Origin of the sequence: Shewanella sp. SP1S1-7 (assembly GCF_031932105.1) — a bacterium.
Lineage (GTDB): Bacteria > Pseudomonadota > Gammaproteobacteria > Enterobacterales > Shewanellaceae > Shewanella > Shewanella baltica.
Genome location: NZ_JAUOEU010000006.1, coordinates 1 through 224768, shown reverse-complemented (window position 1 = coordinate 224768; position 224768 = coordinate 1). Strand labels below are relative to the sequence as shown.

Here is a 224768-nt window from a genome sequence, read left to right as displayed (position 1 = left end):
ATTCAAGGAGATAGTGACGCTTATATCGACTTGAATAACACCACCTTCCATAGCATCACACCCAATAATTCGACATTCAACAATATCTGATCAATGGACACCAATACTGCGGCATCTCGCTAAACACTATTTGTCTAGAGACTATCTACACTCTGTCGATTTTAGTCGCCTAGGTATTCGTCATTGAACAGATTAAAACGCTTTTAATGGCAGACCTCAGTCAGCAATCGATCGGCAAGATGTTGAAGGGTTTCGGCATTTGGATGGGTATGGGCGAAGGTTCTTAAACCATAAATTCCCATCATAAAATATTGGGCTCTTTGCTCGTCGTTGCGATGACCTTCTAGCAGTCCTTGCTCGGCTGCGCTGGTAAACTGCTGCGTTAGCGCTTGCTGCCAAGATTGCAGATACTGATTGATGATATCTCTAATCTCAACATCTTGCTCAGCCACTTCATTTAATGCCTTCGTCAATAAACAAGCTTGGGCGCTATCACAACTTAGGCATTCGGCAACAATATGATCTAAATAAGTTTTCAAGTTCGTTAGTACATTTTCGCTTTTAGCGAAAAGGCTGTTGAACTGCGCATTTCTGTCGAGTTGATATTGCTCAATGGCTGCGATTAGTAATCCGCGTTTATTGGTAAAAGCACAGTAAATCGACCCCGGATGTAATCCCGTGGCTTGAGTTAGATCTTGCATGCTCGTTTTGGTGTAACCCTTGTGCATGAAGGCGGCCATCGCGCCGCGAAGTACCTGTTCTCGGTCGAACTCTGCATTACGCATCGAATTTAATTCACTTGTAAAGAAACGCTTAGGCCGAATTCTACCTAATGTTGAACGAACATTCAAAAATTAACTTGAATGATCGTTCAAATAATAATATCTTGAATGCATATTCAAGAATGGGACTGAGAAAATGACCACACAAACCACGCCAAATTCCTTGGCAAATCTGTTCGAAACCTACTCGCTTAATGGCACTATTACCTTAAACAATCGTTTCTTAATGGCACCTTTGACCCGTTGTATGGCCGATGCCGACTTAGTGCCAACCGATGATATGGTTGCCTATTATGCACGCCGCGCCGAAGCGGGTTTGATCATCACTGAGGCGACGATTATTCGTCCCGATGCCCAAGGTTATCCAAATACTCCAGGCATTTTTACTCAAGCGCAAATTGCTGGCTGGCGTAAAGTGACCGATGCGGTACATGCCAATGGCGGTAAGATTTTTGTGCAGTTATGGCATACGGGTCGAGTTGCTCATCCACACTTTTTCGGTGGTGGCGATGTGCTTGCTGCATCAGCACAGAAGATTGAAGGCAGCGTACCAAGAATGCGTGAGCTAACTTATGTCACGCCAAAACCCGCCACACTCGAGGATATTCAAGGCCTAGTGCGTGATTACGCCAAAGCGGCGGAAAATGCCATTGAAGCTGGTTTTGATGGCGTTGAAATCCACGGTGCAAATGGTTATTTAATTGATACTTTCTTACATCATGACAGCAATCGCCGCACCGATGAATACGGTGGCACTCCAGCTAATATGTCCCGCTTTGCGCTTGAAGTTGTCGACGCTGTTGTGGCTCGTATCGGCAAAGACAGAACTGGTCTGCGGATTTCACCTGGGGCTTATTTCAATATGGCGGCCGATAGCCGTGACCGAGAAGTATTCGATTATTTCTTGCCAGAACTAGAGGCGCGCGATATCGCCTTTGTGCATATTGGGATTTTCGATGACAGTATGGAATTTGACTATCTTGGCGGCAGAGCTTCAAGCTATGTGCGCGCACACTATGGCAAAACCTTAGTGGGAGTTGGAAGCTACAGCGCTGAAACGGCCAGTGAAGCGATTGCAGCGAATAAGTTCGATTTGATTGCTATCGGTCGTCCATTCATTGCTAACCCTGACTATATTGCTCGCGTGCGTGATGGCGTTGAACTTGTACCTTACAGCGACGAAATGCTAGCAAGCTTAGTGTAATTTCACTTAATAGCTGAATAAAGAAAGGGTTAGCATTGGCTAACCCTTTTTGTTTGTCTTTCTCGCGTTTTTATTTAATCTGCTTTAACTAAGGATCTAAGTGCGGTGAGCTTTTGCTGGGCGATGCCGAAAATGCTCTCGGGAGAATATTGCCCTTGGCTAGGCGTGGCCGTTTGCGACAAACTGCCTGCGGTTTTACCAAGCAGCAACTCCATGGCTTGAGTCACATGGGTAATGGCCCAAATGTGGAACTCACCTTGCGCTACTGCATCGACAATGTCTTTACGTAGCATAAGGTTAGCCATATTCGAAGCAGGAATAATCACCCCTTGATCTGACGTACGGCCTTTAATTTTGCAGACATCAAAGAAGCCTTCAATTTTCTCATTCACACCGCCAATGGGCTGGGCCTCACCAAACTGGTTCATCGAACCTGTGATGGCAATATCTTGCCTTAATGCTTGCTCGCTAATGGCCGAGATAATGGCGCAACATTCGGCCATTGAGGCGCTATCGCCGTCCACGCCGCTGTAAGATTGCTCGAAGGTGAGGTAAGTGGTGAGCGGTATTTGCGCTGTTTTACCTAACACTGACGCTAAATAAGCGGTTAAGATCAACACGCCCTTAGAGTGAATTCGCCCCCCTAGTTTGACTCTGTGTTCGATATCCATCACTTCACCCTTACCAAAGGCAGTGGTTGCTGTGATGCGATTGGGCATACCAAACTGATGATCAGAGGTCGAGATGACGGATAAGGCATTGATTTGCCCAACCACTTTGCCCTGAGTGCTGATCAAGGTGGTGCCGTTGGTAAAGCTCTGCATTATGTTGTCATGCAGACGCGAGACCCTTTGTTCTTGATTTCGCAGTGCTTGCTCAACGTGCGGCACTAAAATTTGCTGACTGCCTGCCGATTTAGCGCAGTAGTTTGATTCCCGCAGCAGGTTGGCAATATTGGCCGAGTGTAGCGACAGTTTTTGCTGATCTTCGGCTTCCCGCGAGCTGTATTCGATGATGCGCGCTATGGCGGCGCGATCGCAGTGCAGCATGTTGTTGTCGTGGACTATGCTCGAAATAAAGCGGGCATAGTGCGCCTCAGAGGCGGCGGTTCTGTCCATCACATCTTCAAAATCGGCGGTAACGCGGAATAACTCACTAAAATCAGGATCATAGTGCTGTAACAGCTGATAGGTTTCATGATCGCCAAACAGGATGATTTTCACATCTAATGGGATAGGCTCAGGCGCCAAGGAAATCGTGCCCGATAGAGACACTTCCCGTTCGAGTGAGCTTAAATCCAGTTTACGTGAACGCAGGGCGCGCTTTAGTCCGTCCCACACGTAAGGGCGCTCTAATACTTTAACGGCATCCATCAATAACACGCCGCCATTCGCCTTGTGCAGGCTGCCGGGCCGGATAAGCGAGAAGTCGGTGAACACAGTGCCTCTAAATGTGGCGTTCTCCACATAGCCAAATAGGCTGTGATAACTCGGGCTTTCTTCGACGACTATGGGGAATTTTTGAGTGCCTTGGCCGACCAAAACGTTAACTTGGTAGCGACGGGGCATTTTCTTTTCTAGGGAAGCGTAGGCTAGGCCCAATTGTTCTTCGCTTTCTTCTAAGAAAATATCCAGATTATCTAAGATATCCGCCTGCATACCGGTTAAGAAAGTGCGCGCTTCTGGCTGATGCTTAAACTTATCTTTAAGTGGCTTAATAAAATGGATTAACACTTCTTTGGCGACTTGCTCATCATGCTCTTGCTGCTTGTCGCTAAATTCTTCTTCCCATTCTGTGATTTGGCGAATAATCCCGCGCAGTTTGACTTCTAGGCCATTGATATTGCTTTCAAATTGGCTGCGTTCAGCATCGGTCAAGGCTTCGAATGAGGCTTCGTCATGGGGTTCTTCTCCATTGAGCGCGACCATTTGATAGTCGCCCTGCATGGTCAAACTGAGGCTGATGCCCTTTTGTTTTGCTTCTTCGGTTAATTCAGTGAGTGCGACTTCTTGCTTCTGTGCCAACTGGCTTTTTAGCTTTTCGGTGCGGGCATAATACATTTCATTATCAAAGGCTAAAGGCATAGCTTTGACAAGTTTAAGCATCAACTTTTCGACGGCTTTTTTGAATTCAAGCCCAGTACCAGCAGCGAGTTTAAGCACTTTAGGGCAGCGAGTATCATCGAAATTAACCACGTAGCACCAGTCGTATAGCGTGTGATCGCTTGGCTCGTGACGGCTTAAATAACGCAGCATCATGGTCCGTTTGCCTAGACCGTTCTGGCCGATGGCGTAAATGTTATAGCCCTTTTCTTTAATCCCCATCGCAAACTCTACCGCTTGCTGGGCACGTTCTTGGCCGACAATATCATCAAGTGGAGTGAGCTCGGCTGTGGACTGGCAATCTGTGCTTAATTGGTCGAGTTCGCAAATGCGATACAGTTGTTTACTGTCGAGTAGGGTGGCTTGGCTTGATACGACGTCAGTGGGCATAAATATCCTTGTTTTTTCAGCCTTATTATTTCCATTGTAGACAATAAGATAGCATTTTTGTCAATCAAAACTCCGTTATTGCTGATTTATGTCTTTAGGGATAGTTATCTGCAGCTAACAAAGCGCTGTGGCATTGCGAACAGGCTTAATCGGTTAAGTCTAACTAATTGTTACGCAATAAACTTATCCTAATACTGACTCGAAAATTTTGTGCTAAAGTAGCAAAGGTAATGTCAGCGGCGCTTTACTGTGCTATGGCACTTTGAGTGGTCTCGGAAAATCTATCTAACCTTGATGGTTTGACCTCTCCAGCCTTAAAAGGTGGCTATGATGGGCACGGTTTAATAGCTAAGATTGGCGCCAATTGAGACGTAGTGAATTGATGTTAAACGTAAAATTTTATGATGTTTTACCGCTTGATTAACGCTTTCCCTTTGGGGCTAATTTGAGCATGCGTTTGGGGTCTTATGGTGTTTTTTGCCGTGGGTCGATTGAGCAGTAACTAAGTATTAGTTGGCAAGATGATGATAGATGTACCTATTTCGCAGCAAGATCTTGATAACTGGTTGAAAGATGTAAACTTGGTTGCCGAGATATCGAACAGTAAAGCGATATTAATAGCATGGAATGCTGCGGGTGAACTTAGCAGTATGTTAAGTTCAGATTCTGCGGCTGACAGTGAAATCCAGGCAATACTCTGTCATTTAAGCGGCAATCACTCGGCGAAAACCCTACCTAGTGCAACATTATCAGCGGCGACATCATCAATAGCCACACAGTCAAAAGTTGTTCCTTCAAATACGACATCGACACTCTCCTCCAATACGTTTGAAACTTCCTCTGATGCTCAGTTAGCCCAAGAACAGTTGATTAGCCCAAACGAGTCGATTTCGGTATTACCGCGATTAGCTCACCATCAAATCACTACGTCATTATCTGTGTCAGAGTTAACTGAGCTTGTCAGGCAGTCGCAATTGATCATAGATACTCGGCAGCACTCAGATTGGCGAAGTTGTAGCTCAATCGGCAGTGTGATTTGTTTATCCCTCGCTTGGCCATCTGGGGCAAATTTTGGCTTTTTATGTTTTTATCACAACGAGGCGCACGGCGTAGATTCGAAAACGCTGCAGCTTGCAAAGCTTATCAGCGATAGCATTCAACGCCAGTTAGGCGAGATATTGAGCCAACACAGTGCGGCTGAAGCATTAAGCCGAGGTACGCCAAGGTGTGTCAATACGGTCGATTTACAAACATTTATTGATAGTTTTGAAGAACATATTTGGATGAAAAATGCCGCTGGCATTTATACACTCTGTAATCGCAGCGTCGAGAAAGCATGGGAAATGCCCCGCAGTGAGATTGTCGGTAAATCCGATGTCGAACTCTTTGGTGAAGATATTGCGGATATTTTCCTAGAGGGGGATAGGCTCGCTATCGAGTCTGGTATGCCAATTATTGTCGCTGAGTGTTTAGACGGCAATGAAGCTAAAAATCATCTTTGGTTAGAAACGCTCAAACTCCCAACCTTAAATCCCCAAGGTGAGTTTGTGGGCGTTATCGGTATGACTCGCAATATTTCTAAGCATAAAGAGGTTGAAGAACAACTGACACTGGCGACCAATGTATTTAAAAACTCGGTCGAAGGCGTGGTTGTGACCGACAGACACGGCAATATCACCGACGTTAACGGCGCATTTTTTGAGATCACAGGTTATGTGAGGGAAGAGCTGCTCGGTCAGAATCCACGGATTTTTAGCTCGGGTCGCCATGATAAAGCATTCTTCGACAAACTGTGGAATGCCCTGTTGGCAAACGGTAAGTGGAATGGTGAAATTTGGAATCGGCGTAAAAACGGCACTATTTTCCCGCAAAATATCACCATAAGTACGATTTATGATGAAGTCGGTGATGTGCGTTATTTTGTCGCGGTATTTGCCGATATTTCTGCCCAGAAAGAGAATGAAGCGCAACTCACGCACTTAGCGTATTTCGACCCGCTAACGCATTTGCCTAATCGCATGAAGTTTATGATGCAGCTCAAACAAGAAGTACGGCAAGCTAAGCGGCTGAATTTGCAGTTAGCGACTGTGATGATTGATGTCGATTTGTTTAAGCATATCAACGACAGTTTTGGTCATAGCATAGGTGATGAAATGCTGGTCGAGCTTGCCAAGCGTTTACGCAGCCAAGTAGGCGATCAGGATGTGTTATCGCGGATTGGTGGCGATGAGTTTGTGGCGTTAATTTCGGGGATTGATAATAGCGAAGATGCCACGGTTGCCATTAATCAATTACGCCAAGTGTTTGAACAACCTTTTATTGTGAGCACAGGCGACCACTTGCGTTTGACCGCGAGCATGGGCGTTTCTTTGTATCCAAGTGATGGAGCCGATGCTGACACTTTACTGCGTAACGCCGATGCGGCCATGTATCGTGCAAAAAATGATGGCCGTAATAACTACGCTTTTTACACTGAGTCCTTAACGCAACAGTCTTTTGAACATCTTAAGCTGCAAAGTGCCCTCTATGGCGCGATTGAGCAAAATGCCTTGTACTTGATGTACCAGCCAAAACTCGACTTAGTGTCTCGAAAAACCGTGGGATTTGAAGCGCTGCTGCGTTGGCACGATCCTCAACTGGGTTTGATTTCTCCCGCGGTATTTATACCCGTGGCAGAAAAAATTGGTCTTATCCATGAGATCGGTTTATGGGTGTTAAAAACCGCCTGTCGTCAGGGCATGCGTTGGCTTAGTGAAGGTAAACACTTTGGCCGCATTGCAGTGAACGTGGCCGGACAGCAGTTACAGCGTAGCTCCTTTGTGGATGATGTAAAACGTGTCTTAGCTGAAACGGGCTTGCCCGCCAAACACTTAGAGCTTGAAGTGACCGAAAGTGTGATGATGCAAAATCCCGATCTTGCTATCCGTGACTTAAAGTTACTTGGCGATCTGGGCATAGAATTATCGGTCGATGACTTTGGCACCGGTTATTCATCGCTGAATTATTTGAAAAAACTACCCATCCATAAGCTGAAGATTGATCAATCCTTCGTGCGGGATATTCCCTTCGACACTAACAATACCGCGATTGCTAAAGCTGTGATTGCGCTTGGACATGCGTTGAAGCTCGACATTATCGCCGAAGGAGTGGAAACCAAAGAACAAGCCGATTTTCTGCAACAAAATCAGTGCGATCAAGCCCAAGGTTATCTCTTTAGTCGTCCGCAACTACCAGAAGATCTCGACGCATTTCTATCGTGATGCTGGCGTATTGCGAGACTGACTTATGGTAAGGCTAACTATCCTGAAATTGATTTAGTTTCACCCGATAGAACCACAGGGCTAGCGCTATGGCGCTAGTCGCTTGGGTTTGTGTCTGCTAAAATTCTGGTCATTATTTTCAGTGGTTAACCGCAATGTCTTTTAGTGTCTTATCCTTAAACTCCACCTTAGTGAATACCTTAGCGAGTCTTGGCTATGAGTCGCCAACGCCCATCCAGCTAGAAGCGATCCCTGCCATCTTGACCAAACGGGATGTGATGGCTGGCGCCCAAACGGGTACAGGCAAAACCGCGGCGTTCGCTTTGCCCATCTTGCATCATTTGTTGGCGCTCAGCCCTTTGCAAGAGTTAACGGCGGTGAGACCTGTACGTGCATTAGTCTTAGTGCCGACACGTGAACTGGCGGTGCAGGTACAGCAGAGTTTTGTTAAGTACGCTAAAGGGACAGATATCCGTGTCGGTATCGCCTACGGCGGCGTGAGTATCGATGCGCAGGTTGCCGTGTTTAATGCAGGGATTGATGTGTTAATCGCAACACCGGGTCGCTTACTTGATCACCTCAGGCAAGGCGCATTGAGTCTTAAGCAATTGAGTGTGCTTGTGTTTGATGAAGCCGACCGTATGCTCGACATGGGCTTTATGGATGAAATTAAAGCCGTGATCAAGCAAGTGCCGAGTGACAGACAAACGCTGTTATTTTCTGCCACCTTAGATGCCGCCATCTTTAGCTTAAGTAAAACCTTACTTCGCGATCCCAAGTTGATTGAAGTTGCCAAGCGCAACACGACCGCTGCCGAAATTAAGCAAGTGGTTTATGCCGTCGACGCCGACCGTAAAACCGAACTCGTCAGCCATCTGGTTCGCAGTAAAAACTGGCACCAAGTGCTGATTTTTAGCCGCACTAAGCAAGGCGTCGACAAACTGGTTCAGCAACTCAATAAAGCCGATATTAGTACTCAGGCGTTTCACGGTGACTTGTCCCAAGGTGCGCGCGAGAAAGTCTTGCAGGAATTTAAACAAGGCAAAATTCAAGTGCTAGTGGCTACGGATGTTGCCGCCCGAGGCCTAGATATCGTCGAACTCAAGTACGTGATTAATTTTGAACTGCCTTTTATCGCGCAGGATTATATTCATCGTATTGGCCGCACAGGCCGAGCGGGCAGTGCAGGGCTTGCCATCACCCTTTTTAGCCAAGAGGATGCTCTATTACTGGAAGAAGTCGAAGTCGTATTGGACAAGCGTTTACCACAACAATGGTTACCCGGCTTTGAACCCGACTTTAATAAAATGGACACTGAACCAAGGCGTAACGGCAAAGCGGCCCAAAAACAACGTGCCAAAAAGCGCGCTCTGGGCGGTAAGAAGCGTTAATTTTTTATAGGAGTTTGTGTAGCGGTGTAAAGTTAATCATGTTTATCGTTTCACCGTCAGTTAGCGTTTTAGTATGATTCGGCCTTTTTGAATTGTTTTTTTGGGTGTTGTATGAAGCGATTGATGCTGTTTTTGGTTTTTATCTTGTCTATTCCTTCCGTGATCATCGCTGCATTTGTCTTTGAGGATATAGGAGGACATATTTTATTCTCTTGGTTCTCATTTACCCTTGGTCTCATCGGGATTGGTGGAATATTGAGATTTAGAGAGGATCAATTTTTAACATACGATATCGTTGAAGGGACTATTATTTCACTGGATGAAAATACCAGATACAGCCCAGAACATGAGCACTTCAGGTACCAACAAATTTTCATTAATCCGGTTGTAGAATATTTTTGGCAAGGAAAGCGTTATACAAGAGGAACTCTGATTAATTATGACGAACAAGCTTACACTCGGTTTGGACCTCAAATCGGTGACAAGATCAGTTTATGTGTTCCAATCAATTGCCCTGAAGAAGCGATTGAAAACAAATTCCTATCTAGATATATACATTTAATCATTGGTTTAATTTCTATTTCGATTTCAATCGCACTTGCTGTATTACTCTTCTCGTACTGATTTTTGCCGTTTTCATAGGTTTTAGTGATGGCGGAGCCAATCGTTAGCAGCAATGCGTATGTCTTAGATGGTCAAGTCCAAGCAGGTGATCTGAGTTATATCTCATTCTCAAACTACCCAAGCTAGAAAATCTCAAACCATCCGAGCTAGCAAAGCTTAATTGTGGAAATAAAATCTCAAACTGCGTTCCATGAGCAGAGCAAACAAAAAGGGCTTAACCTTGCGGTTAAGCCCTTCTGGTAAAATTGGTGGAGGCGGCGGGACTTGAACCCGCGTCCAGAACACCTACATCCAAGGCACTACATGCTTAGTCTCTCTTTTAATTAACCCGAATAAACTCCGAAAGACAGGATTTCATCGGGCGAGTCCGGTACTATTTCGCGGTTCACCCCCGGACGGAGTTCCCTCGCTATCAAATGTAAGATGACCATCTGTATACACTGCCCATTTGAGAGACCTGTGTCAGATGGCTAGCTAGCCTAAGCTGCTAGAGCGTAGTTATCGTCGTTTGCAACTATAACTTTGCGGCTTTTTACGAGGCCAACCGCCCCTCGGCATGCTCCCAGGGTTTCGTGAATCCTGTCGAATCCAGAATCGCCCCCAAGAATTTGATTGTAACCCGTAGCATAATGATTACCTAGCATCATTTGCTTCAAGTTCAATCGTTTGTTCATTATCCGTGCGTTTTTTCTTTTTTCATCACACGGGCTTTTTCAACTTCCCATTCACGCGCTTTAGTATCTTCGCGCTTATCGTGATCTTTCTTACCTTTACCTAGGCCAATTTCCACTTTTACCCATGCACCTTTACGCCAGTACATTGAGATAGGAATGATAGAGTAGCCTTGGCGCTCGACTAAGCCAGCCAGTTTATCTAGCTCTTTACGGCTGAGTAGCAATTTTTTTAAGCGTAGTGGGTCGCAGACAACGTGTGTCGAGGCCGTATTCAAGGGAATAATGGTGCAGCCATGCATAAAGGCTTCGCCATTTTTCAGGAATACGTAACAGTCAGACAAGTTGACTTTACCCATACGGATAGATTTAACTTCCCATCCCATGAGGGATAGGCCAGCTTCCATTTTTTCTTCGAAACGGTATTCGAAGGTTGCGCGCTTATTACGTGCGATAGTCGCAGGCGCGGCTTTGCTTGATTTTTTCTTTACCATAGTGGCGCCATTATACGCACGGTTAATCAATTTGGTATTGATATAAGGTTTTATTTAGCTAATTTCAAGCCTCTATCGCGTTGTTGCTGTTTTTTTGAACGCGATTAGGCTGTTGAGTATCAACCTAAGTGCACAAGGGGTGCGTTTTTTACGTATCGTGATAAAATCCGTGCAAATTTTGATTGCTTGCCTAAGTTGTTCATCTTGCGTGCGTTCTTTTTGTGCGTACGAGTTTGTTTAGGTCGCTGTGAATACGTTAGTGAAGAGTGCTAAGTCCTATGCCGCAAATTTCTCGAAGTGTGTTAGTCCGTTTTAGTGCGATGCAAATGTATGACTTAGTGAATGATGTCGAGTCGTATAAAGAGTTTTTACCCGGTTGTGTGGGTGGCAAAGTCTTAGAGTTTGACGGCAAAACTATGCTGGCATCTGTGGATGTGAGTAAAGCGGGGATCCGTAAGACCTTTACGACTCGCAACCAAGTGGTTCCTGGTAAGAGTATTGATTTAACATTGGAAAATGGGCCCTTTAAGCATTTATTGGGGCAGTGGCGTTTTACTGAGCTGAGTGAAGAAGCCTGCAAGGTAGAATTCGAGCTGAGTTTTGAGTTTTCAAGCTCGTTAGCCGATATGGCCTTTGGTAAAGTGTTTAATGATCTTATGGTATCAATGGTGACGGCATTTACGAGTCGCGCTAAGGTAATTTACAGTGACAAATGAGACAGATAAGTTTGTAGTTGATGTGGTTTACGCCTTGCCTACACAGCAAAAAGTGATTTCGGTGAATGTGAATCCCGGCACGTCGGCGATTGAGGTGGTGCGTTTAAGTAACATAGTGAGCTTTTTCCCTGAAATCGATTTAGAGACGGTTAAGCTCGGTGTGTTTAGTAATGTGGTCAAACATGACCAAGTGATTTTACCTGGCCAAAGGGTTGAGATTTATCGTCCTTTGATTGCTGATCCTAAGGATGTGCGTCGCCGCCGTGCGGATAAAGCTAAAGATGAAGGCCGAGCGAATAAAGTGACGGGTGGACGAGCTTAATACGATTGGTATTAAGACTGATATCAGTTTGCCATCATTGCCCAATAAAAAAGCGCCCTTAGGCGCTTTTTGTATTTCATTTGACTGAGAAGAGCATAAGCAAAGTTTAGGATATTACTTAATTGGTTTTTGAACCTGCGCTTCTGCTTGGTTTTCTTTTATTAAGGGCTTGGCATCGGGACGCTGTGCAGGAATTTGCGGCACTAGCTCAGTTTTATTCCCCGTAGGTAAACTACTTTGCTCAAGTGGCGTATCAAATTCTTTGCTTAGCTCATAATCGCCATTTACTGCGGTTAGTTTATCACCCGTAAAGTGCAAAATGAGTTCTTTATGCGTAATGCTGGCATCGCGTCCACTCTTGTAGTGATACACATAGTACCAAGTATCGTCGGCGAAACTATCGCGTAATACTGGACGGCCGAGAATGTATTCGGCTTGTTCTTTGGTCATGTCAATGCGCAACTTTTCGACTTGTTGCGGTTCCATGTAGTTACCCTGTGGAATGTCGGGCTTATAAATCAACCAATCGAACACACTACAAGCACTGAGCGAAACAGAGAGCGCCACAGCGCTCAGCAGGGTAAGACTTTGCTTTTTATTGATCATTGTATGCGCTACTTCTGAAAATCTGGCGGCCATAATACCCAAGCATTCCCCCTCATGACAAGGGTAATCGGGCTTTGCTGCCGTCATAGATCGAATTGTGTGACTTTTCGACCCGCGATGTTGGCTTTAGTTCTCAATCTTTAAGGATATTTATTACTGGAAGTCATGTGGCAACTGTGGAGGTGTTTTTAGCCTCTTAAGCGTGCTGACAGGATTGTATAAAAGGAAATGAGGGCCAGATTTTTTCTTTAAAGCCAAGCAATTAGTCAGTAAGTCAATAAACAGTTTGTGTGGCGATAAACATAGTAATCTTGCTTAAATCAGATTAAAGTTACCGATATGTTTTTATTATGTTCTTGTACTGTGGCTTTTAGCTTTAAGTTCGCAGTGTTTGAAATAAAGTATTGGGATAGATGCTTTGGGGTCATTAGTTTGTGTAGGCACGGGCTTGCAGCTGGCTGGACAAATTTGTGTGATGAGTCGCAGTTATATTGAGCATGCCGATGTGGTGTTTTCACTCCTGCCCGATGGTTTTTCCCAGTGTTGGATCCAGAACATTAATCCCAATGTCATCAATTTACAGTCGTTTTATGCTCAAAATGGCGAAGTGAAAAATCGCCGAGAAACCTATGAACAAATGGTTAATGCTATATTGGAGACTGTGAGGGCTGGCAAGAAAACCGTTTGTGCGCTTTATGGTCATCCAGGAATTTTTGCCTGTGTTTCCCATACGGCGATTACGCGGGCTAGGGCAGAAGGGTTTTCAGCGAAGATGGAGCCGGGGATTTCGGCCGAGGCGTGTTTATGGGCAGATTTAGGTATCGACCCCGGCAGCTCTGGGCATCAAAGCTTTGAAGCTAGCCAGTTTATGTTTTTTAATCATGTGCCCGATGCGACAACCCATTTATTGTTATGGCAAATTGCGATTGCTGGTGAACATACCTTAACTCAGTTCCATACTACGAGTGACAGGCTGCAGATTTTGGTTGAACAACTGCATCAATGGTATCCGCGAGATCATCAAGTGGTGATCTACGAAGCTGCTAATCTGCCAGTTCAAGCCCCTAGAATTGAGTATTTGCCATTGAGTAAGCTGCCTGAGGCAAACTTGTCTCCGATCAGTACTTTACTGATCCCGCCAGCAAAAAACTCGAATACAACTATGCTATTTTAACTAAATTAGGCATTAGACCTGAAGACTTAGGTTAATTGCGAGTGCTGTACTTCTGAGCTGAGTTCGGAAGTCATCATTAAAATAAGGAAAAGTATGTCTGCATTATCCGATTTTTTTACTCAGTTAGGCCAAGATGCAAAGTTGATGCAAGCGTATCAACAGGACCCTGAGGCCGTAATGCGTGCCCATGGGTTAAGTGATGAAGAAATTGCAGCCGTCATGTCGGGAGACATGGGAAAGCTGAAAAGCTTGAGTGGGGAGGGGGATTATCAGTCCTATTTAGTTATTTCCCATGGTAACGGTGAGTAATTGAAACTCCTGCACGCTTTTTTGTGGTTATGTTTGGGCATATTTTGTATGCCCTTAATGGCTGCAACTATCAATTTTGATGAGGCGTTAGCAGAGCTGGAGCAGCTACAACATACCGATATGCAGAGTGCAATCACTAAGCTCCATGAACTTGAAGCTGATTTCGAGCATATGACGCGTTTTCAACAAGGGCGCTTATTGGTATTTAAAGGGACTTCATTTATTTATTCAGGTCAATATCAAGAAGCCTTAGATAATTTAATTCAATCTGAAAATTTAGTTCAAAATAGCGATTATTTATTTTCTGCCTATAGCTATGAGGCAACTGCGTACATCGCCCTACGGAACTTTAAAGATGCTTTTGTTGTAATGAGCAAAAGCCTAGGGTTAATAGATCGAATTGATAATATAGATATCAAACGTGCTGCATATCTACGTTTAGCCGGTTTGTACTCTGCAATGGGCATAAAAGAAGAGGTGGAGACCTACGCGGCTAAGGCACTATCACTTACTGCAGCAGATAATGTAAAAGATATTTGTACTGCAAAGTTGTATTTATCAGTTTATCAATTAGAGCTTGAAATATATGACAAGGCATTTGATGAATTCCAGAACACACACGGTTTTTGTGAGTCGAATGGTTTCCCATTGATTTCGTTTATTGCATTGAAAGGAATGGGGGAGTCTAAGTTAAGGTTGCAAGAATACTCTTCTGCAATTGCTTTACTTTTGAAAGCGCTAAAGGGGTACGAGTCTTTTAACTTTCAATTAGAAATTAATAGTGTCCATTCTTTGTTAGCCGAAGCATATTTTTCACTGAAGCAATTTGCTAATGCGGTCGAGCATGCCAAGTTCGTTACGTCATTGCCTAATGAATCTAGTTATACCGAGTTAAAGCATAATGTCTTTAAAGTGTTAGCTGGCTTAAATGCTGAGAATAAACAGTTTGAACAAGCCTATGAGTATTCGAAAAAAGAGCAGTATTACAATCAGCTGATGTTTGATGAAGCGAAAATGAAAACGTTAGCGTATCAGGCCGCTAAATTTAATGCCGATGAACAGGCGCGTGAGATCAATTTACTCAATAAAGAGCGAGAGCTTTATATCGCCCAGCAAACGGTAAAAGAGCGCGAATACACCAATATGCTGATGTTTGTCACTATTCTAGTAGGCGGACTGTTCTTCCTAGGGATTTTGTTAGCAGTAGGCCAGATGCAGAAACGCAAGTTTATGCGTATGGCGAGAATGGATGCATTAACAGGCATCTTGAATCGCGGTGCTGGGCAAGAGTTAGGGGAAAACCTTTTTGTTCAAGTCACGGCCCGCGGTGGGGATTTCAGTGTCATTTTATTTGATTTGGATTTCTTCAAACGGATCAACGATTCTTTTGGCCATGGTACCGGCGATTGGGCGCTTAAAAAGGTGGTTGATTCCCTTAAATCCCATATCCGAAATGGTGATGTTTTTGCTCGTATCGGCGGTGAGGAGTTTGCGATTTTATTACCCTATGCCGATGAAGAGAAAGCCATGGAAGTTGCGGAGCAGTGCCGAGCCCGTATCGAGGCCATTGATACCCAACATTCAGGACATAAGTTCGTCATTACGGCGAGTTTTGGCGTGAGCGGTTTAATGGCTGATGATCTGAGTTTAGACCCATTATTTCACCGAGCCGACATGGCGCTTTATGCCGCTAAGGCCAATGGCCGCAATGCCGTAGTACGCTATTCTGACATCTTAAAATGTGACAAGCAGGCAACTGATTTACGGCGTCATATCGCATCGCCCTCGGTGTAATGTAAGTCGAGTGAACATTTAGTCTCACCCTGAGTTGGCAAAGTCCTTACTGGTTTTTATCGTAGCTTCATTTGTTTCTCGTTTTGGGTTTTGCCGCCACTAACAAAAATGCGACAACAGTCTAAGGTGTCTCTGAACGCTCTTTTACTCAGCTTTGTTGCTCCAGTTGATTTCCCCCACGCTTAAGTGTTTTTCATACCAAAAATTTCTCATTTTTAATGAATTGCCTTGACCTTGTTAATAAATAAATGGGATATCATAGTTGCTAATTCGCCGAGCTGCGGCGGGGCAAATATATATGGAACACTGCGCATTCCTTTTTCCGTTGGAGCCTTCATGGAACAGTCGAGTTTACTCACGTCGGTGCTGCTATTTTTATTGGCGGCGGTTATTTTTGTTCCTTTGGGTAAACGTTTTGGCGCCGGCCCGATTCTTTCCTACCTAGGTGCTGGCATCATTTTAGGCCCTGGCGGCATGGCCTTAGTTTCTGATCCTGCTGCTGTATTACATTTTGCCGAGTTAGGTGTAGTGCTGATGTTGTTTGTACTTGGACTCGAATTAAATCCAAGTAAATTATGGGAACTTCGCAGTGCTATCTTTGGTTTAGGCAGTGGTCAGTTGTTGTTATCATGGGCTGCGATTGGTGGTTTGGCTTGGGGCTTTGGCTTGTCTGTTGACGCAGCTTTAGTGGTTGGCGCCGCGCTATCTTTATCATCGACAGCCTTTGCTGTGCAGTTAATGAGTGAACATAGGTTGCTCACAACCCCACTCGGGCGTGATGCCTTTGGTGTCTTGTTAATGCAAGATCTTGCCGTTATCCCTATGTTGCTGCTGACGGCATATTTGGCGCCTAATTCGGCGCAGATTGAACATCATGCCGTGCCTTGGTACTGGACGTGTCTAGCCCTAGTAGGGTTTGTGTTAGTGGGCAAATACTTACTGCCAAAACTCCTTAAGTTAGTCGCAAGTAGCGGGGTGCGTGAAGTACTCACCGCCTTTGCGTTATTGCTCGTAATGGGCAGCGCTGAGTTAATGGAGTGGCTTGGACTCTCTGCGGGTATGGGGGCATTTTTGGCGGGTATTATGCTCGCAAACTCAAGTTATCGACATCAACTTGAAACCGACATCGAACCCTTTAAAGGCTTATTGCTTGGGCTGTTTTTCATGGCGGTCGGTATGAGTATGGATTTGAAATTATTGATATCAGATCCGCTACTTATCTTAGGTATTTTGATGGCGATGTTACTGATTAAAACGTTTGTGCTGATGGTGCTGGGCCGCATTCGGCACCACAAATGGCGCCCGAGTATTGCATTGGGGTTGATCCTTGCCGAAGGCGGTGAATTTGCCTTTGTGCTGTTATCCCAAGCGCAGTTATCTGGCATTGTCGGCGATAAAATCGCGCAAGTGCTAGTGTTGGCGATTGGTTTGTCTATGGCGGTGACGCCGATATTGTTTACCCTGTTTCGCGCAACTAAGGCCAAGGTGGTGGACACTCGCCTGCCAGATACGATTAATGTCACTGAATCGGAAGTGGTGATTGCCGGTTTTGGCCGAGTCGGCCAGATAACCGGGCGTATTTTGGCCTCCTCTGGGATCCCTTTTGTCGCATTGGATAAGGATGCGAGCCATGTGGATGTGATTCGCAAATATGGCGGTGAGGTCTATTTTGGTGATGCCAGACGCTTAGACATGTTGATGTCGGCGGGGATCGCGCGCTCGCGTTTGTTATTGCTGGCCGTGGACAGTGTTGAGGATTCCATCGAAATCGCCCAGCAAGTGAAAACCCATTTCCCCCATATCCACATAGTCGCGCGGGCAAGGGATCGTAACCATGCTTATCGTTTGATGAGCCTTGGGGTGACGGATGTCTTTCGTGAGACCTTTGGCTCGGCGCTCTCGGCCAGTGAGAAGATCCTCCAAGGTTTAGGTCTATCTCAGGTACAAGCCAACGAGCGGGTAAAAATCTTTGCTGAGCATGATAAGAAACTGGTGATTGCCAGTGCAGCTCATCAAAATGATTTAGCGACGTTAATCAATCTATCGAATAAGGGTAAGGCAGAGTTGGAATCCCTTATGCGCGGTGATAGGGAGAATGTCAGTTAATACGCTGGGTATCATTTGCCATTCTCAATTGAGGATTTAGATTTCAAAAGAGAGCATAAATGCTCTCTTTTTTGTTGGAAACATATCCACTTTCGCGCTGCAGTTTAGCGCTTAAAAACTATTTAGCGCTCAAAAACTATAGCTGTATTGCAGTTTGACGTTGCGTTCTTCACCCGGCATACCACCTAAGAACATCGCTTTACTGTAATAGTCTTTATTGAATAGATTATTGATATTAAGCTGGATTTTCCAAGAATCAGTGCTGTAACTCACCGCCGAGTCGACGACAGTATAGCTAGGTACATAACCGTCTGGAATACCAAATGAGCTAGAGTGCGTGCTGCGATCGCCAACGTATTTTGCTCCTAGGCTTAATTCGATTGGACTCTGTAGCGCAAACCAATTCGCGCCGTAGGTAACCCAAGCACTGGCGCTGACATAAGGCACACCTTTTTGCTGGTTTTCATAGTTATCTCCATCCTTAGGATTCTGTTTGTCATTCGCATCTTGATACATGCCGTTGAGGTTAAGGCGCCACTCCTCATTAATATATGCATTAAGATCGAGTTCAATACCTTGAGTGTCTTCGCTGCCATTGTACAAATACACTGGGATGTTAGGTGTTAATATGCCATTGGTATAATCAGGATTGTTATAGGCGACATTAGTGCGCGAGCTTTTAAACAATACCAGTGAGCCCAGTAATTGATCCTCAAATGCCTTAAAGCGCATACCTAAATCATTGCTAATCGATTCTGAATCATCTCGGTTGGTAGCATTATCTTTTACTGCATCGAGCACACTGTAGGCGGTGCGTCCCTTTGAGTGATTGATAAAGAATGACAAATCCTCTATTGGCATGTAGGTCAAGCCTAAGTTATAGGTCATGCCGTTATCTGTGGTATCGGCCTCTGGAGTCGCTTGGGATTGGCTAATGCTGTAGCGAGGATCAAGGCCTAAGTGTTCATAACTTTGTTTTATCTCGTTAAATGCGACACCTACACGTGTGGTGAAGCCATGTCCTAAATATCCCACGTGTTGTACGCCTAAACCCCAAGCGCTGACTTTTTTGTCATAGTTCGCAGTCTTGAGTGGGTCATAGTCCTCAAACTTGCCTGTACCCCAGTTAGGATTACGGATGTCGTAAATATAAGGCAGGGAACCTTGATAAGTGATTTCTCCATCCTTGTTTTTATAGATTTGATCGGCATCGAAGATAGAATATTGCTGGAAACGAATATTACGGTCTTCATAGTTGGCATTGACCAATAATTCATTGTCTATATTGCCGATTTGGAAGTCATAACGTAGATCGGCAAAGTACTGCCACGACGTTTCGTCGGCATCGACTTTACGGTATTCCTGACGTCTTGCGGCAAAAGGATAAAGTACGCCATTTTCAACTAATGGCGATCTAGGCTCTTCGTTAATCACGTCGGTAAGAACGTTTTTAATCTTGATGTTACGCTTCCAATAGACGTAGTTATAGGCGCCAGTTTGGCGGGCGAAACCTGACGTGTAGTCGCGATACTGCAATTGTTGATTGAGGAACAAATTGTCAGTGAAATAGATATTATGGGTCAGTTTAAATCTTAACTCTTCACCCTCATTGTCCTTCGCCATGGGTGAAATCAGCCCTACATCACCAAACGAATAGGGTGTTAAGCCGTCAGCGCCCGACAACGAGGCCGCTAACTGCTGACGCTGTGCATCGGTGAGTTGTAGACCATTACCGTTGGGATCATTAACCAGATCTTGCCACGTGACCTCGCCCGCGCTCTTACCGCCGACAGATTCTGCATTGTAAATCCGAATCGGGTGACCAATTGAATCAACGGCAATAGCATCTTTTATGTAAGCACCTGAAAGCATTAAATCTTGGCTATCACTTAATACCCATTTTAAGGCGCCATAGATTTCGTCTCTGTCTGTACCTATATCGCGATACCCATCATTGCGGCCAGATTTAGCCACTAAACGGTAGGCGACATCATCACTCAGGCCGCCCGTGCTATCCAGAGCAAGGGAGTAGGTGTCCCATTGGCCCATTTCGGCGCTGAACTTATGCTTTGACTCAAACTGCGGTTTCTTTTCAATCAGATTGATCACGCCGCCAGCACTTCCCATGCCATAGAGTCCAGTCGCTGGGCCTTTTAATACTTCAACGGATTCAACGTTGGTTAAAGAGCGCGTAGGGTTGAAGGTATTACCTAGGCCTGCACCGCCATACATACCGTCATAGGTGTAATTTGCGCCTAAACCACGGATGACTATGTTGTCACCAATGCCATAGTTATTTCCCGCTTGAGTCACGCCACTGATGTTACGGATCAAGTCCTGCAGATTATCTGTACCTTGGGTTTCGATCAGCTCTTGGTCAACAATCACTACTGCTGCTGGGGTTTCCATAAGAGACATGTCGGATTTAGTCGCCAGCCCTGAATTCTTCACTACTGAGTTCTGTCTGCCATAAACCGTGATGCGCTCAACGTTGGCTTCAGCATTTGCTGATGTCGAGTTGGCTTCGGCGTGTGCGGTTTGCGATAAAACAGAAAGGCAGGCGAGTGCAGTTAGCGACAAACGAAATGGTTTCATTAATGGTTCCCCCAAATAAATAGGTCGCGAATAGTAATGATTTGCATTTGAGTTGGCAACAAATGTTTCAGCATTTATTGTCGAATTGTGCAGTGCTGCCAATGAATGCTGCAAAAAACATCTTTATGAGCAAACCAGTAATGGGTTCTAGCAAGAGAGAAACGTTATAAAAGGGCGGTTTTACGCTCCATCCCGTTGTAATTTCAAATTTGTTTCATTTTTTTTATAAAAAAGTGATTTATTTTTTGAGTTAACCATCACATCCCACCTTGTTGATCGGGAAACGCAACCTAGCGTTTAGCTGGTATTACATTCGGTCGTTATTGCGTTTACGTAAACGTCAAAATGAAACGGCCGTTTAAATTATTGGTGATGGTCGCAGTCATTATCATCATGATTTATATGGATTTAGCTTGCTTCCCTCTAGGTTAGTTCAAAACATCGAGTATTTTCTACTTAGGCCTAATAGGATAAAAATACTGTATTTATAAGTTTACTTTTAGTTATTTAATTACGTAAATAATTACGTTGCGTATTAGTTGGTAAAGTTGTCTGACAAATTACATTTAGCTTGGATTACTAAATGTGATCCAAATGTTTAATCCTTTTTTAATTAAGTGTTTAGATTTGATTTGTGTGCTTGGTCAGACCAATTCCAGCATGGATTTTACTAAGGCTAATGCTCGTTTTTGTCAATCTTGGACTGTTGCAAATACAAACGTTTGTCGGTAAGTTTTAGTTCGAAACAAACATTTGATGGTTTTTTGGTGAGTTTATAAGCCGTAGTGATTGGGGATGCTACTGCTTTATATGTCAGCGTTAAGCCTGTGATAGTGGAGCCTCTTGGGAGGGCATCAAGATGACGGAACACACTTTGAGTGAACAGCAATTGAATTCGACACAGGGTAAAGCTACAGCAAATGCCACGCTTAATATTGTGGGTCGTGACATTCCAGGCCAAGAAGTCATCTTTACCGAAGGGGCTGTCGCCTTACTCGAATCCCTTTGTCGTGAATTTGCCGACGAAGTACCCGCCTTACTCGCTAAACGTAAAGATAAGCAAGCGCGTATCGATAAAGGAGCATTACCCGACTTTCTGCCTGAAACCCGCGCTATTCGTGATGGTGCATGGCAAATTCGCGGTATTCCCGATGACTTGCTTGACCGCCGCGTAGAAATCACTGGTCCCGTTGAACGTAAGATGGTGATTAACGCGCTCAACGCCAATGCCAAAGTGTTTATGGCCGACTTTGAAGATTCCTTAGCACCGAGCTGGGAAAAAGTTGTCGAAGGTCAAATCAACCTACGCGATGCCGTGCGTGGTGATATTGAGTACACAGCGCCGGACACGGGTAAGCACTATAAATTAGGGCCAAATCCGGCAGTGCTTATTTGCCGCGTTCGTGGTCTGCACCTTAAAGAAAAACACGTGCAGTTTAATGGCAAAGCGATTCCTGGCTCACTGTTTGATTTCGCACTGTATTTCTACCACAACTATCGCCAACTTTTGGCCAAGGGCAGTGGTCCATATTTTTATATTCCTAAGTTAGAAAGTCATATTGAAGCGCGCTGGTGGGCAAAAGTGTTTGCTTTTGTTGAGGAAAGGTTTTGTCTGCAAGCGGGCACGATTAAATGTACTTGCTTGATTGAGACTTTGCCTGCCGTGTTCGAAATGGACGAAATTCTCTATGAACTACGTTCCAATATCGTCGCGCTGAACTGTGGTCGCTGGGATTACATCTTCAGCTATATCAAAACATTAAAGCGCCATAGCGACCGAGTCTTACCGGATCGCCAAGCCGTCACTATGGATACGCCTTTCTTAAGCGCTTATTCAAGACTCTTGATTAAGACCTGCCACAAACGCGGTGCGTTAGCGATGGGCGGCATGGCGGCCTTTATTCCAGCCAAAGATCCGGTTCAGAACGAAGCGGTATTGCAGCGAGTTCGTCGAGATAAAGAGCTCGAGGCGCGTAACGGCCACGATGGCACTTGGGTGGCACACCCTGGTCTTGCCGATACCGCTATGGGTATTTTCAACGAATACATAGGTCAAGATCACTGTAATCAATTACATATCACCCGTGATGTAGACGCGCCAATCCTGGCTAGCGAACTGCTTAAAACTTGCGATGGTGAGCGCACTGAACAGGGGATGCGTCTGAACATTCGTATCGCACTGCAGTATTTAGAGGCGTGGATCAGCGGCAACGGTTGCGTACCTATTTACGGCTTAATGGAAGATGCAGCTACGGCAGAGATTTCTAGAGCCTCAATTTGGCAATGGATCCAACACGGTAAGTCGCTGTCAAACGGCAAACTCGTGACCAAGCAACTCTTTAAAGACATGTTGGTTGAAGAGCTGTCGAACGTGAAAAAAGAAGTGGGTAGCGACAGATTCACCCATGGCAAATTCACCCAAGCGGCGGTATTGCTCGAAGACATTACCACCTCCGACGAGCTGGTCGATTTCTTAACCTTACCCGGTTACGAAATGCTGACTGCCTAGGATGAACCCATTTGCTTGAACCGTTTTATATCAATCAGATTTAGCTGTGGCGGGGCTACCGTCAACCAAACAATTTAGCAGAGTGAAACTGGGGGGCAGTTTCATGATAGCTACAACATCAAAGAGAAAGGAGCGACACTATGACTAAGGCAACGACTCAGAATTCACGTCAAGAGCAGATTGATGCAATCAAGAGAGATTGGGCAGAAAACCCACGTTGGAAAAACGTGCGTCGTCCTTACACCGCGGAAGAAGTGGTTGCACTTCGCGGTTCAATCGTGCCTGAGAATACTATCGCCAAGCGTGGTGCGGCTAAGTTATGGGAACTGGTGAATGGCGGCGCTAAAAAAGGCTACGTGAATTCGCTCGGTGCGTTAACGGGCGGTCAAGCGGTACAACAGGCGAAAGCGGGTATCGAAGCGATTTACCTTTCTGGTTGGCAAGTGGCTGCCGATGCTAACTTAGCCGGCACTATGTACCCAGATCAATCTTTATACCCAGCCAACTCTGTGCCAGCTGTGGTATCCCGTATCAATAACTCTTTCCGTCGTGCTGACCAAATTCAATGGGGCAATGGCGTTAATCCAGAAGATGAAAAATTTGTTGATTACTTCCTGCCAATTATTGCTGACGCAGAAGCGGGTTTTGGCGGCGTATTAAATGCCTTCGAACTGATGAAGTCGATGATCGACGCGGGCGCTGCCGGCGTTCACTTTGAAGATCAGTTAGCTTCAGTGAAGAAATGTGGCCACATGGGCGGCAAAGTATTAGTGCCAACCCAAGAAGCGGTACAAAAGCTGGTTGCTGCACGTTTAGCGGCGGATGTGAGCGGTGTCGATACACTGGTTATCGCCCGTACCGATGCTAACGCGGCCGATTTGTTAACTTCAGATTGCGACCCATACGACCGTGATTTCGTGACTGGCGAGCGCACCAATGAAGGTTTCTACCGTGTTAAAGCGGGTCTTGACCAAGCGATTTCTCGCGGTCTAGCTTACGCCCCGTATGCAGATTTGATTTGGTGTGAAACCGCTAAACCGGATCTTGAAGAAGCGCGGATTTTTGCTGAAGCGATTCATGCTCAATACCCAGATCAACTGTTGGCGTATAACTGTTCGCCTTCGTTCAACTGGAAGAAAAATCTGGACGACGCCACTATCGCGCGCTTCCAACAAGCATTGTCAGACATGGGCTACAAGTACCAGTTCATCACTTTAGCCGGCATTCACAACATGTGGTACAACATGTTCGACCTCGCTTACGACTATGCTCGTGGCGAAGGCATGAAGCATTATGTTGAAAAAGTTCAAGAAGTTGAGTTTGCTGCAGCGAAGAAAGGTTACACCTTCGTCGCGCATCAACAGGAAGTGGGCACAGGTTATTTCGACCAAGTGACTACTGTTATTCAAGGTGGCCATTCATCAGTGACCGCACTGACAGGTTCTACCGAAGAAGAGCAGTTTTAAGCAGTAAGCAGCGCTTAGGATGATCCATTGTGATTGTGGATCACTCCTCAGCACGCCTTATGCCGATGTGTGGTGAGGCGTGGTTAAAAACTCGAAATAGAGGGCAAGGGCGGACTGTGATGAGTTACCTACCTTGCAGCTTAAATATCGAGTCGAGTATGAAAGAGTGTTACCCGTAAGCCTGTGTTTAGCTGCTTTGCAGCTCTTGTCCCCCGTGCAGTTCGCCTACATGTGCTGTACGGGTTTTTAAGTCAAATTTTGTGACTTAACTTCCTACCCAGTAAGTTTTTGCTTGCCTTAGCTTGGCGACTCTATGAGTCGCTATTTTTTTGCTTATTGGTTCACTATTGCGCTGATTAATATGGTGCAACTCTGATACGACTTGGTGCAATAATCGGATTATTTTACAGCAGCTTATTGCTATCTTATTGTTATTTAATGGCTATCAATTGTGGCCTGGAAAATGCTCTGAATAATGTGGAAAGTTATAGCGTATTAAAGCTGATTGTTGGCATTCACATTGAGGTCACCGCCATGAAATATTACAGTCGCCGTTTAGTTAAACCTGAACATTTAAATCCAGCAAATACACTGTTTGGCGGTCAGTTGCTCAGTTGGATAGACGAGGAGGCCGCTATTTTTGCTGCCTGCCAGATGAAGAGCACCAGCCATGTGACTAAGCTGATTTCTGAAATCAACTTTATGACGCCAGCGCATCAAGGTGATGTGATCGAGTTTGGTCTGGAGCTGGTGAGCCTCGGCCACAGTTCGATTACCGTAAGCTGCCAAGTGCGCAATAAGATGACGCAGGCGCCGGTGGTGAGCATAGATAAGATGGTGTTTGTGCATGTGAATGCCCAAGGATTACCTGTGCCCCATGGTATTCGGGCGAATGCGGCTTAGTGGGCGCGGAGCTTAAAATGCGTGACGTTTGAATAGATAAGATACTTAAAACAGACAGTGACGCCTAGGCGTCACTGTGATTAGTCTTTGGTTAAATCTTCTTTTACCGATTTGACGGCATCCCGCGAGGCATGACCTATGGCTTTGGTGGTGTCTCGAGTCGCGTGGCCTATCTCAGTGGTGACATCTTTAGTGGTTGTGCCAATGGCACGGCCTGCGTCCTTTAAATCCGCACAGGCGGATGTAGCGAGTAATAAAGGAATAATAATGAGCGTCGCTTTATTCATTGTGATGCTAATCCTCAATTTAAGTTCATAACTCAATTTACTGGGCCCTGTCATTTCTACAGTGCCAAATAACATTCGGGACAATATAACAGATCTTGAGCTGAATCACGCTATGGCACCAGTATCTGCCGAGCCGCTGTCGTAATGTCTTTAGGCAAGTTTAGGCAAGTTTGAGCAAGAGGTGTGGAGCAGATGGGGCGAAATGCATCGGAGTTTAAATTTTATGAATTCAGTAAATAAAAACGCCAGTGGCGTTTTGCGCACTGGCGTCTAAGGTCGCTAAATAATACTGCAAAGATTATTCGAGTTTGGCTAAGCGTTGTTGATAGTCTTCAATCAGGTGCTGCATGATTTCTTCCGGTGCGGCATCGTCACAGCAATCATCTAAAAAGATTTTAAAGGTGACTAAGGCATGGCCGTCATTTTTGAGTCTGTCACTCTGCATTGAGAAGTAGGCATCTTCATTTTCGGCTTTGCGAACCACAAACTTATTTGTTTCGAAGGACTTATCCCCAGAAAGCTCGTGCCACTTAGTGATGCGATTTAACGCGATTTCACAGGACTGGTTCATTTCAATATGATTTAACCAAGTAACGGGATGTTCAGGATCTTTGTAATGTGGACATCTAACTGTGTAGTTATATACATGGGTGATTGCAGTCATAGCGTACCTACCTGTTCGAGGATATTGTTGCCATCATAGGCATCGTTTTTGAATTCGGTCAATCATTAATTAAGTCTATTTAGCCTTGATGTTTTTTGACGGAGAAGGATAGTTACTGCATGAAAATTAACCATTTACTTAATCTGTCATGTCTCTATTTAGCATGAGTTTTATGCCAATAACTTTGTGCTAGATCTCAGTTTTGGGTGAAGTTTCGCTTTTGCTGAATTACTGATTAATAAAGCAACAACTTGGTCGTCAGTAAGTCTTATTGAGTGTAAGTGATAAAAAGAGCAAACAGCGGAATAAATTGATTAATTAAGCTTTGGTGGGCGTAATACGATTAAGTGGCAGTATAAGTGGTTGCAGTGGTCGCAGCGAAAACGCAGAAGCTAGAATGGACAGAGGCCCATTCGTTAGAACGGGCCTCTCAGCTGGCTTCATCTTTTGCAGGGAAAAAGCGAACTGGGGCCATCTTATCGGATCTGTAACAGTCTGTAACCCACAGAGATCACGTTTTTTATATCATTTTGCTATGAATATTTGAGGTTCAGATCCTTTCTTCTTGAATATGCAGATTTGTGAGTGTTTTGTCAGTGCAAAGGTGCATAGACACTGAGTTTTATGTTGGTTTTTGTTGCTCAGTTTTTAAGATCGCAACCTTGTCGATACTGGTAGAAAAAAGGCCCCAATAGTGCAGTGATATTCTGTGCACTATTGGAGCCTAAAACGCATTCATTGGAGGATGAAGTCGTGTTTATGCACTAGCAGGGCAATCAGTCGTTATCCAGCAAGTTAGCGCACGATTGCTGTGCGATAACTTGCGATTGATAAAGTATGGCGATTACAGCGCGCAACTACAGCGCATTAGTGAAGATCTGACAGATTTCCGCATGGGTCGCTTGTTTTGGATTGGTGAATCCACAGGCATCTTTTAACGCGTTATCCGCAAGTGTTGGAATATCTTCCGCTTTCACGCCTAATAAGGTCAGGTTTTCTGGGATCTTAACTGCCACAGACAGTTTTTTGATTGCCGCTATCGCCGCACTGGCACCTTGCTCATCGGTCATGTTGGACACATCCACACCCATAGCCTTAGCAATGTCTTTTAAGCGAGCAGGGACGACCTGAGCATTGTATTCCTGCACATGGGGCAGCAGCAGGGCGTTACACACACCGTGGGGCAGATCGTAGAAACCGCCTAACTGATGCGCCATCGCATGCACATAACCTAAGCTGGCATTGTTAAAGGCCATACCCGCTAGAAACTGGGCGTAGGCCATTTGCTCACGGGCGTTGATATCTTGACCATTTTCCACCGCGTTGACTAAGTTAGCCTGAATCAATTCTATGGCCTTGATCGCACAGGCGTCGGTGATCGGATTGGCTGCAATAGACACATAGGCTTCAACCGCGTGAGTGAGTGCATCCATACCGGTTGCGGCCGTGAGGCTCGCAGGTTTTTTCAGCATGAGCTCAGGGTCATTGACCGACAGCAAAGGCGTAGTGTGTTTATCGACAATCGCCATTTTAATGTGGCGGGCTTCGTCGGTAATGATACAGAAGCGCGTCATTTCACTGGCAGTACCTGCCGTCGTATTAATGGCCACTAATGGCAACTGTGGTTTTGCAGATTGATCTAACCCTTCGTAATCCTTAATGCTGCCGCCATTGGTGGCAACAAGGGCGATACCTTTGGCGCAATCATGGGGGGAGCCGCCGCCGAGTGAAATCACAAAGTCACACTGGTTGGCTTTTAACAGGGCTAAACCGGCTTCGACGTTGGTCACGGTTGGGTTAGGTTGTACGCCATCATAAATGGTGGAGGTAATGCCATTTTGACCGAGTTTTTCGGCCACTTCACCGACTAAGCCAATGTTGACTAAGGGTTTGTCTGTCACTATGAGTGCGTGCTTAAAGCCTAAGGTTTTGATGTCACCGATAGCGTCATCCACAGCGCCTTGGCCTAATACGTTGACAGAAGGAATAAAAAATTTAGCAGCCATAAAATCCACCTATTAATTTGCAAAGATAAATTTGTTTTCGTTTCTGGTGTTCAAGCTACCAATTTGGAGGTAGTGAAAGTGTGAGCTTGATCGAGTTCAGCGCTTATCTGGGGCCAATTTCCCACTAAAGTTGGAACCCGGTAACTAAACTTCGGACTTTTATGACGGGTATCAGTGTCGGCGTACGGTATGGTTTTTTTAGCGTTGTTAGCGCCCCTTGTGATGCATCATTTTTGAATATCTTTTACTGGTCTTTTTATCGCATTTTTGCCCCGTCTTTTAATCCAACATTTCACGGCTCAATTGTTAAATCTAACAGAGGTCAAACCTCATTAATACTCTCATTCGTAGCACTATCTTCAGCTAATTAGTTTGATGTCTAATATTAATTTGTGTGTGCTGCTGTGGTTGTGGTAGGGCCGCAAGTCAAAGAAATCTATACATTTATCTTGTTTTTACACATTAATTCTTTTTTACATAACTAACCTGTGAGCTTTGTCACTGTGCTATTTTAGGTTGATAGTTACATCACTAATCATTATCATGATTGTTAATTGAACGTTCAATTAACGTCGTTCAGAGTATTGAGAGAGTGGTTATTCCTTGAGTGTTTATGCCTAAAGCCGCAATGAAATTGATACGCAGACAGCAGCTTATCGATGCGACATTAGCATCGGTTGCCTTGCATGGATTGCAGCACACGACTATCAACAGCATTAGTCAGTTGGCGGGGATGTCGTCGGGGATCATCAGTCATTATTTCAGTGGTAAGCAGGGCTTAATCCAAGCGACGCTGCGCCACTTGCTCGAGCAGTTAAAGCAGGCGTTGCTCAATCGAATCCAAGGACAAGTGTTGGCGCCAACAGAGCGCTTAATGATGATAGTTGAAGCGAATTTTACCGAGTTACAGCGCTCACGAAATGTCACTCACACTTGGCTGAGTTTTTGGGCACAGGCCGTCCACGATCCCCAGTTAGCCCGTTTGCAGAATATCAATAGTCGCCGCTTATACAGCAACTTACATTTTTCCTTTCGGCACGTGTTGCCCAAAGAGTTTGCCCTGATGGCTGCTGAGCAAACGGCGGCGATGATCGATGGATTTTGGTTACGCAGCGCCTTAAGTGAAACCCCTGAGCAGGATTTTGTTCAGGCCGAAAAATTATGCAAAACCTTTATCCACAATGTGATAAAGCAGCATGGAGTCAATACATGTCAGTAGAAGTACAGTACAACTTTATTGCGGGTCAGTTGCTCGCAAACGATAGCGGCGAAACCTTCGACGTCGTCAATCCTGCCACAGGGCAATTGGCGTATCGAGTGCAAGTGGCCGATGAAAAAATTCAGCAAGCGGCCATCGAAAGCGCCAAAAAAGGCTTTGCGATTTGGTCTGCCATGAGTGCCACTGAACGCAGCCGTATTCTGTTAAACGCGGTCGCATTATTGCGCGCCCGTAATGATGAACTCGCGGCAATCGAAGTGTGCGACACAGGTAAACCTTGGCAAGAAGCCTCAGTGGTTGATGTGGTCACAGGCGCAGATGCTATCGAATTTTTTGCCCATATTGCCCCAGGGCTTGAAGGCGCGCAGCAGCAAGTCGGTGGGGATTTTTATTATACCCGCCGCGAGCCCTTAGGTATTTGTGCTGGCATTGGCGCGTGGAATTATCCATTGCAAATCGCCTGTTGGAAGGCCGCACCTGCCTTAGCCAGCGGCAATGTGATGATTTTTAAACCTTCGGAAGAAACGCCGCTTGGCGCACTGAAATTGGCGCAACTCTTTAGTGAGGCGGGTCTGCCCGATGGCGTATTTAACGTCGTGATGGGTGACGGCAAGGTTGGCGCTTGGTTAACGGGACATCCGGATATTGCCAAAGTGTCCTTCACGGGCGAAGTCGGTACTGGCAAGAAAGTCATGGCCGCGGCGGCAAGTTCATTAAAAGACGTCACTATGGAACTCGGTGGTAAATCACCGCTTATCGTATTTGACGATGCCGATATCGATAATGCCGTTTCAGGTGCCATGCTCGGTAACTTCTATACCCAAGGTGAAGTCTGTACTAATGGGACGCGGGTGTTTGTCCATGAGTCGGTTTATGCACGCTTTATCGAAAAACTGCTTATGCGTACTCAAACTAATATTGTGGTGGGCGATCCTATGGCGCCAGAGACTAACTTTGGCGCCTTGATCTCCAAAGACCACCAGCAAAAAGTACTCGATTATATTCAGCAAGGTATCGATGACGGCGCAACTCTGCTCACCGGAGGCACAGCACTAACGCCGGAAAATGCTCCCAATGGTTACTTTGTTGCCCCGACGATTTTCACCCATTGCACCGACGAGATGCGCATCTGTAAAGAGGAAATCTTTGGCCCTGTGATGTCGGTACTCACCTTTAAAGAGGAAGCCGAAGTGATTGCTCGGGCAAACAATACCGCCATGGGCTTAGCCGCTGGGGTGTTTACCCAAGATATCAGCCGTGCACATCGGGTTATTCATCAGTTACAAGCGGGTATTTGCTGGATCAATGCTTATGGCGCCTCGCCAGCCGAAATGCCTGTGGGTGGCTATAAGTTGTCGGGTATTGGCCGTGAAAACGGTAGCGAGACACTCAAGCATTACACCCAAATTAAAGCCGTTTATGTGGGTCTGCAGCCCTTAGAAAGCCCATTTTAAGGAGGCATTTTGACTCAGTCATTAGAGCAAAAATATTATAACTACATCATAGTTGGCGCAGGCTCAGCGGGTTGTGTGCTCGCCAATCGCTTGTCAAAGGATCCTAAAAACGAAGTGCTGTTATTAGAAACCGGAGGCAGTGATAAGAGTATCTTTATTCAAATGCCGACGGCGTTATCAATTCCGATGAACAGCCCTAAATATGCTTGGCAGTTTGAGACGCAGCCTGAGCCGTATTTAGATAATCGCAAGATGCATTGTCCTCGGGGCAAGGTGCTTGGCGGTTCATCGTCGATCAACGGCATGGTGTATGTCCGTGGTCATGCCAGGGACTTTGATGAGTGGCAGGCGCAAGGGGCGACCAACTGGGATTACAGCCATTGTTTGCCGTACTTTAAAAAGGCGGAAACCTGGGCCTTTGGTGGTGATGAGTATCGCGGTGAGTCAGGGCCGTTAGGGGTGAATAACGGCAATCAGATGCAAAACCCCTTGTACCAAGCCTTTGTGGATGCGGGCATCGCGGCGGGGTATTTATCGACCGCCGATTATAATGCGGCGCAGCAAGAAGGTTTTGGTCCCATGCATATGACGGTCAAAAAAGGCGTACGCTGGTCAACCGCCAATGCCTATTTACGCCCAGCGATGGCTAGACGTAACCTCACGGTTGTGACCCACGCTTTAGTGCATAAAGTGTTATTGGAAGGACAAACGGCTGTTGGCGTTCGCATCGAACATAAAGGTAAAGTTGAAGATATTCGTTGTAATAAAGAAGTGATTTTAGCTGCTGGATCAATAGGTTCGCCGCATTTGCTGCAATTATCAGGCATTGGCGATCCCCAAGTATTGGCCGATGCAGGGGTCGAGTTACAACATGAGTTGCCCGGTGTTGGTCAGAATTTACAGGATCATTTAGAGTTTTATTTCCAATTCAAATGCCTTAAACCGATTTCACTCAATGGCAAGTTAGATCCATTCAGCAAGTTCTTAATCGGTGCTCGGTGGATCTTAGATAAGTCTGGTCTAGGGGCCACGAATCACTTTGAATCCTGTGGTTTTATTCGCTCAAAAGCGGGTCTCGAGTGGCCAGATTTGCAGTACCACTTTTTACCTGCGGCTATGCGTTACGATGGTAAAGAAGCTTTTGCGGGGCATGGTTTTCAGGTGCATGTGGGCCATAACAAGCCTAAAAGCCGTGGTGCCGTGACCTTAGTGTCGGCAGATCCTAAAGCGCCACCTAAGATCCAGTTCAATTATTTACAGCATCCCGATGATATTGAAGGCTTTAGAGCCTGCGTGCGTTTAACCCGTGAGATCATCAATCAAGCGCCATTCGATGAGTATCGCGGTGAAGAAATTCAACCCGGCACACAAGTGCAAACCGATGAGCAAATCGATGCCTTTGTGCGCCAATCGGTTGAGAGTGCTTATCATCCTTCTTGCTCGTGCAAGATGGGCACAGATGCGATGGCGGTGGTGGATCCTGAAACCCGCGTGCATGGATTGCAGAATTTACGAGTGGTGGATTCTTCTATTTTCCCGACTATCCCGAACGGTAATTTAAACGCTCCGACCATCATGTTGGCTGAGCGCGCCGCGGATATGATTTTAGAGGCTGAGATGTTAGCGCCAGCAGATTCCGCCGTTGTGGTTGCCGACGCTTGGCAAACCACACAAAGAAGCACTGCGACAAGTTAACGGCGCAAGTTAACGCCATAAGTGCACAACATGCCTGCTCGGTCCGTCTTATCGATGGACTGGCGGCTTCAACTTTGAAATGACTCATTAATTGATTACTCAAAATAAGGGTCATGATTCATTTTATCTAAAGGGTCGGTCAGCCCGCAGTGAGTGTGCAAATGATCACTTTCACGACTGAACATCTATCAGGGTTTAACTATCGCAGAGCGCTTTTTAAGTAGCGATATTTAAGGCTTGAGGGCAGAGCGCTGCCTTTAAAAATGATTCAGTTTTTTATTATTAAATAAAAACATGGAGTTACATTTTATGGATTCATATCCTCATGCCTACTTATATCCAGTATCGACTGGGACGGAGTGCATCCTATGACTTGGTTATTATCCGCAGGGATACTGTTCACTTTTGCCGCGATTGCGTTTGTGATTTATCGTTGGGGTAACATTCGCTGTATCGGTGTGACGCCTGTGCGTACGTTTACCTTTATCGCGATTCTGTTCACCTCAGGCCTCGATGTCGGTTTGATTATGTTTCCGCTGACCGAGTTTGCCGGCTATGCAAATGTGGCAGCGAGTCCTGAATACGGCTTTACCAATCCGCTGGCGATTGAGTTTGGCTTTTGGGCCTTCTTGATTTGGGGTTTCTACTTTTTAACCTGCTTCTATTTTTGTGTGATTGAACCTAGGGTGAAGTTCTTCGACATTCCTTTGGTCAAGTTCATCAATAATATCGTGATTATTGGTACCTGTGCCTTTACCGCCTATTTGTTATTAAGCAATTTGCCCTGGTACTTACCCGAATTAGGTGATGGCGAAACCATAGTCGGTAGCTTTTATTTAATCGTATTTATGGTGATTGCCGCGGCGGTATATTCCAGCACTAGCATACGTTATGTGCGTATTTTGAGCTTAGCCAGCACTTGGTTATTTTTAGGCTTGATTGCCATGATGTGGGCCAGTGCATTTTTATCGGCTGACTCAAGTGTGGGCGAGTTCTTTACGACCTTTGCTATGTTGGGCGACTACTTCGGCAATATTCAACATTTTGTGTTACCCATCAACGACTACCATGAGTTTTATCTGTTCTGGTGGTTTGCGTGGAGCATTATGATTGGTCAATTTACCTCGCGCTTTGTCGGCGGGATGAAAACCTATCAAGTGCTGCTGGCCATGATGGTGTTTCCGTCTATCCCCATCGCCATCTGGTTCACTGTGCTTTATTACTACAGCGCCAATGGGTTAGATACCTCGGGCTTCTATAATCTGGCGATGGTGATTGTAGGGGTGACCTTTGTGATTAATTCACTCGACTCACTGGTACGCCTGTATACCGACAATCTTAATCTGACGATTGAGCGTTTAGGCAAGCTTAAATATGTCAGCTTTAACTTAGTGTTGCTCTGCAGTCTGACATTACTCTTTCAATTAGACTTTCTTCAAATTCAATGGGTTGGTGCAATCGCACTGGGCCTGATCTTTAGCTGTTTTGGTTACATCATGATGACGCAATTGCAAACAGTTCGTGCCATTGAGCGCTCGCCAAAAGAGAACAAAATCGACTTTACTAAAATTGAGCTAGCTAACTAATGGAAAAATTAATAATGAAATCAAAATGTTTTTATCTTGTCGCTGGTGGATTGTTATTGATGTCGACTGCGGCGAATGCCGGATTATCGGCCACTGTGACGGCGACGTCGGATTACACTTTTAACGGTGTCAGCCAAACGGACAACGGCCCAGCACTGCAAGGCAGTCTGGATTACGGGTTTGATTCGGGCTGGTACGTGGGCGGCTTTACCTCGAACGTCGACTTTGGTGGTAGCGATGATACTTGGTTAGAGCTCGATGCCTATGCGGGTAAGTACTATCAGTTGAATAAACAATTGAGTCTCGATGTTGGGCTGGCCTATTACACCTACCACGGCGATTCCTTCTCCGATGAGTACAACTATCCTGAGCTGTATAGCAAGCTGGGTTATGACACTTCACTTGGCCACTCTGAAGCTAAGTTAACCTACACATGGGACTACTTTGGTTTAGGCGGCGGACATTACACTATGTTGCTCGGCCATACGATTAGCGTTGCCGAGGGCCATGATATTCGCTTCAGTGTTGACCGCTCGACGTCACTCGATGAAGACAAATGGTCATGGGATGGCGGCAAATCCTTCAATCACTATCGCATTGCCTATATGACCAGTTGGAGCGGCTTTGATTTCAGCCTTGCCGCAGAAGATACCAGCATGAACTTAGATACCAGTGACGAGCGCCTAGTGTTGTCGGTATCGCGTCAATTCATGTTGTAATCTAAGGCACTTTTACCATAAAAGTGCTCCTCTTGGTGAGTTCAGTCGCGCTTTCTGGTAAGGTGCACTGGACAACTGGGACGGGACATTATGGAAAAGTACGAACAACTGCTCATTTCGCTGCGTCGAGTGATACGCGCTATCGACATTCATTCTCGCCAGCTGAACAAACATTCAGGTTTAACTGGGCCGCAATTGATGGTGATGCAAAAAATCGCCCAGTTGGATGCGCCATTGGCGAAAACTGTGGCGGAAGAAATTACGCTGAGCCCTGCGACTGTGACGACTATTATCGATCGTCTCGAGGGCCGTGGTTTAGTGATCCGTTTGCGCAGTGAGACTGATAAACGTAAGGTGCATTTATACCTTAGCGATGCGGGACGAGCGCTGTTACAGGACTCGCCTAAACCGTTACAGGATCATTTTATTAAGCGTTATCAGAATCTTGAAGAATGGGAGCAGAGTCAATTGCTCTCTGCCGTTGAGCGTATCGCGACTATGATGGACGCAGATAAAATTGATGCGGCGCCTATGCTCTTGGTCGGGAAGATCCAAGGCGACGAGTAATCGTTTAGCACATGGTTTAAATGAATTAGACGCTAAAATCGATTCGTTTTTAAAATGAAAAAGCACTGAATCTTCAGTGCTTTTTTGCTTTTAACTCAATGTCGTTTAGCTGTGCATCTTTTACATACTTAAGCAGCAGGGCAGCTTGTTGTAGCCACAGAGTTAATCAGAATTTCTTGTACTGGCGTGTTGGCAAAACCACCGCTGTTTTTTGTCGGTACTATGCTGATCTGATCCGCCACATCCATGCCGTCAACCACTTTGCCAAACACGGCATAACCATAATTGCTCGCAGACGCATCCAAATGTGGATTATCTAACACATTGATAAAGAACTGTGATGTTGCAGAATTAGGGTCATCTGTGCGAGCCATGGAGATAGTGCCACGTTTGTTGCTAATACCGACTGCGGCTTCATTCTTGATGGGGGCATCGCCTGGTTTGCTTTTGAGTCCAGTGGTAAAACCGCCGCCTTGGATCATAAAGTTATTAACGGTTCTATGGAATAAGGTGCCGTTATAGAAAGACTTATCAACATACTGCTTAAAGTTTTTACCTGTGATGGGCATGTTCGTTAAGTCAATGGCGAGTGTGATATCGCCTTTTGTGGTTTTCATTAAATAACACGCATCCGCAGATAAGGCTGGCGGAGTGGGATCGGGCGTCGGTGGCGTCGGCGTTAGATCACCATCTGTACTTCCTTCACAACCGGTTAAGGCTATGCAGCCGACAAACAGTAATCCTGATAACATCTTCATTTTATATCCTTATTCTCAATCATCATTGGGGAGTTTCTGCTTTAGCGTTCCATCGAGCGAGCCTCTTGCGGATAAGCGAGGGCATATCAGGCTCCATGAATGTAATGTTGTTATTATGTTTCTACGCTGTAGCGAGATTAGATGTTGACAGAGGAGAGATAGGCTGTTCAAGTTATAAAGTGCAATTGATACAAAGTGTTGCACCGAACTCACTAGTCGATATGTTTTGGGTCTTATTCATTGGGTTTTAGTTCGAATGCTATGACATATAAATGTCTTACGCCTGTCATGTTATTTTTATGCCTTAGTTCCCTGCTTAGTGCTTGTCTTTTGTAACTGCCTCTCGTGACTGCTTTTCGTCAAGGCCTTGAGAAGCATGCTTGCCCTCTTGCTGAACGCATGCCCCAAGTTGGTGCGTTCCATGTTTATTATTTCGATTGTCACTGCGCGCGAACTTAACTGAGTGCTTCTAGTAAGTTACTGATTTTTTGAAAAAGTTTTTTGTTATTTCCCTGAAATATTTATGTCATCTTCTTGTTACTTTTGGTTGGCATGGTTACTGTATATCTAAAGCTATGGATGAGCGGTCGCGGGGGCGACAAAATATGGGGCTGGAAAAGTTGCTGTATTTGCGGGGGGTTGGAGCAGAATTTACTGATTGTTTTGGCCAAGAGATCCATATTTCCGAGGTAGACAGGCAAGGTATCTTGACCTGTATGTTACAGGAAAAAAACACTGTGGCAGGGACTGCCATTGATGCTTCTGCTACAGAGGCGTTATCGAGTGATGTTGGGCTGACTAACGTCGATGCGGTATTGACCGAAGCGCTGATCGCCTCACAAATTGACTTGCTGGATGCCCGTCCTTGGACTCAGGTGTTACCCGAATTCCATTGGTGTTTCGTGGATGAACCTTGGATAAGCCTTTGTTTACCTGAAACCTATACCTCAGATCTGAGTGTGGCGATTGAATGCGAACAGGGTGATTCTATCGTATTTGATGTGCCGTTCTCGGCGCTTAAGTCGATTGGCGATTACCGCATTGAACAAACGCTTTATCTCCACTATCGCCTTGATCTTACGCAACTGGGATTAGCACGCCTCGATTTAGCTGAGGCTAAGACCCAAGCTTCCCCTGAACACTCAATGACCGCCGAGACTGAGGCGGTGAATTTAGCGTCTTATTTCTTGAGCAGCCAAGAGTTCACTAACAACCCAGCCTTAATCAAAAACCAAGACTCATTTGCGCATGCAGCCGACAAAAATGCGAGTGATTTCTCTTTGTTAGGCTTGGGCTTTCATCGCATAGCTTTAAGCTTAAAACATGCTCTAGAGACCAGTGCACCAGCGCCAAGCTCGGCGCTACAGAGCAGTGTGATGGCTGAGGCTGATACCAGCACTTTGTTTTCTGGCACCTTAATGGTGGCACCGCGGGCCGCTTATCAAGGCGTACTCACGGCTGTCGCCCAAGGTAAGCGCCATAAACCTTGGGGGATCAGCGTTCAACTCTACAGTTTACGCAGCGAGAGCCAATGGGGAATAGGTGACTTTGGCGATTTAGAACAACTGATCGCGCTGGTGGCGGCGCAGGGCGCGGATTTCATTCAACTCAATCCCTTGCATGCCCTCGACATTGCGGCGCCAGAGCATCCGAGTCCCTATAGTCCGTGCGATCGCCGCAGACTCAATCCTCTTTATATTCAATTACAAAGCGTTCCTGAATACCAAGCACTTACCACTGAATTTTCAAGCGCTACTTGGATAGAGGCCATCGCCTTACTGAATCGTGACAATTGGCTCGATTATCCTAAGGTGAGTGAGCTCAAATATCGTGCCTTTGAGCAGTTATATCGCGTTTTTTGTGAAACCCATTTAGCAAACGACACGCCCAGAGCGCAAAGATTCCATGAGTTTGTGCGTGAGCAGGGCACTGCGCTGCAAGAGTTTGCTCAAGCGGAATACTTACGTAGCCCAAAAGCGTTTGTACAAGAGGAAGGTTTCTATCTTTACCTGCAATTTGTGGCCGAAAACCAGTTACACCTCTGTCAGCTAAAAGCGAAAGAAGTGGGCATGGGGCTGGGATTAATCCGTGATTTGGCCGTTGGCGCAGCGCTGCAGGGCAGTGAAGTACAGGCCAATGCCGAGCAGTTTTGTTTGAATGCCAGTATCGGCGCACCGCCCGATCCCTTTGCACCCCAAGGGCAAAATTGGGGCTTAACGCCCCTCGATCCGGTGAAGTTAAAACAACATAATTTCAGTCATTTTATCGCCTTGATCCGCGCCAATATGGAAAGCTGTGGCGCCTTGCGTATCGATCACGTGATGGGCTTACTGCGCCTCTGGTGGTGGCCACTGGATAAACAACTCGGCCAGGGTGCCTATGTGTATTATCCCGTCGAAACCTTGCTCGCCATCGTTTGCCTTGAGAGCCAACGCGCCCGCTGTGTGGTGATTGGTGAAGACTTAGGGCTAGTGCCACCGGACATTATTCATCGTCTCTACACTTCTGGCATTTACTCCAACGAATTGTTCTATTTCTGCAAAGACCATCAAGGCTTTAAATCACCGGCTCAATACAAGTCCCAGAGCCTGATGATGCTGGCGAACCACGATGTACCGACTTTAGTCGCTTGGTGGTGTGGCAGCGATTTGCACCTGCGTCGACAGTTATCCCTGTTTGAAACTGACGACCAATTGGGTGAGGCGCTGGCTGGGCGGGAGCATGAAAAGCAGCAGCTTATTTCACTGTTAGTCGCTCAAGGTCTGTTAGCCGAGGCGGCGATAGCAGAACTCGATATTCAAACCTTGCTCACGGCTTGGATGACCCTAGGGGCTCGCGGCAATAGTGCGCTGTACAGCGTGCAACTGTGTGATTTATTAGCCGATCGCCATGCGGTGAACATTCCCGGCACTTGGCTCGAATATCCTAACTGGCAGCGTCGCTTACCTTTGAGTTTAACGCAAGTGTCGGCTTCGCCAGAGATACTGCAGCGATTACAAAATATCGCTGCGGCGAGACAGCTACCGAGTTAATGCTGCTGATCCAGTGCCACATTATGCCATCCCTAAAGGTTCGATAATTAGGAGGTGTTATGCGGATAAAGAGTGCCAATTTGCAAGTTTAATTGACTGATAAACGGAAGAAAAATGATGACTCAAGCCAATGCCTATTTTTACGATGGCGCCGACGTCGCCCTACTTAATGGTCAATACACTGATGTTTTTTCGCTCTTGGGTATGCACAGTGCCAACGAGGGTAAGGCATTAATTGTTCGTTGTTTTTTACGCAATGCCCTCAGTGTGGATGTGATCAGCATTAAAGATGGCCGCAAAGTAGCGAGTTTGGACAAAGTTAACGAGCAGGGATTGTTCGCCGGTACGCTGGGGCGACGCGTCAAACCGTTTCTCTATTTGCTGCGGGTAGAATACCCCCTGTGTCAGCTAGATATTATTGACCCTTATCAGTTTGATTCACTGCTCAATAGTGATGATATTTATCTTTTTGGTGAAGGCAGCGCCGAGCGCGCCTATCAGTTTTTAGGCGCCAACTGGCGTCAGACCCAAGGCGTTGAAGGTGTGCATTTTTGTGTGTGGGCACCCAATGCCAAACGGGTGTCTGTGGTGGGAGATTTTAACCATTGGGACGATACTCGCCATGTGATGCGCCAACATATTGCCAATGGTTTATGGGAGCTATTTCTGCCTAATGTGGTTGAAGGCGCCCACTATAAGTTTGATTTGGTTTATCAAAATGGTGAGCGTCATGCCAAGTCCGACCCCATGGCGACTCAAATGGAATGCGCGCCCCATAATGCTTCTATCGTGCCTAAGAAAGCCCATCACAGCTGGAATGATACCGCTTGGATGAGTAAACGCGCGGCGACTGCTTGGCATAAAGCGCCCATGTCGGCCTACGAAGTGCACTTAGGTTCGTGGCGTCGCAAGGGAGAGCAAGGTGAGCAATATCTTGATTATAACGACTTGATTGAACAGCTGATTCCCTATGTGAAGGAGCAAGGTTTTACCCACATTGAACTGATGCCTATCAGCGAGTTTCCCTTCGATGGTTCGTGGGGATATCAGCCCGTGGGTCTCTATGCACCGACCCACAGATTTGGCGATGCCAATGGGTTAAAAGCCTTTGTGGATGCCTGCCATCAGGCGGGAATTGGTATTATCCTCGATTGGGTGTCGGCGCATTTTCCTAAGGATCCCCACGGCTTAGTGCGTTTCGATGGCACTTGTCTGTATGAGCATGAAGATCCTCGCAAGGGCACACATCCCGATTGGGATACCCTGATTTATAACTATGATCGCGGTGAAGTGCGCAGTTTCTTGTTGAGTAATGCCTGTTACTGGCTGCGGGAGTTTCATTTCGATGGCCTGCGTCTCGATGCCGTATCTTCTATGTTGTACCTCGATTACAGCCGCGAGCCGGGCCAATGGCTGCCCAATGCCTATGGTGGACGGGAGAATCTCGAGGCCATTAGTTTCTTACAAATTTTGAATCAACGCCTATACCAAGCGTTCCCCGGCATTTGCATGATCGCCGAAGAGTCCACCGCTTTTGCGGGGGTGACTAAGCCGACGGATCAGCAAGGTCTTGGCTTTGGCTTTAAATGGAACATGGGCTGGATGAATGACAGCTTAAGCTACTTAGGCCGCGATCCGCTTTACCGCCAATTCCACCATCATCAATTGACCTTCAGTTTGATGTACGCCTATACCGAGCAATTTATGTTGTCCGTGAGTCACGATGAAGTGGTCCATGGCAAGGGCTCGTTGCTGCATAAAATTCCCGGTGATGATTGGCAGAAATTTGCCACCCTGCGTGCTTATTACGGTTTTATGTGGGGGCATCCCGGGAAGAAATTACTCTTTATGGGCTGCGAGTTTGGTCAGCGAAATGAGTGGAACCATAACCAGAGTTTAGATTGGCACTTATTGGCTTATGAACCGCACCAAGGTGTGCAACGTTGGCTTAAAGATCTCAATCACTTATATCAAAAAATGCCAGCCTTATCGGTTCAGGATTACGAGGGAGCAGGATTTAGTTGGCTAGATTGTGAGAATAGCCGCGACAGCATCTTTACCTTTGTGCGTTACGGCTTAGCGGGTGATGCGCCGTTAGTGTTTGTCATCAACATGACGCCCCAATTGCACACTGAATTCCGTATTGGTTTGCCCTTGGCGGGGGATTACCGCGAATACCTGAATAGCGATAGCCAGATTTATGGTGGCAGTAACCAAGGTAATGCGGGCACTGTGGTTGCTGAGCTGCTGCCGTGGCAGGGCATGGCGCAGAGCGCGCTGATCACTGTGCCGCCCTTGGGCTGTCTAGTCATAGGGCCTGCAACTGGATTGGCTGAGGCGAACTAGTATGCAAAAGCCCACGGCTGATGATATCAAGCTCAACCCTGACGCTAAACATAACCCTTCTCAAAATGAGAAATGGGCCTTGGGGGCAGGTGAGCCTTTTCCGCTCGGTGCTAATGTTGAAGGCGATGGCGTCAACTTTGCGTTATTTTCAGCTAACGCGACAGCGGTCGAGTTATGCCTATTTGATGACAATGGCGAGCAAGAAGTCGCGCGGATTGCGTTAACTGAACAAACCCAGCAAATCTGGCATGTGTTTGTGCAGGGGCTTAAAGCGGGGCAACTCTACGGCTATCGCGTTTATGGCTCCTATGAGCCTCAGCTTGGCCACAGATTTAACCCCAATAAGTTATTGCTCGACCCCTATGCGCGCCAGCTGGTCGGTGAATATAGCGACCATGAGTCTAACTATGGTTACGAGCTGAATCACAAGGATGAAGACTTATCTTTCAGTAAGTTAGATAACGCTGCCTATGTGCCAAAATGTAAGGTTGTGGACATTCGTCCATTAATCGACATCGCCGCTAAGCAGTCGATTCAGCCCGTAGCGACGAGGTTTCAGCCCAAACCCCTAGAGCGCAGCATTATTTATGAGATGCACGTTAAAGGCTTTACGGCGGCGCATCCTGAGATTGAACCTAATAAACGCGCCACCTTTGCGGGTTTAGCGACTCAGCTTGCTATCGATTATTTGGCCGAACTTGGGGTGACGTGCGTCGAGTTACTTCCAGTACAGGCCTTTTTTACTGAACCATTTTTGCTCGAGAAAAAGCTTACTAATTATTGGGGTTACAACAGTATTGGCTTTTTTGCCCCCGAGCCGAGTTATCTGTCATCCGACGATATTGGTGAGTTTCGCGCTATGGTGGATGCACTCCACGGTGCGGGTATCGAAGTGATCCTCGATGTGGTCTATAACCACAGCGCCGAGGGCAGTCGACTTGGGCCAACCTTTAGTTTTCGTGGCATAGATAATCTCAGTTATTACCGCCTACATCCGAATGATAAGCGTTTTTACATTAACGATACGGGTTGCGGAAACACCTTAAATATCAACCATCCACGCATGTTGCAGCTCGTGTTAGATTCGCTGCGTTACTGGGTAGAAATCATGGGCGTCGATGGATTTCGCTTCGACTTAGCGGCCTGCCTAGGTCGCGAGGCCTATGGTTTTGATCCCGGCTCAGGTTTCTTCGATGCATTGTTGCAAGACCCTGTGTTGTGCCGAGTGAAATTGATTGCTGAGCCTTGGGATATCGGCCCTGGCGGTTATCAATTAGGTAATTTCCCCGTGGCCTTTAGCGAGTGGAATGACAGATATAGAGACACTATGCGCCGCTTCTGGCGCGGCGATCACAGCATGTTGCCCGAATTTGCCAGGCGGTTTCATGGCTCGGGGGATTTCTTCGAGCATGGCGGCCGTCCGCCTGCGACCAGTCTTAACTTTTTAACCAGTCACGACGGTTTTACCCTCAAAGATTTAGTGAGTTATACCCAGCGCCACAATTTGGCGAATGGGGAAGATAATCGCGACGGTCACCAAGAAAACTTCAGTCATCATTATGGGATTGAAGGGGAAACCGAAGATAGCGCAATTCTGGCACTTCGTGGTCGTCAACAGCGTAACTTATTGACTACGCTATTTTTATCCCAAGGTGTGCCTATGTTGTTGAGCGGCGATGAAACGGGCCGCACCCAGCAAGGTAACAATAATGCCTATTGCCAAGACAATGAACTGAACTGGTTTGATTGGTCGGCAAAGGGTATGGATACTGAGCTGTTAGCCTTTACTCAGCAGCTTATCGCCCTGCGCAAACGTTTCCCCTTGTTATGCGCTAAACGCTTCATTCACGAACAGTTATTGGCCGAATCCTTAGCCGATACCGGTGCTCGCTTAGATTGGTTTAGTCGTCAAGGTGAGCAAATGACCAAGAGCCTGTGGACTGAGTCTATGTGTCGCAGTTTGTCTGTGGTGCTTTCTGGTGACTTAGAAGGCCGAGGCAAGCAGCAAGCTCTGCTGTTGATGGTCAATGCCGACGATAATCCGTTAGCTTTTACGCCGCCGACCTTTGAGCACTTGAGTCCGTGGCAATGCCTTATTCATACCCAAACTGAGCCGCTGGATGCTCAGATCTCTACGACGCGATACTTGCTGCAAGATCGCAGTCTCATGCTTTTTCATGCTGATTTGATTTTCAAGAAATGAAGGAATTAACTATGACTGACGAAAGCGAACTGAGCCCCAATACCAGCGAAAAAACCGTACCATCCGCGCCAAAAGCGGCAAGTAAGAAGGCGCCAGCTAAGCGTCAGGCCAAGCCTAAAGCCGCTGAACCCTGTGAACCCTGCGATTCCTTGCCCGCTTCCTTTGAGCGCCATTTACGTTATGGACTCAGCCGTGGCGAAGGTGTGAGCTGCGAATTATTTCAAGCGCTGGCTTACAGCGTGAAAGAGCAGATGCTAGACAATTGGCGTCAAACCCGCATGGATGACAGCCATTTTCAGCGCAAGCAAGTGGCGTATTTATCCCTTGAGTTCTTGATGGGCAGGGCGCTAGGTAATGCACTGCTGAGTCTAGATTTACAGCAAGATAGCCGTGATGCCTTGAGCAACTATGCGGTATCGCTAGAAGAGTTAGAAGAAGCTGAACATGATGCCGGTTTAGGTAACGGCGGTTTAGGCCGATTGGCGGCGTGTTTTCTCGATAGCTGCGCCAGCATGGACTTATCAGTGACAGGCTATGGCATACGTTACGAATATGGCATGTTCGCCCAGAAGATAGTCGACGGTTATCAGGTTGAACGCCCTGACCGTTGGCTGCGCGAAGGCAATCCGTGGGAAGTTCGTGTGCCCACCCACAACGTAATAGTGCCATTTTTTGGTCACACTGAATCCTATGTTGATAAACAGGGCCGCAGGCACATTATTTGGGTAGAAACCCAAGATGTGCTCGCCGTCGCCTATGACATGCCAGTTCCTGGTTATCGCAATGGACGGGTGAATACCCTGAGATTGTGGAAGGCCGAAGCGACCGATGACTTTGATTTAGCTGAGTTTAACCAAGGCGACTACACAGAAGCCGTGGCCCGTAAAAACTTGGCTGAGCAGATCACTATGGTGCTCTATCCCAATGATGCCAGCGAGAACGGCAAAGAGCTGCGATTACGTCAGCAATACTTTTTATCCTCCGCCAGTTTGCAGGATTTACTCAAACGTTGGGTGAGTCGCCATGGCCATGATTTCACCCAGTTTGCCGCTAAAAATGTGATGCAGCTGAACGACACTCACCCTAGCATTGCCGTGCCTGAGTTGATGCGGTTATTGATCGACGAATACGGTTTGGAATGGGACAGTGCGTGGGCGATTACCAGCCAGACCATGGCGTACACTAACCATACCCTATTGCCAGAAGCACTAGAGCGTTGGCCCGTGCGCATGATGGCGCAGATGCTGCCACGCATTTTAGAAATCATTTATGAAATCAACGCCCGCTACTTAGATTTAGTCGCCCACCACTGGCCGGGGGACGCTAGCAAACTGGCGAGTATGTCGATTATTCAAGATGGCCCCCATCCTCACGTGCGCATGGCCTATCTGGCGATTGTGGCGAGTTTCTCGGTCAACGGCGTCGCGGGTTTACACACGCAACTGCTTAAATCAGGGTTGTTTAAGGATTTCTATGAGTTGTGGCCGCACAAGTTTAATAACCGCACCAATGGCGTGACCCCAAGGCGTTGGCTTGCCCATTGTAATCCTGCCTTAGCTAAGTTATTGACCGCCCATTTAGGTAAAGAGTGGGTGACAGATTTAAGCCAGTTAACGGCGCTTAATGCCCTCACACAGGACACGGCATTTATCCAAAAATGGCGTGATGTGAAGCAAGCCAACAAGGCTTTGCTGGCTAAGATGATTGCTAAGGAATGTGGCGTCGAGTTCGATCCATCTATGTTGTTTGATGTGCAAGTGAAGCGTATTCACGAATATAAACGTCAGCTGCTCAATATCTTACATGTGGTTCATCTCTATCATCAGATCCAACAAGGCCACACCGAAAACATGGTGCCACGTTGCGTGTTGATCGGCGGTAAAGCGGCGCCCGGTTACTTTATGGCTAAGTTGATCATCAAGCTCGCCAGCAATGTCGCCCACATGGTCAATTCCGATCCTTTAGTCACGCCTTACCTACGTTTTGCTTTCTTACCCAATTACAACGTCAGCGCCATGGAAAAAATCTGTCCGGGAACGGACTTATCCGAGCAAATTTCGACCGCGGGTAAAGAAGCATCGGGCACGGGCAATATGAAGTTCATGATGAACGGCGCACTGACGATTGGCACTATGGATGGCGCCAATATCGAGATGCTAGAGGAAGTAGGCTCAGAGAACTTCTTCCTGTTCGGACTCAATGCAGAGCAGGTCTCTGAGGTACGTAACCACTATCATCCACGCAGCATTATTGACGATTCACCGGCGTTATCTGAGGTGATGAAGTTACTCAAGAGTGGTCATTTCAATCTGCTGGAGCCTGGGATTTTCGATCCCATTATTGCCGCCATCGAAAGCAGCGACGATCAATGGATGACGGCCGCCGACTTTGACAGTTATCGAGTCGTACAAGAAGCCGTGGCGCGGGCCTATAAAGATCCGCAGGTTTGGACGCAAATGAGTATTCGCAATACCGCCGCCAGCGGACGTTTTTCGAGTGATGTGACGATCGCGGGTTATCGCGATGAAATTTGGAAACTGTAAGGGCTGGGCTCTGGGTTATAAGTCTTGTTATAGCGGATGAGTATAAGTGTTTGAAAGGAAAGCAACAATCAATGGAAGGAATGGGGAATGCAAGTGAGAAATACTCAGGGGAATACGGCCGTTTCTGCCGTATCGAGAAGCCATTTATGGGCAATCAGTTTGCCGATTTCGGAGTAAGAGCCTATGTCTAATGTTCGTTATATCAGTAATTTAACTCGTGAAACCTATGCGTTGATTTTAGCTGGTGGGCGCGGGTCTCGCTTGCATGAACTCACGGATTGGCGTGCTAAACCGGCGCTGTATTTCGGTGGTAAGTTTCGTATTATCGATTTTCCGCTGTCTAACTGCATCAACTCAGGTATTCGCCGTGTGGGTGTGGTCACTCAGTACAAATCGCATTCCTTGATCCGCCATGTGATGCGCGGTTGGGGCCATTTTAAAAAGGAGCTCGGCGAGTCGGTGGAGATTTTACCCGCCTCACAACGCTATTCGGAAAACTGGTATCAAGGCACCGCCGATGCGGTATTCCAAAACATCGACATCATTCGCCATGAGCTGCCTAAATACGTAATGGTGTTGTCGGGCGATCACGTGTATCGCATGGATTATGCGGGGTTATTAGCCGCCCATGCCGAGTCGGGTGCAGATATGACAGTCTCATGCCTTGAGGTGCCTATTGCCGAAGCGGCGGGTTCGTTTGGAGTGATGGAAGTCGACGACGAGATGCGCATCTTAGGCTTTGAAGAAAAGCCGCAGCAGCCTAAGCATTCTCCGGGCAATCCTGAAATGTGTTTAGCATCTATGGGCAACTATGTGTTTAACACAGAGTTTTTGTTTGACCAGCTCAAGAAAGATGCCTTAAACGAAAGCTCAGATCGGGATTTTGGTAAGGATATTATTCCTGCGATCATCGAAAAACATAATGTGTTCGCCTATCCCTTTAAGAGCGCTTTCCCAAATGAGCAAGCCTATTGGCGCGATGTGGGGACGTTAGACTCTTTCTGGCAAGCGAATATGGAGCTGTTATCGCCCACGCCAGCACTGAATTTGTACGATGCAAAATGGCCAATTTGGACCTTCCAAGAACAATTGCCACCCGCTAAATTTGTGTTTGATGACGATGATAGACGCGGTATGGCGCTGGACTCGATTGTCTCGGGCGGTTGTATTATTTCGGGTGCGACAGTGCGCCGTAGCGTATTGTTTAACGAAGTACGTGTCTGTTCTTATTCGTTGGTTGAAGATTCAGTCGTGCTGCCCGATGTGGTCGTGCTGCGCCATTGCAAAATCAAGAATGCGATACTCGACCGTGGCTGCATTATTCCCGAAGGCATGGTGATAGGTTATAACCATGATCACGACCGAGCCAAAGGTTTTAGGGTGTCGGAAAAAGGCGTCACTTTAGTGACCCGTGACATGCTAGGTTTACCAGTGGGTTATGAATAGCGGTTGCAATTCATCTTTTGAGTCGCCAAGCATAATGAGCACAAACGGCTTAGGAACGGGCTTAAGTTTGAGCTTTAAGTACGGGCTTAAGTTAAGTGTTTAGATTAAGCCCTTAGATTTAGCGCTTAGGTACAGTCAGCTTATTAATAAGCCGCTGAAATGAAGTAGCGGGAGTATCCAATTAATTGAAACAACGCATTTTAATGGTCGCGGCTGAAAACGGTGCCCTTGCGGGCGCCAAGGTTGGCGGTATGGCGGATGTGATCCGTGACTTACCCGACGCTTTGGCGGGTGTGGATTTGTGCGCCGATGTGATTATGCCAAGCTATGGCTTTTTGACTGCGGTCGCGAATCAACCCCAAGATTTGGGTGAGTTAACTGTGGCCTTTGGCGGCCGATTGGAGCGGGTGCACGTGTTTGCCATGCCCCATCCTCAAGTGCCAGAGGCGATGATTTATCTGCTCGAACATGCATTATGGCAATCCGTACCTGGGCAAATTTATAGCCAAGGCAGCGCCGAGCGTCCTTTTGCCGACGATGCAACTAAGTTTGCTTTCCTTTGCGCGAGTGTCGCCACGGCATTAGCCACGGGTCGAGTGCCAATGCCGGCTGTGCTGCATTTACATGATTGGCATGCGGGCTGCTTAGCCATGCTAAGGGCGTTTGTGCCTGAGTTCAGTGCTCTCAAAGAAATTGAGTGTGTGTTCTCCATCCACAATTTGGCGCTGCAGGGGATACGTCCCCTAAGCCAAGACTCGTCCTCGTTTGCGGCATGGTTTCCCGAGCTATTTGCGTCTTTAACGCAGGGGCAAAAACAGCTGATCACCGATCCCCGTTATCCCTACTGTGTTAACCCTATGCGCATGGGCATAGTGTTAAGCGACAAAGTGCATTTAGTCTCACCCAGTTATGCCAAGGAAGTGTTGCAGCCCTCCAGACCAGAAGCGGGATTCTTTGGTGGCGAAGGGCTAGAGCAAGACTTACAGGCCAAGGCCAATGATGACAAAGTGGTGGGGATTTTAAATGGCTGTGTATATTCGTCAGTATCGGATTTACCCGCTAAGCCACCTGCGCGTATTCAAGTACCCGAGTTCAAGCAATTGCTGAGTGCGGTTGAAACTGCGTTAGTGCAATGGCAGGGGCATCAAACGCAAGTGAGTGGCGTGGACATGATTGCTTTTGCCCGCACCCAAGCCCATTGGCGTCAAGCGATGGCGGAGCAAGTACCGAGTCTGCTATTGACTTCGGTGGGCCGCTTGACCGATCAAAAAGTCTTACTGCTGCGTCATCAATTGCCCTCGGGTTTATCTGTGCTTGAAACCTTACTTAAAGCATTGAAGCAGACAAAACCGACGGCGCTGCTGATTTTACTCGGCAGTGGCGATGCATCGATTGCTAAGTCCTTCCAAGTGTTAGGGGCTAAATACGATAACCTATTATTTTTGCAAGGATACAATGAGGCGTTATCCGAAGCACTGTATCAGCATGGCGATCTATTTTTGATGCCAAGCTCCTTTGAGCCCTGTGGCATCAGTCAAATGTTGGCCATGCGCGCCGGACAACCTTGCTTAGTGCATGGTGTGGGCGGATTGAAGGATACCGTTGAGGATGGCGTGACCGGCTTTGCTTTTAACGGCAATAGCTTAGACGAGCAAGCCGAAGCGTTTTTGCAAAGGTTGATGCAAGCCATTGCTTGTTTCGAGGGGAAAACATGGTCAAAGGTGCGTGCAGCAGCCATGGGACAGCGTTTTGACTGGCATTCCATTGCTGAACAATATCGTCAACAACTCTATTGCAAAGTGTGATGCAGCATATACAAAGTGTGATGTGGTAAAAGGAATTAGCGCATGATTTCTAAGTGATTCTGCTACACTAGTGAGGGGAATGTTAAAATTGTATCAAGCCCCCTCATTTATTGGAGTCGCTCCCTGAGTCATGGATAAAGGTATTCTCTTTCCGTTAGTGCAAAATGCGGCTTTGCTGCTGGCGTTGGTATTTTTGTACGACGTGATCCCTAAAAAGCATCAGCGGCAGTATTTCTTGCTGTGGCGCATCATTATTGGGATGCTCATCGGTGGTATTGGTATCACCATCATGAGCACGCCTTGGATATATCAACCGGGCGTTTTTTTCGATACTCGCTCGGTTATCCTCTGTATTTCAGGCCTCTTTTTCGGTGGTTTGCCGACCTTTATTGCTGTAGTGATGACGGCGCTATATCGCATCAGCATTGGTGGCGCGGGGATGTGGATTGGCGTCGGCGTGATAGTGTCATCCGGGTTAATTGGGGTGATCTGGCGTCAATATCGTAAGTCTCTGTTAGCCAATATTTCAGGTGGAGAAATTTTTCTCTTTGCCTATACCGTTCATATCGTGATGTTGTTGTGGTTCGTATTTTTACCCAATGGCATCGGAATGCCCTTACTAGAACAAGTCACCCTACCTGTGCTCACCATTTTCCCCATTGCGACTTGGCTATTGAGCCGCTTGTTATCGCGACGTTTTGAATTAGAGCGTGATGAACAAATTCGCTTGCAGGATGATTTTCTTTTTAGGAGCCAATTTAACGCGGGCAATATTGGTATTGCAATAACGGGAATAGATAAAAAGTGGATAAAGGTGAATCCACGTTTATGTCAAATGCTCAAATATTCAGAAGCTGAATTGCTACGGATGACGTGGACGCAAATTACCCATCCCGATGATTTAGAAGCGGATGCGTCGAAATTTGAGCTTATGCTGCGGGGGGATATCGATAATTACGAGATGGATAAACGTTTTATCGTTAAAGACGGTAGCGTGGTTTACACCCATATGACAGTCGCCTGTAAGCGCGGTGGTAATCATGCCGTGCAGTTGGTGATTGCCGGATTTATTGATATCACCTCACAGGCCAGAGCTGATCAAGAGGTGCTCGCTAGCCGTGAACAACTCGAACTGGTGTTAAGCAGTAGCGATCTTGGGGTGTGGGATTGGGATATTCGTCATGATCGTATCGAACGTAACGCCCGCAGCGCCGATATTCTTGGCTGCGATGTTGATATGCTCAACGCTAATAGTCGCCAATGGATGGATGCGATAGTCGCCGAAGACAGACCTAAAGTGCTGCATTCGATTGAGGCCCATATTCGTGGCGAAACGGCGCAACATAAGATGGAGTACCGCTTAAATACCGTAAACCGTAAGGTGCGGTGGATCCTTGATACAGGTAAAGTCGTGAGCAGAGATGCAAACAACAATGCCCTGCGGATGTGCGGAACCTATACCGATATTACCGACGCAAAACTTATCGAAGAATCCTTAAAATTGTCGGCACTGGTTTACGATAACAGCTCTGAAGCCATGAGTGTCCTCGATGAAAAGGGCGTGATTATTACCGTCAACGCCGCCTTTAGTGTGATGACGGGCTATCGTGAATTTGAAGTGCGGGAGCAACATGTTCGGCTGCTTTATTGTGACCTCAATGGCCGTGATTTTTACACCAAAATGAACAATGATATCCGCGAGAAAGGCCAATGGCAGGGGGAAATGTGGCAGCGGCGCAAAAATGGCGAGGAATATGTCATCTGGTTAACCATCAATACCATTAATGACAAAGAAGGCCATCCCTATCGACGTGTTGCCCTGTTCTCAGACATTACCGATAAGAAGCAAAATGAACATCTGATTTGGAAACAGGCTAACTACGATACGCTGACGGGGTTGCCTAATCGGCGCATGTTGTTGGAGTATTTAAGCAGTGAAGTGAAAAATGCCGACCGCAATCGCAACCACTTTGCCTTATTGTTCTTGGATTTAGATTTCTTTAAAGAAGTGAATGACACCTTAGGCCATGCCATGGGCGATTTACTGCTGATAGAAACCGCGAGTCGTTTGAAATCCTGTGTGCGTGATGCCGACGTCGTGGCGCGTCTTGGCGGCGATGAATTTACTGTGGTGTTAAGTTCGATGGAAGACCATAAGGGGATTGAGCGCGTCGCCGAGAATATTTTGCGACGAATTGCCGAACCCTATGTGCTGGGGGAAGAAACCGCTTATATCAGCGTCAGTATTGGGATTACTTTATATCCCGATGATTCGACCAGTATTGAAGGGCTTCTCAAGCATGCGGATCAGGCTATGTATGCGGCGAAAGATCAAGGGCGTAATCGCTTCAACTATTTCACCCCATCGATGCAGGAATACGCCAAATACCGCATGCGCTTGATCCAAGACTTACGTCAAGCGGTCGTGAATAAAGAATTTGAACTGCATTATCAGCCGATTGTTGCCTTAGCAACGGGTGAAGTGACCAAGGCTGAAGCCTTGATCCGCTGGCATCATGCAGAGCGTGGTGCTGTGTCGCCTGCTGAGTTTATTCCTGTTGCGGAAGACACTGGCTTGATTGTTGAAATCGGCAATTGGGTGTTCGAGCAAGCCGCTCGCCAGAGTGCGGCGTGGCGTCATGAATTAGGGGTTGAAATCCAAATCAGCGTCAATAAATCCCCAATCCAATTTCGTGATGAAGGCACGCTGCTCAATGATTGGTTGAAGTTATTGCAAGATCTTAATATTACAGGCGCGGGCGTGTGCGTTGAAATTACCGAAGGCTTGTTATTGGATGCCAGTATGGGGGTGACCGAAAAACTACTGGCCTACCGTGATGCGGGCGTGCAAGTGTCGCTGGACGATTTTGGTACCGGCTACTCGTCACTCGCCTATCTGAAAAAGTTTGATATCGACTATCTTAAAATTGATCAATCTTTTACCCGCCATATTGATACCGATTCAAACGATCAAATTCTCTGTGAGGCGATAATAGTAATGGCCCACAAATTGGGAATGAAGGTGATTGCCGAAGGTGTCGAAACCGAGGCGCAGCGCCAAGTGTTGTTGGCAGCAGGTTGTGACTACGGCCAAGGTTACTTGTTCTCAAGACCTGTGCCTGCCGCTGAATTCACCCAAAAATACCTGCAAGCTTCGCCTTTAGTTTCCCGTGTCTAAGAGGATATTGACCGCGGGATGATAATTGCCTATAAAAACGCCGCGGATTTTGCTAGACTCCGCGGCCCCGCGTTGGGGCATTGAGTATCACCTCGCATTAAAGTTTTACTACTTAGCTAAAGAGTCCCTATGAAATTTGAAACACTCGGTTTATCTTCTCCTATTTTGAATGCGATAACTGAGTGTGGCTATCAGCAACTCACTCAAGTGCAAGAGAAAGTGATCCCGCTTGCCTTTGAAGGCAAAGACATTATGGCCTGCGCCCAAACGGGTACAGGTAAGACGGCTTCCTTTGCTCTGCCTGTACTTGAAAAGTTGGCGGCTGAGTCTTTAACAAGCGACAGCAATGATAAACCGATTTTACGCGCGTTGGTTATGACTCCCACCCGCGAACTCGCGATCCAAGTCTGCGAAAATATCCAGAAATACAGCCAGTTCCTGCCGCTGAAAACCTTAGCGGTTTACGGCGGCGCCAACATGAATCCCCAGCGTAAAGGGGTAGAGCAGGGCGTTGATATTTTGGTGGCAACCCCAGGTCGTTTATTCGATATTATCGGCCAATTCCAGTTAGATTTATCGAGCGTCACTACCTTAGTGATCGACGAAGCCGACCGCATGTTAGACATGGGCTTTGTGCGCGACATTGAAAAAGTGAAACGCTTAATTGCGCCGCAGCATCAAACCATGTTGTTTTCAGCGACCTATAGCGATGCGGTCAAACAACTCGCCGAGAAAATGCTGAATGAACCTCAGTGGGTGAATGTTGCCGACACGACAACAGCCTCCACAGTAGTGCAGGAAGTGTATCGCGTTGATAAACGTCGCAAAGCCGAGCTGCTGTCAGAACTCGTTGGCCGCAACAATTGGCGCCAAGTACTGGTTTTTGCCAGCACGAAAGAAAGCGCCGAGCATTTATTGCAAGAATTAAAGCTTGATGGCATAGCCGCAGGCGTGTTCCATGGCGATAAAACACAAGGCGCCCGTAATCGGGTGTTAGAAGAGTTTAAAGCCAGTAAATTACGGGTGCTGGTGGCAACCGATGTGGCTGCACGTGGGTTAGACATTCATGCCTTGCCTATGGTGATTAACCTTGAATTACCTTTCCTCGCCGAAGATTATATCCATCGTATTGGTCGTACAGGGCGTGCTGGATTAACCGGTCGCGCGATTTCGTTCGTGTCACCTTCTGACGATGAAATGCTCGCTGAAATTGAAGCCTTGATCGAGCAAAAATTGCCTGTGTCGGTACAACCGGGTTATGAAGAAGGCATGCCTTTACCTGCCCGCTACCGTGATGCGCCCGCGGCACCGATTAAGCCGATTGGAAAGTGGAGCCATAAGGCGCCGCAGGATCGTACTATTGGTCAGTCTCGTCAGGGTAAGTACGCCAAAGGCAAAGCGCAGGACAGCAAAGCAGGTGGCGATAAATCATCTAGCCGTGCTAAGCCTGCTTCTGGCTCAGGTAAGCCGTTTAATGCGACTAAACCTAAGTCGAATTTGGTGAGCAATAAGTCAGGTTTTGGCTCTCGCACCAATAAGTCAAAATAAGTAAAATAAGCTAAGTAAAAATAAGCCAAGTCAAAATAAGTTAAGTCAAAATAATTTAAACCAGAATAAGCTAAGCCCAACAATCAAGGCTAATAAGCGCCAAGAGCCTGTCAGCCTTGCTGTTTAACGTTTGCTTAGTTGGTTAAATAGCCCCACCATTCTAAAAGCGCATCCTCACCGATGCGCTTTTTGTTGAGCTTCAAAGCCAATACTTCTACACTCGAGCGCCAAGCTTTCTATTCGAGCGAGTTTCCTTATGATTATCAAAGCGATTCCCACCAATATCATCACAGGTTTTTTAGGCGTAGGTAAAACCTCTCTGATTAAACAATTGCTGGCGACTAAACCCGCGGATGAGACTTGGGCTGTGCTGGTCAATGAGTTTGGTGAGGTTGGCATTGATGCGGGGTTACTGAACTCATCCGATAACGGCATACAAATTCGTGAGGTGGCGGGGGGCTGTATGTGCTGCGCAGCGGGCGTGCCGACGCAAGTGGCGATCAATCAGTTGATTGCGAAAGCAAAACCTGATCGCTTATTGATAGAACCTACTGGACTTGGGCATCCTAATGAAATCATTAAAGTATTGAGTGCACCCCATTATCAGAATGTGATTTCACTGCGCAGTACTTTATGTTTGGTGGACGCGCGTAAAATCCACGATCCTCGCTATCGCGAACATGCAAACTTCATCCAACAGCTGCAAGTGGCCGATGTGATTATCGCGACTAAGTCGGATTTATATGACGCTGAAAATACTAAGTTACTCTATGAGTTACAGACCTATTTAAGTCATATCGAGCGCACTGATATTCCTGTTGTGAGCCACACTAACCAGCAACCTTTACCTAGCGCGCTGCTGGATTATTTAAACCAACCAAGGCGCGTGTCACTCAATATAAATGGGCATGCTAGCGTGGGCTTAAAGCTGGGCAGCCTACCGACGACAGCGCCAAGCCTGTTCCGCACGGGTGGTTCGCGTTTGAGTGAGCTAAGCCTTTTTGCCGAAGGCGCAATCGAAGTCGCTCTCGAATTCGATGCACGTGGCATAGTACGCAAGCAGAATCAAGGCGAAGGCTGTTTTAGCTGCGGCTGGGTGTTTGAACCAAGACAAGAGTTTGATTTCGATAAATTAATGGCGTTAATTCAGCGTTACACTCAGTCATCAGACGTCGGGCAAGTCTTGCTGAGGTTAAAGGCTGTAATGATCACCTCTGAGGGGATCGCTGGATTTAACTGGATTGATCATGAGTTTACTGTGGTTGAACTCGATGACACCTTAGATTCCAGACTTGAGATGATTACAGTGAATGGCGTCGATTGGGACGAGATTGAGCTGCAGTTGCTCGCCTGTCTTTGTTAACGATTAACTGCTCACTGACTTTCCCATCGCCCTTTATTACACATGTGAGCATAGGTTAGGCGGGTGCTAATAAAGTTGCAGCGGTCGTACATGAAGGAACAGTCGTGCATGATCAGTCGCGCCGGCTCAGTAAGGCAAGGTTACGCGATATTCTTGGCCGAGTGTCGTAAAGGTGCCATTTTGGATCATGTCCTCGAAAAAACGGTCAAACCTTTGTCTTAAGGGATCGAATTTCGCCTGCTTCGGAAATGCCATATAACCGTCTTGGACATCGATTATCGGTGTGATTGGGGTAATCGCCTTAGGGATTTTGATTTGGGCGAGCACGGCATCGGTATTGCGGCTGTTTGTGGCGAGTAAATCTAAATCACCCCGAGAGAGGCGTTCTATTCCGCTTTTAATATCGACAAATTCATTGATATTAAAAGATTTAGTTTGTTCATTAAACGTCGGGCCATAACTCCACCCCTGCATCTTTCCAATCCGTTGACCTTTAATGCTGGCATAGTCGCCATTCCAGACAATTTCATGGCCTACACGGGCATAGAACACCATATTATCGCGGTAAAAGGCTTTCGTCGCAAAAGCCAAGTTTGCTTCACGCTCTGGGGTATCGTAGGGACCAATCAGAATATCCGCTTGGCCACGTTCGACCATAGAAATGGCACGGCGCCAAGGTGTAATCTGATAGTGAATGTTCACACTTTGCTGCTGGGCAAAGCGATTTAAAATATCGACACCTAAGCCAGTATATTCGCCATTGGGTTGTAGTTCGAAAATTTGGCTGAAGCTTGTACCCACTGCCAGCAGGTCTTTGGCCTGCGCAGTCAAGCAAAGGCTGCTGAGCGCCAAAAGGATGACTTGTGCAAAGGCTTTGCTGGGTATCATGGCATTCCTTGTGTGTTATGAATGCGGGAGCTTAAGGCTAGGTATCTCGCAAAAGGTGGCGATACCATGATGAAATTCACTGAGATTAAGGTTAGCAAATTTTACCTTGATTGGGGCGCACGTTAACATTTTTATGTTTTGAGATAAACGTGAGATTAGTGATAATCGTAAGGGTATTAAGCCGTTGATCTTCAATTGATACATCATCCTATCCCTCAGATCGTTTAATGATACCTAAAGGTGTCAATTTGTATCGCTTGCGGGTGAGGATGAGAAATGTATTTTAGTTATGCGTTTAAATCAGTTAAGGCCGAATAAAGGGGATTGGGGTATGCTCTGCCACTAATTGATTGATACGCCAACGCTAGGCGGCCTATTTGAGCGGGATGTTATGAAGCTGCAGGAAATAGATAAAACCTTGTATCGTAAAAACATGAATTTATTCATCGTAATTTTAGTTGTTAGCTTAGTAGTGCTGTCATTGCTTTTGGGTGCAGGGCTGATTGCGCTGTTTGGGGCAACGCCTGTGCCGGGCGAGCCTACAGGTAATTTCCATTTGAATCTCTTAGGGGTGATTTTCAGTCTGGGTCTGTGTAGCGCAGTGATTTACAACTTGAAGGATAAACCTTTCTTCAGCGAAATTTATTATGTGTGGCAATTAAAGCAGCTTCATAATCGTATCTATCGCAAGTTGATTAAGATTAAAGCCGCTGCGGCGCAAAATGATGTTAATGCTTTGATTATAATGCTGTTTTATTACACGAGTTTAAGGCAAGTGTATGAACTCGATGACAATACGTTGACCTTGCCGGCGCTGACTCAAGATCTCAATCGTTTGAATGCACAAATCGAGAGCTTAGGTTTATTGCTATCGCCTGAACAATTTACGCCTGAGCTGCTGACGCGTCCTTTCTGATACTGACAAGGCAAGATGAAGATCGCTCCTCACCTTGCCCTTATTTAGCCCTTATCTTGTCTTTATCGCCCTTACCCCGAATGAGGTCAGCGAGTCCCGCTTAGGCGGCTTGCTGGGCTCTTTGCAGTGTGAGTAACCACTTACCATAGATAAAAATCCCCACCGCTGAGATAGTCCCTATGGCAGCGATGATGTACCACGCCATGCCAATGTTATGGCTGTGGTACAACATCTGGGTGAGATCCTGGGCGCTTTCACCTGTGTAGCTCACCAAGGTAGTAAAGGCCTCACCTTGGGGAATGGCGCTAACCTCAGTGCTGTTCATGCCGCGCTCTAGCAACAAATCCCGCGAAAACAGTTCCTTCGATGCATAAATCTCATAGAGTTTAGGACCAAAGTAGCCTTCTAATCCCCAGCCGATCCCTTGGGGTAACATCACAAAGCCCAAGTACATGGCTTTTTTACCTTCGGGCGCTATGTTGCCCATAAACTCATTTTTCTTCGGGCTAATCATCATTTCGCCAATAGAGAACATAGCAATTGCGAGCACGATAAACCAAGCCGCATGGAAAGCACCGATAAACACAAAGGCCAAAATACTCAGTAAACAACCCATAAACATGGCGGTAGTAATACGGTATTTAGCCGTCAGTGCGGCGACGATAAAGCAGCAGGTCATGATCAGGCCCGCATTAAGGTTGAGCATGCCTTCTGGCATCACTTTAGTGCCTTCGTTATTGAGGCCGAGCCAAAATTGCAGAATGCCGTTACTGGTGCCTTCGCTACCAAATAGGGATGTGACAATTACGCTGGTATCGACCCATTCGGAAATATGGATAGGCAGCACATCGAATAGGGCATTGAACAGGAACCAAAAGCCTGAAAATACCAGCATGTAGTAGATCACAATTGGCTTTTTCAGCTCGCGCCAAGCATCACGCCACAGGGCTTCTTGTTTGACTTCCCCTGACTTGATTTGTTTATTACGTGCCAGTCGCTCGGCTTTACCTGGCTCTGTATAAGTCAGCAAAAATAAGAAGTTGAGCGAGATAATCGCGGCGCAGGCGAAGAACACATTGTCCCACGATAATTGGCGCATATGTACGGCCACTAGCGGCCCGAGGAAACCGCCAATGTTGACGACTTGGTAAAAAATGCCCCAAGCCATAGAGGTATTATTGCGATTGGTGGACAGCACTAAGGTGCCTTGAATGCCCGGTTTAAATATCCCTGTGCCGATGGCAAGGAGTAATGCGCCAGCAAGGAAACCCCAAAAACTGGGAAAGAATGCCATCACCAGATAGCCAAAAATTTTAATGATGGTGGAGCCAAAGATGGTTTCTTTGTAGCCGACGCGGTCTGAGATTCCACCGGTGAACACGGGCACAAAGGTTTGCATGATCGCCCACAGGGAAATAATAATGCCGTAGTCGCTTAGGCTGATGCCAAGGCCGCCCGCAGACTCAGGCGCTTTAGCGTACAGTCCCGCACTGGCTTTGACGCCGTAGTAAGCGATACGTTCGACTAACTCCATCCCGCCGACCAGCCAAAACACATAACCTAAGCTAGTAATGGAGGCCCACATACCGAGCTGTTTGACTTCGCGCAGGTCGTTGCCTGCATTTGGACTATTCTGACTCATGTCCTTCCCTTATTATTGTTATTGAATTTATTATTAATTAAGCCATTAATTATCAATATCTTAAATTTTTATAGTTAATCATTTCATCTTGCTAAAATACGCGAATAGGCTTGCTTGAGCTGATACTTTACCTAATTCGGCCTTAAACACCAAAAAAGTAGCAAAAAATGATGAGTTAGCCTACATCTGTTATTGGACTGTGCTCGGTTTGTCATTTGACTGAAATTGGACTGTGTAGACTTAAGTCATTGTGATGATTAATCTTTGTGGTTACATCTTCATACTTAACTTGCTTTGAGTTACGGCTGATTTTAGGTACAATCCATTGTCGCATTTTTGTTCACCCGATCATTTTTCTAAATAGATACGACTCTTGCCCCTTTTTTGTGAGAAACGCTAATGACAGCAATAACATCTAATCATGCTCCTGCGGATATGAGCCTGCTCGAGGAGCCGATTGCGAAGCTTTTTTGGCGCTATACCATACCCACCATTGCCTCTATGTTGGTGACGGGCGTCTATGTGACGATTGATGGCATCTTCGTTGGCCACTATTTGGGTGAAACTGGGCTGGCGGGGATGATGTTAGCCTATCCAGTCGGCGCTATTTTGTATGCGATTGGCGCCATGATCGGCATGGGCAGCGCGGCATTAGTGTCGATAAACCTTGGTCAAGGCAATGTGGCTAAGGCCCGTAAATTGCTCGGTAATGCCTTTAGTTTGTGTTTATTGGCGGGAGCCATTTTTGCCCTCATGGGTGGGATATTCTCGCGGGATATTTTGATCGCCCTCGGGGCGCAGGGGGACATTCTCGAAAACGCCAACGAATATCTGTTCTGGTATTTTGCCCTGTGTCATTTCCCCATTATTTCAATGACCTTCACCACACTGCTGCGTAATGATGGTCGGCCATCTATGGTGACTTGGGTGCTGATCTTGGGCGGTGTATTAAACACTTTCTTAGATTGGCTGTTTATTGTGGTCTTCCCCTTTGGTTTAGCGGGCGCAGCGATTGCGACTATGATGTCGCAGGCGGTGACTGGGCTTTTGTGTTTGCAGCACTTTTTCAGTCCTCGCACTCAGCTGAGGATCGACCTTGAGCAGATGAAGCTCAAGCTCGACAATTGCTTGAACATAGCCCGTGTGGGTTTACCCAGCTTTTTGATGAACCTTTATTTGTCGATAGTGTTAACCCTACACAATACAGCTTTTTTGTGGGTGGGCGGCCCCTTACACGTGGCAGCCTATGGCGTAGTCAGTTACACAGAAGCATTCTTCTATTTGATTTTTGAAGGTATTGCCCTCGGCACGCAGCCAATTTATAGCTTTAATGCGGGCGCTGGGCGTTTCGATCGAGTTAAGCAAGCACGTAATATTGCCTTTGGCATGACGCTGCTCACCGCAGCCTTGGGCTTAGCGCTGATTTATTCTCGCCCTGAATGGCTAGTGTATTTGTTTGCTGGCGATAATCAGAACCTAACGCCCGTGGCGATTGAAGGGATGCGCTGGTATTTCTGGGGCTTACCGATGGAAGGCTTAATCTTAGTCGGTGCGAGTTTCTTCCAAGCGATTAATTGCTCGAAACAAGCCTCTATGCTGACCGGCGCGAAACTTATCCTGATCGCGGCGATTATCTACTGCTTCGCTTGGATGTTTGGCGTGATTGGTGTGTGGGTATCGCTCGCAACCTGTAGCACTATTCTGACGATATGGATGTTCTACGCCATGAAGCGAGTCGAGGCGCGGCTGCAATAACTCTGTTTTGTTCCAGTCTTGTCTGTGCCTGCTTTTTTGCGTGCGCTGATGATGAGGGAAGAGGGCAAAAGAAGGCAAAATAAGCGGCCAGACAAGCGGCCAGACAAGCGGCCAGACAAGCGGGAAGAACAGAACCAGAATAGCGGACATAAGTAGTTAGTTTTCCCTGAGTTTCATAATCGATTTTACAATTGATTTCACCATTAATTTCACGATTGTTTTCAGTATCGGGGCGATTCATGGCCCCGATTGCCATTCAACTACTATCTTTCTGCGCCAAACATGACTTAGGGCTAGCGTGGGATGATGGCCTCTGATACATTTCGCTGGTTTAATCTGCTATCAAAAATGACGCCTTCAAGCGGGCGGTTTTTTCGAGGTCATAACCCTCAGAAAACCGGCTAGATTCGCTTTGAAATTTGGGTCAGTTGATCGTCGATATAACTGGGTATTGAGCCGAATGACTCGCTCGTTGATTTTAGTAATTTATGTTTTATGAGGCCCTTATGCGCACCACTGCAGTCATTTCTATGCTGTTGCTTGGCGTGTTAACCACTGTTAATGCCAGTGCCAAAGAGAATGAGTTAGTGTTTGCCAGCGACTTTGAAGGCAATCGTTTATCTCAACCTTGGTCGTGGATCATGGGTTGTCAATTTGAAGGCGCTGAACCCCACAGTGGTGAAAGTGCGCTGTTATGTGCCGAAGGCAATAGCAGCATAGTCAGCAAGTACCCCATTTCTGAAGCGGGTCTATTGGAGTTTTGGGTTAAAACCCAAAATACTCAAACCCAGTATCGAATCAATGTATTAACCTCACCAGTATTAAAGCTCGATGCCCAGTGGCAGCATGTTGCCTTAATCGATATCACTCCGGGTGCGAACGAGTATTTAGCACACAGAGTCTCTATCGACGATCCCAGCCGCCAGTATATTCGCCTCGACATTGAGTCCATTAATGGCCCCATCAGTCTGGATGATTTGAGCTTAGATAAAATTCGCCTCGATATGGCCCTGCAAAAAAATGAGCAGAAAATTATCGGCGGGATTTTAGATAAGCTTAAAGCTGACAAGAATTACGAAGTGCAGTCTGAGTCGTTCCGCACCTTAGGTAAAAACTACGCCGCCCAGCTTGAGAGCCAAAGACAATACCTCGAATACTCGAATGCCATCTATTCCAGTATCACCTTTGTGTTGGCAACCTCTGAGCGCAACAAGATGTCTAACCCTATGGGATATAACACCTTTAGGTCGGTGCTATCCGACACTAAACGTGTGGCATCACCTATCCAGCAGGCACGCTTGGGTTCTATGGTGAAACCCTTTGGCGATTTAGCCACCGCGACCTTAAATGTGGTCAGTGCCGGTGCTTATTCCGCCTTTGCCGAACCTTTTAAATCATTCTTGGCCGCGACCTTCGACCGCTCTAATTATGACAACAGCGACCTGAGTCGTAGTGATAAAAAGTTTGCCGAAGAAAATGGCCTGAAAATTTATCAGCAGGCCGAACGCTTTATGTCTGAAATCGAAAAAGAGCTGCAACAAGTCACAGCACTAGATAATGATTTAGTCAGCATGCAGAAGAACTTAGATACGTTCCGTAAGGATCTCGATAAGCATCTACGCGGCTATTTACAGCATGCCGGCATTGCTCGCACGCCTGAAAACTACAGCCGAGTGATGAGTAAAGACGAGCAGACTCGAGCACTTGTGATTACTGAGGCGAGTGCCAATATCAGCGCCAAAGCCGAAGCTTTATTGGCTTCGAATAGCAATGCTGAACTGGTGCAGTACATGATTAAAACCACTGAGAAGATTGATGAATTTCAAGAATTCAAGGAGCGTTTTAACCAGATCACCTCGGCCATGCTAACCTTCTACGATAAGTTTGAACGTTCGATTGCCACTGAACAAAACCCCTTCACCGACCCAAGCGATCGCGCCGTATGGGAGCAACACGCCCAAAGTGCTCGTAACTATATTCGCCAGTCGAAGGAAGCGTTCACTAAAGCCTTTATGTAACGGATTGTTGTAGAAACATCGACTGAGCTTTTTTCATCGAAATGGCAGCGCAAGTCTTTTTCGCTGCCATTTTTTATATCCGCAATTTACCAAAGCGATCGTTAAATAAGTCTCTATGGGGCGACAGTCCTCGTCTGAAATGCACCTATTTTTAATTAGTTAGAACGTTTTTTGCCTCAAATGAAGTCTCGTTGCTTTTGAACACTCTTATTCAAGCCATTTTAGCCAGAGCAGGTTGTAGGCAAAGTGAAAGTGCATTATGTTTTTGATCTAAAATGGATAGCCATATTTTTGTTTTGGTACAAGGTAATTAATAATCTTTTAACGAGGCGTATATGAATAAAAATTTTTACTCCAAGCTTTCTGATAATTTAAGTGGTTTATTTTTTGTTTCTAAGTTTAAATTGGCAAAAATATTTGTTTCAGAGAGCTCAGATGACGAACTTTTGAAAGGTGTTTTTCTTATCAAAGCTCGCACAGGTATTTTAGTTTGTACTTGGTTTTGCCCGTTGATTCATTTTTCTTACCCTAGTGAACCACTAACGTTTTGGGTTTTTGATGGATGGGAACTTGGAGGAGGACGTAGTGGACTAATTTCATATAATGTAAATTCTGAATTATTATCGCCTAAAAAAGATGAGGATACATTGATAAATGAGGTGGCTGATTATATTACCCAAAGAGTAAAAGACTTTGATGATGTAAAAACACAAAATGATTTTATTAAACTGTTAAGTTTATTTCCATCATCAGTTTCTGGTGTTTATAGTCAGTTGAATTTAGGCCTGTTGCATTACTGTGTTGGTGATAAGTTGCTTGGAGAAAATATAATTAGAAATGCAATAGAATCAAAGGGGGGATATCCATTAATAGAAGGCGATGTGGTTGAGTTTTTATCTTGTCTAGATATGGGGGAAGATAAAACAAATGAATATATAGAAAAAATGAAAATACGTAATAGACAATATCTTGAAAAGTTTGGATTTTATTTGCATAAATAAATTTATCTATGGAAAAAGAATACAGTGACACCCAGCGCTGAATAGCGCAGTTGTTAACCTCCGACTATGCTTGGGTTAAGCATTAAACAAGGAGGTTTGTAGAGGCTGTACATAATTCTGTGTCAGGTTAATTTCACAGATCGATATGGTTTTCTAAGCGCCCCTCAAAATGAGGCCGCGCCCTCGCAGAACTCAGATAAGTGTTGAAGACACTCCCGTCTATCACAAAGGAAGAGGTTTACACTGGCTTACAACACACACCATATCTTAAGTTCGCTCTGCGATGGAGTTCATAGACTTCACAACCTAACAATGGCTCAGTTCTATTAAGAACTGCGCCAAAACGTTCAAAGTAGTCTTCATTAACCTGTTTTGCACTAATAAGTGGTACTTCAATACTGATATCTACACGACCTTTACGTATTAACGCGGGGTCAAGATTATCAGGATGATTTGTGGTCATTATTACAAGGCAGTCATCAAGAGGAATGATTCCGTCTAACGCGTTTAGAACGCCACCTAAAGTGAGTGGTGGGTTATCTGCATTGCTTTCAGCAGTTCGTGATACCGTAGCCTTTACACAGTCACAGTCCTCGATTAACAACATAGCTCCGGGCGGTACCTTTCTAATAGCCTTATGAATAGTGGCATCATTTACAGTCGATAGATTCAATATGTATAGATCGCGATGATACTCAACAGCTAAGGCTCTCGCTATACCCGTCTTACCCGTACCCGTTTTTCCATGTAACAGTATGGTTAGCTTACTTACAACCGATTCCCCCCTACTTGCGAAGTTATCAACTTCCCCCATCAACTCCTGCTTAAATCCTTCATCTAGCACTAATTCACTAAAACCCGATGATTTCAATATGCCATAGCGACACCATTCGGTTTCTTCGAAAATATTAACTTTTGGCTCAGTAGAGATGTCTCCACGAGTATCTTCTAAAAAACTATGTAGTTTATCTTTTGCCCACCATGGTGCACTTACAGTAATAGTATCGTATGCCATAGTACTATCGACCTTAGTACGGGTTGCCAACATAAAACAACCACCGTATTTAAACAGGTGCATACCGTAGCCGATAGATTTAACACTGACACGCCCGTCGTAATTCATACCATAGTCAAAGTACACAGCCTCAGAGATAGAGCGTGAAAAAAACGGAATGGTAGTATTACTGATCAAAAAGGACAGCTTATTGAATATCTCTGTGCGCGCCTGATGGCTATCGTCTATCGTGAGCCGCACAAACAGCAGGCTACTGAGCCCACTTAACAGCTTCGCGGGGACATCTTTTAGTATGTAGCCTACGAGTCCAATTAACGTTAATGTTAATACTCCAACAATGACAGCCGTCAACAAAGGATCACCATTGGTGAGTGCCTTTATTTGTAGTAATACCTCGTTCATTTACTCACCTTTACTATAAATGCCTAATGGACATAGTCGAGAATACAGCCAACCGAGTCGAGGATACGACCAAGGTATCCTCAGTATGTGCGCTATCGCACGAGGTTAAAGCGACTTAATAAAGCTCCCCTTCTTATCACTAACGATTGCCTTAGGTCGTAGCGATATCACACTTTAAATCAACATCTTAATATTAAATTTATATTTATATTTAAGCGCTCACTAACGTGCGCAAATAAATGTCAGAGATGACGCCGTTCATCAAAGAGCTGGATGGGGCGGCCTTGCATCCACGGATTGACTTGCACAACATCCGTGTTTTACTGCCCGTTCGCTATCTGATAGGCAGGACGCCTGAATGTCGTGCAATGCAGGGATGCATGAGAACGACCATGGCTCTCGTTCATAAGCTTGTCGTTCATAAGCTTAGAGGCCCTAGGTTTCTATTCACCGAGTCGGCGAGTGAATGCCATGGCAAGCCTTTAAACTGTTAGTCAATAAACGTTAATTGGTAAGCTGTGTTAGTGGTTTATCAGCCTACAACTCAAATATCATTCAGCGAAGTCTCAATCAGAAAGCCGCTAAGGAAGGCGGCTTTTGTGTTTCGATTATTCCATAACCCTTGAATTTTCTTGGTTACTTTACATCTCGACTTTTATTCGCGGTGCTAGAGCAAATACACGTTCAAGCTGCAGGCGCCGTGGGCACCGACGACGAGGGCTTGTTCGATATCGGCGGTTTTTGATGGACCCGCGATAAACACCCCGAACTCACCTGAGGCTAGCGTGATTTCTTTAGCTGCCTGATGTAGGGTCGGCACAATCTTATTCGCTGGCAGGGCTAAGATCAGGTTTTCACAGATAAAAGGCGTGACTCTGTGGCCTAAATTCTTATTGTTCACCCAAATGGCACCGTTTTCGGCAACGCCAATGTCACCTGGGATCACTGCATAATCTATGTTTTTGAGCTCGTGGGCAGTGGGTGGCATTTCACGGTTTGCCGTGACACCCTCTACAAGGGAGATGACCTGTAACCCTTGGGCGATATGTTCATCGACTTTGGCTTGCAGGGCGACTAAGCCACCTTCTTTATGCAGCGTACCCGCGACCGTGTTGAGGTTAGTCTCGAACTGGCCGACGAGATTTTCGACCCTTGGCGTCACATCTATGCTTGGCATAGGATGATTTGTTAAGGCCGACAGTTTGAGCGCATTGAGAATTTCAAGTTTACTAGACATCTTATAGGCTCCTGTGTTTCTTAAACCAAGCTTCGAAGCTGGAGTTCGGGGCGACGGGCAGTTCACGGTATTTACCCCATGCACCGCTAAAGGGTTTTAACAGACTACCCGGTAGAATGCGCAGCGCGGTTCTCGCCACACTCATAGAGCAGTTCAGCATGGTTTCGCTTGCCATAAATTTACCCACTAATGGCATGTAACTGTTTTTGCCATAGGGGAGTTTTCCAGCTTCAGCCTTAAGGCGTCTGTGGTGGAAAATAATCTTATCGAGCGGCACTTTAGTCGGACAGATATAGGTACAGCTGCCACACAAGGTACAGGCCCAAGCAATCGAGTTAGTGTCATCAATCTTAGCGCCCACTGCGATGCCAATTGGGCCCGGAATGGTGTAGTTGTAGCTGTAACCGCCAGAGCGACGATACACAGGACAGGTATTGAGGCAACCACCACAACGGATACACTTCAATGATTCTGCAAGGATTTTATCCTTGAGCATCTCAGTGCGGCCGTTGTCGACGATAATAATGTGCATCTCACCTTCGGGCTGTGGGCCACGATAAAAGGCGCTGTAAGTCGTAACAGGTTGGCCTGTGGCGTTGCGCGCCAGTGTGCGTAGCAAGACGGCTGCGCTATCGATATTGGGCACCACTTTGTCGATGCCCATTGAATGCAACTGCAGCTTAGGCAGGTTAGCGCCCATGTCGGCGTTGCCTTCGTTGGTGCAAACCACCACGGCGCCTTTATCGGCAATCGCCATGTTCACGCCTGTCATCGCGGCATCGGCGCTAAGGAACTGTTCACGCAGGTGGGCACGGGCGGCGCGGGTTAAATACAAGGGATCGGATCCCCCCGCTTTAGTACCGATTTTCTCATGGAAGAGGTCGCCGACTTCTTCCTTTTTCATATGGATAGCGGGCACCACAATATGCGATGGTGGCATTTTAGCGAGCTGAATAATCCGCTCACCTAAGTCAGTATCTATGACTTCAATGCCGCGCTGTTCTAAGTACGGATTGAGGTGGCATTCCTCGGTCAGCATTGACTTAGACTTCACTAATTTTTTGACATTATGGCGCGATAAAATGTCATGGACGATGCGATTGTGCTCGGCGCCATCTTTGGCCCAATGGACTTGTATGCCGTTGGCGATACAGTTTTGTTCAAAGGTTTCAAGATATTGAGCAAGATGGGTTAGCGTGTGCAGCTTTATTTCTGAGCCTAACTGACGCAGTTGTTCCCACTCTGGGATGCTACCCGCGGCGCGGTCGCGTTTTTCTCTGAGCATCCACAGGGCTTTTGAATGCCAGTCGACACGGGTTTCGTCGCGGCAAAAAATATCGGCTTTATGGGCATGGACCTGTGAGCCTTGAGCCCCGTGATTATGATTGTAAGCCATGGTGAGTCTCCTAGAGCGCGGCGTTCAGCACTTGCGCTATGTGGCGAATTTCAATCGGCAATTGCTGTCTGCGGATCATGCCATCAAGGTGCAATAGGCATGAGGGATCAAAACCCACCACATATTCAGCACCGGTTGCAGCATGGGCTTGGGCCTTGTCTTTGCCCATCTTAGCCGACACTGCGCCTTCATCGACGGCGAAGGTGCCACCAAAGCCGCAGCATTCGTCACGGCGGTCGGGATACACTATGTCTATGCCGGTAATATTGGCGAGCACAGCTTCGACTTTGTTGAATCTTGGCCCCATTTGCTCACTCGGAGTGGCGAGGTTCAACATGCGAATACCATGGCAACTCAGTTGCAGGCTGATTTTGTGCGCGAAGGGCTTGGTAAAGGCGGGGATCGGCGCGATATCGTGTAAAAACTCAGTCAGTTCATAGAGTTTGTTGATCACAGCTTGTGCTTCTGGGCTGCTATCAAACTCGTGGAAGTTTTCTTTGGCGGCCACTAAGCAAGAGGCGGCAGGGCAAACAATAGCGTCGCATTCCACTCCCTTAAAGGCGTTGAGCAATTTAAGGGTGGTGCTGCGCGCTGCATCGAAGCAACCTGAGTTTGTCATCGGCTGGCCACAGCATGTTTGACCCGCGGGTAGAATCACTTGGTGCCCGAGTTTCTCTAATAATTCCAAGGTGGCAATGGCAACCTCTGGCATCATTTGATTGACTAGACACGGGATGAAAAGGGCGATTTTCATTGTGTTTTCTCTTTCTTGTTAGTGAACGACATTGCCTTGCTGTGCGACCCCAATGTCCACACAAATGCTAAGGTAGTTGATCAAATATAGGCCTATCTCTGCGGAATAAGTAGCCCTAATTTAGTAAATGAACGTGTAGATTTTTGCAAAAATGAGAATATTTTAAGCTTATGATTTTAATTGCTTTATTGTGATTTCATTTTGTGATTTAACTACAGGTTGAAGCGTTCCAGCCGATAAATGAGAATAGTTGTCTTCTAAAGAAAAACGGGGCTACTTTGAGCCCCGTTTAGTCAGTGTTTTAGCGGCTGCACTCTTCGAGCAGATAAGCCAAGTGGCGATAGGAAATGCCACTGTGTTGAGTCAAACCGACCTCACACATACGGTTGGCGTAATAGCCTTCCTTGATCTCGACAGGAATGAGCTTTTTGATATTACGCAGTGCGCTGGCGTTGATTTCTGGTTTATACAAGCCTTTTTCACCCGCGTAACCACAGCAGTCAATTCCCGCAGGTTTAAGCACTTGGGCTGAGCACGCATCGGCAATAGCCTGCATCTTAGGCTCAAGTTTCATCTTGCGGGCGCTACAACCTAAGTGCAGTGCTACATTGACTTTTTTGCTGATGTTGAGCTTAGTTAGCAAGTTGTCATGCATAAACTCTACTAAGTCGATAATCTGCACTTTTGGATTACCCGACAAAGTCCGGTAGGTACAAGACAGCGCATCGACGACCACAGGCAGCTTGCCGCCATTGGTCATCTTGCTCACCGCATCGATAAGTTCTTGGCGTTTGGCATCGGCGTTTTTAAAATCGCCCTTAGACTCCCACATTTGGCCGCAGCATAAATCGCGGGTTTTCTCAGGGGTAATCACGTTATAACCCGCGCGTTCCAGTAGCGTGACGACGACTTCTGGCAAAGTGCGGTTATCGGGATCTTTAGGCGTTGGGCCAAAAGTTCTGCCGCCACAGGCTGGGAAATAGACCACAGTTTCTTGGCCTACTTTTGCAGGTGATGGTTTTGGCAGCTTGCCGCCTTTCGGGAAATCAGGATTCCAATACGGCACTTCTTTCGAAATCAGGCGGCCGGTTTTCATCAGCGCACTGGTGATGCCATCGCCGGTGATCTTGTGGATCACGCCGAGCATGTCAAAACCTGAGCTGATCACTTGGTTAACCACACCAAAATGTTTGGCTTGGAAATCTAATACTTTCTGTTCAGTGGTACTGATGTACGGCGTGCGCAGTTTACGCACCAGTTGGCCCATGCTGTTATCCACTGGACACGCAATGGTACAAAGCTGACACGCGGCGCAGGTATCAACCACATCGTATTTAGCGGCGGCGCGCATTTCGGCTGCGGCGGCTTTATCGCCAGACTGCTCTAAGCGCTCGATTTCACGCAAAGTGGCAATACGTTGGCGCGGCGAGAAGTTAAGTGCCGATGTTGGACAGGTTTTTTCGCAGAATCCACATTCGATACACTTATCGACAAAATCATCGACCACAGGGCAGGGCTTAATGTTTTTAACGTGGACATTGCTATCGTCGTTGAGGATAACACCTGGGTTTAAGATACCATTAGGATCAAACACTTGCTTGATACTTTTCATCAGGGTGTAGGCATCTTGCCCCCATTCTTTTTCGACAAACGGCGCCACAGCACGGCCGGTGCCATGCTCGGCTTTCATTGAACCGTCGTACTTATTAATCACCATATCGGCAATATCGTCCATAAAGGCATGGAAGCGGTCAATATCGGCTTGGGTAGAGAAAGTCGGCGTAATAATAAAATGGAAGTTACCCGCTAGGGCATGGCCATAGATACAGCCTTCAGGGTAACCATGTTTATGGAAAAGCTCAGTAATATCGTGTGCTGCTGCCGCTAGATGCTCGAGTTCGAAGGCTACGTCTTCGATAATGACCGAGGTGCCCTTTGGCCGCTCGCCACCCACAATGGGGAATAAGCCTTTACGCATTGCCCAATACTTGTCACAAACTGCTGGGTTAGTACTAAATTCCATTGGGCGAATAAAGTCAAAGCCGGCGAGTTTCGCGGTGACATCTTGGGTATAAGCCTCGAGGGTTTGCGCGTCATCGGCACGGGATTCGATAAGCAAAATAGCGGATAATGCGGGCAATTCCGATAACCAGTCCGGCATACCAGGCTTACCCGTTACCGCTTTGATGGATGGCCAGTCGAGGAGCTCCGCCGCTGCAACGCTCTCTCCGTTAATCAATGGAATAGCGCGGGCGGCATCTTCCATATTGTGGAATACGGCCATGGCCGAGGCTTTAAATTTAGCCTCATTGACAGTGTTGTAGGTGACTTCGTTAATGAAGGCTAAAGTACCTTCCATACCCACCATCAAATGATTAATGATGTCGAAGGGATCGGTAAAATCGAGTAACGAGTTGATACCATAGCCAGTGGTATTCTTGATGGAATATTTTTTACGAATACGCTCCGCCAATACTGGATTATGGCGAGTCATATGCGACAGTTCTTTTATCGCATCGAGCATTTTGCCGTGTGTTTTGGCAAATTCTGCCTTTGATTTCTCACAGCCAGTATCGAGCTCTGTACCATCGACAAAAAGCAGCTTGGCTGAGGCAATCGTTTGGTAGCTGTTTTGGGCCGTGCCGCAGCACATGCCGGACGCATTATTGGCGACAATACCGCCAATCTTAGCCGAGGCAATGGTCGCAGGATCGGGGCCAATTTTGCGGTTAAGTGGCGCCAATACGGCATTGGCATCGGAACCAATGACAGCGGCACCTAAGGTAATTTGTTTGGCATCGCTACTGACTTCAATCTTTCTAAAACCATCATGGCCAAGAATGAGCAGTATGCCCTCACCGATAGCTTGGCCCGATAAACTGGTGCCCGCAGCTCTAAAAGTCACGGGCGCATTATGCTTCCTGGCTACCGCTAAGGTCTGTTTAACTTGCTCTAGGGTCTCGGCATGGACTACGACTTCTGGGACGATTCTGAAGTAACTCGCATCGGTGGACCAAGCAAAACGACGGACGGGATCATCCGTGACAGGGTGGTCGCCTAATTGCACTCTTAGATCATCGATGACCAATTTGTAGTTAATCGACATTGCATTGCTCTCTTTGTAAACTGACAGAAGTCGAAGTCATAGGTAGTGACTTCGACTGCTAAATTAAATCAATGAATTAGAAACCACCCCATAGGGTTGCAATGGTTCCTGCCAATAGGGCATAACCGATGGCAACTGGCATAGTCTTACGGATAATTTCTGATTCTCTACCCGCCATACCCACCACAGTGGCAGCGGCTACCACGTTCATTACGCACATCATGTTACCGGCGTTCGCACCTATACCTTGTAGTGCCAAAACTAATGTGTGGTTCATGCCAACATTGTCAGCCACACTGTATTGCAGACTGGAGAACATCATGTTCGAGAAAGTGGCTGAACCCGATAAGAAGGCACCAAAAATCCCTACTATAGGCGCCACCCATGCCCATACCGCCCCCATTGACTGGCCAAGCATATCGGCTAGGGCAACTGGCATAGAGGCAAGACCTGCACCATTAGCACCTGAGTTTAAGAAGATTTTCACCATAGGCACCGAAGCACCTAATGAAATAATGGTGGGTAACATGGACTTACATGACACACCGACAGTTTGCTTAATCGCAGGGCTTTTCATTTTGAATAGGAAGAAACCTAAGATACACACGGCAACGAAGAAGGCACCAGGCGCATATAAGGTGGCGAAGCTCGCCTTAAGTTCAGTGCCCATTAAGCCTGTCCAGCTGATGTTAAAGCCAGATAACCAGGCTTTTAGCGGTGCAACAGTACGTGACAGCACTAACAGCGCAGCCATGATGATGTAAGGTGTCCAAGCGGCGATTTGGGAAAATTTAGCCGTGGTTTCCACTTTGGCGGTTTCTTGGTTGTCATTTTCGGCAAAATCATTCCAAGCGGCTTTAGGCAGTAAGTAGCCTTTGCGAGCGACTGGGATCACCATTGCCATACCGATTAAAGAACCGATAACCGATGGGAATTCTGGGCCAGCAACATAGTTGATGATCCACGCTGGAACGGTAAATGAAAGACCTGCAAAAATCGCAAATTTCCAAATCGCTAAGCCTTCTTTGAAGGATTTATTGCGACCAAAGAAGCCTGTCAGAATCGATACCATCACTAATGGAATTAACGAACCTGTGATTAAATCGATAGTGATCATGTGCATTGCAATAAACTGCGCAAAGTCAGCATAGGTGCCGCCATGTTCAGCAATTTGCGCCGCAGCCATGCTTACGCCGCCTTGGGTTAAGCCTTGCTCCATACCAAAGAGTACAGGTAGACCAATCGCACCGAAGGACACACAGGCTGAGTCGGCAATCAAAGCAACAACCGCTGCGGCAACTGGTGGCACGCCAAGCAGTACGAGCAGTGGTGCGCCAATCGCGGCGGGTGTACCAAAGCCTGCACTGCCTTCGATAAAGGCACCAAATAACCAACAGATGATGATCACTTGCACACGGGCATCGGCGCTGATGTTAGTGAAACCTGCGCGGATAGTGTCCATCGCACCTGAATATTTCAGGGTATTCAGTAGGAACACAGCACCAAAAATGATGGTTAAAGGTGTGATGGCTGAAAGCAGTCCTTCGAGGACCGATGCCGCCAGTAATGTGGTATCCATTTGCCAAATAAACACAGCGGCGAGCGCAGTGACTAGCATGGAAATGGGCATAGCCTTTGATGCGGGCATTCTGAGTAATACTAGGAATAGCATTACACTGAGCACAGGCGTCAAGCTGGCGAGGAGTTGAAGTATTGTCATGCTTGCCTCTTCATAAAGTGGTCTGTCTTATTATTGATATTAGAATTTTTCATCTGCCTTCATGTCGACTTCCCAGACCGATAAATCAGCAGTTAATACTGCAATGAGTTATGGTCTCGACATTCTGTGTTGTGTACTAGACGCTATTGTGGGCTTGACTAATATGATCTAGATCATCTTGGCTGCTATATGAAATGCTAATTTACAGTGCTGCGGGACACTTCTCTCAGTGGATTTATCTATCTGTGACAGTGATCACTTAGACGGCTAGGTGTATATCTATTTCGATTATATTAAATTTAAGTTATCGGTATTTTAGTTATTAAAACTAGAGTTATCACTCAAGTTGATGGTCATTATTGCAATTAACTGATCCATTTATTTCATTAATAGGCTGTTATTGGTTTTTTCAGACATTTTTAAGGTGTGATTAAGGTCGCATAGGGTGATGCTGCTGAATTGGCGAAGTTACGCTGATATATTTCAAGTTATTGTTATATTTGGTTAATGTTGCAGTTGGTAGATGGTTTTTTATAGTGATCCAGATCACTTTTTTAAATGGTGGAATTTTCTTGTGATGCATGTCACTTAATTAATTTTACTTTAATATGAAATTAAATAACCGTTATTTAAGTTACTTTCAGTTTATTTGAGCGAACAGCGCGCCTTAAATGTCGATGATATTGGGCTGGAAATGAAAATATTAAAATTAAAAGTCACCGCTTCTAATAGTTTAAGTTGAATTATTGAGAGTACAGGGCAAAATTGAGGCGAAAAGTTTACGTAATAAAGCGAAAGAATGCTGTGCGAACTTTTATCAGACTGGTGAGTGATATTAATTCGCAAATGCGATGGATGAGAATGTCAGCTCGTTTATTTAATCTAATGGGTAGTTCACTCACTATTATCTCAATGAGATCTTCTCGTATTTAGCCGCCGTTTTTTCTGGGGATATAGAAGGAATAAAAAAGAGACGGGAGACGTCTCTTTTATGGGAACTTAGGTAAATTATGGTAATAGGACAAATATGCGCTGGCTTAAAACAACTTGCTGCCCCAGCCTAATTTGGTCCGTAGTACGTGGAAATAATTGTGCCCTTTAGGATGAATTAAGCGTAATCGTTCTGAGCTGCGACGCACTATGATTTCATCGCCCGGTAACACGGCTAAATGCACGTGGCCATCACAGCTGACTTCGAGGTTCTCGCCATTGTCCGGTGACACCACCATTTTAATGGTGCTGCAGGCATCGACGACAATCGGGCGGCACGACAAAGTGTGCGGAAACATAGGCACTAAGATCAAAGCTTGCAAATTAGGCGTCAGGATAGCGCCGCCAGCGGAGAGGGCGTAAGCCGTCGAACCGGTTGGCGTTGACACTATCATGCCGTCGGCACGCTGGCTGTACATGAACTGATCGTCAATATAGACCTCAAACTCAATCATGTGGGCAATTTTACCCGGATGGAGTACGGCTTCGTTGACCGCGGTATTGCTCGCCTTGAGCATACCGTGGCGATAGACTTCGGCTTCGAGTAAGAATCTGTGCTCGGTATCAAACTCACCGTCGAGGACTTTGGCGAGCGCTTCTTCAAAGGCATCGGGCGGCAGGTCGGTTAAGAAGCCCAAATTGCCGCGGTTAACGCCAATCACGCCTAAATCGAAGCGGGCTAATACCCTAGCAGCGCCAAGCATGTTACCGTCACCACCGACGACTATCGCTAAGTCGCAGCGCGCGCCAATTTCTAGTAAATCGACCGCCTCGATATTGGGCCCTAACTCGGCAGCAACACGCTCTTCCACTAAGACTTCAAAGCCTTGCATTGTCAGCCAATGATGCAGACGTTTTAAGGTTTGGTTGGTCCCTTGGTGATGAGGTTTGCCGATAAGGCCGATAGTATGAAACTTTGTGGTCATATTTATGCTAGATCTGGCCTTAGGCCTTGAAACGTCAAAATTGATCCCCATAATATGCCCAGAGTATTTCAGAAACAAAGCATTTTTAGCTGGAGTGAAAATGAGCAACGAATCGATTAAAGCAGAACAGGATCTGATCCAAGAGGGTGTAGAGTCTGAAGTATCTACCGCAGAAGCAAGTCTGATCGATGAGCTTACCCAGGCCAATTTCCGTATTGAAGAGCTGGAACAGTTACTCGCTGAAGCTTTGGCGAAAGTTGAAGAGCAGAAGGATTCAGTCATCCGCGCCGCAGCCGAAGTCGATAATATTCGTCGTCGTGCAGCAATGGATGTGGAAAAGGCGAACAAGTTTGCCTTGGAAAAGTTCGCCAATGAACTGTTGCCAGTACTTGATAACATGGAGCGCGCATTGATGGGGACTAACCCAGAAGATGAAGCGACTAAATCGATTTATCAAGGTGTTGAGTTAACTCAAAAAAGCTTACTCACTGCGGTGGCTAAATTTGGTGTTAAGCAAATTGATCCACAAGGTCAGTCATTTAACCCCGATCAACATCAAGCGATTGGCATGCAGCCAAGCGCTGAGTTCCCTGCGAACACTGTGATGTTGGTGATGCAAAAGGGTTATGAGCTGAACAGTCGCTTGCTGCGCCCTGCTATGGTAATGGTGTCACAGGGTGGCCCTAACCAAGAAAGCGCAACAATAGATATCGAAGCTTAAGCTTTATTGGATCAGCCGCTGTTATAACAGACAGCAACAAAAAAGGACTGCAATTGCAGTCCTTTTTTTATGGGCGGAATATGTGCAGAATTTGTATTGGTAGGATTGAGCACCTTATCTAGATAAGCAAGTTCTAACTATTCCGCCAATTATTGAGCTATTTATTGTGCTAGATAAGCATTGATTTGTGCCAGTATACCTTCGGCATCCAGTTGTAAATCATGGGTGACTTCCTCTGGCGAGCCATGTTTGATGAATTCATCTGGCAAACCAATTTGAAGCACGGCTTTAGGCATTCGCAGCTTTTGAAGCTGCTCAAGCACGCCAGCACCAGCGCCGCCCATAATGGCGTTTTCTTCCACTGTGACTAGCACTTCGTGGGTTTGCGCCATCTCTTTGACCAAATCAACATCAAGTGGTTTCACAAAGCGCATATCGACAACCGTTGCATCTAAGCTTTCGGCTGCGGTTAGTGATGAGGCTAACAAGGTGCCAAAGTTGAGTATGGCAATGCGCTTACCCACACGTTTGATCACGCCTTTACCAATCGGTAATGCCGTCATCGCTTCGACTTGCGTCGCTCCCGTGGCACAGCCCCTTGGATAACGCACTGCACTTGGGCCTGCATCATAGCAATAGCCGGTGTAGAGCATTTGACGACATTCATTTTCGTCCGACGGCGCCATGATCACCATGTTGGGAATGCAACGCATAAAGCTTAAATCGAATGCACCTTGGTGAGTTGGACCATCGGCACCAACGATACCGCCGCGATCGATAGCGAACAATACTGGTAATTGTTGCAGTGCCACATCATGAATAAGCTGATCGTAGGCGCGTTGCAGGAAGGTCGAGTAAATCGCCACCACAGGCTTAAAGCCTTCACAGGCAAAACCTGCTGATAGGGTGACAGCATGCTGTTCGGCAATCGCCGCATCGAAATATTGTTTCGGGAAACGCTGGGAAAACTCCACCATGCCCGAGCCTTCGCGCATCGCAGGCGTAATCGCTAACACTTTCTCATCTTGCTCGGCGATGTCGCATAGCCATTTACCAAAGACTTGAGAAAAGGTCGGCAAACCGGGTTTGGTGGCAGGCTTTTTAAACAGCGACGGGTCAAACTTAGGCACCGCATGCCAACCGATAGGATCTTTTTCAGCAGGTTCATAACCACGACCTTTCTTCGTCATGATGTGCAGCACCTGTGGACCTTTAAGATTGCGCATATTACGCATGGTCTCGACCAGAGCATCAACATCGTGGCCGTCGATAGGACCGATATAGTTGAAACCTAACTCTTCAAATAGGGTGCCAGGAACGACCATGCCTTTGAGGTGTTCCTCAGTGCGTTTGGCCATTTCTTTGATGACGGGCATGCCTTTCAACACTTTCTTGCCACCTTCGCGCAGCGTAGTGTAGAAACGGCCTGACATCAGTTGTGCTAAATGGTTATTGAGGGCGCCGACATTTTCAGAGATCGACATTTCGTTGTCGTTCAACACCACGAGCATGTCATTGTGCAAGTCGCCAGCGTGGTTCATGGCTTCAAACACCATGCCGCCTGTCATAGCGCCATCGCCGATCACGGCAACGACTTTACGACCCGCTTGCTCTTTTTCTGCGGCAATCGCCATCGCCAGTGCGGCGCTGATAGACGTACCTGAATGCCCAACGCTGAAAGTGTCGTATTCACTTTCTTCACGCCATGGGAAAGGATGCAAACCATCTTTTTGTCTAATGGTGTGCATCTTGTTACGACGACCCGTGAGAATTTTATGGGGATAAGCCTGATGGCCCACATCCCAAATCAGCCGATCAAAAGGGGTGTTGTAGACATAGTGCAGCGCAACAGTGAGTTCCACTGTGCCGAGCCCAGAGGCAAAATGTCCGCTGGATATGCCAACAGACTTAAGAAGGAACTCGCGCAGTTCGTCGGCTACTTGTGGTAAAAGTGCCTGAGGAAGCTGGCGGAGTTCATTAGGGGTGTTGGCCTGCGCCAACACGGGAAACTGAGAAATGTCCAAACTCATAGCGAGATACTTCGACTCTTATTATATTCTTCGCTCAATGATATAGCGGGCGAAGTCTGCAATTAACTGGCTATTGTATGGCAATTTAGCCAGCGCTGATAGTGCCTCTTGGATCAGTTGTTTGGCGGTGTCTTGTGCACCTTGTAGTCCAAGTAGTTGTGGAAACGTACTCTTATTCGATTCAGTATCAGAGCCTTGCGGCTTACCGAGTTCTTCGGTGGTGGCTACGATGTCGAGGATATCGTCTTGTACTTGGAAGGCGAGTCCGACCGCACGGGCAAAATCCATCATAGCAGCATACTGATCTTTTGGCGCGTTCGCGGCGATTAACGCTAACTCAACAGCGCAGCTGATAAGGGCGCCCGTTTTCATATTATGTAACTGAGTTAATGCTTTAAGATCAATATGTTTATCTGTTGAGGCTAAGTCTATCGCTTGGCCGCCACACATGCCACGATAACCTGAGGCTTTTGCTAATACTCTGACCATAGCGATATGTTGCTCGCTGCTGATCCCAGCTACCGCTTCGGTGACAATTTCAAAGGCTAAGGTCTGCAGTGCATCCCCCGCTAAAATGGCGGTCGCTTCATCAAAAGCGATATGCACTGTGGGCTGACCACGGCGCAGTTCATCATCATCCATGGCGGGTAAATCGTCGTGGATCAATGAATAAGCATGGATACATTCAATGGCTGCGGCGCAAGCATCTAATTTTTCGAGCTCGACCCCAAACATGCGTCCGACACTGTATACAAGGAAAGGTCGAATGCGTTTGCCACCCAATAAGGCGCCGTAAGTCATGGCGGCTTTTAATTGGGGAGCAGTATCTTCAAGCGTACTAAAACGCTGTTTTAATTGATTATCAACCCGTTGTTGATATTTTTGAATGGCACTGACTAACACGCTTATTCGCCCTCAACGGCATAGGGGGATAGGGGCGCATTTTCATCTTGTTTCAGTAAAATGGCCACTTTTTGTTGGGCTTGTTCGAGTTTTGCTTGGCTATTTCGAACCAGATTGATGCCACGTTCAAATTGTTTTAACGCGTCATCGAGAGAGATATCGCCTTGTTCTAGATCGGCAACAATGCGCTCAAGTTCGCCAAGGGATTCTTCAAAACTGAGATTTTCGGGTTTCTTCGCCACGTTTATGCTTCCTTTGATTTAGCGGACACAAGGTATATCAGGGCGGCTTTAGGGTCAAATTCAGACTAAAGATATTTGCTCAATAGCACGCTTTGTTACTGAAATTTTTTCAGAAAATATAAATTGTCGCTAAACTTGCTTAGTGTGTGTCCGATAACTGACAATAGTATCATCATTTGTATGGTAATTTTTAACTGGATAGACAAGACTCGCATGTGTGTCGGTGGGATTATCTTACTCAGTGGAACAACTGAGTGTTATTGCTTACCTAGGGTAAGTATTATGTCGTTTATTACGAAAATTGAGGAGCCGTTGTGGATTTAGCAACAGTAATTGGAATTGTGGGTGCCTTTGGTTTTATCCTCGGGGCAATGGCCACCAGCGGCGGTTTAATGATTTTCGTTGATGTACCCTCGATTCTTATTGTTTTCGGTGGGTCCTTCTTCGTAGTGATGATGAAGTTCAATCTTAAACAGTTTTTTAGTGCGGTAAAAATCGCCGCCAAAGCGTTTATTTTTAAGATTGATAAGCCAGAAGATTTGATTGAACAGTCCGTGACTATGGCTGATGCCGCCCGTAAAGGCGGTTTTTTAGCCTTAGAAGAAGCGCAGATTACTAACAGCTTTATGCAAAAAGCCGTCGACATGCTTGTTGATGGTCACGATGGTGAAGTGGTGCGCGCTGCCTTAGAGAAGGATATCGGCCTGACCGAAGAGCGCCATCGTACAGGGATCGGCATTTTTAGAGCGTTTGGTGACGTAGGTCCGGCAATGGGCATGATTGGTACGCTGGTGGGTCTTGTGGCCATGCTGTCAAACATGTCAGATCCTAAATCCATCGGCCCCTCGATGGCGGTGGCCTTGTTAACCACCTTATACGGCGCTATGGTCGCCAACATGGTTTGTCTTCCTATCGCGGATAAGTTAACGCTTAGGATGGGCGAAGAAATGCTGAACCGTAATTTGATTATGGATGCGGTGTTGGCGATTCAAGACGGACAAAACCCACGGGTGATTGAAGGCTTCTTGAAAAATTATCTGGCTGAGAAAAATCGCAAAATAGATACAACGGACGGAGAGTAGCCCATGGCTAAGGCTAAGTGCAACTGTCCACCGGCCGGAGCACCGATGTGGTTGGCGACCTTTGCTGACTTGATGTCGCTGTTGATGTGTTTCTTCGTGTTGTTATTGTCATTTTCCGAAATGGACGTAATGAAGTTTAAGCAGATCGCGGGCTCAATGAAGTATGCCTTTGGTGTGCAAAATAAGGTGGAAGTCAAAGATATCCCGAAAGGGACGTCTGTTATTGCCTTAGAATTTAGACCCGGCCGTCCCGATCCCACGCCGATTGAAATTATTAACCAGCAAACCAATGAAATGACGGAACCTGTATTGGATTATCAAGCGGGTGAAGACGACAGTGCTGGCGGCGTTCAGCAGCAAAGTGGTTCTCAGCGTGGTGGTGAAGCCACTGCAACAGCGCAGGAAGTGGCCGATGCGGTTAAAGCCGAAGCGGCAGCGGCACAGGATAAGATCAATCAAGAAGTGAAGAAGATGGCGCAGGAGCTCAATAAAGAGATCACCGATGGTGCGATTGAAATTGAGTCCTTAGGTCAGCAGATTATTATCCGTATCCGTGAGAAGGGTGCATTTGCCTCTGGTTCAGGCTTCCTTCAACCACGATTTAAGCCTGTGGTGCGATCTGTTGGCGAACTGCTAAAAGATGTGCCGGGGATTATTACCGTATCGGGTTACACGGATGACATGCAAATCAGCGATGAGCTTTATAGCTCTAACTGGGATTTATCCAGTAAACGCGCTGTGGCTGTGGCCCACGAGTTAGTGCAAGTCAAAGGCTTTGATTCTAAACGGATGAAAGTGGTGGGCATGGCGTCTAATAACCCGATAGTGCCAAACGATTCACCGGAGAATCGTGCCCGTAACCGCAGGGTGGAAATTGCCATTGAGCAAGGTAAAGCGAAGGAATCTGATGAAATTCAGGTTGGTAATTCGCCTTAGGTAGCTTGGTACTCACTGCATCTAAAGCCGCAATCCTGTTGCGGCTTTTTTATTGGGCTAAGGTGGACTTTTCCCTTTTTTACTAACGCGTTATGCACCAAAGCGCTGTGGTTGGTTTAAATCCATTTGGGCTTTGCGCCAATCGCAGAGAGTGTGTTATCCCTAAGCTTCCTTCAAGCTTACCTCAACGACTTGTCTCAAATCATTCATTTCAAGCCACTCATTTGAAGCAGGGCAATTCAAACTAAGCGAATAGGCTTTAGTGACATTATTCCAACCGAATTCGCTTAAAAATCCCGTCGTGACTTAATCACTAATCCGCCATTAATCCGCCATGAATGTGGCTTGTGTGGCTGTTTGCGATGCGCGCTGAAACTCGCATTTTTAGGTCGCTTGGGTATATAATCCCCCGATTATTCTTTTAACCAATTTTGCTGTTTTAAAATTGCCCGCGGAAATCCCATGAAGTTTATTGTAAAGCTGTACCCAGAAATCATGATGAAGAGCAAACCCGTAAGGATGCGCTTCACCAAAATGCTTGAAACCAACATACGTAATGTGCTCAAAAAAGTCGACGAAGACGCTAAAGTTCAACGTCAGTGGGACCGCATTATGGTTATGGTACCAAAGGATAAGCCTGAATTGGCCCAAGCCTTCGGTGAGCGTCTGGCGTGTATTCCTGGCATTGCCCACGTAGTGCAAGTGGATGAGTACAGCTTTGAATCTGTGGACGATATTTATCAGCAAGTCTTGCCTGTTTACCGTGACCAACTCGCGGGTAAAACCTTCTGCGTGCGAGTGAAGCGCACTGGCGATCACGATTTTAATTCTATCGAAGTGGAGCGTTACGTCGGCGGCGGCTTAAATCAGTTTACCGATGCTTTAGGTGTGCGTTTAAAGAATCCCGATATTACCGTTAACCTTGAAATTGAACGCGATAATCTTTACATGGTCACTAAGCGTATTGAAGGCTTAGGTGGTTTCCCGATGGCGACACAGGAAGATGTGTTGTCTTTGATTTCAGGTGGTTTTGACTCCGGTGTGTCTAGCTATCAATTTATCAAAAAGGGCGCGCGTACCCATTACTGCTTCTTCAATCTGGGCGGTGCGCAGCATGAAATTGGCGTGAAGCAAGTGGCTTATCATTTGTGGAAAACCTACGGCGAATCCCACAAGGTGAAGTTTATCTCTGTGCCTTTTGAGCCTGTTGTTGCTGAGATTTTAGAGCGTATCGATAACGGTCAAATGGGCGTAGTGCTCAAGCGTATGATGATGCGCACTGCGGCGCGTATTGCCGACCGTATGGGCATTCAAGCCTTGGTGACCGGTGAAAGTTTAGGCCAAGTCTCTAGCCAAACGCTGACCAACTTAAACGTGATTGACCGCTGTACTGAGCTGCTGATTTTACGTCCGCTGATTGCCATGGATAAACAAGACATTATCAACGAGAGCCGTAAAATCGGCACCGAAGATTTTGCCAAGTCGATGCCTGAATATTGCGGCGTGATTTCGCAAAAGCCAACGGTTAAAGCGGTATTAACTAAAGTAGAAGCGGAAGAGAAAAAGTTCTCTGAAGATTTGATCGATCAAATCATCGCCCAGTCTGTCACTATTGATATCAGGGAGATCGCAGAACAAATGGATACTCGGATTACTGAGACTGAAACGGTCGCCAGTATTGATACCAACCAAGTGGTCATTGATATTCGCGCCCCTGAAGAAGAGGAAAGCAAACCGTTGCAAATTGAAGGTATTGAGATTAAACGTATCCCATTCTTCAAGTTAGCGACTCAATTTGCCGATCTCGATAAGCAAAAAACCTATTTGCTGTATTGTGAGCGTGGGGTGATGAGTAAATTGCAGGCATTGTATTTAATCGAGCAAGGCTACACTAACGTCAAAGTGTATCGCCCATAAATCCATGTAAACTTGCCCACTGACATGTCTTGTCAGTGGGAAGTGCCCATAGATCTTGAATACAAAAAAGCCGCATATTAATGCGGCTTTTTCTTTTAGTCTTCATGGTGAAAACCTGAATTGGTGTTGTCTTATAAGCTGTTAGGCTTAACGACTTGCTGATTTGATGCGACATCATCTGCGGCAATCAATAGCGTGGCTTCTTGCAGCACTTCTTGGTGCATTTTATTCATTGCAGCGGTTAAGTCTGCAGTGATACTGGCTTGTAAGTCGCTAGTATCGATGACGATTTCGTCAACGAGTACATTAGCACTGGCATTTAAGCTGAGTGCTGAAATTATCGCTAACGCAAACGCTGATTTTAAATTAAACATAGTCGCCTCCGGGCTGACAAATTAACGCTGTCAGACATTCCCATCACCAACTTTGAGATTGTCCAACTAGGGTGTTTCATAGATATAAGTGTTTCGTGGATACCGCTGTTTCAATGGCGCAAAATTTAACCAAAATCACTGGCCTTTACAAACGATTAAATGTAACAATACGGATTAGAAAAACTAATTAAAAAACGAGACTGAGATCACTATGTCCAGACGATTACCACCGCTTAATGCGGTTAAAGCATTTGAGGCAGCCGCGCGGCATTTGAGCTTTACGCGCGCAGCAGAAGAATTGTTTGTTACGCAGGCTGCGGTGAGCCATCAAATAAAGGCATTAGAAGATTTCCTCGGATTAAAATTATTTCGCCGAAAGAACCGTTCTTTGCTTTTAACCGAAGAAGGGCAGAGCTACTTCCTCGACATCAAAGACATCTTTATTCAACTCGCCGATGCTACCGACCGATTACTCGCCCGCAGCGCGATTGGCTCGCTGACGGTCAGTATGTCGCCCAGTTTTGCAATTCAATGGTTAGTGCCGCGTTTGGCAAAGTTCAGTGAGAAAAATCCCGATATCGACGTGCGTATTAAAGCTGTCGATACCGAAGCCAGCTCATTAACCGATGATGTGGATGTGGCGATTTATTATGGTCTAGGCAATTGGCCTGGCTTACGTGCCGATAAGCTCAGAAACGAAGTGCTCATTCCTGTGTGTTCGCCCATGTTACTCAATGGCCCTAAGCCGCTGTCAAAACCGAGCGATTTAAAATATCACACGCTATTACATGATATGAATCGTCACGATTGGCAGGCGTGGTTTAGACAATGTGGGATTAACGATATTAATGTGAACCAAGGCCCCATCTTCAGTCATTCGTCCTTGGTATTGCAGGCGGCGGCCCATGGTCAAGGCGTGGCTTTAGGTTACAGCGTACTGGCGCGTCCCGATATAAAAGCCGGTCGTCTCGTGTGCCCATTCCAAGAAGTCTTGGTCAGTAAAGATGCTTACTACTTGGTTTGTCAGCAGAATCACGCTGAACTTGGTAAGGTCGTCGCGTTTCGCGAATGGATGTTAGACATGTTTGCTGAGGAGTCGCGCAGTGAGTTGTTGCCCGGATAAGCCAAGTTTTGTATTAGAGGGTGAGCCTGCGAGCACTGTGGTTTTATTGGCCCACGGCGCGGGCGCTAACATGGACTCTGAGTTTATGCAGGCCATGTCGGCGGGGCTTGTGGCTAAGGGCTGCCAAGTGATGCGTTTTAATTTTCCCTATATGCAGGCCAATGCCGTCGATGGTAAACGGCGTCCACCGGACCGCGCGCCTAAATTGCTCGCGTGTTTTACTCAGATGCTCGATATCGCCCATTCACAACCTAAGGTCGAGCGTGTCGTACTGATGGGCAAATCCATGGGCGGGCGTATGGCTGCGCTATTAGCTTGCGATCCTGCGTTAGCTTCGCGCATCGATAGAGTCATTTGTTTAGGTTATCCCTTTGTGCCGCTTAAAGGCGGCGAGCCTAGATTGGAACCTTTGAATGAATGCCAAGTCCCAGTATTAGTCGTACAGGGCGAGCGGGATAAGTTTGGTGGCAAAGAGCAGATCCCAAATTGGCCCTTGAAAGCTGAGATAGGATTGGCTTGGATAACCGATGGCGATCATAGTTTTGTCCCAAGAAAGTCGTCAGGCACCACTGAAGCGGCTAACCTTGCACGTGCCATTGATTTATCTAGCGATTTTATTGGTTAGCTTAATGTTGAGCGAATGAATGTTGAATGAGTTAAGCCCATTCCAGCAGGAGAGTTAAATGCGTAAAGGTCTATTGTTACTCGCCGCCGTGAGCGGATTTTTAGCCGTCGCCTTAGGGGCTTTTGGTGCCCATGGTTTAAAAGCAGTTGCGCCACCGGATTTGATTGACGTGTTTAATCTTGGGGTGCAATACCATTTCTACCATACCTTCGCCTTAATCATGGTTGCCTTTTCGGGCCAATGGTTAACCTCACGTTTATTGGATTGGTCGGCGTATTTGTTTATTGCAGGCATAGTGTTGTTTTCTGGCTCGTTATACGGACTGGCATTGTTCGGCACTAAGTGGCTGGGCCCTGTTACGCCGATGGGCGGTGGGTGTTTCTTACTCGGCTGGTTATTATTTGCTGCCGCGGTATGGCGCCATAAAGTGATCGACGGTCACGAGTCTTAATCTCGAACGTTAAGTGTGAGTTAACAGGCTTAGGGCGCACCTAAGCCTTTTTTATTTCTCCAATCGCAATTCAAGGTTCCGCTGTAGGCAAATAGGGCATTTGTGGATTGAAATTGGTATACTGACGCCCAAATCGATAGTCAGCCAATGCTTTGGCTTGGATTTCTCAGGGATCCCCATGAAAAACCTATTTTTATTTTGCCGCGCAGGCTTTGAAAAAGAATGCGCTGCAGAAATCCAACAGCGAGCCGGTGAGCTCAATGTGGGCGGCTTTGTTAAGGCCAACAATAACGACGCCTATGTCGTGTACCAATGTTTTGAAGATGACGCCGCAGATACGTTAGTGAAACAACTGCCTTTAGATTCGCTCATTTTCGCTCGCCAGATGTTTGCTGCCAGCGACTTGTTAGTCGACTTGCCTGAAAACGACAGAATTAGCCCAATCGTGGCGGCACTCAGTGAAGTCAGCAAAGCGGGTGAAGTGCGGGTTGAAACGCCAGATACTAACGAAGCGAAAGAGCTATCGGCTTTTTGCCGTAAGTTCACTGTGCCTTTACGCCAGCATTTGAAAAAATCTGGCAGTTTGCTCGCGCAGGAAAATCCAAAACGTCCGATTATCCACGTGTGTTTTATCGGACCCGGCCGTGCCTATGTGGGTTATTCCTACAGCAATAACAGCTCGCCACACTTTATGGGTATTCCACGTCTGAAAATGGCGGCGGATGCTCCGAGTCGTTCTAGCCTAAAACTCGATGAGGCCTTTGGCCAGTTCGTGCCGAAGGAAGAGCAAGAAGAGCGTATTCGCAGTGGCATGAATTCAGTGGATTTGGGCGCTTGCCCAGGTGGCTGGACTTATCAACTGGTGCGTCGTGGCATGTTTGTCTCGGCTGTTGATAATGGTCCCATGGATGAGAAACTCATGGAAACGGGCCAAGTGAAACATTACCGTGAAGACGGTTTCCGTTTCGAGCCACAGCGCAAAAACATCTATTGGCTAGTGTGCGACATGGTTGAGAAACCAGCGCGCGTTGCCGAACTGATTGAAGCCTGGGCAATTAACGGTTGGTTTAAGGAAGCGATTTTCAACCTTAAATTGCCGATGAAGAGCCGCTATAAAGAAGTCACTGCCATTCTTGAGACCATGCAGACCATTCTTAAAGAGAACGGCGTGACTGATTTTAAAGTGCAGTGTAAGCATCTTTATCACGACCGTGATGAAGTGACTGTGCATTTATGGCTGCGTCCTAATACCGCGTGGAATTAATTCCTGCGATAACTCTGCAGTGATATTGCCGTCGTTACTCGCGTACGTTACTTAGGTACGCTAATACGGTAATCGTCAGGCGGGTTTAAAAGCCAGATAACAAAAAGCCCCAAAGGAAACTTCGGGGCTTTTTCGTATTTACTCATTTGAGTTTCAAACGCTTACTTCTTATGAAGCTGAAGCTTGAACAAGCGCGTTATAGACTCGTCTTAAACGCGCTCAGCATTGAGATCATAGACGCTCAAGAACCGCTTGAGTGAAGTCAGTCGTGCCGTGAGTGCCGCCTAAATCGCGAGTGGTACGGTCGCCTTCTTCGATCACTGCAGATACCGCTTTACGGATTTGCTCAGCTTTGTCAGCCATACCTAAATATTCCAGCATCTGGATAGAGGCTAAAATTACTGAGGTTGGGTTCGCGAGGTTTTTACCAGCGATATCCGGTGCACTACCGTGAACGGCTTCGAAAATCGCAGCATCACGGCCAATGTTTGCGCCTGGTGCCATACCTAAACCACCGACTAAACCGGCACATAGATCCGATAAAATGTCACCGAACAGGTTGGTCGTTACGATCACATCGAAGTTTTCTGGGTTCATCACTAACTTCATGCACGTTGCATCGACGATCATTTCTTCAGTCTTGATGTCTGGGTAACGTAGGCTCACTTCACGGGCCACTTTCAGGAACAGGCCTGATGTTGACTTCATGATGTTGGCTTTGTGCACGATAGTGACTTTCTTACGGTTTTCTTTGCGAGCTAGTTCGTAGGCAAAAGTGGCGATTTGCTCGGCACCTTGGCGAGTCACGATACTGGTCGCTTCTGCCGTTAAACCATCTTCAGACACTTTTTGGCCATAGCCAGAATACATGCCTTCAGTGTTTTCGCGCACAGTGATGATATCGATATTTTCGTAACGAGCTTGAGTGCCTTTGAACGAAATCACTGGGCGTACGTTAGCGTACAGGCCGAATTTTTTACGTAAAGTCACGTTGATAGAGGTAAAGCCTTCACCTACTGGCGTCGTCAGTGGACCTTTTAGCGTGATACGATTTTTTTCGATTAATTCTAAGGTGCGTTGTGGCAGTAATTCGCCTTGCTTTTCGAGTGCAGTCAGGCCAGCATCGGCAAATTCATATTCAAAATCACAGCCCGCTTTATCGAGAATTTTTAAGGCTGAATCAATAATACTTGGGCCAATTCCATCACCTGGAATTACGGTTATCGTTCTTTTTGACATGGAGAAGTCCTTCCACGGTTCGTCGTTACTGCAATTGTCTGCCCCAGCGTTAACTGGATAGCAGGACTATGAATTTGGTATTTTTTCTGTCTATTATTTTAACCATCTTTGGTCAAACTTCACAGGAAATAGTGAGCAATATCACGATTTTTTATGTGGTATAACTTGTAAAAATACTGGGTTATCACCATGATGGAGAGCCAATGGTTAAAAAAGTCTACTTTAGTCTAACAAATATATAAAAGAGGAAGACATTGAAGTTAATCCCTATCACATCTCTGGTGCTGTTATCCCTTGGAATATTGCCAGCAGTGCAGGCTGATACCAGCACTAAACCGCTCACCCTCACAGACATCATGCACTTTGAATCCCTTGAAAAGCCGATTATCGCAGATAAGGGCCAAGTCATCGCGGTCGAGTCTGCGCCCGATCGCGGGGATAGTCACGTCATTGTGAAAAATGTGCTATCGCAGCAAAGTTATCAAATCGCGGGTGGGTCAGATCCTTTAGTGAGTCACGATGGCCGCTTTGTTGCTGTGGTGGTCAAACCGAGTTTGCTCACGCGTGAAACGAGTGATGCCAAGGCGAAGAAAAAACTCAAATCTGACATGGTATTACTCGATACCCAAACGGGCACTCAAACCCGCTTTGAGCGCGTGAAGGAATTCGTGTTCAGTGATGACGGTAAGCATTTGGCAATGTGGTTTGAGGCCGATGAAGAGTCCAAAAAAGATGCTGAGCCTAAAGCCAGCGAAAAACTCGCTGAAGCAGGCACACAAACTCCTGCTAAAGCTGATAAGCCAAAGGTTGATAAGTTTGACCAAGGCCGCCGTTTTACTTTGCTTAGTTTAGACGGTCAAGCCCAGCGCATCGATGTTGAGCAAGTGACTGGTTATGTGTTTGATAAGGCGAGCCGCCGACTTGCGTTAGCGGTGAACGATATCGTCAATAAACAGCATCAATTGCAATTAGTGGATTTACATACCCACCAAAAAACTGTCGTTTTTGATTCGCCTAGCCAACAGGTTGGTGCGTTAGCGCTGGCTAAAAATGGTCGTTGGCTGGCGTTTACGCAGGGCAAAGATAGCGAGTTGCCCTATGGTCGCAGCTATCAGTTATCGTTGGTCGATTTGCAATCGGGTAAAATCAGTAAAACTCCTGAGTCACCCGAGTGGAAACTTAATCGCTACACAAGTTTACGCTTCTCATTGGACAGCGAACGGCTGTTCTTCGGTCGCGTGCCAGAGGTGAGCCAGCAGCTTAGTTTGCAGAAAATCACCGAAGAAAAAGACCTGTTCAATACAGATATTGTTACCGGACAGCGCGGGCTTAAGGTGTGGCATGGTGACGACCCACGGATTAAACCTCACGAAATCAAGCAATATGAGGATGAGCAAAAGCGCACTTACCTTGCTGTATTACATTTAGGCTCAAATAACGTGGTGCAGCTTGGCGATAAAACCGTGCCAGATGTGACCATTTCACAACATAAGCGCTTTATGTTGGCGAGTTCAGATTTGCCCTATCGTAAGATGGCGACGTGGGCTGGCTTCTATCAAGACTATTATCTGGTCGACATTAACACTGGCAGTAAGGTACCTTTTTTGACTCAGCAGCCGAGCGATGCCGAGCCAAGTTTGTCGGGTAACGGCAAGTATGTGGCTTATTATCAGCAAGGTAATGTGTATCTTTATGATATTGCTGAGGCTCATCGCACTAATCTGACAAGATCATTAAAGGTTAGCTTTGCCGATGAAGACCATGACTATCCATCGAGCGCGCCGGGATACGGTTTTGGCCCTTGGCTGAAAGATGACGCTGGGTTCTTGGTTTACGATAAATACGATGTCTGGCAGTTTAATACTGAATCTAAGGCGGGTTTTGCCTTAACCGCAGGTAAAGGGCGCACCCAGAAAATCCAATATCGTCTTGAGGGCTTAGTCGATAATCCCGATGAGCCGACCGAACTTGCCTATAACGCCACTGTGTTACTCCACGGTTATAGCGATAAAACTAAGGGTGATGGCTTCTACCAAGCGACGCTCGGCGCAGCGGGCGTGAAGACGCTGATGCAAGGCGAGTATAAATTGACTGTGTTAGGCCGCAGCAAAGACGCTGATACTATTGTGTTTTCTAAGGAGCGTTTCGATTTATTCCCTGACTTGTATACAGCTAACTATAGCGCACCGCAAAATGCGCTTAAGCAAACGGATTTAGATAAGCAACGTCAAGCCTTTAACTGGAGCCAATCTGAGTTAGTTCACTGGACGAATGGCGATGGTAAGCCGTTAGATGGCGTGCTGATCAAGCCGACCAATTATCAAGCGGGTCAGCGCGTTCCTGTGTTGGTTTATTACTATCGTTTTATGACGGATAGACTGCACGCCTTCCCGCAGATGAACATTAACCACAGGCCTAATTTTGCTTGGTATATCAATAATGGCTATGCGGTGTTCCTGCCTGATATTCGTTTTGAAATTGGTTACCCCGGCGCGAGTTCGGTGCAAGCGCTCACCTCAGGCGTGCAAAAGCTGATTGAGATGGGCATTGCCGATCCCTATGCTATTGGTCTGCAAGGTCATTCTTGGAGTGGTTATCAAACGGCGTTTGCCATCACTCAAACTAAGATGTTTAAGGCGGCGGTCGCGGGTGCGCCAGTATCGAACATGACCAGCGCCTACAGCGGTATTCGCCACGGCACGGGCATTGCGCGTCAGTTCCAATATGAAACCGGACAGAGCCGTATTGGCGCGAGTTTATTTGCCGCGCCACAAAAGTACATTGAAAACTCACCAGTATTTTACGCTGACCGTATTCAAACGCCTTTGATGATCATGTTTGGTGATAAGGACGATGCGGTGCCTTGGGAACAAGGTGTTGAAATGTACTTGGCCATGCGCCGTGCGGGTAAAGATGTGGTGTTCTTACAATATGAGGATGAGCCGCATCACTTGAAAAAGTACCCGAATAAGCTCGATTACAGCATTCGCATGATGCAGTATTTCGACCATTATCTGAAGGGTAAACCCGCGCCAGAATGGCTCAGCAAAGGCGAAGCCTATGTCGAGTACAAGGCTGATGATGAATAAGTGACTGGTTTAGCTTATTGCTATCGCACTGAGTGACCTAGGTATGCTGTCACTAAGACGTTCAGTTGGTTAATTATGAAAATAAAAACGCCACCGATTAGGTGGCGTTTTTATTTAGTTGTCAGTCGTATTTATTTACTGCTCAATGTCTCGTGGGCGGAAGTGAGCACAGTGTCTGTGCCCGCATCGAGGTATTGCTTATAGGTATCTTGACCCCAAGCAATTAACTTATCATTTTCAAAAATAAGCGGGGTACATTCCTCTTTGGTCGTCACACCGTCTGATTTCTCATGGTGAGTGCGATAAAAGAGCACCTGTAACTTGGCTTCCTTGATGGCTTTTGCCTCTGAAAAGTCGGCCTTACCGAGCAATTCTTTTACTGAACCGATATTTTGCCCTAAGGTTAAATCGTTTATCTTCTGGCTGTTATAAGCCTGTCTGTCCTCCCAATTCATGTCTTCTGGCGTTGGTTCATAAACCAGTACAACCACAGCGACAAAGGCGACGTAGGCGGCAAAAATACTACCAATAATTACTGAAACTTTTGATTTCATTTATAGTTATTCCTTTACCTCATTAAATGAGTCACTTAAGCACGTCCATAAAATACGCTTTTGTTGCGCTAAGGTAAATGCGTTAATTGCAACTTTGTATTAACAGAAGTTTAGTCTTGATTGATGGTTTTTTCAGGTGGGGAGTCAATCACGCGAAAGTCTTTCAAGTTGATATTGAGTGGCAGGTCTGTTTGTAACTGCGCCAGCTTATAGCTCAGCCTTGCCATCTCTTTGCCTTCAGCGAGCTTCTTCGCTTGCTTAGCGCCTAGGTTAGATAAGGAGGAGAACAAGGTCGGTAAGCTTCTAAAGGTTTTCAATAACTCGGCGGCCGACTTAGGGCCTATGCCCGCAATACCAGGAATTTTATTACCGCTGTCGCCCGCTAATGCCATCAAGTCGAGAAATTGGCTGCGCTCAACACCAAGCTTTTGTTCCAACGCCGCAATATCAAGATACTGCTGATTAAAGTGATCCCATTGACTAATTTGGCGATGATTAAGCTGACTAAAACCTTTGTCGGTTGACACAATTATGGCTTCACCTTGCGCTTTAGCGGTTTTTATCGCCAGTGTCGCAATCACATCATCGGCCTCCGCGGCGGCATAAATAGAGCCAATGTGCATTGCGGTTAAATGGTCTTGCAGCGCAACTAAACCCTGCGCCAGTGGTTCTGGCATAGGTTTACGACCTTTTTTGTAATCGGGATAAAGCTGTTTACGCCATGAGATTTCATCACCGTCCCACACGATAGCCACATGGGTAGGGCGATGCACCCGCAGCAGTTTAGTGCACGCCGAACTGACGCGCTCTGTGAGGCTTTGCATATCTGTTTCATCGGGGATCGCCGCATAGATGCGGCGAACCAAGTTGAGACCATCGATGATTAAAAACTTGTTCATGGGGTGTCGTTGTTTCGCTCTCTATTTCACTATTTGGTAGCAAGGAATATAAGCGCTTCCGGGAAGCTTCATTCTCTGTTGTTGCACAAATGCACTCAAGAGCTTATCCATCATATCCATGAGTTTAGGATCGCCTTTCAATTGGAAGGGACCATCGCGCTCTATGTGCTTGATTGTTTCCGACTTGACGTTGCCTGCCACTATACCCGAAAACGCTTTGCGCAGGTTGGCGGCAAGCTCGGCTTTGTTGGTTTGGAAGTGCAAGTCCAAGTTTGCCATCACCTCGTGGCTCGGGACAAAAGGTAACTGGAATTCAGATTCAATCTTCAGTGCCCATTGATATTGGTAAGCATCACCCGTTGAGCGGCGATAGGCTTTCACCTGCTCCATGCTTTTCTTCATGATACGCGCCACTTCAGTGGGATTATCTATGATGATTTGATACTTTTTCTGAGCTTCAGGGCCCAAGGTTGAGGCAATAAACTCATCAATTTTGATGAAGTAATCGGCGCTTTCCGTGGGGCCAGTGAGGATCAGCGGGAAAGGGGTTTCTTGATTTTCTTCGTTGAGTAAGATACCTAAGATATAGAGTAATTCTTCCGCCGTGCCAGCACCTCCTGGGAAAATAATAATGCCGTGGCCTAAGCGCACGAAGGCTTCGAGGCGTTTTTCAATATCGGGTAAAATCACCAGTTCATTGACGATTTGATTTGGTGGTTCGGCGGCAATAATACTTGGCTCAGTCAAACCAATATAGCGGGCATTTTTGATCCTTTGTTTGGCATGACCTATAGCCGCGCCTTTCATCGGGCCTTCCATCGCGCCAGGACCACAGCCAGTGCAAATGTCCAATTCCCTTAGGCCAAGTTGATAACCTACCTCGCGGGTATACTGGTATTCGATGGCATTGATGCTGTGTCCGCCCCAACAGACGATGACGTTAGGGTCTTTCATGGGGGCAATCGCCCGCGCGTTACGCAAAATATCAAACACCACATTGGTGATATGGTGGGCGTTGGTCAGATTAATGTGTTTGAGTGAGTCGTATCTGTCGCTGATATAGAGGATGTCGCGTAAGACTGAGAACAGATGTTCTTGAATGCCGGTGATAATCTGGCCATCGACAAAGGCTTGTTCAGGAGGATTGACCAGTTCTAATTTAACTCCGCGTTCACGTTGTAGGACGTGGATATCAAAATCATGGTATTGCTCGAATAGGGCTTTAGAGTTGTCGGTTTTTAAACCCGCAGCAAGTACTGCTAAAGAGCAGTTGCGGTACAGTTGATATAGTGCGCTTTTGGCACTTTTTTTGAGGCGATCAACTTCAAGTTGCGAAAGCTGATCCATGCTGCCCTTAGGGCTGACTTTTACTATCATTTATCACTCCTTCGTCATGACAGGAGTGATTAGAGGAGACGTATAGTGGGGCTCAATTATACGTCAATCACAACCCTGTCTCTGCTTTCGTGTTTTGCTTTATAGAGTGCTGCATCGGCGCGTTCGAAGGTCTCATGTATGAGCTCACTTCCCATAACTTGCGCAGCCCCTATAGATACTGTAACTGTAATTCTCTGATTTTTAAATTTAAATGGAATATTTTTTACTTTCTCGCGCACTCTGTTTAAAAGTTGAGCGATATCAGCAGGTGCGACATCAGGTAATAACAGGACAAATTCTTCGCCGCCATAACGGGCCACAAATTCGGTATCTCGTAGTGAGTTTTTCAATGCCATTGCAATCACCTGCAAGGTTTTATCACCCGTGCTATGGCCAAAGCTGTCGTTGATGGTTTTGAAGTGGTCAATATCGGCAACCGCCACCCAAAGTGGAGATTTATGCCGTTGATAGTTGCGGTATTCCAAATCCATGCGCTCTTCTAACGCGGCACGGTTAGGCAATTGAGTTAAGCTATCGAGCAAGTTGAGTTTTTGTTGTTCAAACAATCGCTCTTTGTAGGTATTGGCCTCATTACTTAATTCATTAAGCTCTTTGCGCATTGTTTCCATTGATTTACGCAGTAAGGCCTGTTCTCTTTGCTCTAAGGCTTCTTTACGGGCCAATGCCGAACGAATGGAGTTAAGTTGCTCAGTTAATTGGGCTTTAAGATCGACGACATCTTCGACATCGATAATGATTTCACCGGCGTTATCGACGCGGGTATTAATCTCACGATTTAACTGGGTCTTGAGTTGGAAGCTGCGTTGATTGTGGTTGTAAGACTCACTGACTACTTCGCGCACTGCGGCTAAGGCATCGTTGAGGGCAAACAAAAACTCTTGCGATGCCGATTTCTCGCGGGCGATGTTATCAAGCAATAAGGCTAAAATGGTTTGGTAGGCTTCGAGCAAGCTATCAACTTCAATCTCATAAGAGAGCACTTCTTTGATCACTAGGACTTGGTCACGCTGATCTTTACGGAACTCGATTTCTGAAATCATCTGCGCCAGTTCGTGGGCTAGCTGCCTGTGCTTAGGCAAGACATCGAGTTTTTCTGATTCGTTAAATTGTAGCTGTAATATGGTTTCGTAGAAGCCGATGATTTGCTTAACTTTAGGAATATATTCCCAAACCGTGTGGAAAGGTTTAGCCAGATCTTGTTTGAAGTAATTAACTTCTTTTTTGAGTTTTTCAGGTGCAGAGTTAACGCGTTGGATTTGACGGATCACCTGTGACAAACCCGTACGACTCTCTTCGAGTTGTACCATCACGTGGTGATATTGGCCTTTTAACAGGCGCTCGACATCGACTAATTCTGGCAACGCCTCATCGACTCGCTCAAACGTATTTAAGTTATGGCGAAGTTTGGCGAGTTTATTATCCAGCTCAAGATTTTGCCCTTTGCAGGCGAGGCTTAAGTGACCAATAAATTGCAGTAATGTCTGTAACTTTGCATTTCTATCTTCATTGACTTCATCGAGGGCAAGTTTGGCCGAATGAAGTTTCTGTTGCAGCAAGGCAAGTTGTGAAACTGTAGCGCTCGAATCCTTCATCCTGAGTATTGTCCTAACTCTGCAAGGCTAAAAAACATGACGATCCTATGTCCAGATTAGCTGTTAACTCATATGATACTAATGTTATAACACTGGGCGTAGAGTGCAAATGCGATTTACCTATGACTCTGTGATTAATTGCTGATATTGATCAAATATTTTCCAGTAATTGCCTATCTTGGTTGTTTTCCCAGCAAGGCCAGCGAATATCTTCTTTATTACCGTTGGTTTCTAATCTGATTAATCCACGCTCAATGCCTTTTTCAAGGTGTAAAAATAGTGGATTGGCAAACAAGCTCAGAGGGACAAAATCGAGCGCTCTAAGGGCAACATAATAATCGTTACTTCCCTCTAAACTGCGGGCACAGGCGAGCGCCATCTGCACGGTTTCGAACTTTAATTTTGCGGCCATTTTAATTTCAGATTTCGCTAACAGTGGCAAGTTGGCAAAACCAAGGCGGAAATGATGGACTATGTGCTGTTGGTCGAGTTTCTGGCGTATTTGGCTGATCACGCTTGTTGGCTCAACGGCTTGGGTGAAGCGCACTGCAAATACCCCTTGGCGTATCACATAGACAGGGGATGCGAGCGCATCGGTTAGATGCGTGGCCAGTTGCGCGGTTACTGCATCACTAAAATATTGGCCATAATCTAGATCGGTCGATAGCTGGGCGGGGAAGGCGATAATCCCTAAAGCTGTTGTAGACGCTTGATGTTGATTATGGCCCAAGTGGGCTAATAGTGCCGCATAGCCTAAGTTATGGGTGAAGGGCTCCTGTAGGCTCAATTGGGTTAATGCGGCGTTTTTTGCCATGATTTTACGGCGATGATGCAGCATATATGCAATCACTAGCAGCAAGAGTCCGGCAATAAGGCAGCAAATGAGCAGTAGCGTGTGAGTGTTGTTGCTTTCTTTCACTGTCTCAACGAGTTTTCCCTGTAGCATGTTGAGCTCAAGTTTAAGCTGTTGCTCTGCAAGGGCAGAGGCCGACACAGGGGAGTCTTTATCAGTCTCGGCAGGCTTTTTACTTAGCTCAATGATACGGGCTTGGGCATCGATGGTTTTTGCTAATTCACCTAATTTTTGCGCCGCCGAGGCGATAAGGGTGAGTGCGGATTTTTGTTCATCGACCAGTTTTAAATCGACCGCGAGTGCTAATGCGATATCGGCATGGGCCATCATCAGCGGCCAATCTTGGTTGGTTTGGGCGATTTCACCAATTAAGAGTTCGTTATAAACTTGATAGTGATGGCTTTGTTTTTCTTTGAATATTTGATTGGCCATCAGTAAATATTTTAGGGCGTTAACATTGTCTTTAATATTTGAGTAGGCTTGTCCTAAATTATGGAAATTAAGCCCTTGTGCGATGTAGTTACCGCGTTTTGCATCTAATTGCTGGGCATTTAGGTAGTAATCAATCGCTTTATGCCAATCCCCTTGTTCGCCATAGACCATAGCGATCACTGTCATACAACTTGAAAGATAAGTGTCATTGCCCATTTTTTTAAATCCAGCCGCGGCTTCATGAGCGTTTTTAAGCGCTTCATCCCACTGCTTTAAATCACGATATACCTTAGAAAGTTGTAATTGCAGATTGGTTTTCATTGATGGGTAATTAGAACGATTGGAGATCCGAATCGCTTCACTATAATGCTGTAATGATTTTGTAAGCTGCTGATTAAAATTGTAATAAAAGCCAAGCCTCGCTTCAGCCGCCGCGATTAAGTAATCGTTTCTGAGTTTATAGGCAATGTCGCGGTATGTGTGGAAGTGCATCAGGGCTGGCACTTCTTGGCGGATTAATAAATGTAAGCCGCCTAAGTGCTCATGAATATTGTGTTTAAGAATCAATGCTTCGATGTCATAGCTGTCGTTGATGCGGGTGTTCGCTTCATTATACAGGCCAATCGCTTCTTGATATTTTTGCTCGGTACGGCCAAGGTAACGCCCATTCAACATGGCGACCATTGCAAGTTCATAGGGCGATTGCGCCGCAGTGGATAAAACTGCAATCAAGCTTTTTGCGTCTTGAAAACCGACCTTGGTTTTCACGTTCGGCTCCATATTCAGCCGAGTCAGCAGATACAAAATCTGTTCAAATTCGGTTGGACTGTAGCCTTGCTCTTGGGCTGCACGTTCAAATTGGTCACGGTTTTGAAACGAAAGGGGGAAGGAAATGGATTGGTTGAGCGCATCATACATTTGTTGTGGCGATTCTCTTAACTCAACTTCATCAGCTTCGAGATCTCGGCTTTGAACGCTAAAAGGTAGTGACAGCAACAAAGTAAATAAAATAACCGTGAGTTTTTGCATTTGAACTGTGATTCCTCATTCCTTAAGTCAAGGAACTTATTTTTTAGCTTTTGTTAGCGCCTAATGAGGATGCTACATCGACTTGTTATACTTGGAAAAATCATAAGAAGCATAATAACAGAAGGAAGCAAGAGTGAAACCCAACAGATTATCAATCTTGATATTAAGTGTATTATTTTCGGGGCAAGTATTGGCCGATGTGAAATATCAAATCGACCTCGTTAAACCCGAGCATCATATCGCCCAAGTGAGTGTGACTTTTCCTGAAGTGAAGACCAGCGATTTTACGGTCAATCTGCCAGTGTGGCGCACGGGTAAATATCAAGTATTGCCTTTGGCCGACGGTGTGCGTTTATTTAGCGCCAAAGACAATCAAGGTCATGAACTCCCATGGAAACGTACGGCGAGCGGTGAATGGCAAGTCGCGCTCACGCAGCCAACCAGCGTGACGGTTAGTTATCAGTTGTATGCCAATGAATTAGGCCAAAGGGTTCGCCATATTGATGCGAGCCACGCGTATTTAGATGCCAGCGGCGTGTTCATGTATAGCCCGCAATTTCGCTCTGAGCCGGTATCGGTTCAATTGAACGTCCCTGAAGCGTGGCAAAGTTACTCGGGTATGGCTTCAGGCACGCCAGCGCATTCTTTCATCGCACCGAATTACGATGTGTTAATTGATTCCCCTATCGAAACCGGTGTGAGCACCCATAAGCAATTCAGTGCTAATGGCAAAAACTATGAGTTAGTATTTTGGGGGGAAGGTAACTATGACGCCGATAAAGTCGTTAAGGATTTAACGGCATTAAGTGCTCAAGCAAAGGCGATTTGGGATGATTATCCCTTTGATCGTTATGTGTATATGGTGCACGCCACTAGCGGCGCCAGTGGCGCGACAGAACATTTAAATTCTACGGTTATCCAACTGCCGCGTTTTAGTTTCCGTGAACGCAAGGATTACCTGCGCTTTATTAGCACAGCATCCCATGAGTTTATCCATACCTGGAACGTAAAGGCCTATCGTCCTGCGGGACTTGTGCCCTATGATTATCAGCATGAAAACATGACGGAATTACTGTGGATGGCCGAAGGCTCTACCAGTTATTTCCAAGGTCAGTTACTGCTGCGTGCTGGGGTGATGACGCCTAAAGAGTTCCTCGAAGACTTAGCTAAACGCGTGGAGAAAAACCAGCTTACTCCAGGGCGTGAAACCCAATCAGTCGCCGAGGCGAGTGCTGGAGAGTGGAGCAGTACGGGCGGCGATTATGCGATTAATCACAGTGTGAATATTTATTCTGAGGGTTACTTAACCTCTTTGGCGTTAGATTTCTCGTTGCTGCAAGATACGAAACTTAAGCATTCATATCGCGATGTGCATCGCCGTTTATATCAAGATCACCGTGTGCCAAAAGGCTATGGTGTTAGCGATGTGCAGCATATCCTCAAAGACTTATCAGGCAAAGATTATGCGCCTTGGTGGCAGGCAAATGTGAATAGCCCGATGAGCTTAGATTTCCCTGAGTTGTTATCGCAGGCTGGGTTAGTTTTGTCCTATGGTAAAGATTCAAAAGCCCAGGCATTTGCCGGCATGACGTTAAGCAGCGCCCATGGTTCTTTAGTGTTAGACCAAGTGCTGCGTAATGGCCCAGCGTGGCAAGCGGGTATCGTCGCGGGGGATGAAGTATTAGCGATTAATGGTCTTAAGGTGACGGCTGCGGGTTTTGATAAGCGCATTAAAGACTTTAAGACTGGCGATAGCATTGAAGTAACATTATTCAGCAACGATAAAATCAAACAAGTTAAGCTCACCCTTAGTGAACAGCAAAGCGGTAAGTTAGTGCTTAAGGGCGATGCGAAAGCGACTAAGCAACAGAAAGCTTTTTTCAAGGCTTGGTTAGGCATTGATTGGCCGTTTGATAATAAAGGTGAGTTAGTGTCTAAAACCAATGACTAAAGCTAAGGGTATTCGACTTGCGATTAAGCCGAATGCCTTAATCTTAGGCGTTTAGCAGATATAAAAAAGGCGCACCCTCATTTAGAAGTTGCGCCTTTTGTTATTTCAACTCGTTCATCCGAGAAGAATATGAGTGAGTCGCTAATTTAGTTTACCTAACTCACTCACTTGGGTTACTCACTTAGCTTAAATTTAGTTCAGCTTAAACTTGCGCTTCTTCGAGTCCACCAAGTGCTGCCACGAGTGCATGCATCAAGGCGACTAACTCGCTGCCCATTAAGGCAAAGTCTGCATCTAAACGTGCCATAGGGTCATCAGTGCCGACTTCATCGTTACCTGCTCTAAATTCTTCTGAGAATTTAAGACGTTTTACGCTGGCATCCGATTGCAATAATAGTGCAATCGATTGGCCGAAATGCAGTGCTAACTTGTGGACTTGCTTGCCTGTTGCGAGGTGAGCTAATACTTCGTCTTCTTTTAAATCCTGCTGCTTGAAACGCACAATACCACCTTCATCCGCTTCGGATTTAAGTTCAGCTTCATCTTGCATTTCAAAAGGTAATGGCGCGCTGCCAAGTTTTAACCATTCGGTTAAATTGGATTCGACTGGCGCTTTAAAGCTCAATGGGATCACTGGCAGACTACCGAGTGCTTTGCGTAGGAGTGCTAACAACTCTTCGGCCTTAGTGGCGCTTGAACTGTCGACAAGGATCATTTCCAGTTCTGGCAAAATCAGTGCGTGAGTCTGGCTGCGGCGCGAGAAAGCGCGTGGCAGTAAACTTGTGATGATTTCATCTTTTAGCGCATCTTTTTCTTTTTTCGCCATCTTACGATTTTCTTCATCTTCAATGAGGGCGACTTTTTCTTCTAGGGCTTCTTTGACGACTTGGCCTGGGAGGATTTTCTCTTCTTTAGTCACACAGATCAGATGGCGATTGTCGGCGCTGTGTACCAAAGAACTGCCTTTTTTGCCTAACGCATTTGAGAAACCAAATTTACTGACATCTTGGCTTGAGCACGGGGAGAAAGTGAAATCGGCCAACGCAGTTTCTAGCGCTTCGGTTTCGACGGCAAAAGGTTTATTGAAACGATAAAGAGTAAGATTTTTAAACCACATAAGAGGCGCTCATTGAAAATTAAAGTGGCAGTTTACGGCATAGTTTGGGCGGGGTAAACCTGTGTTCGACAGCTAATTTCTAGTGGCTAATCAGAATTCATTAAACTGTAACATAAGAATTAACTCGGCTGTAGGCCCCATCTTTACTGGGTTTAGCACCAAGCTTAGCGTCAGCTTTTTTACCTTGCGCACTAAACAGTCACAATTGAAATAAAACTGAAACACATTCATTGCACACTTTCGGTCGTTCCAAACCAATAACCAAGACGAACATAACGTCGAAAGGATTAAATGATGAACGTTTTTTGTAAAACTCTACTTGCTTCTGCGCTAGCTTCTGCAACTCTGGCTTCAGCTTATGCCGCTGAGCCACTGACTGTTTATGGTAAGTTGAATGTCACCGCTCAATCAAATGATGAGAAAGGTGATGCTACAACAACTATTCAAAGTAATGCTTCTCGTTTTGGTGTGAAGGGTAATTTCGAACTGTCTAGCTCGCTGGAAGCGTTCTACACAGTTGAATACGAAGTTGATACAGGTGCTGCGACTAGCGACAACTTTAAAGCTCGTAACCAATTTGTTGGCCTAAAAGGCGCATTCGGTTCGTTCTCAGTTGGTCGTAACGACACGCTGTTAAAAATCTCTCAAGGTAACGTTGACCAATTCAACGATTTATCTGGCGACTTAAAAAGCCTGTTCAAAGGCGACAACCGTTTAGGTCAAACTGCGACTTACTTATCTCCATCAATCAGCGGTTTTGTATTCGGTGCGACTTATGCTGCTGAAGGTGATGCTGACCAACAGGGTCAAGATGGTTTCAGCTTAGCCGCTATGTACGGTGACGCTAAACTGAAAAAATCACCTATCTATGCTGCTATTGCATATGACTCAGATGTGAAAGGTTATGAAATCCTGCGTGCATCGGTTCAAGGTAAAATCGCTAATTTAACTTTAGGCGGTATGTACCAACAACAGGAAGAAACTTATAAAAACGCGCTGCCTGTAACGACCGATAGCGTTAATGGTTACCTGTTCAGTGCCGCTTACGATATCGATGCTGTTACTTTGAAAGCACAATATCAAGACATGGAAGACAAAGGTGATTCATGGTCAGTAGGTGCTGATTATGCACTGGCTAAACCTACTAAAGTCTTCGCTTTCTACACCAATCGTTCGTTAGAAGCGTCTACTGATGATGACAAATATATCGGTGTTGGCTTAGAACACAAATTCTAAATCCAGTATTAAGATTCAATTAAGGAGGCATATTGCCTCCTTTTTTATTGCTATAAACAAACAGTTATATAAACTTATTATGACAAATATTACTACTATATGGCTCAAACGGCGTGCTAATTCATAAATCTGTAATAAAAATGACTAATAATAGCCGTGTTGACATTCACTGACAGAAAATCACTTATGACTGCAAGGATATTGATAGTAGAAGACGAGTTAGCCATCCGCGAGATGCTGACTTTTGTAATGGAACAGCATGGGTTTACGACCTCTGCGGCGGAAGATTTTGATTCGGCCATTGCGCTGCTAAAGGAGCCTTACCCCGATCTGATTTTATTGGATTGGATGTTTCCTGGCGGAAGTGGTATTCAATTGGCGAAACGCTTGAAGCAAGATGAGTTCACGCGTCAAATTCCGATCATCATGTTAACTGCCCGCGGTGAAGAGGAAGATAAAGTCAAAGGTCTCGAAGTCGGCGCCGATGATTACATCACTAAACCTTTCTCCCCTAAAGAACTTGTCGCACGTATTAAGGCCGTATTGCGTCGCAGTGCACCGACTCGTTTAGAAGAAACCATTGATGTGCAGGGCTTAATGCTCGATCCTGTGAGCCACAGGGTGAGCGTAGGTGATACTGTATTAGATATGGGCCCAACCGAATTTCGTTTATTACACTTTTTCATGACCCACCCAGAACGTGTCTACAGCCGCGAACAGCTGCTCGACAATGTGTGGGGAACCAATGTGTATGTTGAAGACAGAACCGTTGACGTGCATATCAGACGCCTTCGTAAAGCCGTTGAAGAGTCTGGTCACGACCGCTTGATCCAAACGGTTCGTGGCGCAGGTTATCGTTTCTCTACACGCATTTAGTGCCGAATAAGTGTTAGGCACAAGTTAGCTTTTAGGCTATCTTGTGCTCCTCTTATTTAGCCTGATGTTTGGGTTTATTTATGTCTGACTCTTATTCAGGGTACCGGTTGTTTACGCGCTTAGCCTTATATCTACTGCTTTGTGCGCTAATAGGTTTATTGGTAGGGAAACTTCTCTGGATACTCTTTATCGGCATGCTAGGGCTGGTTTGCTGGCATTACCGACAATTATCACGGCTTAACTTTTGGTTATGGCGCGATAGGAAACTCACGCCGCCGCAGGGCAGTGGGAGTTGGGAAGGGGTGTTTAACGGCATTTATCGCCTTCAAGGGAAAAATCGTCGACGTGTCGGTCAATTAGCCGCATTGTTGGCGCGATTCCGCCAAGGTGCAGAGGCGTTACCCGATGCCGCTGTGGTGCTCGATTCAGAGCATAATATTCTATGGTGCAACAAGTTAGCGCAGCTTATTCTCGGTTTTGTTTGGCCGCAGGATAATGGCCAGCGTATTGATAACTTGATCCGCCATCCTGATTTTTCCGCTTATATTAAATCCGCACAATACAAAGATCCGCTGGAGTTACCTTCGCCAGTATCGGATAGGCGTTTGCTTGAGATCCGTATCATGGCCTACGGTGATAGGCAGCTACTGTTAATTGCGCGGGATATCACTCGTATACGTCAGCTTGAGGGCATGCGTAAAGAGTTTGTCGCGAATGTGTCACATGAGCTGAAAACGCCGCTCACTGTGCTACAGGGTTACCTTGAAATGATGCAAAGCATGGCGGAACCCGATTCGATGAACGTCAAGCCGCTGGCCTTAATGCAGCAGCAGACGCGGCGAATGCAGTCCATGGTCGAACAGCTATTGATATTATCGCGGATTGAAGATGCGGCCGATATCAACCTCGAACATACAGTGAACATGACGCAACTGATGGAGGTGCTGAAGGAAGAAGCTAAAGCGCTGGCACAAGACAGATACGAGTTGAGCTTCTATTGCGAACCTGGGCTTGATTCCCATGGGAATGAATTGCAGCTTCGAAGCGCTTGTTCTAACTTGATTTCTAATGCGATTCGTTACACTGAACCCGGCGGCAAAATCACAGTGCAGTGGCGCAGTATGGCCACGGGAGCCATCTTTAGCGTAACGGATACGGGCGAAGGCATTGCGCCCCAGCACATAGGTCGATTAACTGAACGTTTTTATCGGGTAGACAGTGCGCGTTCAAGGCAAACCGGTGGCAGTGGTTTAGGTCTTGCGATTGTAAAGCATGCACTTAACCATCATCACAGTGAGCTTAAAATCAGCAGTGAATTGGGTAAAGGCAGTACCTTTAGCTTTGTTATTCCCTTGCATCTTATCGAGCGTAAGAAATAAATTGCTTGATTGAAATATTCGCAATTAATAATAAAAACAGGTCACTATGGCCTGTTTTTTATTTCTAGGGCTACTGAGTTCATTATTAATGACAGAAAAAATCGATATATAACGCATTGTCATCTAAGTGTCACATCACGGACATAGAATTGTCATTGTAGCGATTGATACTGGCTGCGTCTGAAGAAACTTAAGTTACAAATTAGTTAGCTTACTACTGGAGCACATAATGAAACTGAAAAAGCTTGTCGGCGCGATTACCCTAACAGCCGCTGGTGTATTCTCTGCAACTGCGATGGCATCGATTGATCAATCTCTGCCAACCTATGAAAAAGCAAGTGGCGTGTCAGGCAACTTATCATCTGTAGGTTCAGATACGTTAGCCAACATGATGACACTTTGGGCTGAAGAATTTAAACAAATGTACCCTAACGTCAACATCCAGATCCAAGCGGCAGGTTCTTCTACTGCGCCACCAGCGTTGACTGAAGGCACTTCACAATTCGGCCCAATGAGCCGCAAGATGAAGCCTAACGAAATCGAAGCGTTTGAAAAACATTATGGTTATAAGCCAACTGAAATTCGTGTAGCTATCGATGCTTTAGCTGTATTCGTACACAAAGATAACCCAATCAAAGGTTTAAGCGTTGAACAGGTTGATGGTATTTTCTCTTCTACTCACAAATGTGGTAGCAGCGATATCCAACGTTGGGGTGAGTTGGGTTTAGACGGTAACTGGTCTGCTAAAGACGTACAACTTTACGGTCGTAACTCTGTATCAGGTACTTATGGTTACTTTAAAGAGCACGCACTGTGTAAAGGTGACTTTAAAGCTAACGTGAACGAGCAACCTGGTTCTGCATCTGTTGTGCAATCAGTTTCTCAATCTCTAAACGCGATTGGTTACTCAGGTATTGGCTACAAAACCGCTGGTGTTAAAGCAGTGGCAATTGCTAAAAAAGGTAATGAGTTTATCGAAGCAACGGCAGAAAACGCAGCTAACGGTACTTATCCATTATCACGTTACCTATATGTTTACGTGAACAAGCAACCAAATAAAGACTTAGCACCAATGGAAAAAGAATTTATCCGTTACGTGTTGTCTAAGCAAGGCCAGCAAGTCGTTGAAAAAGATGGTTATGTTACTATTCCGAAAAGTGTTGTAGCCAAAGATTTAGAAAAAGTGGGTATCCGCTTGTAAGTTAAACGGCTTGTGACTCAAGGACCTCCTCGGAGGTCCTTTTTGTTTTTTGGGTTTTATCTGAACTGTGTTGTTTGGTCATTTTGTCTGGTAAATGCCAAATCAAAGACATAAAAAAAGCAACCTAAATAGGTTGCTGTAAATTCCAAATCGGAATCTTGGGACGGTTGCGCTAGAAACCATCTAAAGGAGAATGATGATGAACGAAGAAACTCATTGCAAAGATTCGGTTCATAATATCTGACTCAACATCTTTAAATTAGTTCAGAGAAAGTGCGAAATATTTTAAATAATTTTGCATTTGTTTTTTTAAAGAGGTGTGAGCCTCTATTTTTTGCTCGGTTTGTACCTCGCAATTGGCGTCGTAGACTATTGCCCCGCTATTCTTGCATGACGCAAGAGAATCGATTGCAGCTCTGTGAACGCCACCAAAGATGAATTGTTACAAAAACTCGCCGATAAGCTGATCTAAAACTCTGCTACGATTTGCCTCTGAGCAAATGTGCAGTCGATAATAATGGCTAATAATCTGTGATGAGTTATGGCTGTGAGTCGTTATAACAACGGCAAGTTATGCAGTATTGCTCTACAGCTGCGTTCACTATTATGCATACAAACTTCCCCTTTACAATTGAGCCAGAGATAGGGGGCTAGCGCCCATCACCCTGTGCCCAGAACTTGAATATTGAGGCGACAGTGTTACAACCAACTAAGACTAAGAATACCTTAGCGGATGCCACGACTTGGGATTTCACCCGAGATTACCATTCTTTTGCTAATACCGAACAAGTGCAAGTGACCCATGTCTCTTTGGATTTGCAGGTGGATTTTGACGCGCAGCGTCTTTTTGGCAAAGCGACACTGTCCTTGGATTACCTTGAGCTTGATGTAACAGAGCTTTGGCTCGATAGCCGCGATCTCACCATACTCGCGGTTACTGCCGTGCATGCTACTGATACAACGAGTGTTTCGATACCAGAAAATGAAGCACCGCTCGATTTTATACTAAGTGAAGCCAATTCTATTCTCGGGCAAAAAATATGCATCAGTTTGCCAACGTCACCTTGCAAGCAGGTTTGCATTCACTATCACACCTTTCCAGCCGCCCAAGGATTACAGTGGTTAGCGCCTGAGCAAACTGCGGGTAAACAGTTACCTTATCTCTTCAGTCAATCGCAACCGATCAATGCTCGCAGCTGGATCCCATTGCAGGATACGCCTAAGGCGAGAGTGACCTTTGATGCTAAAGTGCAAGTGCCCAAAGGCATGCGCGCAGTGATGAGTGCGATGAATCATCCCGACACACCGCTTAATGGTGTGTTTCACTTTGAGATGGAACGACCTATCCCGACCCATTTAATGGCGCTGGCCGTCGGTGATATTGCCTTTCAAGCGATAGGCCCAAGATGCGGGGTTTATACTGAGCCAAGTATGTTGGCGGCCGCCGCAAAAGAGTTTGAAGATACCGAACATATGCTCGAGGTTGCCGAGTCATTGTTAGGTCCTTATGTGTGGGGCCGTTATGACATGATTATCTTGCCGCCGAGTTTCCCTTTTGGCGGGATGGAAAATCCACGTTTAGCCTTTCTAACGCCTACACTCATCGCCGGCGATAAAAGCTTGGTTTCCACCGTTGCCCATGAGTTAGCGCATTCGTGGACGGGCAATTTAGTCAGTAATGCAACCTGGCGAGATCTCTGGTTAAACGAAGGTTTTACGACTTACTTTACTAACCGTATTGTGGAAGCGGTTTACGGAAAAGAACAAGCAGAGTTGGAGTGGGTGATAGAGTTTGGTCGCTTAACAGAAGAAATGGCGTCTTTGCCTAAGGATAAACAAACCTTGCCCGCCAATGTGCAGCAGGGCGATCCTAACCTTGCCTTTAATCGTTTTACCTATGATAAAGCCTCGATGTTTGTCCATGATCTCGAGCGCAGACTAGGGCGAGTGGCGTTTGATAAATTTTTACGCAATTATGTGGACCATTTTGCCTTTAAGGCGATTACCACCGAAGTGTTTGTAGAATACGCGCAGCAAACCTTACTGCCATTACACTCAGATAAGATCACCGAAGCCGAGCTGTTAACGTGGATTTATGGCGAAGGTTTGCCCGAGGGATATTGCGGACCAACATCCATGAGTTTAGATAAAGTGGATGATGCGCTGGCGTGCTTTATACAGGGAACGGCCGCTAGCCTATTAAGTGTAAAAGATTGGCGAGTACATCATTGGCAGTATTTTTTGACCCAATTACCGGAAGTCATCAGCCAAGTACAACTGATGGATCTGGATGAAACCTTCCAATTTACCCAATCGACTAACGCAGAAATTGCCTGTGATTGGTTTAGGGTGGCGATTCGCAATCATTACGACCCAGTGTTGCCGGCTTTAAGTGCTTATTTAGTGCGTATTGGTCGCGGCAAATTTGTGCGGCCACTTTACGCTGAGCTGCAAATCGCGGGGTATCACACTGAATTAAAAGATATCTATACAAAGGCTCGCGCAGGCTATCATCCTTCAATTCAAGTTCAATTAGACAAGTCGTTAATATTATAGACATTTAGGCGATTATAGATATTTAGGCATGATAGAAATTTAAGTAAAAAAAATGGCAACCTAAGGTTGCCACAAGGAAATCAGTGCGGGATACAAATAGAATTCAGTGCGCTAGCGTGTTTTCTATTGTGCCCCAAAAGGGAGATGATGATGAACGACCAACTAATTAGACTCAATGCGATAAAACAGAAACTGTGTCATTTGAGTAGATGAAACTGTGACTCCACATATTTCATTCCCAAGCTGCATTTAATCTTATCCGTTAATCCTTACCTATACTCAGAGTCGCCATTTTTAATTAAGTTCATCGATATCGCAAAAAAATTCCAAAAAGTTTAAAAAAGATTTTCTGAGGGATAAAAAGCAGTTGAAATGAGCTGCTACATTTATTTTACATATATATCATTGGGATAAAAAAAGGCAACCCAATGGTTGCCTAGTGACCTATTCCTAGGTCAAGGGGGCCGCGCTAGAAGCCCCAGGGAGATGATGAACATGAAAAAGACATTCACTGTTCAATATATTTGAGGGGCTTGTACGGTTAAAGTTCCATAAAAAGTTAAAATAAATCTAAATTTTTATAAAACGCAAAATTTCAAATAGATAGCGAGTAAATTATTTTAGCAAAGCGGCAATTTTACTTTCTAACGCTTCGGGTTTCGTGGTCGATGCAAATCGTTCAATCGCTTCGCCTTGGCGATTAACTAAAAATTTGGTGAAATTCCATTTGATACCTTGAGTACCTAATACACCGGGAGCGGCTTTCTTAAGGTATTGATAAAGTGGATGGGTATGTTCGCCATTCACTTCTATTTTAGAAAATAGTGGAAATGTCACGCCAAAATTCAATTCACAAAAGGCTTGAATACCTTGCTCATCGGCTTTTTCTTGGGCGCCAAATTGATTGCAAGGAAAGCCCAAAATCACTAATCCTTGGTCTTTATATTTTTGATATAACGCTTCTAATCCCTTGTATTGCGGTGTAAATCCACATTCACTGGCGGTATTGACGATTAAGAGAACTTTACCTCGATACTGCTCTAAACTTACCGCGTTGCCTTGAATGTCTGTCGCTGATTGGCTGTATATGTTCGTAGTCATGTTCACCTCCATAGGATCTAAGTCAAACAGCATAAACCTAAAAAAGGTTTTCAGCAATATAGTTGTGCGCAATTTATTTTGTGAGTTTGCTAATTTACTTGATTATCAATATAGTTACAGCAATTTTGTAGCTAAAGAAAAGGGCATCTGTGTGACAGAAAATGACGCAGAATACGAAACAAACATGCAAGCGGACGTGGGGCAGGTTGTTCAACAACTCACTGAAGTTGAAGGCGAAGAACAAGCTGAAGTGTTTAGCGAAATTTTGAATGACTCAGAACCTGGAACTATAGCCTTAGCGCTTGAATCCTTGCCCTTGGATGAGCGTTACGAGCGTTGGCAGCAAGTTGAATTTGCTGACCGAGTGACAGTGTTGAGCTTAATGCGTGCCGATCCGCGCATGGGGATCCTCAAACGGATGCCCGACAATGAAGTGGACTTGCTATTTGCCCAGTTAAGCCCAGAAGATTTAATTGAGTGGAGTGACTATCTCCCTGAAAGTTTTACCGATCGCGCCTTGGCTCAGATGGGCGAGCGTCAGCGACAACGATTCGAGCTTTACGATCAGTACTCTGAGAATGAAATCGGCCGTTATACCGATCATCAAATGTTGGTGCTCAGTGATAAGGCGAGCGTTGCGCAGGCGCAGCGCTTTTTCCGCCGTATCGAACTCGATTGTAACGACAATTTGTTTATCGTTGATGATCAAGATAAGTATCAAGGTACAGTGCGTCGGTATGACATTTTTAAGCATAATCCCGATGAGTTATTGATTTCACTTTTGTCCGAGGATAGCCGTGCGTTATCCGCTGACACGAGTTTATTGGAAGCGGCCGAAGCGATAGAGCACAGCCGCGAAATTGAATTGCCTGTGATCGATGAGTCTGGCGAGTTAATTGGTCGCGTGACGCTGCGAACCGCGACCGCTTTAGTGCGTGAACATTATGAAGCGCAGTTGATGGCAACAGCGGGTATGGATGAGTCCGACGACTTGTTCGCGCCGATTATGAAGGGCGCCCAGCGCCGCGCTGTGTGGCTCGGGATTAATTTGCTGACGGCTTTTCTCGCTTCGGCGACGATTGGCTTATTTGAAAATGTGTTATCCCAAGTGGTCGCGTTAGCGGTATTGATGCCGATTGTGGCTTCTATGGGCGGTATTGCGGGTAGTCAGTCGTTGACGCTGATGATCCGCGGCATGGCTATGGGACAGATTTCAGCGGGTAACTTGTTTTCGTTAATGAAGAACGAACTCGGCATTGGCATAGTTAACGGTTTTTTGTGGGCGATAGTTATAGGTTTAGTCGCGGGCTGGTGGTTCGGTGAAGCGACCATAGGCATAGTGATTGGCTGCGCAATTTTGATTAACATGGCCGTGGCAGCAATTGCTGGTGTGGTCGTGCCTATGGTGCTGCAGAAGTTTAATCAAGATGCGGCGCTGTCGGGTTCAGTGATCTTGACCACAGTGACAGATGTGGTGGGCTTCTTTACTTTCTTAGGTATGGCGACCCTCTTGTATCTGTAGTGCATTGGTATATAAACAGTTATAGCAATAGTGCTCTGTTAGATTTGTAGTTTGAGAGTGAAAGCGAAGTGGGATATGAGTGCACAGCTAAGTGGCGTGCATTCCTCGTATGTTGGCAACATTAACGGTTTAATCTGGATATGAGTGACATTCAGTTTGTAATAAGTGAACAGCCAGAGGAATTAGCGCTGGCGGCACAATTGATTGATGGGCGTGATGATAACGCCCATCCGCTGGACCATCAGGTATTTTTCGATTCTCGTGCGGTGATCTTAGCGAAAACCCTTGAGGGCGAGATAGTCGGTTGCGCTGCGATAAAAGCCGGTAAAAGCACTGTTGGTGAACTGGGTTATCTGGTGGTGTCGTCCCATTATCGACGTCAAGGCATTGCCCAAGGTTTAACGCAAAAACGTATCGAAGTGGCGAAGGCTTTAGGGATCTCGATTTTATACGCCACTATTCGCGCCGAGAATACGTCGAGCCAAGCCAATTTGTTGAAGGCGGGCTTTCAATTTTGGCGTGATTATTTGAGTATCCGCGGCACGGGCAACACAGTGGGTTGGTATTATTTAGCCTTAAGTGCCAATGTCGACGCTGAAGCGATAATGCAGTCTTTAGTGGGTGATCGTATTCAAGCGGTGTAATTGTGCTGTAAGTGAAAAGGCTTAGATCTTCAACTGTTTCGAGTTTGTTTTACATTTGTATATCCATCGCGAAAAATCCCCATTTATACGCAAATAGGCTGATTTTCTTTATTTATTCGGTATGATCCGCGGCTATTACCCACAGTCATTTATTGAGGTGTTTTTATGGCTAAGTTCAGAGTAGCAAGTGTTTTATTATTGAGTGCGGCAGCGCTGCAAGTGAATGCGTCAGAATTTAATCTTGGGTTGAATAACGATGTGGTTTCTACTGAGTTAGAACTGCAATTGAGCAAAGATACTAACGCAGTGTTAGGTTATATCTATGCTGACGAGGGCGGCCATATTGCCCAAGGTGCAATGCACATGACCCATGATGTGGGCGTGCATCACTTTGAAGTTGGCACTAAGTTAAGCCAGCTTTGGTCTGATTATTCTCCAAATGGTAGCGCCATTTCTGTTGGTGGCCGTTATGCGCTATCTATGGGACCTAATATTTCATTACACGCCGCCGCTTACTACGCACCGTCAGTCTTATCGTTTGGTAATGTTGATGGTCAATATGAGCTCGATTCAAAAGTACAATACCGCGTAACGCCAAACATGGCGTTTTATGTTGGTTATCGCAAGATTGCCTATGAGTACGATGATGCGCGCGATTTTACTTTCGAAGATGGCGTGTATATTGGCGGCAAATTCCGCTTCTAAAATCAATCGTTTTATCTCACTGCGTTAATTTAGCAGTCGATGACAAGAGCCGGCCGAGGTCAACTTCGCCGGCTTTTCCATTTTGCTTTTAGCTCGCTGTAGCTGGGCAATATGGATGAGAAAATGACTAATCCGATACCGATTAACATCACTAGGCTGAGTTCTTCATCAAGTATCCACCAGCCGAACAAGGCTGCAAAAATCAATCCGGTATATTCTACAGGCGCCATTTGGCTCGCATCGGCACGTCGATAGGCATGGATGATGAGATAAGTCATACCAATATAAAATAGTCCCAACGTTAATCCCACCTGTGCAACTGGCAAACTAAAATCCGCGCCTTCGTATAAGGTCGCTGGTATCAGAAATATCATCGCAAAGGCATTAGACCAAAAGAGCATAGAGAAAGGATGTTCATGGGTCGAATAGGCCTTTAAAATCAAACTATTCAATGCCGACGTCATGGCACCGAAAATGGCTAAACCTATATACAGGTTAAACTCTGTTGGTTGGCTGATGAGTAAAATGCCAGTAAAGCCAATGATCCCCGCAACTGAGCGTCGATAGCCGATGCGTTCATGTAAAAATAACGCAGAAAGCACCAGAAGTAACAAAGGTGAGGTATAAATCACGGCGGTTACCGTTGCGAGGGGAAGATGCAAAATGGCAAGCATAAAAATGGCATTGCCGAGTCCAATCAATAGGGCGCGGGCAAGATGCACTTTGTAATAAGGGCTTAGTTTGAGATTACCCTGCAAGCGCCACACAAAAGGCAGCACTAGCAAGGTGGCAAAGAGTTGTCTGTAGAGCACCAGTTGGAACACGGGGGCATCATTTTCAAGCAACTTGACCAAGAGGTTGCCACTGGCAATCAGGAGTTGTGCGGCTAAAATCATCAATAGAGGCTGCATAGGATCCCAGCAAAAAATAAGTCAGTATTAAGTTGTATTTTGGATTTCAGGCCACGGTTTGGACTTTGAGACTAAAATTGCTCCATACGGCATGGGATATTCGACTAATTTAGCCTAACTGATTGTAAAAAACTAAATGTGGCCATAAAGTTAACCTACAATTCCAACTATCGACTAAGATTGACAGCATTAGCATTTACTTCATAGCTGTATAAATGATCTATGGCCCTTTAACTTAATAAGCCGATGAACAAACTTAAACAAACCCTATTTTGGTGTTTTTTACTTTTTATATGGACATTAAGTCCCTCTGTATTAAGCGCTGAAATTGCGTTGGACTCGCCGTATTTGTTCCATGCTCAAGCGGATCAACAGCCCCCAAAACAGTTTGATGCCGTGCCCCATTGGATGGGCCAACTCGACGAAGCTAACTCTGTGAGTTTAACCGGCGGTGACTATTGGATGATCACGCCTGTGATGGTCAATCAACGTCAGTCGAATTGGGTAGTGGATGCGAGTAATTCGATTATCGAATCCGTAGATTATTGGATACTCGGCAGTGATGGCAGTTCGCAACATGCCCATAGCGGCTACAGTGCCCCCTACGAATTTTTATTTGATTATGGCCGCAAGGTCACCTTGAATATGGGGACGGATTATTGGCTATTGGTTAAGCTCAGTAGCCGTTATTATTCATCGCCTCCCGAGATTGCCCTGCAAAGCGTGACGGATCATCAGTTGATGTCTGATCGCCTCGCCATGGCAGTGCTGCTGTGCTTAGGCGGCTTATTGTTTATCGCCTTATATAATCTTCTGATTTATATCTCTATTCTCGATAAAGCTTTTCTTTATTATGGCCTTTATGTCTTCGCGTATTTTGCTGGCTGGGCACTGACCTTCCATTTGCCGGCGCACTTGTTTAATTTCCATTACCTTGAGTTACACCATCTATTCTTTATCAGTTTACCGATTTTTAATATCATGTTTTACAAGCACTTCTTGCAGCTGCCTAGCTACTCACCACGATTGTGGCGCCTCAGTCAGTATTTGATGTTTGCTTGTATTGTTGCTTTGCCGACCAGTATTTGGTTGTTGCCCTATACGGCGATTATTGCCTCTGTGCTGATCATGCTGTGGATTGCCTTAGCGATTACCTGCGGTAATGTGTGCTTGATGAAAGGCTTTGCCCCTGCGCGTTATTTTATTCTCGCCTTTACTTGTTTACTCTTGCCTGCAGTGATTATTTTGCCCGGGAATATGGGGCTAACCCCTGACTTTATTGAACATGCTGAGCTGGCGACGCTTATCGGCGGTACGGCTGATGCGCTGCTGTTGTCCTTAGCGTTAGCGAATAAGCTTAAGCTACTCGCAGAGGAACGTAAGGCGCATATTGAAGAGCTCGCAATTGCGTGGGAAAAAGCCCGCTTAGATGGCTTGACCCGAGTCGGCAATCGTTATGCCTTTGATGAATATATGAATTCTCAATTAGGCTTCGCCGATAAAGTGGTGCAGCCTATGGCTTTAGCGCTGTTGAATATTGATAGCCTGAAAAGTGTCAACGAAACGCTTGGCCATCAAGAGGGCGATAGGTTACTGCAAGTGGTAGTGCAGTTATTGCAAGCAACGGACTTAGCCCATTTAAAGCTTTATCGTATTAGTGGTGATGAGTTTGTGGTTGTGACGTCTTCGGCTGGGATCCCGCTATTGCTGAGTTCGTTGAATGGGTTAGGCGAACAATTAGCCAGCCAAGGCTTTAAGGATTGTCAGTGTAGTTTTGGGATCTCGTTAAATTCTGAGGTGGCCGATCCCCATGAATGGCTGCGTTCTGCTGATACTCATTTGTACCAATCGCGAATGGATAAGCGTCGCCAAGAGTATGCCGATACCCGTGGTGTCGATGTGAGACTGCATTTAAGCTAGCCAATTCAGTATTCAATAAAATCATTTTCATGGGATGCTAGAACAAAACTAGACAACATAGAAAGGCGCAGATAAATTCTGCGCCTTATTGTTTTTACCTTAAGTATAAAATTGCTTATTTAAGCTATAAATATCAGTATTCTAGCTATCAACTTATTCAAGCAGCTTTATTTGAGTGACGGTTGATATCACTTGTCCATGGCGTAAGCGGGTTTGCAGGCTATCACCGATTGTCAGTTTATCGGCAGAGTCGACCACTTGATTGTGGATGTCAGTGGTGATGCTGTAACCACGGCTCAATGTCGCAAGCGGACTGACGGTTTCAAGCTGATGGGCCGCGTATTTTATCCGTTGCTCACTTTGGCTGAGCTTGTCCTGCAATGCATCCTGTAAGCGGCTCGCAAGATAACTTAGGCGGTTCCCCTCAATGGTGAGCTTATGCTTGGGAGATTGCTGTTCAAGGCGACTTGCGAGCAACTGCTGACGACGGCTGAGCAGGTGTAAGCGATTCGACAGTGCCGACTCCAGCCTTAATTGCATCTCATCGAAACTTTGTTCGAACTGCTGCAAGGTTCGTTTGGGATCTTGGCGTTGCAGTCTGTGCTCAAGCAAACTGAGCCGTCTTTCTTGCTTAAGTTGATAATGTTTCGCACTTTGTTGCAGGCGAGATAAAGCTGTTGCGAGTTTTTGCGCCTTATTGTCGCTATCTTGGGATAACAACTCGGCACCTGCAGATGGTGTTGGGGCGCGAATATCGGCAACGTAATCACTGATGGTGGTGTCGACTTCGTGGCCTACGGCGCTAACCACGGGCAGGGCGCTGTTATAAATTGTGTGGGCGAGGGCTTCGCTGTTAAAACACCACAAATCTTCAAGCGAACCGCCACCACGGGTGAGCAATAATACGTCGACCTCTAAACGTTGGTTGGCGATATTGATTGCCTGACAAATACTCTGTGCCGCGGTTTCACCTTGAACTTGAGTCGGATAGATAATGACTTCGATTGAAGGGTCGCGCCTTGCGAGTACGTGTAAGACGTCGCGAATTGCTGCGCCGGTTGGTGAAGTGATAACGCCAATGCGTTGGATATTTTTCGGCAATGGTCTTTTGGTGTCGGCAGCGAATAATCCTTCGGCGGCGAGCTTCATTTTGAGTGCATCGAACTGCTGGGCGAGTAGTCCATCCCCTGCGGGCAGCATGGACTCAATTAATAATTGATAGTCGCCCCTGGGTTCATACACGCTGATCGCGCCTTTGACTAACACTTGCTGACCATTGATGGGCTTAAAGCTGACCGTTTGGTTACGGCCTTTAAACATGGCACAACGGATCTGGGAAGAGTGGTCTTTTAAGGTGAGATACCAATGACCTGAGCTGGGGGAGGAAAAGTTGGATATTTCACCATTTAGCCAAATTTTACCCAGTTGTACCTCGAGAATTTGTCTGACTTCACCATTGAGTCGCGAGACAGTATAAATATTGTTTTTGGCGCCTTGCATCGAATTACTCAATTAAATGGGGATATTTGCTATTTTCCATTTACCAGTGCCGATATGCAAGGTATAATCCCGCCGCAATATTTCACCTCTAAATCCTACTCAACTGGGGAGATGTTGCATATGCTACGTTTAATTAAAGAAGCGCTTACTTTTGACGATGTGTTGCTTGTTCCTGCGCATTCGACTGTACTCCCAAATACCGCCATTCTTAAAACTCGCCTGACCAATACCATTGAATTGAATATCCCACTTGTGTCTGCCGCTATGGACACAGTTACCGAAGCTCGTCTTGCGATCGCTATGGCGCAGGAAGGCGGTTTAGGTTTTATTCATAAAAACATGAGCATTGAAAAACAAGCCGAAGAAGTGCGTAAAGTAAAAATTTACGAAGCGGGCGTGGTTCAACAACCTGTGACTGTGACGCCATCTACGACCTTAGCCGATCTGAAAGTGTTAACACTGAAGAATGGTTTTGCCGGTTATCCCGTGGTTAACGAAGCAAACGAGTTGGTTGGTATCATTACTGGCCGTGACGTACGTTTCGTCACAGATTGGAGCAAAACGGTAGAAGAAGTGATGACGCCTAAAGCGCGTTTAGTCACAGTTGCCGAAGGCACTAAATTAGATGAAGTGCAAAAATTGATGCACTCACACCGTATCGAAAAAGTTCTTGTTGTTGATGATAACTTCAAACTGAAAGGTTTGATCACAGTTAAAGACTTCGAGAAAGCCGAACGTAAACCTAACGCCTGTAAAGATGAGTTAGGTCGTCTACGTGTTGGCGCCGCCGTTGGCGCGGGTGCTGGTAACGAAGAGCGCGTTGATGCACTCGTTAAAGCTGGCGTTGACGTACTGCTTATCGATTCTTCCCACGGCCATTCTGAAGGCGTTTTGCAACGCATTCGTGAAACGCGTGCTAAACACCCAACATTGCAAATTATCGGTGGTAACGTAGCTACGGCTGAAGGTGCATTAGCACTGGTTGAAGCTGGCGTTAACGCAGTTAAAGTGGGTATTGGCCCTGGCTCAATTTGTACGACGCGTATTGTAACCGGTGTTGGCGTGCCACAAATCACTGCAGTTTCAGATGCAGCCGCAGCCGTAAAAGGCTTAGGTATTCCTGTTATTGCCGACGGTGGCGTACGTTTCTCTGGCGACTTAGCTAAAGCATTAGCGGCTGGTGCATCTTGCATCATGGCAGGTTCAATGTTTGCAGGTACCGATGAAGCTCCGGGCGAAACTGAACTTTATCAAGGCCGTGCGTATAAATCTTATCGCGGCATGGGTTCACTAGGCGCTATGTCTCAAGGTTCATCTGACCGTTATTTCCAATCTGACAATGCTGCCGACAAACTCGTGCCAGAAGGCATTGAAGGGCGCGTACCTTACAAAGGTAAGTTGAAGGAAATCATCCATCAACATATGGGTGGCCTGCGTTCATGCATGGGCTTAACCGGTTGTGCCACCATTCAAGAACTGAATGAAAAAGCCCAATTTGTGAAAGTAACTTCAGCTGGCATGGGTGAGTCCCACGTGCACGATGTGACTATCACTAAAGAAGCGCCGAACTACCGTTCAGGTTCTTAATCGTTTGATAAAAGGGGCGGCGATAAGCCGCCTCTTTGTAAAGCGTGTGATCCAATACTCAAGGCTGGCTATCGCCGCGTTGAGCAATGTTAAAACAATAGATGAGATAAAGGTTACCCATGAGCGATATTCATGAGCACAAGATACTGATCCTCGATTTTGGATCTCAGTACACTCAACTGATTGCCCGTCGTATCCGTGAAATCGGTGTGTACTGTGAATTATGGGCTTGGGATGTAACAGAAGCCCAAATCCGCGAATTTGCCCCGAACGGTATTATTCTTGCTGGCGGACCTGAAAGTGTCACGGCTGAAAACTCGCCGCGTGCGCCTGAATACGTCTTTACCGCAGGCGTGCCTGTACTGGGCATTTGCTACGGCATGCAAACCATGTCTGAGCAGCTGGGCGGTAAAGTTATCCAAGGTGTGGGCGAAGGTGAATTTGGCTACGCTCAAATTGAAATGCTGACAGATTCCTTGCTATTCAAAGACATAGAAGACGCAGTTAACAGCGAAGGCAAACCCTTACTCGACGTATGGATGAGCCACGGCGATAAAGTGTCGGCCATTCCTGAAGGGTTTGTGGCGGTCGCTAAAACGGACACTTGCCCATTTGCTGCTATGGCAAACGAAGAGAAGCAATTCTTCGGCGTACAGTTCCACCCAGAAGTGACCCACACTCGCCAAGGCATGCGCATGTTATCGCACTTTGCCTTAGACATTTGTGGTTGTGCGGCTAACTGGAAACCTTCCTCTATCATCGAAGATGCGATTGAGCGCTTGAAGAAGCAAATCGGCGATGATGAAGTGATTTTAGGGCTTTCGGGCGGTGTCGATTCTTCGGTTGTGGCTATGTTGCTGCACCGCGCTATCGGCAAAAAACTGACCTGCGTATTCGTTGATAACGGTTTATTGCGTTTGAACGAAGCCGAGCAAGTGATGGAAATGTTTGGCGATCATTTCGGCCTGAATATCATTCATGTTGATGCGGAAAATCGCTTCCTCGATGCGATGAAAGGCGAAGCCGATCCAGAAGCTAAGCGCAAGATCATCGGCCGTGTATTTGTGGAAATTTTCGATGAAGAATCGAAAAAATGCGCTAATGCAAAATGGTTAGCGCAAGGCACGATTTATCCAGACGTGATTGAATCTGCTGGCAGCGCCACAGGTAAAGCACATGTGATCAAGTCGCACCATAACGTTGGCGGTTTGCCAGACCATATGGAACTGGGTTTAGTTGAGCCACTGCGCGAACTGTTCAAAGATGAAGTGCGCAAAATTGGTCTTGAGTTAGGTCTGCCATACAACATGCTTTATCGTCACCCGTTCCCAGGACCAGGTCTTGGAGTGCGTGTATTAGGTGAAGTGAAAAAAGAATACTGTGACTTGCTGCGCCGCGCCGATGCAATCTTTATCGAAGAACTGCATAAAGCCGATCTGTACAATAAAGTCAGCCAAGCCTTTACCGTGTTCTTACCTGTACGCTCAGTTGGCGTGATGGGCGATGGCCGTAAATATGATTGGGTTGTGTCACTGCGCGCCGTTGAAACCGTTGATTTTATGACGGCCCATTGGGCACATCTGCCGTATGATTTCTTAGGTCGCGTATCAAACCGCATCATTAACGAAGTCGATGGCATTTCCCGCGTGGTTTACGATATCTCTGGCAAGCCGCCAGCGACGATCGAATGGGAATAAGTTAATTATTTGAATTAACGATTAAAAGGCGCCGAGTGCGCCTTTTTTGTTGTTTGATAGATTAACTTAAGTTGAATGGCTCAACCGTGAAATATCTGTGTTTGACTGATATAATCCGGCATTATTTTTTGGCTAATCGGTAGAGGGTGTGAGTGGATCAAACGCAGCAAGATGAACAATCGCAGCAAGATGAGCAATGGATGCAAGTGGCTATGTTGATGGCCGAGAAAGCTGAAGCTGAGGGCGAAGTACCTGTGGGTGCGGTATTGGTCAAAGACGGTCAGCAAATTGCAACGGGTTACAATTTATCCATTAGCCAACACGATCCTAGCGCCCATGCGGAAATTTTATGTTTACGGGAAGCGGGGCGTTTGGTCGAAAACTATCGCCTGTTAGACGCGACTTTATATGTCACGCTTGAACCTTGTGCTATGTGTGCCGGTGCTATGGTGCACAGCCGGATCGCGCGGGTGGTTTTTGGTGCTCGGGATGAAAAAACCGGTGCAGCGGGGACTGTAGTGAATTTACTGCAACACCCGGCATTTAATCATCAAGTTGAAGTGACATCGGGTGTATTAGCCGACGCCTGTAGCGCGCAATTGAGTCGTTTTTTTAAACGGCGTAGAGAGGAAAAAAAAGCCCTGAAACAGGCTCAAAAGGCGCAGCAAGCGATAGAGTAAACAGTGCTAGAAGTGACAGGATTAATCCTGAGACTGAATAAAAGTAAAGAACAGTTTCTGACGATTCAAAATACGACGATGGCGAACTTTAAGTAAAGTACGACGACGCGCGACAGTATTGCTGATGGTTTTTCTTCTCATATTGACCCCATTCATTGTTATTATCGATGCCCTGCAAAGATGTATCACAGGTCATAACCCCAAGACAGTAGCAGTTGCACTTGAGTGCAGCAATAGCACTGGTCAGATAAGCTGAACTAAGTGATGTTTTAATCGTAAACCTGAGTTGGATCCAGCCCAGTTAAGCCAGCTTGGATCTAGTTTTGACTCTAGCTCTAGCTTCTAAACCTAAGCTCACTGAGATCACTGAGCTTAGATCTAGAAGCTGGTTCTATACATCATTGTCTAGAAACCTAGCTCTAACGCTTGGCTCAGGCGATGCAGATTACTTAGGTGGTTCTGGGCTTAATGTACCTGCGGGAGTGGCGGGTTCTTCCGACGCAAGATCGCTAGGTTCTTCCTCGGGGTTTTGCTGTTTCGATTGATTATCTACCCAGACTAACGTGTCGTAGTAGCGGCGAATACTGTCGACGTAATGGACGGCTTCACTGCCACGGGCATAGCCGTAGCGGGTTTTTTGATAGTATTTACGCTTTTGCAGCAGTGGCAGCACTTTCTTTAAATCTCGCCACGCATTGGGATTTAACTCCATCGATTCAGCCAGCTTTCGCGCATCTTCAACATGGGCATACCCTATGTTGTAGGACGCCAGTGCAAACCACATACGTTGACTCTCGGGAATGGATTCCGGCAGACGATTGATCATATCGTTCAAATAAGCCGCGCCGCCGCGGATACTTTCTTCCGCATCCAAACGGTTGGTGATGCCAATTTCTTTTGCTGTAGGTTGAGTCAACATCATCATGCCACGAACTCCTGTTGCTGAGCGGGCATGGGGATTCCAATGGGACTCTTGATAGCTAGTCGCCGCAAGTTTTCGCCAATCTAAATTACCCGCATGGGTTTCGAATAACTGACGATAGCGGGGCAAAACGGTTTCGATGGCGCGAATAAATGCCCGAGTATCGACATAATCAAAGCGCTTCACATGGCCAAAGTATTTTTCGTTGAGATGATCGAGCGTGCCAGCCAGTTTTTCTTGGTGCCAAAAGGCCAGTAATTGGCTCATGAGTTCATCACTGCGGTTCGGCGGCAACAGCCAGACCACATCGAGCTTTTCTTCAAGTACGGGGCCTGAGCGCAGATCGGGCAAGTAGCGGCGGTTGATTTGTACGCTGCTGGAGTCGGCGATGGTGTAGTCAATTTCTTTGTTGGCGATCATGGCCAGCAATTCTTCGCTGTCTTTGTCGGTAATTTGATCCCACACCAGCGTTGGATAATGCTTTTGCAATTGAGTTAATGTCTCGACAAAGGAAGAGTCGGCGATGACAGTGATCTTACCTTTTAAGTCGCTGACGTCTTTGGGCGCTGGCATGCCTTCGCGATACACCAATACTTGATTAACGCGGTACAACGGCGGCCCTAGGCGGAATTGTTCACGCCTTGCGGGTGTTTCTGTCATGCCCGCGGCAATGAGGTCGATTTCATTCTTTTTAAGGGCTTCGTACAGCTCGGTGCGGTTAGTGTAGGGCACCATTTTTAAGGGCACATCTAAGTATTCGGCGAACAATACCGCCATATCGTAATCGAAACCGCTATCACCTTGGCCCGATGTCATATAAATCTGTGGGCCGTAAAGTGTGCCGACTCTTAACTCAGTTAATTTTTTCGGCACAAATTCTGTTTCGTCCACGGTCACCTGCTGACAGGCAGTCAGTAAGAAACCTAAGATAAGAGCGAACAGGAATCGAGTCATTAAATGTGCTTATAGTAAATAAAATCAATATTATAGATAGCGAGTTAACAGTGGGGCATGCGTGGTGAACTGGCCGACATTGGTGGGATTATATCCGTTTGTCTGCGATAACGTAAAAAAATCATTCGTGGGGGAAAATGGCGACTTAAAATGGTCGCGTTTTTTATATCACAGGAAACACTGTTTTGCGTAAGGTCACAGGTGATTTGTGGCAGACATTTCCTTATAATAGCGCCACCTCTGACCCCTGCAATAATAAATAATAAGGTGAATAGACGTGATGGAGATCATCCGCGGAGCCCCTGCACTCTCGACGTTTAGGGTGCAAAAGCTGATGGAGGCCTGCGAAAACGCTGCGCTTCCGGTACGCCAAATCTATGCTGAGTATGTCCATTTAGCGGATTTGAGCGAGTTGCTCGATACAAATGAACGCCAGCAACTTGAAAAAATTCTCACCTATGGACCTGCGATAGAAGCTCATATCCCCCAAGGTTCACTCCTGTTTGTCACTCCTCGCCCCGGTACTATTTCTCCTTGGTCTTCAAAAGCCACTGACATCGCGCACAATTGTGGCCTTGGTAAAGTGAAGCGTTTGGAGCGAGGCGTTGCGTATTATGTCGAGTCAGATGCGCTGACAGTAGCGCAGCAACAAGCCTTAAATGCGCTGTTGCACGATCGCATGGTTGAAATCATGCTTGATGATTTTGCCAAAGCCGATGTGTTATTCAAACGCACTGAGCCTGCGCCGTTTAAAAGCGTCAATATTCTTGGGGAAGGTCGCCGCGCACTTGAAGTGGCTAACACAGCATTGGGCCTTGCCTTAGCCGAAGATGAAATTGACTATTTAGTCGAAAACTTCGTCCGTTTAGGCCGTAATCCCCACGACATCGAATTGATGATGTTTGCCCAGGCGAACTCTGAGCATTGTCGTCACAAGATTTTTAACGCAGATTGGACCATTGACGGTGAAGTTCAGCCTAAGTCATTGTTCAAAATGATCAAGAACACCTTTGAAACCACCCCAGATCACGTGTTATCTGCCTACAAAGATAACGCCGCTGTGATGGAAGGCTCGGTTGCCGGTCGTTTCTTCCCCGATCCAGATGGGGTGTACAACTACCACACTGAACCTATGCACATCCTGATGAAAGTGGAAACCCACAACCATCCAACCGCCATCAGCCCCTATCCTGGCGCTGCAACTGGTTCAGGTGGTGAAATCCGTGATGAAGGCGCAACGGGTCGTGGTTCTAAACCTAAAGCCGGTTTAACGGGCTTTAGCGTATCAAATTTAAAAATCCCGGGTTTTGTTCAACCATGGGAAGGTAACTACGGTAAGCCAGATCGTATCGTTAGCGCGCTCGATATCATGACCGAAGGCCCACTGGGCGGCGCGGCATTTAACAACGAGTTTGGTCGTCCTGCGCTGGTCGGTTATTTCCGTACCTACGAGCAGGAAGTCAGCAGCCATAACGGCGTTGAGGTGCGTGGTTACCACAAGCCCATTATGTTGGCCGGTGGTTTAGGTAACATTCGCGAAGAACATGTGCAAAAGGGCGAAATCACCGTTGGCGCTAAGCTGATTGTGCTCGGTGGCCCAGCGATGAACATTGGTTTGGGTGGCGGCGCCGCTTCATCTATGGCATCGGGTCAATCGAGTGAAGATCTCGACTTTGCTTCAGTGCAACGTGAAAACCCAGAAATGGAACGTCGTTGTCAGGAAGTGATTGACCGCTGTTGGCAGCTTGGGGATAAAAACCCTATCCAATTTATCCACGATGTGGGCGCGGGCGGTTTGTCGAACGCTTTCCCTGAACTTGTGAATGACGGCGAGCGCGGCGGTTTATTTAATCTGCGTAACGTGCCTTCAGATGAGCCTGGCATGAGCCCGCTGGAAATCTGGTGTAACGAATCACAAGAACGTTATGTGATGTCCGTTGCTCCTGAAAACCTCGCACTATTTACTGCCATCTGTGAGCGTGAGCGCGCCCCGTTTGCGGTTGTGGGTGAAGCGACGGCGGAGAAACACCTGACCCTTAGCGACAGCCATTTCGATAATAATCCTATCGATTTACCGCTCGAAGTCTTATTAGGTAAAGCGCCTAAGATGAGCCGCGATGTGGTATCAGCCAAAGCGGTATCGCCCGCGCTAGCGCAAGATAAGATTGATGTTAAAGAAGCGGTTAAACGCGTGCTGAGCTTGCCTACAGTTGCGGATAAAACCTTCCTTATCACCATTGGCGACCGCACTGTAACGGGTTTAGTTAACCGTGACCAAATGGTGGGTCCATGGCAAGTGCCTGTGGCCGATTGCGCGGTCACAGCGGCAAGCTTTGATACCTACGCTGGTGAAGCTATGTCACTGGGCGAGCGTACACCGCTGGCACTGCTTGATTTTGGCGCATCTGCCCGTATGGCAGTGGCTGAATCAATCATGAACATCGCCGGTACCGATATCGGTTCATTTAAGCGTATCAAGCTTTCTGCTAACTGGATGTCTGCTGCGGGTCACCCCGGAGAAGATGCGGGTCTTTATGAAGCGGTGAAAGCCGTAGGTGAAGAACTGTGTCCAGAGCTGAGCCTAACCATTCCGGTCGGTAAAGACTCTATGTCGATGAAGACCGCATGGCAGCAAGATGGCGCGGATAAAACCGTGACGTCGCCCATGTCATTGGTCATCACTGCTTTTGGCGTGGTGCAAGATATTCGCAATACAGTGACGCCAGAGCTGCGCACAGATAAAGGCGAAACGTCTTTACTGTTAGTGGATCTCGGTGCGGGTAAAAATCGTTTAGGCGGTTCTTGTTTAGCCCAAGTGTTTGGTGAGCTGGGTGATATTGCGCCGGATCTTGATGATGCTGCACTGCTGCGCGGTTTCTTTGAAACCATGCAAAATCTAGTGGCTAAGAAATTCGTTATCGCTTACCACGACCGAAGCGACGGTGGTTTATTTACCACCTTAGTGGAAATGGCCTTTGCGGGTAATACTGGCTTAGACATAGATGTAGAAGACTTGCAGGGCACGGATTTAGAGCGACTCTTTAATGAAGAGCTCGGCGCTGTGCTGCAAGTGAGCCGCGACAACGCTGCGAAAATTGCCGCTCAGTTTGCAATCGCGGGTGTACCTTGCCACGTGATAGGGACGTTAGCTGGCGATCAACGCATCACCATTAAAGATGGCGCGCGTGAAATTTTCAGTGATAGCCGTGTTGCGCTGCGTACCTTGTGGTCAGAAACCACTTATCGTATGCAAGCCATGCGTGATAACCCAGCGTGCGCACTGGAAGAGTTCAAACTTAAGCAAGACGAAAGCGATTTAGGCTTAACGGTTAACTTAAGCTTCGATCCAAGCACTGACGTTGCCGCGCCTTATATCCTAAAAGGCGCTGCGCCTAAAATGGCGATTTTGCGTGAGCAGGGCGTTAACTCCCACGTGGAAATGGCTGCTGCCTTTGATCGCGCTGGATTTGAAAGCCGCGACGTGCACATGTCTGACATTTTATCTGGCCGTATCAGCCTAGAGGATTTCCAAGGTCTAGTGGCCTGTGGTGGTTTCTCTTATGGTGACGTATTAGGCGCAGGTGAAGGTTGGGCTAAGTCGATTCTGTTTAATGACCGTGCGCGCGATGAGTTTTCACGTTTCTTTGAACGTGACTCAAGCTTTGCCCTCGGCGTGTGTAACGGCTGTCAAATGCTGTCAAACCTGAAAGAAATCATTCCAGGAAGCGAGCATTGGCCACGTTTTGTGCGTAACCGCTCAGAGCGTTTCGAAGCGCGTTTCAGCTTAGTTGAAGTGCAACAGAGCCCGTCGTTATTCTTCCAAGGTATGGCGGGTTCGCGTATGCCTATCGCCGTATCACACGGTGAAGGTTTGGCTGAGTTTGCCAGCCCTGAAGCGCTGGCGATTGCCGAAGCATCAGGCACAATTGCACTGCGTTTTGTCAATGGTAAGGGTGATATCGCGACTCAGTATCCACAAAACCCGAACGGCTCGCCAAATGGCTTGACGGGGATTTGTACGACTGATGGCCGCGTAACCTTGATGATGCCACACCCAGAACGTGTGTTCAGGACTGTAGCAAACTCTTGGCATCCAGATGCTTGGGGTGAAGATAGCCCTTGGATGCGTATGTTCCGTAATGCGCGAGTGACCTTAGGTTAAGCGAGTAAACTCAGCGGCTTTTACCAGTTTTGAAGGGTAAAAGCGGGTTTAGTTAATCGTAAAAAAGGAGCGATAATTTCGCTCCTTTTTTTATATTTAAAATGCACTTTTATGAAATATCTTGCATTTCAAATCATTAACACTTGTTGCAAATAATCTAATGGATAAAAGTGATAAAACAGCATCTTTTTACGGTAAATACCTATTAATAGGTATGTTGCGTACTTGATACTGAGAGTGACGTTTTATGGGGTTCTAGAGTTGAAGGCAGATTTTGTGGCTTTAGAAAAGTAAAAGCCCCCACTCTCAAAGAGATGGGGGCTCGTTTTGCGCTAACAAAACTTCAAATTAATGCAATAAATTTCACGAGTAATTCGGGGAATTATTTCAGCTCATTAGCTGTATAAAGTTCAACAAAAACACGCTTGTAGCTGTTAACCACACGTTCAAATAATTTAGTCATATCGATATCTCCACACCAAAAGTTAACACCTATGTGCGCGAAGTTGGCATTGACTGGGCTACGACACCAGTTCTACCAAATTGTCTCCTTAACACAGGACATATATTAAACAACTCAGGTTAGCTTCTCAAACGAGAAAAAATACAATTATTCATTATTAAAACTAATGAATTTTAATGACTTTTTTATATTTCTATTTCTATATGTGAGTTTATTTATTGATTTTAAAGGTTTTAAATTAATTTTTAACTAAAAATATTTTTAAGTTTTTTAGTTAATTTGTTGCAACATTATTTGTTTATTAGTTTTTTGGTAGCTTAAGCTGATTTGTGGCGGCTAATTAATAAAAGTATGGGTTTATATTAATTAACGCTTACTCACTACTCCTGTTTTATGTGGTTGTCAATCCCTCTCAATGGGGAAGTGTGTGCCTCACCGCAAAACCCACCTAAACCACTGAGTTTGATTGATTTGCATCAAAGCGAGGTGGTATAAAATAGCCACAAATGAAAACGAATAAATATCTTAACTATCTGATATTTATATCGATGAGATCATTTGATTGATTGAGTGGTAAGGTGTCGGTCTCAGTTACTTGCGATAGTGTGACTCGCGTCTCAATATGCGACGGATATTGGTACTTTTTAGCCCTTGCTGCTTCGAACTAATGCAAAAGATTAAATTTAACGGTTTATACTGATGTTCAGATATAAACACAAAATGAAAACTCACTATCCTACAAAGGCACTTGCTGTGATTAACGCGGGTTTTATCATAGCAATTGGACGCACCAAGTAAGGAGTCACCGATGATTGTTGAAGAGGTTGTTGAGCTATCGCGGTTGCAGTTTGCGCTGACAGCCATGTATCACTTCCTGTTTGTTCCCTTGACGTTGGGGTTGGCATTTTTGCTGGCTATCATGGAATCACTGTATGTGATGACGGATAAACAAATTTATAAAGATATGACTAAGTTCTGGGGTAAGTTATTTGGTATTAACTTTGCCTTGGGGGTTACCACAGGTTTGGCAATGGAATTCCAGTTTGGTACTAACTGGTCTTACTATTCGCATTACGTAGGGGACATCTTTGGTGCGCCTCTGGCTATTGAAGGTTTAATGGCCTTCTTCCTCGAATCTACCTTTGTCGGTATGTTCTTCTTCGGTTGGGATCGTTTCACTAAACGTCAACATTTAGTGGTGACTTGGTTAGTGGCCTTTGGCTCTAACATGTCGGCATTGTGGATTTTAGTGGCAAACGGTTGGATGCAAAACCCTGTGGGTTCAGTGTTCAACTACGAAACCATGCGCATGGAAATGACCAGCTTCGCTGAAGTGGTGTTTAACCCTGTTGCGCAGGTGAAGTTTGTTCACACTGTGGCTTCGGGTTATGTCGCGGGTGCCATGTTTGTACTGGCAATCAGTGCTTATTACATCCTCAAGAAACGTGACTTACCTTTTGCCCGTCGCTCATTCGCGATTGCGGCAAGCTTTGGTATGGCGGCAATTCTATCGGTTATCGTGTTAGGTGATGAATCTGGCTATAAAGTCGGTGAAGCACAGCGTGTTAAGTTAGCGGCGATTGAAGCTGAATGGCACACTGAACCTGCTCCTGCGGCCTTTACTGCGGTTGGTTTCCCAAATCAAGAAACCATGCACACGGATTATGCGATCAAAATTCCTTATGCTATGGGTATTGTGGCAACACGCTCATTGGATGAAGAAGTCACGGGTATCCATGACTTGATTGCTGAGCATGAAGTGCGCATCCGTAACGGTATGAAAGCCTATGCCATGTTAGTGAAGCTGCGTGCGGGTGAAGAAACACCTGAACTGCGTGCGGCCTTCGAAGCAGCAAAAGTCGACTTAGGCTATGGTTTCTTGCTGAAACGCTACACAGATAAAGTGGTCGATGCCACTGAAGAGCAAATTAAAGCAGCGGCTAAAGATTCTATCCCGAACGTTGCACCGATTTTCTGGAGCTTCCGTGTGATGGTGGGTCTAGGCTTTATCATGTTGTTCGTATTTGCTGCGGCATTCTGGCAAAGCACACGTCATCAAATCGCTGAGAAAAAATGGGTACTTAAAGCTGCACTTTATAGCTTGCCATTACCTTGGATCGCGATTGAGTGTGGTTGGTTTGTGGCTGAGTATGGTCGTCAACCTTGGACGATTTCTGAGGTACTACCGACCTTTATGTCTGCATCAAGCTTAACGACTGGCGACTTATGGTTCAGTATCCTTTCTATCACCCTGTTCTACACTGTGCTGCTGGTGATTGAGATGTTCTTGATGTTTAAGTTTGCCCGCATTGGTCCGAGCAGTTTAAAAACTGGTCGTTATCATTTCGAGAAACTAGAAGCCTAAGCAGAGGATTTCATTATGTTTGATTATGAAATATTAAGAGTTATCTGGTGGGCTCTGATCGGCGTACTGTTCATCGGATTTGCGGTTACTGACGGTTTTGACATGGGTGTCGGTGCGTTACTGCCAATCATAGGCAAAGACGATACTGAGCGCCGTATCATGGTCAACACTATTGCTCCCCATTGGGACGGCAACCAAGTGTGGTTAATCACAGCAGGTGGTGCGTTATTTGCCGCTTGGCCTATGGTGTATGCAGTGTCTTTCTCTGGCTTCTATGTCGCCATGATGTTAGTGCTGTTTGCCCTTTACATGCGTCCAGTCGGATTCGATTACCGTTCTAAAATCGAAAATCCAAAGTGGCGTAAGTCATGGGATTGGGCTTTGTTTGCCGGTGGTTTTGTGCCTCCGCTGATCATAGGCGTAGCCTTTGGTAACTTGTTACAAGGCGTACCGTTTGAATTCGACGAGTTCCTACGTGCGACTTACCACGGCGGTCTATTCGGTCTGTTGAATCCTTTCGGTCTACTGGCTGGTCTTGTGAGCGTGAGCATGTTTATGATGCAAGGCGCTTCTTGGCTACAAATGAAGACAGATAGCGAGCTGCGAGTGCGTGCTGCGAAAGCGACACAATTCTTCGCCCTGTTAGTGGCTGTGTTATTTGCTGCTGCGGGCGTGTGGTTAGCCAATGGTATCGATGGTTATGTAGTGACATCTGTCCTTGACCATAATGCGGTTTCTAACCCAGCAATGAAAACAGTCGCGATTGAAGCGGGTGCTTGGCTTGCCAACTATGACAAATACCCCATCACTATGCTGTTCCCTATCTTAGGTGTGGTATTGCCGTTGTTAGTGATTCTGGTGAGCCGCTTTAACCGTTCAGGTTTTGCGTTCCTATTCAGCTCACTGACTGTGGCTATGGTGATTTTGACTTGCGGTGCAGCAATGTTCCCATTCGTAATGCCATCGTCACTAGACCCTAACGTCAGTTTGACTATGTGGGATGCAACAGCCAGTAAAATGACCTTAGGTGTTATGACTGCTGCAGCTGCGATTTTCGTACCCATAGTGTTGAGCTACACTGTCTGGACTTACTACAAGATGTTTGGTCGTATTGGCCGTAAGCATATTGAAGATAACAAAGCCTCACTCTATTAGGCATTAAGGAGCATCTGCTATGTGGTATTTTACGTGGATATTAGGGGTTTTGTTGGCCTGTTCTTTCGGGATTATCAATGCCCTGTGGCTTGAGAATACTGAGAACATGGACAGATCGGCAGATGATGCCGAGTAACGTCTAAACTCGATTTAAAAAACCTCGCTTTAGCGGGGTTTTTTATTGGGATTTTTTGATGGGTGCGGTTAGGTTTAACCTGTGTTGCAGCAGAACTATCCTATTAGTCGGCATATCTAACTCCATAAAAGTGTGATGATGTAGCCGTGTGCTGAGGCAACGCAACAGGGGCGCCTGATATCCGTTTTGTCGTGAGTGTGATGCCTGACAGATGTGGCGTCTAAGATTGAGAGGTTGTGACAAAGAGTGTGGATTATGAGGGCTGAATGCCTAAGTGCAGTTATTACTGAGGCTGAATGGGGCAGCATGAATAAGTGAAGCATGTCATTAAAGACACTTCATCAAGTGACGATCTCTGAAGACTTCTTATTAAAAGGTATTCACCCATTTAGACTTTATCACTTCATCGCTTTTTGATGGCGATAGATACAGGCTATTGCTCCGTATTATTTAAAATCTTTACTCCTTATTCTTTTACATCGCGCTTTTAAAATAGCGAATATCAATAACTGTCTCCTCAAGTCGCTTTCTTGAATGATGCCCCAAAACTGATGTGAATCAAGGCCATAAAAAATGCCACCCAGTGTGGGTGGCATTTGATAAACAACTTATTAGACATTTGAGTGAGTCGAGCTAATAGAACCCGTCGCGCTAGTCTAATTAAGCCTTAAACTGGCTTATTTGGCGTTTTAAAGCCGCCGCTAAGGAAGACAGTTCATTAGCTGAATGCACCGTTTCAGTGGCACGGTGCTCGCCCTCATTTGCTAGTTCACTGATCTGATGCAGATTGTGAGTAATTTCCTCTGCAACACTGCTTTGCTGTTCAGTTGCCGAGGCGATATTACGTGAACTAATGGCGAGTTCACCAATCCGGCGGGTGATTTCCTTAAGCTGCTCGCCGGTTGATTCGCCCTGTGCTGCGGATTCCATGCCTAATTGATGACTCTGACCCATTTGCTCTGTGGTGCTTTTCACTTGGGTTTGCAGCTTTCCAATTGTTTGGCCAATTTCTAAAATGGATGATTGGGTACGCTGAGCTAAGATTCTCACCTCATCTGCAACAACCGCAAAGCCTCGACCTTGATCGCCTGCGCGCGCCGCTTCAATCGCCGCATTGAGTGCCAGTAAGTTTGTCTGCTCGGCAATGCTGTTAATCACTTCGGTGACTTTACTGATGGCTTCACTTTCGTGACTGACTTTTTCAACCGACTGATGACTGTTACTGAGCTGTTCACTGAGCTTGAGTAAATCTTGCACCACTCTAACTTGTTGATCTTGTCCTTCTTTCGCTGCGGCATCAACTTGTTGACTCTGAACTGCGCCGTCTTGGGCATGATTCGCCACATCACGGATAGAGGTCGACATTTCTTCAATGGCAGTAGCAATTTGATCCGTTTGTAGCATTAAGGCCTGAGCTTCTTCGCCATTCTGTTTGGCGATACTTTGTGCCTTAGAAGCCTGCTGCTCTAAACTCATCACCGAATCCTGCAGGGCAATGATTAACTGCCTTAACTCTGAGGACATGGTCGATACGCTGGTGGTGATGCGATCAACTTCGTTTTGACTCTGTGGTTCCGATGGCGCTAAGTGATGACTGAAATCGCCACTGCCTAGCCTTTCCATATGCACTTGTAGGGCATGTAACGGCTTAAGTGCACGGATTAATACTACTGAAAGCAGTGCCGTGATCAGCGCAATCCCTGTGAGGGCAACGATAGCGTTGATAGTGAGTAACTGCATACTTTCTTCATTGAGCTCACTCGCCTTAACTTGGCCTACCAACATCCAATTCCAGCCGGTTACGGTTTGGCTATAGGCAAACATAGGCTCATTTTTACTATTGATATAACTGTACTCAGAATCATCTTTCGTGGCCTCAGCCACACTTAACCCATCGAGCATACTTTCGGTGATAACGTCGCCCGCATTAAACTGAGGATGCGCGACAAGTACATTGTCCGCTTTACGGACTAACAGAAAATGGCCGCTTTCTTCTAGGGTGAGTCGGTTTACAGCGTCTTGTAATTGTTTTAATGAGCTGGTGATATCAAAGCCAATATACAAGATACCAATGACTTGACCTTGGACGTCTTTAACTGGTCGATAGACTGTCATATAGTCTTTGCCGAAGAGTTTGGCGTAGCCTTCGTATTCTTGGCCGCTGATCAGCGCTTGATAGCCTGGATGGGTTTTGCCGAGGAAGGTGCCCAGCGCACGGCTACCATCGGCTTTTTTGAGTGAGGTCGACACCCGCATAAAATCATCGCCATCACGTACGAATACCGTTGCCGTGCCGCCTGTCAGGTTAGCAAAACGATCGACTTTACTTTTTGAGGAGTTAATTTGTTCTTGTTCGTGCATGAGGGCGGGGGAGCTGACTCCCATCACATTGACGGTTTTATTTGGTTTACTAAATTGCCCTGGATACATTTCCTTAAACACATCGGCGTTGCGCCTTGCAAGCTGCAAAAGGCTATCGTATTGCAGTTCTAACATGTCTGAAACGGCACGCATTTCGGACTTCATGGCACTCATGCCTTTATCTTCTAATACATTCGAAGCGGCTTTGTAGGAAACGGTACTGAGTATGCCAAAAATGGTGAGTGTGAGAATAAACGCGAGGGCACCTATTTGTTTTGCAATAGGCCAATTTTTATAATTCATCGTACGATCCTATAGGTAACGGTTACATCAATGTAGCCTAAGTTTCACTCCATGGTCTTGATATGGGTCTAGTATTTAAGCAATTGTATAGTCAATTATTTGATATTTTAACAGTTTTAGACTTGAGTTAATGGATTCATTCCACAGACATGTCGGCAGATAAAAAGTCCTGCTAACTGGCCGTATTGTGATGGCATGGACTAAGCTGCTTAAGGTGAATGGAGTTCATTGAGTCAGAACCATTATAGGGGAAGTGTATATGCTAGGTGAGAATCATGCGTTAGTTTATGAGTTTCCTGATTTTGTCGATCAAATTAAGCATCTAAAAGTCAATAATAGCGCTTTTGCGACTATGGCCAGTCGTTACCATGAGCTCGACAATAAAATTAGGGCACTGGAGTTAACTAAAGTGCCCACCGCCGATGAGCACTTTTTAGCGTTAAAATTAGAGCGGTTAAACCTCAAAGATAAACTGTATCAATACCTAGTCCACGATGCGATTTAAGCTGGAATGGCGGACTGATTGTTCGCCTTACGGGTTTTCATCAACAGTAGATACATAGTCGGTACCCAAACCAGAGAGAGCAAAGTCGTCAGCAGCGTGCCGCCCGCGATAGCAATGGCAAAGGGAGGCCAAAATCCGCCGCCAGCAATGATAAGCGGAATAAACCCGCCCACTGTGGTGATGGTTGTTGAGCTGATATGGCGGCCACAACTGCTGACGGTTGAGACTATGGTTTCCATATCGCCGAGTCTAGCACTCGGCATATCCTCAAGTTCAGCCAAGATCACTATGGCAGCGTTAATGGCCAGTCCCATCAAGCCTAGTAAACCTATGATGACAGGGAATCCAAAGGGATAGCCGAACACAAACACGGCTAATAGGCCAAGCCCGGCTGATTGTATCGCGCTCAATAAAATGATGGCCGTGAGCCTAAAGGAGTTGAACGACAACACCACAGTGGCCAATAGCAAGGTGACGACTAACATCACATTGGACAGTAAATTGCCGACCGCTTCGTTACGTTTCGCGCTTTCACCGCCGATTTCAATGCGATAACCTGATGGCAGCGCGAGTTGTGCCACTTTATCTTTGACATCGTTCAGCACTTGGGCGGGTAACACACCACTGACAATATAGGCTTCTATGGTATTCACCCTTTGGCCGTTACGTCTTGGAATGGCGCCGCGGCTCACTTGTACTTCGTTGTGGGCGAGGGCTGAGAGCGCGACCGACTCACCCGAAGGTGTCACTAATTGAATTTCTGAAAGGCGGGTGACTTGTTCGCGACTGCCATCACCGAGTCGAACTCGAACGGGTAATGACTCCGTTTGCTCAAGTACGCTGCCCCCGATAACGCCCGTGGTCGACATTTGGATCTGCTTGGCAATATCCGTCAGACTTAAACCACTCATCAGGCTGGCATCTTCATTCACTTGCAGCCACAGCTTAGGCGCACCGGCACTTAAAGTGGCTCGGGTATGGAGTACGTCCGGCGTTTGCGCGAGGATATTGCGGACTTCGTCGCCCAGCGATCGCAACGTATCGAGATTCGGACCGAAGATCATCAACTCTACCGGCGCATTAAAGGGCGGACCTTGCTCGAGTTTGCGTACTAGTACTTGTGCTTCGGGGAAAGCACTGTCGAACTGCTGTTGTAATTCGGGTATCAGCTCATTGGCACGTTCAAAGTCGGTCACTTTCACCATGGCCTGCGCATAGTTAGTCGCGCCCTGTTGGCGTTGCGTCAGGTTGTAATAAAATGAGGGCGTATTGCCGCCCACCACCCAATCGACTTGAATTATCCCTTTGACGGCATGGAGCTTTTTATCCATCAGTTGCACTTGGTTCAAGGTGTTGTCTAAACTCACATGGGGCGCAAGATAGACTTCAATTTGGAACATGTCCCTGTCCGATGGCGGAAAGAATTGCTCTGTCATCTTGCCCGAGGCGTAAAAACCTAATACTGGCGTAATGCCGATAAGCAGCGCACTGATAATAGGGCGCTTAAGGGCGATTCTGAGGCTCGCTTGAAAATATTGGCTCAGCAGCGGGAGATTGATCCCGTGTTGATACCAGACATCATGTTTGCCTTCATGGCTAAATCGTCCCGCGAGTCCCGCAATTATCGTGTGGGAAATCAGGTAAGAGCCCAGCAGCGCAAACATCACTGACATGGCAATGCCACCGACAAACTCCCCAGCGGCACCGGGCATCAGTACTATGGGCGCAAAGGCTAAAATCGTGGTAATCGTTGAACCCGCTAAGGGCAGCCAAAGGTGGTGTATGGTTTCACTCACTGCGGCAAGGCGGCTCATCCCTTGTTGGCGCCGTTGTGAGATGGCATCGACAATCACAATCGCATTATCCACCATGATCCCAAGGGCGACGACGAGTCCTGTCACCGACATTTGATGTATGGGCAGGCCGATATATTTCATGCAGGCCAAGGTAAATAGTGCTGTAAGGGGCAATGAAATCGCCACTATGATGGCGTTTCGTAGTCCGAGGGTGAGTAGCAATACCAGCAAGATGATCACAAATCCTTGCAGCAGGTTAACCACGAGTCCGCCAAGGCGATCGCTGGTGTAACTGTTTTGCTCGAATAGCCATTGGATCTGGATATTGGCGGGCACTTCGCGATTAAGTTCATCGACGACGCTATTCACTTGTGCTTGCCAGAGATCGACACGGCTATTGTTAAGCATGCGCGCGGCGACAAAAACGCCTTGTTCACCATCGACTAAGGCTATGCTGTCCGCGGGCGTTTTGGCTTGGCGCGTGATAGTGGCAATATCCCCAAGGCGAATAATTTGGCCTTGGTTATCAATTTTGAGTGGCACTTGGCGAATGCGGGTTAAGGAGTCGAGTTCGCCCGAGACTTCGACTAAGGCGCGAAACTCACGATTGTTGATTTCACCCGCAGCAATTTTACTGTCGGCGCCGCTGAGAATATGGGCGATGGAAGCGGGAGTGAGTTGTAACTGGCTCATCTTGTTGCCATCGAGCTGCACTAACATTTCTTCGGTCGGTGCGCCGTAGAGTTTGACAAAATCCGTGCCTGACAACAGCCTGAGCCTGCTCTGTAATTCCTTCGCGTAGCGGTTGAGCATATCGACTCGAACGGGCGTATTGCTATTCCACACTAAGCTTAAAATGGCGGTGTAGGCATAACCAATTTGATCATCGAGTGTCGGGGATGGTATGCCCTCGGGCAGATTGATTTTCGCATCGGCTAATAAATCTCGCGCCCGAGACCACACGGGATCTGTCTCCATGACTGTGTCTTTTAATTCTAACTGTATGACTGAAATCCCCGGCCGAGAGGTCGACTGTATCAGCTTGATTTCTTCTAAGCGTCTGAGCTGATTTTCGAGCACTTCCGTGACTAAGGCTTCGACCCGCTCGGCCGAAGCACCGGGGTACGGGGTGATCACAGAGGCGAAACGGTTAGTTATGTGTGGATCTTCAGTGCGCGGCAGACTCGAGATAGCGCCAAAGCCCGCGACCAGTAATAGTGCAATAACGAGGCTGACTAAGCGGCCGTTTTCAACAAAGGCTTTAATCATAACTACCTCGTGGCTGCGGCAATGGGAGACACGGCTTGGCCTACGACCAGCTTATGGAGTCCTTGGCTGACATAGATTTCATTGGGCTGAATCGCGCCTTGAATGTAGGCCATGTCTTGGGTTGTGTAGAGAATTTCCACATCTCGTCGCTCTATGATGGATTGCTGTTCATCATTTGCGATGACATACAGATTCCATAATCCGCGAATGCCATCCGTCAGCGCTGAAATTGGCACCCAATACCCAGCTTGCTCAATTTGCTGCTGTTGATGCAGATACGCAATTTCACCGTTAATCACACGGGCATCTTGGGGCAGGCTGATCCTAAGTTGTAGGGTGCGACTGACGGGATTCACTTCGGCGCTGATACCGGCAATTTCGGCGGTAAAGGTTTGGTCTTGCACGCTGACTTGTACTTGCTGTCCGGCGTAAAACTGCTCCGCTAACGCGACAGGTACGCCAATGTAGGCTTCAGGATTGATATTGCCCACTAAGGTGAAGATAGGGCTGCCCGCAGTAACCACTTCGCCTAAGTTATGCAGTTTTTGGCTGATGGTGCCGTCAAAGGGCGCCACTAAGATGGATTTATCGAGCTTAAGTTGATTGGCATGCTGTGAGGCAAGTAGGCGGTTTTTCGCCGCGGCTAAGCTATTTAATTGTGAGCGGTTTTCATCTAATAGCTGCTCAGAGACATAGCCCGATTTTTTCAATTCTTGATTACGTTTTAGAGTGCTGGTGGCCAGATCAACATCGGCTTGGGTTTGCGCCAGACTCGCTTGGATTTCCTGGCGCTCGGCTTCGAGTAGTCGGGTATCGAGGATTGCCAGTATTTGGCCTTGCTTCACTTTGATGCCGGAATCGGCCTGTAGTTCGTTTAACTTACCAGCCAGTTCAAAGCCGACGCCAGTTGTGTTGCCCGCACGGATAGTCCCCGTGAAGGTCTGCTCGTGCTGATAGCTTGGGGTCAGGATCAACGCTTGGCTCGTGACTGTGGGCAGTACGGTTGTCGTGGCGTGTTCAGTGACTTCCTTTTGACAGGCGGATAATGTGACTAAAGCAAACACGCAGACGCTGATAGTGCGCCAAGAACGTCGGGCAGTTCGATCCATTTTAAGTGCTTCCGCTGTAAGTTAAACGTTAATGCAATGTAACTAGACTTGCTAGTCTAGTTGTGCGGAACTAGACTGTCTAGTCTATTTTGTGCTTAACTAATGCCAATTTATTATGTCTATCTATTCGAGAGTCGATATGACGCATTCCTCTGAGACGCAGTTACCTCTGAGCCGTAGCGAACAAAAACGTCAGCAAGTGCTTGTGGCTGCTATTGATTTATTTTGTCGTCAAGGGTTTCCCCATACCAGTATGGATGAGGTTGCCAAGCTTGCGGGCGTGTCGAAACAAACCGTCTATTCCCATTACGGCAGCAAAGATGAATTATTTGTTGCGGCAATCGAATCTAAATGTGTTGGCCATAATCTTAATGATGATTTGTTAAGTGATCCCACTAAGCCTGAATCGGCATTAACTCAGTTTGCCCTGCAGTTTGGGGAGATGATCGTCAGCCCTGAAGCTATTACGGTATTCAAAGCCTGTGTGGCGCAATCCGAAAGTCATCCTGAAGTGTCGCAGTTGTTCTTCGACGCGGGCCCGAAACATATAGTGGGGTTATTGGCGGATTATTTAGTGACAGTAGAAGCCCTAGGGCAATATCACTTCGGTAATGCGCACCATAGTGCGGTGCGTTTATGTTTAATGTTGTTTGGTGAGCTAAAACTCAAATTAGAATTGGGCTTGGCGGCCGATGAACTCGTTGACGATAGAAATGAGTATATTTTGGGTTGTGCAGACATGTTCCTAAAGGCGCATCGGGTTTAATAAAACTTGCACAATATAAAAGTATCATTTTGTATCTGAACATTGAAAGCATGAACCTTTTAGCTTGATAGCGCGTATTATGCGCAAAAATCTGTTAATCAATTTAAATGCAAGGAGCTGACGTGGCTAATCGAGAACTCTCACCATCGAGCGCAAAACTGCGCCTGCTGAAAAGCGCTGTATTACTTTTGCCGTTAATGAGCTGTGCTGCTATTGCAGCTGATAAACCTTCGCAGGAATACAAGCCTTTTAGATTAAGTGTCGCGCAGATCAGCACCCAGAGTGCCGAGGTTGCCAATGGTAATACTGAGCTACAAAGGGATAGTTTATTACTGAGTGCAGGGATGAATGTTCCGTTAAATCAGCAATGGTCTTTGGGCTTTCGTGTGGGTTACGACAGGCTGGATTATGATTGGCGCAATATCACCCTCACTGGTGCTAACAATGTCGCACCGCTGTTTGGTACCGACGGGCAGAATTGGGAGCATATCAATCGTTACCGTGCCGGAGTGTCGTTAAATTATCGCATGGATAAACATTGGGCCTTCTTTTTAGCGCCGCAGATCCAATATGCTTACGCCGATACTGCATCGGCCAGCGAAGCCCAGAGTTACGGTATTGTGGCGTCTGCCATGTATGCATTTGATTCGGGGAATATGATTGGCTTTGGCGTCGCGTATCTTAATGATATCTATGAAGTTCGCACTGTGCCATATCTCGCCATGCGCTGGCAGATAGATGAACATTGGGCACTCGCCAATCCTTTCCAAGCCGGTTTTAGCGGTCCCGCAGGATTAGAGCTGAGTTATCGATTTAATTCCGATTGGAATGTCGGCTTTGGTAGTTCGCGTCGTACTGAGCGATTCCTTATCGAAGACGATGACACTGTGGTAGAAACGAACGAATGGGTGAGTTATTTACGTGGCGGTTGGCAAGCAACCCCAGCATTAACAGTAAATCTTTACGCCGGTTATTACTTTGATGGTGAGTTAGAAGTGACCGACCAAGCTGCGCTTGATATGGATAGCCAAGGCGCTGCGGCCTTGGATATCGAATTCAAATTCTAACGTTAATGTCAGTTATTTGCCTAGCATGGCCTCTTTGAGGCTTTTCTGGGCTGGCTTGTCACCTAGCCAAATTTTTAACAGTGCTTGACGGAACATTTCACCTTCGATGGTGGCTTGTTCCTGACCATTTTTATAGGCCGTCACGCCGCGGGCTTTATTGGCGACTAAGGTAAATTGGTCGCCTTCTTTAATTTCTTCGTTAAACAGCGCCATAAAGGCATCGATTTGCGGTTGAATATCGGCGGTATTATCTGCCGTCGCGTGCTCAAAACCTTCGGTGATCGCATCGCGCATTTTTTCTGAGGTGATCATGCCAGAGGTAATGTTAAGGCGGATTGCCGCAATTGGAGCATCGATAACCGCTGCTGTGCTACTCAAGGCCGCTGGCAAATACAGACTGCCCACATATAAATCCATAAAGAACTTACTGCGAACCCCCGCGCCATTAAGCTGTAATGCTTGACTATCTAACGTCACAGTATCAGCGACTTGCACACCTGAGACTTCTTTGGCCATTAATGTGTGGGGTAATAACAGCGCGCTGGCTAGGGTAAGAGTGGAGAGTAACTTCATAATACACCTCATTTTTCTATTTTAATTATTGGGTTTAAATCAGATTTTATGAGTATTTACAGCAGAAAGTTGACCCCAACTTCTCAAATACTCGGCATCGGAAATGGATGTTAATCTAAAGAAGAGGGGAGAGATAGGCTAATTGTGCTTAAGTATCTTTCGAGTATGGCATACTCATCATTAAGTATGGGCATGCCAACAAGATGACTCATCGCGTTAAAATACTGACGTAAAAGTATTGCTGTAAAACTATTGGCGGGTAAATTATCAGCGTTAAGCAATCTGGTATAAATTATCCGCGAGTGCCCAGCTTGTACTGTCCACTCTGTTCGAACATCACAGCTTGTTTCTGTTTTGGTGAGATCAAAATTGGACCGTCGTCGAAGAAGAGAAAACACTTCCAATTACGGACGAACACATCCCAACGAGTTTCAATAATCTGATATTTTTCATAGCAAAAATACACCGGCGTCTCATCTGGCCATTGTATAAACTCGGCTAACATGGCGGGTAAACTGCTCTCTTCACTATCCCAAGCACTCTGCCAATGATCTGTTTCCACCCAAGCATCAGCCTTCGCCGCCCAATCTCCCTTAGTGAATTGCTCCGCACGACTACTCTTGTTGCTAATCCATTGATTCCAGATTTCCATCGCACTTTTATCTGTTAACGGCAGGATATGCGCCTTGTCTTCGTCAGTTACAGGCAAGTCCTTGTGGTTGAAAATCCACTTACGGCGGTATTGATCTAGCGGTATATAAGTGTTGGCCACATTAGCTCTTTATTACATAGTAAATTATGCCCGATTATACCTAAGGTTCGCGGGCTTGTGGATCTTAAGCTTACATAATTTGTCAATTTGACTTCAGTTCTAAATTACGATAAAGCTTTTGTAAATGCATTTGTGCTGCAAAGTTGTTCGGATCTAAGGTTAATATTTCTGTTAATACGCTTACGGCTTGTTCGGGTTGGCCTATATCCTTCCAAAAAAGCCCAAATTTGAGAAGCACCGGAATATCAGTTGGGTATTTTTCTAAATAGTTTAGATAATAGTCTAACGCTTGTTGGTACTTACCTTGAAGCTTAAGTATTTGAGCATAGTGAGGTAAGTAATCGTCACTAAATACAATAATTTTACTATAAGTATTTTCAGCCAGCGTAATATCCTTGAGTTTCAGGGAGAGTAATATAATTTGTTTTAGTTCAGTTTCCGTACGATACTCTTCTGAGATATTAAGTATAGACTCTAGTGCTGCGGACTCTTCGTGCAGAAGTAAAAATTGGTAACTCGAGGCTAAATAATATAAACGGGTTAACTCTGGGTTATCTGTGATAAATGGACTGATGTATTGAATCATTTTGCTTATCCCGAGTAAGTGCTGATTTTGCATTAAGATCGCCAGCTTTTTAAATGCATCTTCCACATTATTGACAGTAGCCTCTTTTGCACTAGTACTGTGACTCTGTTGGCTAAGATATTGTAAGTATTCTTGTTCAATCTCGTCGAGTAGAGCTATATCTGCATCATTCAACTTCTGATGGTCGGGCATATAGTTTTGTTTCCAAATTAATGCTCGGCCTAGCTGATTATCCTGCCGCCACTGTCTAGCAATCGCCGTTATATCTGTTGGCACAGTGAGTTCAGCTAATCTTATTTCCACTCTGGATGCGGCATCATTGATTAAGACGCTAAGTTCAGTGGCTATGTTTAAATATGCCTTATAGTAAATGTTATTATTTGTACTGAGATCTAATTGTGACCAATGTTCGCTCTGTTTTGTCGATAGGAAATGTGAGAATTCGTAGTAGCCGTAAAATTTAATTAAGCTTCCAAAATGGTGGTATTTTTGATTGAGTGTTTTTTCAATCTTGTCTATTTTTCTGTGTAGTTCAACAACGGTGTGTGTGGTACCCTCTATTTTTAGCATGGTATTTGAATAATGCAGGGCCTTTTTGAGCAATTTTATTAAGGCATTAAAAGTGTTTGAGGTTAAAGAGAGATCAGTTAGGGTATTTGCTAATAGCTTACGTCTTTGTTCGATAGATAGTTTGTGCTTACTTGGTTGAAGTATAGCTCTATCTTCAGGTGTAATTGTTGCTAGCACCAGTTGTTCTGGTGAAAGCTGTTGTATACCCTCAATTCTTGCAGCGTTTGCTGATAAATTGATACACTTTGCATGGTAACAAATCACTTCTTCTTGTAAAGATTGCATGGCTTGAAGGAGTTGTATTGGAGTTTCTGCCATTTCACCTGAATAGGTTTCTACCCACTCGAACATGACTCCTAAATTAGGGCCAATATCTGCACCGAATGTATTCTTTGCATGGGTTGCACCAGACTGAGAATGACAAAAATCAGAGCCACAAAGTAATATTTGTTCAAATCCCATTTCTTCGGCAATTTGCACAGCGGCATTAGTTACGGTAGGGCCTTTTGGCAAAATATTATCGCTATCTCGAGAATCCCAAGGTAATCGTGGACCTGTGTATAGCACGCTGCCAGCCCACTGTCCGAGTAATAGGGGACTAACATGATATGAGCAAATAAATAGACTGTTTTCGTACAAGGCCATCATTTCTTTATTTACTGTCAACGCATGATCTTGGGGATCGACCGAAACTATGATATCCACAGGAATTCCTGCAATAGTCAGTTTATGCGCTACTCTTGATACAGCGAAAATAACCAACTGTTCTCGATGGCTTTTTATCCAGTCGATATGCTCATCTAAAGAAGGGCCTCCGCCTAAAACTATGCAGGTTTTACCCATGAATTTCTGTTTTAGTATGGATGCGGGCTGAAGAGTTTCGCTTAAATTAATTAGTTGCTTTTTAATAAAAATTTTCTGGGAAAAGCCGATATTGCTTTCGAAGTGCTCGTGTTCTATTTTTTTTTCAACGAAATAATTTAATTGTGCATATTCATCAATGTAGTTCCCTGAAACTGCAATTGAACGATGAACTTTAAATTGATTTTTAGCAATAAAAATATTATTACGAGTTTCTTTTAATAATGCATCAAACATCTCAGGCGAACATATTTCAATTGATTCAGATAGTTCGTCTGGGACTTCAATTGTTAGTAAGTTCAGTACTGCATTAAAGTCTACAAAAATAAATTTACTGCCATCGGGAATAGCTAGCTCCATAACATAGTTAGCAAGTAAACCAGAATCCAGACCTATGACTATGTGAAGGGTATCTTTATGGGAAAACTCGGCCTTATACCTATTATTAAATAGCGTTTTCGAGTCGCATTGCTCAAAGGTGTTGCGATTAATGCTCGGTAGATAGTACTCATTGAATTGACTAACCGAGAAAACAGCGGAGAGAATGGGTTCGTTTACTGTCATCATCTGTTGTGTACCTTGTTATCTCGTTATAGTCAAATTTTTGGCAAACATTGAATATGTACGGAAAATTTTCGCATATTTTCATGCAGATAGCATAATGAAATCAAATTTATTTTTGTAAAAAAATAGCACGATTGCCTCACAAATAGTTATTGTATCTCTGGGACTTAATATCAAACTTGTATAAAAAACGCTCGTTTTTTGTTTTTGGTGATTTTGCTAATTTAGGGAAAATAAGTCAAATTGCTCTGGATTAGACTTTTACTGTAGTCATATTGATGATTAAAAACACAGTTTGGAATAGATTGTCGTAAAAATTCTAAAAACGGTCGACAATTCAAATTAAGTTACTAAAATTATATAAATTTATGCATGGTTGTGGTTTAGTAGCGTTCATGTTTTTACTTATGATAATCATCGTTTTGGTCTTACCGCCAGTGAATTTTGGTATGTTTTTTGCTTTATAACTAATGTTCCAACCTTAGTAGGTTGTGATATACCTAAGTCAGATAGTGTTGGCACTACAGTGATCATTCGGAGCGTATATGTTTGACAATAAATCGATTCTCATAACTGGTGGAACAGGTTCTTTTGGTCAAAAATATACCAAAATGATATTGGCGAAATATAAACCAAAACGGTTGATTATTTTTTCCCGTGATGAGCTAAAACAATACGAAATGCAGCAAGTTTATAACGCGTCTTGTATGCGTTATTTCATTGGTGATGTTCGTGATGCTGATAGACTTGTCCAAGCGTTGAAAGATGTTGATTACGTGATTCATGCCGCTGCGTTAAAACAAGTACCTGCCGCAGAGTACAATCCTATGGAGTGTATTAAAACCAACATTCATGGTGCTGAGAATGTGATCAAAGCAGCAATCGCGAATAAAGTCAGGCGGGTTATCGCATTATCGACAGATAAAGCTGCGAATCCGATCAATTTGTATGGAGCGACTAAGTTGGCTTCTGACAAATTGTTTGTTGCTGGAAATAATATTGTGGGTGAAGGTAATACTCGGTTTTCAGTAGTGCGATACGGTAATGTTGTTGGTTCTCGTGGTTCAGTAGTACCTTTTTTCAAATCATTAGTGAATAACGGTGCCGTTTCTTTACCTATCACTCATCCCGATATGACTCGCTTTTGGATTACCTTGCAAGATGGGGTGGACTTTGTGCTTAAGAATTTTTCCCGGATGCAAGGTGGTGAGATTTTTGTCCCCAAAATTCCGTCTGTTCGCATCACCGACTTAGCTGATGCCTATGGGGCAGGATTAAAGCATGAAATTGTAGGTATACGCCCAGGTGAGAAAATGCATGAAATTATGTGTCCTGGGGATGATTCGCATCATACACTTGAGTTCGATGACCATTTTGTTATTACACCGAGCATTTCATTTTTTGGTAAGAATAATAACTATTCTACTAATATGTTAGGTGAAACAGGCACCTTAGTCGAACAAGGATTTGAGTATCATTCGGGTAATAATCCTCATTTCTTATCAATTGAGCAAATAAAGTTACTCGATGAGGAAGCATAATGATTCCTTATGGACATCAATCAATAAGTCAATCAGACATCGATGCAGTTACGACTGTTTTGACTTCTGACTATCTGACCCAAGGTTCCCAGGTGCCTATGTTCGAATCGGCAGTTGCAACTGTAACTCGGGCAGAGTATGCCATAGCGGGTAACAGTGCGACCTCTATGTTACATGTGGCCTGTTTAGCACTGGGTGTTTTACAACAAGATATTGTTTGGACTTCTCCCATCACTTTTGTAGCATCAGCTAATTGTGCTCTTTATTGTGGTGCTAAGGTTGATTTTGTTGATGTTGATCCCCTCACGGGTAACATGAGTGCAGTTGCTCTCGCTAACAAGCTACAAGAAGCCAAAAAGCAAGGTTGTCTTCCGAAGGTCATCATACCCGTTCATTTATGTGGCCATAGCTGTAATATGGATGTGATAGGAACGCTTGCAAAGCAGTATGGTGTAAGGGTTATAGAAGATGCCTCACATGCTATAGGTGGGCAATATCAGGAGCAATATATTGGTCAGTGTCAGTATAGTGACATTACGGTATTTAGTTTTCATCCTGTTAAAATTATCACTACTGCTGAAGGAGGTGTCGCTACAACTAATTGTGCAGAACTTGCTAAGGCAATGGTTTTTTATCGCAGCCACGGTGTGACACGGGATAAAGAGATGATGCTAAGACCTGATGAAGGGGATTGGTATTATGAGCAGCATTTTTTGGGCTTCAATTATCGTATGACGGACTTACAAGCTGCGTTAGGAAATAGCCAAATTACGCGTCTAGATGAGTTTGTAGCTAAACGTAATCAATTAGCTCGTCGATATCATTTCCTATTGAAAGACACTGGGGTTGAATTTGTCTCTCCGTTAGATAATACACTTAGTGCTTATCATCTTATGATGATTTTATTGCCTGAGAATATTGCCCGTAAAGTGGTTTTTGATGCGATGAGAGCGGCAGGTATTTGTGTACATGTTCACTATTTTCCTGTGCATTTACAGCCGTATTATTTAAATCTAGGTTTTGCTGAGCATGATTTCCCTCAAGCTGAGCAGTTTTATCGCCATTGTTTAACCTTGCCGCTTTATCCCGATCTTAGGGACGAACAGTTAGTTTTTATTACTGAAACATTAAAAGGATTATTGTAGTGAACGTGGCAATAATTCCCGCCCGTGGTGGCAGTAAACGTATACCGAGAAAAAATATTAAGGCATTTAATGGTAAACCCATTATTGCTTATACAATTGAAGCTGCATTAATTAGCGGTTGTTTCGATCGTGTTATAGTATCAACTGACGATGATGAAATTGCCGCGGTTGCGCTGCAATATGGTGCTGAAGTTCCCTTTGTCCGTCCCTTAGCATTAGCCGATGATTTTGCGACGACAGGTGTGGTGGTGACGCATGCGCTTAACTGGTTAATAGAGTCTAACTCTAAGCCTTCGTTTGCTTGCGTTATGTATGCCACGGCCCCCTTTATTCGAGCGGAAATATTAAAAGACGCATTTGCGACATTAAAGCAAAACAAGCATAAAAAGTTTTGCTTTGGCGTAACAGAATTTCCCTCTTCAATTCAACGTGCCTTTAAAATAACGACTCACGGAGATGTTGAGATGTTTCAACCAGAGTATTTTAATACTCGCTCTCAAGATCTTGAAAAAGCTTACCACGATGCAGGTCAGTTCTATTGGGGCACGACAGAAGGCTTCTTGGAGAGTAAGGGGATGTTTTCGAGTGATTCTATACCATATCCATTACCTCGCCACCAAGTTCAAGATATTGACACTCCAGAAGATTGGGCAAGAGCCGAGGCACTATATCAAGTGATGCTCAAGCAAAGTGCCTAAGATGAAGAGGATCGTTTTTAGAGTAAATGCTGGGCAGGGGATCGGGATTGGTCACTTAGTCCGTTGTGCTGTGCTTGCAAGAGAATTGATTCAACAAGGTCATAAATGCCTTTTGGTATTGGGAGCTGTCGAGCAGGAGTTATCCGCATTTGTTGAAGGACTCGATTATATTTCACTCAATTTAGTATCGCCAACTTACCAAGATGAGTCACATGATGCTGCGTTATTTCTGAGCGTAGCGAATAACTTTTACGCAGACTGGGTTGTCGTGGATGACTATTATTTGGGTCGAGATTGGGAGTTATTGATTAAAGCACATGGCTATCAAGTATTGTCTATTGATGATCTTTGTCGCCCCCATGAGTGTGACATCTTGTTAGATGTACGTTGGCGTGGGGACAATACGTCTCTTTATTACCAAGATAAATTGCCTTCACACTGTATGGCCTTACTTGGCCCAGAGTTTGTGCTGTTATCTGAACATTATGAACAAGCTGTTATACATTCGCAGCCTGCGGAACAGCCTTTTACTCTCTTAGTTGGTCTTGGTGGTGGCGGAGATATTGTTACTATTCGTAAGTTAGTGGCGAATTTAGAACCTTTAGCGAAACGAAATCAGATAAAGATTCAGGTTATCCTTGGGCCCCTGTTTGATGACTCTCTAACTTTTATCGCTGAATGTGCGGACACTCCTTGGGTTGAGCCGCTCATTGGTATTAAAGAATTGTACCCTTATCTAAAGGCGTGCGATTTATATATAGGTGCAGCAGGCGGAATTTTATATCAATTGCTTGCGCTCAATAAACCAGCATTGACCTTTTCAACGGCAGAAAACCAAGTCACGCCAATAGAGCAGTTAGAAGATATCGGCCACTTCTTCCATGTTGACCAATGGTGTGAGCAAGATGTTGCTTGTCTTCCTGAATTTGTGGATGCGGTTATAAGGCATAATGGCCGAGTCCAAGGTTTACTTAATTCATCTCGATTTCATTTAGATGGGCTAGGGGCCCAAAGAGTCGTCAAAGCCATGATGGGTGAATTTACACCTGAGGAGAAAGTGAAACATTCTGCACCGTGTGTTGAGTTGATCCTCTCGAAACATCATAGTTTACGTCCTGTTAGCGATCGAGATATTAATCATTACCTTGATAGCCGTAACTTAGCAGCTAATGCGCAAAATATGATTAATGTGCAGCCCATTCCGCGTTTAGCGCACTATGCATGGTGGTTCAACACACAACGTGAGTCTTATTTACTGTCAAAAAACGGACAAGCTTGCTTGTATATTTGGCATCAAGTGAGACAAGTTGCACAACTGCATTTTTTAATTGGCGGTTGGTTTGTTTGTGACGATGACACGGGATTCCAAGATGCGCTACTTGCACTTAATTGGCAGTTAACTCATTGTGATAAAAAGTATTCTGGTATTCCTTGGATTGCGGTTATTCATCGTGAGAACAAGTATGTGAAGCTGATGAATGATTATCTTGGCTTTGAGACAATAGACGAAACGCATCCCTATGCTTCAGCCATTGGCACGGTATTTGCTGATGCACATTATAGTCAGTTTTTCTTTGTAACTCGGACGACTAAGCCAGATCCGCAGCTACACAATATACAGGTGGTGGCAAAATGATCGCTATGGAAGTAACCCCACAACCGTTGAAGTTGGGATTTATTGGCGGTTCTTATACTTCGGCCGTGGGTTACGCCCATGGTGCGGCTAGTCAGTTGGACGGGCGTTGGCAATTAGTTTCTGGATGCTTTTCACGCGATATAGATACCAGTTTAAAAACTGGCGCGACATGGCATCTTCCTGCAGATCGTGTGTATTCCGATTGGCAGCAATATATTGCCAAAGAGGCGGCGTTGCTCGATGCCGTTGTCGTGCTAACTCCAACACCAAGTCACGTTGATGTCGTATGTGCCTTGCTGCAAGCAGGAGTCGCTGTTATATGTGAAAAAGCGATGGCGGCGGATTTACAGCAATCGATAGCGATCCAAAAAGCCCTCGATGAGACTAAAGGATTCCTCGCTGTGACCTTTAACTACAGCGGTTATCCTATGGTGCGAGTGTTACGCAGGCATGTACAAGAAGGCACTTTTGGGGAGCTTAAACAGATCCAAATTGAGTTTCACTCAGATGGTTTTATTCAAGCACCAGAAAAAATGCATCCTCAAGCTTGGCGTTTGGTGGATGGTGCAATCCCTACGATTTTATTAGATCTTGCCGTGCATGTGCAGCATCTGAGTGAGTTTATTACTGGACAAATTCCCTTGAGCGTAAATGCCGATTTTCATCATTTCTCGATTTTTGATGGCATAGTCGATGACGCCTATTTGTGGGCAAAATTTGAAAAGGGGATGCGGGCTTCCTATTGGGTTAGTAAGACAGCTTTAGGCCATCGTAATGGGCTTAGAGTCAGATTATTTGGTGAACAGGCGAGTGCAGAGTGGTATCAGGAGGAGCCGGAGCGTCTGCATATCTACGGTAAAGACTCTGTTCGGATGACTTATGATAGAGGCAATTGTCATTTTAAAGAAGAAGTCCGCGAACGCTTTAAACCTGGACATCCCGCTGGCTTTGTTGAAGCTTTTGCTAATCTTTATAACGATATTGCCGATGCACTAGTTATGTTCCGTAAAAAGGGGCAATTTCAGTCGCCTTATGTATTTGGTTGGCAGCATGCCCATGATGGTCTCGTTATGTTAGACGCTGTTGTACAGTCAAATAAAACTGAGAGATGGGTTGAGATAAATTAAAGGTTATGTGCAAATGAAGATTAATATTGGTGAGCGCGGGATTGGTGACGAAGAGCCCTGTTATGTGATTGCTGAGTTATCGGGAAATCATGGCGGAGATATCCGTAAAGCAGTTACCCTACTTAAAGCCGCTGCCGATGCGGGAGCCGATGCCATTAAACTGCAAGTATATCGTCCTGATACTATTACGCTAAATGTGGATCATGGTGATTTTGCTATCCCAATGGATAACGCATGGGCAGCTTATAAAAACCTTTATGAATTATATGAATATGCTCATACTCCTTGGGAATGGCTACCTGAATTATTTGCCGAGGCCGCGAAACTTGGGGTTGAGTTATTTGGTTCTGTCTTCGACGAGACGTCAGTCGACGAGCTAGAAAAATTTGCTGTAAAGGCTTATAAAATAGCGTCTCCCGAAATTGTCGATCTAGCATTGCTAGAAAAAGTCGCCAAGACAGGTAAGCCAGTCATAGTCTCTACTGGGCTGGCAAGCTTAGAAGATATTTGCCGTGCGGTAACTTGTCTTAAGCAACACGGTTGTGAGCAAATAATTTTACTCAAATGCACAACAGCCTATCCTACACCTCCAGCAGAAGTTAACCTAAAAACGATACAGCATTTAAAAGACACATTCCAATGTCCTGCTGGACTTTCTGACCATACAGTTGGTATAGGCGTATCGATTGCAGCTGTTGCGTTAGGCGCAAATGTAATTGAAAAACATATAAAATTGGATGATGGAGAAGAAACTGTCGATAGCTTCTTTTCACTCACAGTCGCTGAATTTCAAACGATGCTGGCAGAGATCCGTCGAGCGGAATTGGCGGTTGGCAAAGTAGATTACAGCTTAACGCCCGGTGCGAATAAGAATCGAAATGGACGACGCTCACTGTATATTTCGGCACCGATGCAGCAGGGCGATATTTTTACTGAGCTGAATGTTAAATCTGTGCGGCCAGGTTTCGGTCTTGACCCACAATATAAGTCACTAATTTTGGGGCGCAAAGCGGGTAAAGATCTCATCGCTGGCGACAGATTAAGCTGGGATGTTATTCAATAGTCTGAAATGTTTCATTTAAAAATGGGTGAGTAGTAATGACAATAAATGACGTGACAAATTTTATCATCGATTATGTGCGGCAACATTTAGAAGATGACAGTCAGATTATTGATGAAAATTGCAATTTTGTTTCAACTGGCTACTTAGACTCATTTGCTATTTTGAGTCTTATCATGACATTAGAAAGTCAATACGAGATTAAGTTCGCGCCAAGTGAACTCGCAGAGTCTGAGCTCCAAGTCATAGGTAATTTAGCGCAAGTGGTGGTGAATAAAATTGCGGGTAGAGACTGATGTCTTGCTTATATGAGAGATTTAGGCTGGTTGCCCAGCAGTTTCATGATAAAACTGCGTTGATCGATGGCGATGAGTGTTATACCTATGGCCAGCTGTTGTCACTCATTGAATTATGGTGCAAGCAGATTGTACTGATTTGCCAAACTCAAAGACCGCGAGTAGCGCTGTTAACTGACTCTCTATTACATTCTTTTACTGTCTCTGTTGCGATCGCAAAATTAGATGGTGCATGTATACCTACGAATGCACAAATGCTGGCACCACAGTTGTTGGCCGGATGGAACGCGACAGATGTTAATCTTGTGGTTTACGATCGTAGTGTTAGCGCAAAAGTGCATTCTTTAGCCTTGCCGTTTGGTATTATAGCCACTGATGCATTGGCGATACCTACGGGGAATATTCCTTCCAATCACAATACTTACGCTAATAATATTGAATTTACTCAAGATGATTGCCATGCGTCAGAAGCGCTTAGCTCGTTGGTCCAAGAAGCCATAGATAACGACTTTTTGATCACCCTTTCATCTGGCTCAACCGGTGATCCTAAACCTATTGTGGTGTCACAAAGTGTCAAACTTGCAAGAGCGCAACAGACTTGGGATCTGTATCATTTAACGTCTGACGATGTAGTGCTATGTGCTTCACCATTTTTTCATTCTTTAGGTCAGCGACTTAGTTTTGTACCCTTATTATTGGGAGCCACTTTAGTGAGATTGGCCCCCTTTACGCCAAAACAGTGGTTAGTGTTAGTTGAGCAACATGCGGTGAGTTTTGTGATCAGTGTCTCGTCGCACCTGTATGCCTTAAAAGATGAACTACTCGATAACGCGATAGCATTAAAGTCACTGAAAACTATAGTGACGTCATCAGCTCCTATAGATGCGGCTTTTAAAGAGAAAATTTTTGACGCAATTGGCTGTGATTTTCACGAAATTTATGGCGCGACAGAAATTGCCGTCGCAACCAATTTAGCGCCCTGTGATGCAAAATTTAAATTTAATACTGTCGGCTACCCATGTGAAGCGATCGATGTTCGAATACTCAATTCAAATCTATGCGTCTGTGGGATCAATGAGGTTGGGGAAATAGCAGTAAGGTCTCCACTAGCGTTTAGCGGTTATTACCATAAACCTGAATTAACATTGGCTGCGTGGCATGGAGATTATTTTCTAACTGGCGATCTCGGTAAACTCGATAGCGAAGGTTTTTTAACTTACGTTGGTCGTAAAAAAGACGTTATTATTTCGGGGGGCATCAATATATATCCGAAGGATATTGAGGCTGTACTCTCCACGCATGAAAGAGTGTTAGAAGTGGCTGTTATCGGTGTAGATGACCAGTTGCTAGGTGAAGTTATCGTCGCCATCTGTATTGTAAAAGATGCAGATCGTTTAGAGCCACAGCTTCGAGCCTTAATCAACCGTTCATTAGCGCCTTTTCAGCGTCCTCTAAAATACTTTTTCCCAGAAAAATTGCCATTAACGGCAACGGGAAAAGTGTCTAAGAAATTGTTGAGGGAACAGTATAATTCCTTAAATAATGGTTGGACAGCCGTACTTGAAACGATGTTGTACGGGGGGAAAGGCTAATGAGTGAAAGGTATATTTTTGGTGCAGGCATTCAAGGTGAAATTTTTTTTCAAAGTTTTCAATTCTCATCGATCACACTTGATGGTTTTATTGATGCCTATAGTCAACAGACTCATCTATATGACTTGCCGATAATACGCCAAGAAGATATCGAGAACAAAGACGCCGAAATATATATATCAGTAGGGTTATTAAGTCGACGTATCAAGTCTGAGCTTGTGGCACAGGGCTTTACTAGAGTATATGACTTTACAGAGTCCATTTTTGCTTGTCCTGCTATTATCCAACAATTAATTCCCCACAGTCTTTGGTATTCAGCCGTGATTGATGAAATGGTGGAACTCGAGCAATTGGCAAAAGTAAGGGGTCTGTTATTTGATGATAAGAGTCGGCAATTATTAGATCAAATAGTTCGTTTTCGTCAACATCATCGAGTTGAAGATTATCCAATCCCCGATCCTCATATTCAATATTTTGCTGAAGATATACCTGTTTTTAACCATTTGTCAGCACTGCGTTTTATTGATGCGGGTGCATATAATGGCGATACGTTAACCTCATTATTTACCGCTGCGCAATTACATGCACTACCGGTAGAATACTGCGCTAGTTTTGAGCCTGACCCCATTAATCTATATAAATTAAACTGTAGAGTTAAAGCATTGGGGTTGGAACATCAGGGGCGAGTATTTATTTACCCTGCTGGCGTATGGAGTAAGTGCTGTTTGTTAGCTTTTGATGCTGAACACAGTACTTCAAGCCGATTAACCGGAACCACGGGATCACAAGATAATTTGGTGAGTTGTGTGGCACTCGATGACGTGGTTTTTGGAGGATCACCCAACTTTATCAAAATGGACATAGAAGGGGCTGAAAAGGCGGCTCTTTTAGGGGCAAAGAATATTATTCAAACATATCGCCCTGTTTTGGCAATTTGTCTCTATCACAATCCTAGCGATTTATGGGATATTCCTTTGATGATCAACGATATGGTTCCAGACTATGACATGTACATTAGAGTCTATGGTGATATGTTATTGGAAACTGTGCTGTATTGTATCCCAAAAAAACGCAATGAAAATGTTGGACCCGATAAGGAATAATAAATATATGTGGAAAGAGCAAGTTAACGCCATGATATCAGACATGCGTAATGCGGATCCCAGTTATCAGCCAAGTCACTTCTGGCAACATGGTGCAAAGAGCTTGCAGCAGGATCTAGCCGATTACGGGATTGAAAATTTTCGAACGCTAAATAGCGCCCTAGGCTATTTCGTTCCAACATATTTATTTCATGGCTGGGTTTTACAGCCAGAACGTTATCAAAATATGTTAACTGTTTGTGATGGCGTCCTTCAAAATGACCGGCGCGCCATGATGTCAATGACGGAGTTTTTATCGGGTGAAACTCATGCTAAAAGTGACTATCGAGTGTATAAAGCGAGTGAGCAGTTACGTGCCCCGTTTACACAAAATTTCAGTGAAAGCCATGTAGGCAACCCATTAGAACAGTTTGAGTTTGATGGACATTTTTATAGTCGCTCTAGTTTAAATTATCTACTAGGATTAAATTTTCTTAAGCAACATATACAAGATATTTCGGTCAAAACTGTCTTAGAAATCGGTGGTGGTTTCGGTTCACTCGGTGAGATTCTACTAAGTGATAGCAGAAATGAGACTTTTTATATAAACGTAGATATTCCTCCGACCTGTCTCTTTTCCAGTTATTATTTAAAACAGGTATTGGGTGCACATCTTGTGGCAGATTATGCCCAGTTACAAATTTACCCAGATTTGAATATTGATACACTACGTACTGAGTTTAGTGCCGTAGTCATGTGTCCTTGGCAGTTACCTGAACTCACTGGCGAAATTGATCTTTTTGTGAATTTTATCTCCTTCCAAGAAATGGAGCCTGAAATAGTACAAAATTATCTGCAACATGTAACACGGTTAAAAAGTAAATACGTGCTATTGCGTAATCTTCGCGAAGGAAAACAGGTCGCAAAAGACCACTCTCATGTTGGTGTTAAAGTGCCTATCTTGGGAGATGATTATGATAAATTCTTACCTGAGTACGAGCTTATTGCCACAAATGTATTACCTTTTGGTTTTCAAACAATTGATAAATTTCATTCAGAATTACGACTTTACAAAAGAAGTTAATATACATAAGCCTTGTCAAAATTAGGTTAGTGAAATAAGGAATTAAGTTATGAAAGCGGTTATTTTGGCTGGTGGATATGGAACACGTATTTCTGAAGAAACTTTGTTCAAACCAAAACCGATGATTGAAATTGGTGGTAAACCGATTTTATGGCATATAATGAAGCTATATTCCGCTTATGGTATTAATGACTTTATAATTTGTTGTGGGTACAAGGGATATGTAATTAAAGAGTATTTTGCAAATTATTTTCTTCATATGTCCGATGTGACCTTTGATATGCGAAATAATAAGATGGAAGTACATCATCAGATGGTTGAGCCTTGGAGGGTAACCTTAGTCGATACAGGTCAAGAGACTATGACTGGAGGACGATTAAAACGAGTAGCCGAATATATTGAAGGAGAATCAGCTTTTTGTTTTACATATGGTGATGGGCTCTGCGATGTTAATATCCAGAATGTAATTGATTTTCATATGGCTAAAAAAGTGAAAGCGACTTTAACTGCAACTCAAGCCCCAGGCCGTTTTGGAGCGCTCAATATTTCTGGTGACCTTGTAACGACCTTTAAAGAAAAACCAAAGGATGATAGTTCTCTGATTAATGGTGGTTTTTTTGTTTTATCTCCTGAAGTATTAAATTATATTGAGGGTGATAACACTAGTTGGGAAGAGGGACCTGTACAAATGCTTGCAGAGGAAAATAATCTCGCAGTGTTTAAACATAATGGTTTCTGGCAACCCATGGACACACTTAGAGATCAGAAATACCTTCAGGAAATGTGGCAGAATAATCAGGCACCGTGGAAGATATGGTAACAAATCAGCAATTTTTTAAGGGAAAAAAAATCTTAATCACAGGACATACTGGGTTTAAGGGGAGTTGGCTTTGTTGTCTGCTTAAACATTATGGTGCAGAAGTCATTGGTTTCTCTCTTGCCCCTTTAACCCAGCCTAATATGTTTACCTTGTTAAATATCAATGCGAATATTGAGTCTATTATTGGTGACATCCGAGACTTTGATACTATAAAAAGAGTGTTAATCGATCATCAACCTGAGATTGTCATTCACATGGCAGCGCAAGCATTAGTTCGTCATAGTTATGACCATCCTGTTGAAACTTATAGCACTAATGTAATGGGTCTTATTAATGTTTTTGAAGCAATACGATTAACAGAGAGTGTTAAATGTGTCCTCAATGTAACTTCCGATAAGTGCTATCAAAACAGGGAATGGCATTGGGGATATCGAGAAAGTGATTCCCTTGGTGGATTAGATCCTTACAGTAGTAGCAAAGCATGTTCAGAGTTAGTTACCAGTTGTTACCGTAATTCTTATTTAAGTCAATCTGGAGTGATCGTGGCTTCAGCAAGAGCGGGAAACGTTATTGGTGGTGGTGATTGGTCTGAAGATCGATTAGTGCCAGATCTAGTTCAAGCTTTCAGTTTACAACAGATAGCAAGTATTCGAAATCCGAGTGCTATCCGTCCGTGGCAACATGTTTTGGAACCTTTATCTGGTTACTTAGAACTGATCAATTACCTTTTGAGTCGTGATGGGAATCCTGATGAAACTTCTTACGCTTGGAATTTTGGTCCAGCAGAAACCGATGCAAAAACTGTTGAATGGGTAGCGCAACAGCTAGCAAAAAACTGGGGAGATGGTGCATATGTCAAAAGTGAACCTCAAATTAATGCTCCACACGAAGCTCATTTTCTTAAGTTAGATACATCTAAGTCACGCAGTATTTTAAATTGGCAATCTAAGTGGGAAATTGAACTGGCCATTGAGAAAACGATAGAGTGGTACAGTGGGTTTTATCAAGGTAAGAATATGGCATCAATAACCCAAACACAGATTCATGAATATTTGAATGATAAAGGTGATTAGCTTGACTGATACTTCTAAAAAATTGACAAAAATTAGAAAAGATATCGCTGATTTGGTCAAAGAGTATGCTGCAATTAAAGCCATACCCCAAAAATTTTATGGTGGTGATACGCCTATTCCACCTTCTGGAAAGCTTATTGGGGTTGATGAATACTCCAACATGGTTGAAGCATCACTTGATGGATGGTTAACAACAGGCAGATTTAATGACACTTTTGAAACTGATTTGTCATCAATACTAGATATAAAAAATGTCTTAACGACTAATTCAGGTTCTTCAGCAAATTTATTAGCGTTAGCAGCATTAACTTCATCACGCTTAGGTGACAGAGCATTATTACCTGGTGATGAAGTTATTACAGTTGCTGCAGGCTTTCCTACAACGGTTAATCCATTAATTCAATATGGATTAATACCAGTGTTCGTTGATGTTATGCTGCCAACATATAATATTAATCCTGATTTAATCGAAGAAGCTATCAGTAAAAAAACCAAAGCCATTATGTTAGCTCATACTTTAGGTAATCCATTTGATATTGATGTGATTATGCATTTGGCTAAAAAATATAATCTATGGGTAATTGAAGATTGCTGCGATGCATTAGGATCGACTTATCAACCATCATTGGCTTATTCTAAAGGACGTAATACACGTATTGAATCTGGCGTGGAGCGTTTGGTTGGCACTTTTGGTGATTTGGGGACATTGAGTTTTTATCCTGCACATCATATTACAATGGGTGAAGGTGGGGCTGTATTTACGGATAGTGCGCTTCTAAAGAGTACTGTAGAGTCATTTCGCGATTGGGGACGGGATTGTTATTGTGCTCCAGGAAAAGATAATACCTGCAATAAACGTTACTGTTGGAAGCTAGGGAGTTTACCTCAAGGTTATGACCACAAGTATATTTATAGCCACGTAGGTTACAACTTAAAGATTACTGATATGCAAGCGGCCTGTGGTTTAGCACAATTAGGTCATTTAGCTGAGTTTATTATGGCTAGAAAACGCAATTTTGAGTATCTAAAGACGGGCTTAAAATCTTGTGAAGAATACCTTATCTTACCTGAAGCAACGCCGAAGTCATCACCCTCTTGGTTTGGTTTTCCATTAACATTAAAACGTGATAAGGGCATCGAACGCTTAACATTACTTCAGTTTTTGGAATCTCGGCGAATAGGTACCAGACTTTTATTTGCTGGCAATGTAACTCGTCAGCCCTACATGAAAGATAAAAAATATCGAGTCTCAGGTCGTCTTAATACGACTGATTTAGTGATGGAAAGCTCATTTTGGATTGGTGTCCAACCAGCGTTAACAACGGAAATGCTAGATTATGTAATTGAATCTTTTGAAGATTTTTTCTTAAAAGAAAAAAGACTTTAGTTTTTTTGTAATCAGGTCGATACAAGTGTGTTAATGCTTGCGTGCTGATTTATAGGGTAGCTTGAGAAAGGAGAAGGACTATTAATACTTTAGAAAGAGAAATGCTTAATATTCTTAAGCAACTCAAAGATAACCATGGTGTCGTTGCCGTTAAAGCAGAATTTGAGGCAGAAGGTACTCGAAGTGATGAGTTTTTACGTTTGTTAGAGATCACTCGCAGAGCAGGCTTAGATGTAGCACTAAAAATTGGCGGCGCTGAGGCAATTCGCGATTTATTTGAAGCAAAACAATTCGGAGCTGATTACGTTGTTGCGCCTATGGTTGAAACGCCTTATGCATTAAGCAAATATATAGGAGCATATGAAACTGCGTTTACAAAGGACGAACTCGAGGATACTTCATTCTTATTCAATGTTGAGACAAAGACAACATTTAACAACCTAGCGCAAATTATTGATGTGATAGTTTCATCTGCGACTAAACCTGGAATTGTCTTTGGCCGTGTTGATTTTACTCAATCAAATGGAATGAAGCGTGGTGATGTTAATTCTGACAAAATTCTTGAATATTGTCTCGAGGTTGCTCGACAATGTAAGTTAGCAGGTATTGAGTTTGTAGTTGGTGGTGGTGTGTCATTAGATGCAATCGATTTTTTGCAAGCTCTAAAGGCAACGTATCTAACTCGTTTTGAAACAAGGAAAATCATTTTCAATGCAGATGCTTTGTCCATGGCTAAGCTCAGAAAGGGGTTGCTATTAGCTGTTGAGTTTGAACTGTTATGGCTTCAGAATAAGCATAATTACTATGCATGTATTGCTAAAGAAGATGAAACTCGGCTGGAATTGCTATCTACTCGAGTATTACAACTTCGGCAAGAAGTTGGCTAATTAGATGTCTATTCAGTTAGTTATTTTCGATCTTGATGGAACTTTGGTTGATAGTGCCAGAGAAGTGACGCAAGTTATTAATGAAATGCGTCGAGTTCGTGATCTTAAGCCTTTAAACCAAGATAGTCTATTGCAGGAGATGGGTCATGGAGCCGATAGGATTTTATCCTTGGCACTTCCTCAGTCAATTGAACCCGTTACATGTCTTGTTGCAGAGTTTCGGGACCGTTATAAATTGATATCAACACCGAAATCTTCTCTCTATCCAAATGTAGAAGCAACACTCAAGTTTTTGAAAAAAATTGGTTTTAAGTTAGCTGTATGCACAAATAAACCTTCAGCGCTCTGTGATAAAGTTTTACTTGAAACTGAAATTGCAGAGTATTTTGACGTTGTTATATCAGGTAGGCCTGATCATATAGCGAAACCGAATGCTGAACCTGTCTTAAGAGTGTTACAACAACTTGGCCTAGAACCTGCTAGTGCATTATTAGTTGGGGATACCACCATTGATCAAAAAGCGGCTAAGGCGGCCAATGTGCCCTTTATTTTTTTCAGCTCGGGCTATGATGATGGTGTAGCAAGAGGAGATATATATTGTGATATCAATGATATGTCGCAGCTCTTAGCTATGCGTCCGTTTAGCTTTAAAACTATTTCGTGTATATAGGACCCAACTATGACTAACGATGAGATTGTCGCCAAAGTACAACCGCGAATATATTCAGCGGTAAAAGTACCCATTGAAGATAGAGTACCTTTAAAAACACCATTTTCAGTTCATATAGATGTGTCAAGTATTTGCAATTACCGCTGTAGTTTTTGTTTTCAAGCCGACAATAGAGCAATGAAAAAGGTTGACTTGAAGCGTGGGAAAATGAGCGTGGAAATGTTCAAGAAGATTGTTAATGATCTTGCTGAATTCCCTGAAAAGATTAAAAAAATTAAAATTGGTAATCATGGGGAACCTACATTACACCAAGATCTTCCTGAAATGATTAAGTATGCTAAAGAAAAAAATGTTGCAGAAATTATCGAAGTTTTTACTAATGGTTCGAAGTTAACACCTGAGTTAAACCGTGCACTAGTGGATGCTGGATTACAACGTATTAATGTATCAATTGAAGGTTTAAGTGATGAAAGATACATGCAGGTTGCCGGTGTAAAGCAGAATTTTAATGAGATAGTTGAAGGTGTAAGACATCTTCATAGCATTAAAGGGCCTGAACTTACTATTTATGTGAAAATCGCGGACCAAACAAGTGCTCTTGATAAAGGTAATAACACAACATTCATTCTAGATGAAACAGAACGTCAATATTTTTTTGATACTTTTGGTGGTATTTGCGATGAAATTTTCATAGAGAAAATAGTACCTCAATGGGCAGAAACACAACTCGATAAGCAAAATGAAGTTGCTAAAACGGGGATGTATAATCAAAAAATAAAAAAATATAAAGATATTTGTCCGTTCACATTCATGTATTTGCATTTTAATTGTGATGGTCAAACTAGTCCTTGTACTTTGGATTGGCCAAGAAAGGTTGTCATTGGCAATGTAAATGAACAAAGTGTAAAAGAAATATGGGAAGGAAAGTCTCTACATCAATTACGAGTTGCTATGCTAAAAGGACGAAGAGAGCAGATTAATTTTTGTAATAACTGTTCTGCTCCTATGGTTTGTGTTGATGAGGATCTTGATCCACATAAGGAAAAAGTTTTAGCAGCGTTAAATGCATTAGATGAATCACTTGATGATAATGAGTGGATACAGTCTAATGAGTGGAAAATAAAAGAAATATTATAATTAACTATAGGTGAGTGAAATGTCTGTTGGTATAAAATTACTGGTGTTGGGATCCAATGGTTTTATTGGTAAAAACGCAGTGGAATATTATTCTGCGAAAGGTTATGAAGTATACTCACCAAAAAGACATGAGTTGAATTTACTTGATACGTGTGCTGTAGAAAAATATCTAGCGAATTTATGCCCAGATGTTGTCTTAATGAGTGCTGTAAATATCAACTCATTAAATGAAAATTTGATTTTATATTTTAACTTAGCCCGATGTTCACATCTTTTTGGTCGGATGATTACAATAGGTTCAGGTGCAGAATATGATATGAAAAATTACGAACCTATGATGAGTGAGGAATATTTTGGTAAGCATATCCCATCAGATACATATGGGTTGTCAAAATTTGTTATTTCAAATGATGTTGAAAAGTTTTCTAATAACATTGTTAATTTGCGAGTGTTTGGAATATTTGGTAAGTATGAGGATTATTCTCGTAGGTTTATTTCTAACAATATCTGTAGAATACTTTCTGGATTAGAAGTTTCTATTAATCAAGATATGTTTTTTGATTATCTTTATGTAGATGATTTTTTGTTGGCTGCTGAAATATTTTTTAAATCAGAATTTGTTTATAGGAATTATAATATATGTAGCGGTTATTCGATATCTTTGTTTAAGCTCGCCGAAATCATTAATGAAGTCGGTAATACAGATTCTGCAGTATTTGTAAAGCAGGAGGGGAGCAGAGGTGAATATTCAGGAAACAACTCACGTTATGTGAGTGAATTTGGCCCCTTAAAAATTACTCCATTTAAAGATTCAATTTCAAACCTTTATAAATGGTATGAAAAGCATCCTCAAAAAAATCAAATTTGTCAAAAAATCATCGAGATGGAACAGCTCAAATGATAAAATCAAAAGTGAGTTTACTGGTTCAGTTAGAAAAACGTCCAATCGTGATATGGGGCGCTAGAATGACGGGTATGGGGTTCTTACGTTTTTCTCTTGCAAACTCACTTAATATTGTCCGGTTTATTGACTCAGATCTTGCATTGCAGAATAAATTAGTCAATGACGTATTAGTTAGCTCACCAGATGTTTTGGCTACGATGAAAAAAGAGTATGAAAATTTAGCTATTGTTATTGCTGTATCATTAAAAGAGTCTGAAATTATTTCAATGCTAATGGATATGGGATTTTCTGCCCATGATTACATTTTGTATTCTGATTATTGCGAGTCTTTCTATACCATTGATATTATGGGGTCGTGTAATCTTAAGTGTCCATCTTGCGCACATAGTATAGATGGCGACAAAACGCCAATTGGTCGCATGCCATTGAATAACCTTGAAAAAGTGGTTGATAAGATTATTGGTGAGAACGAAATCGTAACTCACGTTAGCTTGTATAGCTGGGGTGAGCCATTTTTACATAAAAATTTACCTGAAATTATTTCATATTTACATGTAAACGGCATAGCTGTAGCACTATCCAGTAATTTATCTATCGACTCAGATGAATTATTGGGTAACGTTATTCGACAGTCACCTGAATATCTCAAAGTATCGTTGTCTGGTTATTATCCAGACACATATGAAAAAACTCATACGGGTGGAAATATTGATTTAGTAAAATCAAATATGTATCGTTTGAGATATTATTTAGATAAGTTTAAATCTAAAACCTTTGTTGATGTAAATTATCATTTGTACAATGATAATAATGGATTAAATTTAGAAAAAATGCGGATGCTTTGTGAAGAGTTAAAATTCTCTCTTTCAACTACTTACTCACTTGTTATGCCTCTTGAGCGTTGCTTAGACTATCTAGATGGAATTCATGACCCACAGACAGAAAAATTGAATTCAATGCTATTAGTAAATATTGAAGAGGGATTAGAGGCAAGTTCTAAGTATCGTTCTAAAATTTGTCCATTTAAAGAAAATCAGATAAATATTAACTGGGATTTAAAGGTACCAGTTTGCTGTACTGTTTTTAATCGAGATGGCATTACTGTTTCTGATAACTATCTTGAATCTACATTGGAGCAAATTAACTCAAATAAAAATAGTGCTAAGATTTGTGGTAAATGCATTAAATATGGTTTGCCTGCCTATAATATGGGTTTGAATCAGCAAAAATGGAAAGAAATTGCATCGACTAAGATTAGTCTTGACCATCAATAGCTAGATATTTGATAGGACTAAGTTATGACGTATTTTGAACAAATAGAACACTGTCGTTTGTGTCGCGCAGAGCTTCCAGGTAATGCGTTAATTACCCTTTTCCCATTTCCAAAAGCCGCGCAGCATTTTTTAACTAGCAAGCAGTTAGATAACGAATCGCCAATCGAACTTGCAGTTTTTCAATGTAATAAATGTGATTTAGTACAGCTTAAAGCTGCTCCAGTGAGTTATTTCAGAGAAGTTATTACTGCTGCTGTTTTGTCACCGCATTCTAGAACTACGCGGTTAAATGAAATTACAACTTTTGTTAAGAAATACAATTTACTAGGAAAAACTGCGCTTGAAATAGGTTGCGGTAAAGGTGGCATGTTAGATGTTATAGTTGATGCTGGTCTTCGTGCTGAAGGTATAGAATATTCAGAGAGTTCCGTAGAAGAGGGTGTTCTTTTTGAGAGAAGTATGATTTGTGGTTATCTACCAGATCAGAAAATAACTAAGAAAGCAGAAGTATTTTTCTCATTTAACTATTTGGAACATCAACCAGACATAAAACAATTTATAGATTCGATTTACACTAACTCAACAGATAATGCTGTAGGATATATTACAGTACCTAATTTGTCATACCTTCTCGAATCAAAGTGTCTATATGAGTTCGTTGCTGATCATTTAGTATACTTTACAGTTAGTACTTTACGTAGAGCATTTGAATTAAATGGGTTCGATGTGCTCGAGTGTCAGGAAATTAATAATAGTAATGATATTTTAGCAATTGTAAGAAAACGAAGTTCATTAAGATTAGACTCGTATATGGAAGAAGTAAATTCTTTAAGTGCCGAATTAAATACACTAGTCGATAAATATGTCTCTGTTGGGAAAAAAGTTGCTGTCTGGGGAGCTGGGCACAGAACATTAGCTTTACTTGCTATTAGTAAGTTGAATAATATTGAGTTTATTATTGATTCAGCTCCATTTAAGCAAGGGCTATTCAGTCCTGTTATGTTGACTAAAATAGTTTCACCAGAGACATTAGAATATTCAGATGTAGATGCAGTGATTGTAATGGTGCCGGGAATTTACCCTCAAGAAGTTTTAAACATCGTAAAGAATTTCAAGCGAAAATTTAACACTTATCTTCTCGAAGGAAATAAAATAGTCGCTTACTAAAGAGTTTATATAAATGAATATCAAATTATCGGACTATATTGCACAGCGATTAGTTGAATTAGGAATCGAGCAGGTTTTTATGGTGACTGGTGGAGGTGCTATGCACCTTAATCAATCACTTGGTAGGCATAATGGTTTGAACTGTATCTTTAATCATCATGAACAAGCCTGCGCTATGGCTGCAGAGTCATATAGTCGCTTAACTCATCGCCCAGCCCTTGTTAATGTGACTACTGGTCCTGGTGGAACAAATGCAATTACTGGTGTTCATGGTGCTTGGACAGACTCTCTGAGTATGTTAGTCATATCAGGGCAAGTTAAGTATCAAACAACGATTCAAAGTACTGGGATGTCATTGCGACAATATGGTGATCAAGAGATTGATATTTGTAAGATAGTGCACTCTATTACTAAATACTCACAGATGATTAGCGATCCATCTTCAATTCGCTATCACCTTGAAAAGGCATTTTATCTTGCAACGCATGGACGTCCTGGCCCTTGTTGGTTAGATGTTCCGATTGATGTTCAAAGCTCATTCATTAATCCAGATGAACTTGTAGGATTTAATCCGGAAGAATTAGAGCACCCATGGCTTAGTTTGGATTTGTTAAGTGAGTCAGCAGAAATTATTAGTGCAATCGAATTGTCTGAAAGGCCTGTTATTTTAGCCGGTTCTGGAGTTAGGATTAGCCGCTCATACGAGCCATTTCTTCAGTTAATCGATAGATTTCAAGTCCCAGTAGTTACAGGTTGGAACGCTCATGATTTATTACCCGACGAACATTCTTTATATGTAGGTAGACCAGGAACAGTTGGAAATCGCTCAGGTAATTTTGTCATTCAAAATGCAGATTTAATTCTTATATTAGGGTGCCGATTAAATATTCGGCAAATTAGTTATAATTGGACTGCATTTGCACCTAAAGCTTATAAGATTATGGTTGATATTGATGAGTTGGAAATGCAAAAGCCAAGTTTAATTATCGATAAACCTATACAAGCAGACCTAGCTGATCTGATACCATTTCTTTTACAGCAGAATATTGCTGCCCAACCTAAACATCGAGTTTGGTTGGATTGGTGTAAAGATAGATTGAAGCGATATCCTGTTGTATTAAAAGAGTATTGGAATTCATCTAAAGTGAATCCATATTGCTTTATGGATACGTTTTTCAAGATGCTATCTGATGACCAAATAGTCGTTGCCGCAAATGGGTCTGCTTGCGTGATTGGCTTCCAAGCTGCAGTAATTAAATCTAAAACTCGTTTATGGACAAATTCTGGCTCCGCATCTATGGGGTACGAGTTACCAGCTGCAATAGGAGCCTCTTATGGGGCTCCAGCTATGCCTATTGTCTGTTTTGCTGGCGATGGTAGTATTATGATGAATCTCCAAGAACTTGAAACTATCGTTGGTAATAAATTGCCAATTAAGATATTCATTTTAAATAATGCAGGTTACTCATCAATTTATCAAACACAAAAGAACTTTTTTGATGGTGTTGAAGTTGGTGCGAGTAGAAACTCTGGTGTTACATTTCCAAAATTTGAGTCATTGAGTAAGGGTTTCGGTTTACCTTATTTTAAATGTGATAATCATGCTTCTATGGAGAGTACTATTAAACAAGTGATGGTTCATTCTGGTCCAGTTATCTGTGAGCTTATTCTTGATGATACTCAGGCTTTCTCTCCTAAGTTAGCGTCAAAACAGCTTTCAGATGGAAGTATAGTATCGCCATCACTAGAAGATATGTCTCCTTTTTTATCTCAAAATGAAATGGCTGAAAATATTTGGAAAAGTTCTGAGAAATAATGAAAATGCATCCAGGTTTAAATACAACGTTGGCTATTGTTATGCCAACTTATAATAGGGCTGAGTTTGTAGATTTTTTTTTAAAAAAACATATTGAACGACTTAAGTTATTTAACATAGGGCTTTATATTTCTAATAATGCATCTACAGATAATACGCTTGAGGTAATTGCTTATTGGAAAAATAAATACGAATTTATTTTTGTTAAATCTCTGACTAAAACTGTGACCTCAGATGAGAATATTGAAAATGCAGTTTTTATGCCGAATTCAAAATATATTTGGATACTAGGTGATTCTTATGAAATATTACCATCAGTTTTAGATGGAATTTTAGGAACATTAGTTGGGTCTAACGAGTACGACTTTATCTTAACTAACTTGGTTGGACGTTATAGACATAATACTGAAATTGTTTATAATAATAAAAATTTAGTAATTGATGAATTGACACCAATCATTGCGTGTATTAGTTGCAACATTATTAATAGGAAGTTGATTTCTCATCCTAGATTTGAAAAGTATAGGGGGACTGATTTTGGTATTGTCGGCTTTGTGCTTGATTATATTGCAAGTAATCATTTTAGTTTACTTTTTTGTAGAGATTTAAGTGTAGTAACTCTTAAAACGCCAGTCAGAAAAGTTGGATGGCCCTCAAGATTTTTTGAAATAATGTTTTATAATTGGCCATCTTTCGTTGCTAATTTACCGGATGTATATTCGGATAGAAGTAAAGATATTGCAAAAAAATTATTAGTAACTCACTCTGGTTTATTAAGCTGGAGAAGTTTGTTACACATTCGAGGGGCAAATGGGTTAAACTTTAAATTGTTGGGGGAAAATAAAAATAGTGTTTTAAAACTTTGCGGTAAAGTTATTTTTTGTTATATGTTTTTTTTGTGCTTAATTCCTTCAGTTATCTGCAAAGTTTTTGCAGGAGCGATTGAGTGGATTAGGCGAAAGAGGTATCAATTAATTAGGTTGATTAATCCAAAGTTAGATATATAAAAATAAAGTGATTTTAGTTGTTTAGAATATAAGCTAATTCATACTCTAAATAATCTGCAAGTCCAAGCCAGTCTTGTCGTTCTTGAGCGGCTAACATTAATGGTATTATGTTAGAAATGGCTGATGTATCCTTTAATTTTTTCAGTTCTGACTCAAGTAAATCTATGCAATTTCTTAATCTTTTAGAGGCTTCGGCCTCTTTTCCCAAACGGAATTGTTGCGCTGTATTAATTAGTTGAACGTCTAAGGCTTGATTATTATGCAGCATTATTTGCAATCCTTGAATTGAGTTCCTTTGATTTTCGCACCAGATAGGTTTGATTGATAAAACTTTATACGAGGTTTAGTTGCTATATAATGTTCCAAGTTTCTAAGGTAGGCTCTAAAGTTAAGATCAGTTGCAACTCGCTCGCCTCTACCATTGATTATCCAGTGTTTTGCATTCCCCGCCTTAGGCCCAATTTCACCATCCTTCCAAAATGCATGGGTTTTATTATTTGGATAGCTAAAATCACATCCGAATAATGTAATTTCCCAGATATTTAAGTGTACTGCAAGATCTATGGCTGGATGAATCACGCTGCCATTAGTAAATAAACGTAATTTTGGATATGTTTTATGAAGCTGATCGTAAATTTTCCCTTTTGAATACGCATTAAAACGAGGACCAGGCCAAGAACTAATTACTTTCGCGGGTATTCTAGGGAAATAGACTAGCGTTACTGTTTCAGGAATACTTTCTGGTAGATGCTCTTGTGTAATATTATGCTCGATACTAACGAGAATATCAGGAATAATACCTTGTCCCATTAATGCTTTGAACGATGTATCTACTGCTATCAGCAATGGCCTATCATTGCTAGGCCGCTCACGCTGTGATTTTAGATAACCGTAATGTTCCTCGAGTGTAGGGCCAGATCCTATGACAAAAGCTGTGTGCTGCTTGTGTATTAATTTTAACATTGCGGCATCAGGATCTAATTTGAGAAAAGAGAGATTCTCTGAGAATCTTGCTTTAATTACAGGGTCATCTAATTTATGTTTGCTATTCACAAATTCTATATTATTTTCGTAAACCAGCAAATCACGTAAACTGGCATTTTCATTTGAGACTAAACTTAAGTCTGGGGTGATGGCAATATAGACCGGATCAAGGCGATTTTGTTTTTGGGGCTCGAGTAGTTGAACTTTGGGATGACTAAGCCATTCTGATTGATCTGTATAGGTGATCAATAATGAGAATAGTGATGTATTAAGCAAGCAGACTTTAATCGTATTAATCGAGTTTTTTTCAATTAATAGTGTCGGAACATCTCCCATACCCACACCATAAACTGTCACACTATTTACATCTTTTGGAAGGGTATTGATGTACAGCTTGGCTTCTGCAATACGATCGTGTCGGCTGCTTAATTGAATACCATTAACACTGATTGTTTGATTACTTCCAATAACTAAGTGAGCTTTAAGGTGATCAAATGGACTTGATTTTATTGCAGCTGCTACGATAGGCCAACGCTTGACGATAATATTGAGATTAGACGCAAATAGCTCAGTCATTCCGTTTCTCCGGAAGATTTCTGGGAGTTTGATATCACCAAGGTCACTATCTGGTCTCTCCACAGGGACTCGAACCCCGATCGGCCGCTTAGGAGGCGGCTGCTCTATCCTGTTGAGCTATAGAGAGACGACAGTGATTATACTGGTTTTATCTCTGATTAAAAGGCTTATGATTTAGTTGCTTAAATCTTAAGCGCTATGTCGTTTATCTGCACATTGTAGGCCGCATTTTGGTCTACAAGTACTGCTGTTGAGCTTTCTTCACTCACTTGTTCAATTTTTACCGTGGCTCGACTTTTGGTTGCGACTGCGCGCATTTCATTGAGTCTATCCGGTAGGTTTTGCTGTAATACGACTTGGAATTTATCCCCAACACGAATGCCATGTTTACGGCCGAGATTTAAAATGACCCTGTCCGCTTGGCGGCTTACGACTTGGCCGAGTAAGGGTCTGCAATTGAGTGTGCTGTCTAAATCATGGGTAGCCTGTTGCATTAACTTAGTAATATTTTTGCCATAGGATGATCGCCAGAATCTGTCCGTATTCGGGGCAATAATGGCTTGTTCTTCAAATTCCCATGGCGCCGATGTGCTGTAGCTTTTACTCCAAACTTCTTCGCCACTGATCCCATGATAGAGGCTAAGTTTGAACTGGAATTGCCTGAGTGGAGCTTCATCCCAAAATCCTAGGAAGGTTGCCTGCACTGGCTCCATTGAGATATCCATAATTTGTGGTTGGAGGATATATTGGCTGTCGGTAATTTCACTGAGCCAGCTTGGGAGTCGATAACCGCGAATATCCACTAGGTCTTGTTTAATATCGAGCAGTTCTTTAGCGTGAGTGTGGCTAAAGCCTGTGGCGGAGTAATCGTCTATAACACTACCAAGTTTTTCTGAAATAACTTCTTCAAAACCTGAAAGCTGCCCATATCTGAGCTGAGTACGATCTTTGATTTGTGCTTGAGGGATTAGAATCGCGGCCTTTAATTGTCCATTTGGACACTGCTGCGTAGGATCATCATTTAGATCGAGTCGTAGGGACACATAAATTTTGTTTCCCTGGATTCGTTCGCTAACGAGTTGGATGCTGATAGCTTGGGCGTTGCGATTTATCGCAAAATTATTTTGTGTAAGGTTTCCGTTAGAGGTTTGTTGTTCACTGGATATTTGAATGCCTGTGCTTAATGTAGCATAGCTAACGGCTTGATTAATCGCTTCTTCCCTTGCTTGAGCCGTATTACCATTGATAATAGTCGCTTCACCACTGGCTTCTATCCATTCGGCCCGAGTAGGCAAAGACAGCAGTGCAAGGCTCAAAATGATGAGCGAAGCTGAACCTGGTATGTGCATCAATACAATCCTTATCGCTAAGCTATTGGCGAGCTTGCTAATCGAGCCAGTTTCCTGACACTTAATCTAATATACCGGCAAAGCAAATTTCATGCCTGAGTAACGAGAGTTTTCGATAAAGTTTCCATTGGCGCAGTCGATATACAGCGTATGAGCATAATATTGTCGGGCTGGAGCAATTTTGGTCTGAAGATTGCTGGCTTTTGTTACTCACAAAAATGAAACGCATAGAGTGTGAGTTATTTAATTGCCAGTACACCCACAAATGAGGTAAATCCAATGCTAAAGCGTGTAATTATTCCCTTAACATTGATTATGTTAGGTGGATGCGTGGCTAAATCGGTTACACCGCCCAAGCCGAGTTTAGTGGATGGCAATGGGTTGCCGCCAACGGCAGTGATCAACCATTTAGCACAGCGAATTGTGACAGAGCTCGTTAAGCAAAATGATGCTTTGCGTTCAGATCAGCCTATTGTGGTCACAACCCCTGTATTAGTGGGTGACATGAATGGCACAAATGCGTTGGCGCAGCAGTTACAGCAAGGATTAATGACGTCGCTCCATAGCTTTCAGTTTAATGTGGTTGATTTAAATTTAGCAGATGGCTTGAGAGTGACGGCTAATGGGGATTTTATTTTGACGCGAGATTGGCAACAATTGTCGAAAAATCTTCCCGTTGAGCATCTTGTCGTTTCGACTATGAGCCCAGTTACCAATGGTATGGCGATCAATACTCGGATTGTGAACATAAGTAACAATCGTGTGGTATCGGCCTCTCAAACTTTTGTGACTCAAAAAGAGTTGGCAAACTACATGCAGCCTTCGGAGCAAATTGTGTCACAAAATGGCATCTTATATCGTCAGGCGAGTCCAGGCATGAATGAAGTGCGTGTTTTAGGAGATGGAAAATGAAACGCTACCTTTTAGTTATTGCGGCGCTAATGCTAACTGGCTGCGCTGCTAAAGATAGATATGTGCAATGGGAAGATGTGCCGCCGCCGAGTTTTCCTAAGTTAACGGCCATAGGATATGCGCCCTTAGCGACTCAACCGGCTAAAGAGCAATCACAAAGAGTGTTGATGGCCATGCAAGCATCAAAAATTGTGGCCTACCGTGAATTAGCGGAACAAGTATATGGGCAGAAAATAACGGCAAACAGCAGTGTCAGTGATTGGATGTTGACGGACGATAATGTTAAAGCGTCGGTTTCTGGGGTGATCCGTGGGGCGCGGGTTGTAAAGAGTTATCCGGCTGGCGATCATTATGTCACTGAGTTAGAACTGGATTTTTCACGGGTATGGGCACTGTATCAACAACAGAGTCGTCCACAGCGAGTGAAAGAAGTCACGTATTTCTAGTCATTTCTACATGACTCTATTGAGCCGCTAACTATACGAGTAGTATGCGGCTTTTCTTTTTCTGCAAAGTATCAAAGTTTAATCTTTAATCAAAGTTTAGAGGCTGGAAATACAGAGTGGGAATTGATGCGCCTGTTAGGCTTTTAAATCATTACCTAAACTTGAGATAGTTGAGGTCTTGCCTTTATCGTTATACGTAAGGCTGGAGGCGTTTCTACTGGCTTGTAAAGCTTGAGCGAAGCGATTGAGACTGGCTAAATTCATCTCAATTAAACTGGCATTTTGATCGTTCAGTTCTTTGCATTCAGTTAATGCGTCTTTGACAACGGCCATTTTATGCACGAGTTCACTTTGCTGAGTGAGTTGAGACTTATCAGTGTGGTTTGCCAGAATATCGTCATTAGTCTTGAGTTCTTTCAGACATTGTGATTTTTCGTTAGCAAGAGAAAGCAGTAAATCGGCGTTTTGGTCAACCAAAGCGCCTTTTTCCTTGAGTATTATTTGCTTAAGAACAGCCAAATGGGCGTGTTGTAGATCTACCAGTTTAGCTATTTCAGTCATAGTTACTCTTTATTCAAGTCATTAAGTTCGGCTTCAAAACTTGCAATATTGGCAGCCAACTTTTCGGGGTCAATTTTGTAGCGGCCTTCGGCGATAGCTTGTTTAATTTCGGCCACTTTCTTTTGATCAACTTCAGGAAGGCTCGCCATTTTAGTCTGAGCTCCTTGCAGTTGTTGCGCTTGCGCTGTAATCACCACTGAGTCGCTTCTTTGTGGTGTTGTCGATTTTGTGGCAACTTGAGCAGATTGATCGCTGCTAGTTTTAGTTGCACCTGAACGAACTTGTGCGGTCGTTGCAGTGTTGAGTTTGCTAATATCAATTGCCATTTTCGGCTCCAGCGTCGTGTGTACGGGATTTCTTAACTGGGGTATCGGCAGCTTATAAAAAAGCTTTAGAATATTTTACATTCTTACTTCAACTTCGCCAATGCCCGTGACTATAGCATCTAGTTCTTTGTTTGAACTGCTATTTTTGACTCTGATCCGATCGCCTTTATTGCCATCTTGTAGGGCTTCGCCCGCAGTTTTAAGTTCGAATGAGTTAGAACGAACATAAATAGATACCGAGTCGTTTTTACACACGAAGCATAAGTTATTGCTCAATATAGGATTATCCTTCGAGATGCGTCGTTTGACTCGCACACCAGCTAATTTACTTGGGTCATCAAATTCAGCGCCCCGTAAACTATTTTGCTCAATGTAACGGATTTCAACTTGGCTAGGGGAGATGAGTTCGCCAGGCGCTAAGGTTTCAGTTGTGACCACAACGGGGAATAAAATATCCACTCTCACCGAGATATAAATTTGCCAAGGGTAAGCGAGCTCTTGTGTATCGCAGCTGACTTTTAGGGTGTTATTACGACTAATTTCCCTGTCACTCGCCAATTCAACCTTAATCGGCGACGAGCATAGTGACGGCAGCATTCTTGCGTCAACTAATTGCGGCGAAATATCGACTTTGGCATTAGTTGGCACAGATATTTTTTCTGAAATAAGCGCTTTAGCTAATTCTGAGATGGCCGATACGGTGGGAACAATAGGCTCTGCACTCGCAAAAGCGGGCATGAAGAGGGTGAAAACACTAAAAAAACAGACTAAATTTACTTTCATAATGAAGAGACTAGCTTGTAACGCCAGAATGCACCTATACTTTTATCAAGTTCGAAGCTGACCACTGTAATAATAATTTGCATCACTGTCAGAAGATTGACTCAGTTTCGACTATGTTTATCGATAGATAAGACGTAAGCAATTAATATGCCTATACTCAAACGAGTCATAGGGCCGTACATAAACAGAACAACAAGGCAGAGTTATGTCGAGTATTCTTGATTCAGTCAACAAACGAACCCAGCTCGTTGGTCAAAACCGTTTAGAATTGCTGCTTTTTAAGTTAAACGGTCGTCAACGGTTTGGGATTAACGTGTTTAAGGTGAAAGAAGTACTGCAGTGCCCACCACTGACCACTTTGCCTAAACTTAATCCTTTTGTAAAAGGTGTCGCGCATATTCGCGGTACGACTATTTCAGTTATTGATTTGAGTGCGGCAACAGGCGGTAGACCTTTAGCGAGTACTGAAAACTGCTTCATCATTATTTCTGAATATAACCGCAGCGTTCAAGGCTTCTTAGTCAGTTCGGTTGAGCGGATTATCAACATGAATTGGGAAGCGATTATGCCTCCTCCTCAAGGTGCGGGTCGTTATTCTTATCTGACGGCTGTAACTGAGATTGAAGGTGAATTGGTTGAAATTCTCGACGTTGAAAAAATCTTAGATGAGATTTCACCGGTTAAAACTGCCATCAGTGAAGAAGCCAATGAAAAGCTGACCCTCGACAGAACCCAGCATTATCATATTATGGTTATCGATGATTCTGCCGTGGCGCGTAAGCAGATTATTCGTTCACTCGAGTCATTGAACTTACAAATTGATACCGCAAAAGATGGCCGAGAAGCATTAGATAAGCTCAAAGAAATCGCCAAAGAAATGGACAATGTTGCCGATGAAATCCCTCTTATTATCTCAGACATTGAGATGCCTGAGATGGATGGTTATACCCTGACCGCGGAGATCCGAGATGATCCTAAGCTCAAGCATATTAAAGTGGTACTGCATACGTCGTTAAGTGGAGTATTCAATCAGGCAATGGTTCAAAAAGTGGGGGCCAATGACTTTATCGCTAAGTTTAATCCCGACGAACTGGCTGCTGCAGTGAATAAGCACTTAAGTTTGTAAGTTCAGTAGTTAGTACCTATATATGCTTTACGCTATAATCTCGACTTTGTAACATGATGGTTTCGCACTGATTTTGGTGCTTGCAATAGGATTTAGGATGTGAATGTGCCAAATAAATCACTCGCTGAGGCTGAATATAATCAATTTAGGTTGTTCTTAGAGCAACACAGCGGCATCGTACTGGGTGAAAATAAGCAATATCTGGTGCGCAGTCGTCTTGCTCCTTTAATGGGGAAATATAACCTGCCATCCTTATCCGATGTGGTTAAGCATTCGATGAAGCCAACGGAACGCGCGCTTCGGGCAGAAGTGATTGATGCTATGACGACCAATGAAACCCTGTGGTTCCGTGATCGTTATCCATTTGAGTTATTGCATAACGTTTTGTTACCTGAGTATAGTCGTTTAGGTCGTCCACTTAAGATTTGGTCGGCCGCGTGTTCGTCTGGGCAAGAACCCTATTCACTGGCGATGACGATTCTTGAGTATCAACAAAAGAAGCCTGGTGCGCTTGCTGGTAGTGCTTCGATTCAAGCTACGGATTTATCGCCTTCCATGTTAGAACGCTGCAAAAATGCTGAGTACGATAGCTTGGCATTAGCACGCGGTTTATCCGAAGAGCGTAAGCGTCAGTTTTTTGATGCTTTGCCTTCAGGCAATATGAAGTTAAAGGATAATGTTAAGCGTTTAGTGAACTTTAGAGCACATAATCTGCTTGAAAGTTATAGCTTACTTGGTAAGTTCGACATTATTTTTTGCCGCAATGTGCTGATTTATTTTGCGCCTGAGGCAAAGGCAAAAATTTTGCGGCAATTCGCTGCCGCTCTTAATCCAAAAGGCATTCTATTTCTTGGTGCTTCCGAATCTATAGCTGGTTTAACGGACGAGTTTGATATGGTCCGTTGTAACCCAGGGATTTATTACCAGAAAAAGACTTAAGTCTACAGCTTTAAAGAAAATTACCGACATTTGTCGGTAATTTTTTACCCATCACTTGCTTATCCTAATTGTTATTTTCATTGTCTCCTGATGTTGGCACATGAATTGCTTTGTTTCCGTGAGTAACACGAGGAGGCAATTTTATGGCGATCAATTTTGATAATGCACTGGGTGTGCATCAGTACACTCTCGGTATTAGAGCGCAGCGAGCTGAAGTCATTTCGAGCAATATCGCTAACGCCGATACGCCACATTATAAAGCCCGCGATGTTGATTTTTCTGCGGCAATGCAGGCCGCTCGTGGCCAACAACAGCAGCGTAATAGTCTTGAAATGCAAGAGACAGACAAGCATTTTGGACTTGCTGAGTTGACGGGGCAATTTGTTAAGTTCCGCGTGCCAAATCAACCCGATACCGGTGATGGCAATACCGTTGATATCCAACAGGAACAATCGGCATTCATGCAAAATGCTCTTGAATATCAAATGTCATTAGGTTTTTTAGACAGTAAGTTTAGTGGTATGAAGAAAGCGCTGAGAGGGGATTAATCATGAGTTTATTTAGCATATTTGATGTTGCAGGCTCGGGAATGTCGGCTCAATCGGTCAGGTTGAACACCACTGCGAGTAACATAGCTAACGCTGATTCCGTCTCGAGTAGCGTAGATAAGACCTATCGTTCCCGTCATCCTATTTTCGAAGCTGAAATGGCCAAAGCGCAAAGTCAGCAACAAGCCTCTCAAGGTGTGGCGGTAAAAGGCATTGTTGAAAGTGATAAACCACTACTAAAAGAATACTCGCCCGATCATCCGATGGCGGATGCGGACGGTTTTATTTATAAACCGAATGTTAATGTCATGGAAGAAATGGCAGATATGATTTCTGCTTCGCGCTCATATCAAATGAATGTTCAAGTCGCTGAAGCAGCTAAGTCTATGCTGCAACAAACACTTGGGATGGGTAAATAACATGTGTTACTTAGGAGGTAAGCTGTGAGCCTCATTAATCAAATTAACCAAGCATCGACGCAGACGGCTCAAAATAAGAGTCAGTCAAATGCTGTGACGACCAACTCATCAACCAGTTCAACGGGTAATCCGTTTCTTGATGGCATACGTCTGCCAAAAGATTCGATAGTACCGGAAGCGAAAAGCCAACAGTTAACTCAAGATGACTTTTTCTCGTTATTAAGCCAACAGTTATCGATGCAGGACCCTTTTAAGCCCGTCGACAACGACCAAATGATTGCGCAGATGGCATCATTTTCGACAGTTGATGGTATTAGTAAGTTAAATGATGAAATCGTTAACTTAAACAGTGTTATGACGTCGAGCCAAGCACTGCAGGCATCGGGACTCGTTGGTCGCAAGGTGTTGATCCCAACTGATACTGGCAATATTTCAGCTGAAAGCCCAACGATGAAAGGTGTGGTCAGTACCCCTAATAAAATTCCAGAGATTACTGTGCGTGTTGAAGATGAGAAGGGCCAAGTTGTGACCACCTTTAAAGTCGATGGCAGTGACGGTGGTAACGTCGATGTGAACTGGGATGGTTTAGATAAAGATGGAAAACCTGTGACCGCAGGCAACTATACGATTAAGGCGAGTGGGTTAGTGGATGGAAAATCCCAAGAACTGCCTGTTTCAACTTATGCCCATGTGACCAGTGTCTCTCTTGGTACGGCCAGTACTGGCGCCATTCTCAACTTGAGAGGCGGTATGGGGATCAAGTTAACCGATGTGTTAGCTGTGTCTGAAACTTAAATTTATACAAGATAATTTTTTAGAATCCGAATTGGGCGTTAGTTGTCCGCAATTGAATAGAGTCAAAAGTAGAGGTGAATTATGTCGTTTAACATTGCATTGAGTGGCATTTCTGCCGCACAGAAAGATTTAAACACCACGGCGAACAACATTGCGAATGCGAATACCATTGGCTTTAAAGAGTCGCGTGCTGAATTTGCGGATGTTTACGCTAATTCTATCTTTTCAAATTCTAAAACTGCTGTCGGTGGTGGTGTTGCAACGAGTCAAGTCGCCCAGCAATTCCATCAAGGCAGCTTACAGTTGACAAGTAATTCACTCGATATGGCAATTAAAGGTGGTGGTTTTTTTGTCACTGCTTCTGAAATAGGCAGTCTTGACCATTCATTTACTCGAGCAGGGGCATTTAAAGTCGATTCAAATAACTACATGGTTGATTCTGCTGGTAATTTTTTGCAGACATTTCCTGTGGATAAAGATGGTAATTCGACATCGGTAAGTTTGACTACAGCGAAACCAGTGCAGATCCCTGATACTGCAGGTAGCCCAGTAAAAACTGAAAATGTCAGTTTACAAATGAATCTAAATGCTAAGGAAAGTACCCTTGACCCTGCTGCATTCGATCCTCTAGACCCTAAGACATACAATAACGTTACCTCAATGACTATGTATGACTCACTCGGTGAGCCACATATCATGACAACCTATTTTGTTAAGCCTAATGATGCCTCTTATAATGGAGAGAGCAATTGGGTGGCTTATTACGCTATTGATGGTAAACAAGTCGATCTAGCTGGTGCTGCTGGTACTTATCAAACGGATACTACGGGCGATGGTAACCCTGACTCAACCGGTACAGCGCAAACAACTAGCGGTTGGAAGGGCTCTGTACTTAAGTTCAATTCTGTTGGTGTCTATACCGGTAGTGATCCAGCGGTCGTTAAGACTGAGACTTTAGGTGTGGGTGGTGCAGGCGTTTTAGGTGCTGGAGCGGATGGAACTCAAGACTTAACAATTAAGTTTAATGCGCCAACGCAATATGCTGCTCCTTTTGCGGCAACAGAGTTAACACAAGACGGTACTACTGTTGGTCGTTTAACTAACGTTGAAATTGGTGCTGATGGTTTAATTACTGCAAGTTACTCGAACGGTTCAACTGTGCCTTTAGCACGAGTTGCCTTGGTTCGATTTGCTAACGAACAAGGTTTAACACAAGTAGGTAATACGTCGTGGAAAGCCAGCTTGAATTCTGGTCCAGCCCTTGCTGGTGAGGCAAACAGTGGTACTTTTGGTAGCATAAGTTCATCGGCGTTAGAGCAATCGAATATCGATTTGACCACTGAACTGGTCGATTTGATTTCGGCGCAGCGTAACTTCCAAGCGAACTCTCGTACCCTTGAAGTGAACAACACACTGCAACAAACCGTATTACAAATCCGCTAATCATTACATTGTTTGACTAAGTGTTGCCGCCAGTGGCAACACTTAGCCTTTATCCTGCTATCAATTCACTTCATTTCCTTATTCTTCAATTCTATCAGTAAATTAAACGTCAACTTTATTGGCACGATGCTTGCTTTGCTATTGTCATGTAGAAAATTTGACGGAGCAGTCTGTGGACAAATTCCTTTATGTCGCCATGAGTGGCGCCAAGCAAAATATGAATGAGCTGGCGCTCCGTGCGAACAACTTAGCTAACGCGAATACCGACGGTTTTAAATCCGATATGGCGCAAGCTCGCTCTATGCAGGCCTTCGGTGAAGGATTGCCTACAAGGGTATTTGCGATGACAGAATCTCCGTCAGCAAATTTTCGCTCAGGTCCAATAAAAACGACCGGACGAGATCTCGATGTTGCCATTAAAGGCGACGGCTGGTTTGCCGTGCAGGCAAAAGATGGCAGTGAAGCCTATACCCGCGCTGGCAGTTTAAGTTTTGACTCTACGGGTTTATTACACAATGACAGGGGAAATCCTGTTATGGGAGATGCGGGCCCCATAGTGTTACCGCTTCCTATCGAGAAAGTTTCAATTTCTCAGGATGGCATTATTTCTGTGCGACCTCAGGGCGCTACCGCTGAAGTGGTGGAAGAGGTTGGTCGCTTGAAACTCGTTAATCCGGGTAATGCCGAGATGATGCGGGGTGAGGACGGACTGTTCCGGCTCGTGTCGGGCAATATCGCACCAGCCGATCCTAGCGTAGGGGTTGAAAGTGGCGCAGTGGAAGGCAGTAACGTAAATCCTGTCGATGAAATGGTGTCTTTGATTGACCTTCAGCGTCAGTTTGAATTGCAAGTCAAGATGATGAAAACCGCGGAAGAAAATGATCGCGCTTCATCTTCATTAATGCGTATTAGTTAGGAGATAGATTATGCATCCGGCGTTATGGATTAGTAAAACTGGCTTAGACGCACAGCAAACTGACATTGCGGTGATCTCGAACAACGTGGCGAACGCCAGCACTGTGGGTTACAAGAAAAGCCGCGCAGTATTTGAAGATTTGCTTTACCAAACAGTTAACCAAGCGGGCGGTGTCAGTTCTTCTAACACTAAGTTGCCTAATGGATTAAACATAGGTGCGGGTACCAAAGTCGTTGCCACACAGAAAATGTTTACCCAAGGCAACATGTTGACCACGGATAACTCATTGGATCTGATGATTGAAGGCCCAGGCTTTTTTGAAATCCAGCTCCCTGATGGTACTGCAGCCTATACCCGAAATGGTCAGTTTACCTTAGACGATACGGGCCAGATTGTGACGCCAGGTTCTGGCTACGTGCTGCAACCCGCGATCACGATTCCTGACAATGCGACTAGTATTACCGTTTCCGCTGAGGGTGAAGTTTCAGTGAAAACCCCTGGTACTGCAGATAACCAAGTTGTGGGTCAGTTGACAATGACGGATTTTATTAATCCATCGGGTCTGGATCCTATGGGACAAAACCTATACACGGAAACTGGTGCGAGTGGCACGCCAATTCAAGGTACCGCTTCGTTAGATGGCATGGGAGCGATTCGCCAAGGCGCCTTAGAAACCTCTAACGTTAACGTTACCGAAGAACTTGTGAACCTTATCGAAAGTCAGCGCATTTACGAGATGAACTCTAAAGTGATTTCAGCGGTAGATCAAATGCTGTCTTATGTGACTCAGAATTTATAGAGGCAAACATCATGGCTAGATATCTTGTGTTGGCCGTCGCGTTATTGCTTGCAGCTTGTAGCTCGACGCAAAAGAAACCCCTTGCGGATGATCCCTTTTATGCGCCGGTATACCCAGAGGCACCGCCGACAAAAATTGCCGCGACTGGTTCTATTTATCAAGACAGTCAAGCATCTAGCTTGTATTCGGATATACGTGCTCACAAAGTTGGCGACATTATCACTATCGTTTTGAAAGAGTCGACTCAAGCTAAGAAGAGTGCAGGCAATCAGATCAAAAAAGGCTCTGATATGAGCTTAGATCCTATCTTCGCCGGTGGTAGTAATATCTCCGTTGGTGGAGTACCAATTGATTTACGTTATAAAGATAGCATGAACACTAAACGTGAATCGGATGCGGATCAGAGTAATAGTTTAGATGGCAGCATTTCGGCAAACGTGATGCAAGTGCTGAACAACGGCAGCTTAGTGATCCGCGGTGAAAAATGGATCTCAATTAACAATGGTGATGAGTTTATTCGCGTCACTGGTCTGGTTCGCTCGCAGGACATTAAACCCGATAACACTATCGATTCAACGCGAATGGCCAATGCCCGTATTCAATACAGTGGCACAGGTACTTTCGCAGATGCTCAAAAAGTGGGTTGGTTAAGCCAGTTCTTTATGAGCGACTGGTGGCCCTTCTAAGGAGTCGTATCATGAAATATAAACTGGTGTTAGCCGTTGCCGTGCTAGTGTTTTCTCTACCTAGTCAGGCTGAACGAATTAAAGATATTGCCAATGTGCAGGGCGTACGCAGTAACCAGTTGATCGGTTATGGCTTAGTGGTTGGTTTGCCGGGAACGGGTGAAAAAACCAGTTATACCGAACAAACCTTTATGACTATGCTGAAAAATTTCGGTATTAATCTTCCTGACAACGTCAAACCAAAGATTAAAAACGTCGCTGTGGTTGCCGTACACGCCGATATGCCAGCCTTTATAAAACCGGGTCAAGATCTTGACGTGACGGTATCTAGCTTAGGCGAAGCCAAAAGTTTACGCGGCGGCACCTTATTGCAAACCTTTTTGAAAGGCGTTGACGGTAATGTGTATGCCATAGCCCAAGGCAGCTTAGTGGTGAGTGGTTTTAGTGCCGATGGTTTAGATGGTTCAAAGGTGATCCAAAATACTCCAACTGTTGGCCGTATACCCAATGGCGCGATTGTCGAGCGCAGTGTGGCGACCCCATTTTCAACCGGCGATTATTTGACGTTTAACTTACGTCGTTCTGATTTTTCGACTGCACAACGGATGGCCGATGCGATTAATGAGCTATTAGGCCCTGATATGGCGCGTCCTTTAGACGCAACATCTGTGCAGGTCAGTGCTCCGCGTGATGTATCACAACGGGTGTCTTTTTTAGCAACGCTTGAAAATCTGGATGTTATCCCCGCAGAAGAATCTGCCAAAGTGATCGTTAACTCACGCACTGGAACCATAGTGGTTGGGCAAAACGTGCGCTTACTCCCAGCGGCGATTACCCATGGCGGCATGACAGTCACGATTGCTGAGGCAACCCAGGTTTCACAGCCAAACGCCTTAGCCAATGGTCAAACAACTGTCACGAGCAATAGTACGATTACAGCGACAGAAAGTGACCGCCGTATGTTTATGTTTAATCCAGGCACTACGCTGGATGAGCTGGTTAGAGCGGTTAATTTAGTCGGTGCAGCCCCCTCAGATGTGTTAGCAATACTGGAAGCGTTAAAAGTGGCAGGAGCTTTGCATGGTGAACTTATCATCATCTAATTTCTGTCGGGAAAATCATGGAAAAGCTTTCAAGTTCATCACATTTTCTTGACCTGGGCGGCTTAGATTCACTCCGCGCCCAGGCTCAGAAGGATGAGAAGGGCGCCTTGAAAAAGGTTGCCCAACAATTTGAAGGTATTTTCGTGCAAATGCTGATGAAAAGTATGCGCGATGCCAATGCGGTTTTTCAGTCTGATAGTCCTCTCAATAGCCAATATACTAAGTTTTACGAGCAGATGCGCGATCAGCAGTTATCGGTCGATTTATCTGACAAAGGGGTATTGGGCCTTGCCGATATGATGGTGCAGCAACTTTCCCCTGAAACCAGTCATTTCACGCCAGCATCGGTATTACGCGACGATGGCGGTATGAAAATGCTCCATGATGCTAAAGCGCTTAACGTGCCAATGCAGAGTGCAGTCGCGCCAGCGGTTGAACCCACAGTTGTTAACCATGGTGTCCCCGCTGCCATTGCTCGATCAGCATTTGAGCCCGATAGAGCCATGGATGCAAACTCATCAATGGACATTGATACGCCTAATCGTTTACTGGCAATTGATACACCTAAGCCAAGCTGGAGCGAACAGTCACTTTCTGTCGTCGACCCTGTGATTAGCGGCCAAGTTTTGCCGACGGCAGCCTTTAGGGAAACCCAGAAGATAGTCCGTTTCGGTAGCCGAGAAGAGTTTTTGGCGACCTTATACCCACACGCTGAAAAAGCGGCAAAAGCATTAGGCACCCAACCAGAAGTATTGTTGGCGCAATCGGCACTTGAAACCGGCTGGGGACAAAAAATTGTTCGCGGCAATAACGGCGCGCCAAGTCATAACCTATTCAATATTAAAGCTGATCGCCGTTGGCAGGGCGATAAAGCGAACGTCAGCACCTTAGAATTCGAACACGGTGTGGCTGTACAGCAAAAAGCCGACTTCCGTGTTTACAGTGACTTTGAGCATAGCTTCAACGATTTTGTGTCCTTCATTGCCGAAGGCGATCGTTATCAAGATGCGAAGAAAGTGGCGGCTTCGCCAACGCAGTTTATTCGAGCTTTGCAGGATGCGGGTTATGCCACAGATCCTAGATATGCTGAAAAAGTCATTAAAGTGATGCAGTCCATCAGTGAAGAGCTGAAATCAATTCTGCCAGGAGAAGACAAATGATGAACCTTACAACCCTGTTTGTTCATAGGAGTGTCAACTAATGGCCGTTGATCTGCTGAATATTGCGCGAACTGGGGTGCTTGCCTCCCAGTCGCAACTGGGTGTCACCAGTAATAACATTGCTAACGCCAATACCGCGGGTTACCACAGACAAGTGGCAACTCAGTCGACTCTAGAATCACAGCGTTTAGGCAATAGCTTTTATGGCACAGGAACTTACGTTAATGACGTTAAGCGAATCTACAATGACTATGCCGCAAGAGAGTTGCGCATTGGCCAAACAACGCTCAGTGCCGCCGAAGCCAGCTACGGTAAATTGAGTGAACTCGATCAGCTATTTTCTAAGATAGGCAACGTTGTGCCACAAAGCTTAAATGACCTGTTTTCAGGTATGAATAGCGTGGCGGACTTACCCACAGACCTGGGCATCCGCAGCTCGACCTTAACGAATGCGCAGCAAGTCGCCAGTAGCCTGAATCAGATGCAGTCTTATTTGAATGGTCAGCTCGATCAAACCAATGACCAGATAACCGGCATGACTAAGCGTATTAATGAGATCAGTACAGAACTTGCCAACTTAAACCTAGAGCTGATGAAGTCACCGAATCAAGATGCGCAGTTACTCGATAAGCAAGATGCACTCGTTCAAGAGCTGAGCCAGTACGCCCAAGTGAATGTCATCCCGCAAGAAAATGGCGCCAAGAGTATTATGCTCGGTGGCTCTGTGATGCTGGTTTCCGGTGAGATTGCCATGAGTATGGGAACTCAAGCGGGTAACCCATTTCCTAAAGAGTTACAGCTTAACTCAAGTATTGGCTCGCAAAGCGTTACAGTTGACCCAAGTAAACTTGGCGGTCAGCTAGGAGCCATGTTTGATTATCGTGACCAGACGTTAATTCCCGCAGGTCATGAGCTTGACCAATTAGCGTTGGGCGTGGCGGATAACTTCAACAAAATGCAAGCGCAAGGCATTGACCTCAATGGGCAAGTCGGTGCCAATATCTTTAAAGATATCAACGATCCTATGATGTCCTTGGGTCGTGTAGCAGGTTTTTCTGATAATGCGGGTAATGCAACGTTAGGCGTTACCATAGATGACACCAGTTTATTAACTGGCGGTGCCTATGAACTGTCATTTACTGCGCCTGCAACTTATGAGTTGAGAGATACGGAAACGGGGGGGATAACACCGCTGACGTTAACTGGCTCGACGTTATCGGGTGGTGCTGGATTTTCAATTGACATAAAAGCAGGCGCAATGGCGTCGGGGGATCGTTTTGCCATTCGCCCAACAGCGGGCGCCTCAAATGGCATTGAAGTGGTCATGAAAGACCCTAAAGGCATTGCCGCCGCATCCCCAAAGATTACCGCTGATGCCGCTAACTCGGGTAATACTCAAGTTAAGTTGACTCAAATTGGCAATCGCAATGCCGCAAATTTCCCTGTGACGGGCAGTGAGTTGACGATAAAGCTCGACACTACTGCTGTACCTCCAACCTATGAAGCATTCGATGCCGCAGGAACATCACTTGGGGCTGCTACAACTTATACCCCACCGAGTATCAGCGCCTTTGGTTTTACCTTTGAAGTTGACAGCACAGCTGCAGCGGGTAATGACAGATTTACCTTCGATTTATCCTTCGCCGAGGGCGATAACTCCAATGCTGTCGCTATGGCCAAATTGAGCGAAAGTAAAGTGATGAATAATGGTAAATCGACCTTAGCGGATGTGTTCGAGAACACTAAGCTTGACATCGGCAGTAAAACGAAAGCGGCCGAAGTGCGTACAGGTTCGGCAGAGGCCGTGTATCAGCAAGCTTATGCGCGAGTAGAGAGTGAGTCGGGCGTGAATTTAGATGAAGAAGCCGCAAATTTAATGCGTTTTCAACAAGCTTATCAAGCCTCTGCGCGGATCATGACGACCGCACAGCAGATTTTTGACACCTTATTATCCTCAGTGCGTTAGGAGATTTAACTATGCGATTATCATCCGCGCAGCTCTTTAATCAAAGCATTACCAGTGTGCTGCAAAAGCAAACGGCGACCAGCAAAATTCTTGACCAATTGAGTAGTGGTAAGAAAGTCAACACTGCTGGTGACGATCCTGTGGCGTCGCAGGGTATCGATAATCTGAATCAAAAAAATGCACTCGTCGATCAGTTTATGAAGAACATAGATTATGCGACGAATCGTCTTGCTGTGACTGAAAGCAAACTCGGTAGTGCTGAAGATTTAACCGGCTCGATGCGTGAGCAAGTTATGCGCGCGATAAACGGCACACTATCTGAAACTGAGCGGCAAATGATTGCCGATGAGATGAAAGGCAGCTTGGAAGAGTTGCTTTCTATTGCGAATAGTAAGGATGAATCTGGCAATTATATGTTCTCCGGTTTCAGTACCGATAAAGAACCTTTTGCTTTTGATAACTCGACGCCGCCTAAAATTGTGTATAGCGGTGATTCTGGCGTCAGAAATAGTTTAGTGCAAACCGGTGTGGCCATGGGGACAAACATCCCTGGCGATAGCGCGTTTATGAAAGCCCCCAATGGACTTGGTGATTATAGCGTCAATTATTTGGCCAGCCAGCAGGGTGAGTTTAGCGTTAAAACGGCAAAAATTGCTGATGCAGCAACTTATGTGGCTGATTCATATACGTTTAACTTCACTGATAATGGTGCCGGTGGTACTAACTTACAAGTGCTCGATTCTGCCAATAATCCCGTCGCAAACGTTGCTAATTTTGATGCAACCAATCCCGTTAGTTTTAATGGTATAGACGTTAAAATTGATGGAAAACCCAGCGCTGGCGATAGTTTCACCATGGAGCCGCAGGCCGAAGTCAGTATTTTCGATACGATCAGCAGTGCGATTGCATTAATTGAAGATCCTAATTCTGCCAACACTCCCCAAGGGCGAGCGCAGTTGGCACAGATATTGAATAACGTTGATAGTGGCGTCAATCAAATTAGTTCTGCCAGAAGTGTGGCGGGGAATAATCTGAAAGTTGTCGAAAGTTACACAGAGACTCATACCGAGGAGAAAGTGGTGAACACTTCAGCACTATCACTCTTGGAAGATCTCGATTATGCATCAGCGATTACGGAATTTGAAAAGCAGCAGCTTGCATTGAACGCAGTCTCTAACGTGTTTAGTAAGGTGGGTTCTGTTTCCCTGTTCGACTTTATTTAACAGAAAGCAAGTACCTATCCATCTGTAAGATAAATTGTTAAAAATTTAGCCAAGCTCCAAGCCTTGGCGGTATAACTAGGAAGAGGAACTCAACATGGCTATTACAGTTAATACCAACGTGACTTCGATGAAGGCACAAAAGAATTTAAATACTTCTAGTAGCGGTTTAGCGACCTCGATGGAACGTCTATCAAGTGGTTTGCGCATTAACAGCGCTAAAGACGACGCTGCGGGTCTAGCTATTTCTAACCGCTTGAACAGCCAAGTACGCGGTCTAGAAGTGGGGATGCGAAATGCAAATGATGCGATTTCAATTGCTCAAATCGCCGAAGGTGCGATGCAAGAACAAACGAACATGTTACAACGTATGCGTGATTTGACGATTCAGTCTGAAAATGGTGCAAACAGTTCAGCGGACTTAACAGCGTTGAAAGCTGAGATGGATCAGCTGGCGACAGAAATTGATGAAATTGGTAAAGCGACTGCTTTTGGTACCACGAAACTGTTAACTGGCTCTTTTTCAGCAGGCAAAACATTCCAAGTAGGCTCTCAAGATGGTGAAGATATTAAAGTTACTGTAAAAGCGAGTAATAAAACTTCATTGTCTGTAGCAAGTTTAACGAACGCAACATCTGCTAATCGAGCCTCATCCTTGGCTAAAATTGATGCCGCAATTAAAACTATTGATGCGCAACGTGCAGATTTGGGTGCTGTTCAAAACCGTTTAGCGCATAACATTAGTAATAGCGCAAATACTCAGGCAAACGTTGCTGACGCTAAGAGTCGTATCGTGGATGTTGATTTTGCGAAGGAAACCTCACAAATGACTAAGAATCAAGTATTACAACAAACGGGTTCTGCAATGCTTGCCCAAGCTAACCAGTTACCTCAAGTTGCACTATCTCTCCTTGGTTAATGCCATTAATGTGAAATGGTATTGAAGTGCTTTTGCCTACTTGTTCTAGAATCTTCTAGGAAAGTAGGCAAAGCTTTTATTAGAGATGGTTATTTATATGAAAAAAAAGATTATTTTAAAAAGTTATTATTTTTTTAAAATAATCCTAAAGATAAAAAAGGTGCTGCCGTTAAATATACTGTAACCACTAAGACCCGCCTGGCTTAAGTAGACAGGCAAGTTCACAAGCCAGGTATAAAGAGGAAACGAATCATGGCCATTACAGTAAACACAAACGTCACATCATTAAAAGCTCAAAAGAATTTAAACACATCTGCAGGCGGTTTGGCCACTTCAATGGAACGTTTATCCAGTGGTCTACGTATTAACAGCGCAAAAGACGACGCTGCAGGTTTAGCAATTTCGAACCGTCTAAACAGCCAAGTGCGTGGTTTGGATGTTGGTATGCGCAACGCCAACGATGCAATTTCAATCGCCCAAATTTCTGAAGGTGCGATGCAAGAACAAACTAACATGCTACAACGCATGCGTGATTTGACGGTTCAGTCTGAAAACGGTGCAAACAGTTCTGCCGATTTAGATGCTCTTAAAAAAGAAATGGATCAGTTGGCGACTGAAATCGATGAGATTGGTAAAACAACTGCTTTTGGTACTACTAAGCTATTAGCAGGTGGGTTTTCAGCTGGTAAGAGTTTCCAAGTGGGCGCACAAGACGGTGAAGACATTAAAGTTACTGTAAAAGCGAGTAATAAAACGTCATTATCAGTTGGTTCATTAACGAATGCTACTTCAGCTAACCGTGCATCTTCATTAGCAAAAATTGATGCAGCGATTAAGACTATTGACGCACAACGCGCTGATTTGGGTGCTATTCAAAACCGTTTAGCACATAACATTAGCAACAGCGCAAATACACAAGCAAACGTTGCCGATGCTAAGAGCCGTATCGTTGATGTTGACTTTGCGAAAGAAACATCGCAAATGACTAAGAATCAAGTGTTACAACAAACGGGTTCTGCAATGTTGGCACAAGCTAACCAATTACCTCAAGTGGCCTTATCACTACTGTAATATAAAGTAGTAAAGTTGATAAGTGATAAGGGAGGTTCGGCGACGGATCTCCCTTTGCCACATTAAAAGGTTAATCAAGCTTTATAGTGTATTTGTTTTGTTAAGTCTTATTAAAACAATTACTTAATTTGCTGAGGTATGGCTATGGATATCAATATAGCAAGTTCATCTTCTATGGTTCACAATAAGGTTGAATTAGCTCAAGTGCCGCTAAAAGCATCTGCTTCAGATGTGGAGTTAAAGCGGGATACTGCGGTGTCGGCTATTGAACAAACCGTAGAACAAGATGCGACTGATAATGAACAGAATCCGAGTAAGTTGACTCAGGTTGCCACAGAGTTGTCTGATATGATGTCTATGATGCGTAAGGGCTTAGCATTTAAAGTTGATGAAAATTCAGGGCAAGCTGTTGTTACTGTACTCGACCGAGATACTGGTGATGTTATTAGGCAAATGCCAAGTGAAGAAGCATTAGCTCTAGCTGAGAAATTATCTGAAGTCACTGGGCTTTTGATGAAAACAGAGGCCTAGATATACATTACTTGTAGTAATCGTTGAAGAGTGAGAGGTTTATATGGCATTAACTGCGACAGGCATGGGTTCTGGCCTTAAAATTAGTGAAATTGTGCAAGTTCTAGTCGATGCTGAAAAAACACCGAAAGAAGCGATGTTTAATAAAACAGAGGACAGCATTAAAGCAAAGGTTTCTGCTATGGGAACTTTAAAGAGTGCGTTGTCTACGTTTCAAGATGCCTTAAAAAAACTACAAACAGGCGATGCTCTTAATCAACGGAAAATCTCTGTTAGTAATGAAACTTATATAACTGCTACTGCGGACAAGACAGCTCAGGCTGGTAGCTATGGTATTAAAGTTGAGCAACTTGCGGTAAACCATAAAGTTGCAGGAACCAATGTTGCAGATCCTGCACTGCCAGTTGGTGAAGGAAGTTTAGATTTTGGCATTAATGGTAAGAGCTTTTCTGTTGATGTTTCTGCTACCGACTCACTTGCGGCTATTGCTAAAAAAGTTAATGAGTCATCAGATAATGTAGGTGTAACAGCAACTGTTATTACCAGTGATGCTGGCAGTCGATTGATTTTTAGCTCTAATAAGTCGGGTGAAGACAATCAAATCAGTATTACAGCTAATGACACGTCTGGAACTGGACTAAATGATATGTTTGGTGCGGGAAATATTTCCACGCTTCAAGATGCTAAAAATGCAATTGTTTATATAGATAATCAGCAAGTTACCTCACAATCTAATGAGGTAAAGAATGCCATTACAGGTGTGACGTTAAATTTAACTGATGCTGATGTTTCTAAAACGACTACGTTAAAAATTGAACAAGATGACGATGCGGTAAAGACAAATGTGAAAGCTTTTGTCGATGCTTACAATAGTTTAGCAACTGCAGTTGATAAAATGTCATCCTATGATAAAGAGAAAAAAACAGCTGCTGCATTACAGGGCGACTCTATGATTCGCTCGATAGAATCACAATTACGCAGTATTTCGAGTGAGCGAATTGACACTGATGGTGGTAATTCGATTGCCTTATATGACATAGGCATTAAAACAGATAGATATGGTAAGTTATCTATTGATGATACTAAACTTGATAAAGTGCTTTCAGAGGATATGTCTAGTGTTGAGGCGTTATTTTCAACGCCCGATAAAGGGCTTGCCAATCGTTTTTATGATCTTGCTGACAGCTATGTTAAGTCACGTGGACTAATTGACTCTCGTCAAACCGGATATACCAATCAGCAAAGCCAAATCACAGATCAAAGAGAAGCCTTTAAGCTTAAAATGGATCAGTTAACAGCGCGTTTAACTAAGCAATTTAATGCGATGGATCTTGTAGTTGGCAAACTTAATCAACAGAGTAGTGGCCTCATTGATCGTATTAATTCACTTCCTGGTGCGGTTAAGAAAGGATAATAAACTTTAATGAGTAAGGGAGTTGTCAGTGCAACAACTTAATAAGCTTAATGCTATCTTGAGTGAAATCTTAAATAAATTGACTCAGATCCCTGCTGAAGAACCTCAAACTGATGAGTTGGTGTCGAATTTGCAAGTACTGGTTGGAGAGCGTCAACTTTTACTCGATGTATTAGTGGCTGATGCGAATATGACAGATGTTGAGTATCTTCAACGTCAACTTGACCTTACTCAAGAGTACACGAGTAAAGCAAGTGTTGTAATGGCTGATAGGCAAGCATTATTACATGCAGGTAGTAAAAATAAACGCCAGATTAGTGTTTATAAGACTATAGATTCAAATAGGTAGGTGTTTATGAGAGGTTCGCTGCAATCATACCGTAAGGTTTCATTAGAAAGTGAAATTACCGTTGCTTCACCACATCGTATTATTCAGCTTATGTTCGCGGGAGCACTACAACGTCTAGCGCAGAGTCGTCTTGCGATTGAACAAAATGATCTGTCTAATAAAGGTATGTATATTGGCAAAGCCATTGGGATTATTACTGGTTTAAACAATAGCTTAGATATGGATGCTGGTGGGCAGATAGCAAGAAATCTGAGCGATCTTTATGATTTCATGTTGCGTAAAATTTCTGAAGCTAACATCAATAATGATGTGAAAGCGATTGATGATGTATGTGAGGTTTTACGTACCATCAAAGAAGGCTGGGATGCGATTCCTGCAGATAAACATAATATTTCTGCGCATTCTGAAGCGGGTTAATATCTTATTTGGTGATTAAAAATAGACGCACTGGTTGCGTCTTTTTTTTGGCTTAAAGTCAAATGTTTGACGTTTTTAACTAGAATCATGGCATAAATGAACTAAAATCAATTCAGTTTGGCATAAACCTCATCTGAGGCTTGCTTCTCGTCTGCTGATAATACAATATTCATTACAGTAGTGATGGTGGCACAGATTGTTACATTGAATTTGTTAAGCTTTTACAGCAACTAATCATAAATAATTAATGCGAATTAATACATATTAGAGCTTTACGGCCTACTGAATGATGCAAACAGATCAACGAATTTTACTTATCGGCCCCCCATCAGAGCGATTAAATCGCCTGTGTTGCATTTTTGATTTTTTAGGTGAGCAAATTGCACAAATTGACGCCGAAAAATTAAGTGCTAGCCTCCAAGATACCCGTTTTAGAGCTTTAGTTATCCTAACTGATGTTATGGATGCAGAGATGCTTAAAAACATCGCGGGTCAACATCCATGGCAACCTATGCTGTTGCTTGGCAACGTTGACGATCTGCAAGTGTCTAACATTCTAGGAAATATTGAGGAACCTTTAACCTATCCTCAACTCACTGAATTATTACACTTCTGCCAAGTATTTGGCCAAGTTAAGCGTCCTCAAGTACCCACAAGTGCGAATCAAACTAAGTTATTCCGAAGCTTGGTGGGGCGCAGCGATGGTATTGCTAATGTTAGGCATTTGATTAATCAAGTAGCGACATCTGAGGCAACCGTGCTTGTACTGGGTCAATCGGGTACAGGTAAAGAAGTGGTCGCCCGTAATATCCATTATTTGTCTGAGCGCCGTGATGGCCCTTTTATCCCAGTGAACTGTGGTGCTATACCACCAGAGTTGTTAGAGAGTGAACTTTTTGGCCATGAGAAGGGATCATTTACTGGGGCAATATCCTCTCGTAAAGGCCGTTTCGAATTGGCTGAAGGCGGCACACTATTTCTCGATGAAATTGGTGATATGCCATTGCAGATGCAAGTTAAATTGCTTCGTGTACTGCAAGAACGGGTATTTGAGCGTGTTGGCGGCACTAAGACCATCAACGCCGATGTGCGCGTTGTAGCAGCGACACATAGAGATTTAGAAACCATGATCAGCGTGAATGAGTTCCGCGAGGATCTCTATTACCGCCTAAACGTATTCCCGATCGAAATGCCCGCGTTGTGTGATCGCAAGGACGATGTGCCTTTGCTATTACAAGAGTTGGTGAGCCGAGTCTACAACGAAGGCCGTGGCAAGGTGCGCTTTACGCAGCGTGCGATTGAGTCTTTAAAAGAGCATGCTTGGTCGGGTAACGTGCGTGAGCTGTCTAATTTAGTCGAACGCCTCACCATTTTATATCCGGGTGGATTGGTTGATGTTAACGATTTACCCGTTAAGTATCGCCATATCGATGTGCCCGAATATTGTGTAGAGATGAGCGAAGAGCAGCAAGAACGTGATGCATTGGCTTCTATCTTTAGTGATGAAGAGCCGGTTGAAATTCCTGAGACGCGTTTCCCAAGTGAGCTGCCGCCTGAAGGTGTGAACCTTAAGGATTTGTTAGCAGAACTGGAAATCGACATGATACGTCAGGCGCTAGAGCTGCAAGATAACGTTGTTGCTCGCGCTGCTGAAATGCTTGGAATACGTCGTACAACGCTTGTAGAAAAAATGCGTAAGTACGGAATGACAAAAGATTAGTTTTCTATTTTATTGTAATATAAGTCTTTTTAACCTCTAAAGTTTAATTTCTAATTTGGCATAGATACTGCAGTCACTCCGTCATAAGCAATTTTTTGACGGAGTGACTATGTCAGCCAACCCACTAGCGCAAATTGAGTCATTCAAGCACACTAGCAAACAATGGAACCAACTGCGTGAGGCCGCTAATATGTCCAATCGAATGGAGCATATTTTACAGGCTATGCCATCCGGCGTGGTGATTATCAATGGCGACGGTATAGTCACGGATGCCAATCCGGTTGCAGTTGAATTACTTGAGCGCTCCTTGTGTGGCGTTCGCTGGATTGATGTGATCCACAGTGCCTTTGCGCCACAGGATGATGATGGCCACGAAGTGTCACTGCGTAATGGCCGCCGCGTTAAGTTAGCAATTACGCCACTGACGCCAGAGCCTGGTCAATTAATTGTGTTAACTGATCTGACTGAAACTCGATTATTACAGAAAAATCTATCCCATCTACAACGCTTATCTGCACTGGGTAAAATGGTTGCGACCTTGGCACATCAAGTGCGCACGCCTTTATCTGCCGCTTTGCTATATGCCTCTAATCTTGCAAGTCCTAAGTTATCCGATGCCGCTAAAGCGAAATTCCAGCAAAAGCTTGTTGATAGACTCAATGAACTGGAGCGTCAGGTTAACGACATGCTATTGATGGCGAAAGGCCGTCAGGATGAACTGGGAGATTTGATTACGCTTGCTGAGGTTATCGACAATGTATTAGCAAATTGTGAGCCGATAGCGGCGAAGCAAGGTTGTGACTTGTCATTTGATGATGCATCAAGCAGTTCGATGTTAGCCAATTCAAATGCATTAAGCTCGGCAATCAACAATTTAGTGATGAACAGTATCGAAGCTGGCGCCACTGAGATTCGTATTCAGGCGAAAGAAGAGGGCGATCAGTTACTACTAAATGTCATCGACAATGGCAAAGGTTTAGATGCCAATATGCAGCAGAAGGTACTTGAACCTTTCTTTACGACTAAGTCGCAGGGAACTGGGCTCGGGTTAGCGGTTGTGCAATCTGTGGTGCGTAATCATGGAGGACAACTGCAATTAAGTTGCTTACCGAATAAAGGTTGCACTGTGTCTTTAGTCTTCCCACGGGCTAAATCTGCGGTGATATTACCTTTGGAGATTACCCATGTCTGAAGCAAAGTTATTGCTCGTTGAAGATGATGCCTCATTGCGTGAAGCCTTGTTGGATACCTTAATGTTGGCTCAGTATGAGTGCATTGATGTTGCCTCCGGTGAAGACGCTATCTTAGCCTTGAAACAACATCAATTTGATTTAGTCATTAGTGATGTGCAGATGCAAGGCATTGGTGGGTTAGGATTATTAAACTTCCTACAGCAACATCATCCTAAGTTGCCAGTATTGTTGATGACAGCTTATGCCACGATTGGTAGTGCGGTGGATGCCATTAAATTGGGCGCTGTCGATTACTTAGCGAAACCTTTTGCGCCAGAAGTCTTGCTCAATCAAGTTTCCCGCTATTTGCCGTTAAAACAAAATGTGGATCAGCCAGTAGTTGCCGATGAGAAGAGTTTAGCTTTATTAGCACTGGCTCAGCGGGTTGCTGCATCCGATGCTTCGGTCATGATCTTAGGTCCTAGCGGCTCGGGTAAAGAAGTCTTGGCCCGCTATATTCATCAGCACAGTAGCCGTGCGGATCAAGCTTTTGTGGCCATTAACTGTGCAGCGATTCCTGAGAATATGCTCGAAGCCACCCTTTTTGGTTATGAAAAAGGCGCATTTACTGGCGCCTATCAAGCGTGTCCAGGGAAATTTGAGCAGGCTCAAGGTGGCACTTTGCTGCTAGATGAAATCTCTGAGATGGATTTAGGCCTACAAGCTAAGTTATTGCGGGTATTGCAAGAGCGTGAAGTTGAGCGTTTAGGCGGCCGTAAAACCATTAAGCTCGATGTGCGCGTGCTTGCCACATCCAATCGCGACTTAAAAGCCGTGGTAGCCGCCGGTGGCTTTAGGGAAGATCTCTACTATCGAATCAACGTGTTCCCCTTAGCTTGGCCCGCATTAAGTCAACGTCCTGCGGATATTCTGCCCCTTGCGCGTCATTTACTGGTTAAGCATGCCAAGGCATTGAATGTCGCCGATGTGCCTGAGTTGGATGAAAATGCACGTCGACGTTTATTGAGTCATCGCTGGCCGGGGAATGTACGTGAACTCGATAATGTGATCCAGAGGGCTTTGATATTAAGAGCCGGTCAAGTGATCACCGCTAATGACATTATTATCGATGCGCAGGATGTGATTTTAGGCGGCGAAGACCTAGATCAATTTGTTGCCGAGCCAGACGGTTTAGGCGAAGAGCTTAAAGCGCAGGAGCATGTGATTATTTTAGAAACCCTTAATCAATGCCAAGGAAGCCGCAAACTGGTCGCTGAAAAACTGGGGATAAGCGCCCGAACCTTAAGATACAAGATGGCAAGAATGCGTGATATGGGCATTCAACTGCCAAATTAGTCTTTAAATTCAAATGATAATCTTGCAGCCTCCATATTGATTGTGAGGCTGCGTTTATTAAAATATACCACCGCAAAAGTGACCTATTTTATCCAGAATCCTTAGTTTTAACGTCTTCTTATCCCGTCAATTTATTATCAATCACGACCATTTGAAAACTTGGCCGTTATTTTGCATTGTCCCGTTATAGGTATTTTGATCGTCAAGAACTCGACGACTGGGAGCTCAGCATGCAAATAGGCGCAAATTCATTCCTGCAAGAAATGCAGAAACTCCAAGGCGAAATTACGCCGTCTTTTGGCGTTCAGCCAAATATCATGCAGCAAGTTAATAACACCAGTGGTGCGGACTTCGGTCAGTTACTCTCGCAAGCCGTCGGCAATGTCAGCGGTTTACAGTCAACATCATCAAACCTCGCGACGCGCTTAGAAATGGGAGATACTACGGTCTCGTTGTCAGATACTGTTATCGCCCGTGAGAAAGCCAGCGTCGCCTTCGAGGCAACGGTACAAGTGCGTAATAAGCTTGTCGAAGCCTATAAAGAAATAATGAGCATGCCTGTCTAGGCCAGTGAATAACCCAATTAGCAGGTACGAATCGTGAGCACAGAAATGATTGTCGGATCCAATTCCGACTTAGCTGACCAAGGTGTCCAGCAAGAACATAAGTCAGGAATGATGGGAAACCTTGGCGGTGTCGATATGATGCGTCAAGTAACTATGATTTTAGCCTTGGCGATTTGTTTGGCCTTAGCCGTATTTGTCATGCTGTGGGCACAGGAGCCTGAGTATCGTCCATTGGGTAAAATGGAAACTCAGGAAATGGTTCAAGTATTAGATGTGCTTGATAAAAATAAAGTTAAGTATCAAATCGACGTGGACGTGATTAAAGTCCCCGAAGATAAATATCAAGAAGTGAAAATGATGCTGAGCCGCGCAGGCGTTGACAGCCCTGCGGCCAGTCAAGATTTCTTGAATCAAGACAGCGGCTTTGGTGTTAGCCAACGTATGGAGCAAGCCCGTCTTAAGCACAGCCAAGAAGAAAACCTTGCCCGTGCAATTGAGCAACTACAAAGTGTTAGCCGCGCCAAAGTGATCCTCGCGTTACCTAAAGAAAACGTCTTTGCCCGCAATGCCTCAAAACCAAGTGCGACTGTGGTTATCAATACCCGCCGTGGCGGTTTAGGCCAAGGTGAAGTCGACGCTATCGTCGATATCGTTGCCTCTGCTGTTCAAGGTTTAGAGCCATCACGGGTGACTGTGACCGACTCTAACGGCCGTTTATTAAACTCAGGCAGCCAAGATGGCGCGTCTGCGACAGCCCGTCGCGAGCTTGAATTAGTACAGCAAAAAGAAGCCGAGTATCGCACTAAGATTGAATCGATTTTGGTACCTATCTTAGGTCCTGATAATTTCACCTCTCAAGTCGATGTCAGCATGGACTTTACTGCGGTCGAGCAAACCTCTAAGCGTTATAACCCCGATTTACCGTCTTTACGCAGCGAAATGACCGTTGAAAATAATACCACTGGCGGATCTTCAGGTGGGATCCCTGGGGCGCTATCGAATCAACCGCCAATGGAATCGAACATTCCGCAAGATGCGACTAAAGCGACCGAGTCTGCCACTGCAGGTAATTCTCACCGTGAAGCAACCCGTAATTTTGAGTTAGATACCACCATTAGCCATACCCGTCAGCAAGTTGGCGCCGTTCGCCGCATTAGTGTGTCGGTTGCGGTGGACTTTAAACCCGGTGCTGCCGGAGAAAATGGTCAAGTGGCGCGTGTTGCCCGTACTGAACAAGAGCTGACCAATATCCGTCGTTTACTCGAAGGTGCGGTAGGTTTTAGCTCGCAACGGGGTGATGTGTTAGAAGTGGTAACTGTTCCCTTTATGGATCAATTGGTTGAAGACTTGCCTGCACTAGAACTGTGGGAACAACCTTGGTTCTGGCGTGCGATTAAGCTCGGTATTGGTGCGCTAGTGATTCTGGTACTGATTTTAGCTGTGGTACGTCCTATGCTGAAACGCTTAATCTATCCTGACAGTGTGAATATGCCTGAGGATGGCAGATTGGGTAACGAACTGGCCGAAATTGAGGACCAGTACGCGGCAGATACGCTAGGGATGCTCAATACACAAGAGGCGGAATACAGTTATGCCGATGATGGTTCAATTCATATCCCTAATTTGCACAAAGATGATGATATGATTAAAGCTATCCGTGCGCTCGTGGCTAATGAGCCTGAGCTCTCTACTCAAGTCGTGAAAAACTGGTTACAAGACAATGGCTGAGAATAAAACGAAAGAAGTGGCTCCAGCGGCCCCACCTGCCTTTAACATTAAAGACATTAGCGGTGTCGAAAAGACCGCGATCTTACTCCTCAGTTTGAGTGAGGCCGATGCTGCATCCATTTTAAAACACTTAGAGCCGAAGCAAGTGCAAAAAGTGGGTATGGCGATGGCGGCAATGGATGAGTTTGGTCAAGAAAAAGTCATTGGGGTACATAAGCTGTTTCTCGATGACATACAAAAGTATTCTTCTATTGGTTTCAACAGCGAAGAGTTCGTTCGTAAAGCCTTAACCGCCGCGCTGGGTGAAGATAAAGCAGGTAATCTGATTGAACAGATTATCATGGGCAGCGGTGCTAAAGGTTTGGATTCGTTGAAATGGATGGATGCACGCCAAGTAGCGACCATTATTCAAAACGAACATCCTCAGATCCAAACGATCGTGTTGTCCTATTTAGAACCCGATCAGGCGGCGGAAATTTTTGGTCAATTCCCTGAAAATACTCGCTTAGACTTGATGATGCGGATTGCGAATCTTGAAGAAGTACAGCCCGCTGCACTGCAAGAGCTGAACGACATCATGGAGAAACAGTTTGCTGGTCAAGGTGGCGCACAGGCCGCGAAAATGGGCGGCCTAAAAGCGGCTGCCAACATCATGAACTATTTAGATACGGGTATCGAAAGTCAGTTGATGGAAACTATGCGCGAGTCTGACGAAGAAATGGCGCAGCAAATCCAAGACTTGATGTTCGTGTTTGAAAACTTAATTGATGTTGATGACCGTGGTATTCAAGCACTGCTCCGTGAAGTGCAGCAAGATGTACTGATGAAGGCGCTCAAAGGCACAGATGATCAGCTGAAAGAAAAAATCTTGGGCAACATGTCAAAACGTGCCGCTGAATTGCTGCGTGACGATCTTGAGGCCATGGGCCCAATCCGTATCAGTGAAGTGGAAGTCGCCCAAAAAGAAATCCTGTCTATTGCCCGTCGCTTAAGTGACAGCGGCGAAATTATGTTAGGCGGCGGTGGTGGCGATGAGTTCCTCTAATCCGAGCGACAATAAACCGTCAAATAAGGTCTTGAGCGACGGTGATATTGAGTTTAGTCACTGGGCACTGCCAGATGTGACTGAAGCCGATGACGATTCTATCTCGAATTTGTTCGGCCATTCGAATCATCAAGCCGCTAAGCCGACGACGGTTGAGAGTGTTTCTCCGCCGACGATGGCCGAGATTGAAGACATTCGCGCCCAAGCTGAAGAAGAAGGGTTTGCCGAAGGTAAACAACAAGGTTACGAGCAAGGGCTAGAAAAAGGTCGCTTAGAAGGCTTAGAGCAAGGCCATACCGAAGGGCTCGCCCAAGGGCATGAGCAAGGATTAGAAACCGGTTTAGCTCAAGCCAAAGTTTTACTTTCGCGGTTTGAAGCCTTATTAACGCAATTTGAAAAGCCATTGCAATTACTCGATGGCGATATTGAGCTCTCCCTACTGAACTTGAGTATGACATTAGCTAAATCTGTCATAGGCCACGAATTAAAAACCCATCCAGAACAAGTGCTTTCGGCATTACGCTTAGGCATAGAGTCGCTACCCATTAAGGAGCAAGCGGTGACTATTCGGCTGCATCCTGACGATGTGATCCTTGTCGAACAACTTTATTCCACCGCCCAGCTGACCCGCAGTAAATGGGAACTTGAAGTCGATCCGACGTTAAGTGCAGGCGATTGCATTCTGAGCAGTCATCGCTCTTTAGTGGATTTAACGCTTTCATCGCGCATCGATACTGTGTTTGAGTCATTACGAAATCAACATGCGCATTTGAGTGATAAACAGCATCAACTGCAAGAGACGATTGAAGCTGAAGATACTGCCAAACAAGTGGCTGTGGCGCTTGAGTCTGAGCTTGATGATCAAACGCCTGATGACCAAGCTGTCGATACGGTTAACCAAGACACTGAGGACATGCAATCTACCTCAAACACAGGTGAGCACTTAGATACCCAATCGGATGCCGGAACAGATGCAAAATCGCCAACACCAACTGCTGAATAGGCTGAATCACCATCAGGAAAAAGTGCCGCCATTTCGAGCTGTGGCCAGTGGTCAACTCGTGCGTGTTGTTGGCTTAACCTTAGAGGCGAGCGGTTGCCGTGCGCCAGTGGGCAGCTTATGTTCCATCGAAACCATGGCGGGCGAGTTAATTGCAGAAGTCGTCGGCTTTGATGGCGAACTCCTGTATTTAATGCCTATCGAAGAATTACGTGGAGTATTACCCGGTGCCCGGGTGGTGCCTTTAGGGGAACAAACTGGACTCAATGTCGGCTTGTCCCTGTTAGGACGCGTGCTCGATGGCAACGGTGTGCCTTTAGATGGTTTAGGTGCGTTGCAGACAGATCAACAAGCGCCAAGACATAGCGCTGCCATTAATCCATTATCTCGCCGTGCTATTACCGAGCCGCTGGACGTCGGTGTGCGCGCCATTAATGCCATGCTGACAGTGGGCAAAGGCCAACGTATGGGCTTGTTTGCTGGCTCAGGTGTGGGTAAGAGTGTGCTCTTAGGTATGATGACCCGCGGCACCACTGCCGACATTATTGTGGTTGGGCTGGTGGGCGAGCGTGGTCGTGAAGTAAAAGAGTTTATTGAAGAGATTCTTGGTGAAAAAGGTCGAGCGCGCTCTGTTGTTGTTGCCGCGCCTGCAGATACCTCGCCGCTGATGCGCCTGCGCGCCTGTGAAACCTCGACTCGTATTGCCGAATATTTCCGCGATTTAGGCTATAACGTCTTGTTATTAATGGATAGTTTAACGCGCTACGCCCAAGCGCAGCGTGAAATTGCTTTGGCTGTGGGTGAGCCGCCTGCCACCAAAGGCTATCCGCCTTCAGTGTTTGCCAAGCTGCCGCGTTTAGTTGAGCGCGCCGGCAACGGTGGCCCTGGGCAAGGTTCAATTACGGCATTTTATACTGTGTTGACGGAAGGAGACGATCAACAGGATCCCATTGCCGATGCATCGCGGGCGATCCTCGATGGTCACATAGTCTTGTCACGTTCGCTTGCGGACTCTGGGCATTATCCCGCCATTGATATTGAAGCCTCTATTAGCCGGGTAGCACCTATGGTGATCTCCAATGAACACTTGGAAGCGATGCGCCGCGTGAAACAAACCTATTCCTTGTATCAGCAAAATCGTGATTTGATTTCCATTGGCGCTTATGCCCAAGGCAGCGATCCTCGAATCGATAATGCGATACGATTACAGCCGGCGATGAATGCTTTTTTACGCCAAACCATGCGTGATGCATTCAGTTTTGCCGATAGCCAAGTCATGCTCGGGCAACTTGCCGCACAGTGCAAATAATGGCGTCATCGAATTAATCGAGGTCTAGTATGGCTAACGCCGATCCCTTGTTGTTAGTGTTAAAGCTCGCCAATGATGCCGAAGAACAAGCGGCATTATTGTTAAAGTCGGCGCAATTAGAGTGTCAAAAACGGCTGAATCAACTCAGTGCGCTGAATAATTATCGCTTAGAATACATGAAGCAAATGCAATCCCAGCAAGGCCAAGCCATTAGTGCCAGTCACTATCACCAGTTTCATCGCTTTATTCGTCAGATTGATGACGCTATTACTCAGCAAAATCGCGTTGTAGCCGACGGTGAAAAACAAAAAGAATATCGACAACAGCATTGGTTGGAAAAACAAAAAAAACGTAAGGCTGTGGAATTACTCTTAGCGAGTAAAGAGAAGAAGCGCCAAGTTGTTGAACAAAAACGGGAGCAGAAAATGACCGATGAATTTGCTTCTCAGCAGTTTTATCGCCGTCATCAGCGTTAGTGTAATGGTGCGTTAAATGATCGGTATCTTTGCCATTCACTAACCTCTATGAGTTCAGTTTTCTGTTGCCGCTTATGGTGCAGAACATTTGTTCGACTTTTTTCCCTGAGTTTTATTCTTTTCAATATGCCGCAGTAAAAACTGAAGTTTTGGCATCTTATTTGCTTTGATTTAGTCCATGACCCTGCAACCGCAGTGTTTAATTGACGTTTCTACCTAGCCATTTTCTTTTTCTGCTGGGTGATGTTTGGGAGCACTTATGCAACAAATGACCAATATCCTGTTGAGTAAAACAGGCAACTCTGCGGCCAATTCCGCTAAGACATCTTCCCAAGAGTCTAATAATGAAGACTTTTCATCTACACTTGCGTCTGTCTCCGCTAGCTCATTTTCTATTTCCGCGCCTAAAAAGGCTGTCGCGAATACTGACGATAAAGTGCAGATCGCCTCTACTGATAAAGTAAAAGATAAAGACATATCAACGGATGACGCTGACGTTAATCTTATCTTCGCCCAGATCAGTATGGCAAATGACATGAAGAAAACGGCATCAGAGGGAGAGAGTTTGCCGTTTGGCTCTTCCCAAGAGGACAATAATGAGTCTGGTGATACTTTGTTGGAAAGCGATGCTCTCAGTACCGTTGAGTTGACGGGTATACAAGCATCAATGAAAGCGATGAACACTGAGCTTCCAGTTGTCGACATCTCAGGCTCAGCGCAAGGTAAGGCTGATATTTTAACGTCAAGTGAAGTTAACCTGGCAACTGAGAAAAGTAATAGCAAGTCCTCAAATGGCGAGCTATCGGGCTTACAAAAGATGTTAGATACTGACATTTCATTTTCCTCAGAACTCAAAAAGTTAACTGACCAGTTTCAACTAAATACTGCGTCATCAGATGAGACTGATAGCACTAATAATGTGTCTACGGATAAAGTATCAGTAGAGGTATTACCCAAAGAAAGATTGTTAGCGACTAAAATATCAGTAGAGGCATTGCCAATTGAAAATATACGGGCTGACAAAGACGCAGCCGACGAATTATCTGTTGAAGCAATACAGGGGAAGAAAGTTTTACTTGATGAGGCGGTAGAGGCATTAAAATCACAGTCGTCTATGGATAAAAGCCTTGAATCACATTCCGCCTCTCTCAAGGCACAAGTCATTTCGCCGAACAGTAAAATATCTGAAAGTTTAGACTTATCAGAGCTTGAAAATGCAGCAGAAACAGCACCATCAAAAATTTTAGAAAGCGTGATATTGAAAGACGCTGATGTGACTGAACTTAAAGACGATAAATCATTTTCAACTGATAAATATGCGAATCAAGTTGCGAGTGTAAACGCTGAACTGCAGGGAGCAAGGTTGGATCTTAATTCTGAGGCACTGCGAACTTCTGACGACGTAGATGAATCAATGTTGAAGTTTAGCCCTGCGAGTCAAACTTTGCGGTCTGAAACCCTAGCGCCATCGACTACTAAGAATGAAATGTCTGCAACATCTTTAATCGCTGATGAAATAGTTGATACATTGGACTTGGCAAGCTCCAAGCTGATTGATACTTCTAGCACGGACGAGGTCGATGCTGATACTGTTTCTGTAGAGAGTAATAAACCAACAGTTCGCAATGTTGAGATTACGATACCCCAGCAAGTAAGCCGAAATGCTAATGTCGATATTGCGGTTAGCAAAGTAGAAGTTCAGCCTATAGTTACAACACTGGATACACAGAATATCTTAGGTAACGCAGTTGATCCGAAGGATAGCGCAATGACTGATACCGAGATCAATGTTGATGTTTCAAAAGTAGCAATGGATGCGGGTACTTTGCTAAAGGATGCGAAGTACAGTGTGACACTCGATGCTCAAAGAGACGCTAAGCCATTCATTATGGGGGATGAAGACAAGGTATCAACGACTGACATTAAGTCATTTTCTGCTTTAGCTCAGTCATCGACGCCACTACAAGTCAATCGTCAGGAAACGATGCAAGTTCAGTTGTCATTACGCCAAGGTGTCGAACAACAAAACCAAATGCAAGAGATGATCCAACGGTTTTCACCTGTGATGAAGCAACAGTTGATCACTATGGTGAGTCAAGGTATTCAACATGCTGAAATTAGGCTCGATCCCCCTGAGCTTGGACATATGCTGGTAAAAATTCAAGTGCATGGCGATCAGACCCAAGTACAGTTCCATGTCACTCAGACACAGACGCGTGATTTAGTTGAACAAGCTATGCCAAGATTACGCGAGTTACTGCAGGAGCAAGGGATGCAATTAGCGGATAGCCATGTGTCTCAAGGTGGCCAAGGTGAACGTCGAGAGGGAAGTTTTGGCGACGGTGGCGGTTCAAGTGGGGCTGATGTGGATGAAATCTCGGCAGAAGAGCTACATTTAGGTTTAAATCAAGCTTCTAGTGTAAATTCAGGTATAGATTATTACGCTTAAGTAGGTAACCTATAGCGATGACTTATATAGTTACGTTTTCATATTAATAAAACGTAAGAGTTTCTGCCTAAATTAAAGAGAATAGTGAATGGCTAAGGAAGAATCGTTAGAACTTGAGAACACCGAAGCTCCCAAAAGTAAAAAAAAGCTCTTTATTTTTATTGGAGTGGGGGTTTTAGTTGCACTGCTTATTGCCGGTGCCCTATGGTTTTTCCTTGGTAGTAGTTCTGAGGACGCCACGACGTCAACTGACGGAGCCGTACAAACAGAAACTCCTGCTGAAAGTGGTGCGCTGACTACCGCATCCTATGTGCCTATGCCACGTCCTTTTTTGTTTAACCTGCCTGGCCCTGATCGCGCTCGTTTAGTTGAGATTAAAGTACAGTTAATGGTACGTGGCACAGATGATGATGTGCTGACACAAAAACACATTCCGCTGATTGAAGATGCGCTTTTAACGACTTTCAGTGGCGCAGATGTGCAAAAACTCAGTACGCAAGCGGGTAAAGATGAATTACGCCAGTTAGCACTCTTAAGCGTGCAAAATACCCTGCAGTCGGTCACTGGCCGTAAAGTTGTCGAGAAAGTGCTGTTTACTGGTTTTGTGATGCAATAACCCTTTACTGATAGTGGGTAAGTAATCTAAAGAGGCGAAGGCAATATAGTGAGTGATTTATTAAGCCAAGACGAGATTGATGCACTCTTGCACGGGGTTGATGACGTCGATGATGATGACGAAATTGATTCCGCTGGTCATGATGCGCGTTCCTACGATTTCTCTTCCCAAGATCGCATTGTTCGTGGGCGTATGCCGACGCTGGAAATTGTGAATGAGCGTTTTGCACGTCATTTGCGGATCAGTATGTTTAATATGATGCGTCGCGCTGCTGAAGTGTCGATCAACGGTGTACAGATGCTCAAGTTTGGAGAGTATGTACATACGCTATTCGTTCCTACTAGTCTGAATATGGTACGTTTTAGTCCGCTCAAAGGTACAGCATTGATCACAATGGAAGCCAGATTGGTGTTCATCCTAGTGGATAACTTCTTTGGGGGAGATGGCCGTTTCCATGCCAAGATCGAAGGGCGGGAATTTACGCCTACTGAGAGACGTATCGTACAGCTATTGCTTAAAATAATTTTTGAAGATTATAAAGATGCGTGGGCACCGGTGATGGATGTGGAGTTCGATTATTTGGACTCAGAAGTCAATCCTGCCATGGCCAACATTGTCAGTCCTACTGAAGTTGTCGTGATTAACTCATTCCATATTGAAGTTGATGGTGGTGGCGGTGATTTCCATATCACTATGCCGTATTCCATGATTGAGCCGATTCGCGAGTTGCTCGATGCGGGTGTTCAAAGTGATAAGCAAGATACTGACATGCGTTGGTCGCAGGCATTGCATGATGAAATCATGGATGTGAAGGTCGGGTTCGATGCCAACATTGTGGAACATGAATTAACGCTCAAAGATGTGATGAATTTTAAAGCGGGCGATATTATTCCGATTGAGTTACCGGAATATATTATGATGAAAATCGAGGATTTACCGACATATCGTTGTAAAATGGGCCGTTCTAGAGATAACCTAGCACTTAAAATATATGAAAAGATCCCTCGGCCAGAAACCGTTAAATCCGAGCTACAATTAGTGACGCGCAAGGGTAAATCTCGCGATATATCAGAATTATAAGGTGAAGTAAGATGAGCACAGACGATACGGATGATTGGGCTGCAGCAATGGCAGAACAAGCTTTAGAAGAAGCTAACGCGATTGAGCTCGATGAATTAGTTGATGATTCGAGACCTATCTCTAAAGCAGAAGCGGCGAAATTAGACACTATTTTAGATATCCCCGTCACTATCTCTATGGAAGTGGGCCGTAGCTATATCAGTATTCGTAACTTGTTGCAGTTAAACCAAGGTTCTGTGGTTGAGCTCGACAGAGTTGCGGGTGAACCTTTAGATGTGATGGTTAACGGTACGCTGATTGCGCATGGTGAGGTTGTGGTTGTAAACGATAAATTCGGTATTCGTTTAACCGATGTGATCAGTCAAACCGAGCGAATTAAAAAGCTTAAATAATTGTCTCATCAACGAAAGTTGGAACCAGAATGACCATATCGGTAATACTCAGTTTAGCTGCAGTATCTCAAGCAAAAACTGAGAGTCTTGTAGGCGATAGTACTCAAGGCGTAACAGCTGTGACATCTTCGGCCGCAAAAATGGCTGAACCTTCCCAAGTCGCAACCCTAGCGAGTATGTTAGGTGGCTTAATTCTGGTTTTACTCTTAATTTTTGCGTTAGCTTATTTATTAAGACGGTTCAATTTAGTTCCTACGACCAACGGTGTTTTAAAAACCATAGCCGTGACTTCGCTCGGTCAGAAAGAGCGTTTAGTCTTAGTGCAGGTGGGGGAGCAGCAATATTTACTTGGCGTTAGCTCGCAGCAGGTGAGTTTGATTGATAAGTTAGTTGAACCTATTCATATAGAGTCTGATTCCTTTGCGAGTCGGCTACGTCAGGCGAAATTAAAACAATGACAACACGTATCCTCGCGTTAGTTGGCTTAGTTATTCTGTTATGCATGCCGTCGGCATGGGCCGCTGATGGTGTTTTGCCTGCAGTGACTGTAACAACAGGACCAGACGGCTCCACAGAATACTCAGTCACAATGCAGATTTTACTGCTGATGACATCGCTGAGTTTTTTACCTGCGATGCTCATCATGTTGACCTCTTTCACGCGGATCATCATTGTTCTGTCTATATTACGTCAAGCTATTGGCTTACAACAAACACCTTCCAATCAAGTATTAATTGGCATGAGTTTATTCATGACCTTTTTTATTATGGCGCCGGTATTTGACCGGATTTATGACGAAGGGGTTAAGCCTTACATTGAGGAGCAGTTAACCCTGCAGCAAGCGTTCGAAAAAGGTAAAGAACCAATAAGAAGCTTTATGTTAGGTCAAGTTAGGACCACAGACTTAAAAACTTTTATCGAAATTTCAGGCTACAAAAACATTAAGTCGCCCGAAGAAGCCCCGATGAGCGTGCTGATACCCGCCTTTATTACCAGCGAGCTAAAAACAGCTTTTCAAATTGGTTTTATGTTGTTCGTGCCGTTTTTAGTGTTAGATCTAGTGGTGGCCAGTATCTTAATGGCCATGGGTATGATGATGTTATCCCCTATGATAGTGTCGCTACCATTTAAGATCATGCTGTTTGTGCTCGTCGATGGTTGGAGCTTAGTCCTAGGGACATTAGCGAATAGTTTCGGGTAGCCAAGGGAGAATATGCAAATGAGTCCAGAGGCGCTAATTGATATTTTTCGTGAGGCTCTCGCTGTTATTGTCATGATGGTGTCTGCAATTGTATTACCTGGGCTGGGTATTGGTTTGATTGTCGCCGTGTTTCAAGCCGCGACTTCGATTAACGAGCAAACTTTAAGTTTTCTACCGCGATTGTTAGTGACACTTTTCGGTTTGATGTTCATGGGACATTGGTTAGTTGAAACCCTAATGGACTTTTTTGTCGAGATGGTTAATCGCATCCCGCAAGTAATAGGCTAATCCAATGGAGCTGCTGCTCGATACGTTAATGCAGACCATTGCCGCTTATATGTGGCCACTGTTTCGGGTTGCTAGCATGTTAATGGTGATGGTGGTATTTGGGGCCGCAACCACTCCAACTCGTGTGCGCTTACTATTAGCCATGGCGATTACCTTTGCGATAGCACCAGTCCTTCCTCCTGTTCAAAATGCCGATCTATTTTCACTCAGTGCAGTATTTATTACTGCGCAGCAAATCATTATTGGTGTTGCCATGGGGTTTGTGACTCAAATGGTGATGCAAGTTTTCGTATTAACCGGCCAGATTATTGGTATGCAAACCAGTCTCGGGTTTGCTTCTATGGTTGATCCTGGTTCGGGTCAGCAAACACCCGTTATTGGTAACTTTTTTCTATTATTGGCGACATTAATCTTCTTAGCCGTAGATGGCCATCTGTTGATGATCCGTATGTTGGTGGCGAGTTTTGAGACCCTACCCATTTCTAATCAAGGATTAACCCTCACTAGCTACCGTGCTTTAGCAGATTGGGGCTCGTATATGTTTGGTGCGGCATTAACTATGTCGATATCCGCGATTATTGCCTTGTTATTAGTGAACTTGTCCTTCGGTGTGATGACCCGCGCCGCGCCGCAATTAAATATTTTCTCTATTGGTTTTCCGATCACTATGATTGGCGGATTGTTTATTCTCTGGTTAACCTTAACACCTGTTATGGCCCATTTTGATGAAGTGTGGACTGCGGCTCAAGTGCTGCTTTGCGATATGTTAGCGCTTCAATGTAACGCCGATGGTTTGATATGACGGTATTAGGAGCAGCCCATGGCTGAAGAGTCAAGCGGTGAACGCAGTGAGGAACCCACTGGGAGACGTCTCGAACAGGCGCGGGAAAAAGGACAAATTGCGCGTTCGAAAGAACTCGGTACAGCAGCGGTATTAATTTCCGCTGCATGTGGCTTTTATATGTTAGGTCCAAGTCTAGCCACAAGTTTAACTCGGGTATTTGAGACTGTTTTCACCATGGACAGGGCGCAAATTTTTGATACTGAAGAAATGTTTAATGTATGGGGCGTTGTCGCGAGCGAAATCGCCTGGCCCATGGCAAAAATTATGCTGTTAATTGTGGTTGTCGCTTTCATTGGCAATATATCCCTTGGCGGGATGAATTTCTCTACCCAAGCCATGATGCCTAAGGCCAGTAAAATGAGCCCAGTCGCAGGTTTGAAGCGCATGTTCGGTGTGCAGGCGTTAGTTGAGCTGACGAAGGGGATTGCCAAGTTTTCTGTGGTGGCATTTTCTGCGTATTTATTACTGAGCTTTTACTTCAATGATATTATGTTGCTATCTAGTGATCATCTTCCTGGTAATATTTACCACGCATTAGATTTACTTGTGTGGATGTTTATCCTGTTGTGTTCCTCTATTTTATTGATTGTCGTCATCGACGTGCCGTTCCAAATTTGGAATCACAACAAGCAACTTAAGATGACCAAACAAGAAGTAAAGGATGAATATAAAGACACTGAAGGGAAGCCTGAAGTGAAATCGCGAGTAAGGCAGATGCAGCATGAGTTGGCTCAGCGCAGAATGATGGCTGAAGTACCCAATGCCGATGTCATCGTTGTTAACCCTGAGCATTTTGCAGTAGCGATTAAATACGATGTAAAGCGCTCCGCTGCACCCTTTGTCATAGCTAAAGGCGTTGATGACGTCGCATTTAAAATTCGTGAGATTGCTCGCGAACACAATATTGCCATTGTCTCTGCACCACCTCTTGCGAGGGCGATATACCATACGACTAAGTTAGATCAACAAATCCCCGAAGGACTATTTACTGCCGTTGCACAGATTTTGGCTTATGTTTTCCAGTTACGTCAATATCAGAAAGGACGTGGTCGTAAACCTATTCCTGTCCCGCTTAATCAGCCCATCCCTGATGAGTTAAAATATTAAGTTAGCAGCATCTGACACTCGGGAGCGAAAGTCAGATAATGTCACTTTGTATGGATATTCCACTGTTATTTCTTCTTTATATCAATAAGTCACTCGTATAAATTTTCTTAATTAGTCTGATTTATTTTGTTGGCGCGTTTTTTGCTTTTCGCTTATTACACGTCAAAATTTAGGTTATAGCGAATGGATGTTAAAGCGACTCTTGGTCAAGTAAAACAAATGCGGCTGAGCTCATTCAAAGGCATTGGTACGCCTATGGTTGTGCTTGCTGCATTGGCCATGATTGTTTTACCTATTCCTCCATTCTTATTAGACATACTTTTCTCATTCAACATAGCCTTAGCGCTCATCGTATTGTTAGTCGCTATTTATACCGATAGGCCATTAGATTTTGCCGCTTTTCCAACTGTATTGCTGGTGGCGACATTACTACGACTTGCACTAAACGTCGCTTCAACTCGTGTGGTATTACTCGAAGGCCATAATGGCGGTGATGCGGCAGGTAAGGTGATCGAAGCCTTCGGTTCTGTGGTGATCGGCGGTAACTATGCCGTTGGTTTAGTTGTCTTTATCATTTTGATTATTATCAACTTTGCGGTGGTGACTAAAGGTGCCGGTCGTATAGCAGAAGTGAGCGCCCGCTTTACCTTGGACGCTATGCCTGGCAAGCAAATGGCAATTGATGCCGATTTAAATGCTGGAACCTTAAACCAAGACCAAGCAAGAATACGTCGCGCCGAAGTGACCCGTGAAGCTGATTTTTATGGCGCGATGGATGGTGCTTCAAAATTCGTAAAAGGTGATGCCGTTGCGGGTATCATGATTTTAGTGATCAACATCTTAGGTGGTTTCATCATAGGTATTGTTCAGCATGGCTTAAGTTTCTCTGAAGCGGTTGAAATTTATACCTTGCTGACTATTGGTGATGGTCTGGTGGCGCAGATCCCAGGCTTATTACTGTCAATCGCAGCCGCCTTGATGGTAACCCGTCAAAATGAATCGGGCGATATGGGCCAAATGATGATGAGTCAGATGTTTGACAGTCATAAATCATTGGGTATCGCCGCCGGAGTGTTATTTGTCATGGGTATTGTTCCTGGCATGCCACATATGGCGTTCTTAAGCTTCGCCTTTATTACTGCGGGTGCTGCCTATTTTGTCTATAAGCGTAATGAATCAAAACGCATTAAAGCCCTAGAACAAGTCAAATCTGGCCCGATTGAGAGACAAGATAAAGAGCCTAAAGAACTGGGTTGGGATGATGTACATCATGTTGATACTATTGGGCTTGAGGTTGGATATCGTTTGATCCCACTGGTCGATAAGGGCCAAGGTGGCGAGTTATTAAGCCGTATAAAAGGAGTCCGTAAGAAGTTATCGCAAGAGTTGGGCTTCTTAGTACCTGCGGTGCATATTCGCGATAACTTAGATTTGTCACCTAATGCCTACCGCATTTCTCTAATGGGCGTAGTCGTTGGTGAGGCGGATATTCGTCACGACTGCGAATTGGCGATTAATCCTGGCCAAGTCTATGGCAAGCTTGATGGTATCGAAACGCGCGATCCAGCTTTTGGTCTTGAAGCGGTATGGATTGCCCCTGAATTACGTGAACATGCCCAAACATTAGGGTATACCGTCGTTGATGCCGCCACAGTTGTGGCAACCCATATTAGTCAATTGTTGACCAATAATGCTGCTAAGTTGTTAGGATATGAAGAAGTGCAACAACTGATGGATATGCTTGCGAAACACTCGCCTAAGCTGGTGGATGGCTTTATTCCTGATGTAATGCCACTAGGACATGTCGTAAAAGTGATGCAGAACCTATTAAATGAAGGGGTTTCAGTCAGAGACTTGCGTACTATAGTGCAAACTTTGTTAGAATACGGCACTAAGAGTAATGACACTGAAGTCTTGACCGCTGCAGTCCGTATCGCGTTGAAACGTATGATCGTCCAGGAAATTTCAGGCCCAGAGCTCGAAATCCCTGTCATAACTTTGGCGCCAGAGTTGGAACAGATGTTGCATCAGTCAATGCAAGCAACCGGTGGTGATGGTCCTAACATTGAACCCGGTCTTGCAGAACGCATGCAGCAGTCCCTTGCCGATGCGGCTCAGAAGCAAGAAATGGTCGGACAACCCGCCATATTGTTGACGTCAGGTATGTTACGCGCGACGCTGTCACGCTTTGTTAAACATACTATTCCTAATCTCAGAGTCATTTCATATCAAGAAATACCTGATGAGAAGCAAATACGTATCGTATCTGCAGTCGGCCAGTAGAGGACGCATAAGTGAAGATTAAACGATTTTTTGCCAAAGACATGCGCGCCGCACTGGCCCAAGTGAAAGAAACACTCGGCTCAGATGCCGTCATTATGTCAAATAAGAAAGTGAATGGGGGCATCGAAATTGTCGCCGCCGTTGACTATGACGAACCTAAAGCGAAAACCGCAGCTACTGCGCCAGCGCCAACCTTTATGGACGTGAGTGACGACCTTGTGTCCTTGGGTGCTAAGCAGCCAGTACGAGTAGAAACCCGTGCTAAGCCAGCGGCACCTGCTGACTCATTACAAGCCTTGCTAGAGAAGCAACAAAGCCGTTTGAATCAACAAATGTCGCATCAGCAAGTTGATGCCGCGTTACCCGCATGGGCAAAGGGCTTACAAGCGCCGGCAGCGGCAAAAGTGGAGCGTCGCGAAGCGCCTGCTACTTTTGATAAGAAGCCACAAACATCACAGAAACAAAGCGCTGATATTGAGGCAATGCGTGATGAGTTAGCCTCATTGCGTAATTTATTGACACACCAAGTGTCCTCTTTGATGACAGAACATAAAAAACGCATCGACCCCGTCGGTGCTATGCTCGAGGCCAAGTTACTTGAGGCTGAATTCTCCCCTGCGGTTGCGAATAAATTAGCGGCGCTGAGCCAACATTATACGCCTGCAGAATTAGTCAGAGCCTTACCTCAAAGTTTAGCTAATATGCTTGATAATCAAGGTGATGATATTGTTAAACAGGGCGGGGTGGTTGCATTAGTGGGTCCAACGGGTGTGGGTAAAACCACGTCATTAGCGAAACTTGCAGCCCGTTTTGCTGCCCATCACGGTGCTGAGCATGTGGCTTTGATAACGACAGATCATTATCGCATCGGAGCCTATGAGCAATTAGCAACTTATGGCAAAATAATGGGCTGCCCTGTAAAGCAAGCTCATGATCTAAATGAATTAGAGCAAATTCTCTATCAGTTTAGGAATCGCAAGCTAGTATTGATAGATACGGCTGGCATGGGACAGCGAGATATGCGTCTTTACCAGCAACTTGATAATTTAACTGCAAATAGCAGGATACCTATCCGCAGTTATCTGGTACTGTCTGCGACAGGACAGCGCCGTGTGCTGCAAGATGCAGTCAATCATTTTAAACGCATTCCCCTATCTGGTGTCGTTCTCACAAAACTCGATGAATCTGTGTCGTTAGCAGGGGCATTAAGTGTGTTGATCCAAAATGGATTACCATTAAGTTATGTTACTGATGGACAAAGAGTTCCTGAAGATATGAAAGTTGCGGATACCTTAGATTTAGCCCAGCAGGCACTCGCAGCGTTAGATAGTACAGAACAACAATCATTACAAGACACAGCGTGGTCAGATAATATGGCCTGTGCATTTGAGTAGATTTATGACCCTGGATCAAGCAAGTGGTTTACGTATGATGAATCAACCCTATAACGAAAAAGTGAAAGTAATCGCGGTCACAGGTGGTAAAGGCGGCGTTGGTAAAACCAGCGTCTCCATTAATACTGCTGTGGCATTAGCCGAAAAAGGCAAGCGTGTCTTGGTACTTGATGCTGACCTTGGCTTAGCAAACGTCGATGTCATGCTGGGTATTCGCGCCGAGCGTAACCTCTCCCATGTTCTCTCTGGTGATGCAGAGCTTGACGATATTATCGTTCGTGGCCCTAAAGGGATTGGCATAGTGCCAGCCACTTCAGGAACACAAGGGATGGTGGAATTAAGCCCAGCGCAACATGCTGGGTTAATTCGCGCATTTAGTGAGATGCGGACTCAGTTTGATATTCTAGTCGTAGATACTGCTGCTGGGATTTCAGATATGGTGCTCAGTTTCTCACGTGCATCGCAGGATGTGCTGGTCGTTGTTTGTGATGAACCCACATCAATTACCGATGCCTATGCCCTGATAAAAATCCTCAGCCGTGAGCATGGTGTGTTCCGTTTTAAAATAGTTGCCAATATGGTGCGTAGTTTACGCGAAGGTATGGAATTATTTGCTAAACTCAGTAAAGTGACCGACAGATTTTTAGATGTCGCCCTTGAATTAGTTGCAACTATTCCATTTGACGAAAACTTACGTAAATCAGTTCGTAAGCAAAAACTGGTAGTTGAAGCTTATCCTAAATCACCAGCGGCGATTGCGTATCAAGGATTGGCAAATAAAATTCTGAGCTGGCCTGTACCGCAGCAACCTGGTGGGCATTTGGAGTTTTTCGTTGAGCGTTTAGTGCAACGACCAGATTTTCAAGAGGAAAAAACGAGTGAATAAAGCCGCTGCGTATACTTGTTTAGACAATAAATCGTCGATCGTTGAACAGTATGCTCCGTTGGTGAAAAGAATTGCGCATCATTTACTCGCCAGATTACCTGCCTCAGTGCAGCTAGATGATTTACTCCAAGCTGGGATGATGGGTTTATTAGAAGCATCATCCAAGTTTGATGGTGGCAAGGGTGCGAAATTTGAAACCTTCGCCGGCATACGTATACGAGGGGCGATGTTAGATGAAATTCGCCGTGGTGATTGGGTGCCTCGTTCCGTTCATCGTAATAACCGCAAGGTTGCACATGCTATTGATGAGTTAGAGCAAGCGCTGGGTCGTGATGCACGCGACACAGAAATTGCAGAAAAACTTGATATGACGCTCGATGAGTACCATCATATTCTTAACGATGTTTCTGTCGGAAAAATCATAGGGATAGAAGACTTAGGCGTATCTCAGGATATACTTACAGTGAGTGATCGGTCCGATGATGATTCATTTGAAGCATTAGCTGAGAACCAATTTCATTCTGCTCTGGTTGAGGCAATTAAATTATTGCCTGAAAGAGATGCATTAGTGTTATCCCTGTACTACGATGAAGCATTGAATTTAAAAGAGATTGGCGCCATTCTTGAGGTCAGTGAATCGCGTGTTAGCCAGATATTAAGTCAGGCAATGTTGCGATTGAAAGCTAAACTCAAGCACTGGACATAAGTATAATTATTAATCGAGCACAGAATGTCAGCTCACCGGAGGAAACCTTGGACAAGAATATGAAGATTCTCATTGTTGACGATTTTTCGACAATGAGGCGTATCATCAAGAACTTGTTGCGAGACTTGGGGTTTAACAATACCCAAGAAGCAGACGATGGCTCAACAGCCCTGCCGATGTTGCAAAAGGGGGATTTTGATTTTGTTGTTACAGATTGGAATATGCCCGGTATGCAAGGCATCGATCTGTTAAAAGCAATTCGCGCAGATGATTCGCTAAAGCATTTACCCGTATTAATGGTGACAGCTGAAGCAAAACGTGAACAGATTATCGCTGCCGCTCAAGCGGGAGTGAATGGATATGTGGTTAAGCCTTTTACCGCTGCAACGCTGAAAGAGAAGCTAGATAAAATATTCGAACGACTCGCTTGAGCAAGGATGAGCTATGAAGTCACAAACATCAGGGCTCATCACGCTCGAACAAGCTCAGCACTTGGTTGAATTATTAAGTGTCGGTGAGCAACGTCAGGCAGATGATTTATTTCGGGAGCTTGCTGCTCCACTGCAACGAGAATTATTTGAAGAGGTAGGGAAATTAACTCGGCAACTTCATAGCGCTTTAATGGATTTTCAAGTTGATAATCGTCTAGCTGAATTAGCCAATACAGAAATTCCCGATGCCAAACAACGTTTAAATTACGTTATTGACATGACTGAACAAGCGGCAAATAAAACCATGGATGCGGTAGAAGAATGTTTACCTTTGGCCAATGCCGTAACGGTGAATATTCAAAAAGTCATGCCATCTTGGGACAAATTAATGCGCCGAGAAATAGAACTCAGCGAGTTTAAGGTTCTTTGCCACGATGTCCAAGATCTTATGTCCCGTAGTTCAAATGACTCGACTCGACTGCGTGAATTGTTAAATCAAATATTGATGGCGCAAGATTTTCAAGACTTAACAGGACAAATGATACGTCGTGTTATTGATCTGGTTATGGAAGTAGAAAGTAATCTGGTTTCTATGCTGACGGTATTTGGTGAGCAGCCTATGATTGAAAGTCAGATTGCTCAGAAAAATAATATTGAAGCGGAAGGGCCGATAATGAATGCCGAGCTTCGTCAAGATGTAGTAACGGGTCAAGACGAAGTGGATGATCTTCTATCGAGTCTGGGTTTCTAACTGGGAGTCAATTTGATGGCCTTTGATGTAGATGAAGAGATACTCCAGGACTTTTTAATCGAAGCCGGTGAAATTTTAGAGCTTCTGCAAGAGCAACTCGTTGCGCTTGAAAATAATCCTGATGACACTAACTTGCTAAACGCCATTTTTAGAGGGTTCCACACCGTTAAAGGTGGCGCAGGCTTTCTTAGCTTAACTCCCATGGTCGATGTGTGTCATGAGGCTGAAAATACCTTCGATTTATTACGGACTGGTAAACGTAGCGTCAATGCAGAGCTGATGGATATTATTTTGCAGGCTGTTGATGCAATTAATACCATGTTTGCTCAAACGCAGCAGGGCGAGCAGCAAGATCCTGCCGATTCGGGTTTGTTGGCTAGGCTTAAAATGCTGAGTTCAGGTGCGCCATTGCCATCTGAAGTTGCGTCTGCAGAGGTGGTCGAAATTGTCGAACCTGAGCCTGTCGTTGAAACCATTGTTGAAACTCCCGTCCCACAAGACATCCCTATAGAGATAAGTCATAGCTCATCTTCAAGTATTGATGATATCAACGACGCTGAATTTGAAGCTTTATTAGATGCGCTTCATGGCTCAGGAAAAGGTCCTGCGGCGGCTACCGCCGTGGTCTCTGATCCTGTTGTCGCTAAGCCAGCTGCGCCAGTTAAAGCGTCTCCTGCATCGGGCGATGACATCACTGATGACGAGTTTGAAGCATTGCTTGATGAACTTCATGGTTCTGGCAAGTTTAAAGTCGAGGCAGAAGTGCCGGCTAAACCAAAGGTTGTCGCCGCACCTACGCCTCAACCTATAGTCGATGCCGATGAAATTACCGATGATGAGTTTGAAAGATTACTTGATGAACTCCATGGTAAAGGCGTAGCACCTGCGAAAGCTGACGTAAAAGCGTCGCCAGTCACGCCAGCTGTGGCAGCTGCACCTAAAGCCGCAGTGACTCCTGAGCCTGCGAAAGTTGCAGCGCCAGCCCCCGTTGTTGCCGCAAAACCGAAAGTAGACATCGCGGTTGTAGAGAAAGCACCTGCTAAAGCAAGTTCAGCAAATGTGCCTCAAGGTGAAACCACGGTTCGTGTTGATACTGCACGACTCGACCAAATCATGAATATGGTCGGTGAGTTAGTATTAGTGCGTAATCGATTAGTGAGCTTAGGCATCAGTCGTGATGATGAGGAAATGTCTAAGGCCCTTGCGAACTTAGATCTCGTGACAGCCGATTTACAGGGCGCGGTGATGAAAACCCGTATGCAACCGATCAAGAAAGTGTTTGGTCGTTTCCCTCGGGTAGTACGTGATCTTGCGCGTACGCTCAATAAAGAAATTGATTTGATCATGGTCGGTGAAGAAACCGACCTAGATAAAAACTTAGTTGAAGCGCTTGCCGATCCACTCGTCCACTTAGTGCGTAACTCTGTGGATCACGGTATTGAAATGCCAAACGAGCGTGAAGCCAATGGCAAGCCGAGAACGGGTACTATTACCTTATCTGCAAGTCAGGAAGGTGACCATATACTGCTGAAAATCGAAGACGATGGCGCAGGTATGGACCCTGAAAAACTGAAAAAAATCGCGATAACGCGCGGTGTGCTCGATGAAGATTCAGCTTCGCGAATGACTGACAGCGAAGCTTATAATTTGATTTTTGCGCCCGGTTTTTCGACTAAGGTCGAGATTTCAGATATTTCTGGTCGTGGCGTTGGGATGGACGTGGTAAAAACCCGTATCACTCAGCTTAACGGCACAGTGCATATTGATTCTATGAAAGGTAAGGGCACGATACTTGAGATTAAAGTACCGTTAACGCTGGCGATTATGCCGACCTTAATGGTTGATGTCGCTAAACAAGTGTTTGCATTACCTCTGTCTAGCGTGAACGAGATATTCCATCTCGATCTCACTAAGACCAATATCGTCGACGGACAACTCACCGTCATAGTGCGTAACAAGGCTGTGCCTTTGTTCTATTTGGAGCACTGGCTACATAGAAACAAAACCACCTTTAAACATGGCGATAAAAAGCATGGTCATGTGGTGATTGTACAATTAGGTATGATGCAAATTGGTTTTGTGGTCGATGCCCTAATAGGCCAAGAAGAGGTGGTGATTAAACCCCTTGGCGCTATGTTACATGGCACTCCTGGGATGGCTGGCGCGACGATTACATCGGATGGCGGTATCGCACTGATCTTAGATGTCCCTGGATTGTTAAAGCATTATGCGAAAAGTAAGAATTAGTTTCCAAGCTAAGGAATGGAATGGCCATTAAAGTATTAGTCGTTGATGACTCAAGTTTTTTCAGACGACGTGTTAGTGAAATAGTCAATCAAGATCCTGAACTGGAAGTTATCGCGACGGCCTCAAATGGGGCCGAAGCGGTGAAGATGGCTGCTGAGCTTAATCCTCAAGTTATCACTATGGATATTGAGATGCCCGTGATGGATGGCATTACTGCCGTCCGTGAGATCATGGCTAAATGTCCTACTCCGATCTTGATGTTTTCTTCTTTAACCCATGATGGCGCTAAAGCAACGTTAGATGCTTTAGATGCTGGTGCGTTAGATTTTCTACCTAAACGTTTTGAAGACATTGCTACCAATAAAGATGATGCTATTTTATTGTTGCAGCAGAGAGTTAAGGCATTGGGACGCCGCAGAATGTTTCGTCCTATTGCACGTCCTGTCGTCGCTTCAACATCTAGCGTGCGTCCAACAAGTAGCGTTTTAGGGACAACGAGTATAGCGGCGCATACTCCAGCCACGGCTCCTGTGAGGACCTCAACAGCAGCGTCGATTCGTGCAAGCGGTAAGCAGTATAAAATACTGCTGATCGGCACATCTACTGGTGGTCCAGTTGCCTTGCAAAAAATTCTTACCCAATTCCCGGCAAACTATCCGCATCCGATTTTATTAATCCAGCATATGCCAGCAGCTTTTACGCCAGCATTTGCAAGTCGTTTGAATGGTTTATGTAAGATTGAAGTAAAAGAAGCCGCGAATGGCGATCTTCTTAGACCAGGTTGTGCGTATTTAGCGCCAGGCGGAATGCAAATGATGGTTGAACGTACTGGCGCAAGTGGTCGATTAAAGGTCATTGCTGGCAGTGCAGACATGAACTATAAGCCTTGCGTTGATATCACCTTTGCTTCTGCATCCAAAGCCTTTAGCGGTGACGTCCTTGCCGTTGTGCTAACTGGTATGGGCGCGGATGGCAGAGAAGGTGCCCGCATGTTGAAAGCAGTCGGTGCGACCATTTGGGCGCAGGATGAAGCCAGTTGTGTGGTTTATGGCATGCCGCAGGCTGTCGCTAGTGCTGGTATTGCCACTCAGTCGATTGCGTTAGACAACATGGCTGAATGCATTTTAAAAGAGTCTGTTCGTGTCTAAGAGTCTGCATCCGATGAGCACGAATAGTGTGCTCATCATTTTGCTGATGGCGATTGCTATTTTGTGTCTTGGCGCCTTGAGTCTCGATTATCGGCATAAAAATAGTTTGTTGAGAGAAGAGATAAATCGTTTGGAATCGACTCAGGTACTGTTAATGGTCCCTGATGAACAAGCTGAAGCAATTGCTGCTTGGTTAGCGTCTCATCCTGATCAAACTAAAGCTATGCTGCAATTGGCTACTCCTGGTGAACAAAAGGCTGTGACAATTGGTCCTGAATCTACCCAGATTATTGTTCCGCCTTTGCTGAATAAGCAGAATTCTGGGGTGGATACGACGAAGAATAACGCTAATCAGCAACCTTTAGTTCCTACGCTGCTCCAGACGCCAAATAAGAATTTCGAGACTGCGACTTCGCCTATTGAACCTAATCAGTCAATTGAACCGAAAAATGCACAGATGCTGCCAGTGGTGATTTCTGAAAATGCCGATGGAGTTAAAGTGATTAGTTTACCCAATGGTGGTATCCGAGTTACGACGAGAGAAGAGCAATAACCTTTGGAATGCGTGTTAAATATTCTCATTTATTAGCATTGAATCAATTTATGTGGGGGTCACTTCTTGAAAGTCTGGACCATAGCGAATCAAAAAGGTGGTGTAGGCAAAACCACGACGGTTGCGAGTTTAGCGGGAATCTTAGCTAAGCGTGGCAAGCGTGTGCTTATGATTGACACCGATCCACACGCTTCGCTAGGTTATTATTTAGGCATTGATTCTGAAGAGGTTCCTGGCTCTTTATTTGATGTGTTTCTGGCCCATAAAAGCCTCTCTAAAGAACTCGTTTTATCCCATGTAGTACCAACCTTAGTCGATGGTCTCGACTTGTTGCCGGCCACTATGGCATTGGCAACATTAGACAGAGCCTTAGGTCATCAAGAGGGGATGGGGTTAGTTTTACGTAATTTATTAGCGTTAGTTGCTGATGAATATGATGTGGCTATCGTTGATTGTCCACCCGTACTTGGTGTTTTAATGGTCAATGCCCTTGCGGCAAGTCAGCATATTATTATTCCCGTGCAGACTGAGTTTCTTGCCATTAAAGGGCTAGAGCGGATGATAAAAACGATGGAGTTGATGGGGCGATCTAAAAAGACGCGTTACAGCTATACTGTCGTGCCAACCATGTACGATAAACGTACTAAGGCATCACCCGCTGCTTTGCAAGTGCTGGGCACAGAATACACTGAAACCCTATGGAAGGACGTGATTCCAGTCGATACTAAGTTTAGAGATGCCAGTTTGGCACATTTACCTGCATCGCATTATGCGAGTGGATGTCGTGGTGTAAAAGCCTATGAAAGATTATTAGATTTTTTATTAGTTGGGGAGTTTGGCCATGTCAAAATCGGTTGATGAAACTGTTTTTGATTTTTTCGCATTATTGCTGCAGGAAGACGACGCTCCAAGTCAGGCAGTTTCTCCTCAAAGCATAGTAAAAGCTGACTCAAATCAAAATGTTGCCACTAATCAAACGGAGGCGGCATTACTTGATGCAGCAATCTTGGCTGAAAATGGTCGTACGGCTGCATCACAAGCTCATGAGAGGGCGATAACGCCAACTGTACAGCTACAACCAAAAGCGACGCCAAGACAACATGAGTTTGTTGCACCTGTAAGTAAGATTGCTTCTCAAGTGGATAAGCAAGCGCTAGAAAAATTGCTGGCGCCTGTACTTAAGGCTAAAACAGTAGAACCGACACCATCTTTTGTCGAAGTTACGCCTGCTGTTGATGTTCAACCCGTGGTGGAAGTACCACAAGCACAGCCTGCTATTGAAGAGCCAGTTAATGATGAAATAATTGCTGAAGAAGTCGTTGAGCCAGTGGTTGTGCCAGAAACACAAGTCGGTATTACGCCTCCTAGTGTGACAAAAGATTTGCAAGAAGTGCTCGATGATGAGTTTCAGGTACTATTCTTTAAAGTAGCAGGGCTGACATTGGCTGTGCCTTTGGTCAGTTTAGGCGGAATAGTTAAAATTGAGCGGATAAACCATATCTTTGGCAGACCCGCATGGTTTCTCGGTGTACAAACGCATAGGGAAGAGCAATTAAATATTGTCGACACTTGTGCGTGGGTTATGCCAGAAAAATATTCAGATAAACTGGCGCAATCGGTAAATTATCAATATCTTGTACTACTAGAAGGCAGTAACTGGGGATTAACTTGTGAGTCCTTAGTCAATGCGGTAAAAATTAATAAATCGCAAGTCAACTGGCGTAGTCAAGCGGGTAAACGCCCTTGGTTAGCGGGTGTAGTGAAAGAGCAGATGTGTGGCATTTTGCACGTACAAGCCTTAGTTGAAATGCTTAATGCGGGTTTAGGTTGTCAGGACTCAATTGGTTGAGGTAAACATGAAAGATACAAGAAATGTAGCAGCAGTCGCTGCAAGTAAAGATGATGCAGTATTACAATGGGTTACCTTTAAGTTAGACCATGAAACTTACGGCATCAACGTAATGCAAGTGCAGGAAGTATTGCGTTACACTGAAATCGCTCCCGTGCCCGGTGCGCCTTATTACGTATTAGGCATCATTAACTTACGTGGTAACGTTGTCACAGTTATTGATACCCGCTCACGTTTTGGATTGCAGTCTGCCGAAGTTGATGACTCAACTCGAATCGTTATCATCGAAGCTGAAAAGCAAGTCATTGGCATCTTAGTTGATAGTGTTGCCGAAGTGGTTTATTTACGCCGCTCAGAAATCGACAATGCACCAAATGTCGGAACGGAAGAGAGTGCTAAATTCATTCAAGGTGTGAGTAATCGCGACAATGAATTACTCATCTTAGTCGATCTCGACAAGTTATTATCCGATGAAGAATGGGCCGAATTGACTCAGATTTAATCAATTAGCGAGATAAGGCTGAATGATATTAATTCATTCAGCTATTTTGTGTATTTGCGAATAAATCGATGATTCTAAGTCTTTACGATTTATGGATAGATAAAGTATTTTATCGCGGTTTGAACAATGGCTAATGATATTGAGTCATTTATGTACAGCACTTTGGAATAGATAACTCAGTTGGAATGCCTGCTAATTTATGGCTATGAGTGAGTATAAGGATTTTTAATGGGCGATGAATTTTTGATCGCAGCGTTAGTCTATGTCATCGCATGCTTAGGATTAGTACTCTTTTTACAAAAACAATTGAGCAAACTAAGAAGCAAGGTCGAAGCGTTAACCGTCTTAGTCAAAGAAGGTGATCGTCAGCGAGAGTCATTTAAGCGTGAGTTGCAAGAGTTGCGCAGTGGCACTATCGGAGTCGGTCGGCGTGTGATTGAGTTAGAAAAACGCCTACTTCAACAGTCGGAACGGATAGAAGAGACAACTCAACAGGACCCACAGGCAAAGCTTTATACTCGAGCCATGAAAATGGTGGCGCTTGGCGCTGGTGTGGATGAGTTGATTAAAGAATGCGAACTACCCAAAGCGGAAGCCGAGTTATTGATCCGACTTCATCGCAAGTGATCGCAAAAGATTGATAGTTATTGCCTATTGAACACTAAAAGCTAATTTCTTTAAATTGGCTTTTTTATTTTATGCCTTCTCAACAATTTTTTGATGCATATTATTCCATTGCTCGGGAAACTTACCGTCGAGCATATACACAAATGCGATCAGTTCGGCGATAAGCAGATAAAGCTCCTTAGGAATTTCCTCTCCTAGCTCTAACAACTGTAGAAAATGGCTTAGATGGGGATCTTGATGGATATACACACCGTTAGCCTTGGCTAAAGCAATAATCTCTTCTGCGATAAGCCCTTCACCTGTTGCCACAATTTTAGGCGCGTTATGACCATCATAGCTCAGCGCGACAGCTTGTTTAGGTTCTCTCTCTTCGCTCATTGGGTTATTCCTAAAGTATTCAAATTTAGTATCCTACCCTAGCTAAGCCTTCGTCTTGACGAGGAAATGATCACCAGGTAATAAGGTTGCTGGTACTTGCGCTATTTGTGTCGTGATCTCGCCTGGCGTAAACCCAAGCTGTGATAGTTTTTGGCTTAAGGGCGTTAAAAAGTTATTGACCTTATTGAGTAGCATTTGGCTATTGCCTTTAAACTGGATATCTAACTGTTGATTGTGCTGCTGAGCTGCAATCAGCAGTGGACCTTGTGCTAAATTAAACTTGAGCTGTAAACGCCATCCCGCTTTCTTCTCTGGATCATCTGAATCAACTTCTTGCTCAAATTTACCTTCCAATTGCTCGTGGCGTTGATTAATGCCATAGGGCAGGGCAAAGAACCAGACTAAATTGCCTGCATTCTCATTGCTTGCCTGTTGGTACAAATGTAAGTTTGAGGCCAATTTCCCCATGCTATCAAGACCGCCAGCTTTACTTAGTTGGCCAAGTTGTTTAGTGGAAAAGCCGACTTTGGCTTGCAGTTGCTCAAGATAATCGGCCAATTTCTTACTCATTGAATTCGAACTATTATTAGCCTTAAAGCCTAGTAGTAGTTGAAATAGTGAGGTAATCGCACTGGCATTCATGAACATTGAGGCTTGATTTGACAGAGGTGTGGCAAGGTTAAGACTCGTTAGCCCGAGGATATTGGCCTTGAGCTCATCTAAATCATTTAACTGACTGAGTGGCGGTAATCCTATATGCGGTAAGTGCTTTAACAACTCTGATGCTAAATTTGAGCTGTTGTTAGAACGGGACAACTCAATAGGAAGTGCCCCCGCTTTATTAAACGCTTTTTGCAAAACATCAGCCACCTTCATAGGGTTGTCGGTTTTTGTGTCATTGCCATGTAGATCATTTTTTTGCGTATTGAGCCCTAAAATATTTTTTTGACTCACAGTAGGCACTACTTCCACCGCTTCAGCACTTTGAGCACCAATATTAGTACTAGTGATTACATTGGCAAGCGTAGGCGTTGGAGCCAACCTCTTAGGGTTTTGTATTATCTGGTTATTATTCGTTTTAGGGTCTTGATGCGAGGTATCAGCCGATTTCTTTACAAGTCCAGCATCCAATGAGGATGAATTCCTTGTTATTTGCTCGAAAGTCGCAGTCGAAGAGCTAGGTTGAATTGCTTGTGATGGCGATGAATGACTCAGAACGGATGGCGTAGCGAGTACCTGACTTGAATCTCGGGTGCTCAGTATCGTTGACATTGTTACTTTGACAGGCATTGCATCTGTTGTTTT

Annotated in this window: 179 protein-coding genes, 1 tRNA gene, 1 other RNA gene and 2 pseudogenes; 134 read left to right on the top strand and 49 right to left on the bottom strand. The window is 44.9% G+C overall.

What is annotated here, in order from left to right:
• Positions 1–203: 203 nt before the first annotated feature.
• Positions 204–785: a TetR/AcrR family transcriptional regulator gene (locus Q4Q49_RS07590; RefSeq protein WP_259482015.1), complete on the bottom strand. Its 582-nt coding sequence runs from the start codon at positions 783–785 to the stop codon at positions 204–206.
• Positions 786–918: 133 nt separating this feature from the next.
• On the opposite strand from Q4Q49_RS07590, the gene Q4Q49_RS07585 reads away from it, so the two are divergent.
• On the top strand, positions 919–1986 hold the full coding sequence (locus Q4Q49_RS07585; protein ID WP_311999026.1) for an alkene reductase: 1068 nt from the start codon (positions 919–921) through the stop codon (positions 1984–1986).
• A 74-nt stretch (positions 1987–2060) separates the two neighbouring features.
• Here Q4Q49_RS07585 and Q4Q49_RS07580 read toward each other — a convergent pair whose 3' ends face one another.
• Positions 2061–4478: an ATP-binding protein gene (locus Q4Q49_RS07580; protein ID WP_311999025.1), complete on the bottom strand. Its 2418-nt coding sequence runs from the start codon at positions 4476–4478 to the stop codon at positions 2061–2063.
• Between the two features lie 521 nt (positions 4479–4999).
• On the opposite strand from Q4Q49_RS07580, the gene Q4Q49_RS07575 reads away from it, so the two are divergent.
• From Q4Q49_RS07575 to Q4Q49_RS07565, 3 genes are all read left to right on the top strand, one after another.
• The gene (locus Q4Q49_RS07575; RefSeq protein WP_311999024.1) at positions 5000–7738 is read left to right on the top strand and encodes an EAL domain-containing protein; all 2739 of its coding nucleotides are present in this window, start codon (positions 5000–5002) and stop codon (positions 7736–7738) included.
• Positions 7739–7893: 155 nt separating this feature from the next.
• The gene (locus Q4Q49_RS07570; RefSeq protein WP_311999023.1) at positions 7894–9129 is read left to right on the top strand and encodes a DEAD/DEAH box helicase; all 1236 of its coding nucleotides are present in this window, start codon (positions 7894–7896) and stop codon (positions 9127–9129) included.
• Positions 9130–9240: 111 nt separating this feature from the next.
• A complete protein-coding gene (locus tag Q4Q49_RS07565) occupies positions 9241–9753 on the top strand; it encodes a hypothetical protein (protein WP_014620650.1) in 513 nt (170 codons plus the stop codon).
• Between the two features lie 246 nt (positions 9754–9999).
• On the opposite strand, the gene ssrA is transcribed toward Q4Q49_RS07565, so the two are convergent.
• Positions 10000–10355, bottom strand: a transfer-messenger RNA (tmRNA) gene (gene ssrA / locus Q4Q49_RS07560).
• 71 nt (positions 10356–10426) lie between these two features.
• Positions 10427–10918 (bottom strand): SsrA-binding protein SmpB, encoded by a 492-nt coding sequence (gene smpB, locus Q4Q49_RS07555; RefSeq protein WP_011790147.1) that lies wholly within the window; start codon positions 10916–10918, stop codon positions 10427–10429.
• Positions 10919–11196: 278 nt separating this feature from the next.
• Here smpB and Q4Q49_RS07550 point away from each other — a divergent pair, with 278 nt between their 5' ends.
• Positions 11197–11634, top strand: a complete 438-nt coding sequence (locus Q4Q49_RS07550) for a type II toxin-antitoxin system RatA family toxin (RefSeq protein ID WP_311988849.1) — start codon at positions 11197–11199, stop codon at positions 11632–11634.
• On the top strand, positions 11624–11956 hold the full coding sequence (locus tag Q4Q49_RS07545) for an RnfH family protein (RefSeq protein ID WP_106651167.1): 333 nt from the start codon (positions 11624–11626) through the stop codon (positions 11954–11956). Before Q4Q49_RS07550 ends, Q4Q49_RS07545 begins: the two co-directional genes overlap by 11 nt.
• Before the next feature lie 114 nt (positions 11957–12070).
• On the opposite strand, the gene Q4Q49_RS07540 is transcribed toward Q4Q49_RS07545, so the two are convergent.
• On the bottom strand, positions 12071–12562 hold the full coding sequence (locus Q4Q49_RS07540; RefSeq protein ID WP_311988848.1) for an outer membrane protein assembly factor BamE: 492 nt from the start codon (positions 12560–12562) through the stop codon (positions 12071–12073).
• A 418-nt stretch (positions 12563–12980) separates the two neighbouring features.
• Between Q4Q49_RS07540 and Q4Q49_RS07535 the strand changes: the two are divergent.
• The 4 genes and pseudogenes from Q4Q49_RS07535 (at position 12981) to Q4Q49_RS07520 (ending at position 17945) form a co-directional block, all read left to right on the top strand.
• Positions 12981–13771: pseudogene (locus Q4Q49_RS07535) on the top strand (SAM-dependent methyltransferase).
• 58 nt (positions 13772–13829) lie between these two features.
• Positions 13830–14045 carry a hypothetical protein gene (locus tag Q4Q49_RS07530; RefSeq protein ID WP_259510203.1) on the top strand — a complete coding sequence of 72 codons (216 nt, stop codon included), beginning with the start codon at positions 13830–13832 and terminating at the stop codon, positions 14043–14045.
• Between the two features lie 48 nt (positions 14046–14093).
• On the top strand, positions 14094–15839 hold the full coding sequence (locus Q4Q49_RS07525) for a GGDEF domain-containing protein (protein ID WP_311999022.1): 1746 nt from the start codon (positions 14094–14096) through the stop codon (positions 15837–15839).
• A gap of 336 nt (positions 15840–16175) precedes the next feature.
• Complete coding sequence (locus tag Q4Q49_RS07520; protein ID WP_006080839.1) at positions 16176–17945, top strand: monovalent cation:proton antiporter-2 (CPA2) family protein; 1770 nt, start codon at positions 16176–16178, stop codon at positions 17943–17945.
• Between the two features lie 129 nt (positions 17946–18074).
• Here the strand turns inward: Q4Q49_RS07520 and Q4Q49_RS07515 are convergent, their stop codons facing one another.
• Positions 18075–20540 carry a TonB-dependent receptor domain-containing protein gene (locus Q4Q49_RS07515; protein ID WP_311999021.1) on the bottom strand — a complete coding sequence of 822 codons (2466 nt, stop codon included), beginning with the start codon at positions 20538–20540 and terminating at the stop codon, positions 18075–18077.
• Between the two features lie 859 nt (positions 20541–21399).
• On the opposite strand from Q4Q49_RS07515, the gene aceB reads away from it, so the two are divergent.
• The 3 genes from aceB to Q4Q49_RS07500 all read left to right on the top strand — a co-directional run bounded on the left by aceB (position 21400) and on the right by Q4Q49_RS07500 (position 25418).
• Positions 21400–23049, top strand: a complete 1650-nt coding sequence (gene aceB / locus Q4Q49_RS07510) for a malate synthase A (protein ID WP_311999020.1) — start codon at positions 21400–21402, stop codon at positions 23047–23049.
• A 140-nt stretch (positions 23050–23189) separates the two neighbouring features.
• Positions 23190–24515, top strand: coding sequence for an isocitrate lyase (gene aceA, locus Q4Q49_RS07505; RefSeq protein ID WP_107404095.1), 1326 nt, complete (start codon positions 23190–23192; stop codon positions 24513–24515).
• Between the two features lie 534 nt (positions 24516–25049).
• Positions 25050–25418 (top strand): acyl-CoA thioesterase, encoded by a 369-nt coding sequence (locus Q4Q49_RS07500; RefSeq protein WP_006080843.1) that lies wholly within the window; start codon positions 25050–25052, stop codon positions 25416–25418.
• Between the two features lie 80 nt (positions 25419–25498).
• Here Q4Q49_RS07500 and Q4Q49_RS07495 read toward each other — a convergent pair whose 3' ends face one another.
• The 3 genes from Q4Q49_RS07495 to yiaY all read right to left on the bottom strand — a co-directional run bounded on the left by Q4Q49_RS07495 (position 25499) and on the right by yiaY (position 28375).
• Positions 25499–25705, bottom strand: coding sequence for a hypothetical protein (locus Q4Q49_RS07495; RefSeq protein ID WP_006080844.1), 207 nt, complete (start codon positions 25703–25705; stop codon positions 25499–25501).
• Positions 25706–26003: 298 nt separating this feature from the next.
• Complete coding sequence (locus Q4Q49_RS07490; protein WP_006080845.1) at positions 26004–26369, bottom strand: hypothetical protein; 366 nt, start codon at positions 26367–26369, stop codon at positions 26004–26006.
• An 857-nt stretch (positions 26370–27226) separates the two neighbouring features.
• Complete coding sequence (gene yiaY, locus Q4Q49_RS07485; RefSeq protein ID WP_311999019.1) at positions 27227–28375, bottom strand: L-threonine dehydrogenase; 1149 nt, start codon at positions 28373–28375, stop codon at positions 27227–27229.
• A 613-nt stretch (positions 28376–28988) separates the two neighbouring features.
• Between yiaY and betI the strand changes: the two genes are divergently transcribed.
• From betI to Q4Q49_RS07455, 6 genes are all read left to right on the top strand, one after another.
• Positions 28989–29594, top strand: coding sequence for a transcriptional regulator BetI (betI, locus tag Q4Q49_RS07480; protein WP_063882696.1), 606 nt, complete (start codon positions 28989–28991; stop codon positions 29592–29594).
• A complete protein-coding gene (gene betB, locus Q4Q49_RS07475; RefSeq protein WP_311999018.1) occupies positions 29585–31048 on the top strand; it encodes a betaine-aldehyde dehydrogenase in 1464 nt (487 codons plus the stop codon). Before betI ends, betB begins: the two co-directional genes overlap by 10 nt.
• Before the next feature lie 9 nt (positions 31049–31057).
• Entirely contained in the window at positions 31058–32743 is a 1686-nt protein-coding gene (gene betA / locus Q4Q49_RS07470) for a choline dehydrogenase (RefSeq protein WP_311999017.1), read from the top strand.
• 368 nt (positions 32744–33111) lie between these two features.
• A complete protein-coding gene (locus Q4Q49_RS07465) occupies positions 33112–34329 on the top strand; it encodes a choline transporter (protein WP_006080850.1) in 1218 nt (405 codons plus the stop codon).
• A gap of 14 nt (positions 34330–34343) precedes the next feature.
• On the top strand, positions 34344–35048 hold the full coding sequence (locus Q4Q49_RS07460; protein ID WP_311988841.1) for a TorF family putative porin: 705 nt from the start codon (positions 34344–34346) through the stop codon (positions 35046–35048).
• Between the two features lie 90 nt (positions 35049–35138).
• Entirely contained in the window at positions 35139–35615 is a 477-nt protein-coding gene (locus tag Q4Q49_RS07455; RefSeq protein ID WP_006080852.1) for a MarR family winged helix-turn-helix transcriptional regulator, read from the top strand.
• A 128-nt stretch (positions 35616–35743) separates the two neighbouring features.
• On the opposite strand, the gene Q4Q49_RS07450 is transcribed toward Q4Q49_RS07455, so the two are convergent.
• On the bottom strand, positions 35744–36373 hold the full coding sequence (locus tag Q4Q49_RS07450; protein ID WP_311999016.1) for a peptidylprolyl isomerase: 630 nt from the start codon (positions 36371–36373) through the stop codon (positions 35744–35746).
• Positions 36374–36978: 605 nt separating this feature from the next.
• On the opposite strand from Q4Q49_RS07450, the gene malQ reads away from it, so the two are divergent.
• From malQ to Q4Q49_RS07405, 9 genes are all read left to right on the top strand, one after another.
• Positions 36979–39405 carry a 4-alpha-glucanotransferase gene (gene malQ, locus Q4Q49_RS07445; RefSeq protein WP_311999015.1) on the top strand — a complete coding sequence of 809 codons (2427 nt, stop codon included), beginning with the start codon at positions 36979–36981 and terminating at the stop codon, positions 39403–39405.
• 114 nt (positions 39406–39519) lie between these two features.
• The gene (glgB, locus tag Q4Q49_RS07440; RefSeq protein WP_311999014.1) at positions 39520–41751 is read left to right on the top strand and encodes a 1,4-alpha-glucan branching protein GlgB; all 2232 of its coding nucleotides are present in this window, start codon (positions 39520–39522) and stop codon (positions 41749–41751) included.
• Position 41752: 1 nt separating this feature from the next.
• Positions 41753–43954: a glycogen debranching protein GlgX gene (glgX, locus tag Q4Q49_RS07435; RefSeq protein WP_311890075.1), complete on the top strand. Its 2202-nt coding sequence runs from the start codon at positions 41753–41755 to the stop codon at positions 43952–43954.
• Between the two features lie 11 nt (positions 43955–43965).
• Positions 43966–46497, top strand: coding sequence for a glycogen/starch/alpha-glucan phosphorylase (locus Q4Q49_RS07430; protein ID WP_311890074.1), 2532 nt, complete (start codon positions 43966–43968; stop codon positions 46495–46497).
• A gap of 183 nt (positions 46498–46680) precedes the next feature.
• Complete coding sequence (glgC, locus tag Q4Q49_RS07425) at positions 46681–47943, top strand: glucose-1-phosphate adenylyltransferase (protein WP_311890073.1); 1263 nt, start codon at positions 46681–46683, stop codon at positions 47941–47943.
• 185 nt (positions 47944–48128) lie between these two features.
• On the top strand, positions 48129–49748 hold the full coding sequence (locus Q4Q49_RS07420; RefSeq protein ID WP_311999013.1) for a glycogen/starch synthase: 1620 nt from the start codon (positions 48129–48131) through the stop codon (positions 49746–49748).
• A 130-nt stretch (positions 49749–49878) separates the two neighbouring features.
• Positions 49879–52926 (top strand): EAL domain-containing protein, encoded by a 3048-nt coding sequence (locus tag Q4Q49_RS07415; protein ID WP_311999012.1) that lies wholly within the window; start codon positions 49879–49881, stop codon positions 52924–52926.
• 129 nt (positions 52927–53055) lie between these two features.
• Complete coding sequence (locus Q4Q49_RS07410; protein ID WP_311999011.1) at positions 53056–54474, top strand: DEAD/DEAH box helicase; 1419 nt, start codon at positions 53056–53058, stop codon at positions 54472–54474.
• A gap of 256 nt (positions 54475–54730) precedes the next feature.
• On the top strand, positions 54731–55837 hold the full coding sequence (locus Q4Q49_RS07405) for a GTP-binding protein (RefSeq protein WP_311999010.1): 1107 nt from the start codon (positions 54731–54733) through the stop codon (positions 55835–55837).
• Between the two features lie 126 nt (positions 55838–55963).
• On the opposite strand, the gene Q4Q49_RS07400 is transcribed toward Q4Q49_RS07405, so the two are convergent.
• Complete coding sequence (locus Q4Q49_RS07400) at positions 55964–56725, bottom strand: ABC transporter substrate-binding protein (RefSeq protein ID WP_012088656.1); 762 nt, start codon at positions 56723–56725, stop codon at positions 55964–55966.
• Between the two features lie 391 nt (positions 56726–57116).
• On the opposite strand from Q4Q49_RS07400, the gene Q4Q49_RS07395 reads away from it, so the two are divergent.
• Positions 57117–57641 (top strand): DUF3087 family protein, encoded by a 525-nt coding sequence (locus Q4Q49_RS07395; protein ID WP_311999009.1) that lies wholly within the window; start codon positions 57117–57119, stop codon positions 57639–57641.
• A gap of 100 nt (positions 57642–57741) precedes the next feature.
• Here the strand turns inward: Q4Q49_RS07395 and Q4Q49_RS07390 are convergent, their stop codons facing one another.
• Positions 57742–59283, bottom strand: a complete 1542-nt coding sequence (locus Q4Q49_RS07390) for an MFS transporter (protein WP_311999008.1) — start codon at positions 59281–59283, stop codon at positions 57742–57744.
• Positions 59284–59682: 399 nt separating this feature from the next.
• Between Q4Q49_RS07390 and Q4Q49_RS07385 the strand changes: the two genes are divergently transcribed.
• The 3 genes from Q4Q49_RS07385 (at position 59683) to Q4Q49_RS07375 (ending at position 64057) form a co-directional block, all read left to right on the top strand.
• Positions 59683–61038 carry an MATE family efflux transporter gene (locus Q4Q49_RS07385; protein ID WP_063882661.1) on the top strand — a complete coding sequence of 452 codons (1356 nt, stop codon included), beginning with the start codon at positions 59683–59685 and terminating at the stop codon, positions 61036–61038.
• A 506-nt stretch (positions 61039–61544) separates the two neighbouring features.
• Entirely contained in the window at positions 61545–63056 is a 1512-nt protein-coding gene (locus Q4Q49_RS07380) for a hypothetical protein (RefSeq protein ID WP_006085141.1), read from the top strand.
• Positions 63057–63391: 335 nt separating this feature from the next.
• The gene (locus tag Q4Q49_RS07375) at positions 63392–64057 is read left to right on the top strand and encodes a hypothetical protein (RefSeq protein ID WP_311990156.1); all 666 of its coding nucleotides are present in this window, start codon (positions 63392–63394) and stop codon (positions 64055–64057) included.
• Positions 64058–64295: 238 nt separating this feature from the next.
• On the opposite strand, the gene Q4Q49_RS07370 is transcribed toward Q4Q49_RS07375, so the two are convergent.
• From Q4Q49_RS07370 to nadK, 7 genes are all read right to left on the bottom strand, one after another.
• Entirely contained in the window at positions 64296–65474 is a 1179-nt protein-coding gene (locus Q4Q49_RS07370) for an AAA family ATPase (RefSeq protein WP_311990155.1), read from the bottom strand.
• Positions 65475–66141: 667 nt separating this feature from the next.
• Positions 66142–66711 carry an LUD domain-containing protein gene (locus Q4Q49_RS07365; protein WP_006080875.1) on the bottom strand — a complete coding sequence of 190 codons (570 nt, stop codon included), beginning with the start codon at positions 66709–66711 and terminating at the stop codon, positions 66142–66144.
• 1 nt (position 66712) lies between these two features.
• Positions 66713–68107, bottom strand: a complete 1395-nt coding sequence (locus Q4Q49_RS07360; RefSeq protein ID WP_311999007.1) for a lactate utilization protein B — start codon at positions 68105–68107, stop codon at positions 66713–66715.
• A gap of 10 nt (positions 68108–68117) precedes the next feature.
• A complete protein-coding gene (locus Q4Q49_RS07355; protein ID WP_006080877.1) occupies positions 68118–68861 on the bottom strand; it encodes a (Fe-S)-binding protein in 744 nt (247 codons plus the stop codon).
• 301 nt (positions 68862–69162) lie between these two features.
• On the bottom strand, positions 69163–71967 hold the full coding sequence (locus tag Q4Q49_RS07350; RefSeq protein WP_311999006.1) for an FAD-binding and (Fe-S)-binding domain-containing protein: 2805 nt from the start codon (positions 71965–71967) through the stop codon (positions 69163–69165).
• A gap of 76 nt (positions 71968–72043) precedes the next feature.
• Positions 72044–73687: an L-lactate permease gene (locus Q4Q49_RS07345; RefSeq protein ID WP_311999005.1), complete on the bottom strand. Its 1644-nt coding sequence runs from the start codon at positions 73685–73687 to the stop codon at positions 72044–72046.
• Positions 73688–74724: 1037 nt separating this feature from the next.
• Positions 74725–75603 carry an NAD(+) kinase gene (nadK, locus tag Q4Q49_RS07340; protein WP_012588194.1) on the bottom strand — a complete coding sequence of 293 codons (879 nt, stop codon included), beginning with the start codon at positions 75601–75603 and terminating at the stop codon, positions 74725–74727.
• Positions 75604–75703: 100 nt separating this feature from the next.
• Here nadK and grpE point away from each other — a divergent pair, with 100 nt between their 5' ends.
• A complete protein-coding gene (gene grpE, locus Q4Q49_RS07335) occupies positions 75704–76324 on the top strand; it encodes a nucleotide exchange factor GrpE (RefSeq protein ID WP_006080881.1) in 621 nt (206 codons plus the stop codon).
• A gap of 161 nt (positions 76325–76485) precedes the next feature.
• Here the strand turns inward: grpE and dxs are convergent, their stop codons facing one another.
• The 3 genes from dxs to xseB are packed head-to-tail and all read right to left on the bottom strand — an operon-like array spanning position 76486 to position 79499.
• Positions 76486–78354 carry a 1-deoxy-D-xylulose-5-phosphate synthase gene (gene dxs / locus Q4Q49_RS07330; protein ID WP_311999004.1) on the bottom strand — a complete coding sequence of 623 codons (1869 nt, stop codon included), beginning with the start codon at positions 78352–78354 and terminating at the stop codon, positions 76486–76488.
• 21 nt (positions 78355–78375) lie between these two features.
• Positions 78376–79257: a (2E,6E)-farnesyl diphosphate synthase gene (ispA, locus tag Q4Q49_RS07325; RefSeq protein WP_311999003.1), complete on the bottom strand. Its 882-nt coding sequence runs from the start codon at positions 79255–79257 to the stop codon at positions 78376–78378.
• Positions 79258–79259: 2 nt separating this feature from the next.
• Entirely contained in the window at positions 79260–79499 is a 240-nt protein-coding gene (gene xseB, locus Q4Q49_RS07320) for an exodeoxyribonuclease VII small subunit (protein WP_006080884.1), read from the bottom strand.
• A gap of 314 nt (positions 79500–79813) precedes the next feature.
• On the opposite strand from xseB, the gene pomA reads away from it, so the two are divergent.
• The 3 genes from pomA (at position 79814) to thiI (ending at position 83434) form a co-directional block, all read left to right on the top strand.
• Positions 79814–80581, top strand: a complete 768-nt coding sequence (pomA, locus tag Q4Q49_RS07315) for a flagellar motor protein PomA (protein ID WP_311999002.1) — start codon at positions 79814–79816, stop codon at positions 80579–80581.
• Positions 80582–80584: 3 nt separating this feature from the next.
• The gene (locus tag Q4Q49_RS07310) at positions 80585–81517 is read left to right on the top strand and encodes a flagellar motor protein MotB (RefSeq protein WP_006080886.1); all 933 of its coding nucleotides are present in this window, start codon (positions 80585–80587) and stop codon (positions 81515–81517) included.
• A 462-nt stretch (positions 81518–81979) separates the two neighbouring features.
• Positions 81980–83434, top strand: a complete 1455-nt coding sequence (gene thiI, locus Q4Q49_RS07305; RefSeq protein ID WP_311999001.1) for a tRNA uracil 4-sulfurtransferase ThiI — start codon at positions 81980–81982, stop codon at positions 83432–83434.
• A gap of 131 nt (positions 83435–83565) precedes the next feature.
• Here thiI and Q4Q49_RS07300 read toward each other — a convergent pair whose 3' ends face one another.
• Positions 83566–83808 carry a hypothetical protein gene (locus Q4Q49_RS07300; RefSeq protein ID WP_006080888.1) on the bottom strand — a complete coding sequence of 81 codons (243 nt, stop codon included), beginning with the start codon at positions 83806–83808 and terminating at the stop codon, positions 83566–83568.
• Between the two features lie 211 nt (positions 83809–84019).
• On the opposite strand from Q4Q49_RS07300, the gene Q4Q49_RS07295 reads away from it, so the two are divergent.
• From Q4Q49_RS07295 to rlmM, 4 genes are all read left to right on the top strand, one after another.
• Entirely contained in the window at positions 84020–84931 is a 912-nt protein-coding gene (locus Q4Q49_RS07295; RefSeq protein ID WP_006080889.1) for a transcriptional regulator GcvA, read from the top strand.
• Positions 84912–85556, top strand: a complete 645-nt coding sequence (locus Q4Q49_RS07290; RefSeq protein WP_311999000.1) for an alpha/beta family hydrolase — start codon at positions 84912–84914, stop codon at positions 85554–85556. The genes Q4Q49_RS07295 and Q4Q49_RS07290 overlap by 20 nt, the downstream gene beginning before the upstream one ends.
• Positions 85557–85614: 58 nt before the next feature.
• On the top strand, positions 85615–86007 hold the full coding sequence (locus Q4Q49_RS07285) for a DUF423 domain-containing protein (RefSeq protein ID WP_006080891.1): 393 nt from the start codon (positions 85615–85617) through the stop codon (positions 86005–86007).
• 178 nt (positions 86008–86185) lie between these two features.
• Positions 86186–87271, top strand: a complete 1086-nt coding sequence (gene rlmM / locus Q4Q49_RS07280; protein WP_006085158.1) for a 23S rRNA (cytidine(2498)-2'-O)-methyltransferase RlmM — start codon at positions 86186–86188, stop codon at positions 87269–87271.
• Between the two features lie 231 nt (positions 87272–87502).
• Here the strand turns inward: rlmM and Q4Q49_RS07275 are convergent, their stop codons facing one another.
• Positions 87503–88510 carry an isocitrate dehydrogenase gene (locus tag Q4Q49_RS07275; RefSeq protein ID WP_311998999.1) on the bottom strand — a complete coding sequence of 336 codons (1008 nt, stop codon included), beginning with the start codon at positions 88508–88510 and terminating at the stop codon, positions 87503–87505.
• Positions 88511–88764: 254 nt separating this feature from the next.
• On the opposite strand from Q4Q49_RS07275, the gene Q4Q49_RS07270 reads away from it, so the two are divergent.
• Positions 88765–91599 (top strand): prolyl oligopeptidase family serine peptidase, encoded by a 2835-nt coding sequence (locus tag Q4Q49_RS07270; protein ID WP_311998998.1) that lies wholly within the window; start codon positions 88765–88767, stop codon positions 91597–91599.
• Between the two features lie 131 nt (positions 91600–91730).
• On the opposite strand, the gene Q4Q49_RS07265 is transcribed toward Q4Q49_RS07270, so the two are convergent.
• The 5 genes from Q4Q49_RS07265 to Q4Q49_RS07245 form a co-directional block, all read right to left on the bottom strand.
• The gene (locus tag Q4Q49_RS07265) at positions 91731–92153 is read right to left on the bottom strand and encodes a DUF3192 domain-containing protein (RefSeq protein ID WP_311998997.1); all 423 of its coding nucleotides are present in this window, start codon (positions 92151–92153) and stop codon (positions 91731–91733) included.
• 110 nt (positions 92154–92263) lie between these two features.
• Positions 92264–93052, bottom strand: a complete 789-nt coding sequence (gene xni / locus Q4Q49_RS07260) for a flap endonuclease Xni (RefSeq protein ID WP_071939126.1) — start codon at positions 93050–93052, stop codon at positions 92264–92266.
• 21 nt (positions 93053–93073) lie between these two features.
• Positions 93074–94429, bottom strand: a complete 1356-nt coding sequence (gene ppnN / locus Q4Q49_RS07255; protein WP_012196804.1) for a nucleotide 5'-monophosphate nucleosidase PpnN — start codon at positions 94427–94429, stop codon at positions 93074–93076.
• Positions 94430–94485: 56 nt separating this feature from the next.
• A complete protein-coding gene (locus Q4Q49_RS07250) occupies positions 94486–96042 on the bottom strand; it encodes a GGDEF domain-containing protein (protein WP_012196805.1) in 1557 nt (518 codons plus the stop codon).
• A 151-nt stretch (positions 96043–96193) separates the two neighbouring features.
• Positions 96194–98356 (bottom strand): tetratricopeptide repeat protein, encoded by a 2163-nt coding sequence (locus tag Q4Q49_RS07245; protein ID WP_311998996.1) that lies wholly within the window; start codon positions 98354–98356, stop codon positions 96194–96196.
• A gap of 133 nt (positions 98357–98489) precedes the next feature.
• Here Q4Q49_RS07245 and Q4Q49_RS07240 point away from each other — a divergent pair, with 133 nt between their 5' ends.
• Complete coding sequence (locus Q4Q49_RS07240) at positions 98490–100307, top strand: PDZ domain-containing protein (protein ID WP_311988529.1); 1818 nt, start codon at positions 98490–98492, stop codon at positions 100305–100307.
• 202 nt (positions 100308–100509) lie between these two features.
• Here Q4Q49_RS07240 and rdgC read toward each other — a convergent pair whose 3' ends face one another.
• On the bottom strand, positions 100510–101424 hold the full coding sequence (rdgC, locus tag Q4Q49_RS07235) for a recombination-associated protein RdgC (protein WP_006085165.1): 915 nt from the start codon (positions 101422–101424) through the stop codon (positions 100510–100512).
• A gap of 291 nt (positions 101425–101715) precedes the next feature.
• Here rdgC and Q4Q49_RS07230 point away from each other — a divergent pair, with 291 nt between their 5' ends.
• From Q4Q49_RS07230 to Q4Q49_RS07210, 5 genes are all read left to right on the top strand, one after another.
• Positions 101716–102660: a porin gene (locus Q4Q49_RS07230; protein WP_012088673.1), complete on the top strand. Its 945-nt coding sequence runs from the start codon at positions 101716–101718 to the stop codon at positions 102658–102660.
• A gap of 186 nt (positions 102661–102846) precedes the next feature.
• Complete coding sequence (gene phoB, locus Q4Q49_RS07225; protein ID WP_006080904.1) at positions 102847–103536, top strand: phosphate regulon transcriptional regulator PhoB; 690 nt, start codon at positions 102847–102849, stop codon at positions 103534–103536.
• An 80-nt stretch (positions 103537–103616) separates the two neighbouring features.
• Positions 103617–104915: a phosphate regulon sensor histidine kinase PhoR gene (phoR, locus tag Q4Q49_RS07220; protein ID WP_220590778.1), complete on the top strand. Its 1299-nt coding sequence runs from the start codon at positions 103617–103619 to the stop codon at positions 104913–104915.
• A 229-nt stretch (positions 104916–105144) separates the two neighbouring features.
• Positions 105145–106116 (top strand): PstS family phosphate ABC transporter substrate-binding protein, encoded by a 972-nt coding sequence (locus Q4Q49_RS07215; protein ID WP_220590777.1) that lies wholly within the window; start codon positions 105145–105147, stop codon positions 106114–106116.
• Positions 106117–106812: 696 nt separating this feature from the next.
• The gene (locus Q4Q49_RS07210) at positions 106813–108672 is read left to right on the top strand and encodes a M1 family metallopeptidase (RefSeq protein WP_311998995.1); all 1860 of its coding nucleotides are present in this window, start codon (positions 106813–106815) and stop codon (positions 108670–108672) included.
• Positions 108673–109287: 615 nt separating this feature from the next.
• Here the strand turns inward: Q4Q49_RS07210 and Q4Q49_RS07205 are convergent.
• Positions 109288–109773 (bottom strand): glutathione peroxidase, encoded by a 486-nt coding sequence (locus Q4Q49_RS07205; protein WP_106651117.1) that lies wholly within the window; start codon positions 109771–109773, stop codon positions 109288–109290.
• 151 nt (positions 109774–109924) lie between these two features.
• Between Q4Q49_RS07205 and Q4Q49_RS07200 the strand changes: the two genes are divergently transcribed.
• The 3 genes from Q4Q49_RS07200 to Q4Q49_RS07190 all read left to right on the top strand — a co-directional run bounded on the left by Q4Q49_RS07200 (position 109925) and on the right by Q4Q49_RS07190 (position 112644).
• On the top strand, positions 109925–111295 hold the full coding sequence (locus tag Q4Q49_RS07200; protein ID WP_011846297.1) for a magnesium transporter: 1371 nt from the start codon (positions 109925–109927) through the stop codon (positions 111293–111295).
• 140 nt (positions 111296–111435) lie between these two features.
• Entirely contained in the window at positions 111436–111939 is a 504-nt protein-coding gene (locus Q4Q49_RS07195) for a GNAT family N-acetyltransferase (protein ID WP_311890052.1), read from the top strand.
• A 165-nt stretch (positions 111940–112104) separates the two neighbouring features.
• A complete protein-coding gene (locus Q4Q49_RS07190; protein WP_311998994.1) occupies positions 112105–112644 on the top strand; it encodes a YfaZ family outer membrane protein in 540 nt (179 codons plus the stop codon).
• A gap of 59 nt (positions 112645–112703) precedes the next feature.
• Here Q4Q49_RS07190 and Q4Q49_RS07185 read toward each other — a convergent pair whose 3' ends face one another.
• Positions 112704–113555 carry a DMT family transporter gene (locus tag Q4Q49_RS07185; RefSeq protein WP_311998993.1) on the bottom strand — a complete coding sequence of 284 codons (852 nt, stop codon included), beginning with the start codon at positions 113553–113555 and terminating at the stop codon, positions 112704–112706.
• A 246-nt stretch (positions 113556–113801) separates the two neighbouring features.
• Between Q4Q49_RS07185 and Q4Q49_RS07180 the strand changes: the two genes are divergently transcribed.
• Positions 113802–115475, top strand: coding sequence for a diguanylate cyclase (locus Q4Q49_RS07180; RefSeq protein WP_311998992.1), 1674 nt, complete (start codon positions 113802–113804; stop codon positions 115473–115475).
• A 153-nt stretch (positions 115476–115628) separates the two neighbouring features.
• Here Q4Q49_RS07180 and xseA read toward each other — a convergent pair whose 3' ends face one another.
• Entirely contained in the window at positions 115629–116975 is a 1347-nt protein-coding gene (gene xseA / locus Q4Q49_RS07175; RefSeq protein WP_311998991.1) for an exodeoxyribonuclease VII large subunit, read from the bottom strand.
• Positions 116976–117095: 120 nt separating this feature from the next.
• On the opposite strand from xseA, the gene guaB reads away from it, so the two are divergent.
• The 3 genes from guaB (at position 117096) to tadA (ending at position 120939) form a co-directional block, all read left to right on the top strand.
• A complete protein-coding gene (guaB, locus tag Q4Q49_RS07170; RefSeq protein ID WP_106651111.1) occupies positions 117096–118562 on the top strand; it encodes an IMP dehydrogenase in 1467 nt (488 codons plus the stop codon).
• Positions 118563–118681: 119 nt separating this feature from the next.
• Positions 118682–120259 (top strand): glutamine-hydrolyzing GMP synthase, encoded by a 1578-nt coding sequence (gene guaA / locus Q4Q49_RS07165; protein WP_259527779.1) that lies wholly within the window; start codon positions 118682–118684, stop codon positions 120257–120259.
• A gap of 152 nt (positions 120260–120411) precedes the next feature.
• Complete coding sequence (tadA, locus tag Q4Q49_RS07160) at positions 120412–120939, top strand: tRNA adenosine(34) deaminase TadA (RefSeq protein WP_311990136.1); 528 nt, start codon at positions 120412–120414, stop codon at positions 120937–120939.
• 445 nt (positions 120940–121384) lie between these two features.
• On the opposite strand, the gene mltF is transcribed toward tadA, so the two are convergent.
• Positions 121385–122815, bottom strand: a complete 1431-nt coding sequence (mltF, locus tag Q4Q49_RS07155; RefSeq protein WP_311988520.1) for a membrane-bound lytic murein transglycosylase MltF — start codon at positions 122813–122815, stop codon at positions 121385–121387.
• 280 nt (positions 122816–123095) lie between these two features.
• On the opposite strand from mltF, the gene purL reads away from it, so the two are divergent.
• The 4 genes from purL (at position 123096) to cydX (ending at position 131096) form a co-directional block, all read left to right on the top strand.
• Positions 123096–126977 carry a phosphoribosylformylglycinamidine synthase gene (gene purL / locus Q4Q49_RS07150; RefSeq protein ID WP_311999028.1) on the top strand — a complete coding sequence of 1294 codons (3882 nt, stop codon included), beginning with the start codon at positions 123096–123098 and terminating at the stop codon, positions 126975–126977.
• Between the two features lie 1271 nt (positions 126978–128248).
• Positions 128249–129805, top strand: coding sequence for a cytochrome ubiquinol oxidase subunit I (locus tag Q4Q49_RS07145; RefSeq protein ID WP_311998990.1), 1557 nt, complete (start codon positions 128249–128251; stop codon positions 129803–129805).
• Positions 129806–129820: 15 nt separating this feature from the next.
• Positions 129821–130960, top strand: a complete 1140-nt coding sequence (gene cydB / locus Q4Q49_RS07140) for a cytochrome d ubiquinol oxidase subunit II (RefSeq protein WP_012089726.1) — start codon at positions 129821–129823, stop codon at positions 130958–130960.
• A 19-nt stretch (positions 130961–130979) separates the two neighbouring features.
• Positions 130980–131096 carry a cytochrome bd-I oxidase subunit CydX gene (cydX, locus tag Q4Q49_RS07135; RefSeq protein WP_006082469.1) on the top strand — a complete coding sequence of 39 codons (117 nt, stop codon included), beginning with the start codon at positions 130980–130982 and terminating at the stop codon, positions 131094–131096.
• Between the two features lie 660 nt (positions 131097–131756).
• Here the strand turns inward: cydX and Q4Q49_RS07130 are convergent.
• The gene (locus Q4Q49_RS07130) at positions 131757–133760 is read right to left on the bottom strand and encodes a methyl-accepting chemotaxis protein (RefSeq protein ID WP_311998989.1); all 2004 of its coding nucleotides are present in this window, start codon (positions 133758–133760) and stop codon (positions 131757–131759) included.
• Between the two features lie 259 nt (positions 133761–134019).
• On the opposite strand from Q4Q49_RS07130, the gene Q4Q49_RS07125 reads away from it, so the two are divergent.
• Positions 134020–134265 carry a YdcH family protein gene (locus Q4Q49_RS07125; protein ID WP_006082467.1) on the top strand — a complete coding sequence of 82 codons (246 nt, stop codon included), beginning with the start codon at positions 134020–134022 and terminating at the stop codon, positions 134263–134265.
• Here Q4Q49_RS07125 and Q4Q49_RS07120 read toward each other — a convergent pair.
• Both Q4Q49_RS07120 and Q4Q49_RS07115 read right to left on the bottom strand, forming a co-directional pair.
• Positions 134262–137330 carry an efflux RND transporter permease subunit gene (locus Q4Q49_RS07120; RefSeq protein ID WP_311998987.1) on the bottom strand — a complete coding sequence of 1023 codons (3069 nt, stop codon included), beginning with the start codon at positions 137328–137330 and terminating at the stop codon, positions 134262–134264. The two genes, Q4Q49_RS07125 and Q4Q49_RS07120, sit on opposite strands and share 4 nt — an antisense overlap.
• Before the next feature lie 2 nt (positions 137331–137332).
• Positions 137333–138439 carry an efflux RND transporter periplasmic adaptor subunit gene (locus Q4Q49_RS07115; RefSeq protein WP_311998986.1) on the bottom strand — a complete coding sequence of 369 codons (1107 nt, stop codon included), beginning with the start codon at positions 138437–138439 and terminating at the stop codon, positions 137333–137335.
• A 139-nt stretch (positions 138440–138578) separates the two neighbouring features.
• Here Q4Q49_RS07115 and Q4Q49_RS07110 point away from each other — a divergent pair, with 139 nt between their 5' ends.
• Positions 138579–139205, top strand: coding sequence for a TetR/AcrR family transcriptional regulator (locus Q4Q49_RS07110; RefSeq protein WP_071938258.1), 627 nt, complete (start codon positions 138579–138581; stop codon positions 139203–139205).
• A gap of 122 nt (positions 139206–139327) precedes the next feature.
• Positions 139328–140272, top strand: a complete 945-nt coding sequence (locus tag Q4Q49_RS07105; protein ID WP_311998985.1) for a DUF6268 family outer membrane beta-barrel protein — start codon at positions 139328–139330, stop codon at positions 140270–140272.
• Between the two features lie 12 nt (positions 140273–140284).
• Here the strand turns inward: Q4Q49_RS07105 and Q4Q49_RS07100 are convergent, their stop codons facing one another.
• From Q4Q49_RS07100 to Q4Q49_RS07090, 3 genes are all read right to left on the bottom strand, one after another.
• Complete coding sequence (locus Q4Q49_RS07100) at positions 140285–140845, bottom strand: chalcone isomerase family protein (protein ID WP_226058954.1); 561 nt, start codon at positions 140843–140845, stop codon at positions 140285–140287.
• A gap of 292 nt (positions 140846–141137) precedes the next feature.
• On the bottom strand, positions 141138–141617 hold the full coding sequence (locus Q4Q49_RS07095) for a DUF2947 domain-containing protein (RefSeq protein WP_106651098.1): 480 nt from the start codon (positions 141615–141617) through the stop codon (positions 141138–141140).
• An 82-nt stretch (positions 141618–141699) separates the two neighbouring features.
• A complete protein-coding gene (locus Q4Q49_RS07090) occupies positions 141700–144201 on the bottom strand; it encodes a 6-hydroxymethylpterin diphosphokinase MptE-like protein (RefSeq protein ID WP_311998984.1) in 2502 nt (833 codons plus the stop codon).
• A gap of 542 nt (positions 144202–144743) precedes the next feature.
• Here Q4Q49_RS07090 and pseB point away from each other — a divergent pair.
• The 21 genes from pseB to Q4Q49_RS06985 all read left to right on the top strand — a co-directional run bounded on the left by pseB (position 144744) and on the right by Q4Q49_RS06985 (position 167601).
• A complete protein-coding gene (gene pseB / locus Q4Q49_RS07085; protein ID WP_263196087.1) occupies positions 144744–145739 on the top strand; it encodes a UDP-N-acetylglucosamine 4,6-dehydratase (inverting) in 996 nt (331 codons plus the stop codon).
• Positions 145739–146884 carry a UDP-4-amino-4,6-dideoxy-N-acetyl-beta-L-altrosamine transaminase gene (pseC, locus tag Q4Q49_RS07080; protein ID WP_311998983.1) on the top strand — a complete coding sequence of 382 codons (1146 nt, stop codon included), beginning with the start codon at positions 145739–145741 and terminating at the stop codon, positions 146882–146884. The genes pseB and pseC overlap by 1 nt, the downstream gene beginning before the upstream one ends.
• Positions 146884–147582 (top strand): pseudaminic acid cytidylyltransferase, encoded by a 699-nt coding sequence (pseF, locus tag Q4Q49_RS07075; RefSeq protein ID WP_311998982.1) that lies wholly within the window; start codon positions 146884–146886, stop codon positions 147580–147582. The genes pseC and pseF overlap by 1 nt, the downstream gene beginning before the upstream one ends.
• Before the next feature lies 1 nt (position 147583).
• Complete coding sequence (gene pseG, locus Q4Q49_RS07070) at positions 147584–149218, top strand: UDP-2,4-diacetamido-2,4,6-trideoxy-beta-L-altropyranose hydrolase (protein WP_311999027.1); 1635 nt, start codon at positions 147584–147586, stop codon at positions 149216–149218.
• 5 nt (positions 149219–149223) lie between these two features.
• On the top strand, positions 149224–150345 hold the full coding sequence (locus Q4Q49_RS07065; RefSeq protein ID WP_311998981.1) for a Gfo/Idh/MocA family oxidoreductase: 1122 nt from the start codon (positions 149224–149226) through the stop codon (positions 150343–150345).
• A gap of 13 nt (positions 150346–150358) precedes the next feature.
• On the top strand, positions 150359–151408 hold the full coding sequence (gene pseI, locus Q4Q49_RS07060; protein WP_311890035.1) for a pseudaminic acid synthase: 1050 nt from the start codon (positions 150359–150361) through the stop codon (positions 151406–151408).
• A gap of 35 nt (positions 151409–151443) precedes the next feature.
• Positions 151444–151701 (top strand): acyl carrier protein, encoded by a 258-nt coding sequence (locus Q4Q49_RS07055; RefSeq protein WP_311890034.1) that lies wholly within the window; start codon positions 151444–151446, stop codon positions 151699–151701.
• Positions 151701–153293: a class I adenylate-forming enzyme family protein gene (locus Q4Q49_RS07050; RefSeq protein ID WP_311998980.1), complete on the top strand. Its 1593-nt coding sequence runs from the start codon at positions 151701–151703 to the stop codon at positions 153291–153293. Before Q4Q49_RS07055 ends, Q4Q49_RS07050 begins: the two co-directional genes overlap by 1 nt.
• The gene (locus Q4Q49_RS07045; protein ID WP_311998979.1) at positions 153293–154396 is read left to right on the top strand and encodes an FkbM family methyltransferase; all 1104 of its coding nucleotides are present in this window, start codon (positions 153293–153295) and stop codon (positions 154394–154396) included. The genes Q4Q49_RS07050 and Q4Q49_RS07045 overlap by 1 nt, the downstream gene beginning before the upstream one ends.
• A 7-nt stretch (positions 154397–154403) precedes the next feature.
• Positions 154404–155459, top strand: a complete 1056-nt coding sequence (locus Q4Q49_RS07040) for a putative sugar O-methyltransferase (RefSeq protein ID WP_311998978.1) — start codon at positions 154404–154406, stop codon at positions 155457–155459.
• A 49-nt stretch (positions 155460–155508) separates the two neighbouring features.
• The gene (gene rfbF / locus Q4Q49_RS07035; protein WP_263196077.1) at positions 155509–156279 is read left to right on the top strand and encodes a glucose-1-phosphate cytidylyltransferase; all 771 of its coding nucleotides are present in this window, start codon (positions 155509–155511) and stop codon (positions 156277–156279) included.
• Positions 156273–157352: a CDP-glucose 4,6-dehydratase gene (gene rfbG, locus Q4Q49_RS07030; protein WP_263196119.1), complete on the top strand. Its 1080-nt coding sequence runs from the start codon at positions 156273–156275 to the stop codon at positions 157350–157352. Before rfbF ends, rfbG begins: the two co-directional genes overlap by 7 nt.
• 1 nt (position 157353) lies before the next feature.
• Positions 157354–158739 (top strand): lipopolysaccharide biosynthesis protein RfbH, encoded by a 1386-nt coding sequence (gene rfbH, locus Q4Q49_RS07025; RefSeq protein WP_263196076.1) that lies wholly within the window; start codon positions 157354–157356, stop codon positions 158737–158739.
• A gap of 101 nt (positions 158740–158840) precedes the next feature.
• Entirely contained in the window at positions 158841–159626 is a 786-nt protein-coding gene (locus Q4Q49_RS07020) for an aldolase/citrate lyase family protein (RefSeq protein WP_263196075.1), read from the top strand.
• A gap of 4 nt (positions 159627–159630) precedes the next feature.
• Positions 159631–160296, top strand: a complete 666-nt coding sequence (locus Q4Q49_RS07015; RefSeq protein ID WP_263196074.1) for an HAD family hydrolase — start codon at positions 159631–159633, stop codon at positions 160294–160296.
• 9 nt (positions 160297–160305) lie between these two features.
• Complete coding sequence (locus Q4Q49_RS07010; protein ID WP_311890028.1) at positions 160306–161433, top strand: radical SAM/SPASM domain-containing protein; 1128 nt, start codon at positions 160306–160308, stop codon at positions 161431–161433.
• A gap of 19 nt (positions 161434–161452) precedes the next feature.
• Entirely contained in the window at positions 161453–162334 is an 882-nt protein-coding gene (locus Q4Q49_RS07005; protein WP_311890027.1) for an NAD(P)-dependent oxidoreductase, read from the top strand.
• Positions 162331–163611 (top strand): radical SAM protein, encoded by a 1281-nt coding sequence (locus Q4Q49_RS07000; protein WP_311998977.1) that lies wholly within the window; start codon positions 162331–162333, stop codon positions 163609–163611. The genes Q4Q49_RS07005 and Q4Q49_RS07000 overlap by 4 nt, the downstream gene beginning before the upstream one ends.
• Before the next feature lie 24 nt (positions 163612–163635).
• Positions 163636–164778, top strand: a complete 1143-nt coding sequence (locus Q4Q49_RS06995; RefSeq protein WP_311998976.1) for a class I SAM-dependent methyltransferase — start codon at positions 163636–163638, stop codon at positions 164776–164778.
• A gap of 13 nt (positions 164779–164791) precedes the next feature.
• Entirely contained in the window at positions 164792–166594 is a 1803-nt protein-coding gene (locus Q4Q49_RS06990) for a thiamine pyrophosphate-binding protein (RefSeq protein ID WP_311988504.1), read from the top strand.
• Positions 166594–167601: a glycosyltransferase family 2 protein gene (locus Q4Q49_RS06985; protein ID WP_311890023.1), complete on the top strand. Its 1008-nt coding sequence runs from the start codon at positions 166594–166596 to the stop codon at positions 167599–167601. Before Q4Q49_RS06990 ends, Q4Q49_RS06985 begins: the two co-directional genes overlap by 1 nt.
• Before the next feature lie 13 nt (positions 167602–167614).
• On the opposite strand, the gene Q4Q49_RS06980 is transcribed toward Q4Q49_RS06985, so the two are convergent.
• The 4 genes from Q4Q49_RS06980 to Q4Q49_RS06965 form a co-directional block, all read right to left on the bottom strand.
• Positions 167615–167869, bottom strand: coding sequence for a hypothetical protein (locus Q4Q49_RS06980; protein ID WP_263196067.1), 255 nt, complete (start codon positions 167867–167869; stop codon positions 167615–167617).
• Entirely contained in the window at positions 167869–169161 is a 1293-nt protein-coding gene (locus Q4Q49_RS06975; RefSeq protein WP_311890022.1) for a 6-hydroxymethylpterin diphosphokinase MptE-like protein, read from the bottom strand. Before Q4Q49_RS06975 ends, Q4Q49_RS06980 begins: the two co-directional genes overlap by 1 nt.
• 51 nt (positions 169162–169212) lie before the next feature.
• Positions 169213–169288: transfer RNA gene (locus Q4Q49_RS06970), tRNA-Arg, on the bottom strand.
• A 55-nt stretch (positions 169289–169343) separates the two neighbouring features.
• Entirely contained in the window at positions 169344–170510 is a 1167-nt protein-coding gene (locus tag Q4Q49_RS06965; RefSeq protein ID WP_311998975.1) for a flagellar assembly protein FlgT, read from the bottom strand.
• A gap of 279 nt (positions 170511–170789) precedes the next feature.
• Here Q4Q49_RS06965 and Q4Q49_RS06960 point away from each other — a divergent pair, with 279 nt between their 5' ends.
• Together Q4Q49_RS06960 and Q4Q49_RS06955 are read left to right on the top strand one after the other, a co-directional pair.
• Positions 170790–171422 (top strand): FlgO family outer membrane protein, encoded by a 633-nt coding sequence (locus tag Q4Q49_RS06960; protein ID WP_311998974.1) that lies wholly within the window; start codon positions 170790–170792, stop codon positions 171420–171422.
• Positions 171419–171868 carry an LPP20 family lipoprotein gene (locus Q4Q49_RS06955; protein ID WP_107948434.1) on the top strand — a complete coding sequence of 150 codons (450 nt, stop codon included), beginning with the start codon at positions 171419–171421 and terminating at the stop codon, positions 171866–171868. The genes Q4Q49_RS06960 and Q4Q49_RS06955 overlap by 4 nt, the downstream gene beginning before the upstream one ends.
• A gap of 135 nt (positions 171869–172003) precedes the next feature.
• Here Q4Q49_RS06955 and Q4Q49_RS06950 read toward each other — a convergent pair whose 3' ends face one another.
• The 3 genes from Q4Q49_RS06950 to flgA all read right to left on the bottom strand — a co-directional run bounded on the left by Q4Q49_RS06950 (position 172004) and on the right by flgA (position 173538).
• Positions 172004–172429 (bottom strand): flagella synthesis protein FlgN, encoded by a 426-nt coding sequence (locus tag Q4Q49_RS06950; protein WP_006082434.1) that lies wholly within the window; start codon positions 172427–172429, stop codon positions 172004–172006.
• Between the two features lie 2 nt (positions 172430–172431).
• On the bottom strand, positions 172432–172755 hold the full coding sequence (gene flgM, locus Q4Q49_RS06945; RefSeq protein ID WP_107948432.1) for a flagellar biosynthesis anti-sigma factor FlgM: 324 nt from the start codon (positions 172753–172755) through the stop codon (positions 172432–172434).
• Between the two features lie 75 nt (positions 172756–172830).
• The gene (flgA, locus tag Q4Q49_RS06940) at positions 172831–173538 is read right to left on the bottom strand and encodes a flagellar basal body P-ring formation chaperone FlgA (protein ID WP_311998973.1); all 708 of its coding nucleotides are present in this window, start codon (positions 173536–173538) and stop codon (positions 172831–172833) included.
• Between the two features lie 205 nt (positions 173539–173743).
• On the opposite strand from flgA, the gene Q4Q49_RS06935 reads away from it, so the two are divergent.
• From Q4Q49_RS06935 to Q4Q49_RS06690, 50 genes are all read left to right on the top strand, one after another.
• A complete protein-coding gene (locus tag Q4Q49_RS06935; protein ID WP_311890018.1) occupies positions 173744–174664 on the top strand; it encodes a chemotaxis protein CheV in 921 nt (306 codons plus the stop codon).
• Between the two features lie 99 nt (positions 174665–174763).
• Positions 174764–175603, top strand: coding sequence for a protein-glutamate O-methyltransferase CheR (locus tag Q4Q49_RS06930; RefSeq protein WP_006082430.1), 840 nt, complete (start codon positions 174764–174766; stop codon positions 175601–175603).
• Positions 175604–175746: 143 nt separating this feature from the next.
• A complete protein-coding gene (gene flgB / locus Q4Q49_RS06925) occupies positions 175747–176151 on the top strand; it encodes a flagellar basal body rod protein FlgB (protein WP_011847319.1) in 405 nt (134 codons plus the stop codon).
• A gap of 2 nt (positions 176152–176153) precedes the next feature.
• A complete protein-coding gene (flgC, locus tag Q4Q49_RS06920) occupies positions 176154–176570 on the top strand; it encodes a flagellar basal body rod protein FlgC (RefSeq protein ID WP_006085646.1) in 417 nt (138 codons plus the stop codon).
• Between the two features lie 24 nt (positions 176571–176594).
• Positions 176595–177365 carry a flagellar hook assembly protein FlgD gene (gene flgD, locus Q4Q49_RS06915; RefSeq protein ID WP_220590745.1) on the top strand — a complete coding sequence of 257 codons (771 nt, stop codon included), beginning with the start codon at positions 176595–176597 and terminating at the stop codon, positions 177363–177365.
• Between the two features lie 81 nt (positions 177366–177446).
• A complete protein-coding gene (gene flgE / locus Q4Q49_RS06910) occupies positions 177447–178808 on the top strand; it encodes a flagellar hook protein FlgE (protein ID WP_106651090.1) in 1362 nt (453 codons plus the stop codon).
• A 172-nt stretch (positions 178809–178980) separates the two neighbouring features.
• Positions 178981–179724, top strand: coding sequence for a flagellar basal-body rod protein FlgF (gene flgF / locus Q4Q49_RS06905; RefSeq protein ID WP_006085643.1), 744 nt, complete (start codon positions 178981–178983; stop codon positions 179722–179724).
• 10 nt (positions 179725–179734) lie between these two features.
• The gene (gene flgG, locus Q4Q49_RS06900; protein ID WP_006082422.1) at positions 179735–180523 is read left to right on the top strand and encodes a flagellar basal-body rod protein FlgG; all 789 of its coding nucleotides are present in this window, start codon (positions 179735–179737) and stop codon (positions 180521–180523) included.
• Positions 180524–180534: 11 nt separating this feature from the next.
• Complete coding sequence (gene flgH, locus Q4Q49_RS06895; RefSeq protein WP_012089711.1) at positions 180535–181209, top strand: flagellar basal body L-ring protein FlgH; 675 nt, start codon at positions 180535–180537, stop codon at positions 181207–181209.
• An 11-nt stretch (positions 181210–181220) separates the two neighbouring features.
• Entirely contained in the window at positions 181221–182312 is a 1092-nt protein-coding gene (locus Q4Q49_RS06890) for a flagellar basal body P-ring protein FlgI (protein ID WP_006082420.1), read from the top strand.
• Positions 182313–182329: 17 nt separating this feature from the next.
• The gene (gene flgJ / locus Q4Q49_RS06885) at positions 182330–183472 is read left to right on the top strand and encodes a flagellar assembly peptidoglycan hydrolase FlgJ (protein WP_311998972.1); all 1143 of its coding nucleotides are present in this window, start codon (positions 182330–182332) and stop codon (positions 183470–183472) included.
• Positions 183473–183512: 40 nt separating this feature from the next.
• Positions 183513–185438, top strand: coding sequence for a flagellar hook-associated protein FlgK (gene flgK, locus Q4Q49_RS06880; protein WP_311998971.1), 1926 nt, complete (start codon positions 183513–183515; stop codon positions 185436–185438).
• Between the two features lie 11 nt (positions 185439–185449).
• Positions 185450–186661 (top strand): flagellar hook-associated protein FlgL, encoded by a 1212-nt coding sequence (gene flgL / locus Q4Q49_RS06875; RefSeq protein ID WP_311998970.1) that lies wholly within the window; start codon positions 185450–185452, stop codon positions 186659–186661.
• A gap of 94 nt (positions 186662–186755) precedes the next feature.
• Complete coding sequence (locus Q4Q49_RS06870) at positions 186756–187577, top strand: flagellin (protein WP_311890010.1); 822 nt, start codon at positions 186756–186758, stop codon at positions 187575–187577.
• Positions 187578–187829: 252 nt separating this feature from the next.
• Entirely contained in the window at positions 187830–188648 is an 819-nt protein-coding gene (locus Q4Q49_RS06865; RefSeq protein ID WP_311890008.1) for a flagellin, read from the top strand.
• Positions 188649–188792: 144 nt separating this feature from the next.
• Complete coding sequence (locus Q4Q49_RS06860; protein WP_311890007.1) at positions 188793–189179, top strand: flagellar protein FlaG; 387 nt, start codon at positions 188793–188795, stop codon at positions 189177–189179.
• A gap of 43 nt (positions 189180–189222) precedes the next feature.
• Positions 189223–190593: a flagellar filament capping protein FliD gene (gene fliD / locus Q4Q49_RS06855; RefSeq protein WP_311988497.1), complete on the top strand. Its 1371-nt coding sequence runs from the start codon at positions 189223–189225 to the stop codon at positions 190591–190593.
• 28 nt (positions 190594–190621) lie between these two features.
• Entirely contained in the window at positions 190622–190942 is a 321-nt protein-coding gene (locus Q4Q49_RS06850; RefSeq protein ID WP_311988496.1) for a flagella biosynthesis chaperone for FliD, FliT, read from the top strand.
• 6 nt (positions 190943–190948) lie between these two features.
• On the top strand, positions 190949–191359 hold the full coding sequence (gene fliS, locus Q4Q49_RS06845; protein WP_006082411.1) for a flagellar export chaperone FliS: 411 nt from the start codon (positions 190949–190951) through the stop codon (positions 191357–191359).
• Positions 191360–191645: 286 nt separating this feature from the next.
• On the top strand, positions 191646–193079 hold the full coding sequence (locus tag Q4Q49_RS06840; RefSeq protein WP_311998969.1) for a sigma-54 dependent transcriptional regulator: 1434 nt from the start codon (positions 191646–191648) through the stop codon (positions 193077–193079).
• Positions 193080–193188: 109 nt separating this feature from the next.
• On the top strand, positions 193189–194271 hold the full coding sequence (locus Q4Q49_RS06835) for a PAS domain-containing sensor histidine kinase (protein ID WP_012089707.1): 1083 nt from the start codon (positions 193189–193191) through the stop codon (positions 194269–194271).
• Positions 194264–195607 (top strand): sigma-54 dependent transcriptional regulator, encoded by a 1344-nt coding sequence (locus Q4Q49_RS06830; RefSeq protein WP_011847307.1) that lies wholly within the window; start codon positions 194264–194266, stop codon positions 195605–195607. Before Q4Q49_RS06835 ends, Q4Q49_RS06830 begins: the two co-directional genes overlap by 8 nt.
• 230 nt (positions 195608–195837) lie before the next feature.
• On the top strand, positions 195838–196173 hold the full coding sequence (fliE, locus tag Q4Q49_RS06825) for a flagellar hook-basal body complex protein FliE (RefSeq protein ID WP_011847306.1): 336 nt from the start codon (positions 195838–195840) through the stop codon (positions 196171–196173).
• 45 nt (positions 196174–196218) lie between these two features.
• Entirely contained in the window at positions 196219–197901 is a 1683-nt protein-coding gene (fliF, locus tag Q4Q49_RS06820) for a flagellar basal-body MS-ring/collar protein FliF (RefSeq protein WP_006082406.1), read from the top strand.
• A complete protein-coding gene (gene fliG, locus Q4Q49_RS06815; RefSeq protein WP_006082405.1) occupies positions 197894–198946 on the top strand; it encodes a flagellar motor switch protein FliG in 1053 nt (350 codons plus the stop codon). Before fliF ends, fliG begins: the two co-directional genes overlap by 8 nt.
• Positions 198933–199949, top strand: coding sequence for a flagellar assembly protein FliH (gene fliH / locus Q4Q49_RS06810; protein WP_012197384.1), 1017 nt, complete (start codon positions 198933–198935; stop codon positions 199947–199949). Before fliG ends, fliH begins: the two co-directional genes overlap by 14 nt.
• The gene (gene fliI, locus Q4Q49_RS06805; RefSeq protein ID WP_311990102.1) at positions 199918–201255 is read left to right on the top strand and encodes a flagellar protein export ATPase FliI; all 1338 of its coding nucleotides are present in this window, start codon (positions 199918–199920) and stop codon (positions 201253–201255) included. Before fliH ends, fliI begins: the two co-directional genes overlap by 32 nt.
• Positions 201256–201284: 29 nt before the next feature.
• Complete coding sequence (gene fliJ, locus Q4Q49_RS06800) at positions 201285–201731, top strand: flagellar export protein FliJ (RefSeq protein ID WP_006082402.1); 447 nt, start codon at positions 201285–201287, stop codon at positions 201729–201731.
• A 259-nt stretch (positions 201732–201990) separates the two neighbouring features.
• Positions 201991–204180 (top strand): flagellar hook-length control protein FliK, encoded by a 2190-nt coding sequence (locus Q4Q49_RS06795; RefSeq protein WP_311998968.1) that lies wholly within the window; start codon positions 201991–201993, stop codon positions 204178–204180.
• An 88-nt stretch (positions 204181–204268) separates the two neighbouring features.
• Positions 204269–204796: a flagellar basal body-associated protein FliL gene (gene fliL / locus Q4Q49_RS06790; protein WP_063884841.1), complete on the top strand. Its 528-nt coding sequence runs from the start codon at positions 204269–204271 to the stop codon at positions 204794–204796.
• Positions 204797–204844: 48 nt separating this feature from the next.
• Entirely contained in the window at positions 204845–205876 is a 1032-nt protein-coding gene (fliM, locus tag Q4Q49_RS06785; protein WP_063884842.1) for a flagellar motor switch protein FliM, read from the top strand.
• Positions 205877–205887: 11 nt separating this feature from the next.
• Positions 205888–206268 (top strand): flagellar motor switch protein FliN, encoded by a 381-nt coding sequence (fliN, locus tag Q4Q49_RS06780; protein ID WP_028761182.1) that lies wholly within the window; start codon positions 205888–205890, stop codon positions 206266–206268.
• Between the two features lie 29 nt (positions 206269–206297).
• On the top strand, positions 206298–206726 hold the full coding sequence (gene fliO, locus Q4Q49_RS06775) for a flagellar biosynthetic protein FliO (protein WP_063884843.1): 429 nt from the start codon (positions 206298–206300) through the stop codon (positions 206724–206726).
• On the top strand, positions 206723–207469 hold the full coding sequence (gene fliP / locus Q4Q49_RS06770) for a flagellar type III secretion system pore protein FliP (protein WP_063884844.1): 747 nt from the start codon (positions 206723–206725) through the stop codon (positions 207467–207469). The genes fliO and fliP overlap by 4 nt, the downstream gene beginning before the upstream one ends.
• An 18-nt stretch (positions 207470–207487) precedes the next feature.
• Positions 207488–207757 carry a flagellar biosynthesis protein FliQ gene (fliQ, locus tag Q4Q49_RS06765; protein WP_006082394.1) on the top strand — a complete coding sequence of 90 codons (270 nt, stop codon included), beginning with the start codon at positions 207488–207490 and terminating at the stop codon, positions 207755–207757.
• A 4-nt stretch (positions 207758–207761) separates the two neighbouring features.
• Entirely contained in the window at positions 207762–208559 is a 798-nt protein-coding gene (fliR, locus tag Q4Q49_RS06760; RefSeq protein ID WP_220590726.1) for a flagellar biosynthetic protein FliR, read from the top strand.
• An 18-nt stretch (positions 208560–208577) separates the two neighbouring features.
• Positions 208578–209708 carry a flagellar biosynthesis protein FlhB gene (gene flhB, locus Q4Q49_RS06755; protein ID WP_311998967.1) on the top strand — a complete coding sequence of 377 codons (1131 nt, stop codon included), beginning with the start codon at positions 208578–208580 and terminating at the stop codon, positions 209706–209708.
• A 183-nt stretch (positions 209709–209891) separates the two neighbouring features.
• On the top strand, positions 209892–211991 hold the full coding sequence (flhA, locus tag Q4Q49_RS06750) for a flagellar biosynthesis protein FlhA (RefSeq protein ID WP_006082391.1): 2100 nt from the start codon (positions 209892–209894) through the stop codon (positions 211989–211991).
• 11 nt (positions 211992–212002) lie between these two features.
• Positions 212003–213385 carry a flagellar biosynthesis protein FlhF gene (gene flhF / locus Q4Q49_RS06745; RefSeq protein ID WP_283628120.1) on the top strand — a complete coding sequence of 461 codons (1383 nt, stop codon included), beginning with the start codon at positions 212003–212005 and terminating at the stop codon, positions 213383–213385.
• A 4-nt stretch (positions 213386–213389) separates the two neighbouring features.
• Positions 213390–214271, top strand: coding sequence for a MinD/ParA family protein (locus Q4Q49_RS06740; protein WP_006082389.1), 882 nt, complete (start codon positions 213390–213392; stop codon positions 214269–214271).
• Positions 214264–214977 carry an RNA polymerase sigma factor FliA gene (locus Q4Q49_RS06735; RefSeq protein WP_006082388.1) on the top strand — a complete coding sequence of 238 codons (714 nt, stop codon included), beginning with the start codon at positions 214264–214266 and terminating at the stop codon, positions 214975–214977. Before Q4Q49_RS06740 ends, Q4Q49_RS06735 begins: the two co-directional genes overlap by 8 nt.
• 47 nt (positions 214978–215024) lie before the next feature.
• Entirely contained in the window at positions 215025–215408 is a 384-nt protein-coding gene (gene cheY / locus Q4Q49_RS06730) for a chemotaxis response regulator CheY (RefSeq protein ID WP_007649667.1), read from the top strand.
• 13 nt (positions 215409–215421) lie between these two features.
• The gene (locus Q4Q49_RS06725) at positions 215422–216159 is read left to right on the top strand and encodes a protein phosphatase CheZ (protein WP_106651064.1); all 738 of its coding nucleotides are present in this window, start codon (positions 215422–215424) and stop codon (positions 216157–216159) included.
• A 15-nt stretch (positions 216160–216174) separates the two neighbouring features.
• Positions 216175–218406, top strand: coding sequence for a chemotaxis protein CheA (locus tag Q4Q49_RS06720; protein WP_311998966.1), 2232 nt, complete (start codon positions 216175–216177; stop codon positions 218404–218406).
• Positions 218407–218426: 20 nt separating this feature from the next.
• Complete coding sequence (locus Q4Q49_RS06715; protein ID WP_311998964.1) at positions 218427–219554, top strand: chemotaxis response regulator protein-glutamate methylesterase; 1128 nt, start codon at positions 218427–218429, stop codon at positions 219552–219554.
• Between the two features lie 13 nt (positions 219555–219567).
• Positions 219568–220107, top strand: coding sequence for a membrane anchored protein in chemotaxis locus (locus tag Q4Q49_RS06710; protein WP_311998963.1), 540 nt, complete (start codon positions 219568–219570; stop codon positions 220105–220107).
• Positions 220108–220173: 66 nt separating this feature from the next.
• Positions 220174–220965, top strand: a complete 792-nt coding sequence (locus tag Q4Q49_RS06705) for a ParA family protein (RefSeq protein ID WP_220590720.1) — start codon at positions 220174–220176, stop codon at positions 220963–220965.
• Positions 220949–221956 carry a chemotaxis protein CheW gene (locus tag Q4Q49_RS06700; protein ID WP_311897806.1) on the top strand — a complete coding sequence of 336 codons (1008 nt, stop codon included), beginning with the start codon at positions 220949–220951 and terminating at the stop codon, positions 221954–221956. The genes Q4Q49_RS06705 and Q4Q49_RS06700 overlap by 17 nt, the downstream gene beginning before the upstream one ends.
• 7 nt (positions 221957–221963) lie before the next feature.
• The gene (locus tag Q4Q49_RS06695; RefSeq protein ID WP_006082380.1) at positions 221964–222458 is read left to right on the top strand and encodes a chemotaxis protein CheW; all 495 of its coding nucleotides are present in this window, start codon (positions 221964–221966) and stop codon (positions 222456–222458) included.
• Between the two features lie 228 nt (positions 222459–222686).
• A complete protein-coding gene (locus Q4Q49_RS06690) occupies positions 222687–223085 on the top strand; it encodes a DUF2802 domain-containing protein (protein WP_006082379.1) in 399 nt (132 codons plus the stop codon).
• A 69-nt stretch (positions 223086–223154) separates the two neighbouring features.
• On the opposite strand, the gene Q4Q49_RS06685 is transcribed toward Q4Q49_RS06690, so the two are convergent.
• Complete coding sequence (locus tag Q4Q49_RS06685) at positions 223155–223463, bottom strand: EscU/YscU/HrcU family type III secretion system export apparatus switch protein (protein ID WP_311897805.1); 309 nt, start codon at positions 223461–223463, stop codon at positions 223155–223157.
• Between the two features lie 42 nt (positions 223464–223505).
• Positions 223506–224768 (bottom strand): annotated as a pseudogene (locus Q4Q49_RS06680) (flagellar hook-length control protein FliK); the annotation flags it as partial.

What these genes read in the sequence shown, in the direction of transcription:
- flgH (WP_012089711.1), top strand. Translation starts at nt 180,535, where the DNA reads ATGGCTAGATATCTTGTGTTGGCCGTCGCGTTATTGCTTGCAGCTTGT.
- Q4Q49_RS07450 (WP_311999016.1), bottom strand. Translation starts at nt 36,373, where the DNA reads ATGAAGATGTTATCAGGATTACTGTTTGTCGGCTGCATAGCCTTAACC.
- mltF (WP_311988520.1), bottom strand. Translation starts at nt 122,815, where the DNA reads ATGACTCGATTCCTGTTCGCTCTTATCTTAGGTTTCTTACTGACTGCC.
- Q4Q49_RS07005 (WP_311890027.1), top strand. Translation starts at nt 161,453, where the DNA reads ATGTCTGTTGGTATAAAATTACTGGTGTTGGGATCCAATGGTTTTATT.
- Q4Q49_RS07370 (WP_311990155.1), bottom strand. Translation starts at nt 65,474, where the DNA reads ATGAACGAGGTATTACTACAAATAAAGGCACTCACCAATGGTGATCCT.
- Q4Q49_RS07385 (WP_063882661.1), top strand. Translation starts at nt 59,683, where the DNA reads ATGACAGCAATAACATCTAATCATGCTCCTGCGGATATGAGCCTGCTC.
- aceB (WP_311999020.1), top strand. Translation starts at nt 21,400, where the DNA reads ATGACGGAACACACTTTGAGTGAACAGCAATTGAATTCGACACAGGGT.
- rfbF (WP_263196077.1), top strand. Translation starts at nt 155,509, where the DNA reads ATGAAAGCGGTTATTTTGGCTGGTGGATATGGAACACGTATTTCTGAA.
- flgE (WP_106651090.1), top strand. Translation starts at nt 177,447, where the DNA reads ATGTCGTTTAACATTGCATTGAGTGGCATTTCTGCCGCACAGAAAGAT.
- yiaY (WP_311999019.1), bottom strand. Translation starts at nt 28,375, where the DNA reads ATGGCTGCTAAATTTTTTATTCCTTCTGTCAACGTATTAGGCCAAGGC.
- flgG (WP_006082422.1), top strand. Translation starts at nt 179,735, where the DNA reads ATGCATCCGGCGTTATGGATTAGTAAAACTGGCTTAGACGCACAGCAA.
- Q4Q49_RS06980 (WP_263196067.1), bottom strand. Translation starts at nt 167,869, where the DNA reads ATGCTGCATAATAATCAAGCCTTAGACGTTCAACTAATTAATACAGCG.
- Q4Q49_RS07285 (WP_006080891.1), top strand. Translation starts at nt 85,615, where the DNA reads ATGCGTAAAGGTCTATTGTTACTCGCCGCCGTGAGCGGATTTTTAGCC.
- Q4Q49_RS07010 (WP_311890028.1), top strand. Translation starts at nt 160,306, where the DNA reads ATGACTAACGATGAGATTGTCGCCAAAGTACAACCGCGAATATATTCA.
- flgC (WP_006085646.1), top strand. Translation starts at nt 176,154, where the DNA reads ATGAGTTTATTTAGCATATTTGATGTTGCAGGCTCGGGAATGTCGGCT.
- Q4Q49_RS07350 (WP_311999006.1), bottom strand. Translation starts at nt 71,967, where the DNA reads ATGTCGATTAACTACAAATTGGTCATCGATGATCTAAGAGTGCAATTA.
- Q4Q49_RS06890 (WP_006082420.1), top strand. Translation starts at nt 181,221, where the DNA reads ATGAAATATAAACTGGTGTTAGCCGTTGCCGTGCTAGTGTTTTCTCTA.
- Q4Q49_RS07355 (WP_006080877.1), bottom strand. Translation starts at nt 68,861, where the DNA reads ATGAAAATCGCCCTTTTCATCCCGTGTCTAGTCAATCAAATGATGCCA.
- flgJ (WP_311998972.1), top strand. Translation starts at nt 182,330, where the DNA reads ATGGAAAAGCTTTCAAGTTCATCACATTTTCTTGACCTGGGCGGCTTA.
- Q4Q49_RS07295 (WP_006080889.1), top strand. Translation starts at nt 84,020, where the DNA reads ATGTCCAGACGATTACCACCGCTTAATGCGGTTAAAGCATTTGAGGCA.
- phoR (WP_220590778.1), top strand. Translation starts at nt 103,617, where the DNA reads ATGTCTGACTCTTATTCAGGGTACCGGTTGTTTACGCGCTTAGCCTTA.
- Q4Q49_RS07570 (WP_311999023.1), top strand. Translation starts at nt 7,894, where the DNA reads ATGTCTTTTAGTGTCTTATCCTTAAACTCCACCTTAGTGAATACCTTA.
- flgB (WP_011847319.1), top strand. Translation starts at nt 175,747, where the DNA reads ATGGCGATCAATTTTGATAATGCACTGGGTGTGCATCAGTACACTCTC.
- Q4Q49_RS07540 (WP_311988848.1), bottom strand. Translation starts at nt 12,562, where the DNA reads ATGATCAATAAAAAGCAAAGTCTTACCCTGCTGAGCGCTGTGGCGCTC.
- xni (WP_071939126.1), bottom strand. Translation starts at nt 93,052, where the DNA reads ATGAACAAGTTTTTAATCATCGATGGTCTCAACTTGGTTCGCCGCATC.
- Q4Q49_RS07490 (WP_006080845.1), bottom strand. Translation starts at nt 26,369, where the DNA reads ATGACTGCAATCACCCATGTATATAACTACACAGTTAGATGTCCACAT.
- fliO (WP_063884843.1), top strand. Translation starts at nt 206,298, where the DNA reads ATGACCATATCGGTAATACTCAGTTTAGCTGCAGTATCTCAAGCAAAA.
- Q4Q49_RS07230 (WP_012088673.1), top strand. Translation starts at nt 101,716, where the DNA reads ATGATGAACGTTTTTTGTAAAACTCTACTTGCTTCTGCGCTAGCTTCT.
- rlmM (WP_006085158.1), top strand. Translation starts at nt 86,186, where the DNA reads ATGAAAAACCTATTTTTATTTTGCCGCGCAGGCTTTGAAAAAGAATGC.
- flgL (WP_311998970.1), top strand. Translation starts at nt 185,450, where the DNA reads ATGCGATTATCATCCGCGCAGCTCTTTAATCAAAGCATTACCAGTGTG.
- fliG (WP_006082405.1), top strand. Translation starts at nt 197,894, where the DNA reads ATGGCTGAGAATAAAACGAAAGAAGTGGCTCCAGCGGCCCCACCTGCC.
- Q4Q49_RS07410 (WP_311999011.1), top strand. Translation starts at nt 53,056, where the DNA reads ATGAAATTTGAAACACTCGGTTTATCTTCTCCTATTTTGAATGCGATA.
- Q4Q49_RS07400 (WP_012088656.1), bottom strand. Translation starts at nt 56,725, where the DNA reads ATGATACCCAGCAAAGCCTTTGCACAAGTCATCCTTTTGGCGCTCAGC.
- Q4Q49_RS07375 (WP_311990156.1), top strand. Translation starts at nt 63,392, where the DNA reads ATGAATAAAAATTTTTACTCCAAGCTTTCTGATAATTTAAGTGGTTTA.
- Q4Q49_RS06995 (WP_311998976.1), top strand. Translation starts at nt 163,636, where the DNA reads ATGACGTATTTTGAACAAATAGAACACTGTCGTTTGTGTCGCGCAGAG.
- Q4Q49_RS07185 (WP_311998993.1), bottom strand. Translation starts at nt 113,555, where the DNA reads ATGCAGCCTCTATTGATGATTTTAGCCGCACAACTCCTGATTGCCAGT.
- fliJ (WP_006082402.1), top strand. Translation starts at nt 201,285, where the DNA reads ATGGCTAACGCCGATCCCTTGTTGTTAGTGTTAAAGCTCGCCAATGAT.
- Q4Q49_RS07205 (WP_106651117.1), bottom strand. Translation starts at nt 109,773, where the DNA reads ATGACTACGAACATATACAGCCAATCAGCGACAGACATTCAAGGCAAC.
- Q4Q49_RS07190 (WP_311998994.1), top strand. Translation starts at nt 112,105, where the DNA reads ATGGCTAAGTTCAGAGTAGCAAGTGTTTTATTATTGAGTGCGGCAGCG.
- Q4Q49_RS07520 (WP_006080839.1), top strand. Translation starts at nt 16,176, where the DNA reads ATGGAACAGTCGAGTTTACTCACGTCGGTGCTGCTATTTTTATTGGCG.
- flgM (WP_107948432.1), bottom strand. Translation starts at nt 172,755, where the DNA reads ATGGCAATTGATATTAGCAAACTCAACACTGCAACGACCGCACAAGTT.
- Q4Q49_RS07565 (WP_014620650.1), top strand. Translation starts at nt 9,241, where the DNA reads ATGAAGCGATTGATGCTGTTTTTGGTTTTTATCTTGTCTATTCCTTCC.
- malQ (WP_311999015.1), top strand. Translation starts at nt 36,979, where the DNA reads ATGGGGCTGGAAAAGTTGCTGTATTTGCGGGGGGTTGGAGCAGAATTT.
- pseB (WP_263196087.1), top strand. Translation starts at nt 144,744, where the DNA reads ATGTTTGACAATAAATCGATTCTCATAACTGGTGGAACAGGTTCTTTT.
- Q4Q49_RS07580 (WP_311999025.1), bottom strand. Translation starts at nt 4,478, where the DNA reads ATGCCCACTGACGTCGTATCAAGCCAAGCCACCCTACTCGACAGTAAA.
- Q4Q49_RS06955 (WP_107948434.1), top strand. Translation starts at nt 171,419, where the DNA reads ATGAAACGCTACCTTTTAGTTATTGCGGCGCTAATGCTAACTGGCTGC.
- Q4Q49_RS06725 (WP_106651064.1), top strand. Translation starts at nt 215,422, where the DNA reads ATGAAGTCACAAACATCAGGGCTCATCACGCTCGAACAAGCTCAGCAC.
- Q4Q49_RS07125 (WP_006082467.1), top strand. Translation starts at nt 134,020, where the DNA reads ATGCTAGGTGAGAATCATGCGTTAGTTTATGAGTTTCCTGATTTTGTC.
- Q4Q49_RS07550 (WP_311988849.1), top strand. Translation starts at nt 11,197, where the DNA reads ATGCCGCAAATTTCTCGAAGTGTGTTAGTCCGTTTTAGTGCGATGCAA.
- Q4Q49_RS06950 (WP_006082434.1), bottom strand. Translation starts at nt 172,429, where the DNA reads ATGACTGAAATAGCTAAACTGGTAGATCTACAACACGCCCATTTGGCT.
- Q4Q49_RS07530 (WP_259510203.1), top strand. Translation starts at nt 13,830, where the DNA reads ATGTCTGCATTATCCGATTTTTTTACTCAGTTAGGCCAAGATGCAAAG.
- Q4Q49_RS06965 (WP_311998975.1), bottom strand. Translation starts at nt 170,510, where the DNA reads ATGCACATACCAGGTTCAGCTTCGCTCATCATTTTGAGCCTTGCACTG.
- Q4Q49_RS07195 (WP_311890052.1), top strand. Translation starts at nt 111,436, where the DNA reads ATGAGTGACATTCAGTTTGTAATAAGTGAACAGCCAGAGGAATTAGCG.
- phoB (WP_006080904.1), top strand. Translation starts at nt 102,847, where the DNA reads ATGACTGCAAGGATATTGATAGTAGAAGACGAGTTAGCCATCCGCGAG.
- Q4Q49_RS06865 (WP_311890008.1), top strand. Translation starts at nt 187,830, where the DNA reads ATGGCCATTACAGTAAACACAAACGTCACATCATTAAAAGCTCAAAAG.
- rfbG (WP_263196119.1), top strand. Translation starts at nt 156,273, where the DNA reads ATGGTAACAAATCAGCAATTTTTTAAGGGAAAAAAAATCTTAATCACA.
- Q4Q49_RS07525 (WP_311999022.1), top strand. Translation starts at nt 14,094, where the DNA reads ATGCCCTTAATGGCTGCAACTATCAATTTTGATGAGGCGTTAGCAGAG.
- glgX (WP_311890075.1), top strand. Translation starts at nt 41,753, where the DNA reads ATGCAAAAGCCCACGGCTGATGATATCAAGCTCAACCCTGACGCTAAA.
- Q4Q49_RS07585 (WP_311999026.1), top strand. Translation starts at nt 919, where the DNA reads ATGACCACACAAACCACGCCAAATTCCTTGGCAAATCTGTTCGAAACC.
- fliD (WP_311988497.1), top strand. Translation starts at nt 189,223, where the DNA reads ATGGCATTAACTGCGACAGGCATGGGTTCTGGCCTTAAAATTAGTGAA.
- Q4Q49_RS06835 (WP_012089707.1), top strand. Translation starts at nt 193,189, where the DNA reads ATGTCAGCCAACCCACTAGCGCAAATTGAGTCATTCAAGCACACTAGC.
- Q4Q49_RS07575 (WP_311999024.1), top strand. Translation starts at nt 5,000, where the DNA reads ATGATGATAGATGTACCTATTTCGCAGCAAGATCTTGATAACTGGTTG.
- Q4Q49_RS07430 (WP_311890074.1), top strand. Translation starts at nt 43,966, where the DNA reads ATGACTGACGAAAGCGAACTGAGCCCCAATACCAGCGAAAAAACCGTA.
- Q4Q49_RS07360 (WP_311999007.1), bottom strand. Translation starts at nt 68,107, where the DNA reads ATGGCTTACAATCATAATCACGGGGCTCAAGGCTCACAGGTCCATGCC.
- Q4Q49_RS06690 (WP_006082379.1), top strand. Translation starts at nt 222,687, where the DNA reads ATGGGCGATGAATTTTTGATCGCAGCGTTAGTCTATGTCATCGCATGC.
- fliP (WP_063884844.1), top strand. Translation starts at nt 206,723, where the DNA reads ATGACAACACGTATCCTCGCGTTAGTTGGCTTAGTTATTCTGTTATGC.
- Q4Q49_RS07215 (WP_220590777.1), top strand. Translation starts at nt 105,145, where the DNA reads ATGAAACTGAAAAAGCTTGTCGGCGCGATTACCCTAACAGCCGCTGGT.
- Q4Q49_RS06830 (WP_011847307.1), top strand. Translation starts at nt 194,264, where the DNA reads ATGTCTGAAGCAAAGTTATTGCTCGTTGAAGATGATGCCTCATTGCGT.
- Q4Q49_RS07365 (WP_006080875.1), bottom strand. Translation starts at nt 66,711, where the DNA reads ATGTCTAGTAAACTTGAAATTCTCAATGCGCTCAAACTGTCGGCCTTA.
- Q4Q49_RS07130 (WP_311998989.1), bottom strand. Translation starts at nt 133,760, where the DNA reads ATGAATTATAAAAATTGGCCTATTGCAAAACAAATAGGTGCCCTCGCG.
- Q4Q49_RS07275 (WP_311998999.1), bottom strand. Translation starts at nt 88,510, where the DNA reads ATGTCAAAAAGAACGATAACCGTAATTCCAGGTGATGGAATTGGCCCA.
- Q4Q49_RS06990 (WP_311988504.1), top strand. Translation starts at nt 164,792, where the DNA reads ATGAATATCAAATTATCGGACTATATTGCACAGCGATTAGTTGAATTA.
- pseI (WP_311890035.1), top strand. Translation starts at nt 150,359, where the DNA reads ATGAAGATTAATATTGGTGAGCGCGGGATTGGTGACGAAGAGCCCTGT.
- cydB (WP_012089726.1), top strand. Translation starts at nt 129,821, where the DNA reads ATGTTTGATTATGAAATATTAAGAGTTATCTGGTGGGCTCTGATCGGC.
- Q4Q49_RS06870 (WP_311890010.1), top strand. Translation starts at nt 186,756, where the DNA reads ATGGCTATTACAGTTAATACCAACGTGACTTCGATGAAGGCACAAAAG.
- flhB (WP_311998967.1), top strand. Translation starts at nt 208,578, where the DNA reads ATGGCTGAAGAGTCAAGCGGTGAACGCAGTGAGGAACCCACTGGGAGA.
- guaB (WP_106651111.1), top strand. Translation starts at nt 117,096, where the DNA reads ATGCTACGTTTAATTAAAGAAGCGCTTACTTTTGACGATGTGTTGCTT.
- Q4Q49_RS07145 (WP_311998990.1), top strand. Translation starts at nt 128,249, where the DNA reads ATGATTGTTGAAGAGGTTGTTGAGCTATCGCGGTTGCAGTTTGCGCTG.
- Q4Q49_RS07115 (WP_311998986.1), bottom strand. Translation starts at nt 138,439, where the DNA reads ATGGATCGAACTGCCCGACGTTCTTGGCGCACTATCAGCGTCTGCGTG.
- fliE (WP_011847306.1), top strand. Translation starts at nt 195,838, where the DNA reads ATGCAAATAGGCGCAAATTCATTCCTGCAAGAAATGCAGAAACTCCAA.
- glgC (WP_311890073.1), top strand. Translation starts at nt 46,681, where the DNA reads ATGTCTAATGTTCGTTATATCAGTAATTTAACTCGTGAAACCTATGCG.
- Q4Q49_RS07045 (WP_311998979.1), top strand. Translation starts at nt 153,293, where the DNA reads ATGAGTGAAAGGTATATTTTTGGTGCAGGCATTCAAGGTGAAATTTTT.
- Q4Q49_RS07110 (WP_071938258.1), top strand. Translation starts at nt 138,579, where the DNA reads ATGACGCATTCCTCTGAGACGCAGTTACCTCTGAGCCGTAGCGAACAA.
- grpE (WP_006080881.1), top strand. Translation starts at nt 75,704, where the DNA reads ATGAGCAACGAATCGATTAAAGCAGAACAGGATCTGATCCAAGAGGGT.
- Q4Q49_RS06685 (WP_311897805.1), bottom strand. Translation starts at nt 223,463, where the DNA reads ATGAGCGAAGAGAGAGAACCTAAACAAGCTGTCGCGCTGAGCTATGAT.
- Q4Q49_RS06795 (WP_311998968.1), top strand. Translation starts at nt 201,991, where the DNA reads ATGCAACAAATGACCAATATCCTGTTGAGTAAAACAGGCAACTCTGCG.
- Q4Q49_RS06695 (WP_006082380.1), top strand. Translation starts at nt 221,964, where the DNA reads ATGAAAGATACAAGAAATGTAGCAGCAGTCGCTGCAAGTAAAGATGAT.
- Q4Q49_RS06740 (WP_006082389.1), top strand. Translation starts at nt 213,390, where the DNA reads ATGACCCTGGATCAAGCAAGTGGTTTACGTATGATGAATCAACCCTAT.
- Q4Q49_RS06935 (WP_311890018.1), top strand. Translation starts at nt 173,744, where the DNA reads ATGTCGAGTATTCTTGATTCAGTCAACAAACGAACCCAGCTCGTTGGT.
- Q4Q49_RS06840 (WP_311998969.1), top strand. Translation starts at nt 191,646, where the DNA reads ATGATGCAAACAGATCAACGAATTTTACTTATCGGCCCCCCATCAGAG.
- ppnN (WP_012196804.1), bottom strand. Translation starts at nt 94,429, where the DNA reads ATGATAGTAAAAGTCAGCCCTAAGGGCAGCATGGATCAGCTTTCGCAA.
- fliQ (WP_006082394.1), top strand. Translation starts at nt 207,488, where the DNA reads ATGAGTCCAGAGGCGCTAATTGATATTTTTCGTGAGGCTCTCGCTGTT.
- fliL (WP_063884841.1), top strand. Translation starts at nt 204,269, where the DNA reads ATGGCTAAGGAAGAATCGTTAGAACTTGAGAACACCGAAGCTCCCAAA.
- Q4Q49_RS07465 (WP_006080850.1), top strand. Translation starts at nt 33,112, where the DNA reads ATGACTTGGTTATTATCCGCAGGGATACTGTTCACTTTTGCCGCGATT.
- flgK (WP_311998971.1), top strand. Translation starts at nt 183,513, where the DNA reads ATGGCCGTTGATCTGCTGAATATTGCGCGAACTGGGGTGCTTGCCTCC.
- Q4Q49_RS07065 (WP_311998981.1), top strand. Translation starts at nt 149,224, where the DNA reads ATGGAAGTAACCCCACAACCGTTGAAGTTGGGATTTATTGGCGGTTCT.
- guaA (WP_259527779.1), top strand. Translation starts at nt 118,682, where the DNA reads ATGAGCGATATTCATGAGCACAAGATACTGATCCTCGATTTTGGATCT.
- Q4Q49_RS07345 (WP_311999005.1), bottom strand. Translation starts at nt 73,687, where the DNA reads ATGACAATACTTCAACTCCTCGCCAGCTTGACGCCTGTGCTCAGTGTA.
- Q4Q49_RS07500 (WP_006080843.1), top strand. Translation starts at nt 25,050, where the DNA reads ATGAAATATTACAGTCGCCGTTTAGTTAAACCTGAACATTTAAATCCA.
- Q4Q49_RS06700 (WP_311897806.1), top strand. Translation starts at nt 220,949, where the DNA reads ATGTCAAAATCGGTTGATGAAACTGTTTTTGATTTTTTCGCATTATTG.
- Q4Q49_RS07040 (WP_311998978.1), top strand. Translation starts at nt 154,404, where the DNA reads ATGTGGAAAGAGCAAGTTAACGCCATGATATCAGACATGCGTAATGCG.
- Q4Q49_RS07000 (WP_311998977.1), top strand. Translation starts at nt 162,331, where the DNA reads ATGATAAAATCAAAAGTGAGTTTACTGGTTCAGTTAGAAAAACGTCCA.
- fliF (WP_006082406.1), top strand. Translation starts at nt 196,219, where the DNA reads ATGATTGTCGGATCCAATTCCGACTTAGCTGACCAAGGTGTCCAGCAA.
- Q4Q49_RS07390 (WP_311999008.1), bottom strand. Translation starts at nt 59,283, where the DNA reads ATGAGTCAGAATAGTCCAAATGCAGGCAACGACCTGCGCGAAGTCAAA.
- Q4Q49_RS07495 (WP_006080844.1), bottom strand. Translation starts at nt 25,705, where the DNA reads ATGAATAAAGCGACGCTCATTATTATTCCTTTATTACTCGCTACATCC.
- thiI (WP_311999001.1), top strand. Translation starts at nt 81,980, where the DNA reads ATGAAGTTTATTGTAAAGCTGTACCCAGAAATCATGATGAAGAGCAAA.
- Q4Q49_RS06975 (WP_311890022.1), bottom strand. Translation starts at nt 169,161, where the DNA reads ATGACTGAGCTATTTGCGTCTAATCTCAATATTATCGTCAAGCGTTGG.
- nadK (WP_012588194.1), bottom strand. Translation starts at nt 75,603, where the DNA reads ATGACCACAAAGTTTCATACTATCGGCCTTATCGGCAAACCTCATCAC.
- flgA (WP_311998973.1), bottom strand. Translation starts at nt 173,538, where the DNA reads ATGAAAGTAAATTTAGTCTGTTTTTTTAGTGTTTTCACCCTCTTCATG.
- Q4Q49_RS07395 (WP_311999009.1), top strand. Translation starts at nt 57,117, where the DNA reads ATGAAGCTGCAGGAAATAGATAAAACCTTGTATCGTAAAAACATGAAT.
- Q4Q49_RS07590 (WP_259482015.1), bottom strand. Translation starts at nt 785, where the DNA reads ATGCGTAATGCAGAGTTCGACCGAGAACAGGTACTTCGCGGCGCGATG.
- Q4Q49_RS06960 (WP_311998974.1), top strand. Translation starts at nt 170,790, where the DNA reads ATGCTAAAGCGTGTAATTATTCCCTTAACATTGATTATGTTAGGTGGA.
- Q4Q49_RS07300 (WP_006080888.1), bottom strand. Translation starts at nt 83,808, where the DNA reads ATGTTTAATTTAAAATCAGCGTTTGCGTTAGCGATAATTTCAGCACTC.
- betB (WP_311999018.1), top strand. Translation starts at nt 29,585, where the DNA reads ATGTCAGTAGAAGTACAGTACAACTTTATTGCGGGTCAGTTGCTCGCA.
- dxs (WP_311999004.1), bottom strand. Translation starts at nt 78,354, where the DNA reads ATGAGTTTGGACATTTCTCAGTTTCCCGTGTTGGCGCAGGCCAACACC.
- flhA (WP_006082391.1), top strand. Translation starts at nt 209,892, where the DNA reads ATGGATGTTAAAGCGACTCTTGGTCAAGTAAAACAAATGCGGCTGAGC.
- Q4Q49_RS06860 (WP_311890007.1), top strand. Translation starts at nt 188,793, where the DNA reads ATGGATATCAATATAGCAAGTTCATCTTCTATGGTTCACAATAAGGTT.
- Q4Q49_RS07055 (WP_311890034.1), top strand. Translation starts at nt 151,444, where the DNA reads ATGACAATAAATGACGTGACAAATTTTATCATCGATTATGTGCGGCAA.
- glgB (WP_311999014.1), top strand. Translation starts at nt 39,520, where the DNA reads ATGATGACTCAAGCCAATGCCTATTTTTACGATGGCGCCGACGTCGCC.
- Q4Q49_RS07250 (WP_012196805.1), bottom strand. Translation starts at nt 96,042, where the DNA reads ATGAAGGATTCGAGCGCTACAGTTTCACAACTTGCCTTGCTGCAACAG.
- Q4Q49_RS07460 (WP_311988841.1), top strand. Translation starts at nt 34,344, where the DNA reads ATGAAATCAAAATGTTTTTATCTTGTCGCTGGTGGATTGTTATTGATG.
- xseA (WP_311998991.1), bottom strand. Translation starts at nt 116,975, where the DNA reads ATGCAAGGCGCCAAAAACAATATTTATACTGTCTCGCGACTCAATGGT.
- Q4Q49_RS06715 (WP_311998964.1), top strand. Translation starts at nt 218,427, where the DNA reads ATGGCCATTAAAGTATTAGTCGTTGATGACTCAAGTTTTTTCAGACGA.
- fliR (WP_220590726.1), top strand. Translation starts at nt 207,762, where the DNA reads ATGGAGCTGCTGCTCGATACGTTAATGCAGACCATTGCCGCTTATATG.
- Q4Q49_RS07515 (WP_311999021.1), bottom strand. Translation starts at nt 20,540, where the DNA reads ATGAAACCATTTCGTTTGTCGCTAACTGCACTCGCCTGCCTTTCTGTT.
- Q4Q49_RS07245 (WP_311998996.1), bottom strand. Translation starts at nt 98,356, where the DNA reads ATGCAAAAACTCACGGTTATTTTATTTACTTTGTTGCTGTCACTACCT.
- fliH (WP_012197384.1), top strand. Translation starts at nt 198,933, where the DNA reads ATGAGTTCCTCTAATCCGAGCGACAATAAACCGTCAAATAAGGTCTTG.
- Q4Q49_RS07050 (WP_311998980.1), top strand. Translation starts at nt 151,701, where the DNA reads ATGTCTTGCTTATATGAGAGATTTAGGCTGGTTGCCCAGCAGTTTCAT.
- cydX (WP_006082469.1), top strand. Translation starts at nt 130,980, where the DNA reads ATGTGGTATTTTACGTGGATATTAGGGGTTTTGTTGGCCTGTTCTTTC.
- fliS (WP_006082411.1), top strand. Translation starts at nt 190,949, where the DNA reads ATGAGAGGTTCGCTGCAATCATACCGTAAGGTTTCATTAGAAAGTGAA.
- Q4Q49_RS07090 (WP_311998984.1), bottom strand. Translation starts at nt 144,201, where the DNA reads ATGATGACAGTAAACGAACCCATTCTCTCCGCTGTTTTCTCGGTTAGT.
- purL (WP_311999028.1), top strand. Translation starts at nt 123,096, where the DNA reads ATGGAGATCATCCGCGGAGCCCCTGCACTCTCGACGTTTAGGGTGCAA.
- Q4Q49_RS07180 (WP_311998992.1), top strand. Translation starts at nt 113,802, where the DNA reads ATGAACAAACTTAAACAAACCCTATTTTGGTGTTTTTTACTTTTTATA.
- Q4Q49_RS07020 (WP_263196075.1), top strand. Translation starts at nt 158,841, where the DNA reads ATGCTTAATATTCTTAAGCAACTCAAAGATAACCATGGTGTCGTTGCC.
- aceA (WP_107404095.1), top strand. Translation starts at nt 23,190, where the DNA reads ATGACTAAGGCAACGACTCAGAATTCACGTCAAGAGCAGATTGATGCA.
- betI (WP_063882696.1), top strand. Translation starts at nt 28,989, where the DNA reads ATGCCTAAAGCCGCAATGAAATTGATACGCAGACAGCAGCTTATCGAT.
- rdgC (WP_006085165.1), bottom strand. Translation starts at nt 101,424, where the DNA reads ATGTGGTTTAAAAATCTTACTCTTTATCGTTTCAATAAACCTTTTGCC.
- Q4Q49_RS07100 (WP_226058954.1), bottom strand. Translation starts at nt 140,845, where the DNA reads ATGAAGTTACTCTCCACTCTTACCCTAGCCAGCGCGCTGTTATTACCC.
- pseC (WP_311998983.1), top strand. Translation starts at nt 145,739, where the DNA reads ATGATTCCTTATGGACATCAATCAATAAGTCAATCAGACATCGATGCA.
- smpB (WP_011790147.1), bottom strand. Translation starts at nt 10,918, where the DNA reads ATGGTAAAGAAAAAATCAAGCAAAGCCGCGCCTGCGACTATCGCACGT.
- Q4Q49_RS06720 (WP_311998966.1), top strand. Translation starts at nt 216,175, where the DNA reads ATGGCCTTTGATGTAGATGAAGAGATACTCCAGGACTTTTTAATCGAA.
- Q4Q49_RS07265 (WP_311998997.1), bottom strand. Translation starts at nt 92,153, where the DNA reads ATGAAATCAAAAGTTTCAGTAATTATTGGTAGTATTTTTGCCGCCTAC.
- Q4Q49_RS07455 (WP_006080852.1), top strand. Translation starts at nt 35,139, where the DNA reads ATGGAAAAGTACGAACAACTGCTCATTTCGCTGCGTCGAGTGATACGC.
- Q4Q49_RS07015 (WP_263196074.1), top strand. Translation starts at nt 159,631, where the DNA reads ATGTCTATTCAGTTAGTTATTTTCGATCTTGATGGAACTTTGGTTGAT.
- Q4Q49_RS07310 (WP_006080886.1), top strand. Translation starts at nt 80,585, where the DNA reads ATGGCTAAGGCTAAGTGCAACTGTCCACCGGCCGGAGCACCGATGTGG.
- fliN (WP_028761182.1), top strand. Translation starts at nt 205,888, where the DNA reads ATGAGCACAGACGATACGGATGATTGGGCTGCAGCAATGGCAGAACAA.
- Q4Q49_RS07380 (WP_006085141.1), top strand. Translation starts at nt 61,545, where the DNA reads ATGCGCACCACTGCAGTCATTTCTATGCTGTTGCTTGGCGTGTTAACC.
- Q4Q49_RS07120 (WP_311998987.1), bottom strand. Translation starts at nt 137,330, where the DNA reads ATGATTAAAGCCTTTGTTGAAAACGGCCGCTTAGTCAGCCTCGTTATT.
- Q4Q49_RS07405 (WP_311999010.1), top strand. Translation starts at nt 54,731, where the DNA reads ATGATTATCAAAGCGATTCCCACCAATATCATCACAGGTTTTTTAGGC.
- Q4Q49_RS06985 (WP_311890023.1), top strand. Translation starts at nt 166,594, where the DNA reads ATGAAAATGCATCCAGGTTTAAATACAACGTTGGCTATTGTTATGCCA.
- fliI (WP_311990102.1), top strand. Translation starts at nt 199,918, where the DNA reads ATGCAAAATCGCCAACACCAACTGCTGAATAGGCTGAATCACCATCAG.
- pseG (WP_311999027.1), top strand. Translation starts at nt 147,584, where the DNA reads ATGAAGAGGATCGTTTTTAGAGTAAATGCTGGGCAGGGGATCGGGATT.
- Q4Q49_RS07415 (WP_311999012.1), top strand. Translation starts at nt 49,879, where the DNA reads ATGGATAAAGGTATTCTCTTTCCGTTAGTGCAAAATGCGGCTTTGCTG.
- Q4Q49_RS06710 (WP_311998963.1), top strand. Translation starts at nt 219,568, where the DNA reads ATGAGCACGAATAGTGTGCTCATCATTTTGCTGATGGCGATTGCTATT.